At 67.6% G+C, this 228,798-nt stretch carries 215 protein-coding genes, 1 tRNA gene, 1 pseudogene and 2 riboswitches (1 of these 219 cut by a window edge); of the genes and pseudogenes, 108 read left to right on the plus strand and 109 right to left on the minus strand.

Annotated features, from left to right (window positions below; all coding sequences use genetic code 11):
* The coding region (locus ACIA49_RS19635) for a hypothetical protein (protein WP_396378624.1) at positions 1–707 on the plus strand (707 nt) is incomplete at its 5' end.
* A gap of 90 nt (positions 708–797) precedes the next feature.
* On the plus strand, positions 798–1,055 hold the full coding sequence (locus ACIA49_RS19640; protein ID WP_396378625.1) for a hypothetical protein: 258 nt from the start codon (positions 798–800) through the stop codon (positions 1,053–1,055).
* Positions 1,056–1,532: 477 nt separating this feature from the next.
* Here the strand turns inward: ACIA49_RS19640 and ACIA49_RS19645 are convergent, their stop codons facing one another.
* Positions 1,533–1,946 carry a hypothetical protein gene (locus ACIA49_RS19645; protein WP_396378626.1) on the minus strand — a complete coding sequence of 138 codons (414 nt, stop codon included), beginning with the start codon at positions 1,944–1,946 and terminating at the stop codon, positions 1,533–1,535.
* 90 nt (positions 1,947–2,036) lie between these two features.
* Here ACIA49_RS19645 and ACIA49_RS19650 point away from each other — a divergent pair, with 90 nt between their 5' ends.
* The gene (locus ACIA49_RS19650; protein ID WP_396378627.1) at positions 2,037–2,705 is read left to right on the plus strand and encodes a suppressor of fused domain protein; all 669 of its coding nucleotides are present in this window, start codon (positions 2,037–2,039) and stop codon (positions 2,703–2,705) included.
* Here the strand turns inward: ACIA49_RS19650 and ACIA49_RS19655 are convergent.
* From ACIA49_RS19655 to ACIA49_RS19665, 3 genes are all read right to left on the minus strand, one after another.
* Positions 2,702–3,010, minus strand: a complete 309-nt coding sequence (locus ACIA49_RS19655) for a hypothetical protein (protein WP_396378628.1) — start codon at positions 3,008–3,010, stop codon at positions 2,702–2,704. The two genes, ACIA49_RS19650 and ACIA49_RS19655, sit on opposite strands and share 4 nt — an antisense overlap.
* Before the next feature lie 260 nt (positions 3,011–3,270).
* Positions 3,271–4,680 (minus strand): hypothetical protein, encoded by a 1,410-nt coding sequence (locus ACIA49_RS19660; protein ID WP_396378629.1) that lies wholly within the window; start codon positions 4,678–4,680, stop codon positions 3,271–3,273.
* A gap of 138 nt (positions 4,681–4,818) precedes the next feature.
* Positions 4,819–5,610, minus strand: a complete 792-nt coding sequence (locus ACIA49_RS19665) for a hypothetical protein (protein WP_396378630.1) — start codon at positions 5,608–5,610, stop codon at positions 4,819–4,821.
* A gap of 474 nt (positions 5,611–6,084) precedes the next feature.
* On the opposite strand from ACIA49_RS19665, the gene ACIA49_RS19670 reads away from it, so the two are divergent.
* Both ACIA49_RS19670 and ACIA49_RS19675 read left to right on the plus strand, forming a co-directional pair.
* Positions 6,085–7,203, plus strand: coding sequence for a helix-turn-helix domain-containing protein (locus ACIA49_RS19670; protein WP_396378631.1), 1,119 nt, complete (start codon positions 6,085–6,087; stop codon positions 7,201–7,203).
* 12 nt (positions 7,204–7,215) lie between these two features.
* Positions 7,216–8,391: a hypothetical protein gene (locus tag ACIA49_RS19675; protein ID WP_396378632.1), complete on the plus strand. Its 1,176-nt coding sequence runs from the start codon at positions 7,216–7,218 to the stop codon at positions 8,389–8,391.
* Here the strand turns inward: ACIA49_RS19675 and ACIA49_RS19680 are convergent.
* Positions 8,312–8,848, minus strand: coding sequence for a GNAT family N-acetyltransferase (locus ACIA49_RS19680; protein ID WP_396378633.1), 537 nt, complete (start codon positions 8,846–8,848; stop codon positions 8,312–8,314). The two genes, ACIA49_RS19675 and ACIA49_RS19680, sit on opposite strands and share 80 nt — an antisense overlap.
* A 260-nt stretch (positions 8,849–9,108) precedes the next feature.
* On the opposite strand from ACIA49_RS19680, the gene ACIA49_RS19685 reads away from it, so the two are divergent.
* The 3 genes and pseudogenes from ACIA49_RS19685 to ACIA49_RS19695 all read left to right on the plus strand — a co-directional run.
* A complete protein-coding gene (locus ACIA49_RS19685) occupies positions 9,109–10,233 on the plus strand; it encodes a helix-turn-helix domain-containing protein (RefSeq protein WP_396378634.1) in 1,125 nt (374 codons plus the stop codon).
* Complete coding sequence (locus tag ACIA49_RS19690) at positions 10,230–11,399, plus strand: hypothetical protein (protein WP_396378635.1); 1,170 nt, start codon at positions 10,230–10,232, stop codon at positions 11,397–11,399. The genes ACIA49_RS19685 and ACIA49_RS19690 overlap by 4 nt, the downstream gene beginning before the upstream one ends.
* 248 nt (positions 11,400–11,647) lie before the next feature.
* Positions 11,648–11,881 (plus strand): annotated as a pseudogene (locus tag ACIA49_RS19695) (GNAT family N-acetyltransferase); the annotation flags it as partial.
* Positions 11,882–11,911: 30 nt separating this feature from the next.
* Here the strand turns inward: ACIA49_RS19695 and ACIA49_RS19700 are convergent.
* A complete protein-coding gene (locus ACIA49_RS19700; RefSeq protein ID WP_396378636.1) occupies positions 11,912–12,286 on the minus strand; it encodes a hypothetical protein in 375 nt (124 codons plus the stop codon).
* A gap of 144 nt (positions 12,287–12,430) precedes the next feature.
* Between ACIA49_RS19700 and ACIA49_RS19705 the strand changes: the two genes are divergently transcribed.
* Positions 12,431–13,174, plus strand: coding sequence for an oxidoreductase (locus ACIA49_RS19705; protein WP_396378637.1), 744 nt, complete (start codon positions 12,431–12,433; stop codon positions 13,172–13,174).
* 28 nt (positions 13,175–13,202) lie between these two features.
* Positions 13,203–13,922 (plus strand): SDR family NAD(P)-dependent oxidoreductase, encoded by a 720-nt coding sequence (locus ACIA49_RS19710; RefSeq protein ID WP_396378638.1) that lies wholly within the window; start codon positions 13,203–13,205, stop codon positions 13,920–13,922.
* On the opposite strand, the gene ACIA49_RS19715 is transcribed toward ACIA49_RS19710, so the two are convergent.
* The 4 genes from ACIA49_RS19715 to ACIA49_RS19730 form a co-directional block, all read right to left on the minus strand.
* A complete protein-coding gene (locus ACIA49_RS19715; protein WP_396378639.1) occupies positions 13,851–14,789 on the minus strand; it encodes a LysR family transcriptional regulator in 939 nt (312 codons plus the stop codon). The two genes, ACIA49_RS19710 and ACIA49_RS19715, sit on opposite strands and share 72 nt — an antisense overlap.
* Before the next feature lie 171 nt (positions 14,790–14,960).
* Positions 14,961–15,287: a hypothetical protein gene (locus ACIA49_RS19720; protein ID WP_396378640.1), complete on the minus strand. Its 327-nt coding sequence runs from the start codon at positions 15,285–15,287 to the stop codon at positions 14,961–14,963.
* Positions 15,288–15,399: 112 nt separating this feature from the next.
* Positions 15,400–16,434, minus strand: coding sequence for an amidohydrolase family protein (locus tag ACIA49_RS19725; RefSeq protein ID WP_396378641.1), 1,035 nt, complete (start codon positions 16,432–16,434; stop codon positions 15,400–15,402).
* 26 nt (positions 16,435–16,460) lie between these two features.
* Complete coding sequence (locus ACIA49_RS19730; protein ID WP_396378642.1) at positions 16,461–16,928, minus strand: HAD domain-containing protein; 468 nt, start codon at positions 16,926–16,928, stop codon at positions 16,461–16,463.
* 68 nt (positions 16,929–16,996) lie between these two features.
* Between ACIA49_RS19730 and ACIA49_RS19735 the strand changes: the two genes are divergently transcribed.
* From ACIA49_RS19735 to ACIA49_RS19745, 3 genes are read left to right on the plus strand one after another with little or no spacing between them, the layout of a single operon-like run.
* A complete protein-coding gene (locus ACIA49_RS19735) occupies positions 16,997–17,287 on the plus strand; it encodes a DUF6247 family protein (RefSeq protein ID WP_396378643.1) in 291 nt (96 codons plus the stop codon).
* Positions 17,284–17,529 (plus strand): type II toxin-antitoxin system RelE/ParE family toxin, encoded by a 246-nt coding sequence (locus tag ACIA49_RS19740; RefSeq protein WP_396378644.1) that lies wholly within the window; start codon positions 17,284–17,286, stop codon positions 17,527–17,529. Before ACIA49_RS19735 ends, ACIA49_RS19740 begins: the two co-directional genes overlap by 4 nt.
* Before the next feature lie 25 nt (positions 17,530–17,554).
* Positions 17,555–18,025: an NUDIX hydrolase gene (locus tag ACIA49_RS19745; RefSeq protein WP_396378645.1), complete on the plus strand. Its 471-nt coding sequence runs from the start codon at positions 17,555–17,557 to the stop codon at positions 18,023–18,025.
* Here ACIA49_RS19745 and ACIA49_RS19750 read toward each other — a convergent pair.
* From ACIA49_RS19750 to ACIA49_RS19760, 3 genes are read right to left on the minus strand one after another with little or no spacing between them, the layout of a single operon-like run.
* Positions 17,976–18,206 (minus strand): hypothetical protein, encoded by a 231-nt coding sequence (locus ACIA49_RS19750; protein ID WP_396379030.1) that lies wholly within the window; start codon positions 18,204–18,206, stop codon positions 17,976–17,978. The two genes, ACIA49_RS19745 and ACIA49_RS19750, sit on opposite strands and share 50 nt — an antisense overlap.
* Positions 18,106–18,417: a tyrosine-protein phosphatase gene (locus ACIA49_RS19755; protein ID WP_396378646.1), complete on the minus strand. Its 312-nt coding sequence runs from the start codon at positions 18,415–18,417 to the stop codon at positions 18,106–18,108. Before ACIA49_RS19755 ends, ACIA49_RS19750 begins: the two co-directional genes overlap by 101 nt.
* A 50-nt stretch (positions 18,418–18,467) precedes the next feature.
* A complete protein-coding gene (locus ACIA49_RS19760; RefSeq protein WP_396378647.1) occupies positions 18,468–19,892 on the minus strand; it encodes a DHA2 family efflux MFS transporter permease subunit in 1,425 nt (474 codons plus the stop codon).
* A gap of 83 nt (positions 19,893–19,975) precedes the next feature.
* On the opposite strand from ACIA49_RS19760, the gene ACIA49_RS19765 reads away from it, so the two are divergent.
* From ACIA49_RS19765 to ACIA49_RS19775, 3 genes are read left to right on the plus strand one after another with little or no spacing between them, the layout of a single operon-like run.
* Positions 19,976–20,644, plus strand: a complete 669-nt coding sequence (locus ACIA49_RS19765; protein WP_396378648.1) for a TetR/AcrR family transcriptional regulator — start codon at positions 19,976–19,978, stop codon at positions 20,642–20,644.
* Positions 20,645–20,648: 4 nt separating this feature from the next.
* Positions 20,649–21,242 (plus strand): GNAT family N-acetyltransferase, encoded by a 594-nt coding sequence (locus ACIA49_RS19770; RefSeq protein WP_396378649.1) that lies wholly within the window; start codon positions 20,649–20,651, stop codon positions 21,240–21,242.
* Positions 21,243–21,293: 51 nt separating this feature from the next.
* Complete coding sequence (locus tag ACIA49_RS19775) at positions 21,294–21,479, plus strand: YegP family protein (RefSeq protein WP_132171270.1); 186 nt, start codon at positions 21,294–21,296, stop codon at positions 21,477–21,479.
* A 66-nt stretch (positions 21,480–21,545) separates the two neighbouring features.
* Here ACIA49_RS19775 and ACIA49_RS19780 read toward each other — a convergent pair whose 3' ends face one another.
* The gene (locus ACIA49_RS19780) at positions 21,546–21,908 is read right to left on the minus strand and encodes a YciI family protein (protein WP_391542544.1); all 363 of its coding nucleotides are present in this window, start codon (positions 21,906–21,908) and stop codon (positions 21,546–21,548) included.
* Positions 21,909–22,001: 93 nt separating this feature from the next.
* Here ACIA49_RS19780 and ACIA49_RS19785 point away from each other — a divergent pair, with 93 nt between their 5' ends.
* On the plus strand, positions 22,002–22,964 hold the full coding sequence (locus tag ACIA49_RS19785; RefSeq protein WP_396378650.1) for a pyridoxal-phosphate dependent enzyme: 963 nt from the start codon (positions 22,002–22,004) through the stop codon (positions 22,962–22,964).
* A gap of 270 nt (positions 22,965–23,234) precedes the next feature.
* Positions 23,235–23,425: riboswitch (cyclic di-AMP (ydaO/yuaA leader) on the plus strand.
* Positions 23,425–24,258 carry a C40 family peptidase gene (locus ACIA49_RS19790; protein ID WP_396378651.1) on the plus strand — a complete coding sequence of 278 codons (834 nt, stop codon included), beginning with the start codon at positions 23,425–23,427 and terminating at the stop codon, positions 24,256–24,258. It overlaps the preceding riboswitch by 1 nt.
* Positions 24,259–24,383: 125 nt before the next feature.
* Here ACIA49_RS19790 and ACIA49_RS19795 read toward each other — a convergent pair whose 3' ends face one another.
* Positions 24,384–25,043: a response regulator gene (locus ACIA49_RS19795; RefSeq protein WP_391542547.1), complete on the minus strand. Its 660-nt coding sequence runs from the start codon at positions 25,041–25,043 to the stop codon at positions 24,384–24,386.
* Positions 25,040–26,236, minus strand: a complete 1,197-nt coding sequence (locus tag ACIA49_RS19800; RefSeq protein ID WP_396378652.1) for a sensor histidine kinase — start codon at positions 26,234–26,236, stop codon at positions 25,040–25,042. The genes ACIA49_RS19795 and ACIA49_RS19800 overlap by 4 nt, the downstream gene beginning before the upstream one ends.
* Positions 26,237–26,379: 143 nt before the next feature.
* On the opposite strand from ACIA49_RS19800, the gene ACIA49_RS19805 reads away from it, so the two are divergent.
* From ACIA49_RS19805 to ACIA49_RS19815, 3 genes are all read left to right on the plus strand, one after another.
* Positions 26,380–27,264 (plus strand): ABC transporter ATP-binding protein, encoded by an 885-nt coding sequence (locus ACIA49_RS19805; protein ID WP_396378653.1) that lies wholly within the window; start codon positions 26,380–26,382, stop codon positions 27,262–27,264.
* 31 nt (positions 27,265–27,295) lie between these two features.
* Complete coding sequence (locus ACIA49_RS19810) at positions 27,296–28,102, plus strand: ABC transporter permease (RefSeq protein ID WP_396378654.1); 807 nt, start codon at positions 27,296–27,298, stop codon at positions 28,100–28,102.
* 204 nt (positions 28,103–28,306) lie between these two features.
* Positions 28,307–28,495 (plus strand): DUF3073 domain-containing protein, encoded by a 189-nt coding sequence (locus ACIA49_RS19815; RefSeq protein ID WP_396378655.1) that lies wholly within the window; start codon positions 28,307–28,309, stop codon positions 28,493–28,495.
* A gap of 241 nt (positions 28,496–28,736) precedes the next feature.
* On the opposite strand, the gene purM is transcribed toward ACIA49_RS19815, so the two are convergent.
* From purM to ACIA49_RS19830, 3 genes are all read right to left on the minus strand, one after another.
* The gene (gene purM, locus ACIA49_RS19820) at positions 28,737–29,810 is read right to left on the minus strand and encodes a phosphoribosylformylglycinamidine cyclo-ligase (protein ID WP_396378656.1); all 1,074 of its coding nucleotides are present in this window, start codon (positions 29,808–29,810) and stop codon (positions 28,737–28,739) included.
* A gap of 41 nt (positions 29,811–29,851) precedes the next feature.
* Positions 29,852–31,411 carry an amidophosphoribosyltransferase gene (gene purF, locus ACIA49_RS19825; protein ID WP_396378657.1) on the minus strand — a complete coding sequence of 520 codons (1,560 nt, stop codon included), beginning with the start codon at positions 31,409–31,411 and terminating at the stop codon, positions 29,852–29,854.
* Positions 31,412–31,496: 85 nt separating this feature from the next.
* Positions 31,497–31,631 carry a hypothetical protein gene (locus tag ACIA49_RS19830; RefSeq protein WP_396378658.1) on the minus strand — a complete coding sequence of 45 codons (135 nt, stop codon included), beginning with the start codon at positions 31,629–31,631 and terminating at the stop codon, positions 31,497–31,499.
* Between the two features lie 98 nt (positions 31,632–31,729).
* Here ACIA49_RS19830 and ACIA49_RS19835 point away from each other — a divergent pair, with 98 nt between their 5' ends.
* Both ACIA49_RS19835 and ACIA49_RS19840 read left to right on the plus strand, forming a co-directional pair.
* A complete protein-coding gene (locus tag ACIA49_RS19835; protein WP_396378659.1) occupies positions 31,730–32,713 on the plus strand; it encodes a LuxR C-terminal-related transcriptional regulator in 984 nt (327 codons plus the stop codon).
* Entirely contained in the window at positions 32,714–33,697 is a 984-nt protein-coding gene (locus ACIA49_RS19840; RefSeq protein WP_396378660.1) for a LuxR C-terminal-related transcriptional regulator, read from the plus strand.
* A 319-nt stretch (positions 33,698–34,016) separates the two neighbouring features.
* On the opposite strand, the gene ACIA49_RS19845 is transcribed toward ACIA49_RS19840, so the two are convergent.
* The 5 genes from ACIA49_RS19845 to ACIA49_RS19865 form a co-directional block, all read right to left on the minus strand.
* A complete protein-coding gene (locus ACIA49_RS19845) occupies positions 34,017–35,387 on the minus strand; it encodes an NAD(P)(+) transhydrogenase (Re/Si-specific) subunit beta (RefSeq protein WP_396378661.1) in 1,371 nt (456 codons plus the stop codon).
* Positions 35,384–35,689, minus strand: a complete 306-nt coding sequence (locus ACIA49_RS19850) for an NAD(P) transhydrogenase subunit alpha (RefSeq protein ID WP_391542558.1) — start codon at positions 35,687–35,689, stop codon at positions 35,384–35,386. Before ACIA49_RS19850 ends, ACIA49_RS19845 begins: the two co-directional genes overlap by 4 nt.
* Positions 35,686–36,810 carry an NAD(P) transhydrogenase subunit alpha gene (locus ACIA49_RS19855; protein WP_396378662.1) on the minus strand — a complete coding sequence of 375 codons (1,125 nt, stop codon included), beginning with the start codon at positions 36,808–36,810 and terminating at the stop codon, positions 35,686–35,688. Before ACIA49_RS19855 ends, ACIA49_RS19850 begins: the two co-directional genes overlap by 4 nt.
* Before the next feature lie 80 nt (positions 36,811–36,890).
* Positions 36,891–38,225: a dipeptidase gene (locus tag ACIA49_RS19860; RefSeq protein ID WP_396378663.1), complete on the minus strand. Its 1,335-nt coding sequence runs from the start codon at positions 38,223–38,225 to the stop codon at positions 36,891–36,893.
* A 5-nt stretch (positions 38,226–38,230) separates the two neighbouring features.
* Complete coding sequence (locus tag ACIA49_RS19865) at positions 38,231–40,078, minus strand: hypothetical protein (RefSeq protein WP_396378664.1); 1,848 nt, start codon at positions 40,076–40,078, stop codon at positions 38,231–38,233.
* 96 nt (positions 40,079–40,174) lie between these two features.
* Here ACIA49_RS19865 and ACIA49_RS19870 point away from each other — a divergent pair, with 96 nt between their 5' ends.
* Positions 40,175–41,113, plus strand: coding sequence for a hypothetical protein (locus tag ACIA49_RS19870; RefSeq protein WP_396378665.1), 939 nt, complete (start codon positions 40,175–40,177; stop codon positions 41,111–41,113).
* Here the strand turns inward: ACIA49_RS19870 and ACIA49_RS19875 are convergent.
* Complete coding sequence (locus ACIA49_RS19875; RefSeq protein WP_396378666.1) at positions 41,110–42,537, minus strand: serine/threonine-protein kinase; 1,428 nt, start codon at positions 42,535–42,537, stop codon at positions 41,110–41,112. The two genes, ACIA49_RS19870 and ACIA49_RS19875, sit on opposite strands and share 4 nt — an antisense overlap.
* An 87-nt stretch (positions 42,538–42,624) precedes the next feature.
* Here ACIA49_RS19875 and ACIA49_RS19880 point away from each other — a divergent pair, with 87 nt between their 5' ends.
* The 9 genes from ACIA49_RS19880 to ACIA49_RS19920 all read left to right on the plus strand — a co-directional run bounded on the left by ACIA49_RS19880 (position 42,625) and on the right by ACIA49_RS19920 (position 51,656).
* Positions 42,625–43,722, plus strand: coding sequence for a hypothetical protein (locus tag ACIA49_RS19880; RefSeq protein ID WP_396378667.1), 1,098 nt, complete (start codon positions 42,625–42,627; stop codon positions 43,720–43,722).
* 12 nt (positions 43,723–43,734) lie between these two features.
* Positions 43,735–44,904, plus strand: coding sequence for a hypothetical protein (locus ACIA49_RS19885; protein ID WP_396378668.1), 1,170 nt, complete (start codon positions 43,735–43,737; stop codon positions 44,902–44,904).
* Between the two features lie 16 nt (positions 44,905–44,920).
* Positions 44,921–45,658 carry a metallophosphoesterase family protein gene (locus ACIA49_RS19890; RefSeq protein ID WP_396378669.1) on the plus strand — a complete coding sequence of 246 codons (738 nt, stop codon included), beginning with the start codon at positions 44,921–44,923 and terminating at the stop codon, positions 45,656–45,658.
* Between the two features lie 17 nt (positions 45,659–45,675).
* Positions 45,676–46,806, plus strand: coding sequence for a histidine kinase (locus ACIA49_RS19895; protein WP_396378670.1), 1,131 nt, complete (start codon positions 45,676–45,678; stop codon positions 46,804–46,806).
* A 9-nt stretch (positions 46,807–46,815) separates the two neighbouring features.
* Positions 46,816–47,562 carry a LytR/AlgR family response regulator transcription factor gene (locus ACIA49_RS19900; RefSeq protein WP_396378671.1) on the plus strand — a complete coding sequence of 249 codons (747 nt, stop codon included), beginning with the start codon at positions 46,816–46,818 and terminating at the stop codon, positions 47,560–47,562.
* The gene (locus ACIA49_RS19905) at positions 47,559–47,945 is read left to right on the plus strand and encodes a hypothetical protein (protein ID WP_396378672.1); all 387 of its coding nucleotides are present in this window, start codon (positions 47,559–47,561) and stop codon (positions 47,943–47,945) included. Before ACIA49_RS19900 ends, ACIA49_RS19905 begins: the two co-directional genes overlap by 4 nt.
* Before the next feature lie 11 nt (positions 47,946–47,956).
* Positions 47,957–49,495 (plus strand): cation acetate symporter, encoded by a 1,539-nt coding sequence (locus tag ACIA49_RS19910; RefSeq protein WP_396378673.1) that lies wholly within the window; start codon positions 47,957–47,959, stop codon positions 49,493–49,495.
* Positions 49,496–49,674: 179 nt separating this feature from the next.
* Entirely contained in the window at positions 49,675–50,013 is a 339-nt protein-coding gene (locus ACIA49_RS19915) for a DUF485 domain-containing protein (protein WP_396378674.1), read from the plus strand.
* Positions 50,014–50,033: 20 nt separating this feature from the next.
* Positions 50,034–51,656, plus strand: a complete 1,623-nt coding sequence (locus ACIA49_RS19920) for a cation acetate symporter (protein WP_396379031.1) — start codon at positions 50,034–50,036, stop codon at positions 51,654–51,656.
* A 114-nt stretch (positions 51,657–51,770) separates the two neighbouring features.
* Here ACIA49_RS19920 and ACIA49_RS19925 read toward each other — a convergent pair whose 3' ends face one another.
* From ACIA49_RS19925 to ACIA49_RS19935, 3 genes are read right to left on the minus strand one after another with little or no spacing between them, the layout of a single operon-like run.
* The gene (locus ACIA49_RS19925) at positions 51,771–53,255 is read right to left on the minus strand and encodes a CHAD domain-containing protein (protein WP_396378675.1); all 1,485 of its coding nucleotides are present in this window, start codon (positions 53,253–53,255) and stop codon (positions 51,771–51,773) included.
* 20 nt (positions 53,256–53,275) lie between these two features.
* Complete coding sequence (locus tag ACIA49_RS19930; RefSeq protein WP_396378676.1) at positions 53,276–53,419, minus strand: hypothetical protein; 144 nt, start codon at positions 53,417–53,419, stop codon at positions 53,276–53,278.
* On the minus strand, positions 53,416–54,216 hold the full coding sequence (locus tag ACIA49_RS19935) for an L-histidine N(alpha)-methyltransferase (protein WP_396378677.1): 801 nt from the start codon (positions 54,214–54,216) through the stop codon (positions 53,416–53,418). The genes ACIA49_RS19930 and ACIA49_RS19935 overlap by 4 nt, the downstream gene beginning before the upstream one ends.
* A 28-nt stretch (positions 54,217–54,244) precedes the next feature.
* Between ACIA49_RS19935 and ACIA49_RS19940 the strand changes: the two genes are divergently transcribed.
* A complete protein-coding gene (locus tag ACIA49_RS19940; RefSeq protein WP_396378678.1) occupies positions 54,245–55,699 on the plus strand; it encodes a PLP-dependent aminotransferase family protein in 1,455 nt (484 codons plus the stop codon).
* 310 nt (positions 55,700–56,009) lie between these two features.
* Positions 56,010–56,270, plus strand: coding sequence for a hypothetical protein (locus ACIA49_RS19945; protein ID WP_396378679.1), 261 nt, complete (start codon positions 56,010–56,012; stop codon positions 56,268–56,270).
* Between the two features lie 51 nt (positions 56,271–56,321).
* Here ACIA49_RS19945 and ACIA49_RS19950 read toward each other — a convergent pair whose 3' ends face one another.
* The 6 genes from ACIA49_RS19950 to ACIA49_RS19975 all read right to left on the minus strand — a co-directional run bounded on the left by ACIA49_RS19950 (position 56,322) and on the right by ACIA49_RS19975 (position 62,632).
* A complete protein-coding gene (locus tag ACIA49_RS19950) occupies positions 56,322–57,110 on the minus strand; it encodes an ABC transporter ATP-binding protein (protein ID WP_396378680.1) in 789 nt (262 codons plus the stop codon).
* A gap of 1 nt (position 57,111) precedes the next feature.
* Positions 57,112–58,134: a FecCD family ABC transporter permease gene (locus tag ACIA49_RS19955; RefSeq protein WP_396378681.1), complete on the minus strand. Its 1,023-nt coding sequence runs from the start codon at positions 58,132–58,134 to the stop codon at positions 57,112–57,114.
* Positions 58,131–59,123: a FecCD family ABC transporter permease gene (locus ACIA49_RS19960; RefSeq protein ID WP_396378682.1), complete on the minus strand. Its 993-nt coding sequence runs from the start codon at positions 59,121–59,123 to the stop codon at positions 58,131–58,133. Before ACIA49_RS19960 ends, ACIA49_RS19955 begins: the two co-directional genes overlap by 4 nt.
* Positions 59,120–60,142, minus strand: a complete 1,023-nt coding sequence (locus ACIA49_RS19965) for an ABC transporter substrate-binding protein (protein ID WP_396378683.1) — start codon at positions 60,140–60,142, stop codon at positions 59,120–59,122. Before ACIA49_RS19965 ends, ACIA49_RS19960 begins: the two co-directional genes overlap by 4 nt.
* A 24-nt stretch (positions 60,143–60,166) precedes the next feature.
* A riboswitch (cobalamin riboswitch) is annotated at positions 60,167–60,361 on the minus strand.
* On the minus strand, positions 60,352–61,317 hold the full coding sequence (locus ACIA49_RS19970; RefSeq protein WP_396378684.1) for a hypothetical protein: 966 nt from the start codon (positions 61,315–61,317) through the stop codon (positions 60,352–60,354). Its footprint overlaps the riboswitch before it by 10 nt.
* A 13-nt stretch (positions 61,318–61,330) precedes the next feature.
* Entirely contained in the window at positions 61,331–62,632 is a 1,302-nt protein-coding gene (locus ACIA49_RS19975; protein WP_396378685.1) for an MFS transporter, read from the minus strand.
* Between the two features lie 121 nt (positions 62,633–62,753).
* Here ACIA49_RS19975 and ACIA49_RS19980 point away from each other — a divergent pair, with 121 nt between their 5' ends.
* The gene (locus ACIA49_RS19980) at positions 62,754–63,557 is read left to right on the plus strand and encodes a hypothetical protein (protein ID WP_396378686.1); all 804 of its coding nucleotides are present in this window, start codon (positions 62,754–62,756) and stop codon (positions 63,555–63,557) included.
* Positions 63,558–63,687: 130 nt separating this feature from the next.
* Here the strand turns inward: ACIA49_RS19980 and ACIA49_RS19985 are convergent, their stop codons facing one another.
* Positions 63,688–64,029: a sterol carrier family protein gene (locus ACIA49_RS19985; protein ID WP_391542584.1), complete on the minus strand. Its 342-nt coding sequence runs from the start codon at positions 64,027–64,029 to the stop codon at positions 63,688–63,690.
* 95 nt (positions 64,030–64,124) lie between these two features.
* Here ACIA49_RS19985 and ACIA49_RS19990 point away from each other — a divergent pair, with 95 nt between their 5' ends.
* Positions 64,125–64,745: a hypothetical protein gene (locus ACIA49_RS19990; protein ID WP_396378687.1), complete on the plus strand. Its 621-nt coding sequence runs from the start codon at positions 64,125–64,127 to the stop codon at positions 64,743–64,745.
* On the opposite strand, the gene ACIA49_RS19995 is transcribed toward ACIA49_RS19990, so the two are convergent.
* From ACIA49_RS19995 to ACIA49_RS20025, 7 genes are all read right to left on the minus strand, one after another.
* On the minus strand, positions 64,742–66,283 hold the full coding sequence (locus ACIA49_RS19995; protein ID WP_396378688.1) for an alpha/beta hydrolase: 1,542 nt from the start codon (positions 66,281–66,283) through the stop codon (positions 64,742–64,744). The genes ACIA49_RS19990 and ACIA49_RS19995 overlap by 4 nt on opposite strands.
* Positions 66,280–67,263 carry a stage 0 sporulation family protein gene (locus ACIA49_RS20000; protein WP_396379032.1) on the minus strand — a complete coding sequence of 328 codons (984 nt, stop codon included), beginning with the start codon at positions 67,261–67,263 and terminating at the stop codon, positions 66,280–66,282. The genes ACIA49_RS19995 and ACIA49_RS20000 overlap by 4 nt, the downstream gene beginning before the upstream one ends.
* Before the next feature lie 38 nt (positions 67,264–67,301).
* Complete coding sequence (locus tag ACIA49_RS20005) at positions 67,302–68,462, minus strand: DUF4190 domain-containing protein (RefSeq protein ID WP_396378689.1); 1,161 nt, start codon at positions 68,460–68,462, stop codon at positions 67,302–67,304.
* 33 nt (positions 68,463–68,495) lie between these two features.
* Positions 68,496–69,164 (minus strand): DUF4190 domain-containing protein, encoded by a 669-nt coding sequence (locus ACIA49_RS20010; protein ID WP_396378690.1) that lies wholly within the window; start codon positions 69,162–69,164, stop codon positions 68,496–68,498.
* 115 nt (positions 69,165–69,279) lie between these two features.
* Positions 69,280–70,449 (minus strand): DNA polymerase III subunit delta', encoded by a 1,170-nt coding sequence (locus ACIA49_RS20015; protein ID WP_396378691.1) that lies wholly within the window; start codon positions 70,447–70,449, stop codon positions 69,280–69,282.
* The gene (gene tmk / locus ACIA49_RS20020) at positions 70,446–72,434 is read right to left on the minus strand and encodes a dTMP kinase (RefSeq protein ID WP_396378692.1); all 1,989 of its coding nucleotides are present in this window, start codon (positions 72,432–72,434) and stop codon (positions 70,446–70,448) included. The genes ACIA49_RS20015 and tmk overlap by 4 nt, the downstream gene beginning before the upstream one ends.
* Positions 72,435–72,444: 10 nt before the next feature.
* Positions 72,445–73,554, minus strand: a complete 1,110-nt coding sequence (locus ACIA49_RS20025; protein WP_396378693.1) for a pyridoxal phosphate-dependent aminotransferase — start codon at positions 73,552–73,554, stop codon at positions 72,445–72,447.
* A gap of 64 nt (positions 73,555–73,618) precedes the next feature.
* Between ACIA49_RS20025 and ACIA49_RS20030 the strand changes: the two genes are divergently transcribed.
* Complete coding sequence (locus ACIA49_RS20030; protein WP_396378694.1) at positions 73,619–75,037, plus strand: PLP-dependent aminotransferase family protein; 1,419 nt, start codon at positions 73,619–73,621, stop codon at positions 75,035–75,037.
* A 652-nt stretch (positions 75,038–75,689) separates the two neighbouring features.
* On the opposite strand, the gene ACIA49_RS20035 is transcribed toward ACIA49_RS20030, so the two are convergent.
* The 5 genes from ACIA49_RS20035 to ACIA49_RS20055 form a co-directional block, all read right to left on the minus strand.
* Entirely contained in the window at positions 75,690–78,443 is a 2,754-nt protein-coding gene (locus ACIA49_RS20035) for a glycoside hydrolase family 2 TIM barrel-domain containing protein (protein WP_396378695.1), read from the minus strand.
* Between the two features lie 67 nt (positions 78,444–78,510).
* Complete coding sequence (locus ACIA49_RS20040; protein ID WP_396378696.1) at positions 78,511–78,942, minus strand: Fur family transcriptional regulator; 432 nt, start codon at positions 78,940–78,942, stop codon at positions 78,511–78,513.
* Between the two features lie 10 nt (positions 78,943–78,952).
* Positions 78,953–81,718, minus strand: coding sequence for a type I DNA topoisomerase (topA, locus tag ACIA49_RS20045; protein ID WP_396378697.1), 2,766 nt, complete (start codon positions 81,716–81,718; stop codon positions 78,953–78,955).
* A gap of 314 nt (positions 81,719–82,032) precedes the next feature.
* Positions 82,033–82,548 (minus strand): hypothetical protein, encoded by a 516-nt coding sequence (locus ACIA49_RS20050; protein WP_396378698.1) that lies wholly within the window; start codon positions 82,546–82,548, stop codon positions 82,033–82,035.
* 75 nt (positions 82,549–82,623) lie between these two features.
* On the minus strand, positions 82,624–83,997 hold the full coding sequence (locus tag ACIA49_RS20055; RefSeq protein WP_396379033.1) for an alpha/beta hydrolase family protein: 1,374 nt from the start codon (positions 83,995–83,997) through the stop codon (positions 82,624–82,626).
* A 148-nt stretch (positions 83,998–84,145) separates the two neighbouring features.
* On the opposite strand from ACIA49_RS20055, the gene ACIA49_RS20060 reads away from it, so the two are divergent.
* Together ACIA49_RS20060 and ACIA49_RS20065 are read left to right on the plus strand one after the other, a co-directional pair.
* Positions 84,146–87,796: an NPCBM/NEW2 domain-containing protein gene (locus ACIA49_RS20060; protein WP_396378699.1), complete on the plus strand. Its 3,651-nt coding sequence runs from the start codon at positions 84,146–84,148 to the stop codon at positions 87,794–87,796.
* Between the two features lie 61 nt (positions 87,797–87,857).
* Positions 87,858–89,285: a methyltransferase gene (locus ACIA49_RS20065; RefSeq protein WP_396378700.1), complete on the plus strand. Its 1,428-nt coding sequence runs from the start codon at positions 87,858–87,860 to the stop codon at positions 89,283–89,285.
* On the opposite strand, the gene ACIA49_RS20070 is transcribed toward ACIA49_RS20065, so the two are convergent.
* From ACIA49_RS20070 to ACIA49_RS20085, 4 genes are all read right to left on the minus strand, one after another.
* Entirely contained in the window at positions 89,279–90,841 is a 1,563-nt protein-coding gene (locus tag ACIA49_RS20070) for a diguanylate cyclase (RefSeq protein ID WP_396378701.1), read from the minus strand. The two genes, ACIA49_RS20065 and ACIA49_RS20070, sit on opposite strands and share 7 nt — an antisense overlap.
* A gap of 10 nt (positions 90,842–90,851) precedes the next feature.
* Complete coding sequence (locus tag ACIA49_RS20075; RefSeq protein ID WP_396378702.1) at positions 90,852–92,426, minus strand: diguanylate cyclase domain-containing protein; 1,575 nt, start codon at positions 92,424–92,426, stop codon at positions 90,852–90,854.
* 120 nt (positions 92,427–92,546) lie between these two features.
* Positions 92,547–93,494, minus strand: a complete 948-nt coding sequence (locus tag ACIA49_RS20080) for an ABC transporter substrate-binding protein (RefSeq protein WP_396378703.1) — start codon at positions 93,492–93,494, stop codon at positions 92,547–92,549.
* Between the two features lie 492 nt (positions 93,495–93,986).
* Positions 93,987–95,294 (minus strand): cytochrome P450, encoded by a 1,308-nt coding sequence (locus tag ACIA49_RS20085; RefSeq protein WP_396379034.1) that lies wholly within the window; start codon positions 95,292–95,294, stop codon positions 93,987–93,989.
* Positions 95,295–95,635: 341 nt separating this feature from the next.
* Between ACIA49_RS20085 and ACIA49_RS20090 the strand changes: the two genes are divergently transcribed.
* Positions 95,636–96,634, plus strand: a complete 999-nt coding sequence (locus ACIA49_RS20090; protein WP_396378704.1) for an ABC transporter substrate-binding protein — start codon at positions 95,636–95,638, stop codon at positions 96,632–96,634.
* Here the strand turns inward: ACIA49_RS20090 and ACIA49_RS20095 are convergent.
* From ACIA49_RS20095 to ACIA49_RS20120, 6 genes are all read right to left on the minus strand, one after another.
* A complete protein-coding gene (locus ACIA49_RS20095) occupies positions 96,625–97,416 on the minus strand; it encodes a DUF2785 domain-containing protein (protein WP_396378705.1) in 792 nt (263 codons plus the stop codon). The two genes, ACIA49_RS20090 and ACIA49_RS20095, sit on opposite strands and share 10 nt — an antisense overlap.
* 107 nt (positions 97,417–97,523) lie before the next feature.
* Positions 97,524–98,270: a hypothetical protein gene (locus tag ACIA49_RS20100; RefSeq protein WP_396378706.1), complete on the minus strand. Its 747-nt coding sequence runs from the start codon at positions 98,268–98,270 to the stop codon at positions 97,524–97,526.
* Positions 98,270–99,250, minus strand: a complete 981-nt coding sequence (locus ACIA49_RS20105) for an ABC transporter ATP-binding protein (RefSeq protein WP_396378707.1) — start codon at positions 99,248–99,250, stop codon at positions 98,270–98,272. The genes ACIA49_RS20100 and ACIA49_RS20105 overlap by 1 nt, the downstream gene beginning before the upstream one ends.
* Before the next feature lie 196 nt (positions 99,251–99,446).
* The gene (locus ACIA49_RS20110; protein ID WP_396378708.1) at positions 99,447–100,646 is read right to left on the minus strand and encodes a DUF4142 domain-containing protein; all 1,200 of its coding nucleotides are present in this window, start codon (positions 100,644–100,646) and stop codon (positions 99,447–99,449) included.
* A 68-nt stretch (positions 100,647–100,714) separates the two neighbouring features.
* Entirely contained in the window at positions 100,715–103,018 is a 2,304-nt protein-coding gene (locus tag ACIA49_RS20115) for a sodium-translocating pyrophosphatase (protein WP_396378709.1), read from the minus strand.
* 225 nt (positions 103,019–103,243) lie between these two features.
* Positions 103,244–103,573: an STAS domain-containing protein gene (locus tag ACIA49_RS20120; protein ID WP_391542693.1), complete on the minus strand. Its 330-nt coding sequence runs from the start codon at positions 103,571–103,573 to the stop codon at positions 103,244–103,246.
* 215 nt (positions 103,574–103,788) lie between these two features.
* Between ACIA49_RS20120 and ACIA49_RS20125 the strand changes: the two genes are divergently transcribed.
* From ACIA49_RS20125 to ACIA49_RS20165, 9 genes are all read left to right on the plus strand, one after another.
* A complete protein-coding gene (locus ACIA49_RS20125) occupies positions 103,789–106,095 on the plus strand; it encodes a DEAD/DEAH box helicase (RefSeq protein ID WP_396378710.1) in 2,307 nt (768 codons plus the stop codon).
* 15 nt (positions 106,096–106,110) lie between these two features.
* Positions 106,111–106,524 (plus strand): hypothetical protein, encoded by a 414-nt coding sequence (locus tag ACIA49_RS20130; RefSeq protein WP_396378711.1) that lies wholly within the window; start codon positions 106,111–106,113, stop codon positions 106,522–106,524.
* A 419-nt stretch (positions 106,525–106,943) separates the two neighbouring features.
* Positions 106,944–107,711 (plus strand): ricin-type beta-trefoil lectin domain protein, encoded by a 768-nt coding sequence (locus ACIA49_RS20135; RefSeq protein ID WP_396378712.1) that lies wholly within the window; start codon positions 106,944–106,946, stop codon positions 107,709–107,711.
* Between the two features lie 1,376 nt (positions 107,712–109,087).
* Positions 109,088–110,506 carry an extracellular solute-binding protein gene (locus ACIA49_RS20140; RefSeq protein WP_396378713.1) on the plus strand — a complete coding sequence of 473 codons (1,419 nt, stop codon included), beginning with the start codon at positions 109,088–109,090 and terminating at the stop codon, positions 110,504–110,506.
* Positions 110,506–111,414 (plus strand): carbohydrate ABC transporter permease, encoded by a 909-nt coding sequence (locus tag ACIA49_RS20145; RefSeq protein ID WP_396378714.1) that lies wholly within the window; start codon positions 110,506–110,508, stop codon positions 111,412–111,414. Before ACIA49_RS20140 ends, ACIA49_RS20145 begins: the two co-directional genes overlap by 1 nt.
* Positions 111,411–112,232, plus strand: a complete 822-nt coding sequence (locus ACIA49_RS20150) for a carbohydrate ABC transporter permease (RefSeq protein ID WP_396378715.1) — start codon at positions 111,411–111,413, stop codon at positions 112,230–112,232. The genes ACIA49_RS20145 and ACIA49_RS20150 overlap by 4 nt, the downstream gene beginning before the upstream one ends.
* 22 nt (positions 112,233–112,254) lie before the next feature.
* Positions 112,255–113,334, plus strand: a complete 1,080-nt coding sequence (locus tag ACIA49_RS20155; RefSeq protein WP_396378716.1) for an ABC transporter ATP-binding protein — start codon at positions 112,255–112,257, stop codon at positions 113,332–113,334.
* Positions 113,334–114,578, plus strand: a complete 1,245-nt coding sequence (locus tag ACIA49_RS20160) for a CehA/McbA family metallohydrolase (RefSeq protein ID WP_396378717.1) — start codon at positions 113,334–113,336, stop codon at positions 114,576–114,578. The genes ACIA49_RS20155 and ACIA49_RS20160 overlap by 1 nt, the downstream gene beginning before the upstream one ends.
* 83 nt (positions 114,579–114,661) lie before the next feature.
* A complete protein-coding gene (locus ACIA49_RS20165; protein ID WP_396378718.1) occupies positions 114,662–115,072 on the plus strand; it encodes a hypothetical protein in 411 nt (136 codons plus the stop codon).
* A 133-nt stretch (positions 115,073–115,205) separates the two neighbouring features.
* On the opposite strand, the gene ACIA49_RS20170 is transcribed toward ACIA49_RS20165, so the two are convergent.
* On the minus strand, positions 115,206–115,826 hold the full coding sequence (locus ACIA49_RS20170) for a response regulator (protein WP_396379035.1): 621 nt from the start codon (positions 115,824–115,826) through the stop codon (positions 115,206–115,208).
* Positions 115,827–116,153: 327 nt separating this feature from the next.
* On the opposite strand from ACIA49_RS20170, the gene ACIA49_RS20175 reads away from it, so the two are divergent.
* The gene (locus tag ACIA49_RS20175; protein ID WP_396378719.1) at positions 116,154–117,002 is read left to right on the plus strand and encodes an SMP-30/gluconolactonase/LRE family protein; all 849 of its coding nucleotides are present in this window, start codon (positions 116,154–116,156) and stop codon (positions 117,000–117,002) included.
* Here the strand turns inward: ACIA49_RS20175 and ACIA49_RS20180 are convergent.
* The 7 genes from ACIA49_RS20180 to ssd all read right to left on the minus strand — a co-directional run bounded on the left by ACIA49_RS20180 (position 116,999) and on the right by ssd (position 121,868).
* Entirely contained in the window at positions 116,999–117,370 is a 372-nt protein-coding gene (locus ACIA49_RS20180; RefSeq protein WP_396378720.1) for an Rv3654c family TadE-like protein, read from the minus strand. The genes ACIA49_RS20175 and ACIA49_RS20180 overlap by 4 nt on opposite strands.
* A gap of 22 nt (positions 117,371–117,392) precedes the next feature.
* The gene (locus ACIA49_RS20185; RefSeq protein ID WP_396378721.1) at positions 117,393–117,785 is read right to left on the minus strand and encodes a TadE family type IV pilus minor pilin; all 393 of its coding nucleotides are present in this window, start codon (positions 117,783–117,785) and stop codon (positions 117,393–117,395) included.
* A gap of 49 nt (positions 117,786–117,834) precedes the next feature.
* A complete protein-coding gene (locus ACIA49_RS20190; RefSeq protein ID WP_396378722.1) occupies positions 117,835–118,068 on the minus strand; it encodes a DUF4244 domain-containing protein in 234 nt (77 codons plus the stop codon).
* A gap of 104 nt (positions 118,069–118,172) precedes the next feature.
* Positions 118,173–118,964, minus strand: a complete 792-nt coding sequence (locus tag ACIA49_RS20195; RefSeq protein ID WP_396378723.1) for a type II secretion system F family protein — start codon at positions 118,962–118,964, stop codon at positions 118,173–118,175.
* Positions 118,883–119,677, minus strand: a complete 795-nt coding sequence (locus ACIA49_RS20200; protein ID WP_396378724.1) for a type II secretion system F family protein — start codon at positions 119,675–119,677, stop codon at positions 118,883–118,885. Before ACIA49_RS20200 ends, ACIA49_RS20195 begins: the two co-directional genes overlap by 82 nt.
* Entirely contained in the window at positions 119,674–120,837 is a 1,164-nt protein-coding gene (locus ACIA49_RS20205; protein WP_396378725.1) for a TadA family conjugal transfer-associated ATPase, read from the minus strand. The genes ACIA49_RS20200 and ACIA49_RS20205 overlap by 4 nt, the downstream gene beginning before the upstream one ends.
* A complete protein-coding gene (gene ssd / locus ACIA49_RS20210; protein WP_396378726.1) occupies positions 120,834–121,868 on the minus strand; it encodes a septum site-determining protein Ssd in 1,035 nt (344 codons plus the stop codon). Before ssd ends, ACIA49_RS20205 begins: the two co-directional genes overlap by 4 nt.
* Before the next feature lie 243 nt (positions 121,869–122,111).
* On the opposite strand from ssd, the gene ACIA49_RS20215 reads away from it, so the two are divergent.
* The 3 genes from ACIA49_RS20215 to ACIA49_RS20225 all read left to right on the plus strand — a co-directional run bounded on the left by ACIA49_RS20215 (position 122,112) and on the right by ACIA49_RS20225 (position 127,905).
* Complete coding sequence (locus ACIA49_RS20215) at positions 122,112–123,848, plus strand: glycosyl hydrolase family 18 protein (RefSeq protein ID WP_396378727.1); 1,737 nt, start codon at positions 122,112–122,114, stop codon at positions 123,846–123,848.
* Between the two features lie 28 nt (positions 123,849–123,876).
* On the plus strand, positions 123,877–125,418 hold the full coding sequence (locus ACIA49_RS20220; protein ID WP_396378728.1) for a cellulose binding domain-containing protein: 1,542 nt from the start codon (positions 123,877–123,879) through the stop codon (positions 125,416–125,418).
* A 99-nt stretch (positions 125,419–125,517) separates the two neighbouring features.
* The gene (locus tag ACIA49_RS20225) at positions 125,518–127,905 is read left to right on the plus strand and encodes an exo-alpha-sialidase (RefSeq protein WP_396378729.1); all 2,388 of its coding nucleotides are present in this window, start codon (positions 125,518–125,520) and stop codon (positions 127,903–127,905) included.
* On the opposite strand, the gene ACIA49_RS20230 is transcribed toward ACIA49_RS20225, so the two are convergent.
* Complete coding sequence (locus ACIA49_RS20230) at positions 127,900–128,787, minus strand: LysR family transcriptional regulator (protein ID WP_396378730.1); 888 nt, start codon at positions 128,785–128,787, stop codon at positions 127,900–127,902. The genes ACIA49_RS20225 and ACIA49_RS20230 overlap by 6 nt on opposite strands.
* 71 nt (positions 128,788–128,858) lie before the next feature.
* Here ACIA49_RS20230 and ACIA49_RS20235 point away from each other — a divergent pair, with 71 nt between their 5' ends.
* Positions 128,859–130,064, plus strand: a complete 1,206-nt coding sequence (locus ACIA49_RS20235) for an MFS transporter (protein ID WP_396378731.1) — start codon at positions 128,859–128,861, stop codon at positions 130,062–130,064.
* Positions 130,061–130,510 (plus strand): aminoacyl-tRNA deacylase, encoded by a 450-nt coding sequence (locus ACIA49_RS20240; protein ID WP_396378732.1) that lies wholly within the window; start codon positions 130,061–130,063, stop codon positions 130,508–130,510. The genes ACIA49_RS20235 and ACIA49_RS20240 overlap by 4 nt, the downstream gene beginning before the upstream one ends.
* On the opposite strand, the gene ACIA49_RS20245 is transcribed toward ACIA49_RS20240, so the two are convergent.
* On the minus strand, positions 130,507–131,424 hold the full coding sequence (locus tag ACIA49_RS20245; RefSeq protein ID WP_396378733.1) for a helix-turn-helix domain-containing protein: 918 nt from the start codon (positions 131,422–131,424) through the stop codon (positions 130,507–130,509). The two genes, ACIA49_RS20240 and ACIA49_RS20245, sit on opposite strands and share 4 nt — an antisense overlap.
* A complete protein-coding gene (locus tag ACIA49_RS20250) occupies positions 131,424–133,112 on the minus strand; it encodes a chitinase (RefSeq protein WP_396378734.1) in 1,689 nt (562 codons plus the stop codon). The genes ACIA49_RS20245 and ACIA49_RS20250 overlap by 1 nt, the downstream gene beginning before the upstream one ends.
* Positions 133,113–133,624: 512 nt before the next feature.
* Between ACIA49_RS20250 and ACIA49_RS20255 the strand changes: the two genes are divergently transcribed.
* Complete coding sequence (locus ACIA49_RS20255; RefSeq protein ID WP_396378735.1) at positions 133,625–134,449, plus strand: HAD family hydrolase; 825 nt, start codon at positions 133,625–133,627, stop codon at positions 134,447–134,449.
* A 289-nt stretch (positions 134,450–134,738) separates the two neighbouring features.
* On the opposite strand, the gene ACIA49_RS20260 is transcribed toward ACIA49_RS20255, so the two are convergent.
* Positions 134,739–135,512 carry a cell filamentation protein Fic gene (locus ACIA49_RS20260; protein ID WP_396378736.1) on the minus strand — a complete coding sequence of 258 codons (774 nt, stop codon included), beginning with the start codon at positions 135,510–135,512 and terminating at the stop codon, positions 134,739–134,741.
* 24 nt (positions 135,513–135,536) lie between these two features.
* Between ACIA49_RS20260 and ACIA49_RS20265 the strand changes: the two genes are divergently transcribed.
* The 3 genes from ACIA49_RS20265 to ACIA49_RS20275 all read left to right on the plus strand — a co-directional run bounded on the left by ACIA49_RS20265 (position 135,537) and on the right by ACIA49_RS20275 (position 140,387).
* Positions 135,537–137,573: a CDP-glycerol glycerophosphotransferase family protein gene (locus ACIA49_RS20265; protein WP_396378737.1), complete on the plus strand. Its 2,037-nt coding sequence runs from the start codon at positions 135,537–135,539 to the stop codon at positions 137,571–137,573.
* 79 nt (positions 137,574–137,652) lie between these two features.
* The gene (gene argS / locus ACIA49_RS20270; RefSeq protein WP_396378738.1) at positions 137,653–139,338 is read left to right on the plus strand and encodes an arginine--tRNA ligase; all 1,686 of its coding nucleotides are present in this window, start codon (positions 137,653–137,655) and stop codon (positions 139,336–139,338) included.
* A gap of 20 nt (positions 139,339–139,358) precedes the next feature.
* Positions 139,359–140,387, plus strand: coding sequence for an alpha/beta hydrolase-fold protein (locus ACIA49_RS20275; protein WP_396378739.1), 1,029 nt, complete (start codon positions 139,359–139,361; stop codon positions 140,385–140,387).
* A gap of 20 nt (positions 140,388–140,407) precedes the next feature.
* On the opposite strand, the gene ACIA49_RS20280 is transcribed toward ACIA49_RS20275, so the two are convergent.
* On the minus strand, positions 140,408–141,862 hold the full coding sequence (locus tag ACIA49_RS20280) for an MFS transporter (protein WP_396378740.1): 1,455 nt from the start codon (positions 141,860–141,862) through the stop codon (positions 140,408–140,410).
* A 127-nt stretch (positions 141,863–141,989) separates the two neighbouring features.
* Here ACIA49_RS20280 and ACIA49_RS20285 point away from each other — a divergent pair, with 127 nt between their 5' ends.
* Entirely contained in the window at positions 141,990–142,571 is a 582-nt protein-coding gene (locus tag ACIA49_RS20285) for a TetR/AcrR family transcriptional regulator (RefSeq protein WP_396378741.1), read from the plus strand.
* Here ACIA49_RS20285 and ACIA49_RS20290 read toward each other — a convergent pair.
* The 6 genes from ACIA49_RS20290 to ACIA49_RS20315 all read right to left on the minus strand — a co-directional run bounded on the left by ACIA49_RS20290 (position 142,552) and on the right by ACIA49_RS20315 (position 146,855).
* Entirely contained in the window at positions 142,552–143,067 is a 516-nt protein-coding gene (locus tag ACIA49_RS20290; RefSeq protein WP_396378742.1) for a dTDP-4-dehydrorhamnose 3,5-epimerase family protein, read from the minus strand. The two genes, ACIA49_RS20285 and ACIA49_RS20290, sit on opposite strands and share 20 nt — an antisense overlap.
* Positions 143,064–144,284, minus strand: coding sequence for a DUF2786 domain-containing protein (locus tag ACIA49_RS20295; protein ID WP_396378743.1), 1,221 nt, complete (start codon positions 144,282–144,284; stop codon positions 143,064–143,066). Before ACIA49_RS20295 ends, ACIA49_RS20290 begins: the two co-directional genes overlap by 4 nt.
* A gap of 150 nt (positions 144,285–144,434) precedes the next feature.
* Entirely contained in the window at positions 144,435–145,175 is a 741-nt protein-coding gene (locus ACIA49_RS20300; protein ID WP_396378744.1) for an SDR family NAD(P)-dependent oxidoreductase, read from the minus strand.
* Positions 145,168–146,409, minus strand: a complete 1,242-nt coding sequence (locus tag ACIA49_RS20305; RefSeq protein ID WP_396378745.1) for an AMP-binding protein — start codon at positions 146,407–146,409, stop codon at positions 145,168–145,170. Before ACIA49_RS20305 ends, ACIA49_RS20300 begins: the two co-directional genes overlap by 8 nt.
* Complete coding sequence (locus ACIA49_RS20310; protein ID WP_396378746.1) at positions 146,406–146,657, minus strand: acyl carrier protein; 252 nt, start codon at positions 146,655–146,657, stop codon at positions 146,406–146,408. Before ACIA49_RS20310 ends, ACIA49_RS20305 begins: the two co-directional genes overlap by 4 nt.
* 39 nt (positions 146,658–146,696) lie before the next feature.
* Complete coding sequence (locus tag ACIA49_RS20315) at positions 146,697–146,855, minus strand: hypothetical protein (RefSeq protein ID WP_396378747.1); 159 nt, start codon at positions 146,853–146,855, stop codon at positions 146,697–146,699.
* A 104-nt stretch (positions 146,856–146,959) separates the two neighbouring features.
* Between ACIA49_RS20315 and ACIA49_RS20320 the strand changes: the two genes are divergently transcribed.
* Complete coding sequence (locus ACIA49_RS20320) at positions 146,960–149,668, plus strand: hypothetical protein (protein ID WP_396378748.1); 2,709 nt, start codon at positions 146,960–146,962, stop codon at positions 149,666–149,668.
* Here the strand turns inward: ACIA49_RS20320 and ACIA49_RS20325 are convergent.
* Complete coding sequence (locus ACIA49_RS20325; RefSeq protein ID WP_396378749.1) at positions 149,665–151,230, minus strand: glycoside hydrolase family 10 protein; 1,566 nt, start codon at positions 151,228–151,230, stop codon at positions 149,665–149,667. The genes ACIA49_RS20320 and ACIA49_RS20325 overlap by 4 nt on opposite strands.
* Positions 151,231–151,313: 83 nt before the next feature.
* On the opposite strand from ACIA49_RS20325, the gene ACIA49_RS20330 reads away from it, so the two are divergent.
* The 3 genes from ACIA49_RS20330 to ACIA49_RS20340 all read left to right on the plus strand — a co-directional run bounded on the left by ACIA49_RS20330 (position 151,314) and on the right by ACIA49_RS20340 (position 154,390).
* The gene (locus tag ACIA49_RS20330; RefSeq protein WP_396378750.1) at positions 151,314–151,805 is read left to right on the plus strand and encodes a GNAT family N-acetyltransferase; all 492 of its coding nucleotides are present in this window, start codon (positions 151,314–151,316) and stop codon (positions 151,803–151,805) included.
* A gap of 10 nt (positions 151,806–151,815) precedes the next feature.
* Complete coding sequence (gene pseI, locus ACIA49_RS20335) at positions 151,816–152,868, plus strand: pseudaminic acid synthase (RefSeq protein ID WP_396378751.1); 1,053 nt, start codon at positions 151,816–151,818, stop codon at positions 152,866–152,868.
* 130 nt (positions 152,869–152,998) lie between these two features.
* The gene (locus ACIA49_RS20340) at positions 152,999–154,390 is read left to right on the plus strand and encodes a class I SAM-dependent methyltransferase (RefSeq protein ID WP_396378752.1); all 1,392 of its coding nucleotides are present in this window, start codon (positions 152,999–153,001) and stop codon (positions 154,388–154,390) included.
* Between the two features lie 330 nt (positions 154,391–154,720).
* Here the strand turns inward: ACIA49_RS20340 and ACIA49_RS20345 are convergent, their stop codons facing one another.
* The 4 genes from ACIA49_RS20345 to ACIA49_RS20360 are packed head-to-tail and all read right to left on the minus strand — an operon-like array spanning position 154,721 to position 160,380.
* The gene (locus ACIA49_RS20345; protein ID WP_396378753.1) at positions 154,721–156,463 is read right to left on the minus strand and encodes a hypothetical protein; all 1,743 of its coding nucleotides are present in this window, start codon (positions 156,461–156,463) and stop codon (positions 154,721–154,723) included.
* Complete coding sequence (locus ACIA49_RS20350) at positions 156,456–157,286, minus strand: hypothetical protein (RefSeq protein WP_396378754.1); 831 nt, start codon at positions 157,284–157,286, stop codon at positions 156,456–156,458. Before ACIA49_RS20350 ends, ACIA49_RS20345 begins: the two co-directional genes overlap by 8 nt.
* Positions 157,286–159,580, minus strand: a complete 2,295-nt coding sequence (locus ACIA49_RS20355) for a glycosyltransferase family 2 protein (RefSeq protein ID WP_396378755.1) — start codon at positions 159,578–159,580, stop codon at positions 157,286–157,288. The genes ACIA49_RS20350 and ACIA49_RS20355 overlap by 1 nt, the downstream gene beginning before the upstream one ends.
* A gap of 47 nt (positions 159,581–159,627) precedes the next feature.
* Positions 159,628–160,380 (minus strand): GNAT family N-acetyltransferase, encoded by a 753-nt coding sequence (locus tag ACIA49_RS20360; protein WP_396378756.1) that lies wholly within the window; start codon positions 160,378–160,380, stop codon positions 159,628–159,630.
* Positions 160,381–160,490: 110 nt separating this feature from the next.
* Between ACIA49_RS20360 and ACIA49_RS20365 the strand changes: the two genes are divergently transcribed.
* A complete protein-coding gene (locus ACIA49_RS20365; protein ID WP_396378757.1) occupies positions 160,491–162,680 on the plus strand; it encodes a hypothetical protein in 2,190 nt (729 codons plus the stop codon).
* On the opposite strand, the gene ACIA49_RS20370 is transcribed toward ACIA49_RS20365, so the two are convergent.
* Entirely contained in the window at positions 162,665–163,672 is a 1,008-nt protein-coding gene (locus ACIA49_RS20370) for a PseG/SpsG family protein (protein WP_396378758.1), read from the minus strand. The genes ACIA49_RS20365 and ACIA49_RS20370 overlap by 16 nt on opposite strands.
* Positions 163,673–163,772: 100 nt before the next feature.
* Between ACIA49_RS20370 and pseB the strand changes: the two genes are divergently transcribed.
* From pseB to ACIA49_RS20420, 10 genes are all read left to right on the plus strand, one after another.
* On the plus strand, positions 163,773–164,756 hold the full coding sequence (gene pseB / locus ACIA49_RS20375; protein ID WP_396378759.1) for a UDP-N-acetylglucosamine 4,6-dehydratase (inverting): 984 nt from the start codon (positions 163,773–163,775) through the stop codon (positions 164,754–164,756).
* A 29-nt stretch (positions 164,757–164,785) separates the two neighbouring features.
* Positions 164,786–165,880 carry a DegT/DnrJ/EryC1/StrS family aminotransferase gene (locus tag ACIA49_RS20380; RefSeq protein WP_396378760.1) on the plus strand — a complete coding sequence of 365 codons (1,095 nt, stop codon included), beginning with the start codon at positions 164,786–164,788 and terminating at the stop codon, positions 165,878–165,880.
* A gap of 10 nt (positions 165,881–165,890) precedes the next feature.
* Positions 165,891–167,363: a hypothetical protein gene (locus ACIA49_RS20385; protein ID WP_396378761.1), complete on the plus strand. Its 1,473-nt coding sequence runs from the start codon at positions 165,891–165,893 to the stop codon at positions 167,361–167,363.
* A complete protein-coding gene (locus tag ACIA49_RS20390) occupies positions 167,363–168,178 on the plus strand; it encodes a hypothetical protein (RefSeq protein WP_396378762.1) in 816 nt (271 codons plus the stop codon). Before ACIA49_RS20385 ends, ACIA49_RS20390 begins: the two co-directional genes overlap by 1 nt.
* Positions 168,166–168,903 (plus strand): cytidylyltransferase domain-containing protein, encoded by a 738-nt coding sequence (locus tag ACIA49_RS20395; protein WP_396378763.1) that lies wholly within the window; start codon positions 168,166–168,168, stop codon positions 168,901–168,903. The genes ACIA49_RS20390 and ACIA49_RS20395 overlap by 13 nt, the downstream gene beginning before the upstream one ends.
* 38 nt (positions 168,904–168,941) lie before the next feature.
* Positions 168,942–169,757, plus strand: a complete 816-nt coding sequence (locus ACIA49_RS20400; RefSeq protein ID WP_396378764.1) for a class I SAM-dependent methyltransferase — start codon at positions 168,942–168,944, stop codon at positions 169,755–169,757.
* Between the two features lie 76 nt (positions 169,758–169,833).
* The gene (locus ACIA49_RS20405; protein WP_396378765.1) at positions 169,834–170,175 is read left to right on the plus strand and encodes a DUF485 domain-containing protein; all 342 of its coding nucleotides are present in this window, start codon (positions 169,834–169,836) and stop codon (positions 170,173–170,175) included.
* An 11-nt stretch (positions 170,176–170,186) separates the two neighbouring features.
* Complete coding sequence (locus ACIA49_RS20410; RefSeq protein WP_396378766.1) at positions 170,187–171,818, plus strand: cation acetate symporter; 1,632 nt, start codon at positions 170,187–170,189, stop codon at positions 171,816–171,818.
* Between the two features lie 191 nt (positions 171,819–172,009).
* On the plus strand, positions 172,010–175,597 hold the full coding sequence (locus tag ACIA49_RS20415; RefSeq protein ID WP_396378767.1) for a discoidin domain-containing protein: 3,588 nt from the start codon (positions 172,010–172,012) through the stop codon (positions 175,595–175,597).
* Between the two features lie 112 nt (positions 175,598–175,709).
* The gene (locus ACIA49_RS20420) at positions 175,710–176,225 is read left to right on the plus strand and encodes a hypothetical protein (RefSeq protein WP_396378768.1); all 516 of its coding nucleotides are present in this window, start codon (positions 175,710–175,712) and stop codon (positions 176,223–176,225) included.
* 163 nt (positions 176,226–176,388) lie between these two features.
* Here the strand turns inward: ACIA49_RS20420 and ACIA49_RS20425 are convergent, their stop codons facing one another.
* The 6 genes from ACIA49_RS20425 to ACIA49_RS20450 all read right to left on the minus strand — a co-directional run bounded on the left by ACIA49_RS20425 (position 176,389) and on the right by ACIA49_RS20450 (position 181,744).
* Positions 176,389–177,366: an ArsR/SmtB family transcription factor gene (locus ACIA49_RS20425; RefSeq protein ID WP_396378769.1), complete on the minus strand. Its 978-nt coding sequence runs from the start codon at positions 177,364–177,366 to the stop codon at positions 176,389–176,391.
* Between the two features lie 121 nt (positions 177,367–177,487).
* The gene (locus tag ACIA49_RS20430) at positions 177,488–177,901 is read right to left on the minus strand and encodes a MarR family winged helix-turn-helix transcriptional regulator (RefSeq protein WP_396378770.1); all 414 of its coding nucleotides are present in this window, start codon (positions 177,899–177,901) and stop codon (positions 177,488–177,490) included.
* A gap of 71 nt (positions 177,902–177,972) precedes the next feature.
* Entirely contained in the window at positions 177,973–178,413 is a 441-nt protein-coding gene (locus tag ACIA49_RS20435; RefSeq protein WP_396378771.1) for a hypothetical protein, read from the minus strand.
* A complete protein-coding gene (locus tag ACIA49_RS20440; RefSeq protein WP_396378772.1) occupies positions 178,410–179,045 on the minus strand; it encodes a hypothetical protein in 636 nt (211 codons plus the stop codon). Before ACIA49_RS20440 ends, ACIA49_RS20435 begins: the two co-directional genes overlap by 4 nt.
* A gap of 224 nt (positions 179,046–179,269) precedes the next feature.
* The gene (gene acs, locus ACIA49_RS20445; RefSeq protein ID WP_396379036.1) at positions 179,270–181,204 is read right to left on the minus strand and encodes an acetate--CoA ligase; all 1,935 of its coding nucleotides are present in this window, start codon (positions 181,202–181,204) and stop codon (positions 179,270–179,272) included.
* A 195-nt stretch (positions 181,205–181,399) separates the two neighbouring features.
* Positions 181,400–181,744, minus strand: coding sequence for a winged helix-turn-helix transcriptional regulator (locus ACIA49_RS20450; RefSeq protein WP_396378773.1), 345 nt, complete (start codon positions 181,742–181,744; stop codon positions 181,400–181,402).
* A gap of 51 nt (positions 181,745–181,795) precedes the next feature.
* On the opposite strand from ACIA49_RS20450, the gene ACIA49_RS20455 reads away from it, so the two are divergent.
* The 4 genes from ACIA49_RS20455 to ACIA49_RS20470 are packed head-to-tail and all read left to right on the plus strand — an operon-like array spanning position 181,796 to position 184,202.
* Entirely contained in the window at positions 181,796–182,401 is a 606-nt protein-coding gene (locus tag ACIA49_RS20455; protein WP_396378774.1) for an NAD(P)-dependent oxidoreductase, read from the plus strand.
* A gap of 45 nt (positions 182,402–182,446) precedes the next feature.
* Positions 182,447–183,109 carry a sugar isomerase domain-containing protein gene (locus ACIA49_RS20460; RefSeq protein WP_396378775.1) on the plus strand — a complete coding sequence of 221 codons (663 nt, stop codon included), beginning with the start codon at positions 182,447–182,449 and terminating at the stop codon, positions 183,107–183,109.
* A 47-nt stretch (positions 183,110–183,156) separates the two neighbouring features.
* Complete coding sequence (locus ACIA49_RS20465) at positions 183,157–183,795, plus strand: nucleotidyltransferase domain-containing protein (RefSeq protein WP_396378776.1); 639 nt, start codon at positions 183,157–183,159, stop codon at positions 183,793–183,795.
* Between the two features lie 47 nt (positions 183,796–183,842).
* A complete protein-coding gene (locus ACIA49_RS20470; protein ID WP_396378777.1) occupies positions 183,843–184,202 on the plus strand; it encodes a hypothetical protein in 360 nt (119 codons plus the stop codon).
* A gap of 227 nt (positions 184,203–184,429) precedes the next feature.
* Here ACIA49_RS20470 and ACIA49_RS20475 read toward each other — a convergent pair whose 3' ends face one another.
* Positions 184,430–185,188 (minus strand): GntR family transcriptional regulator, encoded by a 759-nt coding sequence (locus ACIA49_RS20475; RefSeq protein ID WP_396378778.1) that lies wholly within the window; start codon positions 185,186–185,188, stop codon positions 184,430–184,432.
* Positions 185,189–185,376: 188 nt separating this feature from the next.
* Between ACIA49_RS20475 and ACIA49_RS20480 the strand changes: the two genes are divergently transcribed.
* From ACIA49_RS20480 to ACIA49_RS20495, 4 genes are all read left to right on the plus strand, one after another.
* A complete protein-coding gene (locus tag ACIA49_RS20480; RefSeq protein ID WP_396378779.1) occupies positions 185,377–186,324 on the plus strand; it encodes a glutathione S-transferase family protein in 948 nt (315 codons plus the stop codon).
* A gap of 72 nt (positions 186,325–186,396) precedes the next feature.
* The gene (gene nhaA / locus ACIA49_RS20485) at positions 186,397–187,584 is read left to right on the plus strand and encodes a Na+/H+ antiporter NhaA (RefSeq protein ID WP_396378780.1); all 1,188 of its coding nucleotides are present in this window, start codon (positions 186,397–186,399) and stop codon (positions 187,582–187,584) included.
* 31 nt (positions 187,585–187,615) lie between these two features.
* Positions 187,616–188,008 (plus strand): phage holin family protein, encoded by a 393-nt coding sequence (locus ACIA49_RS20490; protein WP_391548632.1) that lies wholly within the window; start codon positions 187,616–187,618, stop codon positions 188,006–188,008.
* Between the two features lie 53 nt (positions 188,009–188,061).
* The gene (locus ACIA49_RS20495) at positions 188,062–188,901 is read left to right on the plus strand and encodes an alpha/beta fold hydrolase (protein ID WP_396378781.1); all 840 of its coding nucleotides are present in this window, start codon (positions 188,062–188,064) and stop codon (positions 188,899–188,901) included.
* On the opposite strand, the gene ACIA49_RS20500 is transcribed toward ACIA49_RS20495, so the two are convergent.
* Genes ACIA49_RS20500 through ACIA49_RS20530 form a run of 7 tightly spaced genes read right to left on the minus strand, consistent with a single transcriptional unit; the run spans position 188,894 to position 194,010 of the window.
* The gene (locus ACIA49_RS20500; protein ID WP_396378782.1) at positions 188,894–189,541 is read right to left on the minus strand and encodes a hypothetical protein; all 648 of its coding nucleotides are present in this window, start codon (positions 189,539–189,541) and stop codon (positions 188,894–188,896) included. The two genes, ACIA49_RS20495 and ACIA49_RS20500, sit on opposite strands and share 8 nt — an antisense overlap.
* 1 nt (position 189,542) lies before the next feature.
* Positions 189,543–190,034 (minus strand): SigE family RNA polymerase sigma factor, encoded by a 492-nt coding sequence (locus ACIA49_RS20505; RefSeq protein ID WP_396378783.1) that lies wholly within the window; start codon positions 190,032–190,034, stop codon positions 189,543–189,545.
* A gap of 50 nt (positions 190,035–190,084) precedes the next feature.
* Complete coding sequence (locus tag ACIA49_RS20510; RefSeq protein ID WP_396378784.1) at positions 190,085–191,257, minus strand: MarP family serine protease; 1,173 nt, start codon at positions 191,255–191,257, stop codon at positions 190,085–190,087.
* Positions 191,254–192,003 carry an NUDIX hydrolase gene (locus ACIA49_RS20515; RefSeq protein ID WP_396378785.1) on the minus strand — a complete coding sequence of 250 codons (750 nt, stop codon included), beginning with the start codon at positions 192,001–192,003 and terminating at the stop codon, positions 191,254–191,256. The genes ACIA49_RS20510 and ACIA49_RS20515 overlap by 4 nt, the downstream gene beginning before the upstream one ends.
* Complete coding sequence (locus ACIA49_RS20520) at positions 192,000–192,566, minus strand: redoxin domain-containing protein (protein ID WP_396378786.1); 567 nt, start codon at positions 192,564–192,566, stop codon at positions 192,000–192,002. The genes ACIA49_RS20515 and ACIA49_RS20520 overlap by 4 nt, the downstream gene beginning before the upstream one ends.
* Positions 192,563–193,354 carry an endonuclease III gene (gene nth / locus ACIA49_RS20525; protein ID WP_396378787.1) on the minus strand — a complete coding sequence of 264 codons (792 nt, stop codon included), beginning with the start codon at positions 193,352–193,354 and terminating at the stop codon, positions 192,563–192,565. The genes ACIA49_RS20520 and nth overlap by 4 nt, the downstream gene beginning before the upstream one ends.
* 50 nt (positions 193,355–193,404) lie before the next feature.
* Entirely contained in the window at positions 193,405–194,010 is a 606-nt protein-coding gene (locus ACIA49_RS20530) for a response regulator (RefSeq protein WP_396378788.1), read from the minus strand.
* A gap of 164 nt (positions 194,011–194,174) precedes the next feature.
* On the opposite strand from ACIA49_RS20530, the gene ACIA49_RS20535 reads away from it, so the two are divergent.
* Positions 194,175–194,987: an NAD(P)H-binding protein gene (locus ACIA49_RS20535; RefSeq protein WP_396378789.1), complete on the plus strand. Its 813-nt coding sequence runs from the start codon at positions 194,175–194,177 to the stop codon at positions 194,985–194,987.
* A gap of 13 nt (positions 194,988–195,000) precedes the next feature.
* The gene (locus ACIA49_RS20540) at positions 195,001–195,450 is read left to right on the plus strand and encodes a hypothetical protein (RefSeq protein ID WP_396378790.1); all 450 of its coding nucleotides are present in this window, start codon (positions 195,001–195,003) and stop codon (positions 195,448–195,450) included.
* Positions 195,451–195,462: 12 nt separating this feature from the next.
* On the opposite strand, the gene ACIA49_RS20545 is transcribed toward ACIA49_RS20540, so the two are convergent.
* Entirely contained in the window at positions 195,463–195,978 is a 516-nt protein-coding gene (locus tag ACIA49_RS20545; RefSeq protein WP_396378791.1) for a PadR family transcriptional regulator, read from the minus strand.
* Positions 195,979–196,084: 106 nt separating this feature from the next.
* On the opposite strand from ACIA49_RS20545, the gene ACIA49_RS20550 reads away from it, so the two are divergent.
* The 3 genes from ACIA49_RS20550 to ACIA49_RS20560 all read left to right on the plus strand — a co-directional run bounded on the left by ACIA49_RS20550 (position 196,085) and on the right by ACIA49_RS20560 (position 198,840).
* Positions 196,085–196,639, plus strand: coding sequence for a hypothetical protein (locus ACIA49_RS20550; RefSeq protein WP_396378792.1), 555 nt, complete (start codon positions 196,085–196,087; stop codon positions 196,637–196,639).
* Between the two features lie 10 nt (positions 196,640–196,649).
* Positions 196,650–197,984 (plus strand): carotenoid oxygenase family protein, encoded by a 1,335-nt coding sequence (locus tag ACIA49_RS20555; protein ID WP_396378793.1) that lies wholly within the window; start codon positions 196,650–196,652, stop codon positions 197,982–197,984.
* 178 nt (positions 197,985–198,162) lie between these two features.
* Positions 198,163–198,840, plus strand: coding sequence for a Crp/Fnr family transcriptional regulator (locus ACIA49_RS20560; protein WP_355466031.1), 678 nt, complete (start codon positions 198,163–198,165; stop codon positions 198,838–198,840).
* A gap of 129 nt (positions 198,841–198,969) precedes the next feature.
* Here the strand turns inward: ACIA49_RS20560 and ACIA49_RS20565 are convergent, their stop codons facing one another.
* The 5 genes from ACIA49_RS20565 to ACIA49_RS20585 all read right to left on the minus strand — a co-directional run bounded on the left by ACIA49_RS20565 (position 198,970) and on the right by ACIA49_RS20585 (position 202,453).
* Positions 198,970–199,926 carry a type IV toxin-antitoxin system AbiEi family antitoxin domain-containing protein gene (locus ACIA49_RS20565; RefSeq protein ID WP_396378794.1) on the minus strand — a complete coding sequence of 319 codons (957 nt, stop codon included), beginning with the start codon at positions 199,924–199,926 and terminating at the stop codon, positions 198,970–198,972.
* A gap of 137 nt (positions 199,927–200,063) precedes the next feature.
* Positions 200,064–200,837: an MBL fold metallo-hydrolase gene (locus tag ACIA49_RS20570; protein WP_396378795.1), complete on the minus strand. Its 774-nt coding sequence runs from the start codon at positions 200,835–200,837 to the stop codon at positions 200,064–200,066.
* Between the two features lie 115 nt (positions 200,838–200,952).
* Entirely contained in the window at positions 200,953–201,783 is an 831-nt protein-coding gene (locus ACIA49_RS20575) for an NUDIX hydrolase (RefSeq protein WP_396378796.1), read from the minus strand.
* 53 nt (positions 201,784–201,836) lie between these two features.
* Positions 201,837–202,295 (minus strand): RidA family protein, encoded by a 459-nt coding sequence (locus tag ACIA49_RS20580; protein ID WP_391548652.1) that lies wholly within the window; start codon positions 202,293–202,295, stop codon positions 201,837–201,839.
* The gene (locus ACIA49_RS20585; RefSeq protein WP_132413438.1) at positions 202,292–202,453 is read right to left on the minus strand and encodes a DUF4177 domain-containing protein; all 162 of its coding nucleotides are present in this window, start codon (positions 202,451–202,453) and stop codon (positions 202,292–202,294) included. The genes ACIA49_RS20580 and ACIA49_RS20585 overlap by 4 nt, the downstream gene beginning before the upstream one ends.
* Positions 202,454–202,514: 61 nt before the next feature.
* On the opposite strand from ACIA49_RS20585, the gene ACIA49_RS20590 reads away from it, so the two are divergent.
* The 4 genes from ACIA49_RS20590 to ACIA49_RS20605 all read left to right on the plus strand — a co-directional run bounded on the left by ACIA49_RS20590 (position 202,515) and on the right by ACIA49_RS20605 (position 209,645).
* Complete coding sequence (locus tag ACIA49_RS20590; RefSeq protein WP_396378797.1) at positions 202,515–203,465, plus strand: ArsA-related P-loop ATPase; 951 nt, start codon at positions 202,515–202,517, stop codon at positions 203,463–203,465.
* An 88-nt stretch (positions 203,466–203,553) separates the two neighbouring features.
* On the plus strand, positions 203,554–204,675 hold the full coding sequence (locus ACIA49_RS20595) for an ArsA family ATPase (protein ID WP_396378798.1): 1,122 nt from the start codon (positions 203,554–203,556) through the stop codon (positions 204,673–204,675).
* 88 nt (positions 204,676–204,763) lie between these two features.
* Positions 204,764–207,115, plus strand: a complete 2,352-nt coding sequence (lon, locus tag ACIA49_RS20600; RefSeq protein WP_396378799.1) for an endopeptidase La — start codon at positions 204,764–204,766, stop codon at positions 207,113–207,115.
* 133 nt (positions 207,116–207,248) lie between these two features.
* A complete protein-coding gene (locus ACIA49_RS20605; RefSeq protein ID WP_396378800.1) occupies positions 207,249–209,645 on the plus strand; it encodes a penicillin-binding protein in 2,397 nt (798 codons plus the stop codon).
* Positions 209,646–209,690: 45 nt separating this feature from the next.
* On the opposite strand, the gene ACIA49_RS20610 is transcribed toward ACIA49_RS20605, so the two are convergent.
* Entirely contained in the window at positions 209,691–210,158 is a 468-nt protein-coding gene (locus ACIA49_RS20610) for a GatB/YqeY domain-containing protein (protein WP_396378801.1), read from the minus strand.
* 32 nt (positions 210,159–210,190) lie between these two features.
* Here ACIA49_RS20610 and ACIA49_RS20615 point away from each other — a divergent pair, with 32 nt between their 5' ends.
* From ACIA49_RS20615 to ACIA49_RS20670, 12 genes are all read left to right on the plus strand, one after another.
* On the plus strand, positions 210,191–211,129 hold the full coding sequence (locus tag ACIA49_RS20615; protein WP_396379037.1) for a metallophosphoesterase: 939 nt from the start codon (positions 210,191–210,193) through the stop codon (positions 211,127–211,129).
* A 23-nt stretch (positions 211,130–211,152) separates the two neighbouring features.
* Positions 211,153–211,229: transfer RNA gene (locus ACIA49_RS20620), tRNA-Pro, on the plus strand.
* 55 nt (positions 211,230–211,284) lie between these two features.
* A complete protein-coding gene (locus ACIA49_RS20625; protein WP_396378802.1) occupies positions 211,285–211,617 on the plus strand; it encodes a hypothetical protein in 333 nt (110 codons plus the stop codon).
* On the plus strand, positions 211,614–212,462 hold the full coding sequence (locus ACIA49_RS20630; protein ID WP_396378803.1) for a DnaJ domain-containing protein: 849 nt from the start codon (positions 211,614–211,616) through the stop codon (positions 212,460–212,462). Before ACIA49_RS20625 ends, ACIA49_RS20630 begins: the two co-directional genes overlap by 4 nt.
* Positions 212,463–212,466: 4 nt before the next feature.
* Positions 212,467–213,096, plus strand: a complete 630-nt coding sequence (gene lipB / locus ACIA49_RS20635) for a lipoyl(octanoyl) transferase LipB (RefSeq protein ID WP_396378804.1) — start codon at positions 212,467–212,469, stop codon at positions 213,094–213,096.
* A gap of 19 nt (positions 213,097–213,115) precedes the next feature.
* Positions 213,116–213,508, plus strand: a complete 393-nt coding sequence (locus ACIA49_RS20640) for a hypothetical protein (RefSeq protein ID WP_396378805.1) — start codon at positions 213,116–213,118, stop codon at positions 213,506–213,508.
* A complete protein-coding gene (locus ACIA49_RS20645) occupies positions 213,501–214,202 on the plus strand; it encodes a carbohydrate-binding family 9-like protein (protein ID WP_396378806.1) in 702 nt (233 codons plus the stop codon). The genes ACIA49_RS20640 and ACIA49_RS20645 overlap by 8 nt, the downstream gene beginning before the upstream one ends.
* A 50-nt stretch (positions 214,203–214,252) precedes the next feature.
* Positions 214,253–215,155 carry a hypothetical protein gene (locus ACIA49_RS20650; protein WP_396378807.1) on the plus strand — a complete coding sequence of 301 codons (903 nt, stop codon included), beginning with the start codon at positions 214,253–214,255 and terminating at the stop codon, positions 215,153–215,155.
* Between the two features lie 10 nt (positions 215,156–215,165).
* A complete protein-coding gene (locus ACIA49_RS20655; RefSeq protein ID WP_396378808.1) occupies positions 215,166–215,930 on the plus strand; it encodes a CoA transferase subunit A in 765 nt (254 codons plus the stop codon).
* A 1-nt stretch (position 215,931) separates the two neighbouring features.
* Positions 215,932–216,561 (plus strand): CoA transferase subunit B, encoded by a 630-nt coding sequence (locus ACIA49_RS20660; RefSeq protein ID WP_396378809.1) that lies wholly within the window; start codon positions 215,932–215,934, stop codon positions 216,559–216,561.
* Positions 216,562–216,631: 70 nt separating this feature from the next.
* Entirely contained in the window at positions 216,632–216,811 is a 180-nt protein-coding gene (locus ACIA49_RS20665; RefSeq protein WP_396378810.1) for a hypothetical protein, read from the plus strand.
* 7 nt (positions 216,812–216,818) lie between these two features.
* Complete coding sequence (locus ACIA49_RS20670) at positions 216,819–217,709, plus strand: carbohydrate kinase family protein (protein ID WP_396378811.1); 891 nt, start codon at positions 216,819–216,821, stop codon at positions 217,707–217,709.
* Between the two features lie 110 nt (positions 217,710–217,819).
* Here the strand turns inward: ACIA49_RS20670 and ACIA49_RS20675 are convergent, their stop codons facing one another.
* A complete protein-coding gene (locus ACIA49_RS20675) occupies positions 217,820–218,503 on the minus strand; it encodes an NUDIX hydrolase (protein WP_396378812.1) in 684 nt (227 codons plus the stop codon).
* Between the two features lie 81 nt (positions 218,504–218,584).
* Here ACIA49_RS20675 and ACIA49_RS20680 point away from each other — a divergent pair, with 81 nt between their 5' ends.
* The 3 genes from ACIA49_RS20680 to ACIA49_RS20690 all read left to right on the plus strand — a co-directional run bounded on the left by ACIA49_RS20680 (position 218,585) and on the right by ACIA49_RS20690 (position 222,537).
* Positions 218,585–219,571 carry an SPFH domain-containing protein gene (locus ACIA49_RS20680; protein WP_396378813.1) on the plus strand — a complete coding sequence of 329 codons (987 nt, stop codon included), beginning with the start codon at positions 218,585–218,587 and terminating at the stop codon, positions 219,569–219,571.
* A 1-nt stretch (position 219,572) separates the two neighbouring features.
* Positions 219,573–220,433, plus strand: a complete 861-nt coding sequence (locus ACIA49_RS20685) for a hypothetical protein (RefSeq protein ID WP_396378814.1) — start codon at positions 219,573–219,575, stop codon at positions 220,431–220,433.
* Positions 220,434–220,587: 154 nt separating this feature from the next.
* Positions 220,588–222,537 (plus strand): CocE/NonD family hydrolase, encoded by a 1,950-nt coding sequence (locus ACIA49_RS20690; RefSeq protein WP_396378815.1) that lies wholly within the window; start codon positions 220,588–220,590, stop codon positions 222,535–222,537.
* 100 nt (positions 222,538–222,637) lie between these two features.
* Here the strand turns inward: ACIA49_RS20690 and ACIA49_RS20695 are convergent, their stop codons facing one another.
* The 5 genes in view from ACIA49_RS20695 to wecB are tightly spaced (at most 25 nt apart) and all read right to left on the minus strand, a layout consistent with a single transcriptional unit that may run on beyond the window.
* A complete protein-coding gene (locus ACIA49_RS20695) occupies positions 222,638–223,801 on the minus strand; it encodes a glycosyltransferase (RefSeq protein WP_396378816.1) in 1,164 nt (387 codons plus the stop codon).
* Positions 223,791–225,290, minus strand: coding sequence for a hypothetical protein (locus ACIA49_RS20700; protein ID WP_396378817.1), 1,500 nt, complete (start codon positions 225,288–225,290; stop codon positions 223,791–223,793). The genes ACIA49_RS20695 and ACIA49_RS20700 overlap by 11 nt, the downstream gene beginning before the upstream one ends.
* Positions 225,287–226,588, minus strand: a complete 1,302-nt coding sequence (locus ACIA49_RS20705) for a nucleotide sugar dehydrogenase (RefSeq protein WP_396378818.1) — start codon at positions 226,586–226,588, stop codon at positions 225,287–225,289. The genes ACIA49_RS20700 and ACIA49_RS20705 overlap by 4 nt, the downstream gene beginning before the upstream one ends.
* Positions 226,589–226,613: 25 nt before the next feature.
* Positions 226,614–227,747, minus strand: coding sequence for an acyltransferase family protein (locus ACIA49_RS20710; RefSeq protein ID WP_396378819.1), 1,134 nt, complete (start codon positions 227,745–227,747; stop codon positions 226,614–226,616).
* 9 nt (positions 227,748–227,756) lie between these two features.
* Positions 227,757–228,798: the 3' portion of a non-hydrolyzing UDP-N-acetylglucosamine 2-epimerase gene (gene wecB / locus ACIA49_RS20715; RefSeq protein WP_396378820.1), read on the minus strand. Its footprint extends 14 nt past the window's final position; the window shows 1,042 of its 1,056 coding nt (coding positions 15–1,056); its start codon lies beyond the right edge, outside the window; its stop codon occupies positions 227,757–227,759.

A 228,798-nucleotide genomic window follows, 5' to 3' on the forward strand; every position in this document is an offset into this window, starting at 1 on the left:
GGGTCGGTCTCCGGCTCCGGCACGGGCTCCGGCTCGGGCTCCGGGTCGGACTCAGTCTCCCGCTCCGGCTCCGGCTCAGGCTCAGGCTCCGGCTCAGGCTCCGGCTCGGCTTCGGTCTCCGGCTCAGGCTCCGGCTCCGGGTCGGTCTCCGGCTCCGGCACGGGCTCCGGCTCGGGCTCCGGGTCGGACTCAGTCTCCCGCTCCGGCTCCGGCTCAGGCTCAGGCTCCGGCTCGGCTTCGGTCTCCGGCTCAGGCTCCGGCTCCGGCTCGGCTCCGGTCTCCGGCTCGGTCCCCGGCTCGGGCTCCGGCTCCGGCTCGGCTTCGGTCTCCGGCTCGGCTTCGGTCTCCGGCTCGGTCTGGGGCTCGGTCTCAGGCTCCGACTCCGACTCCGGCTCGACTTCGGTCTCCGGCTCGGTCTGGGGCTCGGTCTCAGGCTCCGACTCCGACTCCGGCTCCGGCTCGACTTCGGTCTCCGGCTCGGTCTGGGGCTCGGTCTCAGGCTCGGGCTCGGTCTCCAGATCCGGCTCGGTCTCGGACTGAGTCCTGGGCTCGGGATCAGCCTCCGGCTCGGGGTCGGGTTCCGGCTCGGGCTCGGGTTCCGGCTCGGGCTCGGGCTCCGGCTCCGGCTCCGGCTCCGGCTCAGGATCGGGCTCGGGCTCAGGATCGGGCTCAGGATCGGGGGGGGGTCAGGTTGTGGGGGGTTGTAGGTGGTTTCGAGGGTGGTTAGTTGGTCGTCGAGGTGGTCTAGGGCTCGGGTGGCGGCTTCGGTGCCGGCGATCTGTTGGTCGGCGGGTGGGATGGAGCGGTTGCTGGTGGTGTCGACCAGTGGGGCGAACTCGTCGCGGACGCCGTCGATCAGTTGTTCGCGAACGGCGGCGCGGTCGGCGGACGGCAACTGCGCGAGTTCGGCGTCGATGAGCATGTCGGCGGCGGCGTTCCACCGCTGGGCGCGGTCGGTGGCGATCAGGGCGCCGGCGACCTCGTCGCTGGTGCGGCCGGTGCGTTCGCCGATGCCGCGGGTCAGTTCGGCCGTTGCGGCCATGTACGCGGGATAGGAGTTTCCCGTGCTCTCGTTGAGGAAAGCACTTTGCGCGAGTCCGACGTCGACCAGGACATCGTCGAGGTGCCGGTGCGTCCAGTACTCGGCGAGCCCCTCCTCTATCGCCCGGCCCGCCTTGTCATGGGACGGATGACTGCCCGGCACCGTGTCGTCACCGAAAAGCGACGACAGATGCACGGCCTCGTGCGTCACCGTCGCCGCGGCATCACGGATCCGAAAGGCCTCGTCGGAGCTGAACGTCTTCCCGGAGGTGTACGCCTCTCGAAGCGGCTCGAGCACATGCTTCGGGCTCACGGTCATCGAGCCGTCCGAGTGCGCCGTACCGAGGTAGCGTGGATCGGGCTCCTCGTAGACCTTGCCGTTCCATCGGCTCCACGATCCGGTACGGCGTTCCACCGAGGTGATGAACGATTTGACCCACTGGTACTCCGGTGACGACTGCGGCAGCTCGGGGCCGAACGGTCCCGACATGTCAGTCCTCCTGCGACTGCTCGCGGAGTTCCTGGATCAAGCGCGCCACCGACGAGTTCATCCGCAGGATGGTCCCGGACTCCCGCGGCGGTGCGGACGCGGCAAGCTCCGCGATCTCACTGGCTATCCGCTCGGCCACCGCGATGCGCTCTTCCGTCGTACCGTCCGCACTCATGGCGGTTCCAACGAGGTGCGTCGCCTTCTCGTACTGCTCGCTCTGCCCCAGCGCAGGTCCCGAGATCAGCTCGGGAAGCTTCGCTACCCGAGCCATCGCCCGCATCCGCGAGAAGTCGTCGGGGATCTCCGCGGCCAACGCCGTCAACCGCTCAACCTCCGCGGCCACAGTCGCCTCGTCAGCGTTCCGCAAACGGTCCGACACGGCCAAGACCTCGGCGTTCAGTGCCTCATAATCCATCCGCCGAGTCTAGGAGGACCACAGATCAATCATCAGTACGACGGTGCGCGAATCCTCCCCGAGCCCCCGGGGCGCTGTCATGATCGGCTGATGATGACCAAGGACGAGTACGTCGCCCGGGCCGCGGCCGAGAGTGATTGGGCACCCGGGTGGCTCGCGATCGACGCGGCGTTCGACGCTCTCTACCCGGGTGTTACGCCGCCCCACAAGGGCGCTCCGTTCGAGGCACGGGCGATCTTCGGGGGCCAGGAGTACATCGACGGGTACAGCCTCTTCCCCAGCCCGAACGGCTACCAGCACCTGCTGACATACGGAATGTCCACCCTGTACGTCGATCCTGAGTCGTACGGCGGCGACTTCAGCGGCTGGGGTTACGAGATGACGATGAAGGTCCGAGCCGATGATCCGGACGACTGCATCTGGGCGATCAATTCGCTGAGCAACCTCGGCCGTTACACCTACACCGCAAAGGCCTGGTTCGAACCGTTCCAATTCATCAACGGCCGGAACCAACCGCTGCGCACTGACAGCAACACCCAATTAACGAGCTATATAACGGTTCCTGACACCGAGGTCGGCGGAATCGATACCGTCCACGGTCGCGTCGACTTCGTCCAACTCGTCGGCATCACCCAACCCGAACTGGATTGGGTCGCCGAGGGTGGGACCGAGCGGGCAACGGAACTGGTCCGACGAATCGCCGAGGACGGGAACCCGCACCTCGTCACAGACCTCGCCCGCTCACACAGCTACATCTAGGGGCGCAAGGGGCCGAAGAGAAGCCGGCTGAGAAGAGCCATCAAAATAAGGGCAAGCAGCCCGGTCAATGCTATGACCGAGATGACGCAGGCAACGTTCCGCGCGATCGCCAACATCGGGGTGCTGTGGGTGAAGTTGTCGGTCAGAACGGCGAGTGCAGCAAGCATCAGGAAGCCCGTCAGGGCAATGATCAGCAGGAGCAGGTGGTGCCCGCCGAGCGTCCCGGTTCGGGTGAACTTCGACGAGTGATCCAGCCACGGTCCGACGGTGTACATCCAGATCGCAGCCGCCAGGTCGCTGACCATCAGGAACCAGTAGAGGATCGAGGGCCGTGACGAGACCTGCGCCCCGACCTCTCGCAGAGCACCTGACCGTTGAAGCTCACTGCCGGTCCTCGGGTGCACGAGTACGGGCCTGCGAGCGGTGCCTAAAGTGTTGAGCCGGCGGATGGCCATCGCTCTTCTCCCATCGTCAGGAGCGACGTCCGTCTCTGATCACGGACGTCCTTAGAGCAAGCCTTAGGCCCAGCGCTCAGCCAGTCGAATTCCGATGTCGTGACGACATCTCAACGGGCTTGGTGAACCGCCGCAAGCTCTGCCACCAACGGCTCGCCGGCCCCACGAGTGCTGGTGAACCACGGGTGCACGACCCCCGGCGCAGCCTCGACGTACCGGGCAATTTCACTGCGCGTCGGACCGCCGAGGAACACGGGCTCGTCAACGTCCGGCACGGCCTCATTCAGTACGCCGGTAAGGCGTGCCAACCGGCCATTTCGCGTTTTCGCCTGCCTGGACAGGCGAATCTCGACCATCGCCCGCCGCCATTCACCCAGGACGAACTGCGCTCGGCGCCGCCGTACCAGCTCGTCATCGGTGTCCGTCATCGCCGGCGCGGTCTCATGAACGGGATCGAAGACGTCAGCCCGCACGTCCTCGACCGACGCGCCCCGCAACGGAATGTCTTGCGTGAAGACCGGCGTCCGCATCCCGAGGCGCTCGGCGTCCCGGCCCAGTCGCAACTTCAGTCGGAGCGCCTCGTGCGCCGTACCGGATCGTCTGTCGACCAGCCGCACCATCAGCTGGTCCGCGAGCGCCGACGGCACTCGCGATCCAAAAGCGGGCACCAGCACGCGAACCGTCGATCCCTCACGGGACTCGACCATCTGGACCTCGCGAGCCTGCACGTCCGTACCGACGACGCGAGCGCGCACCTGCCGAGGATCGACCGAACTGCTCAGCGCCGCACTGTCCGGCAGCAACTGATACGACGGATCAGAACGCTTCAGGATCCCCACAACCGGTACGGCGAGCTTGAGCCGGCTCCACGCTTCAGCAACCGCGTCGAGGCACTCATCGGGTCCGCCGATCACCTGGCTGGCCAGGCCGGCGTACCCGTTCGCAACCCGGGACAGGCCGGAGAACAGGGCGCGCGGCAACGACGTCGCGGAGCTCGCCAACTCGGTCAGATAGGTCGAGAGGTCGTCGGCCGAGCGCCGGGCCAGCACCAACGCCTGCCCGGTTCGGTGCTCCCGCAGCGCCCTCGATCGCAAGGTCCGCGCAGCCCGAGCACGCACGACCGCGCGCTCCGCGTCGAGCAACCCCTGGTCCAGCGGCACCTGCAACCACCAGTCCAGCGCGTCGATCACCGCCAGCCTTCGCCACGGTCCGGATTGCGCGGCCCCGACCTGTACGTCGGTCTGCAGGCTCGGGCCGTCGGTCACGGCCAACCCGTCTCGGAGATCGCCCAGCTGCCGGAGACTTTCCTGTCCTACAACGGCTTCCAAGAGATTCCGGTCGGCATCATCCCAGCCGTCGACCGTGACAGCACGCCATCGGCCCGGATCAGCCAGGTCGACCTCGACACTGACGCCGGACCCGAGCGGCGTCGTACGGACCAAGTCAGCCGGCCGTCCCTGGGCAAGGCGAACCTCGGGCATCCGCGGCCCGGTCGCAGGCACGGTCAGGACTGCGATCATCGAGGTTCCTCCTCCGCGCGCTGTCGCCGGTTGTTGATGATGTCAACGACCTGGGTGGGCTGACGATGCGATGGAATTCGGATCCTCAAGGGTAGATCCGATGAGATAGCCAGTAAAGGCCGCAGAAAAACGACTGCATCAAGCGGTCCGGGCGAATTGCCAGGCATTGACGGAACTCGATCGCGCCGGACAGTCCACGAGCTTCGCGGAGCCGCCCCACGGCGGTTCCGGGCGGCGGGCCAACTCGAGGATCGCCAACCTCTGCAATCCGTTGTAGGTCCCACCACCACTCCAGACCATGAGTGACATCTTCCCGGCGTCCGGATAGCGCAAACGGCGCAGGTCCGTCGCACTCCGCAGAAACGCGGTCCGAAGCCCGTCACTCAGCGCGTCGATCCGCCGCTCGATGTCCGCGGCCTCCTCGTCGACCGGCGTCCCTCTCGTCCACGTCCCGGCATCGTGACGCACCCAGCACAGGTACTCCACGAACGCAAGCACCAGAATGTGCGTCGCCGGAGTCAGCTCGGCCGGCCGCTGATCGATCCGCCGAAACAGATCGCTCAGCTCCTCCTGCTCCCGCCAGATCAACCGAACCGACCGAAACAGCAGATCCCCCGCACCACCCCGACCCAACCGAACCGGCAACGCAAGCCGCTCCACCTCACCAGGCCAAGCCGGTACGTCGTCCACGTCGCCGCTGTCATTGACCGCCAAACACGGCAACCCCGGATGCCGCCGAAGCATCAGCACCGCCGCACGCCCCAACGTCGTCCAAGCCGAACTGTGCTCACCGACCGCCCGATAAGACATCGCCCTGGCCACCGTCATCAACACAATCGCCAGATACGGATCAGCCAGTTCAGTCTCATGAAGGATCCTCGAGGCCTTCCGCCAGTTCCCCAGCTCCAGCGCCTCGATCACGCCGTTCATGGCACTAAAGGTTCAGCACGCCGTACGGCGTGACTCCGAATACCGAAGCGCCCTCGCCCTCCATCAGCGAGGCCAGGCCGAACGCCCCTGGCGGGCGATGGCGTCACGGTGAGCTGCACAACAGTCGGGAAGCTGCTCATGAGAGGCACCTACTTCGGTCATCGAAACGGCTGCGGTCGTAACGAGCTCCTGTCCATCGCTTGTCGTCCTGTCAGGGATTTACCCAGCTCTTCACCGCTTTACACCGTGAAATTGGTGGATAAGTGGATTTTCGATTCACCACACTTGACCCGGGACGCACATCGTCACAGAATGATGATGATCTGAGCACCCTAGGTAGCCGTGGTGGCCGTAACATCGCCAGTCGAAGCGGCATCGAACGTGTCGATGCTTGAACTTCACCGCGATTCGGTGTAATTCGGTGGAGTAAGGTGACCGAGTCCATCACCGGACACTGACCCTCCAGGAGTTACCTTGAGCCCATCGCCAGAGGAGGCATTCGCCCACCGGCTGCGCGCCCTCCGGGGACAGCAGGGGCTGACACAGGGGAAGCTGGGACTCGCGCTGGGTGGCCTCTCGACATCGGCGATCAGTTCCTACGAGAACGCGTCCGATCCGAAGCTGCCGACGGCCGATCGGCTGCGCGCCTACGCACTGTTCTGCGCACAGGATCACTCGACCGAGGTCGTTCCGCAGCTTGCTCGCGAACAGGATCTGACCGGCGCCGAGCGCGGGAAGTTCGAGGAGCTTCACCGCGAACTGGTGGGGCTCCGCGACGCGGCTCGTGGCGCGATCTCCGCACCCGAGCGCAAGTCCTTCTGGACCTTCGACGGCGAGCCGATCACCATCATCTGTCCAGAGGTCCCGGAGGAGCGCCGTTCGCCACTGGCCAAGGAGAGCAATCCCAACTACACCGAGACCTACAGCTATGCCGACGTGGACGCGTTGCTCGAGGTCTGGGGACAGATCCGCGCATCGAACCCAGAACTCAAGGTGGATCACAAGCTCTCCGCCGAGATCAAGCCGGCCGACCTACAAGGTCATCTGGTCATCCTCGGCGGCATCGGTTGGCATGAGGTCGCCGACTGGCTGCGGGACGTGCTGGACGGGCTTCCTGTTCAGCAGATCGCCGTACCCGATCTGGAAAACGGCGAGATCTTCACATCCAGGAAGCTCGGCGATCGCGAGTTTCGACCGGTCTGGCGAAATCACAAGGTCGCCAAGGACGGCATCCTCACCAAGGATCAGCTCAAGGCAGAACAAACCGAGGATGCTTGGCTCGGCACGACTCAACGCGAGCTGGTCGAGGATGTCGCGCTGCTGGCACGGCTGGGCAATCCCTTCGATGAGCAGGGCACGATCACCATTTGCAACGGCGTCTACAGCCGCGGTGTGGTGGGAGCCGCCAAGGCGCTGATCGACCCCCTCGTCCGCGACCACAACGAGGCGTACCTCGCCACCAACTTCCCGAGTGGATCGTTCGCAGTGCTCGCCAAGGTCCCGATCGTGAACGGAAAAGCTAGCCCACCGCGCTTCGGGGACTCCAGGTATCGTCTCTACGAGTGGTCGCTGGATGAGGAGGCGACCGACTGACGAGACCGCTGGATGGGCCGCCAGATGAGGCAGGGGTTGTCGCATGCGTCGCTTCTCCGGGATGTTTCGGCGGCCCCCGCGCAGCGGTCACGGAGGGGTCTGGACGCGATCGTCGTACCGGCCGGGCGCACGGCGTCAGACCTGGAGGAAGCGATCTCCCTGTCTGCGAGGACGTCGGTTCCGCTGGTCGTCCTGTGCAGCCGGCACGTCACCATCGGCCAGGTCGATCAACGGGTGCGCAAGACGCGCGGAGCTCGCGCGCTCGTGATCGCGATCCCGGAGGGCTACCAGATACCGGGCTACAAGCCGTCCACTTCGGACAAGATGTTCTGGGAAGCCTCCGCGCGTCGTTCGAGCGATCTCAGTGTGAAGCGCAATCTCGGCCTTCTCCTCGGCCGGATGCGAGGCTGGACGAAGCTTCTGTTCCTCGATGACGACATCCGGCAAGTCCGCGAGCAGGACCTCGATCGACTCGTCAGCGTGCTCGACCGGCATCCGGTGGCGTCGATGGTCAGCCGTCGCTTCCCTGACAATTCGGTGGTCTGCCATGCGCGGCGCCTGGCAGGCCTCCGGCAAGACGTCTTCGTCAGCGGCGCGGTGCTTGGCGTCAACCTGCAGCAGCAGACGTTGTCCTTCTTCCCTGACATCTACAACGAGGACTGGTTCTTCTTCGCACGCCACGCGGCCCGGCGCTCACTACCGAAGATCGGCGAGGTCAGGCAGGCTGCATACCATCCCTTCGCCATCCCCTGGCGGGCAAAACGCGAGGAGTTCGGCGATCTGCTCGGAGAAGGTCTCTACGCGCTCTTCGAGCGCGAACCCGGCCTGGACCTCGAGGATCATCTGAGGGTGGCGAAGCAACCGGAGTACTGGGAGAGCTTCGCGAAGGTCCGCCGGGACATGATCGAGCACACCGAGACTTCACTCCGCCGCGCAGAGCGCGAAGGCGATGTGGATCCTCTGACGATCAAGCAGGCACTGCAGTCGCTAGAAGCCGCGAAGGAGCAGTCCCTGGTGATCACCCGAGAGCTGTGTGTCGAGTTCATCGAATCCTGGCTCAAGGACGAAGACAGTTGGCAGCACGTCCTGCGCGACGAGACTGACGTACTCAGCGAATCCGAAGCACTCGCCCGGTGCGCGCTAACAGAGTGGATGCCGTGCGGCTACGGCGTCGGCTCCGATACCTGAGGTGGATCTCGTCGCGGCCACTACCGTCGGTCAGCGCCTGGCGATCGTCGATCTCGCTGAATCCCAATCGCTTGTACACCTCGAGCGCCTGATCGTTGTCGTCGAGGACCCAGAGCATCCAGTCGTTGACCGCGGGCGCCTGCTCGACGACGTACCGCAGAAGGTTGCGCAGAACACCCATTTGCCGGTACTCCGGGTCAACCCAGACAGACTCGATATGGCGCTCGTCCGCCGGACGATCGTCAACCGTCAGCACCCGCGCCAGACCGATGATCCGATTGTCTTTCCACGCGGTGAACCACTGCGAGCCGACGAACCGCAGACGCCAATCCTGCTCTTCCAGTGCTTCTTCCCGGTCGTAATCCGCGAGAAAAGCCGTGGGCGAGTCCTTCAGCGCTAGAAGGCGGACCTCACGCAACTGCTGCCATTCATCAGCCGCGAGCAGCCTCAGTTCCATCGATCGGAGCCCTTTCATAGCTCAAACGCACTTGAGGGCACCCTAAACCCAGCAGGTGACGTCCATCACCATCCGCGCCGACTCGGCCGGCGTCAAGCTCTCTCTGCCTAACGAGACTGTCGAACGGAAGTCATCCCAGCCCCGACGTTCCGTCCACCCGCCGAGTGGTGTCCAAGCCTCAATTTCCCAGTAGATCGACGTCATTCGGAGGGGTAGGGTGGCCGAACCCACCAGTGGACGCTGATCCCCCGGGAGTGACCTTGGCCCCTTCGCCAGAGGCAGAGCTCGCCGACCGGTTGCGCGCCCTCCGACGGCAGCAGCGGCTGACCCAAGCGAAACTGGCGCGCGCGCTGGGCGATGCCAAGCGGATCTCTGTGTCAACGATCAGTTCATGGGAGAACTCGTCAGACCCCAAGCTGCCAAGCGCCGATCTGCTGCGTTCGTACGCCCTCTTCTGTGCACAGGACCATTCGGCTGATGCCGAGCCACAGCTCCCCCGCGAACAGGATCTGAACGCCTCCGAGCGAGAGAAGTTCACCGCGCTCCACCGCGAGTTGATCGACCTCCGCGATGCTGCCCGCAACAAACCCGGTACGGCGAGTGCCGGCGCTGGCCTCTGGACCTTCGAGGAGGGGCCGGTGACGGCGATCTGCCCAGAGGCCCCCGCCGCCTATCGCTCGCCTTTGGCGGACGAGGCAAACCCCAACTACACCCGCATGTACCGCTATGCCGATGTAGACGCCCTCATCGAGTTGTGGGGTCACCTCCGGGCGTGCAATCCCGAGCTCGACGCAGCCCACAAGTTGCCCGATGAAGCGAACGCGCCAGATATGACCGGCCATCTGATCCTTCTCGGCGGGATCGTCTGGAACAACGTCGCGCACCAACTGCAGTCACTTGTGCGCGACCTGCCGATCCAGCAGGTCGTCACAGCGGACCTGTTCAACGGCGAAGTCTTCATGCTTCCGGACGGCCAGGAATTCCGGCCGCTCTGGAGCGATTACGAGCGAACCTCGACGAAGGCCCCCACCAAAGAAGAGATCACCGCGGCACAGACCGAGGACGTCTGGCGCAACGGTCAACGGCGGACTCTGATCGAGGACGTGGCGTTCCTGGCGCGAGTGCCCAACCCGCTCAATCACACGCGCACCCTCACAGTTTGCAGCGGGGTCTACAGCCGCGGAGTCCTGGGTGCAGTACGTGTGCTGACCGACATCGCCGTACGGGATCGGAATGAGGCCTATCTCGCCAGCCGGTTCCCGGGAGGATCATTCGCCATCCTCATGCGGGTTCCGCTGGTGAACGGTGAGGCGATGTCGCCCGATCTGGAGATCCCGCACAACGTTCTCTACGAATGGTCGCCCAGTGACGAGGCCGCCGCGTGAGCCGCCAGATCGGTCATCGGCCGTCGCACGCGGACTTGTTGCGCGATGTGTCCACTTCCGCCGTACCCGTGAGCCGCAGCAGGTTGGACGCGATCGTCGTACCGGCCGCACGTCCTTCATCGGCTCTGCAGAACATCATCGATCTCTCGGTGACGCTGTCCGTTCCGTTGGTGATCCTGTGCAGTCGGCAGGCAAACGTGGCGCAGGTAGCGGAGCGCGTGGACAGAACCCTCGGAGCTCGAGCGCTGGTCGTCGAAGTACCCATCGGCTATGAGTTGCCGGGACCCTCACAGCTGACCTCATCTTCGGCCTTCCACGAAGCATCGGCCGGCCGATGCAGTGACCTCAGCCTGAAGCGCAATCTCGGCCTTCTGCTCGGGAAGCTTCGAGGCTGGCACAAGCTCCTCTTCGTCGACGACGACATCAGCCAGCTCCGGCCGGCGGACGTCGGCCGCCTCACGAGTTTGCTCGACCGCCACCCAATCGCATCCATGGCCACTCGGGAATTTCCGGACAACTCGGTGGTCTGCCATGCCCGGCGGCTGGCCGGCTTCAGTCAGGACATCTTCGTCGGCGGAGCCGTGCTCGGCGTAGATCTCAACCATCCGGAGTTGTCGTTCTTCCCCGATATCTACAACGAGGACTGGTTCTTCTTCGCCCGCCGCGCCGCGGACCGGAGCCTGTCGAAGGCCGGGGAGGTCCAGCAAGCCGAGTACCGACCGTACGCCAACTCTGAGCGCGCGGCTCGTGAGGAGTTCGGTGATCTGCTTGCGGAAGGTCTCTACGCCGTGTTCGAGTGCACCGCAGGGTGGGAATTCGAAGACCAGATGGCACTTGCTGCCAGGCCGAGCTACTGGGGCGCTTTCAGAGACGTCCGTCTGACGATGATTCAGGAGACCTTGGACAATCTGGCGCGCGAGCCCTTCGCTCCCGAGGTGGCAAGCGCCGAGGAGGCGCTACGCAGGGCTGAGAAACAGGCATCGGTCATCGGCGCCGACGTGTGCGTTGCGTTTCTGGAGGCCTGGCTGCAGGACACATACAGTTGGCAGCAAGGCCTCCACCGCCTCAGCCCGGTGGCCAACGACCGCACCGCCTTGTCGAACCTGAGCCTGACCAACTGGATCTCCTGTGGCTACGGCGAACGTTTGAACGAGCCGCTCCCCTAGAGGCAGTTCGCGCCGCGCAACTAGACTCCGTGCTCCCGCACGCTCGGACGGAGGGGTCCCTGTTGCTGGAGCTGCAAGGGTTTCATCCGCAGATCTCTGTCTTCCGCCTCGAAGCGGATGACTGGCAGACCGCTCGCGACATGCGTCTACCTGCGCTGGCAGATTCGGCTGCCTCGTTCCTAGGTGACGAGTCGACCGAGCGTGGCTACAACGAGAATTAGTGGCGTCGCGAACTCGAGCGACATGTCTGGGTCGTGGCCAGACTGGATGGCAAGGTCGTCGGCTTGGCGAAGCTCACCCGCAGCCCGGATCAGACCCACGTCATGCACCCGGAGGCGATGTGGGTCGCCCCGGATGTTCGCCGCCGCGGTGTCGGAGAGACCCTGGCCTCGGCTCTCGAGGTGACGGCATCGTCGTTGGGAGCACAGGTGCTACGCCTGTGGGTACTCACCGAGAAGCGCCTCAGCGGAGCACGTGATTAGGACGTTGAGTTCCCGACCCATAGACGGAACTCATGCAGCGCTTCCGCTTTCACTATCTGGGGTGTGTCTCGGCTCTTGTTCGGCGAGGAACTCGTCGAGTAGTTCGAAGAGCACCTTGATGACATGACTCTCTTGATTTGGGGGAAGGTCCCAGCTCTCCCAGCCATCCGGTAGTGCGATGTGGCGGACCAGGCCGTTCCATCCGTGGTTGCACTCGCGTCCCCTGCGGGCTACGAGCCACTCGTACCAGCCTTCGAGCGCCGGGCCGCCATGTCTGATCGCGTGAGCGACGTACCCGTCCACGTATGCTTCCAGGCTCGCGAGCCTGGGGCGACCGACGAACATTCCGGGGCGCTCCGAGACATAAGCCCAGTACTCACGTTCACTCAGGTCGAGTAGGCCCATGCCGACATCATCTCGTATCGATGGGCCTCAGGCGGTGCCGGTATAGGGATCGCCTATACGGGGTGCTGCAATTTCGTCTTTGTCTGCCTTCTTTTCCGGGCCTAGCTTGAAATGGAGAGCACTGGAAAACGAGAGGTCGGGATAATGCGGGAATTTGCGGGGAAGCGGGCTGTTGTCACGGGCGGTACTCGGGGGATTGGGGCTGCTGTTGCGCGGCAGTTGGTGGCGGCGGGGGCTGAGGTTTTGGTGACGGCTCGGTCGGAGGCGGAGGTGCCGGCGGGGGTTGGGTTGGTGGCGGCTGATGTGCGGGGGCGGGCGGGGGCTGAGGTTGTGGCGGCGGCTGTGGCGGAGCGGTTGGGTGGGGTGGATCTGGTGGTTCACAACGTGGGTGGGGCGCGGCCGTTCGAGGACAGTTCGGCTATTCCTGATGAGGAGTGGCAGGACGCGTTGGACTTGAACTATTTGGCTTCGGTGCGGCTGGATTCGTTGCTGGTGCCGGGGATGCGGGTACGGCGTTCTGGCGCGATCGTGCATGTTTCGTCGGCTGCGGTGTTGACGCCGGTGGGGCCGTTTCTGCATTACGTGGCGGCGAAGGCTGCGTTGGAGACGTACAGCCGGGGGCTTGCGTTGGAGGTGGCGACAGATGGGGTTCGGGTCAATGTCGTGACGCCGGGCCGGGTTGCTACGCCGGGTGGTGAGGCGACGCGTGAGTTGTGGGCGGGGCTGGAGTCTGCGGCTGGGCAGGACGTTTCCGCGCTGCCGCCGCTCGGGCGTGATGGGCAGCCCGACGATATTGCGAATGCGGTGCTGTTTCTGCTGTCCGAGCGGTCCGGCTGGTTGACCGGGAGCAATCTCGTGGTCGACGGCGGCGAATATCCGCGGCGCTGAAATCCCGGCGGAAGAAAGGACACGGACAATGGAATTGCAGGGGAAGACGGCATTGATCACCGGCGGGACTTCTGGGATCGGGCTGGCGACAGCGCGGTTGCTGGTGACGGCGGGTGCTGAGGTGATCATCAGCGGGCGCGACGTAAGGCGTGGTGAGGAGGCGGCGCGCTCAGTCCAGGCTCGCTTCGTACCGGCGGACCTGGCCGACCTTGAGTCGGTTGCCGAGCTGAGCCGGCAGAGCGGGCCGGTCGACATTCTCGTCAACAACGCGGGCGCCTTCCCGACTGCGATGACGATCGAGCAGAGCGTTGCGAACTACGAACGGATCTTCGACACGAACGTGCGCGGGGCGTTCTTCCTGGTTGCGGCGCTGGTACCGCACATGCTCGCGCGTGGGGCGGGCAGCATCGTCAACGTCACCTCGCTTGCAGCGCACAAGGCGTTCGCTGGTACGTCGGCGTACGGCGCGTCCAAGGCTGCGTTGGGATCGCTGACGCGAACTTGGGCGGCCGAGTTCGCGGAGGGCGGCGTACGGGTGAATAGTGTGGCGCCCGGTCCGACTCGGACCGAAGGTGTGGTGGCGGAGATGGGGCCGGACGGCAACGAGGGTTTCGCGAAGCAGCTAGGGCTTCAGCGGACGGCGCAGGCGGACGAGATGGCTGAGGCGATCTACTTCCTAGCTTCGCCTCGCGCCAGCTACGTCAACGGGACCACGCTCCATGTCGATGCCGGAGGCAACGTCTTCTAGGGGCCACGTCTCCTGACGGAGGAGTTCGAGGAGTGCGGTCTCGGCAGGGCCGGCATCCTGGCGCAGTACGGCGATGACCGGCTGCGTGACGGTCGGCGAGATGGGGCGAACGAGATGCTCGTGACCGTCCGGCACCGCCGACGCGGGGACGAGCGTGACACCCAGCCCGTGAGCGGCCCAGCGCACGGCGGTCGAAGTCTGAGAGACCCGGGCCGCCGTGGTGGGGGCCAGGTCGTTGTCTCGCAGGGCGTTCGTCAGTACGGCGTCCAGCGCGCTGTCGCGGTCGAATCGCAACCAGGGTTCGGCTTTGAGGTCACGCAGCTCGACCCGGTCCTCGGCGAGTTCCGCGTGGCCGGGGGTCAGTACGACGACGAACTCCTCGACGCCGAGGTGATGGGCGTCGGACGGGCTTCGGTCGCAGGCGGCCATCAGGGCGAGGTCGAGTACGCCGCGGGTGCAGAGCCGCTCGAGCTCGGCTGAACTCTGCTCCTCGAACACCGTGACCTCGAGCCGCGGGAAGCGCCGCCGCAGCGCACTCAGGGCGCCGGGCAATTGCCGGGTGCCGAACCCCAGCTGTACGGCGACCACGAGCTCGCCCGCCAACTCCTCGGCGCCAGCCCGGGCCGTCGCCCTGGCACGGCGCGATGCACTCACCGCGACCTGAGCCTCCCGCAAGAACGCGCGGCCGACGACGGTCGGTACGAGGCCGGACGGCGTACGGGCGAAGAGCTTCACACCGAGCTCCCGCTCCAGCCCGCGAATCTGCTGCGACACCGACGGCTGCGCGACATGCAACCGCTCCGCCGCGGCCGTCACCGACCCCTCCTCAGCGACCGCCAGGGCGTACTCGTACTGACGCAGACTCATCAGCCATCCCTTCCAGCGCGACGTAACGATGTAATCACCAGTGTCGCACCCGCGGACCAACGGCCATCGCGGATCTGCAGCACTGATCAACTCACGGATTTGCCGGTTGGCGAGACTGGGCTGAGCGTGAACCGGACGAGCCGCGAACAGTTAGTGGGTGCTGGCGGTCCGTCAAGGCTCGAGAGGTTGGTCGCTCCAGCGCCACCAGGCCGTCTCGCCGTCGATATGCATGAGGAAGTCGGGAACGCGAACGCCTTCCGGGTTCTGCAGCGACACGGTGGCACGGATCTGTGCGTCAACCGCTTCCCATGCCGGGTAGTCATCGTCGATGCGCTCGACCAGCCGGAGCTCCTCAACGAAGAGGTCTCGCACGCTGTCGAAGGCCGGCATAGCCTCGACGACAGCCTGCAGCCACGGGAAGTCGGCCGCGGTCACGACCAGGTCAGCCAACAGTTCGTCCCCACGCCACAACCGCCAGGTCGGCCCACGCTCATCCACGCTCGGACCCTATCCGCCCGCCCAGGAACAGGACGGTGTGCGACCGGCCTCGTGGCGACGGGTTGCGGCGGGCGGTGGGGTCTACGTAGACGACTACGTCCTAATGGCAGGGTCAGCGGATGCGGTGGCCGCGGAGTACGACGGCGGTGGGACTGGCGAGGATGTCGGGGTGGTCGCGGGGGTCGGCGTCGTAGGTGACGAGGTCGTCGGTGGCGGTGAGGCCGAGGAAGTCGGCGGCGGAGGTGGTGGCGGCTTCGAGGGCCTGGGGGACGGTCAGGCCGTGGCGGACTAGTTGGTCGACTTCGCCGGCGACGGTGCCGATCATGTCGGAGCCCGTGAGGACGTGTACGCCGTACTGGCTGGCGAGTGGGAGCATCTTGGTCATGTGTTCGGTGCGGGCGCGGCGGCGTTCGGCCTGTTGTGGGGTGGCGTTGGGGTCGGGTGGGCCGTAGGCGGACAGGGTCGGCGTCCAGCCGCCACCGCGCGCGCCGAGTGCCTTGAGGTCGTCAGCGGTGATGACCTCACCGTGTTCAACAGAGTCGATGCCGGCGCGGATGAGTTCGCTGACCAGGCCGGTCTGAACGTGTGCCGCGACTCGCGCACCGCGGGCGTGAGCAGTCGCGATCACTTCCTCGACGGCGCTCAGCTCGTAGTTGGGCGTCATCGCGCTACCGGGGATCGGGCCGTCAGGACCGACGGGTGGGAAGTCGGCGACCAGCTTGATCCAGGTGGCGCCTGCGTCGAGCTCGGCCTCGACCTCGGCGACCAGGTGTTCTGCGGGGACGGGTTCGTAGATGCCAGTGAAGTACGACGCTTCCGGCGCGAAGAACCGCCCAGCGGCAAGGACAAGCGGGCGTCCGTCCTCGGGGTTGGTCGCGAGCTTGAGCGTGATCGAACGGTTCCCACCGACATCCCGTACGGCGCGAACTCCCACCTGCCCGAGTTCGTCGAGCATCGCCCGCGCGGCCCCTTCGTCGAGCGGAACCGGTCTACGTTCAGCGAGCCCCACCGTCAAGTGGCAATGCGAGTCCACCAACCCCGGCAACCCGAACCGCCCCGGCAACGCCTCCGCGGCCCCACTCCCCACCTCGACCCGCACCGACTCCCCCGCCGGCAACCCGATCCCGTCGAACACCCACCGCGTCATACCCGGCATCCTCCTCGGCAAGAGGTTCAGACCCACCGACCCAGTACGGCGAAGTCCTCGTCCGTGAGACCGCGCCTCGGATCGACGGTATGAACGAGCGCCGGGGTCGGATGGTTGGCGCGGACCCAACTGCGATCCCCGTCGGTGACCTCATCATCAAGCCAGATAAACGGTCGACCCGCGGCCCACGCCACGAGGGTGGACGTCTTCCAGTGGATGCCGGTCGGGTCGTCGTCAGAGGGATCGGGCCAGTCGACGACAGGGAGGTCGGGCAGGCCGAGCCTCGGCGAGATGTGCTCGTTGGCGTCGGTCATCCAGGTCGTCGCCCAGACCAGGTCACAACCAAGAGCCGCCAGGCGAGGTCCGAGCGCCGGGTTGTTGCGGCTGAGCAGCGGATTCCCCTCAGTCGACTGGGAGAACGTCGGGTAGTCCGTTCCGCCGAACGGGATCAGCGGCCCATCAACGTCGAGGAACAGCAGCGGCCGCGAGGACATGGCGGCACGATAGCGGGCGGGTGTGGATAACTTGAGTCCAGCTGCGGTCCTCGGAGTAACCTGGGTCCATGACCGCTGAGCCGCTGAGTGGAGGACCCGAGGATCCCTCGGAGATCCTCCGGGTGCTGCCTGCGGAGTGGCATGAGCAGTTTCTGGCGGAGTACCACGGAGCTCTCGATGCTGCGCACGAAGTGTGGCGGTTCCAGCAGCTGCGGGATGTGCTGCATCTTTGGCGGTTGCGGGCGATCGCCTACTCCAACCCGGGGTACGAGCGTGCTCGCGCCTCAGCTCGCGAGGGTAGATCCGAGGAGTTCGTCCCGGCCGAGCAAGTGATACCGGGCTGGCCTGACGGACAGTGAACTATCGCGTGGAGTTTCACGCGGCAGCACTGGCACAGCTCCAAGGCATTCCACCGGCAGTTTTCGATGTGCTGGTCGAACATGTTGCCGAGCTGGTTCGTGCGCCGTGGGATGCACAAATGCCGGATCAGACCGAGCCCTCCTTCCGTCAGAGCGTCTTCGGCAGTGTCGGGCTGCTGTCTTTCTACGTTGATGACGACCGCGAGCTGATCAGGATCTTCGACGTCACCTGGGCGGGCTGAGGCGCATGGGGGTTAGGTTGCTGGGATGAGTTTTCGGTTGGCGGCTTATGGGGTTTGTCGGGTGGACGGGCGGGTTTTGCTGGCTCGGTATGTGGCGCCTGGTGGGGAGGGGAGTTGGTGGACTTTGCCGGGTGGGCAGGTGGAGTTCGCGGAGGATCCGGTGGTGGCGGTGGTGCGGGAGTTGGAGGAGGAGACGGGACTTCGGGGGGTGGTGGAGGAGTTGTTGGGGGTGGACTCGCGGGTGATTCCGGCGCATGAGGCCAGGCGTGGGGAGGTACATCAGAACGTGGGGGTGTTTTACGGGGTGCGGGTTGTTGGTGGGGTGGTGCGGCCGGAGGCCAATGGGGAGACGGCGGAGGCGGTGTGGACGCCGGTTGAGGAGATCGCCAAGTTGCCTAGGTCAGTGGTGGTTGATGTGGGCGTCGGGCTGGCGACGCAGCGGCCGGCTAGTGGTCATCTGCCGCCGATGGCGATTGGTGGGTTGGTTCGGCACTGAGCCGATTCTTCAACGCAGCAAGGGCAGTTGGGGTTAGAGCAGGAAGACCGGCAGACAGTACGGCGTGCATGGTCGCCGCCTCAGGCTGGTCGTGTTCCCAGTCCACTGGTGCAGTCGCGTAGTCCTTGGCGATGACGTGAGCCGGTACGCCGATGGTCGCGAGCGTGAGCGCGATGACCAGGCCGGTGCGGTCGCGGCCGGCGTGGCAGTGCACCAGGACTGGGCCGGGCGATGCCGAGGGCGTCGACGGCGGCGAGACCTTCCGGGGTCAGCTGGTCGAGGTTGTCACTGCGAAGGAGGGCTCCCGGGCGAACCGTCCCACCTCCGTTGATGGGGAGACCGCCTAGGTCGCGGACATTGCGGCAGTTGGGCCAGTGCATGGGTTCGATCATGACGAACGAACGCCCCGGTGCACCAGGCACCGGGGCGTCGAAGGAGCGGGTCAGGCTGCGGCTGTTGCTTCGGTCAACTGCTCCGCGGTCGGCTGGAGCTGCGGGCTGGCCAGGGTGAGGAACACGTTGGCCACGGAGAAGAGCGCAGCCACGAGCAGGCCTCGGGAGAAGCCGGCTTCGAGCGCGTGTTGCTGGGTGGCGCCGTGGGCTAGCTCGCTGGTGGTGTGGCTGATCGAGAGCGTGGTGACGATAGCCAGGCCGAGCGCGCCACCTACCTGGTACATGGCGTTGACGACACCAGAAGCCGCACCGGCCTCGGCGGGACGTACCTCGGAGACTGCGGTGATCTGGCCGGGTACTCCGACCGCGATGATGCCAAAGCCGAACAAAATAAGGCCAGGCAGGAGCTGGGTCGCGTAGCTGCCAGTGGCGTCGGCCTGCGAGAGCCAGAGCAGCGCAGCGACGCTCAGTACAGCTCCAGCGAGCTGAACCGTCCGAGTACCGACTCGCTGCACCAGCTGCGAAGCGGCGACGGCACCGAGGATCGCAGCACCGCCCATGGGCAGGAAGTGCACGCCTGCCTCGAGTGCACTGTCACCCCGCACCTGCTGCAGGTAGATAGCAGTCAGGAAGAACATCGAGAGAAACGCAGCACCGTTCAGTGAGAGCGACGCACCGGACACACTCAACGCCCGGGACCGGAAGAGCCGCAGCGGAACCAGCGGAGCCGCAGAGCGGCGTTCCACGATCACGAAGGCGACCATCAGCACCACACCGGCAGTCAGTACGCCGATGACCTCGAACGATCCCCACCCACGCGGCTCAGACCGTACGACGCCGTACACGATCGCCATGAGTCCCGCCGTACCGAGCACTGCGCCCAGGGTGTCGAAGGTGCGCGCACCGACGTGGTGACGCACGTCCGGCACGAAGACGGGGATCAGAGCGATCAGTGCGATCACGATCGGCACGTTGACGAAGAAGACCCACTGCCAGCTGAGTGAGTCGACCAGTACGCCGCCCGCGACCACGCCGAGCGTGCCACCGAGACCCGCCAGGCCGCCCCAGACGCCCATGGCGATGTTCCGCTCGCGGCCGTGCGCGAAGGTCATGGTGAGGATCGCGAGTGCGGCCGGCGAGAGCAGTGCACCGCCAAGACCCTGTACGGCGCGGGCACCGATCAGGAACTCGGGTGAGTTGGAGAGCCCCGCCACCAGCGAGGTGACGCCGAAGAGGAGCAGACCGCCGACGAACACCCGGCGCGGGCCGAGCAGGTCGGCCATCCGGCCACCGAGGAGCAGGAAGCCACCGAAGAGCAGCGTGTAGGCGTTGATCACCCACTGCAGGGAGTCGGTGGAGAAGTTCAGGTCCGCCTGGATGTGGGGCAGTGCGACGTTCACGATCGTCACGTCGAGCACCACGATGAATTGGGCGAGGGCCAGAACCGCCAGGGTGGCCCAGGGACTGCGTCGCATGACGACCTCACTAAGTCTACGCCGTATGTATACGCTGTATGCGTACCTAGTAGACGTTAGGTCTACGGTGTAAACTTGTCAACGTGATCACCAAGGAGACGCCCCGCCGCCTGGATCCGCAGAAGATCGTCGACAGCGCGCTCGTCCTCGCCGACGAGGAGGGCACCGCCGCCGTCACCCTGCGGCGGCTGGCGCAGCTGCACGGCGTCACGCCGATGGCGCTGTACCGGCACTTCAAGGACAAGGACGACCTGCTGGCCGCGCTCGGCGACCGGCTGATCGCTAACGTGGCGCTGCCCGAACCAACCGACGAGCCGTGGGACAAGCAGCTCCACACCGTGCTGACGGCCTTCGTCACAGCACTCCGCCTGCACCCACGACTGGCTGACCTGACGCTGCTTCGGATGCTGGTCTCGGACGAGGGGCTCCAGATCTCCGAGCGGCTGCTCGAGATCCTCACTGAGGGCGGCTTCGACGTGGACGATGCGGCGGAGGTCGGCCGACAGTCGGTCTGCACACTGATCAGCCTGGTGACCACCGACCCGCTGACGCGCGAGGACAATGACCCGGTCAAGCGTGAGGATTCACTGCGGATGAAGCGTGCCGCACTCGGGGCGCTCTCACCGCACAAGTACCCGCTGGTCACCGCAGCGGCCGACACCCTGGTCTGCCCGAGCTCCAACGACCGGTACTACGAGCTGGGGATCGAGCTGGTCGTCGCCGGCATCTGCGGAGTCTTGAACAAGGAGTAGCAGCTTGGCGCTCAGCATCCTGACCTATCTGGAACAGCACAGCCCGGACGAGCTCAGACCGGCCAAAGAGCAGCCAGTAGAGATCAGAGCGGTCGAAGAGGTCTCTCCGGAGTTCGCCCGCTACCTCTACACCGCAGTGGGCGGCCACTGGCACTGGATCGGCAAGCTCGGCTGGAACTGGGACCAGTGGGTGGAGTGGCTGAGCAGGCCCGGTTTCGAGACCTACGTGCCGTGGGTCGGCGGAGTGCCTGCCGGGTACGTCGCCCTGCGCGGAGTGGGCAGTGAAGTAGAGATCGAGAACTTCGGACTACTCAAAGGCTTCATCGGCCGCGGACTCGGCGGACACCTGCTCACCGTGGGCATCCGGCAGGCGTGGACGCTGCACGAGCGCCACGAGGACGTCGCCCCGATCACTCGCGTCTGGGTGAACACGAACACCCTGGACGGCCCTGCCGCGCTGGCCAACTACCAGGCGCGCGGGATGACGCCGTACCAGACAGTGGAAGAGGAGCGACCAGACGCCGACCGTACGGCGCCTGGGCCATGGCCGGGCTGGGACGGACCGCCCGGCGTGGTGCGGGAGGTACCGGCGGGCTGACGGCGCTACGCTCGCCAACGGAGTCATACCAATTCAGGTGGAGGTATACCGATGGCGGGGAAGTTCGAGCTCTACAAGGACAAGTCCGGCGAGTTCCGGTTCCGGCTGAAGGCCGGCAACGGCGAGGTGATCGCGACCAGCAGCGAGAGCTACGGCACCAAGGCCGCTGCCCTGAACGGGATCGAGTCGATCAAGAAGAACGCGGCCGACGCGAACCTCGACGACCAGACCGACTGAAACAGCAAGAAAACAAGGGGGTTTCTCCACCGACCGTGGAGAAACCCCCTGCCTTGTGGAAGGTCTTTAGAGGCCGACCTCGTGGACGACCGGGCGGACCTCGACCCCGAGCCCCTCGATCCCGGCGTCCGGGATCATCGCGGCCAGCTCCTGCGCGCGCTCGAGCGAGGCGACGTCGATCAGGTAGTAGCCGGCCAGGAACTCCTTGGCCTCCAGGAACGGCCCATCCGTCACCGCCGGTACGCCGTCCCGGACCTTCACGACCGACGACTTCGCCGGCTCGGCCAGCGCGACCGTGCTGTGGAACTCACCGGTCTCCTGGATCGTCGCCATGAACTTCCCGTGCCCGTCGAAGATGGCCTGCTGCTCGGTCTCGGACAGCGCGGACAGCACGTCGGGGTTGATGTTCAGGACCACTAGGTACTTCACGGGTGTCTCCTTCAGCTGCAGGCCCGTCCGGGCCCTCTCGATGATGAGTACGGAGCCGATCGCAGCGCTTTGACATCGCGATAGCGTCACCTCATGGCCGAGCTGAGTCTCACAGATGTCCAGGCCGCCGCGGACCGGATCGCAGGCGTCGCCCACCGCACGCCGGTGCTCACCTCCCGGACCCTGGACGAGCGGGTCGGGGCGCAGGTGTTCCTGAAGGCGGAGAACTTCCAGCGCATCGGGGCGTTCAAGTTCCGTGGCGCCTACAACGCGGTCAGCCGCCTCTCCCCCGACGAGCTGCAGCGCGGCGTCACGGCGTACTCGTCCGGGAACCACGCACAGGCGGTGGCTCTGGCCGCGCGGCTCGCGGGCACCAAGGCGACCATTCTGATGCCGGCCGACGCACCGCCGACCAAGGTCGCGGCAGCCAAGGGGTACGGCGCTGAGGTGGTCAGCTACGACCGCTACAAGGAGGACCGGGCCGCACTGGCGACCGAGCTGGCCACGGACCGCGGGCTGACGCTGATCCCGCCGTACGAGCACTATGACGTGATGGCCGGGCAGGGAACGATCGCGCTGGAGCTGATCGAGGAGGTCGGGCACCTCGGGGCACTGCTGGTCCCGGTCGGCGGCGGTGGGCTGATGGCCGGCTGCGCGACGGCCGCGACGATGCTGTCGCCAGGAATCCGGATGATCGGGGTCGAACCCGCCGCGGGCGACGACCACGCGCGGTCGCTGGCTGCCGGTGAGCGGGTGACCATCGACGTACCGAGAACGATTGCGGACGGCCAGGCGATCGACGTACCGGGCGAGTTGACGTTCGCGATCAACCGCCGGCTGGTGGAGGCGTTCGAGCTGGTGACCGACGAGGAGATCCTGGCCGCGATGACGTTCGCGTTCGAGCGACTGAAGATCGTCCTCGAGCCGAGCGGGGCCAGCGCACTGGCAGCGCTGCTCGCCGGGCGGATCCAGGGGCTCCCGGAGCGCGTCGGAGTGGTCCTGAGCGGCGGGAACGTCGGCCTGGAGCGCTTCCGGCAACTGCTCCACCAAGCCTGAACTCGCAAGGAACTGAGGCGGACCTGAGCACGCACTGTGCCCGTTGTCACAGAGAGCCACTATTAAATGTGACCCAGATCACACGGAAGTCCCCATTTGCCGCCTCCCGCACGCTCAGACGCGCTCAGGACACCTGGTGTTCACCAGGACTCCCTGATCCGTCAGAGAGGCTCTGAGGGCCTTTTAGGAGGGTCTCTGTCGATCTGAGGGTTTGCGTCGTGATCGTTCTGTTATACAGTCGTCGGCGGTTCGGTAAATAACACGAACTGCACAGATGTCACGCCGAGCTCTGCCAGGCATCTGCGCTCCCCTCGAACAACCATGGCAGAGGTGGGGGACCCAGGAAGTTGGGTTTCGACTGTGAGTGGTCGAGACCCTGGGGTGAAGTCCGCGGGAGCGGACCGGGCAAGTTTTCCAGCCCGAACCCGACAGCTAACTCCGGAGGCGTCGGGAGACAACCATGCCCGTCACTGCCCGACGGACGCCGCTTTCGCGCGCCGTCAGCCATACCGAGTCCGCCGCCAATCGGACTCTCCCGAAGCACCGCAAGCCTTCCAGGTCCGCAGCTCCGCGGGCCGCGGCCGCCGTACTGTCCGTGGGTCTCGCCGTCAGCGGCGGCGCCCTGGTCAGCATCGCTGCCGCACCGACCACCGCCTCGGCCAAGGCCCTCAGCCCGGCCCAGGTCCGCGGTCACCAGACGATCCAGAGCCGCCCGCTGCTGCGCAAGGGTGACTCGGGTCCGACCGTGAAGTTCGTCCAGCGCGCGCTGCGCCTGGGCCCGGACGGTTACTACGGCAACACCACCGTCGCCGCCCTGAAGAAGTTCCAGCTCTCCTGGGGTATCAAGGTCAGCGGGACCACCGACCACGCGACCTGGGGTCGCCTCACCTGGGCCGCCAAGCACAAGGTGCTCTACGGCAACAAGGGTGGCGTCAAGGCCGACATGTTCCGCGCCAAGGTGCTCAAGGAAGCCGCGAAGCTCAAGGGCAAGCCGTACCGCTACGGCGGCACGACCCCCCGTGGCTTCGACTGCTCCGGTTACACCGGCTACGTGTACAAGGCCGCCGGCAAGAAGATGCCGCGCACGTCGCGTCAGCAGTACGCCGCGACCACGCACATCAGCGCCAAGGCCGCGAAGCCGGGCGACCTGATCTTCTTCAAGAACGGTGGCGGCAGCGTCTACCACGTCGGCATCTACGCCGGTAAGGGTCTGCTGTGGCACTCCTCGAAGCCGGGAACGCCGATCGCCAAGGGCAAGATCTGGACCAAGAGCGTGGCCTACGGCCGCGTCTGACCTGACAGCAGTAGCCAGGTCCTCCCCCGTCAGCGCTTCCACCCCCCAGGGGCGCTGACCCTGAGACCGGCCGCGGGATCGTCGACCCCCACCCCTCCGACGATCCCCGGCCGGCTCTTTCTGTCTCAGTCGTCGGTGAGCAGGCCCGCCTCGTAGGCGATGATCGCGGCCTGGACCCGGTTGGTGGCATCCAGTTTCACCAGCGTCCGGGAGACGTGCGCCTTCACGGTGGCCTCGCTCATGAACAGCTTCTTGCCGATATCGGCGTTCGGGAGCCCGCTGCCGACCTCGACCAGCACCTCGCGCTCCCGCTCGGTGAGCTTGCTGACCCGCTCCTGCCCGACCCGGCGCCGATCCGCGCGCGAGTCCTTGGCGTAGTGCCCGATCAGCCGCCGCGTCACCGCCGGCGACAGCATCGCATCGCCGGCCGCGACCACCTTGATCGCCTGCACCAGCTCGCGCGGCGGGGTGTCCTTCAGCAGGAACCCGCTCGCCCCGGCCTGCAGCGCCCGGAACACGTAGTCGTCCAGATCGAACGTGGTCAGGACGACGACCTTCGGTGGATCCGGCAGCGCCTGGACGGCGCGCGTCGCGGCCAGCCCGTCGAGCCGCGGCATCCGGATGTCCATCAGTACGACGTCCGGCCGGTGCCGGGTCACCATCGCGGCGGCCTCCGCGCCGTCGTCGGCCTCGGCCACCACCTCGAGCTCCTCGTCGGACTCCAGGATCATCTTCAACCCGGCTCGGACCAGCGCCTCGTCATCCACGATCAGCAGCCGTGTCATCGTTCCCCTTCGTCTACTGTCACCGGTTCGACAGTCTCGCTCTCCCGGCCCGTCGGCCACGGCAACCAGCCTTCGACGCGCCAGCCACCCGACGAGGTCGGGCCGGTCTCGAGCCGGCCACCGACCAGTACGACGCGCTCGCGCAGACCGACCAGTCCGGCGCCGGCACCTGGGAGCAGTGAATCAGCCGCGACCGGCCGCAGGTTCGTCACCCTCACCGTCACCCCTTCGCCACGCCCACCGGTCACCCGCACCTCGGTCGACGCACCCCGCGCGTGCTTGTGCACATTGGTCAGCGACTCCTGGACGATCCGGTAGATCGTGCGCCCGATCGATTGCGGTACGTCGTCCGCCAGCGTGATGTCGCTGGTCACGCTCACGCCGGCCGCACGCGACTCCGCGACCAACTGCTCGAGATCAGCGGCATGCGGCACCGGTGCCAGGTCGGCCCCCGCCACGCTGGTATCGGTTCGCAGTACGCCGAGGACCTCGCGCAGGTCCTCCATCGCCTGCCGAGCCGTCAGCCGGATGAGCCGCGCCGAGTCCTCGATCTTCTCCGGGCCGACCGCCGGGTTCACCTCCAGCCCACCGGCATGCAGCGCGATCAGCGACACCTTGTGTGCCAGTACGTCGTGCATCTCCTGAGCGATTCGGGCGCGTTCACCCAGTCGGGCCTGCTCGGCGCGCAGCTCACGCTCGGCCTCGGCCCGCTCGGCGCGGTCCTGCCAGGAGGCGACCAGGTCCCGACGGGCGCCGACGAAGGCGCCGATCGCGACCCAGGTCCCGATCAGGAACGGGCCGGTGAACACCGATACCCAGAAGGCTTCGTCGAACAGACCGCTGTTGAAGACCAGGGCGATATATCCGAGGAAGGTCAGGACCGCGAGGACGATGTCGCGGCGCCGGATCGCCAACGTCAGCAGGGCGAGCCCGAGGGGGACGAAGATGCCGGAGACGGCCATCGCGACCACGCCGATCACCGTGACGGTGACCGGGAAGCGGCGGCGCCAGAGCAACGCGACGGACGAGACCACGCCGGCGACCAGGGTGACCGTGTCCTTGACTCCCCAGCCCGCGCCGCCGGTGCTCGCCTGCGCGACGATCGTCAGCAGGCCGAAGAACATGTAGAGGAAGTCGCGGATCCGCGGGGCATGCGTGCGCCACCAGGCAATCCACCGGCGCAGTCGTCGCATTCACCCAGCGTAGTGGCGCGCCGTACCGGATCCCCTCCCCCATCCGGTCAGGTTCCGGCCCTTCGATCGCAAACTTTCGTAGGGGGTGCTCGCAGCCGGACGTCCGATGTGCGCACGGGGGTCCGGACGGTTGACTCAATGCCATGATCACCGTCGAGAACCTGACCAAGCGCTACGGCAGCACCACGGCTGTCCAGGATGTGTCCTTCACCGTCCAGCCCGGGAGCATCACCGGCTTCCTCGGCCCGAACGGCGCCGGCAAGTCCACCACGCTCCGGATGCTGACCGGCCTCACGCCGCCGTCGTCCGGTACCGCGACCATCACGGGCAAGCGGTACGTCGAGTTGCCGAACCCGGGCCGGGTCGTCGGAGTGATGCTGGACGCCGCCGCCCAGCACGCGGGCCGCACCGGCCGCGAGACGCTGGCGCTGAACGCGAGCCTGCTCGGTGTCCCGAAGGGCCGGGCGGACGAGATGCTCGAGGCTGTCGGCCTCGCACACGCCGCGAAGCGCCGCGTCGGTCAGTACTCGCTCGGTATGCGGCAGCGGCTCGGCATCGCGAACGCGCTGCTCGGCGACCCCGCCGTACTGATCCTCGACGAGCCCGCGAACGGCATGGACCCGGAGGGCATCCGCTGGATGCGCGGACTGCTCCAGGACTTCGCCTCGCGCGGCGGCACGGTGATCCTGTCCAGCCACCTGCTCGGTGAGGTCCAGGCGACCGTCGACCGGCTGGTCGTCATCGGCGGCGGCCGGATCGTCGCCAACGGTTCGCTCGACGAGCTGCTCGCCGGGACCGGCACGCTGGTCCGCGGCCTCGACCCGGTCGGCCTGAACCAGGCGCTGACCGCGGCCGGGCTGAGCCTCGAGCCGGGCCTCGACGGCGCGCTGCGCGTCGACGCCACTGCCGAGCAGGTCGGACGCGCCGCCGCGGCGGCCGGTCAGGTCCTGCTCGAACTCCGCCAGAGCGACGGTGCCGGCCTGGAAGACCTGTTCTTCCAGCTGACCACCACCCCCGCGGCCGCCTGATCACCTCTCAAAGACCTCTGGAGCACACACCATGACCACTCTGACCGAAGCAGCACCCGCGGCCGCGGCCAAGCACAAAGCAGCCGGTACGACGCTGCCTCCCGCGCGCGGACAGTCCTTCCTGAAGCTCGTCACCATCGAGCTGCGCAAGTCCCTGGACACCCGCAGCGGCCGGGTCCTGGTCGCCGCGATCCTGTTGATCGCGCTGGCCGCGATGACCTGGCAGATCACCCACCTGAGCGACGACGGCGGCGCCTCGTTCGCCGGCTTCCTCGGCGCCGGCTCGGCCGGGACCATGCTCATCCTGCCGGTGATCGGCGTGATGGCGATGACGTCGGAGTGGACGCAGCGCACCGCGCTGACCACCTTCACGCTCTCGCCGCGCCGGGTCCGCGTCCAGCTGGCCAAGTTCGTCTCGGCCATCGCGCTGAGTGCGGTCGTGATGACCGCGGTCGTCGCCCTGGCCTTCGGCTTCACCGCGCTTGCCGGAGCCGTCACCAGCCACAGCACGTCGTACGCCGATCTGGGCGGGCAGCTCGCCGGTTCGTACCTGACGATGGCGCTGAACGTGGTCATGGGTGCCGCCTTCGGTGCGGTGATCGCCCAGACCGCGGTCGCGATCCTGGTCTTCTTCATCGCGCCGACCGCCTGGTCGCTGGCCGGCCACGCGCTGTTCAAGGACAACGCGAACTACCTGGACGTCTTCTCCGCCTTCGGCCGGATCGCCGAGCGCGACCTGCACGGGATGGTGCCCGAGACGCTGACCGCGATCGGCGTCTGGGTGGTCCTGCCGACCATCGTCGGACTGTGGCTTAGCTCACGCCGCGAGGTCAAGTAGCACCGAAAGACGCGGCGGGGCGGACCGGTTTGAGGGGACCGGGCCGCCTCGCCGGCTCTGTGATCGGACCTCTTCGGCGTCCGTCAGGGGGCCGGTGCGTGTGTCGATCCCCAGCTCCGGGTATCCTTGAACCACGATTACTGACGACTGATCCGTGGGCGCCACGCAGCGTACCCGGTTGACTTGTGCGAGGGGGTCGACGCTATGGGGCGCGGCCGTGCAAAGGCCAAGCAGACGAAGGTCGCACGCGACCTGAAGTACCGCACCTGGGACACCGACCTGGACCAGCTCAAACGAGAGCTGGCCGGCGGAGACCAGGGCGGGAACGCTTCTGCGAACGGTGACAACGACGGCGACGACAGCGACGCCGACGACTACCATCCCCGTCGGTAAACATCAGCCCGGCTGAGCTGCTCAGCGCCCCCACGGGTCGCTGAGCGGTTCTCCGTGTGTCCGACGTTGTTCCACCACACCAGCACCATGCGGTGATGTTGTGTTGCCGAGGCCGGCGGGCCGAAGCAGCACACTCACCACCTGGGGCTAACGCTCGGTGGATGTGTGCGCGAGAACTGCTGCCCGCGCCCGGTCGTCCCGGGCGCGGCTTCTCCGGTGCGTTCAGCCCGGCACAGCGGCGTTACTGCGCGTAGGTGCCTTCGAGGGTGACGGCACCACCGGGGGCGGCAAGGACCTCGCCGCAGACCCAGGCAGGGATGTCGCGTGCCGCCAGCTCGGCGATCGCGGTGTCGGCCGCCGACCGGTCCAGGACGGCGACCATGCCGGCGCCCATGTTTAGCGTCTTCTCGAGCTCGAGCAGCTCGACGTCGCCGAGCTGTCCGACCAGGCCGAAGATCGGCGCCGGCGCCCAGGTCGACCGGTCGATCCGGACCGACAGCTCCGCCGGGATCACGCGCGCCAGGTTCGCCGCGAAACCACCGCCGGTGATGTGCGACATCGCGTGCAGCGGCTTCGCGCCGTCCTTGTTGACCACCCGGATCAGCTCCAGGCAGTGCTTGGCATACACCCGGGTCGGCGTCAGCAGGGTCTCACCGAGCGTGGTCCCGAGCTCCGGAACCTCCCGGTCGAGCGCCCACTTGGCCCGGTCGAAGAACACGTGCCGGACCAGCGAGTACCCGTTCGAGTGCAGCCCCGACGAGGCCATCGCGACGACCACATCGCCGGCCTGGACCCGCTCCGCGCCGAGCAGCTCGTCCGCCTCGACAACTCCGGTCGAGGCGCCGGCGACGTCGTACTCGTCGGCCTCGAGCAGTCCCGGGTGCTCCGCGGTCTCGCCGCCGACAAGCGCCGTACCGGCTTCGACGCAGGCCTCGGCGATCCCCTTCACGATCTGCGCGATCGTCTCCGGGACCACCTTGCCGGTGCAGATGTAGTCGGTCATGAACAGCGGCTCGGCGCCACAGACCACCAGGTCGTCGACGACCATGCCGACCAGGTCGAACCCGATCGTGTCGTGCTTGTCCATCCGCTGCGCGATCTGGACCTTGGTCCCGATCCCGTCCGTCGAGGTCGCCAGCAACGGCCGCCGGTACTTCGTCAGCGCGCTCGCGTCGAACAGCCCGGCGAAGCCGCCGAGACCGCCGACCACCTCGGGCCGGGTCGCCTTCGCGACCCATTCCTTCATCAGCTCGACGGCCCGGTCACCGGCCTCGATGTCGACTCCGGCGGCGGCGTAGCTGGCGCCTTGGCTCACGTTCTTCTCCTCGGTACGACGTCGATCCTGCCGACGCGCTGTTACGGACGACTGAGGGCGTCGGCTGCGCCGCCACCACCGACGACGGCGGCCAGGCCGTCCGCGTCGGTCACCGGGACCTCGAGCAGGTGCTTGCCCAGGTACTCCGGGTCGGGCAGCGCGACCGGGTACACCCCGTCGAAGCACGCCCGGCAGAGCTGGTCCTTCGGCTGGTTGGTCGCCTCGACCAGCGTGTCCAGGTCGATGTACCCGAGCGAGTCGGCGCCGAGCGAGCGGCAGATCTCCTCGGTGTTCAGCCCGTTCGCGATCAGCTCCGCGCGGCTGGCGAAGTCGATCCCGTAGAAACACGGCCACTTCACCGGCGGGGCGGTGATCCGGACGTGGATCTCCTTCGCCCCGGCCTCGCGCAGCATCCGGATCACGGCCCGCTGGGTGTTGCCGCGGACGATCGTGTCGTCGACGACCACCAGCCGCTTGCCCTCGATCACCTCGCGCAGCGGGTTCAGCTTCAGCCGGATCCCGAGCTGGCGGATCGTCTGGCTCGGCTGGATGAACGTGCGGCCGACATACGCGTTCTTGACCAGGCCCGATCCGTACGGGATCCCGGACTCCTCGGCGTACCCGATAGCACCCGGTACGCCGGACTCCGGGGTCGCGATGACGAGATCGGCCTCGGCCGGGTGCTCACGGGCCAGGCGGCGACCGATCTCCACGCGCGTGGAGTGGATCCGCTGGCCGGAGATCTGGGTGTCCGGGCGGGCCAGGTACACGAACTCGAACAGGCAGCCCTTCGGGTCCGCCTCGGCAAACCGCTGCGAGCGGAGCCCGTCGGCGTCCACGGCGACCATCTCACCCGGCTCGACCTCACGGATGAAGCTCGCCCCGACGATGTCGAGCGCGGCGGTCTCACTCGCGATCACCCAACCGCGCTCCAGCCGGCCCAGCACGAGCGGGCGGATGCCCTGCGGGTCGCGAGCGGCGTACAGGGTGTTCTCGTCCATGAAGATGAGGCTGAACGCGCCCTTCACCTTCGGCAGCACCTTCGCGGCGGCCTGCTCGATCGTGAGATCGGGGTAGCCGGCCAGCATCGACGTGAGGATGTCGGTGTCGGAGCTCGCCGAGTGCTTCGCGTTCGCCTTCGCGTGATCGGCACCCGCATCCAGACCGAGATCAAGGTCACCACCACCAGTCAGGCTGGCGGCAAGCTCACCGGTGTTGGTCAGGTTGCCGTTGTGCCCGAGCGCGATCGACCCGGTCGCAGTAGACCGGAACGTCGGCTGAGCATTCGCCCACACACTGGATCCAGTGGTGGAGTACCGGCAGTGCCCGATCGCGATATGCCCGCGAAGAGACGCCAGCGTCGCTTCGTCGAACGCCTGGCTGACGAGACCCATGTCCTTGTAAACGAGAATCTGACTCCCGTTACTGACTGCGATCCCCGCCGACTCCTGCCCCCGGTGCTGCAAGGCATAGAGCCCGAAATAGGTGAGTTTGGCAACCTCTTCCCCCGGCGCCCAAACCCCGAAGACGCCACAAGCGTCCTGCGGTCCCAGGTCCTGAGGGTCCAGATCATGAGTGAGCCGACCATCGCCACGAGCCACACCAGCAGTCTACGCGACGTACGACGGTGAGTCGGACGAGGTGATTTCAGGGCCGACCGGGCGGGGCCGGCCCGAGATTGTGCATCTACCAGCAGCTACTGGCAATGCCGCAGGTGGGATCGCCGGGGTAGCCGGGGTACGGCTCCGTCGGATCCACGATGATTGCTGCGGAGAGGGCGAACACGCCCGCCGCAACAACCGACAGTAGCTTCTTGATCACAACTCGTCCCTTCGAAATAATCCGGAACCACACTTTGAGTGCTCTTTGTCGACGCTCTCTGTATATGGTCGGTTCCGACAGGTTCACGAGGAGGATTCGTGCTCGATCCGCTAGGTGTGGATGAAGCCACCTTTGCGGTCTATCACGCCCTGCTCAGCCGTCCCGACAGTACGCCGGAGCAGATTGCCGCGCTAGTAGCGCGATCGGTTAACGATGTACATGAGTTGATGGACAGACTCCGAAAACTCGAACTGCTGGTACCGACGTGGGCGAACCCTGACGGCGAACATGCCGTTCATCCTCGGGTTGGCCTCGCCAATCTGGCCGAGCGCCGTCGCGCCGAGCTCAATGCAGAGTTGGGACTCCTCCGCGAGGCTGAGGCCAGCGCCGAGGTGGTCGCCGAGCAGTACAACGAGCTACTGACCGCTCGCAGTAGTGGCGACGTTGAGGTCATCAAAGGACGAGCCAATGCCTCCCGCCGGATCGACGAGCTGGCCCTGAAGGTGCGGCACTCGTTCTGGGCGCTGACCCCTGTCCACGTCGACGACGCGATCCGCCCCATCGATGGCTCACCGGATGAGCCTCTGCTCGAGCGAGGCATCAAGCTGCGAGCCGTCTACCTACAAAACATGATGGAGTCCAGGGCGGCAGCCGAGTACGCGGCAGCCATCCACCGGCTCGGCGGCGAGGTGCGCGCCACGCCAACTCTTCCCATGCGGCTCCTGATCTTCGATCAGGAAATCGCCGTTATGCCGATGGATCCCGCCAATCACGCCGCCGGCGCGGTCATCCATCGCAGCCCAGCTGTCGTGAACATCGCAATGGCCCTATTCGACTCTTACTGGGCACGAGCTGTCGAGCTCTTCTCTCCCGAAGACCGCGACAACGACTCCCCGCTGACACCCCACGAGGCCGAGGTACTGCGGCTACTGGCCGGCGGCGCGAAGGATGAGCAGGTGGCTCGATTGCTGGGGATCTCACTGCGGACTGCTCGGCGGATCACGGCGAACCTGTCGGAACGGCTCGACGCAGCCAGTCGGTTCGAGCTTGGAGTAGCGGCCGCGAAGCGCGGCTGGGTCTGAGTGTTCGAGTCGCTGGGGCTGTCGCAGGAGAGCCTCGACCTCTATCGGTTACTCCTGCAGCAGCCAGACCTGGCCAATACGGCGAACCGTGCGCTGCTCTGCGCCGAACTGGGACTGCCGGAAGGTGAGGTGGAGCAACGACTCCAAGGCCTGCGCGAGCTGGGGTTCCTGGCGCTCCGCTGGGACAACAGTGGCGATGAATACCCTTTGGACCCCAGCGTGACGCTCGAAGCTCTTGCAGCCAAGCGCCAGTCAATGATCGGCGACCTCACCAAGGACCTCGAATCAGACCGGCTCCGCGCGAGTGAGTTCATTTCCGATTACAACAAGTTTTTAACCCAGAGCGCCGTTCCTGACGTCGAAATCCTCGACAGCGGCGATAAAGCCAACCTGCGAATGCAGCGATTCCATCCCGTGAAATCGATGTGGGGTTTGATTAGACCGGGACAGCTCGCAACAGTTCCGGATGAGAATTTCGCCGATAAACGCATCCAAGAGCGCGGAGTCGAATGCCGCTACCTGATTGCAGAGTCTCAGCTCAAGTTTCGGGGCGCCAGGGAATATATTGCCCTGTTGCAAGAGGTGAGCGGGCAGGTGCGAATCATTCCATCGGTACCGTTCAAGCTGGTCATCTTCGACGGGGAGTCCGTCGCCATGAACCTTGATCCGGACAACTATGACGCGGGTGCTGTGGTGCATCACAGCAAGGCCGTCGTACGGATGGCGGTTGAGATGTATGAGCACTACTGGCGATTCGCGGATCGGTCGTTCGAGCGGACCCCGGAAGCTGGGGAGCTGAGCGGGCAGGAGTCGGAGTTCCTGCGGTTTCTGGTGCAGGGGGCTACTGATGAGCAGGTGGCTCGGAAGTTGGGGGTTTCGATGCGCACGGTACGGCGAATGGCGGCGAAGCTGAGTGAGCAGGTGGGGGCTTCGGGGCGGTTTGAACTGGGGGTTCGGGCGGCTCAGCGGGGCTGGGTGGATTAGCCCCAGTCCCAGGCGCGCTTTGCATTGTTGGGTGGGCAGGCCAAGGCAGAGCTCCTGACAGGTGTGGGCGGGCGGCGGGAGATGTCACGCCGGGGGCAGCGGGAGGCTGCTGACAGAAGTTAAACAGTCGCGAGAAATGGGCGGCAATGGTGTCGAGTGGCCGGGGTGGGACGTTGGCCGGGAGCGGCCAACAGGGCCGAACCGGATGCGGTCTGGACCAATTGGTGCACGAATTCGTGCGTACCCAGATGAACGCCGAGCGCAAAACAGCCCTCGTGGTCTAATCACGAGGGCTGCTGCGATTACTGCACCACGAAGGCTAGATGTTCTTGAGGGAGGCTAGGAGCTTGGTGAGGGAGTCCTTGGCGTCGCCGAAGAGCAACGTGGTGCGGGGGTCGTACAGGAGCTCGTTCTCGATGCCGGCGAAGCCGGGGCGCATGGAGCGTTTGAGGAAGATGACGCGCTGGGCCTCGTCGGCGTTCAGGATGGGCATGCCGTAGATGGGGGCCGAGGGGGTGTTGCGGGCGGCCGGGTTGACGACGTCGTTCGCGCCGACGACCAGTACGACGTCGGTGGACTTGAAGTCGCTGTTGATCTCTTCCATCTCGCGGAGCTGGTCGTAGGGGACCTGCGCCTCGGCGAGCAGTACGTTCATGTGTCCGGGCATCCGGCCTGCGACCGGGTGGATGGCGTAGTCGACCTTGACCCCGCGGCCCTGGAGCTCTTCGACGAGCTCGCGGAGCGTGTGCTGGGCCTGGGCGACGGCGAGACCGTAGCCCGGGACGATGATGACCTTGTTGGCGTAGCCGAGCAGGATCGCGACGTCCTCGGCTCCGCCGGAGATCACCGGCCGCTCGGACGCCGTACCGCCACCGAGCGTCGAGCCACCCTTCACGGCACCGAAGAGGATGTTGAAGACCGAGCGGCCCATCGCGTCCGCCATCAGCTTGGTCAGCAACGTACCGGCCGCGCCGACCAGGGTGCCTGCGACCAGCAGCAGCGTGTTGCCGAGGACGTAGCCGCCGGCAGCAACTGTGAGGCCGGTGAAGGCGTTCAGGAGCGAGATGACGATCGGTACGTCGGCGCCACCGACCGGCAGCACCAGCATCACGCCGACTGCGAGGCCGACGAGGCAGAGCAGTACGCCGACCCACACGCGCGGGTCGGAGACCAGGAAGCCGGCCAGCACCAGGCTGCCGAGGATCGAGGCGATGAAGAGGACCGGCAGACCGGGGAAGGTCACCGGGCGGGTCGTCATCAGTTCCTGCAGTTTGGCGAACGTCACGATCGAGCCGGAGAAGCTGATCGCGCCAACCAGGATGGTGAAGGCCGTCGCGATCGCGGCGACCGTCGCACCGTCCTGGACCTCGCCGAGCTCCATCAGCGCGACCAGCGCGGCCGCGCCGCCGCCGACACCGTTGAAGAGGGCAACGAGCTGCGGCATGTGGGTCATCTGGACGCGGCGCGAGCCGGCCACACCGCCGATGGTGCCGATCACCAGCGCGACCAGGATCGCGGCCAGGTGCTGCGGCTTGTAGGCGACGAAGGTGATGATGACGGCCAGTACGGCGCCGGCCGCGCCGAGCAGGTTGCCGGTGCGTGCCGACTTCGGGGACGACAGCGCCTTCAGCGCGACGATGAAGCAGACCGCGGCGATCAGGTACCCGATCTGGGCCCAGGTCGGGATCACTTGCCAAGCTCCTTCTTGCGGGCGGACGGAGGCTTGAACATCTCGAGCATCCGGTCGGTGACGACGAACCCGCCGACCATGTTCACGGTCGCCAGGACGACGGCCAGCAGGCCGACGATCACCACCAGGGTGGACTCGGCCTGGCCGGTGACGATGATGGCGCCGACCAGGATGACGCCGTGGATCGCGTTGGCGCCGGACATCAGCGGGGTGTGCAGGGTCGAGGAGACCTTGCTGATCACCTCGACGCCGACGAAGGCGGCCAGGACGAAGATCGTCAGCAGCGCAATGGATTCGGTCATGCCGAGGGCCCTTCAAGGAGTTCGCGGGTCGGCTCGTGGAGGACGGTGCCGTCGTGGGTCACGCAGCAACCGCGGACGATCTCGTCGTCGAAGTCGGGGTCGAAGGCGGCGTTGCGGGTCATCAGCCGGATCAGGTTGGCGATGTTCTGCCCGTACAGGCGGCTGGCCGGGCCGGCCATCTGGCTGGCCACGTTGGCGCCGCCCCAGACGAGCGCGTTCCCGATGGTCAGCTCGGTCCCGGCGACCGAGCCTTCGACGTTGCCGCCCTGCTCGGAGGCGAGGTCGACAACCACGGAGCCCGGCTTCATCTGCTCGACCATGGCACGCGAGACCAGCATGGGAGCGGTTCGACCCGGTACGGCGGCTGTCGTGATCAGCGCATCGGCAGCGGCGACGTACGGCGTCAGCAGCTCCCGCTGGAGTTGTGCCCGCTCGGCGGTCATCTCGCGGGCGTAGCCGCCAGGTCCGTCGAGGGTGCCGAGCTCGAGGGTGATCGGGGTCGCGCCCATGGAGGCGATCTCCTCGGCGGCCGCGGTCCGGACGTCGTACGCCTTCACGACACCGCCGAGGCGCTTCGAGGTCGCGATCGCCTGCAGGCCGGCGACACCGGCGCCGAGGACGAGCACCTGGGCCGGCGGGACCGTGCCGGCCGCGGTCATGTTCAGCGGGAAGAACCGCGGGAGCCGTTCGGCGGCGACGATCGCGGCCCGGTAGCCGGCCACCAGGGCCTGTGAGGACAGCGCGTCCATCGACTGTGCCCGCGAGATCCGCGGCACCAGCTCCATCGCGAACGCCGTCAGCTTGGCCCGCGTCGCCGACCGGACGACATCCGGCGGGTTCGTCGGCAGGAACGACAGCAACGCCGTACCGGCATGCAGCCGCTGCAGGCGTTCGCGCTCCAGCGGCTGGACCGACGCCACGATGGTGGCCGCGTGGTCGGCGCCCCAGGCCACCTCGGCCCCGGCTTCGCGGTACTGGTCGTCGGAGTAGAGCGCCCGCTCACCGGCGGCCGGCTCGACGGCGACCTCGTACCCGAGCTCGATCAGTTTCGCGACTTGTTCCGGCACCAATGCGACCCGGCGCTCGGCCGGCCTGGTCTCCCGTACCACTGCGATCTTCACTCGCCGAAACCTATGCCAAACCGAGCGTTGTCGGAAACCCCGGTCCCGACCTCGTGGTCAGGTTGTGTCCTGCAACAGCTTCAGGCGTTGTTCGCCAGGTTCTGCAGAAGTAGGGCTTCAGCTAGGCAGACCTTGCGGAACTCGGCCAGATGCAGGCCCTCGTCGATGCCGTGCGCCCGGGTATCCGGGTCCTCGACACCGGTGACCAGGATGGCCGCCGCCGGGAAGACCCGCTGGAACTCGGCGATGAACGGGATCGATCCGCCCATGCCCATGTCGATCGGCTCGACACCCCAGGCGGTCTGGAACGCTGACCGGGCTGCCTCGTACCCGGCACCCCGTGCGTTGATGCTGCACGGCTGGCCGACCTCGCCCTCGGTGACGGTCACCTGAGCACCCCACGGCGCGTTGCGCTCCAGGTGTTCCTTGAGCGCCGCACTCGCCTTCACTGCGTCATCACCCGGCGCAACCCGCAGGCTGACCTTGGCCCGGGCTACCGGCACCAGCGTGTTGCTGGCCTCAGCCACGGCAGGTGCGTCAATACCCAGTACGGCGATCGCCGGGCGCGTCCAGAGCCGGTCGACCAGCGAACCCGATCCGGTGAGCCGGACCGACTCCAGCACACTCGACTCGGTGCGCAGCCGGTCCTCCGGGTACACCACGTCGGCCGCGCGGGATGCGTGCAGCCCGTCGACCGCGACGTCGCCCTTGTCGTCGTGCAGCGTGGCGAGCAGCCGGCACAGTGCCGACAGCGCATCCGGGATCGGCCCACCGAACAGGCCGGAGTGCACAGCATGGTCGAGAGTCCGGACCTCGACGTACGACTCGACCAGTCCGCGCAGCGAAACGGTCAGTGCGGGGTGGCCGACGTCCCAGTTGCCGGAGTCGGCGATGACGATCGCATCCGCGGCCAGGTCGGCGGAGTACTCGTCCAGAAGCTGCAGGAGGGTCGGCGAACCGATCTCCTCCTCACCCTCGACGAACACCGTCACGCCGACCGGCAGGTCGTTGCCAAAGGCCCGTACGGCGGCCAGGTGTGCTGCGATCCCTGCCTTGTCGTCGGCCGCGCCACGACCGTAGAGCCGGTCACCGCGCTCAGTCGGCTCGAACGGGTCCGACGTCCACTGGTCGACCGCACCGGTCGGCTGCACGTCGTGGTGGGCGTACAGGAGCACCGTCGGCTTCCCGGCGGGTGCTGCCTTCTTCGCGATCACCGCGGGCGCACCCTCACCGGCCCGGACGATCTTGACCTCGAACCCCTCCGCCTCGAACAGCGCGGCGGTGGCCTCGGCGGACCGCTGGACGTCGCCCGCACGGGCTGCTTCGTAACTGACCGAAGGGATCCGGATGAGGTCCTCGAGGTCGGCACGGACACTGGGCAGAACGCGGTCGATCGCCGCAGACAGATCAGTCATGCCGCCTACGGTACGGCGTAGCCCATCAGACCCTCACGCTGAGCACCCTCGACTCCGTCACACTGCTCGTCGCCGAGGAAGTGGTCGTAGTCGTCCGGCTGGTAACAGCGGTAGAGCGGAGCCGTCGCCTCGGCCGTACTGGTCGAGTAGATCCATCCTTCGGTCCGGAGCTTCTGCTGGCCCTCGCAGTTCGCGTCGGCGGAGATGAAGTGGTTCGTGCCACCGGGGATCGGATACGAGCAGCCATAGAGCGCAGTGGTGCCCGGCTGCTGACTTCCCTCGATGAACCAGCGCCTCACCGTGCCATAGCTCGCTGTCACCGCCCCACTGGTCACCCAACGCTCGGAGAAGCTGTCGAACCGCGAGAGCGCGATCTTCGTCGTACTCAGCGCGTAGCCGACCTTGAACTCGTTGACTGCCTTCGGGTTCTCGCATCCGGCGTCGGCCGACAGGTAGTGGTCGTCGAGACCCTGCACGTGACAGCAGTACAGGGCGACCGACGGTGCGGCCGGTGGAGAGGTGTAGATCCAGCCCAATGTCTGCAGGAAGCTGAAGCCCGCACAGTCCGCACCCGGGGAGACGAACTGGTCGTTGGCCCCATTGAGGCAGCTGGAAACCGCGACCGTGCCGGGCTTCTGGCCGGCTTCCAGCATCCACGTGCGCGTCGGGTAGTAGCCGAAATCCGCCACTGGCTCAGTGGTCACCCGATGCCGGCTGCCGTTGTCGTTGCGGACGAGCGGCACCGTGCCCAGGTCCTTGCCCTGCGTACAGGTGATCAGCCGGCGCATCATGTGCGCGTTGTTCCAGTCCGGCTGCTTACTCGGCCACTGCAGGTAGTAGACGTAGAACTCGTCACCGACGATCGAGGGGTCCGCACCGGTCCCGACCACGGTCGGGTAGGCGTTGAACTTGTCGGGGTCGTTGAACAGCGGTACGGCGGCCGACCACGACAGCACGCCGTCCGACGAGTCGGCCAGCATGAACTCGGTCGTCGAAACCCCTTGCACCACCAGAGAACCGCCGTGGGTCGTCCGAACCACGTTCGGGTGCCAGCCGCCCCGCTCTCCCGGCCGCACGTCCGTCGACGCGCCACCCATCGCAGGTGAGTCCCAGTTGCCGTTGAAGTACTTGTGCCACTCCACAACCTCACCAGCGGCCGCAGCACTCAGTACGTCGGCCAATGGCGCCCGCGCGACAGAGAGCGCCGTACTGGCGAAGCCACCGCCGGAGTTCACGTAGTAGTCGGGGAAGTAGATGTAGAGGTACCCGTCACGAGCAACGAAGGACGGGTTCCCCATGTCGGCCGTGGCGTGCAGGGAGTCGATCTGATCCTTGGTTGCCCACGGGGTGGCCAGCGGGCCCAGGTACGTCGTCCGCTTGGTCGTCGGGTCATACTTGCCGAGGTGCAGCGTCGAGTAGAACCCGTCTGTCGTGTTCTGCTCCACGTGCAGCATCTGCAGGACCATGCCGGACTGCGGATCGCGGTACACCGGCCCACCGCCGGCATAGTTGGATCCGGCCGGCATCCCAAGCACCGGCTCCAGCTTCAGCACCCCGTCGGACACCGGGTCGTCCAGCGTCCCCCGGGTGATCGCGATGCTCTGCCCACCACGCACCAACGCAGCCACGCCCAGGAAGTCGTACTTGCCGTTTCCAGCAGGCAGTACGCCGTACGCGGTGTCCGCCCAGCCCTCAAGGCCGAGTGCCTTCCGGGTTTCGTTGGACACGACCTCCTGCTCCGGACCGACCTTCACGCCGGCGCACTGCGAGAGCGGCGGCGCAGCAGCCTGCGCCTGGCCCGGTACGGCGAGCAGTCCGGTCAGCAAGGTCATTGCGAGCAAGCGTTTGAGCACAGGCCGACCCTAGACACGCGACGGGTTCACGGTGGGTGGTTGTCGCCATAAGGTGGGGCTGCTGTAACTTTCCGCCCCCATGAGAAGAGGACACCCATGTCCCGGCTCCGCCCCCTGATGACTGCCCTGCTCCTCAGCTCCACCGCTCTCACCGTCGCACTGCCGGCGCAGGCTGCGATCACCTGCGACACGGCTACGACCGGCGGTGCGACGTTCTACGACGGCCCGTCGGCTTCCAAGAAGTACGACGCCCGCTTCAGCAACAGTGCGAGCATTCCGAACCTCAGCACGCACACCCCGCAGGGTGCGGGCACTTGGTACAACTGGGACGGCAGCGGCAAGAACCTGCTGCTCGTCGGCTCGTACCGCGAAGGTGCGGACTCCCAGATCTACGGCATCGACCCCGCCACTGGCGCGACGGTCGGTGTGGTGGCAGTAGCCGAGTCTCACATGGGCGGGATCGCTGTCAGCAAGGGCTGGGCATTCGTATCGGGTGCGGGGACCAGCATCCGCAAGTACAGCCTGACGGCACTGCGAGACGCCATGAAGGCGGCCGGGACGCCGTACCTGACTCAGGTCGGTACTGCGCGGGACGTGGCCGCGGCGTCGTTCATCGGCACCTACGGTGACTCGCTGTTCGCCGGCTCCTTCAACGAGACCGGGCGCGGCGCCATGTACGAGTACAAGATCGCCGACGACGGCACGCTCACCACGCTGTCCGGCGCCTGGGAGATCCCCACCAAGACACAGGGGCTGACGGTCACCGCGAACCACTTCATCTACAGCACGTCGTACGGGCGGACCAACCGCAGCAACCTGTACGTCGTGAAGCGCGGCCAGAAGGATCTGGACGCGGCAGCGCTGAGCTGCTTCCGGGCGCCGAGCATGACCGAGGGCATCACGGAGTACAACGGCACGGCGTACCTGGTCTACGAGTCGGGCTCACACCTGTACGCCGGGGACTCGACCACGCTGAACGTGATCCCGCGAATGCACAAGGCCACGATCTCGTCGCTGACCTCGCTGGTGCCTTAAGGCGCGTGGTAGTTGACCGAGTCCAGGACCGCCTGCCGGCCGGCCGGGTCGTCGTCGCGGACCTCGATGCGCAGCAGCGTGGTGCTGTTCACCTGTCGGTACTGGTCGATGACGGACGGTCGGCTGCCGCAGGCGTACTGGAAGGTCGCCAACTGTTGGTCGCCGATCTGACCGCCGTCCGGCGGACCCGACGTGCAGCCCTGCGGCGGTGAGCCGGTCGTCGGCAGCTTGGTGGCCTGGCGGAGCTCCATGTAGACGCCCTCGACCGTGGGGCTCGTCAGCCAGCTCGCAGTGTTGTCGGCGACCAGCAGCCGGGGGCCGTCCTGGTTCTCTGCCTTCTGGGACCACGCACGCGGCACCTCGACCGACATCCCGCGGTACTCCACCTTCACCGGACGTGAGAGCACGAACTGGTAGCCGCCGTACCCGCCGCCGGCTGCCAGCAGCACTGCGAGCACTCCGGCGATCACACGGCCGCGGGCGGAGCGCTTGGGCGGTGCCTGCGTCAGCTGGTTCGCACTGGACAGTGCGGTCTCCTGGTCGACCCCACCACGCACGGCACTCGCCGGAGCCACCTGTGCGGCGGGAATCAGACCTGCGGGAATCTTGCCGGTCGCATGCGCCTCACGGAGTGCGTTGAGGAAGCTGTCGAGGTCCTGCCAGCGCAGCTCACGGTCCGGCTCGAGAGCACGCCGTACGACGGCATCGATCGCATCCGGGATCTCTTTGCGCAGCGTGGTCATCGATGGCGGTGGCTTGTCGATCTGCATCACCGCACCGAGGCTGTTCACGCCATGCGGCGCCTGGCCGGTGAAAGCGGCGTACGCGACCGCACCGAGCGAGTAGAGGTCAGCACGGTGGTCCAGGCGCTCACCGAGCACCTGCTCGGGAGCGACGTACGCCGGAGTGCCACCGGGCATCGTCAGCTGGGAGACGTCCTGAACCGACTTGCCGAGGCCGAGGTCGCCGAGCATGGCGCGGTCGCCGCCGGCGATGCTGCGGAACAGCACGTTGGCCGGCTTCACGTCGCGGTGCAGGACGCCGCGGCTGTGCAGGTGCTTGAGGCCCTTGCCGACCTCGGTGATGATCCGGACTGCATCGCCGATCTCCAGCGGTCCGGCCTTGATCTTGTCGGCCAGCGTCCCGAGGTCGGCGTAGGTGAGGACCAGGTACGGACGGCCGTCGTCGGTCTCACCCACGTCGTGCGCACCGACGACGTACAGCGAGTCGACCCGGCGCAGGAACCGGCCCTCGGCCAGGAAGCGGCGGCGGACGTCCGCGTCGTCGGTCCACAGGTCGGACAGGATCTTGACCGCCACATCGGCGTCCAGCTGCTCGTCCTTGGCCAGCCAAACGGTCGCGAAACCCCCGGCACCGACCCGGCGGACCAGGGCGTACCGGCCGATCCGCTGGGGCTGGTCCATGCACGCATTATGCTCGATCGCTCCTGCGACTCGCTCGCCGGTGCGAACAAAACCGCGACTTCGTGCGTCTCAGCGAGGATGGAGCAGGTGTCGAACAGGAACCGGCCGCTGGTGATCGCAGTCGCCGCAGTGGCCGTCATCGCGGTAGCGGGCGGCGGACTGCTGGCTGCCGCGCGCGGTCCGCAGAGCCAGTCCGGCGCCGCCGCAGCGCCTCTCACCCAGGCTCCGACGAGCACTGCGCTGCCGGTCACCCAGCGGATCGATCCGGCCAAGCTCACGGCGGGGCAGGCTCCGCAGGTCGCCTACGTGCGCGGCCGGACGGTCATGGGTGGCATCGGCAAGCCGATCACGGTTCCCGGCACCCGGTCCATCGACGGCGTGGTGCGGCTCTGGGACGAGACGCTGACGCTGCAGGTCGACACCACTCCCAAGGGCACGCTGGTGGTGCAGGACTCCCAGGGCAAGGTGCTGCGGGAGGAGGCCGGCATCGACTCGCTGGTCGGCAGCGCCGACGGCGATGCCGTCGCGTACGGCGACGGTGACCTCTTCGCGGCCGTCCGACAGGGCGGAACGGTGTACTACGGGAAGCCGGGCGGGTACGGCGATCGGCTGGCGCAGCCGAAGTCGTACAACCTCCAGGTGCTCTCGGTCTCCGACAAGACCGTCTTCTTCAGCAGCGCCACGACCCCGGGCGGTACGGCGCGCCTCTACCGCTGGAACGTCGGTACGAAGACCGCGACCGTGGTCCCGAAGCTGACCTCGCCGCTGGCCGTCTCCGCCGACGGTGTCCTCGGTGCGAGCCTGCCCGTCTTCACCGACAGCGGGGTCTGCTCGGCCCTGATCAACCTCGGCACCGGTCTGCAGCTCTGGAAGTCCTGCCAGTACCGCCTCGACAAGTTCAGCCCGGGCAACGCGTTCGTGATCGGCCTCCCACCGAACACCGGCGGCCCGGTCGGCGTCGAGCGGCTCGACGCCGTGAACCCCGAGACCGGCAAGCCGATCCGCACCTGGCTCACGTCCGTGATCAGCCGCCAACTCGCCGAGGACGACGACCACGTCCTGTTCCAGTGGTACGCGGAAGAAGACGTCCGCAGCAACTCGGCGATCGTTCGCTGCACGGTCAGCACCGGCGAGTGCGAGCTGGCCACTCCGCTGGCCAAAGAACCCCTGCTCCTCGGCTCGTAAGGGAGTCCACCGATGCCGAACAAGAACGGCCGCATGATCGCCGTGGTGGCCTCCGTCGCGGTAGCTGCCGTCGCCGTCGGCGCGGCCCTCGCCTACCGCCAAGGCCCCGAAGCCGGCGAGGCCCAAGCCGCAGCTCCCCTCACCGGCTCTCCCAGCCCCAGCTCCAGCCCCACGCCTACCCCCACGCCGTCAGCCACCCCCAGCACCCCGGCGGGTACCCCGTCAGCAGTCACCGAGACCACAGTGAACGTCAGCAAGCTCGCCGAGGGCCGTGCACCCCAGGTGCCGTACCTGATCGGCCGAGAGGTCCGCAGTGGCGCGCAGAGCCTGGGGACGATCCCGGGCAAGGGGTCGGTGATCAGAGTCGGCCAGCTCCAGGGCGCCGTACTGGCTGTCACCTTGTACGAGCCCGACGGCGACGGCACCGAGCTTATGAAAGTCGAGTCCGGCAAGCTGATCCGTCGTACGCCGGATGTGTCGTCCCTGGTCACGACGTCCGACACCAGAGCCGCTGCCTACGCCGCCGCCCGGCTCAGCAGCCTGGGTGTGACCACCAAGGGCGCCACGGTCTACGCGGAGAACGCCGACTCGGTGCAGTCGCTCAAACTCCCGAACAGCTGGGAAGTGCAGGTCCTCGCCTACACCGACGGCAAGGTCTACTACCGCGCGAGTGACGCAGAGACCGGCCCCTGGAAGCTCTACTCCTGGGTCCCGGGAGACGCGAAGGGACAGCTGATCAAAGCGGTCACCTCGCCGACCGCCGTCTCCACCAACGGCCGCACGGCAGCAGCCCAACCGGTCCGGAACGACGACGGGACCTGCTCGAACGTCGTACAGGTCCCCAGTGGCACGCAGCTCTTCCGCACCTGCGACTTCCAGATCCGCGGCTTCACCCCGAACGGCGCCACCGCCTACGGCGACGAGCACAACGCCGAGGGATTCTGCTCCGGCGTCGCAGCAGCTGTCGAGGCAAGCTCCGGCGAGGTCCTCCACCAGTGGACGGGCTGCTTCCAGGAGATGGGCGCCGAAGACGACCAGCACGTCCTGGTCGTCGCCTATGCGAGTGCTGTCGGCCAGACCGAGAAGGTCAAGACCGCCATCATCCGTTGCACCATCACCACCGGCAGCTGCGAACGCGCCACCCCCATCGGCACCGACACCCCACTCGTCCTCGGCAGTTGAGGGGCACACTGGCGGTATGACTCGCCTTGCGGTGCTTGCTGATGTTCATGGGGTTCTGCCGGCGTTGGAGGCGGTGCTGGCGGAGAAGGACGTGCGGGCGGCTCACACGGTGGTGGTCGCGGGGGACGTGGTGAGTGGGCCGCAGCCTCGGGAGGTGTTCGAGCGGCTGAAGTCCATGGGTGACCGGGTGGTGTGGGTCCGGGGCAATGCGGACCGGGAGGCCGTGGCCATGGCGCGGGGGACGTTCGAAGGGGTAGCACCGGATGCGGTGAGTCCTTGGGCCGCTGGTGAGCTCACGGGTGCGCAGGTGGAGTGGCTGGACGCGCTGCCGACGACTGTGACGTTCGGAGACGTGCTGGTGTGTCATGCGACCCCTCGGGATGACGAGGAGGTCGTGCTGGTGGACAGCCCCGTCACCAGGTGGCTTGAGGTACTGAGCACCGTCCCTGACGACATCAGGACTGTTGTCTGCGGGCACACGCACATGCCGTTCATGCGGCAGGTGGACCGTCGTACCGTCGTGAACGCGGGGAGCGTGGGGATGCCGTACGGCGCTCCTGGCCCGAGCTGGGCGTTGATCACCCCTGAGGGGGTTCAGCTCCGGCGGTCGGCCCTGGACCGGGCCTCGGCGGCGGACCAGATCATGCACAACTCGACGTACCCCGGCCGGCAGGAGTGGGTGAACGAGTACCTGCTGAGCAACTACTCCGACACGGAGGCGCTGGAGGCGTTCAGACCGCGCGCTGCGGGCTGAGCGGTTACCGTCGGGGCATGTTCGCGCGGCGGCGGAAGCATTTCGGCACTCCGGCTGACAAGGCGACGTATGCGACTCTGCATACCGCCTCGTTGGCCAGTCCGCACCTGCGCGAAGGTCTGACCCCGGCCGCGGCCGGCAAAGCGAGCCGCCACCTCAGAGACCTCCTCGGTACGGCGGCCATCGCGATCTGCGACTCCTCCGGCGTACTGGCGTGGGACGGTGTCGGCGGACCGTACGAGAGCAACCACCGTCGTGACGCTCGCACGATCGCCGCACCCACCCTCCGCACCGGCCGGACCGCAGTGCTCGGCGTCCACGACGTCGCCTGTGGTGACCCGCAATGCCCGATCCGTACGGCGGCTGTCGCGCCGATCGTGATCGACGAGCGCGTGGTCGCCGTACTGGTTGCCTACAGCGAACGCACCTCCGCAGCTCTGGTCAGAGCGACTGAAGAGGTCGCGCGCTGGGTGTCCGGCCAGGTGGAGCTGGCGGAGCTCAACAAGGAACGCACGCGCGCCATGGAGGCTGAGCTGCGCGCACTGCGCGCTCAGATCAGCCCGCACTTCATCTACAACGCCTTGGCCGCCATAGCGTCGTTCGTCCGCACAGACCCTGAGCGAGCACGTGAGCTGCTCCTGGAGTTCGCGGACTTCTCTCGCTACGCACTACGCCGTGGCGGCGAGTTCACCACGCTGGCCGACGAACTGCGCAACGTGGAGCGCTACCTGGTTCTTGAGCAGGCCCGGTTCGGTGAGCGGCTGACGGTCTCGCTCCAGATCGCTCCTGAGGTGCTACCGGTCGTCGTACCGTTCCTGGTCGTCCAGCCGCTGGTGGAGAACGCCGTACGGCACGGTCTGGAAGGCACCACCGGCGTCGGCCGGATCACCATCCGCGCCCGGGACCAGATCAACGAGGCGGAGATCAGCGTCGAGGACGACGGCGCCGGCAGCGACCCCGAGGTCATCCGCGCGGTCCTGGCCGGTGAGTCCGCCAGCGACTCGATCGGCCTCGGCAACGTCGACGCGCGGCTCCGCCAAGTCTACGGAGATGCCTACGGACTCGTCGTGGAGACGCAGGTGGACGCCGGGACGAAGGTGACCTTCCGGATCCCCAAATACTCCTCAGGAGTGCATGCGTCACCCTAAGGTGACCTCATGGCGGAGACACCACTGCGCGCACTGGTCGCGGACGACGAGGAGCCGGCGCTCAACGAACTGGTGTACCTGCTGCGGCGCGACGACCGGATCGGGGAGATCCGGACCGCGAAGAACGGGCCGGAGGCGCTGAAGATCCTGCAGGCGGCCGACCTGGACGTGGTGTTCTGCGACATCAAGATGCCCGGTCTGGACGGCATCGACCTGGCCAAGGTGCTCTCGAAGTTCGCCAGCCGCCCGCAGATCGTCTTCGTCACCGCGTACGACGAACATGCGGTGCAGGCGTTCGAGCTCGAGGCGACCGACTACGTGATGAAGCCGGTTCGCGCCGAGCGGCTGGCCGAGGCGGTCCGCCGCGTGGTCACCGCCGGTACGCCGGGCCCACAGCAGCCAGCCGAGGACACAGGCGACGAGGTGATCCCGGTAGAGCTCGCTGGGGTGACGCGGTTCGTGCAGCGCTCGACAGTCCGGTACGTCGAGGCGCAGGGCGACTACGCCCGCCTACACACCGGTCAGAACTCACACCTGGTCCGCATCCCGCTCAGCACCCTGGAGGAGCGCTGGCGCGACGCGGGCTTCACGCGGATCCACCGCAGCACTCTCGTCGCTCTCGCGCATGTGGACGAGATGCGCGTCGACAGCGGTCGCTGCGCCGTACGGGTTGGTGACGACTGGCTTCCAGTCAGCCGGCGGCACACTCGCGAGCTCCGCGACCTCCTGGTCCGCTCGACCTCCTTACGCCCGTGAGCACCAACTCACCCCCGGGTCCCCGCCGCGTCCGGGTGACGAGCCCACGGACCAGCGCGGCCCGTCGGCCCACCACTCCGACCGGCACTAGGGAGATCGACGAGCAGACACGGCTCGGCGAGGTCTACATGAGCTCGCTGATCCAGTCCCAGCTCCGCCTCACGCTCGCGGTGATCGGCGGCACCGGTCTGATCCTCGGCAGCATCCCCTTGCTGTTCTGGCTGGTCCCACCGACCCGTACCTTCACCATCTTCGGACTCCCACTCCCCTGGGTGATCCTCGGCATCGTCGTCTACCCGGTCGTGTACTTCGCCGCCCGCATCTACGTCCGCAACGCCGAACGCATCGAGGCCGAGTTCACCGAGTTCGTCGGGCGGCAGTGATGTCGTCCGCGATGAGCCTCACGGGCATCGGATTGGTGATCGTGGCAACAATCGGGATCGGCCTGTTCGGCCTGCGGATCTCCCGGACCACCAGCGACTTCTACGTCGCCAGCCGCGCGATCACCCCACGCTGGAACGCGTCTGCGATCAGCGGCGAGTACCTGAGCGCCGCATCGTTCCTTGGCGTCGCCGGTCTGGTGCTGGTCAACGGCGCCGACATGCTGTGGTTCTCCGTCGGTTACACCGTCGGCTACCTGATGCTGCTCGTCCTGGTCGCCGCACCGCTCCGACGCTCCGGCGCCTACACACTGCCCGACTTCGCCGAGACCCGCTTCGAGTCGGCCATGGTGCGCCGCGTCTGCTCCGGACTCGTTGTCGGCATCGGAACGCTCTACCTGCTCCCTCAACTGCGCGGCGCCGGGCTGACGTTCCAGACCGTCACCGGAGCACCGCCGGACGTGGGCGCACTCGTCGTGGCCGTCATCGTGGTGATCAACGTGGCCGCAGGTGGCATGCGCTCGATCACCTTCGTGCAGGCCTTCCAGTACTGGCTCAAGCTCACCGCGCTGGCCGCACCGATCTTCATCATCCTGATCGCCTGGCGGTCCGGTAACCACCCGGTCGGGGTACTGCAGTCACTGCACGGTGCGGCCGCCGAGTGGGCTGAACCGCTCTCCCGCGCCAACGGTCGTGACCACCCGCTCTACGCGACCTATTCACTCTTGCTGGCCTTGTGTTTCGGCACCATGGGCCTCCCACACGTCCTGGTCCGCTTCTACACGAACCCAGACGGCCGCGCCGCCCGCCGTACGACGGTTGTCGTGCTGGCTCTGCTGGGCCTCTTCTACCTGTTCCCACCCGTCTACGCGATCCTCGGCCGCTCCTTCGCCCCCGACCTGGTCGCGGGCGCCGCAGACACCGTCGTACTGGAGCTGCCCAGCCGCGTCTTCCCCGGTACGGCGGGAGACCTGCTCGGAGCGCTTGTCGCAGCCGGCGCCTTCGCCGCGTTCCTGTCCACCTCCTCCGGCCTGACCGTTGCGATCGCCGGTGTGATCGACCAGGACCTCCTGCGCACGCGGCTGAACCGTCTGACCGGCGGCGATTACCTTGCTGTCAACAGCTTCCGCATCGCTGCGCTCCTGGCGATGTCCGTCCCGTACGTCGCTTTCCGCGTCACCGGCGCTCTGAGCCTGGCCGACACGGTAGGACTCGCCTTCGCGGTCGCCGCGTCGACCTTCTGTCCCATGCTCGTGCTCGGCATCTGGTGGCGGCGCATGTCGACCACTGGCGCTGCAGCCGGGCTGGTCGTCGGCGGGGTCGCAGCCAGCGCCGCTGCACTCATCAACGTGATCGGCGCACCGACCGGCGGTTGGCCGCGCGCACTGGTGGTGCAGCCGGCCGCCTGGACGATGCCGCTCGCCTTCCTGACCGTGATCATCGTGTCGAAGCTGACCCCCAACGCCATCCCGGCCGGTACCGCCCGCAGCATGGTCCGTCTGCACACCCCAGAGGCCGTGGACGTCGATCGGGCCCCGACCGCCCACCCGTAACCGCTCGTCGTCCCGGACCGACCGTTCGCCGCAGCAGCGTCCCCCGCCGGTCGCCCGGTGTGCTCCGCTGAGCGCTCGATGCGCGCGTGTGCTGTCCGCCAACCAGTGACGCGGACCACAGTACGGACCAGCACACCACGCCGGTCCGCCCGGCCATTCCCTGTCTGGAGGTCCCGCGCATGAGTGATATTCGCTCGGGTGATCCGGAGCTGACGACGTACCGAGATGTCCAGGTGTCACCGGACTTCTCCGAACTGCGCCGCCGGTTCCGCCGCTTCGTGTTCCCGATGACCGGACTGTTCCTGGTCTGGTACTTCGTCTACGTCCTGCTCGCCGACTACGCGCACGGCTTCATGTCGACCAAGGTCTTCGGCAACATCACCGTCGCGCTGCTGTTCGGGCTCGGCCAGTTCGTCACGACGTTCGCGATCACGATGATCTACGTCCGCTGGGCCGACCGCAGTGTCGACCCGGACGCCGCCCGCCTCCGTGACCAGATCGAAGGAGGCGTCGAGTGAGCGCCCCACTGCTGTTGCCGATGGCAACCGACATCGGCAATCCGACGGTCAACATCCTGATCTTCGCGGCCTTCGTGGTGGCCACGCTGGCGATCGTGCTGCGCGCGTCGCGCAACAACAAGACCGCGGCCGACTTCTACACCGGCGGCCGCTCGTTCACCGGCCCGCAGAACGGCATCGCGATCGCCGGTGACTACCTGTCCGCCGCGTCGTTCCTCGGCATCGCCGGTGCGATCGCACTGAACGGGTACGACGGCTTCCTGTACTCGATCGGCTTCCTGGTCGCCTGGCTGGTCGCGCTGCTGCTCGTCGCCGAGCTGCTCCGCAACACCGGCCGCTTCACGATGGCCGACGTCCTGTCGTTCCGCCTCAAGCAGCGCCCGGTCCGGATGGCCGCGGCCATCTCGACACTGGTCGTCTGCTTCTTCTACCTGCTGGCCCAGATGGCCGGTGCCGGCGGTCTGGTCGCGCTGCTGCTCGGCGTCGACGGCAAGACCGGTCAGAACATCGTGATCGCGGTCGTCGGCATCATCATGATCACCTACGTCCTGGTCGGTGGCATGAAGGGCACCACCTGGGTGCAGATCATCAAGGCCGCCCTGCTGGTCGTCGGCGCCGGTCTGATGACGATCTGGGTGCTCGCGAAGTACACCTTCAATCTGTCCAGCTTGCTCGGTGCGGCCGTGGACAAGAGCCCGGCGGCTGGCGAGAAGCTGCTGGGCCCGGGTCTTCAGTACGGCGTGACGGGGATCAGCAAGCTGGACTTCATCTCTCTGGCACTCGCCCTGGTGCTCGGTACGGCGGGCCTGCCGCACGTGCTGATGCGCTTCTACACGGTGCCGAACTCCAAGGAGGCCCGGCGCAGTGTCACCTGGGCGATCTGGATCATCGGCATCTTCTACCTGTTCACCCTGGTGCTCGGGTACGGCGCCGCCGCGATCGTCGGTCCGGACCGGATCAAGGCCGCACCCGGCAAGGCCAACTCGGCTGCTCCGCTGCTGGCCTTCGAGCTCGGTGGTGAACTGCTGCTCGGCATCATCTCGGCGGTCGCCTTCGCCACCATCCTGGCGGTCGTGGCCGGGCTGACCATCACCGCGAGTACGTCGTTCGCCCACGACATCTACGGCCAGGTGATCAAGAAGGGCCAGATCAGCGGCGACGGCGAGGTCAAGGTCGCCCGGATCACCGCGCTCGTGATCGGTGCGGTCGCGATCATCGGCGGCATCTTCGCCAACGGCCAGAACGTGGCCTTCCTGGTGGCGCTGGCGTTCGCGGTCGCGGCCAGTGCGAACCTGCCGACGATCCTCTACTCCCTGTTCTGGCGCCGGTTCAACACCCGCGGCGCACTGTGGAGCATCTACGGCGGTCTGGGTACCGCGATCATCCTGATCGCGTTCAGCCCGGTCGTCTCCGGCAAGGTGGACAAGAAGACCGGCGCGAGCCTGTCGATGATCACCGACACCGGCATCGACTTCCACTGGTTCCCGCTGGACAACCCCGGCATCGTCTCGATCCCACTGGCGTTCCTGCTCGGCTTCATCGGCACGATCACCAGCAAGGAGCCGGTCGACGTCGACAAGTTCGCCGAGATGGAGGTCCGCTCCCTCACCGGTGCGGGCGCCGAGAAGGCGGTCGAGCACTAACCCCTGAACCTGTCAGGTAGGTCCTGCGAACGTCGGCGGACCTGCCTGGCAGCCCCAAAGTTCCGCCTCCAGAAGGTCCCGGTGCTCCCCCTGAGCCGGGACCTTCTGCTGTCTCTAGAACTTCAGCGACGGCCACATCTCGAAGAAGGCCTTGGCCGACGCCTTGCCCCGCACCTCTTCCAACGCATGCAGGCGACCGAAGGTGAACGCATTTCCACCGTCAAGATGCACCTGTACGGCGAGCTCCCGGAGCAGCTCACGCGAGACGACCGAGTCCTGGAAGTCGCCGAGCACCTCCTGCACCTCTTCGGCGCGCGCAGCCAGCGCCTCGGCCGCTTCACCCAACACCGGTACGGCGGCCTCTCCGGCGTACCGGAGTCGTTTCGCGCCCTTGCGCACCTCGTGGAGCTCGTGGTCCTGCTCCTCGGTCGACTCGGCGGCCTGCGCGCGCCGGACGGCCTTGCGCATCCGGCGCCAGTCGTGGTCGAGCAGCTCGGGCAGCTGCTTGGCGGCCTTCCGGTTCACACCCGTCAGTGGCAGGTCGGCGATCAGCTCATCGAGCGTGTCCAGCAGGCGAAAGTAGCGCTCGCTCTCCAGCGCAGCCAGCGCCCCAGCACGGCCCTCCTTGTAGACCCCGCGCAGGTGGTCGTCGATCCGCCCCGCGACCCGACCCATCACCAGCTCAACAGGCTGTTCGGCCACCTCGGCGGCGAAGTGTTCGCGCTGCACCTCGGCGTCCCGGGCGACCCCGAGCTCACCGGCCAACCACTTCAGCTCGGCCCTGATCTCGTCTCCGACCTCACGGTCGATGACCGGCCGGTACGTCGCCAGCGCTGACCGCAGTCGCCGGGTCGCGACGCGGAACTTGTGAATCGAGTCCGGGACATCACGCCGTACCTCAGGATCGCGCTGACGAATCGCCTGCACCTGCGCGGCGGCGTACGCCCGGAACACGTCAGCCGTCCGCGGCTTGGCGGGAAGCTCCCAGCCGTCTCCAACGGGGACGCGGTCACCGAGCGCACGAGCCAGCTTGCTCGGCCCAGCTGCAGGCTCAGCACCTGCGGCCCGCAGGAGGTCGTCGGCGTCCTGAAGCAGTCGCTCGTCGCCGCCGACCAGCTCGACCTCCCACTCGCGCCAGGTATCCGGCTCACCGTTCCCGGTCGTCGCCGTGACGTGGTCGTCGGCCAGCTCAGCCAGTACGTCGCCCTTCGCGTCGAGCAGGCGGTGCACCACCCGGCGCGTCTGCAGCGTGACGACCGGCACCAGCGTGTTGTCGCGGACATGCACCCGAACCGTGCGGACCACGGCGATCGGCACGTTGCGCACCGACCGGCCGAGCGGGTGCTGCACCTCCAGCCGCGCACCGGACGACTTCGGGAACTTCACGTGCCAGCCGTCGTCCTCGCCGCCGGTACGCCGCCGCAGCGTCACCTTGTTCGCCGCCAGATCGAGCTCGGGGGTGTCGTAGTAGACCGCCTCGAGGTCGAGCTCGACCGGCTGCGCGACGCTCGCCACCCCGGGTAACTCGTGCAGGGCCGGCAGGTGGGTCGACTCGTCGACGTCGTACTTGGTCTCGATCTCCAGCTGCTCGGTCGGCATGCCTCTTGTTTACCAGCAGTTCATGAACTGGATCTCAGATCGGCGACAAGTCTTTCCAGATCGCGATCTGGCTTCCCGTTGCCGGAGACGGTACGCAGTTGCCGACGGTGGTTGCGCTGCAGGCCCCAGACCGTCAGCCCGACGATCGCGAGGAAGCCGATCATGTCCGGCCTACCGCTCGGAAGAACGTGTAGTGGAAGGTTCCGCCGGGTTCGGCCGTCCGCTCCAGGTCGCGGATTCCTTCGGCCCATTGCGTGGGTGTGAGGAGGCCGGCGGCGAGAGCTTTTTCACGCACGGACTCGACCATCGCGATGAACGTCTTCCGGGTGAACCCGTCGACCAGGTGCGGCAGGGTCTCGTCGGCGTACACGGTCCTGGGCTCGGCGCGGACGTCGTCGTACCCGGCTGCTTGGAGGAGCGGTTGGACGCGGCGGCCGATGAGCGAGTCGCCGCCGGCTTCGGCCTGCAGGTCGACCAGACACTCGATCACCGCCTGCGCGGCCGCACTCCGCGGGTGGAAGAACGCGGACTGGTGATCGCCCTCGATGACGGTGATCGTGCCGCCGGGTCGCAGCAGTCGTCGCAGGCTGGTCAGCGCGGCGACCGGATCGTCCAGGTGCTCGAGCACGAAGCAGACGAAGACATGGTCGAACTGCTCACCTTCGAGCTCCCGCAGATCAGCACAACGCCACTCGACCTGCGCGTCGGGCACTACAGCTGCGACGTGAGCCTTCGCCTGGGCGAGCGACTCCTCGGACAGGTCGATTGCGACCAGCTCTATGCCGGGGTGCCGGGTGAGCAGCTGGACTGTCTGGGCGCCGACTCCGCAGCCGGCTTCGAGCACCCGCGCCCCGGGCGGGTACTGGAGGCCGCCGTGCAGGAGCTCGGCCAGGGTCTGCGCCTGATCCGTCAGCCGGCGAGTCTCGGCCGCGGTATAGCCGTGCACGTAATCGGTTCTCATACCTCCAAGGTGCCGTCACAATGGACCGATGGACAGGTCCAATGATGGCGATTTCGGCAGGACCATTGGAGCGGACTTCCTCCAGCTGAACGCCGCGGAAGCACCGGCCGGCGGGCTGGCCGACTGGCTGACCGACCAGCTCCGGAGCGCGATCTCCGACGGTCGACTCGCGATCGGCAGCCGCCTCCCCGCCAGCCGGCTGCTGGCCGCCGAACTACAGATCTCCCGCGGAGTCGTCACCGAGGCCTACCAACGGCTGACCGAAGAGGGCCAGGTCAGCGGCCGCGGTCGCGCCGGCACGATCGTGGTCGCGGCACCCGCCGTCGCCCCAGCGCCCCGCGCCCGAGCTCACGTCGTACCGCCGCAGATGAGGGCGCCCGACCTCGACATCTTCGTCGCACTCCGAGCCGCGCCTGCGCGCATCGACCTGACTCCCGGCGTACCGGATCTGGCGTCTTTCCCCCGTGCTGCCTGGCTGCGCTCCGAACGCGCTGTCCTCAACGACCTCGAGCCCGCCGCGTTCGGCTACGGCGACCCATCCGGTACGCCGACGTTGCGGCGAGCCGTATCGACCTGGCTGGCCCGCTACCGCGGGATCGCCGCGCACCCGGAGGAGGTGATCATCGTCGCCGGGGTCTCCCAGGCCATCGGGATGCTCGCCCAACTCCTCCAGGCACGCGGCATCCATGAGGTGGCCGTCGAGGACCCGAGTTCGCTGGGATCACGGCAGCACCTGGACGAATGGGGCCTCCGGACCCCACCGATCCCGGTCGACAGCGGTGGACTGCAAGTCGACGTACTGCGGAAGTCCGGTGCGCCTGTGGTGATGGTGACTCCGGCACACCAGTTCCCGACAGGCGTCGTACTGGAGGGTGAGCGGCGACGTGAGCTACTGCAGTGGGCAGCTGACGGTGGGCTGATCTTCGAGGACGACTACGACGCCGAGCATCGCTATGACCGCCCGCCGGTTCCTGCACTGCGCTCGATGCAGGCTGAGCAGGTGATCTACACGGGCAGCGTCTCGAAGCTGCTCGCACCAGCGCTGCGGATCGGGTGGATCGTGCCGCCGGCGCAGTACCGTGACGAACTGATCAGCCTCAAGCGACGCGCGGACCTGGGCAACGCCTCACTCCCGCAACTCACCCTCGCGCATCTGATGGAGTCCGGCGAACTAGAACGCCAACTCCGCTACGTCCACCGCCGCCACCGCACCCGCCGCGACGCCATGGCCACCGCCATCGCCAACTACTTGCCCACCGCAACAGTCCACGGCGCCGCCGCCGGCCTCCACCTCACGATCACCTTCCCACCAGACATCGACGACGTAGCCCTGGCGACCGCCGCCCTCGAGCACGGCATCAAAACCCACCCACTCTCCTGGCACTGCCAACTCCCCCACGCCCCCGGCCTGGTCCTCGGCTACGCCGCCCGCACCCCCACCGAACTGACCGAAGCCATCCGCACCCTCGCAACTCTCGTCTAGATCCTCCGACCGAGTATCCCCGTCCTACTCTCGGCTGTGGTCATAACTTGGGGGCTTGGACAGGACGTGGGGGTGGTGGACAAGATATTGCCTGTTCACGGGCCCCGCGGGGCGCGCACAGCCCCGAGCTGTCGACGGCCGGTCCGCGATAGCTTAGGAGTTATGAAGGGGCGACTGTTGCCCAGGGCATCTGGTTCTCAAACGGGTTTCGAGTGGGGTCGAATCGTTTGGGTGGAACAGTTTTTCGGTACTAGCGGCTTTGGACGTTGCATCAAGCAACGAGTTGATCGACGGGAAAGGCGGAGTTGGGATGAGAACGATCGGGCGAATGGTGGGGATAGCAGCAGCTTCGGTGGCGTTGGTCGCCAGCGGCGCGGTGGTGGCTCAGGCACAGGACGGCCCGCACCACACCTACACCTGCGCCACCCAGGACGAGTGTGAGTCAGCACGACTCACCTACCGGCACTACCACTACCCCGTGTCCGAAGTCTGGTACCGCGACCCGGACTCGACCTGCGCTCCGGAGTGGCCGTGTGCTCCGGGTTGGCAGTTCCAGTGGGCGGAGTACTGAGCAAGCGACGTGGATGGCGTCCCCGCTCGGAGGTGGGACGCCATCCACCTGTCAGGCAGTACGGCGAGGGACCGGGATGACCAGTGGGGTCTTGGTGAGAGGGTCGGGGATGACCTCCGCGGTGAGGTTGAAGACCTTGGAAACCACGGCCGGGGTGATGACTTCGGCAGGAGTGCCGGTGGCGGCTACCTGGCCGTCTTTCAGGGCGATCAGGTGGTCGGCGTAGCGGGCGGCGAGGTTGAGGTCGTGGAGGACCAGTACGACGGTTTTGCCGTGCGCGCGGTTGAGGTCTTGGACCAGGTCGAGGATCTCCAACTGGTGTGCCAGGTCCAGGAAGGTGGTGGGTTCGTCGAGGAGCATGGTGTCGGCGTCTTGGGCGAGGGCCAGGGCGATCCAGACGCGTTGGCGTTGACCGCCGGAGAGTTCGTCCAACGACCGGTCCGCGAGGTCTGCGACGCCGGTGGCGGCCAGCGCGGAGTTGACCACGCGCTCGTCCTCGGGTGACCACTGGCGGAACCAGCGCTGGTGTGGGTGCCGGCCGCGACCGACCAGGTCGGCGACGGTGATGCCGTCGGGCGCGACTGGTTGTTGCGGGAGCATGCCGAGTTGGGTTGCCAGGCGACCGGCGCTGACCTTGGCCAGGTCGACGTCATCCAAATACACAGCACCACCACGGGGAGCGAGCAGCCGGGCAAGACCGCGCAGCAGGGTGGACTTCCCGCTGGCGTTCGCGCCGACGATGACCGTGATCCGCTGCCGCGGGATCAGCAGCGACAACGAGTGCACCACGGCGCGGCCGTCGTACGCGAGGGTTAGTTCTTCAGCACGGAGTTCGGTCATGTCAGCCTCCGGTACCGATGCGGTTGGCGCGAGCCATCAGGACGAGCAGGTACGGCGCTCCGAGGAACGCGGTCACGACACCGACCGGCAACTGCGTCGGAGCAAAGATTTCCCGGGCAATGAGGTCCGAAACGACCACCAGCAACGCGCCAAGAGCACCGGCCGCGAGCAGTCCGGCGACGCGTTCAGCCACCAATCGCCGAGCGAGCTGCGGAGCGACCAACGCCACGAAGGCAATCGGGCCTGCGGCCGCAGTCGCCAACGCAGCAAGGGCAACTCCAACGAGAATCAGCAACCCGCGCGAGAGCTCGACGCGACCGGCCAACGTTCGCGCCAGATCATCCCCGAGCTCCAGCAACCGCAACTGCCGCGCCCCAGCCAAAGCAGCCGGCAACAGAACCACCAACGCCGCACCAATCAGTACGACGTGCGTCCAGCTCCGCCCGGCGAGACTCCCGGCCAACCACTGCGATGCACTCTTCGCGGTGTAGATATCGGCCAACGTCAACAGGTACGCGGTCACCGACCCGATGATCGCCGTCACTCCAATACCCACCAGCACCAGCCGATACCCCGAGATCCCGTCCCGATAAGCCAGCAGATACACAACGATTGCCGACAGCAACGACCCCAACAGTGCACCAGCCGGAATCCATCCACTCCCGAGCACAGTGATCATCAGTACGGCGGCCAACGCGGCCCCGGCGTTGACCCCGATCAGGTCCGGACTCACCAGCGGATTACGCGCCAGCCGCTGGAAGATCGCCCCCGACACGGCGAACGCCGTACCGACGCCGATCCCGACCAGCACTCGTGGCAGCCGCCCGTTCACCACGATGTCGTTGAGGATCAACGTGCCATGACCGCTCAACGTCTCGAGCACCAACGGCAACGGAATCCGGTAGTCGCCCAAGGTCAGCGACAACGCCCCCACCGCAAGCGTCAGCACCCAAGCAACAACCGACCACACCACACTCGCACCATCGACACGTGTCGAGAACGGCCCGACCCGAAGCGTTTTCACAACGCCGCCGTACGACGTCGCCGGACCAGCGCGATGAACAACGGTGCACCGATCAGCGCGGTAATGATCCCGACCTGCAGCTCATCCGGTCGAACCACCAACCGCCCGACCACATCGGCGAGTAGCAGTACGGCGGGCGCCAGCACCATCGACCAGGGCAAGATCCACCGGTAGTCCGCCCCGACCAACGTCCGCGCGACATGCGGTACGGCGAGCCCCAGAAACCCGATCGGCCCAGCGATCGCAGTCGCCGTACCGGCCAGCACAACAACCGCCAACCCGGCCAACACGCGCACCACCATGACCCGAGTACCAAGCGACCGCGCCAGCTCATCACCCAACGCCAACTGGTTGAGCGATCGCCCCAACCCCAACGCCACAACGATGCCAACGGCAATGAACGGCACGGCCTGCCCGACCACCGAACCAGTTGCCAGCGTCAACGACCCGACCACCCAGAACCTGAAGGAATTCAACGTCGACAGATCCATCAGGGTGATCGCCGACGTCACCGACCCGAGCAGCGCGCTGATCGCCGCTCCCGCCAGCGCGAGCTTCACCGGCGTCGCTCCACCTCGCCCGATCGCACCGACCAGGTAGACGACCACCGTCGCCACCAACGCACCGCCCATCGCGAACCACACATAGCCCGTCAGGCTGTGTACCCCCAGCAGACCGATCGCCCCGACCACCGCGAGCGCCGCCCCGGCGTTCACCCCGAGAATCCCCGGATCCGCCAACGGATTGCGCGTCACGCCCTGCATCAACGCACCCGCCAACCCCAGCGCGGCCCCGGCCAACAATCCAGCAGCCGTCCGCGGCACCCGCAGGTACCGGATCACGCGATCGTTGTCGCTCCCGCTGAAGTTCGCCAGCGCCAGATAGACGTCATGCGCACCAAAATGCTGGTTCCCGATGCTCAACGACAGCAGCACCGAACCCGCGAGAACGGCGACACACAACAGCAGTCCGGCCGCACGCCACCTCATCGGAACAGATCAGGATGAATCGTCTTGGCGATGTCCTCGGTCGTGTAAGCACCCCGAACCCCGGCCGAGTGGTTCGCGAACAGCCACGGTACGACGTGTTTGGTGCGGACCGCCTTGAGGTTCTGGAACGCCGGGTTCGCGAGCATCTTGTCCACCTCCGGCTGGGACGACGCCGGCGTCAGCGACGCATCGCAACACCCACTGATCAGGATGTAGTCCGGGTTGCGCTTGATCAGTTCCTCGACGCCGATCTTCACGTTCCGCTTCGACGTCAGATCCGCGAACGCGTTCACGCCACCGGCCTGCTTGATCAGCACCGTCCCGAAGTCCGGACCACCGGAGACCGTCAGCCCGCCGCCCTCTAGCCCGGGCCGCAGGATCGCGACGGTCGGCTTCGGCGCGTTCTTCACCTTGGCCTCGACTGCGGCGATCCGGGCGGACTGGTCGGCGATCACGGCCTCGGCCCGGTCCTCGACCCCGAACAGCTTCCCGAGGCCGCGCAGATCGGCGTACACGTTGTCCATCGAGACACTCGACGGATCGATCGCCTCGTCGCCCTTGCCGTCGGCGGTCGGGCAGAGCGGGCTGAAGATCCAGGTCTGGACGCCGAGGTCGGCCAGGCTCTTGCGGCTGCCGAAGCTCTGGTCACTGCCACCACCGGCACTGAACACGTCGTTGAACCCGGACAGCACGAAGTCCGGGTTCGCCGCGAGCAGCTCCTCCCGGCTGGGCAGGTTCTTGTAGTACTTCGCCTTGGCCTGAGCGGTCGCGTACTCCGGGAGCACCTCCGCGTCCAGGTACGCCGTACCGACCAGGCGATCGGAGATCCCCAGCGCATGCGCCATCTCGATGGCCGGCTGGTACGCCGCGAACACGCGCTTCGGTGGACCGCTCACGGTGACGTCGAGACCGCAGTTCTGCACGGTGATCGTCGACCCGGGCGGGTTGACCGCTGTGGCCGTGCCGCACCCGGCGAGCAGGCCTAGCAGCAGGACAGGGAGAACAGACTTACGCAGCACGGAACCGCTCCTCCAGCACCTCGTGGACGGATCACATGCCGTGGCCGGTCTCCTGGCTGACGGGATTCCGCCCACCGACCTGGTCTTCCCAGTGCAGGACCAGTGACCTCCCCTCAGCAGGGAACGGCCGGTGAACTCCCGATCACAGTGGCGAGGGCCGCGCCGGCATCACACCGGCTTCCCGAACACCACGGCGCCGCCACAGTACCTCACCGGTACTGCGACAGCATCGCAAGTGCGAACTGGGTCATGGTGTCCGGGTTGATCGCCCGGGCCGGCAGCGGCACGAAGTCGACCAGCTGCCCCTCGCCGAGCCGGATCGTGGTCCGCCCGGTCGCGGTGTCGACGTACCCCTCGTCACCAAGCGGGAGTGCCTGCGCGGTCGGTGTCTTCCGGATCGCGGTCATCAGCTCGGCGGCCTTCGGCGTACGGCGTACCGACGTCGACAGCACGCTGTCCGCGGCGATCCAACCGCAGACCAGGTCACCGAGCTCGGTCTGTCCGTCGCGACGGAACATCACGGGCGCGCCCATCACCTTGGCCGCAGCGTCCGACCCGCGGTCACACTCCGGCCGGGTGACCAACGGCTCCGGCTCGGGCAGTCCGCCCACCTGACGAGCCACCTCTTCGGCCAGCACTATGTACCTCGCCAGCGTGGCCTTCGGCCCGGAGATCTTGTAGAGCCGGTTCTCCAGCAGGAAGACCACGAAGCTACTGGCCCCGAACCCCGGCGCGCTGGTCGCGGCGCTGCTCGCACCGATGACCGCAGGCTTGGCCGGCTCTCCCTTGTAAGCCTTCTGCACCGCCGCCAGCGTCGCCTTGGTCGCCGTCTGCACCGACCACCCGACCCGCAACACCGACCCACCCAGCCCCAGCAGGCAGCCGTCATACGTCACCGGTACGCCGAACTCGGCCGGCGGCGTCTTGGGCCGAATCTGCACGGACGGGACGTCGAGCGTCGCCTGCACCAGCGTCTGATCCATCCGAACGCAGATCGTGTCCGCGACCTTGGCCGTCGCCGGAGTGCTCGACGGTGTCTCCGAGGGGGTCTGCGACGGCGTCGTCGGGATCGAGACCAGTGGCGGCACACTGGGCGCGGTCTCCTGTCCGGGGCCGCTGCAACCGCTGACGAGCACTGAGAGTACGACGAGCGGCACAACCGGACGGATACGCATGGTGGGCCAAAGCCTACGCTTCGTCGGCCTCGGCCGCCCTGCGGAGATCGCGTTCGCGAATCGCGTGCTCGTCGGTGCGAGCGTCGTACCGCCAGAAGTCGCGCAGGGCCGCACCGGTGGCCGCGACACCTGCCACGCACAGGATCCCGCCGCTGACGATCGAGGTCCGGACGCTGGTCAGGTCAGCGACCAGTCCGGAGCGGGCCTGTCCGCCAAGCGGGCCGAGCATGTAGGAGAGCATCTCGATCCCGGCCAGCCGGCCGCGCATCTCGTCCGGGATCGTCTGGTTCCAGATCACCGACCGGAACAGGCCGGAGACCATGTCCGCCGCTCCGGCGAACGCGAGGAAGACGACCGCGACCCACATGTTCGGCGCCAGCCCGGCGATCCCGATCGCGGCGCCCCAGCAGGCGGCCGCCATCACGACAGCCCGGCCGTGGTGATGCACCCGGCGGGTCCAGCCGCTGGTCAGCGTCGCGATCATCGCCCCGACCGCCTCCGCGCTGTAGAGGACGCCGAGCAGCTTCGGTTCCTTCAGTACGTCGGTCGCGAACGCGGGGAACAGCACGATCGGCATCGCCATGAACATCCCGACCATGTCCACGACGTACGTCCCGAGCAGGTCCTTGCGGCGGGCGGCGTACCCGATCCCTTCGCCGATGACCCGCAGGCTCGGTGGTTGCGAGTGCTCGCCGACCCGGTACGGCTTGAGTCCCAGGTACATCAGGGTCGCGATCGCGAGTCCGGTCAGCTCGATCCCGAAGGCCCAGCTGATCCCGGCCGTCCCGACCAGCACGCCACCCAGCGCGGGACCGACGAGCTGACCGGCCTGCATGGTCAACGCGTTCAGCGCGACCGCGGCCGGCAGCTCCGAGTGCTTCACCACGCGCGGGAACAGCGCGTCCCGGCTCGGCCGCTGCAAGGACGCCGCGATCGCGTTCAGCGCGCCACAGACGTAGATGATCCACACCTGCGGGTTGGACAGCAGGGCGTTGCTCAGCAGTACGGCGCAGACCGCGACCTGCGCGATACCGGTGAAGATGAGCATCTTTCGGCGGTCCACGTGATCGGCCAGCGCACCGCCGTACAGGCCGAAGACGACCAGCGGCAGGATGTTGACCAGGCCCATCGCGCCGACCGCGAAGTTCGAGTGGGTCAGCGAATACAGCTGGTACGGCAGGGCGACGTACCCGAACATGCTGCCCAGGAAGAAGACCGAACCGGAGACCATCAGGATCCGGAAGTCACGCGAACCACGCCACGGAGTCAGGTCGACACGCAGCCGGGCCAGCCGCGCTCGGAAACTTGCTGCCACCGGCACATCCTGTCAGCTCCGGCCGCCGGGTGAAGAACCCTTTTCTCCCTACCGTGGAACCGATTGGTTGCCCTCGGCGTCAATCTTCCCGGATATTCACTGAGCGTATGGAGACAACCGGATGATCCCGACCAAGTCGGTACGCACCAAGGTGTTCGCCACCCTCGTCGCGGGGGCGGTCGCTGGTGCCACCCTGCTTGCGCCCGTGGCCGCGCAGGCCACGACCACCACCGCCGCCGCGGCCGCCGCGACGACCCAGGCCAGCGCGGTCTCCGACCTGCTCAAGCCGGGTCAGAAGCTGAAGGCCGGCAACTACATCCGTTCGAAGAACGGCAAGTACACGTTCGTCATGCAGTCCGACGGCAACGCGGTGCTCTACAGCGGCAAGACCGCGCTGTGGTCGACCGTCACCAACCGCAAGGCGTCGGTGCTGGTGATGCAGAAGAACGGCAACCTCGAGGTCGTCTCCGGCAAGACCGTCGTCTGGCAGAGCAACACCGGCACCAGCCCGGGCGCGATCCTGGCCGTCCAGAACGACAACAACCTGGTGATCTACAACACCCGCGGTAAGCCGAACTGGAGCCGCTACATGGTGGTCGGCACGCTCGGTTTCAACCGGCTGCTGAAGTACCCGGAGTACCTGACCTCGGTGAACCGGACCTACAAGGTCTACATGCAGGCCGACGGCAACCTGGTCCTCTACAAGGGCAAGACCGCGCTGTGGAGCACCAAGACGCAGAGCAAGGGCGCGTTCGCGGCCATGCAGAACGACGGCAACCTGGTCGTCTACAGCGCCGCCAAGAAGGCCCTCTGGTCCAGCAAGACGACCCGCAAGGGCTCCGTCCTGGTCGCGCAGAACAACGGCGACGTCCAGATCGTGAACGGCCGCACGGTCGTCTGGCACACCGGTACCGCCGGACGGTGACCCCGGTCACTATTCGATTTCCTTCGAATAGTGAACTTTCTCGGCGCTCAACGCGTCTATACCAGTAGCCGCGGCACCCGGGGCGGGGTGTCGCGGCCCCTTAATGCCCTGTCTCAGCAGCAGTCAGTCATCAATTGGTTACCAAGGGCAACAGTTCGCTGAGGTCGGTGCGTTCACCGCTCGCGCGGAGCTTCCCGGTACTGCGGGCCTCCGGCCAGGTGGTGCGCCCGAGACCGAGCTCGATCCACAGTTCGGGCGGCATCTCGACCACCGCGCCCGGCGTCCCCCGGGTGTGTCGCGGTCCCTCGATGCACTGCACCGCGCCGTACGGCGGGACCCGGACCTCGACCGCATGACCAGGGGCCTTGGCGACCAGGAGCTTCAGCAACTCCTTGGTCAGCAGCTTCAGGTCGGGTCGCTCGGCCGTGCCCGCGTCGTACCGCTCCAGGGCCTGTTCGAAAGGCGTGCTCACGACGGGCCAGCGTACGCGCGAATTTCGGCGACGCCCCCTTCGTGGTCGATAATCAGCCGGGAGGAACGACTGGAGCAAGTGGAAGCGAGGTCGGGATGCTCACGCCCAGGCACCAGGCGCTGCTGATGACGCTGGCGGGGATGACCGTCGGTGTCGCAGTCTTCGGCACCGTGCTGGCCATCAACGGCAACGGTGACGACGACCAACGGTCCACCGATGTCGTGACCAGTCAGACCTCACCCACCCCGACTCCCCGCGGCGACGGTCTGCAGGCCGACAGCCTGCAGTACGCGGCGCAGACCTTCGGCACCGATCGGTCGCCGGTCAGCGCCGAGGTTCCCGTGACCTGGAAGGCCCACCAGGACGGCGAGCGGCCGCGGTTCCTGGATCCGACCGGCGTCTGGCAGATCCGGTTCGACACCCGGGGCAGCAGCAAGTCCCCGGAGCGCCAGGTGAGCGACCGTGAGCGCAGCATCAAGGAAGAGCAGCTCAACGTGCTGAGCCGCGACAACGGCACGCTCGTCTACACGTACGTCGACAAGGCCCGCGGGCCGCGGATGGGCCTGTCCCGCTGGATCTCCACCGACAACGGCGACAGCTCCGCCATCGAGATCACCGTCGGCGGCCGCCCGCAGGACGAGGCCGCCCTGCGCGACGTCCTGGAGCGCGCCACCCGGTCACTCCACCTACCGGACGCGGGCAGCCGGCCCAACTAACACTTGATGTCGGCGGTGGGTGCCAGGCCCTGCAGCAGGTAGGTCTCCACGGCGCCGTCGACGCAGGGGTTGCCCGCCTTGTAGCCGGTGTGGCCGTCACCGTCCCGCGTGATCAGCACGCCGCTCTCCAGCTCCCCCGCGAGCCCGACGGCCCAGTCGTACGGCGTGGCCGGGTCGCGCGTCGTACCGACCACGACGATCGGCTTCGCGCCGGGGGCCTTGATCGCGTGCGGCTTGTCCTCCGGCTTGACCGGCCAGTTCGCGCAGGCGAGTGAGCCCCAGAGCAGGAACGAACCGAACCGCGGTGAGGCCGCCTTGTACTTCGCCTCTTCGCTCTTGGCCTGCGCGACCGAGGTGATGTCCGGGCGATCCACGCAGTTCACCGCGTAGATGACCTCGTTCTGGTTGTTCGCGTAGCCGGAGCTGTCGCGCTCGGTGTACTGATCGGCGAGCGCCAGCAGGCGGGCGCCCTTGCCGTCGAGACCGTCGACCACCGCATCCTCGAGCCGCGGCCACAACTCCTGCGAGTAGAGCGGGTAGATGACGCCCAGTACGACGATCGCCTGCGTGACCTTGCGGTCGCCGTCACCCGGCAGCGGAGTCGCGTCGCTGTCGTTGATCAGCTTGTCGACCTTGGCCAGGACCTCGTCCTTGCTGCTGCCCAGCCGGCACTGCCGCTGCGCACAATCCTCGGCGAACGCGTCCAGCGCGGTGTCGAAGCCCTTCGCCTGCGCGATGTTGTTCTCCTCCGACGACTTCGCCGGGTCGACCGCACCGTCGAGTACGACGCGGCCGACGTTCTTCGGGAACAACTCGGCGTACGTCGCACCGAGGAAGGTGCCGTACGACATGCCCAGGTAGTTCAGCTGGGCGTCGCCGACGATGCCACGCAGTACGTCGATATCGCGGGCCGCGTCCTTGGTCCCCACATGCGGCAGCAGCTCACCGGAACGCTGCTCGCATCCGTCGGCCAGAGTCTTGGCCTCGTTGTTCAGCTCGGTGATCTCGGCTTCGTCGTCCGGGCTGCCGTCGGCCGCGATGAACTTGTCCAGCTGCTCGGTGTCCAGGCACTTCACCGGCGTCGACTGGCCGACCCCACGCGGGTCCCAGCCGATCACGTCGAACTTGCGCAGCAGCGAGGATCCGAGCACGAACCCGGCCGACGCGGCGAACTCGACACCCGACCCACCGGGTCCACCCGGGTTGATGAACAACGTGCCGATCCGGCCGACGCGGTCGCGGGCGAGCACCTTGCGGGCGCGCAGCTCGATCGTCTTGCCGGCCGGCTTGCTGTAGTCCAGCGGCACCTTGATCGTGGCGCACTGCTGGTTGCTGCCACAGCGCTCCCAGGTCGGCTGCTGGTTGTAGAACTGCTCCAGCCCCACCGGAATCGGCCCAGCCGGACCCTTCGGCGTACTGCCGCCGGTGCTCGACCCGCCAGGGCCGCCATCGGCATCCTGTGCCCGGCTTGCCACGCCACATCCACTGAGCAGTACCGCGAGAGCGGCCACGACTACGGTCGTCTTGCGGAATCTCACTGCTCGGGGTCTCCCTCTTCGTGGTTCAGGCGGCGCCGGCGTCTGGGCTTGCGTGCTCGCCGTTCCTCGGCTGTCTCCGCTACTGGCTCCGGCTCAGCTTCCGGTTCCCGGACAGCGGGTGTCGGAAGCTCAACCGGTACGGCGTCCGGAGTCGTCGTACTGGAGGCTTCGTACTGCTGGCGCGGTGAGCACACATCCGCGCGGCTGCAGGCGCAGCGCCGACCGGAAGCCGCCAGCCGGACCACGACGGTGTCGCTCGGCACGTTGTGCCCGACCACCACTCCATCACCCGCGGGGGTCTCCACCGAGGTCCCGACGGCCGGTGCCTTGGCGTTGTACTCCTGGTAGAGCGGGTGCTCGTACTTGAGGCAGCACATCAGCCGCCCACAGGCGCCGGAGATCTTCAGCGGGTTCAGCGGCAGGTCCTGGTCCTTCGCCATCCGCACGCTGACCGGCTCGAAGTCCTTCAGGAACGTCGCGCAGCACAGGTCCCGTCCGCACGGCCCGATCCCGCCCTGCAGCCGGGCCTCGTCCCGCGCGCCAACCTGGCGCAGCTCGATCCGGGCCCGCAGCCCGCGGGCCAGATCCCGCACGAGCTCGCGGAAATCCACCCGATGCGGTGCGGAGAAGTACACGATCACCAGCTGGTCGACATCGGGGCGGCGATCGACGAAATCGATCCCGACCACCTTCATCGGCAGGTCGTGCTGCCGGATCAGCTTCTTGGCGATCACTCGCGCGTCGGCCCGGCGCTGCCGGTTCTGCTCATCGCGATCCAGGTCCGCCGTACCGGCGATGCCGTCACACAGCGGCAGCCCACCGATCTCCTCGGTGACGAACTGCGGCGCCCAGACACACTCGGCGACCTCGGGACCGTCGTCGGTCGGGACCAGCACCTTGTCCCCGACCCGCGGTCGATGCGGGCCGGGATCCAGGTAATACAGCCGCCCGTAGCGCTCGAACGACACCGCCATCACCATGCCCACGCCGTCAGAGTACTTGCCGCGGCGTCAGACCATCAGCGTTTGGTGCCTTTCACCGAGCCGATCAACCGCTCGTCGTCGGGCGCGTAGGCGGCGCAGACGACCAGGCGGTCGTTGTCGTCCTCCCACAGCTCCTGGTCCGGCGTCCACCAGCCGAAGCCCAGCTCGGAGGTGTCGGCGGACTTACCGACGTACTTGCCGAACTCCGCGGCGCAGCGGTCCTTGCCGGTCCGGTCGATCGCCCGATCACCCGGCCAGGGACCGTCGGGAAGGGTGACGTTGGAGACGATCTCGCCGTCGTGCGCGTCCGCGCAGTCGATCCGATCCACCTCGTCGTCGCTCTCGTCGCCGTTGAAACACTCACCGACCGCCAGGTCGTCGACGTACGTCCCGTAGGACGAGGACGTCGGGCTCGACGACGGGTACGGCGCGCTGGAGCCGTTGTTGTTCTCGGCCCACACCCCGACCACGATGAAGAGGATGATCAACGCCGCGTAGCCGAGGGTGAGCAGACCACCGGAGACGATCCCGGCGATCGCCAGTCCCTTGCCCTCCTCCTGCGGGCGCCGCTTGAGCTGCACCAGCGCCGCGATCCCGAGCCCGACCCCGAACGGCGCCGAGATCCCGGTCGCGAGTCCGCCGAGCCCACAGGCCAGCGACGCGATCGCCAACGAGTTCGTCTTGGTACCGCCCTGGCCCGGATACCCGTACCCGTAGGCCGCCGGATACCCCGGCTGCCCGTAGGGCAACGCCCCCGGCCCGTGCGGCGGCTGTCCGCCACCCTGCCCGTACCCCAGCTGCACCGGCGGCTGCCCGTACGGCGACTGCGTGGGCTGCTGCCCGTACGGCGTCTGCGTGGGCTGCTGCCCGTACGGCGTCTGCGCGGGTTGCTGCCCGTACGGCGTATCGACGGGCCGCTGCTGTGCGGGCTGACCGTAGGCCGGCTGCGCCGGCGTCTGCCCGTACGGCGTCTGGCCGCTCGGCTGGCCGTATGGCGACTGCCCCGACGTGGACCCCGGCGCCACCCACCCCGACTGAGTGGGTAATGGCTGCGTGGGAATGTGCTGGGTCGGCTCCGACGCGGGGAGGGGCTGGGTGGCGTCCTCGGGCGCGTCGTCAGGGCGTGCGTAGGTCGGGAAGGACCTTGGCGTGTCCTGTGGCCGGTCCTGCTCCGGACCGTACGGTGGTTGACTCACGACTTCCCCCAGATGATTCCCCCGCGCATCGAGCTACCGCTGCGCTCCGCGCATGCTACCGCTCAACCGGGTCCCGGGCATCCCGACCAGGCACAACACGTTGCCGTCAGCAACAGCACGATCTTCCAGGACGACGTAGTACATGTCCAGGTCCGACTGCTCGTACGGCTTCCCGATGAACGTCCCGAACGCGGTCGTGCACTCCTTGGTCGCGATCGTCTGGGTCTCCTCGGCGGACCGGCCGGTCAGATCCGCCCGCACCTTCGCGTAGGCCTCACCGCTGTGCCCGGTCCGGCAGTTCGCGATCCGCGCCATCCGCAGCGTGTCCGCCTCCAGGTCCGCGTCGAAACAGCGCCCGACCTCGACCTGCGCGATCGGCACCGTCCGCCCGATCCCGTCCCGCAACTGCCCGTACAACCCGAACGCGACCGCGACCCCGGTGATGATCCCCCAACCCAGGCAGACGACCAGAGCGCCGTACGCGAATCGCTTCCCGCGCCCGCCGGTGCGCTTGATCCGCCGCAATGCGATACCGGCCAGCACCACGGCGACCGGGACCAGCCCGGGCAGGCTCGTCACCAGCGCCGCCACGGCATACCGATCCTGCCGCTGCTGGGCCGGCGTCGGGACACCGGTCAGCCACGACTCGGCCGACGGCAGCGACGGCCGCGCAGGCTGCATCGGGGTGGGCGGCTGGCTCATGGGGGTCGGGGTCCGTTCGGGCGATTCGGCCGAGCATCTGCTTTGCTCGGACACACGGACATCGCGCCGACCGCCGCCGGTGTTACACCGGCTGTCCGGTCACCGGACCGCTGTCTTAACCCTCGAACAACCCGATCGTCATCGCCTCGAGCGCGAGCAGCGGCGCCACGTTCGTCTCGATCGCCTCCCGGCAGGCGGTGATCGCGCCCAGCCGCCGGACCGTCGACTCCGGCGTCGTCCGCGCGCCCAGCGCCTCGATCTGCCGGGTCAGCTCGGCGTTGATCAGCTCGGTGCCGGCCTTGGTCTGCAGCACCAGCACGTCGCGGTAGAGCGCCATCAGATCAACCAGTGACCGGTCGAGTACGTCGCGTTCCCAGCGCTTGGCGCGTGCCTTCTGCTGGTCCTCGAGCTCCTTCAGCGCGGCGTTGGCCTCGCGCGGCTTGGCGCCCTTGGTGCCGACGCCGAGCGCCTGCTCCAGCGCGGCCCGCTCCTTCTCGTCGACCTTCTCCGCGCTCGCCTTGGCCTCTTCCTTGGCCGCCTCGACCAGCTGCTGCGCAGCCTTCAGGCACGCCCCAAGATCGCGCAGCGCGAACGGCACCTCGAGCACCTTCGACCGCCGCGCCCGAACCTCCTCGTCCCGCGCCAACGCCCGGGCCCGCCCGATGTGCCCCTGCGCGGCCCGCGCCGCGAACCCGGCCAGGTCCGCGTCGATCCCAAGCTTGGCCACCAGCATCTGCGCGACCGCGTTCACCGGCGGAGTCCGCAGTACAAGCAACCGGCAGCGCGACCGAATCGTCGGTACGACGTCCTCGACCGTCGGCGCGCACAATACCCACACCGTCCGCGGCGCAGGCTCCTCGATGCTCTTCAGCAGCGCATCGGCCGCCTGCTCGGTCAGCCGGTCGGCGTCCTCGATCACCATCACCTGCCACCGGCCCTGCGTCGGGCTCATCGCAGCCCGGCGAACCAGCTCGCGGATCTCACTGACCCGGATCGACAGCAGCTCGGTACGAATCAGCGACACATCCGGATGCGCTCCGGTGAGCACCGTCTGGCAGTCCTTGCACTCACCACAGCCGTCCTGATGACACTGCAGCGCCGCCGCGAACGCGCGCCCCGCATTCGACCGCCCCGACCCAGGCGGCCCAGTGATCAGCCACGCATGCGTCATCCCGACCACAGCAGCGCCCGACTCACCCCGCACCACCGCCGAGGCCCCGCTCACAGCCTTCTGCAGTACGGCGACCGCCGGCTCCTGACCCACCAGGTCGTCCCAAACCGTCATACCGTGGTCACCTTCGGGAGCAGGGTTTGGAGGCGGCCGCGGATCTGCTTCGCGATCTCCTCGCGGTCCTGGGTGGCGTCAATCACCAGGTAGTGCTGGGGTTCTGCGGCGGCCAGCTCGAGGAACGCGTTCCGTACGCGTTCGTGGAAGTCGGCCGACTGAGCCTCGATCCGGTCCCGCTCGGTGAACCGGCCGAGCCCGTTCTTCGGCGGCAGATCGAGGATGACGGTCAGGTTCGGCCGGAGGTCATCGGTCGCCCAGCGGTTCACCCGCTCGACGTCCGCCACGTCGAGGTCGCGCCCCGAACCCTGGTAGGCGAGCGCGGAATCGACGTACCGGTCGGTGATCACGACCGTGCCCGACTTGAGCGCCGGCTTGATCACCGAGTCGACGTGCTCGGCCTTGTCCGCCGCGTAGATCAACGCTTCGGCACGATGCGAGATGTCGCCGGTCGCGGGGTCGAGGATGATTCGCCGCAGCTCCTGACCAAGGTCGGTCGCGCCGGGTTCGCGGGTCAGCAGCACCTGCTGGCCCTGCTCCTTCAGCCACTCCACGAGCAGCGCGGACTGCGTCGACTTGCCCGCGCCCTCACCGCCCTCCAGCGCGATGAACAGCCCGGTCGTCGGGTAGATGCCCGGTGTCTTGCCGAAGCTGCGCCGCAGGTCGCGCCAGAACGGCACGCCGGGGCGGTCGTCCATCTGCCGCCACGCGAGGACCCCGATCACTCCGGCCACGATCGCAGCGATCAGCATCGTCATCGACGCGCCGTTGTAGGTCACCGAATGACCGGAGACCGAGTACGTGTGCCGCCCGATCGCACCCGCCACGAACGGCGCGATCGCCAACGTGACCGCGAGCACCGTGCGCACCGCGGACTGCACGAACGCGAACGTCCGGCCGCGCACCGCATCCGGTACCTCGAGACCGAGCAACGTGTAGCCGGAGACCCAGGACGCGCCGGCGTTGAAGCCGAGCAGGATCGCGATCATCGTGGCGATCTCGATCTGCTGGATCAGCGCGAGGCCGGCCAGGCAGATCCCCGAACCGACCAGACCGGCCGCGAACAACCGCCGCCGGGACAGCCCGGAGAAGATCCGCGGCGCGAACCCCATCCCGAGCGCGAGACCACCGAAGACGGCGCCGAACAGAACGCCGTACCCAGGGTCGCCGGCTTTGAGGTCCTCGACATACGTGCGGCCGAGGCCGATCACCACCGCGCCGGCCGCGAAGGCGCCGGAGATCCCGACCACGAGCCCGCGGATGACCGGCGTACCGGTGACGTAGGACCAGCCCTCGACCATGGTCCGCCACAGCGTCGGGTGTTCCTCGTGGTCGTGGACCGCGCGACCGATCTCGCGGATGGAGATGATGGCGAAACCGGAGACGGCGAAGGTCGCGGCGTTCACGTAGACCGCGAGGTCGATCGCGAAGTCACCCGCCCAGCGGCTGACCAGCGTGATCGCCGTGAAGATCGCCGCGGCCGGAAGGGCCGTCCCGTACGTCGTGATCAGGCTGAGCTGGTTGGCCGCCTCGAGGCGGTGCCGGGGGACCAGGTTCGGGACGCTGGCGTCCTTGGCCGGACCCCAGATCAGGCTGACGATCTCGATCAGCACCGTGGCCACCAGCACCCAGGTCAGGGTGCCGACGATCGGGATGCTGACGAAGAACGCCGCCCGGATGAAGTCACCGAGGATCATCGTCGCGCGCCGGTCGAGCCGGTCCGCGACCCAGCCGGCTACTGGTCCCATCACGAGTGCGGGCAGCACCCGGAGGAACAGCACGCCACCGATGGCGAAGTTCGCCGCCTGGTAGTCGTCACCGGCGAACGACTTCGCCATCGCGGTCAGCGCCAGCAGCCCGATCCAGTCGCCGAGGCTGGACAGCCCGAACGCGATCCACAGCCGCCGGAACGCCCGGATCCGCAGCACCGCGCGCACATCGTGCGCCGGTGCAGGGTCGGTCAGCGGGTCATATACCTCCGGCACGCCGCCAAGACTAGTCGGCTCGACGGACAGCCTTGTGCAGTGCGGTGGTCAGGGCGTCGAGGCCCGCCTTCAGCTCGACCGGCGGCGGGAACCCGAAACCGAGCCGGAACACCCGGGCCTCGTCGGTGAACCACTCCCCCTCGGAGAGCCGCACCCCCAACTCATCAGTGGCCGCCCGAAAGCTGGTGAGGTCGAGCTGCGGGCGGAGCCGAACACAGCACAGGGCACCGGCGTCGGGGCGGATCCACTCGATCAGGTCGGCGTTCGCCTGCACCCACTCCTCGGTCGTCGCCACCGCCTCGGCCAGCCAGGGACGCCGTACGGCGAGGATCTCGTCCTGCAGCTCGAAGACGCGAACGGCCAGCGCCTCAGTGAGCGGCGAACCGGTGACGACCGTGCTGAACTTCGCGGTCACCAGTCGGTCGACGAGGTCCTTGTCGGTACTGATCGCCCAGCCCACTCTCAGGCCTGCCGCGCCATGGCACTTCGAGAGCGATGCCACGGTCACCACCTTGTCGCCCAGGGCTAGCGCCGACTCGGCGATCGCATCGTCGCCGTACGAGGCAATGCGGTAGGTGTCGTCGACCAGCAGGTACGCCGCCGGGCAGATGGTGGCCATGGCGTCGTAGACCTCACGGAAGACACTTAGCGGTACGGCGACGCCGGAGGGGTTCTGGGGACTAGCCAGACTGACCAGGTTGGTGTCAGGGGTCAGCTGGGCAATGACATCGGCGGCCTGGAGTTGGTAGCCCGTGTCGAAGCTCAGGGGGACCACTCTGACCTCCGCACCGACCGCCTCACACGCGTTGCGAGCAATCGGGAACAGCGGCGCAGTGGTGACGACCTGTCCGTGGTCGGCGATCAGGAACGCCAGCAGGAAGAGGGCGTGCTGCCCACCGATCGTGACGACCACCTGGTCGGGCTCTACCTGGTGAGCTTTGGCGATGGCGGCTCGCAGCCTCGGATCGCCTTGGGAGGTGCCATAGCCGAGCTCCAGCTCGCCGAGCTCCGGCGTCAGCAGGTCGGCGAGGCGCAGTTCCGGGCCGTAGCTCTCACCGAGGTCGTACTGCGGGTGGGTGTCGGACAGGGTCTGGATGGGGTTGCGCACGAAGTTCGCCATGCCTTTCATCGTCTGGGCTGGGGGCTGGCCGTCCCAGAGCCAATCCGGCACAATTGGTTCGCCGATGAGACCAATCGAACTGTGCGACCGACTCGGCCGGTGGTCCTCCGGCCGAGGCCCTCTGTATGTGCTGCTCGCCTCCCGGATGCGTCAGCTCATCGACGACGGCGAACTACCCGCCGGAGCGCTCCTCCCGCCCGACCGCACGCTGGCCGAAGCGCTGGCAGTCGGCCGCACCACAGTGGTCGCCGCCTACGACCTGCTGCGTTCGGAGGGCCGCATCACGCGCCGCCAGGGCAGTGGAACGCGGGTCACCGGTACGCCGGTCGCCTTTGACGACCTGCCGGCTGACCCGATCTTCCTGGGCTCACTCGAGACCCGCGACGACGGCGTACTGCTAGCCATCTGTGCGGCACCTGGTGAACCACCACCGGAGCTGGCTGAGGCGTACGCGCGGATCATCCCTGAGCTCACCGCGATCAGCGGCGACATCGGCTACTACCCCTACGGACACCTGTGCCTCCGTACGGCGATCGCCGCGCGCTACACCCAGTACGGCGTACCGACCGTGGCTGACCAGGTGATCATCACCAACGGCGGTCAGCAGGCACTGTCGTTGCTCGCGCACGCCCTGGTGTCGCCTGGTGATCAGGTGCTGTCAGAGGCACCGACGTTCCCTGGTGCTCTGGAGGTGTTCCGGGAGCAGGGCGCCGTACTGCGTGGACTGCCGGTGGGGCTGGACGGGTTCGAGGCGGCAGTCCGGGAGCGGCGTCCTGCGTTGGCCTACGTGATTCCGACGTACCACAACCCGACTGGCTCAGTGCTGCCCCGACTCGACCGCCAACGCCTCGCACGCGCCGCCGCCGCGGCCGACGTACCTCTGATCGAGGACGAGGTCCCGGCGGACCTAGGCTTCCCCGGCCAGGACCGGCCGACCCCGATGGCGGCGTACGGGCCGTCAGTCATCTCGATCGGCTCACTCAGCAAGAGCATCTGGGGCGGCCTCCGCATCGGCTGGATCCGCGCCGCGGCCCCCTTCATCACCCGCCTGGCCCGCCTCCGCGCCGTCCACGACCTAGGCGGCAACGTCCCCGCCCAACTAGCCGCCACCCACCTGGTCCCACTGCTGGACGGTTTGAACGTAGGCGCCACCCTGGCCACCCGCCACGCCCACCTAACCGCCCTACTCGCTCAACACCTCCCCACCTGGACCTACCCCACCATCACCGGCGGCCAGGTCCTCTGGATCCGCCTCCCCACCGGCGACGGCAACTCCTTCGCCCAAACCGCCCTCCGCCACGGCATCGCCGTCCTCCCCGGCGCCGGCCTCGACATCACCGGCAACAGCAACCACCACATCCGCCTCCACTTCCACACCCCCGCCCCAACCCTCACCGAGTCCATAACCCGCCTAACCACCGCCTGGCACGCCTACCAAGCGCCCACCCACACCACCCCCACCCGCCCCGTAATAGCCATCTGACCCATCCGCACGAACCCCCTCGACCCCAACCCATTTGATGGGTGAACCCACGAGCTTGTGGGTTCCCCACCCGCATGAGGGTCCAGAACCCCCCATCTGATGGGTGAACCCACCAAATGACCGTTGCAGACGAGCGCGCACTGATGGGTGAACCCACCAGATGGCGGTTGCAGGCGGGTGCGCGGCAGGCGGCGTACCGGCGGACGGGTAGTGGTGGACCGGTGCGAGGAACCGCACGCGTGCGCGGGGTGGGCGCGAAACCCTCCACACCCACGACCACCCGTTCGTCGGTACACACTGCGCAGCCCGCCGGGCGAACCCTCCAACTCGGGGGATACCCCCTGACCTGGAGGGTTGCCCATCGAAAATCTCAGGGGGCAACCCTCCAGCTCGATGGTCATCCCCTCAGCTGGAGGGTTGCCACCTCAGGTGGACGGTTGCCACCTCAGGTGGACGGTTGCCACCTCAGGTGGACGGTTGCCACCTCGGGTGGACGGTTGCCACCTCGGGTGGACGGTTGCCACCTCGAGTGGACGGTTGCCACCTCGAGTGGAGGGTTGCCACCTCGGGCGGAGGGTTGCCACCTCGGGTGGAGGGTTGCGGGGGCGAGGTGGGGGTGGGCGGACGCCGTGGGGAGGGCGCCCGTTGAGGGTTATTGGGTGAAGTGGAGGGTTAGGGCGGCTGGGGCGGTGTGGAGTTTGTCGCGGTCGGGGAGGGCTGGGCCGCAGGCGGCGGTGCCTACGCCGGTTTGGGCGAGGTCGAGGGTGACGTAGGTGGTGTCGCGGGGTTTGAGGTCGGCGTTGTGGGTGGCCGACTCGAGGTCGTGGGTGGTCCAGTCGCGGACGGTGAGACCGAAGAGGTTGCCTACGGCATCAATTCGGAGGCCGTCCAGTTGTGCCCAGCGGGTGTCGATGCGGTGACCGTTCTCCTGCGGACGCACGTACGGCGTCTGGAGGTCGGCGACCGTGGACGTGTACCGGCCGACCGCCGCCGCTTCGCGGGTGTCGACGTACGCCTCGTTCGGGCCGGTGCCGAACCACTCGACGCGCTCGACCTTCGGTACCTCGAAGGTGATCGCCAACCGCGGCAGCACCTTCGGGAACTGCCCCTCCGGTACGACGTGAAGCTCAAGCTGCACACCACCGTCGACGGCGACGAATCGCCAGGTGCTCCGCAAACCCCATTGCAGCGCAGGCGGCGCCGTACGGGTGACAACCTCCCAGGCACCATCGCGCTCACCAGCAGACACGACGCGGTGCTGCACCCGGTGCAGCCCCTCCTCGCGCCAGGCATCAACAACACCAGGCTGTACGTCGTTGTCGATCGGCGCGCGCCAGACCTCGAGCTGAGCGTTGGTCACCGCGCCGAAGCGGATGCCGTGCACGCCGGCAACAACCTCAGCAGGTGATCCAGTAGCAGCAACCGCGGCAATCGGAGAGTCGAGGCGGACCTGGCCCCAGGCGACGCGGTGACCGGCGCCCGCCCAGGGAGCGTCCGAGGTGAGCTCGGCCGAGATCGTCAACCAGGTCTCGGGTTGCGAGGCGTCGATCGGGGGCAGGTCGAGGGTGACCGTCTCGCCCGGCGCGATCGGCGGGACGGTGAGGGTGCCGGAGCCGGTGCGCTCGCCTTCCACCTCGACCACCATCCGGAAGGTCAGGTGTGAGGTGTCGAGCACCTCGTAGTGGTTGGTGACTGTGACGCCACCCTTGCCATCAGCAACGATTCGTAGCGGCTCGATCACCTTGGCGAACTCGAGCATGCCGGGCGACGGCGTCCGGTCCGGGAACAACAGTCCGTCGCAGACGAAGTTGCCGTCGTGGATCGTCTCGCCGAAGTCGCCGCCGTACGCGTAGACCTCGCGCCCGTCGATCGTCGTCCGCAGCCCGTGGTCGATGAACTCCCAGATGAACCCGCCCTGGCACCGCGGGTACTTCTCGAACACCTCGCGGTAGTCGAGCAGCCCACCCGGCCCGTTCCCCATCGCGTGCCCGTACTCACACAGGATGAACGGCAGGTTCCGGTACGACGAGGTGTCCGCGCCGATCTCCGCACACCCGGCCGGGTCGGTGTACATCCGCGAGTAGATGTCGACGAACTCCGCCTCGGTGTCACGTTCGTAGTGCACCGGCCGCGACGGGTCGATCGCCTTCGCGGCGTCGTACATGGCCTTGAGGTTCTCGCCCATCCCGCACTCGTTGCCGAGCGACCAGATCACGATCGACGGGTGGTTCTTGTCGCGGGCGATCATCCGCTGCATCCGGGTGACGAGGTCGTCGCGCCAGCGCGGGTCCATCACCGGGTTCGGCAGGTTCGGCGGCTGCGGCTCGTACCCGAACCCGTGCGTCTCGAGGTCGCACTCGTCCACCACGTACAGCCCGTACTCGTCGCACAGCGACAGGAAGTGCGGGTGCGGCGGGTAGTGGCTGGTGCGGACCGAGTTCATCCCCGCCCGCTTCATGATCAGTACGTCGTCCAGCATGTCCTGCTCGGTCAGCGTCCGACCGCGGTCCGGGTGGAACTCGTGCCGGTTGACCCCGTTGAACAGCACCCGGTTCCCGTTCACCGTGAACACACCGTCCACGATCGCGATCGTCCGGAACCCGATCCGCAACCGGACCTCACCACCGTCGGTCCGCAGCACCCCGTCGTACAGGCGCGGGCTCTCCGCACTCCACGGCTCCACCGGAGCAGTCACCTCAGCCCCAGTCGGAACCGAAAGACCCAGCTCCGGTACGACGACAGTTCCGGCGACGTCGGCGTCGACGCGCAGGGTCCCGACCCCATCGGCGTACGAGGAGTGCACGAAGACGTCAGAGGCCGCACCCGGTCGCAGCGCCAGCAGGTTGACCTCCCGGAAGATCCCGGACAGCCACCACATGTCCTGATCCTCGAGGTACGAACCCGCCGACCACTGATGCACCCGTACGGCGATCTGTGCCTCGGAGCCCGGTGTCACCAGCGAGGTCAGGTCGAACTCACTCGGCAACCGCGACCCGGAGGACCAGCCGACGAACGAGCCGTTCGCCCACACCGCGAACCGCGAGTCCACGCCCTCGAACCGCAGCACGATCCGCGAACCGGCGAAGTCCGAGGGGACGGCCACGGTCCGCACGTAGTCACCGGTCGGGTTGTCCGTCGGCACGTACGGCGGTTCGAGCGGGAACGGGTAGACGACGTTCGTGTACGCCGGAGCGCCGTACCCGCTGAGCTGCCAGTGACCGGGTACCGCGAGGGTGTCCCAGCCGGACGTGTCCGGGTCCTTCAGGTCGTCCGGCGCCTGCGCCACACTCGGCGACAGCCGGAAGCTCCAGTCGCCGCTGAGCGGGACGCGCGCGGTGTCGTCATCCAGCCACGCGCGGGCCGGCAACACATTCTGACCGGGGGCAAAGTCCTCGACATAGGTCACAGGTCATGAGCCTAAGCCCACACCTGCGCACAAATCCACACTCGTCAACAAATATGGACAGGGCGTATCAGGCCCGGCACTCCTTGCAGACGCCGACGAGGGCGACCTGCTCGGGCGCCAGGTGGAAGCCGAGCTCGCGGAGCACCTTCTTGCGGGCCGACTCCAGGATGTCGCCCGGAGCGTCGTACACGGTCCCGCACTCGGAGCAGCGCAGGTGCAGGTGCCGCGGGGCGAGGTCACCGGCCAGGTGGTACGTCGTACCGGCCCGGCCGAGGTGGACGTGCGTGACGAGCCCGAACTCACCGAGCGCGTCGAGCGCCCGGTAGACCGTGGCCCGGTGGATCCCGGGCCGCAGCGACTCGGCCCGCTCACCGATCTGTTCGGCGCTCAGGTGCTCCTCGGTCCCGGCGAGCACCTCGACCACCGCGAGCCGGGCCGGGGTCACCCGCTCACCCCGATCCCGCAACCGCTGCGCGGAGACTTCGACCGCACTCGTCATGAGCGCCCCCTCAGGACTTCTTCGCTGCCGTCTTCTTGGCCGTCGTCTTCTTGGCGGCGGTCTTCTTCGCAGCTGTGGTCTTCTTGGCCGCTGTCTTCTTCGTAGCAGTCTTCTTGGCGGCCGTCTTCTTCGCAGGCGCCTTCTTGGCCGTCTTCTTCACCGGTCCACGGGCCCGTTTGTCGGCCAGCAGTTCGGCCGCGCGCAGCAGCGAGATCGTCTCGACGTCGTCGTCCTTGCGGAGCGTCGCGTTGGTCTCCCCGTCGGTGACGTACGGACCGAAGCGGCCCTCCTTCACCACGACCGGCTGACCCGAGGCCGGGTCCGCGCCGAGCTCCTTCAGCGGCGGTGCGGCGGCTCGCCGGCCGCGCTGCTTCGGCTCGGAGTAGATCTTCAGCGCTTCCTCGAGGGTGATGTCGAACATCTGATCCTCGGAGGTGAGCGACCGCGAGTCGGTGCCCTTCTTCAGGTACGGCCCGTAGCGCCCGTTCTGCGCGGTGATCTCGTCGCCGCTCTCCGGGTCCTTGCCGACCACGCGCGGCAGCGACAGCAGCTTCATCGCGTCGTCGAGCCCGATGCTGTCCAGCTGCATCGACTTCAGCAGCGAACCGGTCCGCGGCTTGGCACCCTTCGGCGCATCCTCGGGAAGAACCTCGGTCACGTACGGACCGAACCGGCCCGCCTTCGCGACCACCTTCAGCCCCGTGTCCGGCGCGTCGCCGAGCTCGATCTCGACCCCGGACGGCTGCTCCAGCAGCTCCAGGGCCTTCTCGACGGTCAGCTCGTCCGGCGGCAGATCCTCAGGAACGTTGGCGCGCCGCTCGTCCTTGTCCTCGACGTACGGCCCGTAGCGACCGACGCGAACGACCACACCACTGTCCGGACCGCCGACCTGGAACGTCGACATCTCGCGAGCGTCGATGTCGCCGAGGTCGGTGACCATCGACTGCAGACCCTCGGTGTCGTCGTCGCCGAAGTAGAACCGGCCGAGCACGCCCTCGCGCTGAAGATTGCCTGAGGCAACCTCATCGAGGATGTCCTCCATCGACGCGGTGAAGGCGTAGTCGACCAGCCGGGTGAAGTGCTGCTCGAGCAGCCGCACCACCGCGAAGGCCAGCCAGGCCGGCACCAGCGCCGTGCCCTTCTTGTACACGTAGCCCCGGGCCTGGATCGTGCCCAGGATCGACGCGTACGTCGACGGCCGGCCGATCTCGCGCTCTTCCAGCTGGGCGATCAGCGTCGCCTCGGTGAAGCGGGCCGGCGGCTTCGTCTCGTGGCCGGAGGCCAGCACCTCGGTGGCCGGCAGCCGGTCGCCCTCGGAGACGTCCGGGATCTGCGTCTCGCGGTCGTCGGTCTCGGCGGACGGGTCGTCCGCACCCTCGACGTACGCCTTCAGGAACCCGTGGAAGGTGATCACCCGGCCGGACGAGGTGAACTCGCAGTTCTCCCCGGTCGAGGCCTTGGCGTCGATCTTGATCGAGACGCTGTTACCGGCCGCGTCCTTCATCTGGGACGCGATCGTGCGCATCCAGATCAGCTCGTACAGCCGGTACTCCGGACCACTCAGCCCGGTCTGCGCCGGCGTCTGGAAGTGCTCGCCGGCCGGCCGGATCGCCTCGTGGGCCTCCTGCGCGTTCTTCACCTTGGAGGTGTAGGTCCGCGGCTTGTCCGGCAGGTACGACGCGCCGTACAGCTCCCGGACCTGGGCCCGGGCCGCGGTGATCGCGGTGTCCGACAGCGTGACGCTGTCGGTACGCATATAGGTGATGTTGCCGTTCTCGTAGAGACGCTGGGCGATCTGCATCGTCTGCGAGGCGGACATGTTGAGCTTGCGCCCGGCCTCCTGCTGCAGCGTCGTGGTCCGGAACGGTGCGTACGGCTTGCGGGTGTACGGCTTGGAGTCGATCGAACGGACCGTGAACGTGGAGTCCTGCAGCGCCGCGGCGAGCGCGGTGGCGGTCGACTCGTCCAGGTGGACCGTGTTGCCGCTCTTCAGCTCACCCGTCGAGGCGAAGTCCCGGCCCTGCGCGACCCGCTTGCTGTCCACCGAGACCAGGCGGGACGGGAAGATCCGCGGCGTCTTGCCCTCGCCGGCGTCGAGCTTGGCGTCCAGGTCCCAGTACGACGCGGAGCGGAACGCGATCCGCTCCCGCTCGCGGTCGACCACCATCCGGATCGCGACCGACTGCACCCGGCCGGCCGACAGCTTCGGCATGACCTTCTTCCACAGCACCGGCGAGACCTCGTAGCCGTACAGCCGGTCCAGGATGCGGCGGGCTTCCTGGGCGTCGACCAGCGACTCGTTGATGTCCCGGGCCGCGCCGACCGCGTCCTGGATCGCCTTCGGGGTGATCTCGTGGAAGACCATCCGCTTGACCGGGACCTTCGGCTTCAGCTCGTCGAGCAGGTGCCACGCGATGGCCTCGCCCTCGCGGTCCTCATCGGTGGCGAGGAAGAGTTCGTCGGCGTCCTTGAGCAGATCCTTCAGCTTGCGGATCTGGGCCTTCTTGTCGGCCGGTACGACGTACAGCGGGTCGAAGTGGTCCTCGATGTTGACGCCGAGCCGGGCCCAGGGCAGTCCCTTGTACTTCGCCGGGATCTCGTCCGCACCCTTCGGCAGGTCCCGGATGTGGCCGAAACTCGACTCCACCACGTATCCGGCGCCCAGGAAGCCCGCGATCATCCGCGCCTTCTTCGGCGACTCGACGATCACCAGACGTCGACTACCCGCCGCCGACGACCCCGCCGCCGCGGCTTTCGTCCCTGTTGCCCCTGCCACCGTGCTCCTCTCGCACCCGTCGTGTTCCCCCGTGCCGAACCGGTCCGTCCGAGGACAGAGTACGGCCGACAACAACGTAATTTCTTCCAGCTCTGACACTGGCACTGTCCACGCACCGTAACCGGTCCGCCGCCGGACACCCCTCTCAGGGTTTCAGAAAGTATCCGAAAACCCCGCTTACCGCGCGTCGCACCCGAGCCACCGGCCGCACCGTCCCGAGCCCCGGCCGCAAGAGCTCCGAGGGTACGCCGTTCCGCCCGGCCGGCGCCGGGAGTGTGAACTGATAGTCACCCAGCGACCGTGCCCGCCATCGGTCAGCAGGTCCTCACGCTTCCAGGAACGCTGGGCCGCCCAGAACGCTTCCCAGCTCGGATCGCCGACGCGGCGGCCGCACCACCCATCGAGTACCCGAACATCCCGGCCCAAGTCACCCGCAACCGATCCAGTACGAATCGGACGTCGGCGACCCGCGTGTCTGTCGCCGTCCGTACGGCGACCGGGTCCTCCCAGGGTATACACGGCAGCACCACCCGCCCACCGGGGAACTCGACCGGCGCCTCGCCGGTGTGGTCGATCGTGACGACCAGATAGCCGCGGCCGGCCAGCTCCTCGGCCTGGTTCGTCCCGATGATGCGGGACGCGCCCGACCCCGGTGAATAGAGCAGTGTCGGCCCGGTGCGCGCGGCTGGTGCGTTCCGGCGCGCATGCGTCGGACCGCCGGCGAGATCGATGGTGTCGCCGCTCAACCGCAGGTAGCCGGCCGTCTCGGTCGCCAACGCGGGCGCGACGGCACTACCGGCGTACGGCGCTCGTGATGGCGCCAACAGCACCTATAAACAAGCGTCGACTGATCATGTGCACCAGTCAACCGGCGATGCGGCGTCAGCGGATCAGGGTCGTACGTTTCACCACCGAATGTGCACTTCCGGGAACTCGGGCGAGTCCTGGCTCAGCAACGGGTTCGGACGCCGCCGCAGGGTGGTGTCGAAGTAGGCCGCGATGTACTCGCGCTGCGCCCGCACGCTCTTCGCCGGGTCGACCTTGCCGACCAGCGCCGTCATCACCGAGGTGATGATCGGATCGTCGCCGTAGATGTCGCGGAAGACCTGGTCGAAGACGAACTGGTAGTCGGTGAACGCCTTCTGCTTGGCACCGAGCAGGTTCAGGTTGAGCTTGCCGCCCTTCTGCACCTTCCAGAACGTCGCCCAGGACAGGTCGAAGGAGTCCTTCTTCGGGTCGGTGAACTGGGTCTCGTCCGAGCCGAACAGCAGCAGCGGCCGGTCGACCCCCTTCAGGGCGACCTCGGCCGGCGGACCGTTGCGCCGGTCGTCCTGGAGGGTGCCGTCCAGGTTGAGGCCGGTGGAGATCCGCTTGTCCGCGCGCAGCGCGTCGGCGGTCGCGTACCCACCGAGGCCGACCCCGAACATGCCGACCCGGCGCAGGTCCAGCCCGAAAGACAGACCGGACGGCAGGTCGTTGCCTTCGGCACCTGGGTTGCGCCCGGCCGCGAGCTGCGTGAGCTGGTCCAGGACGAACCGCGTGTCGGCGACGCGCGTCTCGACGTACTGGCGGGTGAAGAGCGGATCGGGCAGCTGCGTGGCCGGTACGCCGGGCAGGAACCGGCCGCCGGGGAATTCGGTCGGGGTCTCGTGGGTGTGATCCATCGCGACCACGACGTAGCCGCGGCTGGCGAGGTCCTCGGCGAGTGCCGTGTTCACGAACCGGCTGTACTGGTAGCCGGGCGAGAACAGCAGGACCGGATGCTTCAGCTTCTGCATCGGTGCGTTCTCGCGGCTGTTGGTCACGGTGTTGGCGAAGTCGAAGGTCCCGGTCGGCAACGCGAGGCCGTACTCGCCGGTCCAGTTGTCGTCGACCTCCTTCGCGGTCCGCTTCGGCATGTACATCGCCAGCGGCGCGTCGTCCATCAGCGTCGACGGGTACCAGAGGCTGATCATCAGCTCGCGCTTGCCGCTCGGCATGGTCGGGTCCGGCCGCTTGTCGTCGATCAGGTGGATCGAGGTCGTGCCGAGCGACTTGCGTCCGGTCGGCTCCGGCAGGCGGAACTTCACCGGGTGGAAGTCGGGATCCCCCTTGGCCCGGACGCCGGCCCCACCCAGGCTTGGGGCGGGCGGGCGCACGTCCGGATCGAGTGGGCGCGCGTGCGCGGTCGCCGGGAGCGCGAGGCCCAGGCCGGCCGCGAGACCGCCGGCGAGCAGACCACGCCGTCCGACGCTGTGACGGATGTGACTGCTGTGACCGGAGTTCACCATGCGACTCATCGTCACCGCCTGTTTTCACCCTGTGATGGAGACCTCGTCTCAACTTCGTGACGGCCGACCTCGTGACAAGACGGACACGGTGAGCTTCAATGAGCGCATCTTGTTCATAGATGCGTGAAGTGAGGCCTACGTGAGCATCTTTGTTCGCATGAAACGTTCAGTAGCCGCGGTTGCCCTCCTGGCGGGTGCGCTAGTGAGCACCAGCGCCCCGGCGCACGCCGCCGGGACCACCCTCGGTGACGTCACCGGGTTCGCCGCCGACAAGGCGACGTACACGCTCAGTGCCGGTCAGGCGAAGGTGCGGGTCGTGTTCCTGAAGGACGACGTGTTCCGGCTGTGGCTGGCGCCGGACGGTACCTTCACCGACCCCGCCGGTACGCCGCCGGAGAAGCCGGGCGACCCGTCGTCGACGATCGTCACCAAGACCGACTACGGCAGCCCGAAGACGTCCTGGCGGGACCGCGGCGGGTACTACTCGCTGACCAGCGGCAAGGTCGAGGTCCGGGCCCAGAAGAAGCCGCTGAAGTTCAGCGTCTACCGCGACAACCGGCTGGTCTTCGCCGAGGCCGCACCGCTGTCGTGGACCGACACGTCCACGACGCAGTCGCTGGCCCGGGGTGCGAACGAGCAGTTCTTCGGCGGCGGCATGCAGAACGGCCGCTTCTCGCACCGCGACGAGACCATCGAGATCTCCAAGGACTTCAACTGGGAGGACGGCGGCAACCCGAACGCGTCGCCGTACTACATGAGCACCGCCGGGTACGGCGTCCTCCGCAACACGTTCGACCCGGGCAGCTACAGCTTCGCCAGCCCGGTCACCACCACGCACGACGAGAAGCGTTTCGACGCCTACTACTTCATCGGCGACCTCAAGACCTCGCTGGACCGCTACACCGAGCTGACCGGCCGGCCGTTCATGCCGCCGGTCTACGGACTCGAGTACGGCGACTCCGACTGCTACAACCGCGGTCACTACGCGAAGGACCCGGACCCGAGCAACGACTGGAAGGTGAACCCGGACAAGGTCACCACTCTGGACGCGGTCAAGGTCGCGCAGAAGTTCCGCGACGAGGACATGCCCGGCGGCTGGATGCTCGTCAACGACGACTACGGCTGCGGCTACTCCGACAACACCGACTTCGAGCAGGTCGACGGCACCTACTGGGGCAAGCGCGAGATCCCGGCGCTCAAGCAGACCGGTGACGAACTGCGCAAGCGGAACATCCAGATGGGTCTGTGGACGCAGTCGTCCCTGGACCGGCAGCCGGCTGAGGTTGGTGACGCGGGGGTGCGCGTGCGCAAGCTGGACGTCGCCTGGGTCGGTCCGGGCTACCGGTACGCGCTGAGCGCCTGTGACACCGCACATGACGGTATCGAGCAGTACAGCAACGCGCGTGGGTTCGCCTGGATGGTTGAGGGCTGGGCCGGGGCGCAGCGGTGTGCAGTGCAGTGGACCGGTGACCACAGTGGTTCACTGGACGCGATCAAGTGGCAGATCCCAGCGATCACCGGCTCTGGTAACTCGGGGATCGCCTACAGCGCTGGTGATGTCGACGGCATCTTCGGTGGCTCGGCGACGTCGTACGTGCGGGATCTGCAGTGGAAGGTGTTCAACCCGGCCTTCATGACGATGTCGGGCTGGTCGACGCCGGCCAACAAGCAGCCGTGGGCGTACGGAGCGCCGTACACGGACATCAACCGCAAGTACCTGAAGCTGCGCGAGCGTCTGCTGCCGTACTTCTACACGTACGCCGCTGAGGCACACCGGACCGGCGCACCACTGAACCGGTCGCTGGTGCTGGAGTACCCGAACGACCCGAAGACGTGGGACGACACCACGAAGTACGAGTTCCTTGCTGGTAACAAGTTCCTGGTCGCACCGATGTGGGGTGCGGACGAGGTCAAGAACGGCATCTACCTGCCTGCTGGACGTTGGGTCGACTACTGGACCGGTCGCGTCTACCAGGGTCCGACCACGGTGAACGGGTACCACGCCGGGCTCGACACGCTGCCGCTGTTCGTGAAGGCGGGCGCCGTCGTACCGATGTGGAAGCCCGGGATCAACTCGGCGGCCGAGCAGGCCTTCGGGGACCGCCTCACTGTGGACATCTACCCGCAGGGCAAGTCGTCCTTCAACCTGTACGAGGACGACCGTCTGTCTCGTGTGCAGAAGTCCGCCCAGCAGACGCTGGCTGTGGATGCTCCGAAGGACGGCCGTGGGGACATCACCGTCCGCATCGGCGCGCTCAACGGCTCGTACGCCGGTAAGCCGAGCTCACGTCCGTACGAGCTGACCGTGCACACCGGGTCTGCTCCGCACGCTGTGTTGATCGACGGCCGGCCGGTCAAGTCGACGTACAAGGATGGTGTGGTCACTGTGCAGACCGCCTCCGTTCCGACGTCGCGCACCGCCACGGTCCGCCTGCTCGGTACGTCGTCGGTCGGTGGACCGGACGTTGCCAACACCTTCGGCACTCCGTCCTTGGAGAGCCCCGCGCTGTGGAACGCTCCTGGTCAGGCCACCGAGGTCACCGCGAGCTTCCGCAACGACACGGGCGCGACTGTGCGCAACGTTGGTCTGGACCTGCAGCTGCCTGCTGGATGGACCTCCGCTGGTCAGAAGACCTTCGCCTCGGTGCGTGCCGGTCAGACAGTGACCACAAAGCTGCAGGTCACGCCGGGGGCCGACGTCAAGCCGGCGAGCTTCACACTGTCGCTGGCCGCCAGTTATGTTGCTCAGGGCAAGCGATACGCCCAGACCGCTGTTGCTACTGCACAGCTGCCGTACGGCTCGCTGTCCCAGGCTGCGAACACAGTCGGGATCACGGACGCAACGACGTACGCTGCCGGCAGCTTCGACGGCTCGGGCAACAGCTTCAACGGTGAGGCGCTGGCTGCGGCCGGTTACAAGCCTGGGGCAACCGTCACGGTCCAGGACGCGCAGTTCACCTGGCCGTCCGGAGCACCTGGTACACCGAACCTGGCAAAGAACCAGTCGGCACCGATCCTGGTCTCCGGCACCGGTTCCCACCTTGCCCTGTTGGGCGCAGGGGCCAGCCTGAACGCTCGTGGCGCGGTGACGATCCTCTACACCGACGGCACACAGTCGCAAGGAACCTTCCAGCTCCCCAACTGGTGCTGCCAGGACGCGACCACCGGTGGCGCCAAACTGGCAGTCTCGGTGAAGGGCCGGTACACCCCCACCGGCTTGGCCAACACCACCACGGACTACCGGGTCTTCTACACCGCCGTACCGCTGGATCCCGGTAAAACCGTCCAAGCCATCAAGCTGCCCGGCGGTGGTCTTGGGTTCTTCGCCGCCACCATCGCGAACAAGCCGTTGCCGCCGGCCCCGAAGGGGGATCAGTGGGTCAGCGACCTCGAGTTCCTCGACTCCACCAACGGTTGGGGACCGGTCGAACGCGACCACAGCAACGGCGAGGACGCTCCGGGTGACGGCGCTGCCCTGACGCTCGACGGAACGACGTACACGAAGGGCCTGGGCACGCACGCACCCTCCGTCGTCAGCGTCCGTCTGGGTGCCAACTGCAAGACCTTCACCGCCAAGGTAGGTGTCGACGACGAGATGGAGGACCGCGGCAAGGTCTCCTTCAAGGTCCTGACCGACGGGACGGCCAAGTACACCTCCGACCTCCTCACCGGTACCTCCCCCACCGCATCGGTCTCGGTCGACGTGACCGGTGCCCAAACCCTCACCCTCCAGGTGACCGACGCCGGCGACGGCAACACCAGCGACCATGCCGACTGGGCCGACGCAAAGGTGAGCTGCAACCCGTAGTCCACGTGGGTGGGGAGGGAGCCGGGGCGGCCCCTCCCCACCCTGGTGGGAGGATGCGGGGGTGGAACTGACGGGGAATGTGGTGGAGGGGCTGCGGGCGGCGTTCGCGGCGGCGGACTACACGGTTGAGGGTGTGGCCGCACGGCTGGGGACGCAGGCGAATGCGGCGCTAGCGCGGAACGAGACGACCTTGGCGGTACGGCGTACCGACAGTGGCGACGCGTTGGACACGATGATCCGCTTGTTCCTGCTGCAACGCGTCGTGCCGAAAGACCTTGTGGACAAGGCGTTCCCAGGCGTCGACCTGGTTGCGCTGGGCATCGTTGCCGACGACCGGGCGGTGGTCGACGTTCGACCGTTCGCCGAGGACGACCAGCAGTGGTGGGTGGTCGCCGACCTGACCCCCGGCCTCGACGGTCGGCGCGAGGCGATGCGATCGGACTACGTGCTCGGGATCGCGCCGGCCAGTCTGAGCCTCGTCCACCTGACGGTTCCGATCAAGGCTGAGCGGGCGCTCGACATCGGCACCGGCTGCGGCATCCAGTCCCTGCACCTGGCCAACCGCGTCAGCCAGACGGTCGCCACCGACGTCAACCCGCGCGCGCTGGACCTCGCCCGAGCAACCGCTGCGCTCAACCGCATCGAGCTCGACGTCCGCACCGGCAGCCTCTTCGAACCAGTCGCCGGTGAACGCTTCGACCTCATCATCAGCAACCCGCCGTACGTGATCTCACCACCTGACTCACAGCTCACCTACCGTGAGACGAGCTTCGCCGGCGACAGTCTGGTTCAGCAGCTCGTCCAGCAGGCCCCACAGCACCTGACCGACGGCGGCTGGTGCCAACTGCTCGCCAACTGGACCTGCGTCCGCGGGCAGGACTGGCGCGACCGCCTCGCCACCTGGACCGGCGACCGCTCCGCCTGGGTCGTGCAACGCGAGCAACTCGACCCCTCCGAGTACGTCGAGCTGTGGCTCCGCGACGCGGGTCTCCACGGCACACCGTCGTACCAGAGCAAGTACGACGAATGGCTGCGCTGGCTGGATGACCAACAGGTCGAGGCGATCGGCATGGGCTGGATCACTCTGCACAACGTGCCCGGGACACTCGAGGCCGAGGAGTGGCCGTACGAGATCGAGCGCCCGATCGGACCGCATGTACTGCGGCGTTTCGAGCGCCAGGAAGGTCTCCCTGCCGACCTGACCGGCCTGCACCTCGTTGTGGCCGACGACGTCATCCAGGAGACCACCGGCCAGCCAGGCGCCGAGGACCCGGCCACTATCGTGCTGCGCCGCCAGCGTGGCATGCGCCGGGCCGAGCAGGTGGACACCGTCCTGGCCGGCTTCGTCGGGGCCTGTGACGGCGACCTGAGCGTCGGTCAGATCCTGGCCGCGCTGTCAGACCTCCTGGACCGACCACTGGTCGACGTACTGCCGGAGTACCTCCCGCAGATCAGGCGTCTGCTGGTCGAAGGCTTCCTGGACTACTGACCCCGGCGGAGTCGCTTGTCGGTATACATCCGCTGGTCAGCAACCGTCAGTAGCTCGCTGACCGGCGTACCGTCCGTGCTGGTCGCATGCCCGATGCTCAGCCGCAGCATGGCGAACCAGGGCTCGACCCCAGCCTCGGCCACTCGCTCCGCAGCCGCTCTGATCCGCTCGACCAGCTCTCGCGCGCCACGCTCATCAGGGTTGTCCAGGATGACGACGAACTCGTCACCACCAGCCCTCGCCACCACGTCTTCAGCTCGGCTCTGCTCACGCAACAGGTGCCCGACACGGCGCAGTACCTCGTCACCACACGCATGTCCGTAGTTGTCGTTGATGACCTTCAGGTTGTCGACGTCGATCGCAATCACCGCAATCGACCGCCCCGCATCGTGGGCAACGGACATGCGCTCGTCCAACGCGCGCCGGTTGCCCACTCCGGTCAGCGGGTCCTCCCGTGCGGCTCGCCACTCGGCGTCGTGCCGGATCGACAGCTCATGATTCGCCAGTGCGCTCCGTACGGCGTACAGACCGCGCAACCGCTCGGCCCACCAGCCTCTGCTGATCGCCTGCGCGTACTGCAGACCTGTTACCGCTCCGGAATCACCTGCCTCCGCAGAGATCTGCACACCCGTGTGGCGAACCAGGGCCTCCACAGGCGGATCAGATGTCGGCGGCAGATCGCTCTCCGCGCGCTGTGCAGCCTCAACAGCCTCATCGAGCCGCCCGGCCACGCCGTACGAGCGAGCCAGGTACGTGCCCGCGATAGCAGCCAGCTCCAGATCACCTAGCTTGGCCAGCTGATCCCGGCAGTCCTTGAGGATCACGGCCGCCGACCCAGCGTCCGTTGAGTCATCACTGGCCGCCAACCACATCCGCCCGGCGATCGGCCAGTACCCGAGCAGATCCGCCTCGACGATCACCCCGACCGCCTCACCCGCCCAGTGGTGCGCTGCGCGCCGTCGTACCCGGATCTCCTCGTCGTACGACGTGTCGCCGAGCCGCTCGAGCTCATGCGCCCAGCGCAGGTTGGACTCCGCCAGGTTGAGCCGGTTGATCGCCGGTGCCTCGGCCAGCCCGAGCGGGACGTGATCACCGTCCGCCGCCAGCTCGAAGTGCGGGATGCACAGCTCGTACAACCGCAGCAGGTCATAGGCATAACCGAGCCCGGTGTGCGCCCAGCCGGCCAACCCGAGATCGCGGGTCCGCGAGAGCGCGTTCTCTGCCGCGACCAGGTCGGCGACCGAGTCACCACCTTCACCGGTCCGGATCAGCGTGACGATCCGGATCGCGATCGCATTCGCCTCCCAGCCCGGCTCGTCGATCGCCCGGGCCACCCGGATACAGCCGTCGACCGCGTCCAGCGCCTCGACCGCATCGGTCGCGTGATGCGCGGCGACCGCCCGCACATACTCCGCCGCGGCGCGCTCGTGACTCGGTTCGGTCCCCAGTTCGACGAGCAAGCGATTGATTTCCAGCCCGGCCTCCGCCGGATTCCCGGACTGGGCCCGGGTCATCGCCGCCGCGATCCGCGCCGTCACCCCCGACGTCTCGCGCACCGAATCTCCTTCACTGCCTCACTTTGTGCCGCCGCTTGTCGTCGTACAGCCGCTGGTCGGCCGTGGCGATCAACTGGTCCACCCCGACGCCTTCCGCCGTTGCGGCATACCCGATGCTGAGTCCCAGCCGCCGCAACCACGGCAGGTCCGTGGTGGCCGCGATCGCCGCGACCGCGATCCGGATCCGCATCGCCAGCTGGGCACCGCCTTTGGCATCCGGCTGGTCGAGAACGACGAAGAACTCGTCCCCGCCCGATCGAATCACGGCATCGGTCGCTCGCGCCTGTTCTACCAGCAGATTGGCCACCACCCGGAGCAATTGGTCACCGCAGGCGTGCCCATGGGTATCGTTCACGACCTTCAGGTCGTCGACATCGATCGCCAGCAACGTCACCGCGCGCCCCGAATCGCGCGCCGCGGTGAGCCGTTCCTCCAGCGCACGCCGGTTCCCCACGCCGGTCAACGGATCCTGCCGCGCCGCATGCCACTCCGCATCGTGCCGCGCGGAGAGGTCGTGGCTGGTCAAAGCATGCCGTACGGCGTTCAGCGCGCGCTGGCGTTCTTTCCACCAGCCGCGCGCCACCGATCGCGCATATTCCAACGCTGCAAGGGATCCCGGCTCATCCCTAGCCGCCGCGATCTCCGACCGGGTCTGCAGCACCAGCAGATGTGTCGACGGATCCGCGAGCGGAATCAACTCCGCCGTCGCCCGGTCGGCCGCCGTACGGGCTGCGTCGAGCTCGCCCTTCGCCGCCAGCGCGCGGGCCAGATACGCGCCCGCGATCGCCAGTCGCTCGGTCTCACCCAGCTTGCTGATCTCGTCGCGGCACTCGGTCAACTCCTTGACCGCCACGGCCGGATCCGCCTCGGTCGCCGCAGCCGCGACCCACAGTCGCGCGCTCAACCGCCAGTACTCCTGGCTCTCGTCGTCGACGATCACCCGCTCGGCCTCGCGAGCCCAGTACGCCGCCGAGGCCTGCCGCTCGCGGATCTCCTGCCCGTACGACGGATCACCCAGCCGCTCGAGTTCATGCGTCCAGCGCAGATACGTCTCGGCCAGATTCAGCCGGTCGATCGCCGTCGATTCCGCCAACTCGAAGACATCGTCTTCCAGCTGCGTCGCCAGCTCGTAATGCGGAATGCACAGTTCAAAAAGTCGCAGTACGTCGTACGCGTATCCCAACCCGGTATGCGCCCACGCGATCAGCCCGGCATCGTTGGTGTTACTCAACGCCTGTTCAGCCGCGACCAGATCATTGACCGTGTCACCACCTCGGCCACTGCGCGCCAGATTGATGATCCGGATCGGCAACGCATTCGCTTCCCATCCCGGCTCGTCGATCGCCTTGGCCACCGCGATCAACGCATCCACCGCCCGCAACGCCTCATCCGCGTCACTCGCATGATGTGCGGCAACTCCACGCACATACTCAACGGCCGCCAACTGATAACTCGGACTGGGCCCCAACTCGGCCTTCAGTGCCTCGACCTCAGCCGCCGCGGCCAGATGGCCACCCGACTGCGCCGACGTCATGGCAGCAGCGATCCGGGCGGTCAGCTCCCCACCCATCGCCACGTCGCCCATAGCGGCCCATTCTCACCACCAGTGCCGCCGCTGTCACGCCCCCATCCAGCCAACGGCCACTTAGTGCCACAATTTCCGCACACCGGGTAATAAGTGGGCAAAGATTTCTTCCCTCATGTCTCAACCGGAGTGCAGAACCCGGAAACCGGCCGGCCCTCGCTCGACCACCTGAATCGGCGCCCAGGCCCACTGCCAGACGCCAATCCCCGGCACCCGTTCGAACGTGATCTCCCCGCGAGTTCCCGGAACGACGACACTTCCCCAATCTGCACTCTGTATACGAGCCAGGACGGCGATCGCGTCGTACCCCTCATACGCGACAAACGAAGGCTCCCCGCCCAACGCCGCCCGCACCCGAACCCCCAGCGGACTCAACTCGTCAGGCAGATAACGCAAAAACGGAATCCCCTCAACATCCGCCCACTCCGCAAACTCCGGCTGCCCCGCCGGCGCCCCGATCATCACGTGCGCCAACCGCGCATCCCGCCGTACCGATTCGACAATCGACAACGCAGGCTCCGGAGTCCCCACCAGCAACAACAACGCCGTCGCGCTGTTGCTCACGAGCTGCTCGCACACGTCGGCCGGATCAACCTCGACAACACTCCCCAGGTGCTTCCGCAGAATCTCCACCCCAGCAGCCCAATACACACTCGGCTGCCTCACCACAGCAATCCTTCGATGCCCGATTTTCCCCAGATACTCAGCGAAAATCCGCCACCCCCGCGACTGCACCGGCGCAATCCGCGCCACCCAATCCGTAGGCTCCGCCACCAACTCGTCCAGCACAGCCGAAGAACACAAATACGGAACCCCCACCTCCACCGCCCGCGCCGCAACCGCCCGCGCCACCACGCTGTGATACTCCCCAGCCAACGCCCCCACCCCCAACCCCACCAACTCATCCACAGCCGCAACAGCCCGCCCCGCATCACCCCCCGTATCCCTCACCACCACCTCAACCCCCAACTCCCGCCCCGCCAACTCAGCCCCAGCCACCAACCACCGCCCCGCCCCAACCCACCCCGGCCACCCCAAAGGCCCCAAAACCCCAACCCTCATCACCATCCCCCCATCCCACCCCACCCCCGCCCCACCCAAAACCCACCCCCCTGCCAACTCCCCACCGATTCCCACACCCCCGGACCAGGCAAAATGCTTCCGTCGCCCATCCGGCGACCAGTCAGCCCGGCCAACGTCCGAAGAACCCGAGTGCACGGTCGGCGTGTTTTCGGACGCTAGCGATGCTGACCGGGAGCGGGACCGGATGCGGCTCAGCCCACCCCGAACCAGTTTGGGGTGGATCCAGGAGGGATTCGGGAGGTGGATCCTCCCCAGATGGCCTTTCCACAGGAGAGGAACCTCCCCGAACCGGTTTGGGGAGGCAAAGCGCAACGGGCCGCCGGCAGCAAGAGGACTCTGCTGACTCTCACCCCGCAGCGGCGTGAGCACCCAGCGCCCCTGGTCCGATCCCGTTTAACGTCCGAAAACACGCCGACCACGTCTGCGATTCGTTCGGACGTTAGCGCACTGCGGCCAGACGTTCCGGGACGGTCACGATCAGCCGGCGGCCTGCTGGGTTTTGGTGGCGTGCAGTTGGACGGGGAGGGACTCGAGGCCGTAGACGATCGACAGCTCGCGGAAGCGCAACTGCTCCTCGGGTACGGCGAGCGTCAGGTCGGGGAAGCGGTGAGCCAGCGCGAGGAAGGCGGCGCGGAGTTCCATGCGGGCCAGTTCGGCGCCGACGCAGCGGTGCATGCCGTGGCCGAAGGCCAGGTGGGCGGCGGAGGAGGCGCGGCGGGGGTAGAAGTCTTCGGCGTCGTCGCCGAAGACGGCCTTGTCACGGTCGGCGCCGGACAGCGAGACGGCGACCAGGTCGCCCTTCTTGACCGGCTTGCCGAACAGCTCCTGGTCGTGGCGGGCGAAGCGCGGGAACGCGACCTGTACGACGGTCAGGTGGCGGAGGAGCTCTTCGACGATCCCGTCGACCGCGCCGGGCTCGGTACGGATCCGCTCGAAGTGTTCGGGGTTGCGCAGGAGCACGAGGGTGCCGAGGGCAAGCATGCTGGCCGAGGTCTCGTAGCCGCCGAGGAAGACGCCGTCGGCCAGACCACCGAGCTCGACGTCGTCCAGGTCGTCGCCCTGGGCCTTGATGATCGAGCCGATCAACCCGTCGCCCGGGTTCGCCCGCTGTTTGCGGACGATCTCGAACAGGAAGTCGCGGGACTCACTGGCCGACCCGAACAGGCCGATCCCGCCGGCGGACACGTCGAACCGCGCCGGGCCGAGGGCGCGGAACCGGTCGCGGTCCTGCTCCTCGACGCCGAGCAGGTCGGCGATCAACAAGAACGGCACGTTGAACGCGAAGTCGGAGACGAGATCGGCGACCGGGCCCTTGGCCTCCATCAGGTCGAGCTGGTCGTTGACGATCTTCTCGATCACCGGTTCCAGCCGGGCCAGCCGACGCTTGGTGAACTCGGGCGTGAGCAGCTTGCGCAGCCGGGTGTGGTCCGGCGGATCGGTGAACCCGAGACCGCCGATCCCCTCGGACGGCTTGTTCGGGTCCGAGCCGATCAGGTGCCGGACGTCGTTGCTGAAGTTCGTGGTGTCGGCGAGGACGGCCTTGGCCTCGGCGTGGCCGGTGACCAGCCAGACGGTGAGCCCGAAGACGTGCACCAACCGGTGCACCGGGTCCGTTTCGCGGACCTCGCCCAGCGCCGGCTGCGGGTCGACGCCCTCCCGCCGCAGCGGCAACGTCACCTCGCTCGGAAACACCCGTAACTTCAGCAGGTCGAGACCACCGCCCTTGCGGCTGGTCCTGCTGAGGATCCGGTTGCCGACCCATCTCTTCAGGTATGTCGCAACCATGACTTCCACGCGCCCTCTCTGCAAACTGCTGCCCCCGACTGTTTCCGTCAACCAAAAGTTAACGGTGCCGAGGACCAGATCTGATGGTGTAGGCACTACTTCCGGTAGTGGCGTTGGCACCACCATGGGAGGGGACCACGGCCGTTGCCTGCACAGACCTTGTCATGGACAACGGTTCTGGCTCCACAGGTATCCACCTGTAGCGGTCCCGGGCCCGCGGCACGCCGTACCTAAGGGGCGGTTCAGGGAAAACGCAGCCGAAAGTAGGATGCGCGAACCACCCGACGGCTGATGCCCTGAGAGAGATCCGGACTCCATTGCGCAAGGGTAGCCTTACCCGCATGCCGTACGACGACCGCCAAGCGACCCTGGGACGCCGGGGATTCACCGGCCTGTTGGGCGCCGCTGTCGTCGCCGGTCTCACCGGCTGCGGTTCAGGCGGTGACATCAACCCGTCGATCGCCGAGACCCGTAACGTGCAGCACCCGCTCGGCAACACCGACATCCCGGTCTCGCCGAAGCGCGTGGTCTCACTGGACGCGTCCGGCGGTCTGCAGGTCAGTCTCGAGGTCGGAGCGCCGTTGGTTGCCTCCGAGACCCTCGACGGCGCGGTATCGGTGCCGGGCTATCTGCCGCGCCCGGCAGCCGGTTTCCAGTCGCTCGGCTTCAACCAGCCGAACCTCGAGAAGGTCGTCAAGCTCGCTCCCGACCTGATCATCGGCAACCTGCAACGGATCAAGGACCTCTACCCACAACTGTCCGCGATCGCCCCGACCGTTGCCTACGAGAACGCCGGCAAGGGCAAGCCCTGGCAGGATTCCGTGCGGCTGATCGCCGACCTGCTCGGTGAGTCCGGCAAGCAGGACGCGGCGCTCGGCAGCTTCCATGAGCGGGCCCTGCAGGTGAAGAGCGAGCACCAGGCCTTTCTGGCAAAGCATTCCGTGGCCCTCGTGCGCTTCACGAACAACGAGCTGCGCATCCTCCGCGGCCCGATCTTCGGCTCCACGATCCTCGACGAGATCGGCGTACGGCGGAGTCCGTCGACCGCCGGCGCGGGCGGAACCGACACGTACTACCCGATCAACCGCGAACACGTCGGACTGCTCGCGGACGCCGACGTGATCCTCTACTTCCTCGGCGGCGGCGCTTTCAACGCCGGACCCGACCAGATCTTCAAGTCGTATACAAGCAACCCGATCTGGGCCCAGTTGCCCGCGGTGAAGGCCGGTCGGGTCGCCCGCCTCGACCCCGCGGCCTGGTGGGACGGATACTCCGTGTCAGCCGCCAACACCTGTCTGCAGCAGTTCACGATGACCCTGCGGAAGCTGCCTCAGAAGTAGCTGCGCGACACCAGCCGGAGCACCTCGACCAGCTGCGCCTTGATCTCCGCACTGTGCGGCACCGGTGTGACGTCGGAAGCCTCGGGCAGCCGTACTCCGCGGTCCACGAGCACGTAGAGCGCCCGCAGCGTCCGAGTGGTGTTCGTATTCACCGGACTGACCGACAACCCGACCGGAGTGATCCCAGTGAACGCTGGGACCAGCCAGTCGGTCGCATCCTCCACCGTGAGCTCAGAGCGCGTCAGAGTGCACGCCAGCGCGTAGCTGAGCCGGTCGTCCTCCATGTCCCTCAGCACGTGCTCTGTGGGCGTCAGAAGCCGTCCTATGCCCAGCCGCAGCATCTCCACCGGCTCCACGGCCGGATAGAGCCCCAGAGTCCCCAGCAGGTCGGCCCCGTGCGCCACCGCATGCAGCCAGCCCAGCTTCGCGTCGTACCCGCGCAGATCGGTCTCAGCGACGTACCAGCGCTCGAACGGCGGCACCCAGCTCGCCTCGTAGACACCCGCCGACACAATGCAGTCCAGGATCAACGGCGCAAACGTCCGCGCCTGAATCTCCGCATCCCCGAACCGCCGCGCCATCTCGTCGCCCAGCTCCCGCAACTGGTCCCCGGACAGCACCCCACGCCCGATCCAGGTCGCCAGCGTCGAGTACGCCGTGCTGTCCCGCTCTGTCGGATCAGCCGACCGCAACAGCTCCGACAGCTCACTCACCAGCTCACCCAGCGGCCGATCAGCCGGTACGGCGAAGTCCTCGGCACGTACCGCTGTCCAGTCAGTCATGCGCGGGACCCTAGACGAGCCACGAGGTCAGCACAAAGGAACGGCCCGCGGAACACGAAGTTCCGCGGGCCGTAGCGACCAGGACCCCTCAGCCCGGCCGAGCTTCGTTACGCGTCGCGCTTCTTCGCGACCGCCAACGCGATCACCAGCAGGCCGATGGCCCACGCGGCGAAGTACACCAGCGACCAGGTCGGCGACATCACGGCGTCCGACGGGCCGCTGCCCGGCTGGTCACCGCCCAGGAACCAGCTGACCCGCGAGAACGGGCCCCAGTCGCTGAGGAACTCGCCGACCTTCGGGATGGCCAGACCGATGCCCTCGAGCAGCAGCGGCCAGCAGATCACGATCGCCAGCGCACCGGCGCTCTGCCGGACCAGGGTGCCGATCGCGACGGCCAGGACCGCGGCCAGTGCGTAGACCAGCGGTACGCCGAGAACGGCTCGCCACTCGGCACCGGTGTTGATCCCGAGGTCCGCGTCCGGTACCAGGATGTAGCCCAGTCCCCAGGCCGCGAAGGCGGAGACGAGACCGACGAAGCCGCTCAGGACCGCGGCGACCAGCGTCTTGGACAGCAGCACCGGAATCCGCTTCGGCACCGACAGGAAGCTGGTCCGGATGGTGCCGAACCGGTACTCGGTGGTGATCGCGAGGCAGGCCATCGCCATCATCACGATCATCCCGAACAGGTAGGTGCCCTGCGTGTCGGCCGGCCGGAACCCCTGCTTGACGTCGTCCGGGGCGAAGAGGAAGCCCAGGGTGATGAAGCCGTCGGCCAGGATCAGCGCGACGATCATGCACCACCACGGCGACCGCGTACTGAAGAGCTTGATCCGCTCCACGGTGACCAGGGACATCAGATCTTCTCCTCTTCTGCCACGACGACCTCGGCCGGCGGCACCGGCGGTGCGCCCTGCTGGTCGTGCGCGTGGTACTGGACCGAGTCGCCGGTCATCTGCATGAACGCTGCCTCGAGCGAGCCCCGCTGCAGGGTCAGCTCGTGCAGGACGATGTTGTTGGCGGCGGCGGCCTCACCGATCTGGTCGGTGGTGATCTGGCCGTCGACGAACAGGACCTTGCCCTCGTCCTCGACGTCCTCGACGCGGGTCGTGATCGGCCCGGAGTTCAGCAGGTTCTGCAGCTGACCGAGCTGCGGGCTGCGCACCTTGATGCTGCTGCCGCTGGCCTGGTCGACGAACTGCTTGGTGCTGGTCTGCGAGATCAGCCGGCCGCGGCCGATGACCACGAGCTCCTCGGCGGTCAGCGCCATCTCCGACAGCAGGTGGCTGGAGACGAACACGGTCCGGCCCTCGTCGGCCAGCCGGTGCATGAACTGCCGGATCCAGACGATGCCTTCGGGGTCGAGGCCGTTGACGGGCTCGTCGAAGAGGAGGATCTCCGGGTCGCCCAGCAGGGCGCCGGCGATGCCGAGCCGCTGCGACATGCCGAGCGAGTAGGCACCGGCGCGCTTGCCGGCGACGTCGGTGAGGCCGACGATGCCGAGCACCTCGTCGACCCGGCTCTTCGGCAGCTTGTTGGAGGCTGCCATCCAGGCCAGGTGGGCGCGGGCGGACCGGTTCGGGTGCACCCACTTGGCGTCCAGCAGTGCGCCGACCTTGGTCAGCGGCTGCTTGAGGTCGGCGTAGTGCTTGCCATCGATCAGGACGTCGCCGGAGGTCGGGGTGTCCAGGCCGAGGATCATCCGCATGGTGGTGGACTTGCCGGCACCGTTGGGGCCGAGGAAGCCGGTCACTTTGCCGGGTTTCACCTCGAACGACAGGTTGTCTACGGCAACCGTGGCGCCGTATCGCTTGGTGAGGCCGTGTGCCTCGATCATTGCCGTACTCCTCGTTCGGTGGCGCGCCAGTGATGGTGGGCGGCGTTGTCCGTCCCAGTATCGAGGGCGGACCGCCCCAGAGCATCGGACCCGGGGCGGACCCGGTGTGTCCACCCGTGGGTTGATTCTGGGGTCCATGGGGAGCAGCGCGCATCGGTTGAACCCCTGAGTGGGCCCCGAACACCCCCGAGAACGGTCAGTCGAGCGGGACGCCGTACAGGACGAGGTTGTCGCTGTACCGGTGGGCGGCGTGGTCGTAGGAGCCGGTGCACGTCACCAGCGCCAGCCGCGGTTTCTGGGAGCCGTTGAAGAGGTCCGGCGGCAGATTGTTCTGCCGGTACGTGCGGCGCGCGACGATCTTGTACCAGTGCTGCTCGCCGGCGCCGTCCGTCACGGCCACCCGCGCGTCCATCGGGACCTCGGACAGCTTGGCGAAGACGCCTCGTCCGGCGGCGGTGTCGACATGCCCGGCGAGGAGCACCGTCCCACCCTGGGCGCCGGGCGCTGCACCAGCGGCCCACCACCCCACGTCGGCGGTGGCCGGGACCTGCAACCGACCGTCCCCACCGGCCGCGACCGGCTGAACCCGCACGCTCAGCAGGCCCGGCACCTTCAGCTCGACAGGCGGTACGGCGGCCTCCCGCTCCTGTGGTCCGGCAGCGGCCTTCGGTACCTGGCCGGCGTCGTGCGCCGCACCGCCGAACATCATCACCAGGCCGACGCCCAGCGCGCCGATGCCGAGCAGCCGTCGGCGGACCGGGACGGACTTGCCCATCAGCAACAGCAACAGACCGAGGACGATCAGGCCCAGCGCGACCCGGGAGCGCGTTTGCCGGGCATCCGCGACCATGCCACCGGTGCCGGTGTCGACGGACGGCGTCCGCGTCGTGGCCTTGCACTGGCCGGTCACCATCCGCAGGTCCATCTCGATCACCGGCTTCGCGCCGTTGGCCACCGACTCGACCGCGGGGGACGCAGACTTCGGGGCGTTGCCGGTGACCAGCTTCAGGTACTCCTGGTGCTCTTGCCGCTGGAACTGCAGCCAGGCAGCCTCGTACCCCTTCTTGCCGGCCTTCGCGGCCAGAGCGAGCAACTGCCGGCGCTGATCGGCCGCCACCGTCGTCGCGAGCTCGAGATCGAGCTGGGCGGCGACCGTGTTCTCCTGGGCGGCGAGTTTCCGATGGTCGCGCTCCAGCTGGGCGGCGACCCTGCGGATGCAGGACGACGCACTTTGGCCGGACGCCGTGTGCGCGGCGGCGATGATCGTCAGGTTGAGCGCGTGGGCCGGGTTCAGGTACTCGGCATCGGGCTGCGTCGCCGCACCGGCGGGCTGGGCCGATCCCAGCACGCCGACCGCGACGAGCAGCAGGAACGCCGGCACTCGCGCAAGTCTCACCAGTCAACCGTAAACGGAACGGCCCGCCGGGACACTAGGTCCGGCGGGCCGTTGCGGTATTGCGTGGATCAGGCGGCGATGCTCGCCTCGGCGGGGGTGTCGGAGATGACCGACTCCCGGCGCTTGGAGACGATGACAGCAGCAGCCAGTACGACGACCGCCGCGACCGCGATGGCGATCCGCAGACCGGTGTTCGGGTTGTCGCCGATCGCCGACATCCCGACGACGGCCGGAGCGATCAGCACCGAGACCAGGTTCATCACCTTGATCAGCGGGTTGATGGCCGGGCCGGCGGTGTCCTTGAACGGGTCGCCGACGGTGTCACCGATGATGGTGGCCTCGTGGGCCGGCGAGCCCTTGCCGCCGTGGTTGCCGTCCTCGACCAGCTTCTTGGCGTTGTCCCAGGCTCCACCGGAGTTGGCCAGGAAGACCGCCATCAGGGTGCCGGCACCGATCGCACCGGCCAGGTAGCCGGCCAGCGCCGGGGCGCCGAGGCCGAAGCCGACGGCGATCGGAGCGGTTAGCGCCAGCAGACCCGGGGTCGCGAGCTCCCGCAGCGAGTCCTTGGTGCAGATGTCGACGACCTTGCCGTACTCCGGCTTGCCGGTGCCGTCCATGATCCCGGGGATGTCCCGGAACTGCCGGCGGACCTCGTAGACGACCGCACCGGCGGCGCGGCCGACGGCGTTGATCGCGAGACCGGAGAACATGAACACGACGGCCGCACCGAGGATGATGCCGACCAGGGTGCCCGGGTTGAAGACCAGCGCGTCGGCCTCGAACTTGGCATAGTTCTCGGCCAGCGAGGTCCGGATCGAGTCCGTGTAGGAACCGAACAGTGCGGTCGCGGCCAGGACGGCGGTCGCGATCGCGATGCCCTTGGTGATGGCCTTGGTGGTGTTGCCGACGGCGTCCAGCTCGGTGAGGATCTGGGCCGCTTCGCCGTCCACGTCACCGGACATCTCGGCGATGCCCTGCGCGTTGTCGGAGACCGGACCGAAGGTGTCCATCGCGACGATGACGCCGACGGTGGTCAGCAGACCACAACCGGCCAGCGCGATCGCGAACAGCGCGACCACACCGGAACCGCCGACCAGGAAGGCGCCGTACACGGCAGCAGCGATCACCACGGCGGTGTAGACGGCGGACTCGAAGCCGACCGAGATACCGGACAGGATGACCGTGGCCGCACCGGTCAGCGACGTCTTGCCGACGTCCTGGACGGGCTTGTCCTCGGTGCCGGTGTAGTAGCCGGTCAGCGCCAGGATGATCGCGGCCAGCACGATGCCGATGATCACCGAGACGGTGGCGATGACGCGCGGGTCGCCGTCGAAGGCTGCGATCGTGTCGGTCGCGCCGGTCAGCTCCTTGAAGCTGCTCGGCAGGTAGACGAACGCCGCGATCGCGCAGAGGATGCCGGAGATCACCGCGGAGATGTAGAACGCGCGGTTGATCGTGCGCAGACCGTTCTCGCCGGTCCGCGGCCGGGTCAGGAAGACACCGATGACGGCGGTGATGGTGCCGATGGCCGGCACGATCAGCGGGAAGACCAGGCCCTGCTCGCCGAAGGCGGCCTTGCCCAGGATCAGCGACGCCACCAGCATGACGGCGTACGACTCGAACAGGTCCGCGGCCATACCGGCGCAGTCACCCACGTTGTCACCGACGTTGTCGGCGATGGTGGCGGCGTTGCGGGGGTCGTCCTCGGGGATGTTCTGCTCGACCTTGCCGACCAGGTCGGCGCCGACGTCGGCGGCCTTGGTGAAGATACCGCCGCCGACCCGCATGAACATGGCGAGCATGGCGGCACCGAAGCCGAAGCCCTCGAGCACGGTCGGGGCGTCACCCTTGAAGATGAACACGACGACCGAGGCACCGAGCAGACCGAGGCCGACGGTGAACATGCCGACGGTTCCACCGGTGCGGAACGCGACCCGCATGGCCGGCTCGCGGCCCTCGTCGCGCGCGGCCGCGGCGACCCGGACGTTGGCCCGGGTGGCGAGCCACATGCCCGTGTAGCCGATCAGCGCGGAGAAGCCCGCACCGACCAGGAAGAAGACAGAGCGGAAGATCTTCAGCGTGGTGGCGTTGTCGCCATCGGTGTGGGCAGGCAGCAGGAACAGCAGCAGGAACGCCACTACGGCGAAGACCGACAACGTCCGGAACTGCCGGTTCAAGAAGGCCGATGCACCTTCCTGGACCGCGGCGGCGATCGTCTTCATGTTCTCGGTGCCATCGTTCGCGGCAAGCACCTGACTCCGGAAAACCATCGCAATCGCGACCGCGAGGATCGCGATCACTCCGACGACGATCACCAGTGTGGTGTTGCTCGACGAAAGATCCACCGCCTGTGGTGCAAGCAGCGCGGACATCCGTCCTCCTTGTAGGCAACCCATCCAGGCTTGACGGCCCCCGTCTGCCGCAACCGAAGGGTTGGGGAAAATAACAAACAGCGCCAAGGACATGACGCGGTGGGTCACTCTAGCGGCATCTCGACCAGACCTGACGACAGGGTGGTCTACGCCATCCGACGATGCTCAGGCGGGACTGTCACGCACCGTACCGACAGGGCTACCTTTTCGCTTGTGGTGCAGGCCTCAGATGGCCGAGGCGACATCGGGGTGGATGTCGAAGACCTTGGTCAGGCCGGTGATCCGGAAGATCTTCAGCAGCCGTTCCTGGGTACAGACCAGGGACAGGGATCCGTCGTGGGTGCGCACCCGTTTCAGTCCGCCGACGAGGACACCGAGGCCGGTGGAATCCAGGAACTCAACGCGTTCCAGGTCCAGCACGAGGTCGTAGTCCCCGTTGTCGACGAGCGCTGCGATCTTCTCGCGGAGCTTCGGTGCGGTGTAGACGTCGATCTCCCCCGCCACCTCGATGACGGTACGCCCGCCCTCGGCGCGCGCGGTCAGCGACAGATCCACTTCGGCCTCCGATCCCGTGAACTGCTGCATTCAACCATGTACGGACCGTGAGAAGGGCCGTTACGGAAAACTCTTTCATCTCCCCGCATCGAAAGTCGATCTCCTTCCGCAAAATGCTGCGTGCATCGGCACTTGCAGCGGGACGTGCACGAATCCGTGCACCCCAGCACTGGACCGGAATCCAACTGTCCACGCTGCCAACTAGGCTCATCGGCATGCGTGAAGGTGAGGCGGCTGCTGTACTGCGACGCCTCGCGACCGGTCGGGCTGATCGGCTCACGCATGTGGAGTCGGTGCCGGCCAGGCCGGGCCGGACCTGCGAGTGGCCACGCTGGGTTCCCCCCGAGGTGCTCGACCAACTGGCCGACGCCGGAATCGCAGCACCGTGGATCCACCAGGTCGCCACGGCCGAGGCGGCGTACTCGGGACGTCATGTCGTGGTCGCGACGGGGACTGCCTCCGGCAAATCCCTCGGCTATCTCTTACCTGCGTTCGCGACCCTGAGCATCGCGCAGGCTGCTTCGCCGAACCGGCGGACGGCCTCGGTGCTTTACCTCTCTCCCACTAAGGCTCTGGCCCACGACCAGCTCCGCGCAGTCTCGGCGTACACAGTGCCTGGGCTGCGTGCGACCACGTTGGACGGCGACTCCGAGCGGACCGAGCGCGACTGGGCTCGCGACCACGCCACCTATGTACTGAGCAATCCGGACATGCTGCACCGGTCCGTGCTGCCGAACCATCAGCGCTGGGCCCGCTTCCTCGGCTGCCTGCAGTATGTGGTGATCGATGAGTGCCATCACTACCGCGGCGTTTTCGGTGCCCATGTCGCCGGCGTGCTGCGCCGTCTGCGTCGGATCTGCGCGCAGTACGGCGCTAACCCGGTCTTCATCTGCGCATCGGCGACCGTTGCCGAGCCGGCCGTGTCAGGGGAGCGACTGACCGGCCTGCCGATGGTTGAGGTCGTCGACGATGGCTCCCCTCGCGGTGGGATCTCGTTCGGCCTCTGGGAGCCGGCCCTCACCTCTTTACATGGAGAGAACGGCGCCCCGGTACGGCGCTCTGCCACGGCTGAGGTGGCCGACCTCCTGACCGACCTGGTCGTGTCGGGTGTCCGGACGGTCGCGTTCGTCCGGTCCAGACGTGGAGCCGAGACCGTGGCGATGACGGCCCGCGAGAACCTGGCGGAGGTCGACCCCACGCTGATGGACCAGGTATCGGCGTACCGGGCTGGTTATTTGCCTGAGGAACGCAGACGGCTCGAGAGCATGCTGCAGAGCGGTGAACTGACCGGAGTCGCCGCGACGAACGCTCTGGAGCTGGGCATCGACATTGCCGGGCTGGACGCCGTACTGCTGTCTGGTTGGCCTGGCACGCGCGCATCGCTCTGGCAGCAGGCCGGACGCGCCGGCCGGGCCGGTGGGGATGCTCTTGCCTTGCTGGTGGCAAGAGACGATCCGCTGGACACCTATCTGGTTCGTCACCCGTCTGCCGTCTTCGGACGCCCGGTTGAAGCGACTGTCTTCAATCCGGAGAACCCCTACGTCCTCGGACCGCAGCTCTGCGCGGCCGCCCAAGAGCTGCCACTGACCCCTGCGGACTACGAGGTCTTCGGCAGTACGACGGCCGACGTCATCGCGCAACTGGTCCGGCAAGGAGCGCTGCGCGAGCGACCGCACGGCTGGTTCTGGACCCGGCGTGACCGTGCTGTCGACGCGATCGACATCCGGTCCGCCGGCGGCAAGACCGTGCAGATTGTGGAAGACCAGACCGGTCGCCTGCTCGGAACCGTCGACGGCGGCTCGGCACACTCGTCGGTGCACGAGGGCGCGGTCTATGTGCACGCGGGTGAGTCCTATCTGGTCCGGACTCTCGACCTGGAGGGGCACGCCGCGATCGTGGAGCCGGCCGCGCCGGACTACACGACCTTCGCCCGCGACGTGACCGAGATCAGCATCCTGGCGACCGAGGAGACCCGGAGCTGGGGGACGGCCGAGTTGTCGCGCGGCTGGGTCCAGGTGACCAGCCAGGTCATCTCGTACCAGCGCAAGCTGATCTCGACCGGCGATGTGCTCGACGAGCAGCCACTCGACCTACCGGAGCGGACGCTGCGGACCAAGGCGGTCTGGTGGACGATGCCCGACTCGGCGATCGAGTCGCTGGGACTGGACGACGTACCGGGTGCGGCGCACGCGGCCGAGCACGCCTCGATCGGCCTGCTCCCGCTGTTCGCCACCTGCGACCGCTGGGACATCGGTGGCGTCTCCACCGCACGGCACGCGGACACCGGCCGGCTCACCGTTTTCGTGTACGACGGCCACCCGGGCGGAGCGGGATTCGCAGAACACGGGTACGCCGCAGCGCGTGAGTGGTTGACCGCGACACGTGAGGCCATTGCACACTGTGAGTGCACGGATGGCTGCCCATCCTGCGTACAGTCACCCAAGTGTGGGAACCAGAACAACCCACTCGACAAAGGCGGCGCGGTCGCGCTGCTCACCGCACTACTCAGTAGTGAGGCCTGAAAGGCAGCGTGCACCATGTTCGTTCTCGGAATCGTTCTGATCGTCATCGCCGTCCTCTTCGGCCTGGGCGTCTCGGTCTCGTCGGCCGACTCCACCACCCTGACGGTGTTCGGGATCGACTTCGGCGTGATCGTGCCGACGGTGTTCTTCCTCGGCGCGGCGGCCGGTGCCGCCCTGGTCGCCGGACTGTGGCTGACGAAGAAGGGACTTGCCCGCGGCTGGCGCCGGCACCGCGAGGTGCGGCAGCTGCGCGCCCAGGTCGCGACCGCTCCGACCGCGACAACCGAGCCCGAGGTTACCGAGCGTGACACCACGCCCGAGCCCATCGAGAGCCGCGACGCGGAGCTAGCTGACGAGACAACTGTCGAGCCGCTGGCGACCGGCAAGCACGTGGCCACCGATACCACGGATCACAAGCAGTCCCACTGACCACTCTGTTGCCCAAGGCATCAATTAACACAGTGGACTACCCCAGTATCCGTGCTCTGCCGTAACATCTCGATCGACACACAGCCGCGCTTCAGCGCCCGCACGGCCACCCCGCAGCCGGATTTCGATGCCCAGCGCAACGACTTTTCGCTGGCAGTTAGTTGCCATTGGCATCAAGTTCCGGGGTCTTGCCATAACCACCTCCGACCGAGCTGTGCATTACTGGTCGTGGCGTCAACGTCGCGTTGAGTCACTGTCGGCCTTCCGGGCCACACCGCCTCCTCACGGGGGATCGACCCGCAACCCGCCCACCGCGCAAGGGGTGGCGAAGCGGTTCCCGGAATACACGGACCGGCTCTCGTAACGGGGTCCCGACGACCTGACGCTCACTGAGATAGGCACGACCTTCGGAGGTTGTCTTGATCACCCGTAAGCTCTTCAGCCGCACCGGCGTGGTAGTCCTCGCAGTCAGCGTTGCACTCGCCACCGCCATCCCGGCCCAGGCCGCTCAGCCGGTCACGGACCACGCCGCAGCACCGGGCGTGGAGATCGGCGTGGCGAAGCAGATCGCCACCCGCGCCGACACCCGCTACTGCCTGACCTTCGTCGCGGCCAACAAGGTCCCGATGGGCGTCATGATGGCCTGCGCTCCGGGCAAGGAAGGCAAGACCCAGGAGTGGATCTACACCGAGTCCGGCCAGCTTCAGGTCGCGATGAGCAAGAGCGTCGGTGGCGCCCTTGCCAAGACCGGAGCCTGCCTGGACAGCGGTGCGGACCTGGCCAAGGTTCCGGCCGCGGCCCCGCTGCTGGTCCTGCCGTGCCGTAGCGGCGACGGCCAGAAGTGGACCTACGACGAGAGCGCCGGCACGTTCGTGAACGCCGCGAGCGGCCTCGCCCTCACCTCTCTGCTGGGCAAGGGGAAGGCCAAGCAGGCACAACCGACCGGAAGCATGGGTGCGACCGGCACACCGGTCCAGGGCTGGAGCGCACTGCCGCTGCCGGGCCTGGACATCCTGGGCGCAGTCCTGGCTCTGGTGAACGCGCTGCTGGCATCGCTGGGCCTGGCCCTGCCGCTGCCGATCGCGAACGCCGCGGGCAGCCTGCTCGAACTGGTTCGGCCGAAGCTGCCGATCCCGGCCCAGATGACGGTGCTGCCCAAGCAGATGATGCAGCTGGCGCAGAAGTAACTCCCTGGCACCAACGGACAGCCGGCCCCGACATTGTCGGGGCCGGCTGTTTTCTGCGGTCGCCCCGTCGGTACCGCGTCGCTCCGATGCGGTCGCCCCGTCCGCCCGCGTCGCTCCGATGCGGCCGGCATCGGTCCGCCGTGGCCGGGCGCCGCTGCGGCCGATTGACAGTGGAGGGTGGCTGGAGCGGTCTTGGGCTGAGGGGGATGGCGAGGCCCGGCGACCGGCGTACCGGTTGCTTGAGCTTCCGGGCTGTGGTTGCCGCCAGCGGCGCCGAGGTCGGGTCAGGTGTCCCGCCGCCGTGGTTGCTGCCGCAGTTCGAGTGGGAGTGGGGAGCCCATCAGCCCGCACCGGCACACCCCCCCCAACCCAACAAGCCCCCCACCCGCCGGACCCCCAGCCACAGCCCAGAACCTCAAACAACCAGTACGCCGCTCGCCGGCCTCGCCACCCACCCCAGCCACCGCGACGCGCACCCCGAAGGCTCAGTACCCGCCGAAGGCGAGCGATCCCCCCACCCCCGCCCCACCTTTGCGCGGATCTACTGCCACCTAGCGGCAGCAACTCCCCGCAAACCCCGCGCACCCCTCCCCACCACACCGTAACGTCCGAAAACCGGAGACGGGCCCTCCGATCCTTCGGACGTTGACGGGGTGCCGGGCCTAACGTCCGAAGACACGCTGACGACGTACTGCACCTCTTCGGACGTTGACGGGGTGCTGGGCCTAACGTCCGAAGAAGCGGAGACGGGCCCTCCGGTCGTTCGGACGTTGTGAGGTGGGGGGACAGAAGACAGCCGGCCCCGGGTGCCGGGGCCGGCTGTTCTCACTCCTTAGAGATCGGCACGCTTTCAGTTGTGAGACCGGTGATCCGTCGTCGTCGGTCAGGTGGATCGATGCTCGGGGATCGGCGCGGGATTCCGCTGCTTGCGCGTCAGCGGGAGCCGTACGCCGTCGTCACCGTCCGGGCCTTCCCAGCGAGGCAATCACCAGTCGGTACCGGTCACCACCAGCACCAGTGGCCGTGGTGGTGGTGATGATGCCCAAACAGCAGGTCGTCTACCAGGTGAAGAACTCCGTACAACATTCGCAGTCACCTCCGATCCGATGAACCGAACGGGCCTGACGCTACAACCCAACTTCACGTTCTGTATCTACTCCACTACAGGTTGCGACAGAACCTTGAGCGCACTTTAACGGACCCGCAATGCTGTCCGCCCGGCCCCGACTTGACCCGGCCGGACGACTCCCGGTAACCGCCGCCGGTGCGGCGATTACCCGCCGTACATCGTGTGGGTAAATGTCTTCACAAACTTGCCTCGCGGTGCCAATGTTTGACCGGCACCCGCAGTACCGACTCTCGCAAGGAGCCCCCTGATGCGATCCCTTCGGCTGTCCAGCGCGCTCGCCCTCAGCGCCGCCGCCGGCCTGCTGCTCACCGGCTGCCTCGGTTCGTCCGGCAGCGGCGACCAGGACGCGAACCGCAACGCCGAGGCCAAGAAGGTCGAGCTGACCATCGGCTCGAACGCGGTCAAGGGCGGCAAGAGCAGCGCCGGCGCGACCTTCACCGAGGACGTGCTGATCCCGAAGTTCGTGGCCGACCAGAAGGCCAAGGGCGTCGACGTCACGGTGAAGTTCCAGGGTGACGGCTCCGACGACGAGGTCTACAAGCAGAAGCTGTCGCTGGACCTGTCGAACAAGTCCGGCCCGGACCTGATCTCGATCGACGGCATCTGGGTCGGCGAGTTCGCGCAGGCCGGCTACATCAAGCCGCTCACCGACACCGTCGGCGACGCCGCCAAGGTGGACAGCTGGGACGGCTGGAAGCAGATCCCCGAGTCGGTGCAGCAGCTCGGTACCTTCGAGAACAAGCGGTACGGCGTTCCCGGCGGTACTGACGGCCGGGTGCTGTTCTACAACAAGAAGCTGTTCCAGCAGGCCGGACTCCCAGCCGACTGGCAGCCGAAGTCGTGGGACGAGATCGCCCAGGCCGGTCAGAAGCTGAAGACGCTGGCCGGCGTGACGCCGATCCAGATCAACGGCGGTACGGCGATGGGCGAGGCGACCACCATGCAGGGCGTACTGCCGCTGCTGGTCGGTACCGGTGCCGGGATCAACACCGACGGCAAGTGGCTCGGCGACACCCCGCAGGTGCGTCAGGTGCTCGACTTCTACCACCAGATCTACAGCACGGGCCTTGGTGACCCGGTGCTGCAGCGCGAGGCCAAGGGCCGGGACAAGTCGTTCGCCGAGTTCGCCGCGAACAAGGTTGGCATCCTGCTCGAGAGCGACTACTTCTGGCGCAGCGTGGTGGAGCCGAAGGCCGGCGTCGCCAAGATGGCAGACCGCGACACCGCGGTCGGCTACGCGCTGATCCCGGCGGCGAAGCCGGGCGGTGGCGTGAAGGGTCAGGACTTCGTGTCGATGTCCGGTGGCGGCGCGACCGTGATCAACCCGAACACGAAGTTCCCCCAGCAGGCGTGGGAACTGCTGCAGTTCATGAACTCCGCGGACATGGTGAAGGCCTCCCTGGACGGTGCGGCCAAGATCACCCAGCGCACCGACGTCAACACCGAGGTCCTCGCCAGCGATCCGATGCTGAACTTCGTTGCCACCAAGGTGCTGCCGATCACGCAGTACCGGCCGGGCCTGGCGGAGTACCCGAAGGTCTCCGCCGCACTGCAGCAGGCGACCGCGGACGTGATCGGCGGCAAGAGCACCGACGCCGCCGCGAAGGCCTACGAGAAGTCCGTCGAGACCGCTGCCGGCGGCAAGGACAAGGTCACCACGAACTGATGGCGACCACTACCGAACCTGTGCGGGCCAAGCCGCCCGCACAGGATGTGGCCGGGCTCGGCATCGGCAGGGCGCTGGGTTTCGTAGCGCCCGCGATGCTGCTGATCGCCGCGTTCCTGGTCTTCCCGGCCGTCTGGACCATCTACATCGGCATCACCAACTACCGGTTGACCGGCGTCGAGGCGGTCTCCCCGTCCATCGTCGGCATCTCGAACTACACGCGGGCGTTGAACGACGCCTTGTTCCACAACGCGTTGTGGCTGACGATGCTGTTCGTCCTCGGCTCGGCGATCATCGGTCAGAACATCCTCGGGTTCACGCTGGCCTGGATTCTCCGCCGCGCGCGCCCGGCTGTTCGCCGTACCGTCGAGGCTTTGACGTTGCTGGCCTGGATCCTGCCGTCGACGGTGGTCGCGTACCTGTGGATCGCGTTCTTCGACCGCGACACGGGCACGCTGAACAGCATCCTGGGTACGACGGGGACCGCGTGGCTGATCGACTACCCGATGGTCTGCCTGGTCGTGTTCAACACCTGGCGCGGTACGGCGTTCTCGATGATGTTGTATTCGTCAGCCCTGCAAGCCGTTCCGCCCTCGCAACTGGAGTCGGCCCGGATGGTCGGGGCCTCCGGATGGCAGACGCTGCGGGATGTGGTGTTCCCGCATATCCGTGGGCACGTCCTGACCAACACCCTGTTGATCTCTCTGTGGACAGCCAACGACTTCTCGCCGTTCCTGCTCACCAAGGGCGGACCGAACCACGAGTCCGAGACGGTGCCGGTCTACATCTACAACGTCGCGCTGCAAGGCGGTGAGCTCGGCTACTCGTCGGCGATCTCGTTCCTGCTGCTGCTCGCGAATCTGCTCGTCTCGCTGGTCTACCTTCGGCTGCTGAGGAGGCGCGTGTGAATCCGGCCTACGTGGTACGGCGGATCGGCTTCTACGTGCTGATCTGCGCGATCACGGTGTTCTTCGCCGTACCGATGTTGTGGATCGCGTCCGCGCCGTTCGACAAGAACCCAGGTCTCGGCGTGCATTGGCCGGACTGGACGTTCGACAACGTCCGTAAGACGCTGGACCACCCGTACGCGCTCCATGCGATCGTGAACTCCCTGATCATCTGTGTGACAACGGCTTTGGCCGTCACCGCATTCGCAGCCCTGGCCAGCTACGCGTTGTCGCGGGTGCGAATCCCGGGCCGAGATGCGTTGCTGTACGGACTGTTGCTGCTGTCATCGGTGGTTACCGGTACGGCGGCGATGGTGCCGATCTTCGTGATGATCTATCAGCTCGGGCTGATCGACTCGCGCTTCGGGGTCGCGCTGGTGATGACCGGCGGGTTGTTGCCAGCAGCAATCTTCATCCTGAAGGACTTCGTGGACGCGGTCCCGAAGTCGTACGAGGAGTCGGCGCGGGTCTTCGGGGCGTCCACGCTGCAGATCCTGCGGGACGTCGTCCTGCCGGTCGCGCGGCCGGGCCTGGCCACCATCATGGTGTGGGCGTTCGTGAACTCCTGGGGCAACTTCCTGGTGCCCTTCCTGCTCATCCGGTCGACGACCCTGCAGCCGGCCGCCGTACTGATGCAGACGCTCACCGACGAAGGCGGCAGCGTGAACCTGCAGGTGCTGCCGGTCTTCTCGCTGCTGTTCTCGATCCCGGTCGTTGTGCTGTATCTGCTGGTGAACTCGCGTTATGGGTTCCGCTTCCACGGAGGGATCAAAAGTTGAGTCACGGAGGTATCAAGAGCTGATGGCCGGTATCGACATCGAGGGTCTCGCGACCGTCTACCCGAACGGCGTCCGCGCCGTCGACGGCCTCGACCTGCACGTGGCGGACGGCGAGTTCTTCGCCCTCCTCGGCCCGTCCGGCTGCGGCAAGACCACCCTGCTCCGGACCATCGCCGGCCTGGAGAACGCCACCGAAGGAACAGTCCGCATCGACGCGGTGGACGTCACCCGCACCGAACCAGGCAAGCGCGGCGTCGCCATGGTCTTCCAGGACTACGCGCTGTTCCCGCACATGAGCGTCGCCGAGAACATCACCTACCCGCTCAAGGTACGACGTGTCGCCCCTGCCACCCGCGCCGAGACCGCCGAGCGCACCGCCGGCGAACTGTCGCTCGGTGGACTGTTGGAGCGCCGCCCCGGCCAGCTCTCCGGCGGTCAGCAACAACGTGTCGCCCTCGCTCGGGCCATCGCCTCCCAAGGCAAGGTGCTGTTGCTGGACGAGCCGCTCTCCAACCTCGACGCCCGCCTCCGTCTCGAAGCCCGCACCTTCCTCAAGAAGCTCCAGCGGGACCTGGGCATCACCACCGTCTTCGTGACTCACGACCAAGCCGAAGCCCTCGCTCTCGCCGACCGCATCGCCGTCATGGAGTCCGGCCGACTCCGCCAACTAGGCACACCTCGCGAAGTCTTCGCCCGCCCGGTCAACACCTTCGTCGCCAACTTCATCGGCTCCACCCCCATGAACCTGGTCCCGGGCACTGTCGGTTCGGAAGGTGTTGCGGTGGCCGGTGGGACGTTGCCTGCAACAGGCTCCACACCAGCTGGTGCTGAAGTGACCGTCGGCGTTCGGCCCGAGTACCTGACCCTGACCACTGGTGACGCCTCCGGCCTCGGCCTGCGGGGGAACGTCGTCGTCGCCGAGAACCTCGGTGTGCAGTCGTTGGTGAGCGTTGACTGTGACGGGACGCTGATCGGGGTGACGGTTCCCGAAGAGGAGGAGCCGGAGCCCGGCAAGCCGGTCTTCCTCACCGCTCCCGCTTCGCGCGTACTGCTGTACGACCGCGAGTCCGGGGAACTCCTCGCCCGACAGCCGGTCGCCTGATGGCAGTCACGTCGTACCGTCGGGTCTGGACACTCGACGACCGCGCGGAGTCCATCTGGCACTCTGTCCCGGTCGACATCCCCGCCGATTGCCCAGGGCTCCTTGTCACGTTGACGATTCCGTCGATCGACGGAGTTGTCATCGACATCGGTTGCGAGGGAGCCGGTGGTTGGCGCGGGTGGTCCGGGGGCGCGCGACGGACCTTCGCGATCACCCCGACCGCGGCGACTCCCGGCTATGTTCCCGGTGAACTCGAGCCTGGTACGTGGTGGGTCGTGCTCGGTCTGTACCGCCTTCCGGTGGAAGGCGCCGAACTCATCGTCGAAGCGGTCACCGGTCCGGTCGCCGAGATCCCCGGTCTGGCGGAATACGCCGACGCGACGGCAGCGATCGCCGTACCGGCACGGCCACCGCGACGCGAGCTTCCCGCCGCACCTGGCCTGCGTTGGATCGCGGGTGACTTTCACGCCCACTCCTTGCACTCCGACGGCTCGACACCGATTGCGAACCTGGCCGCTCAAGGTGTTGCCGCCGGTCTCGACGTACTCGCGATCACCGACCACAACACCGTCGCCCATCACCCGGAACTCCCCGGCCTCAGCGACCGCTTCGGCATCGGCCTGATCCCGGGCCAGGAAGTCACCACGGACACCGGCCACGCGAACGCCTTCGGCGACATCGGCGTCATCGACTTCCGTCAGCCCGCCTCGACCTGGGTCAGCGAGGTAGCCCGCCGCGGCGGTCTCCTCTCGATCAACCACCCACTCAGCGGCGACTGCGCCTGGCGCCACCCGTTGTCCGAACATCCGCCACTCGCCGAGATCTGGCACTCCTCCTGGCTCGACCACCACTGGGGCGGCCCGATCGCGTGGTGGCAGTCCTGGGGACTCGACACGATCCCCATCGGTGGCAGCGACTGGCACAACCCCACCTCCCCCACACCCATCGGTACGCCGACCACCTGGCTAGCCGTCGACGCCACCGCCGAGACTCCCGCCGAACTGGTCACCGCCACTCTCGAAGCCCTCGCAGCCGGCCGCACCGCCATCTCCAACACCTACAACGCGCCTGTCCTCCTCCGAGTAGGCGACGAGCTCGTCGCGCTGGACGCCCCCAACACCCTCGTCCTGGCCCCCGACGGAACCCCACACGCGGTCACCTCCGCCAACCACCGACTCCCCGCCGTACCGGGCCCCCACGTCCTCGTCACCCACACCGGCGAATTCCTCTCCACCTGCTCCTGACCGCTAACGTCCGAATGATCGGAGGGCGTGGTCGGCGTGTTTTCGGACGTACTGCGATGGCCGGGTGGCGGCAGACTGGGGGCATGAGCACCCCGGACGAGCAGGTCATCGTGGTCGACGCCGCCAACGTGATCGGCTCCCGCCCGGACGGTTGGTGGCGCGACCGCCCCGGAGCCGCCCGCCGCCTGCTGGAGAAGCTGGTCCGCCTCCAGCAGCAGCTCCCCGAGTCCACCACCATCGCCGTCATCCTCGAAGGCGCCGCCCGCAAAGCCCTCGACACTGACCTGATGGACCTGGGCGCCCTCCGCGTCATCCTCGCCCCCGCCTCCGGCGATGACACCATCACCCGAACCACCGCCGACTACCTGGCTGTCGCCACCCCGCCCGCCGTCACGGTGGTCACCGCCGACCGAGGCCTCCGCCACCGCGTAGAACCACTGGGCGCCACCACCACCGGCCCCAGTTGGCTCCTAACCCAACTGGACAACCTCTAGCCCATCGCCGCTTCCGCCAGCCAGCCGGCCAGAACTCGGGGCCACACACCCCAGCCGGGCCCGTGAACAGGTAATAGCTTGTGCCCACCCACCACTTCCTGTTCAAACCCCCACCTACCGGCGGCTGGTGCGGTCAGTCGAGGAGCCAGCCGTTGTGTTCGGCGATGTGGATGGCGTCGGAGCGGGTTCGTGCACCGGTTTTGCCGATGGCGGACCAGAGGCGACGGCGGACCACGCGTTCGGAGACGTGCAGGGAGCTGGCCATCATGGCGACCGAGCCGCCTTCGCGGGCGGCGCGGAGGGTGTCGGTCTCTTCGTCGTTCAGCGGCGTCTCGGAGTATCTGAGTGACTCGGCGGCCAGGTTGGCGTCGACGACGCGCAGGCCCAGGTGGACCCGGCGGACGGCGTCGGCGAGTTGAGGGGCCGGTGAGCCTTTGAGGGCGAACCCCTTGGCGCCGGCTTCCAGACCGCGGCGGAGGTGGATCGGGCGGCCGTAGGTGGTGAGCATGACGACGCGGCACTCGGGGATCAGGGTGCGGAGCTCGGTGGTGACGGCAAGGCTGGCGGTCCCCGGGCCGGCGGCGTCGAGCAGGGCGACATTCGCCCGGTGCCGTTTGGCGGCGGCCACGACATCGTCGGATCTGTTGATCTCGGCAACGATCTCGAGGTCGCGTTCGCGCTCCAGACCGTTTCTGAGGACGCCTCGGCTGAGGATCTGGTCGTCGACCAGCAGCAGCCGGATGGGGTCGGGCAAACGTGCCTCCGGGGTCACCGTCCGGGCGCCGGGGAAGTGCGTCCGGGAGATTGGGCAGAACATCGGTTCCTGATCTTTCGGTTCCAGATCATCGGTCACCGGCCACACCCCGTCCACATCAACGCGGCATCTCTACCAGATTGCGACCAGATCGCGACCGCCTCAGTACCGGCACCGCCTCGCCCGTGCAGTTTCCCGAACTCCTGCACGATTCCGTGCAGGAGTACCTGCGCAGTCACGGTTGTCGATCTGCTTCCGCGCCGTTCGTGTAGAGGGTGTCAGCGGCCTTCGACAGGCCGGCGAAGTACGACGAGAAGAGGTGGCGTCATGCCCGAGGTACAGGTACTGCTCGACGGACTCGGGATCCCGGAGTCCCCGCGGTGGCACGACGGGAAGCTGTGGTTCGCGAACTGGATCGGTCAGGAGATCGTCAGCGTCGACCCGGACGGTACGGCGGAGTTCGCGCCGACGCCGGTGCCGAAGGAGCGGTTGATGGGCTGGTCGATCGAGTGGCTGCCCGACGGCCGCCTCCTGACGACCGGCGACAAGATCCGGCGGACGGAGACCGACGGCTCGGTGACGGTGTTGTCGGAGCAGTCGGCGAACGAGATCGTGGTCGACGACCGAGGCAACATCTATCTGAACGGCGCCGACTTCGACTTCGCCGGCGGTGAGGCACCGAAGCCCGGCTACATCAAAGTCCTCACTCCGGATGGCGAACTGCGCGAGGTCGCGAGCGACATCCAGTTCCCGAACGGCATGGTCATCACACCCGATGGCGGCACGCTGGTCATCTCCGAGTCCTTCGCCGGACGACTGACCGCGTTCGACATCCAGGCCAACGGCGACCTGACGAACCGCCGGACGTTCGCCGACGACCTAGGTCCGGACGGCATCTGCCTAGACGCCGAGGGAGCCATCTGGGTATCCACCGGCGGCTCCTCGGTGGTCCGCGTCGCCGACGGCGGCAAGGTCCTCGAACGAATCGACCTGCCGGAACACCGAGCCCCCTTCGCCATTGCCCTCGGCGGCCCCGCCGGTACGACGCTCTACCTCGCCACCGCCGAATGGCACGCGGACCAGCCGATCACCGACAACCTCAACCGCCTGGTCACCGGCCCTCGCGGCGGCCAGATCCTCACCGCCGAGGTCGAGGTCCCCGCCGTTGTGGCCTAGGCGACCGGACCAGCCCGGGCGGACACGGTGAGGGTTCGCACCACGAACGGGAGCGCGATGGGCACGGACACCTGGACCGTGACGTCGGTGGAGGTCGGTCTGCAGGCGGTCAGCGTCACATCGTTGGCCGCCGCCGTACGGGATGCGGCAGCACACGGATCGGTCGCGAGTGCATGGGCCGCACTGAGCGCAGTCAGGTCGGCTCCGGCGGCGACCTCGTGGCGAGCCGTGGAGACAGCGGCCCACAAGATCGCTACCGCCAGGGCGGTCGCAAGCAGCAGGCAGGCGGTGAGCGTGTGAATGGTCCCGCTGCCACGCTCGGATCGCTGCCACCGAGTCTTCGGACGCTCACGATGACGCTTCCGCATCGTGCGCCGACGGTGCTGTGGTTCAGGAGGGTGTTGCTTCGTCATGAGCTGCTCCAGCAGTTGGTTCGACTTGGAGGGTGGCTGTGGCGGATTGGGTAGGAGCCGGGAGGAACGGGAAGAGAGTCCGAGGCGCGACCGTGACGGTGACCTCGATGGCGGGAGTGGTGTGGAAGGTGACTGCTCCATTCGGTGGGGTGGTGCGGGTGATGAGGGCCCGGAGGTCATCGGGGGAATCGCCGCGCGCGAGGGCTCGGGCGATGTCTCGGGAGGCGTCGACGCATTGAAGGTGTGCGGTGACCAGGCCGACACACCAGCTGCCGGCGAGGACGAAGGTAAGAAGGAAAGGGAGGGCGATCGCGGTCTCGGCGGTGATCGCACCACGCTGAGAACAACGGCGAGTCATGAGGTCAGGCATCGGAGTCCAGGTGGACCGGCCGCCGGTCGGTGACGGCCGGCCCACGAGGTCAGAGCTGGATGCCTTCGACGCCGGCGAGTTTGAGGGCGTAGTTGATCAGGGCCTTGAGGGCACTGAGCATGACGTCGGACTTGAGGAGAGCGACGAGGATGCCGCCGAGGCCGCAGGCGGCAACGATGGTGGTGGCGTACTCAGCGGTGGCGGCGCCACGCTCGGACCGGGTGCGGAAGCGGCGGAGCCAGCTCGACCGAAGGCGGCGGGCGGGGAGCAGAGGGTGGGACACGGGGGCCTCCTGGGTTGGTGTTCTTGCCAAGAAGATGCAGCGATCAAAGACCCTTTGACACAACGACTTTCGACCTGTGGACAACATGGTTGCCATTAGCATCTTTAGGGCTGACTGAGATATGGGACCAGGGCGTCAGCCACAGTCGGGATGATCGAGAGCAGGACGAACGCGGGAAGAAAGCACAGGCCCAGCGGAAGGGCAGAGCGGGACTCAACCGTGCGGGCGTGCTGATCGGCGGCGTGGTGGTGGGTTCGACGGGTGTCTTCGGCCAGTCGTTCGAGGGTTCTGGACAGAGGCGCACCCGAGGTCAGGGAACGGTCGATAGCGCGCGCTACGGGAGCGCAAGGTGGTTCGGCATACAGGAGGGCCCACGCGTCTTGGGGATCCGCGCCGAGAGTGAGGCGGTGGGCGATCTCCGACAATAGATCCCCCATGGGCCCGTGGATCGCGGAAGCGACTGTGGACAAGGCTTGTTGGGGTGGGCGGCCGGCTCGCAGGCAAGCGGCCAGAAGTTCGATGGTCAGGGGTAGATCGGCGGCGATAGCTGCGCGGCGGCGTTTGGCGGCTGCGGGTTCCAGACGAGACAGCAGACGCGGAATGACGACGTACGCAACGACTGCCGGAAGTAGGCCCCACGGTGGGTAGAGAAGGATCGCGAGGGCACAGGCGACCGCCGCGGCTACGAGGCGATGAGCTCTTGGTGGGTGCGGGCGGGTGGCTGGCCTGGGAGCGAGGCGGCGGAGGTCCGTGGGGGTGCGGACGAGCAGGCAGATGGAGACGGCGGCTGCGATCGCGGCGAGCGAGATTGTTGTCACGGGCAAGGGGATCCGGTTGCCAGGCGAGTGGTCCAGTGCAGGCCCAGGGCAGTGAGAGCCAGTCCGGCCGTGAGGCACAGCCAGCCAGGTGGAGTGCTGGTGAGAAAGCTCAACGGGTCGGCGCCGAGCGAGTAGCCAAGGGCGGTACCGAAGAGTGGGAGAGCTGCGAGGATCCGGGCTGAGGAGCGAGCTCCGGCCAAGCCGGCTGCTGTTTGGCGATGGATAGCTTCGTCGGCGCGGAGCGAGTCAGCCAGGCGTTCGGTGAGGGTTGCGAAGGCGGCGCCGGACTCCTCGGCAACGCGCCAGGTTGCTGCGAGTGCGCGGATCCCCGCGCTGCCTGGGGATTGAGCGACGAGCTCGAGAGCCGTCGGCACATCGCCGCCCAGCTTTGCTGCGGCGTGCGCAGGTTGCAGCTCGGTAGCGATGCTGGCAGCGCCGCCCAATGCATCGATGGGTGGTCGGCCGGCCGCGAGGTCCGCGGCAAGCACGTCGAGAGCCTCGATCACGCTGGTACGGCGAGCTGTGGCTGCTGCCTGTCGTCGGTGTTGCGCTCGCTGGAGTAAGGCGAGACCGCAGATGACGGTGATCGCTCCAACCGAGAAGAAGGCTCGCGGGCTGAACGCCAGAAGGACCAGAGCGGTCGGTGGCACCAGCAAGAGTCGGCGGCGAGCAAGCGGATGAGGTGAGGTGGCCCGTGGCGCGGCGGTCAAGCGGCCCAAGGGCCGCGATCGCAACGGGAACAGGAGATGGAGGGCAAGCAGGACACAGGCGATGGCGAGAAGACGGCTCATGCGACTCCCAGGACGGTTGGCGGAACGGTGAACCGACCGGCGGCCGGATGGAGAGTGGGTGGGCCAACCAGCGGGAAGTCGACAGCCGGCCGGGTGATGACGTCACCAGTGGGCAAACGATCGAGCACGTGAATGCTGGTGAGCCGACGAAGACCAGTAGAAGTACGCGCAAGATGGATCACCGCTTGAAGGGCTGACGCGAGCTGGCTGTGAACGGCTTCGCGCGGCAGACCGCCCAGCGCACCCAACGCCTCGATCCGGGCCGGTACGTCGGCCGGAGAGTTGGCGTGGATCGTGCCACAACCGCCTTCGTGGCCGGTATTGAGCGCAGTCAGCAGATCAACGACCTCAGCCCCACGAACCTCACCGACGACAAGGCGATCAGGACGCATCCGGAGCGCTTGCCGGACCAGGTTGCGCAAGGAGATCTCACCATTGCCCTCGACATTGGGCGGCCGCGCCTCGAGCCGAACCACGTGCGGATGGTCGGGCCGGAGCTCACTCGCGTCTTCGACGACCAGCAAGCGCTCAGTGGGGTCGGCGGCCGACAGCAGCGCACTCAGCAATGTCGTCTTGCCAGTACCAGTGCCGCCGCTGATGAGAAAGGCCAGACGGGAAGCCAAGAGATCTCGCAGGAGTGCCGCGCCTTCAGGTGGCAGCGAGCCGGCCTCAACGAGTGTGTCGAGGGTGAAGAGCTGATGGGCGGGAACGCGGAGCGACAGACAAGTCCCGGGGGCCGCGACCGGTGCCAGGACGGCATGGAAGCGAGTGCCGTCCCTGAGTCGCACATCGACGAACGGCGTGGCATCGTCCAGACGGCGACCGGCGGCAGCGGCCAGTCGCGTGGCGAGACGGCGGATCGCGTCATCATCGCCGGTGTCGACGATGACGCGCTCGAGCCCGACACCGCGGTCGATGTAGACCTCGTCGGGACCGTTGACGAGGATGTCGGTGATCCCTGGTTCGGCAAGCAGGCTGTCGAGTGGCCCAACGCCCAAAGCCTCACGGTGCAGTGCGGCGACGACCGCGAGCACGGTCGCGTCGCCGTACACGCCGCCGTCGGCACGCAAGGCGGCGGCAACCCGGGCCGGTGTCGGTTCGCCACCACTGACCGCGAGGCGAGCGCGCACCCGGTCGAGGAACTCGCGGGAGATGATCATGCGGCCGGGGCGAACAGGTCGAGCAGGGTCGTCGCCGCTTGAGCCAGCGGGCCGCGCGGATGCGGAGCGAACCGACCTTGGTCCATCGCGGCGGGAAGGTCGCGTTCATCGGCGAAGGTTGTTGCCAACGGCAAGGACAGGTGTGTGGCCGCATCGGCAGCAGCGATGGCCGGCCGACGCGATGCGCGCGCGATGACGCGGAGATCACCGGCGACCTCTGCCAACGGACCCGCCAGTCGCTTGGCGGCCGCCAACGAACGGATGTCGCAGGGAACGACCAGCAAGGTCGCTGTCGCCCGGACGAAGGCTTCCTCGACGGCCGGATCCGGACGGCGCGGGAGATCAAGGACGACCAAGTCGTTGCTGCACTGCGCGGCATTGAGCACCGAGCGCATGGTCTCCGGCGGCAGCGCAGTCACGTCGGAGCGATCCCAGGACAGCACCGGAAGCCCATCGGCCGTCGGTAGCGCAGAGCGAAGAGCCGCAGCGCTCACGCGGCCCGAGGCACTGAGCAGCTCCGGCCAGCGCTGACCAGGATCACGTTCGATGCCGAGGGCAAGCTCAATGCCACCACCCAACGGATCGCCGTCGATCAACATCGTTCGCAACCCACGCCGGTTTCCGAACAGCGCCACGGCAGCGGCGGTCGTGGTGGCGCCCGCTCCCCCGCATCCACCGACGAAGGCGAGCGTGACAGCCGAGCGCGTCCCGCCGTCCAAGGTGTCCACCAGCCGTCCGGCCAGGGCCACCTCGTCGGCCGGTAGCCGAAACACCGCTTCCGCGCCGACCTCAAAGGCGTGGCGATACAACGCATCCGGCCCTGGTCCCGCTCCGGCCAGTACGACGCCGGTACGTCGTACTGGCGTGGTGCGGGCGAGTCCCGCGGCCAGGTCGTCGCCGACGATCACCAGCGGGCAGGTGTGCCAGCCGCGGCGCAGACCGTGCAGATCTCGCTCGACGAGGGATGTGATCGAGGCCGCCGCGGCCAGCCGGAGCAGGTCGTCGAGCAAACGTTCGTTGGTGGTTGCCATGAGCACCGATGGAGGAAGCGCGGAGGGGTTCATACCAAGAAGATGCAGGCGCCGCACCCGCCGCCGGACGGACTACTGAAACCCTGTGGACAACAGCTTTTGTCGGCTTTCCGCCAGCAGCGGGTATCCGCCACAGCGAGCCAGCGACCAACCCGGCGGAAACAGTTACCGTTCCTTTCGAAGTGTCTTTAACTAAATTTCACCGGACGCTTTTCCCCGCCCCAGTTCCGGAGGACCCCGCCCATGAGTCGATTGCGTTTTCTGACCGCCACGGCCGCTGTGGCCGCCACTGCCCTGGTCACCGCCGCCGGTGTCTCGCTCGCGAGCGCCGACCTGCCATCCGCCCCAGCACTGCGGGCCGACGTGATGGCGCCCGCCGCCAGCGGTGGCGTCAAGACCGCCTACTTCACCCAGTGGGGGATCTACCAGAACGGGTTCTACCCGAAGAACCTGGTCACCACCGGTGCGGCCGCGAAGCTGGACTTCCTGAACTACGCGTTCGCGAACATCCACCCGACCAACCACACCTGCTTCATGGCCAACCAGGCCGCGTCCCAGGACGAGAACAACCCGAACGCCGGTGACGGTGCCGGTGACGCGTTCGCCGACTACGGCAAGTCGTACGGTGCGGACATCAGCGTCGACGGTGTGGGTGACGTCTGGAACCAGCCGATCCAGGGCAACTTCAACCAACTGAAGAAGCTCAAGGCCAAGCAGCCGAACCTGAAGATCCTGATCTCGATCGGCGGCTGGACGTACTCGAAGTACTTCTCCGACGCGTCCTCCACCGACGCCAAGCGGAAGGCCTTCGTCAGCTCCTGCGTGAACATGTTCATCAAGGGCGACCTGCCGGTGGTGGACGGCTTCGGCGGTCCGGGCAGCGCGGCGAACATCTTCGACGGTGTGGACATCGACTGGGAGTACCCGGGCTCGCCGAACGGGCACCTGGGCAACCACTACAGCGCTGCCGACAAGCAGAACTACACGCTGCTGCTGGCGGAGTTCCGGTCGCAGCTCAACGCGCTCGGCAGCACCAACGGCAAGCGGTACTACCTGACCGCCGCCACCCCGGCCGGCCAGGACAAGATCGCCACGATCGAGACCAACAAGATCGGGCAGTACCTCGACTACAACAACGTGATGACGTACGACATGCACGGTGGCTGGGACGCCACCGGGCCGACCAACTTCCAGGACCCGCTGTACCAGGCGCCGAACGACCCCAGTACGCCGATTCCGCCCGGTACGGCGAAGTACTCCGTCGACGGCGCGGTGAAGGCGTGGACGACCGGTGACCCGGCGTACGGCATCCCCGGTGGGTTCCCGGCGAACAAGCTGACCATCGGCTACCCGTTCTACTACCGCGGTTGGAAGGGTGTGCCCAGCACTGCCAACGGCAAGTACCAGACCGCCAGCGGACCGGCCGACGGACATGCGCTGAGTGGCAACGTTCCGGGCGTCTCCTTCTACAAGGAGCTCACCGGCTTCGTCGACAACCCCTCCGCGACGTTCTGGGACGACACCACCAAGTCGTCGTGGTTCTACCAGGGCGGCACGTTCTGGACCGGTGACAACGCCCAGTCCATCAAGGCGAAGGCCGACTACGCACACTGCAACGGTCTGGCCGGCGCAATGATGTATTCGATGGAGGCGCTCGACGCCGGCGTCACGCTGTTCAACCAGGTCGTGAACGCCGTCAACGCCGACACGGCGGGCTGCACCGGTCCCACGCCGACCCCGACGCCCACACCGACTCCTACCCCGACGCCGACGCCGACCCCCACGCCGACGCCGACCCCGACACCCACTCCCACCCCGACTCCGACGCCCCCGACGGCCACCCCGTGGGCGCCCAACACGTCGTACGCAACCGGTGCACTGGTGAGCTACAACGGCCTTACCTACAAGTGCATTCAGGGCCACACGTCCCTGACCGGCTGGGAGCCGCCGGACGTCCCCGCACTCTGGGGCCGGGTCTGATCACGTACCGCCCTCTGATCGGAGCAAGATGAAACGCATCTCGATGGCCATCGCAGCCATCACCGCAGTGGTACTCGCGCTACTCGTCGCACCCGCCGCGAACGCGGCCGGGGTCTCTGCGACCTTCACGAAGGTGTCTGACTGGGGCAGCGGCTTCGAGGGCAAGGTCACCGTTCTGAACGACACCACGAGCTCGTTGAGCACCTGGTCGGTCGCACTCGACTTCCCGTCGGGCTACACGATCTCCAGCTCGTGGGACGCGACCCGCAGCACCAGCGGGCAGACTCACACGTTCACTCCGCCGGGCTGGGCCGGTCCGCTGGCACCTGGTGCCAGCGTCACCTTCGGCTTCAACGGCAGCCCGGGCAACTTCCCCGGTCTGGCCGCCTGCCGGCTGAACGGCGGCTCCTGCTCCGGCGGTGGCCCGGTCACCCTCCCGGGTGCACCGAGCGGTCTGTCCGGTACGTCGACCGCCTCGACCGTGAGCCTGTCCTGGTCCGCGGCCAGTGGTGCGGCCAGCTACAACATCTACCGCAACGGCTCGAAGGTCGGGACGTCCACCGGTACGGCGTACACGGACTCCGGTCTCACCGCGAGCACGAGCTACAGCTACCAGGTGAGCGGTCAGAACAGCGCTGGTGAAGGCGCGAAGACCGGGTCCATCTCGGTCACCACCAAGGCCGGTACCGACCCGGTCGGCAGCCGGCGGGCAGCGCCGTACCTCTACATGGGCTGGGGCGACCCGCCCAGCCCGCAGACCGTCATGAGCGCGACCGGCATCAAGTGGTTCACCATGGCGTTCATCCTGTCGTCCGGTGGCTGCAACCCGGCCTGGGACGGCGCACGGCCGTTGCAGGGCAGTGCGGACGCCACGGCGATCTCACAGATCCGTGCGGCCGGCGGCGACATCATCCCGTCCATCGGTGGCTGGAGCGGCAACAAGCTCGGCCCGAACTGCAGCACGCCGGAGGCACTGGCCGGTGCGTACCAGCAGGTCATCAACGCCTATGGCCTGAAGGCGATCGACATCGACATCGAGAACTCCGACGAGTTCGAGAACGAGGCCGTCCAGGACCGCATCCTGAACGCGCTGAAGATCGTCAAGCAGAACAACCCGGGGATCCAGACGATCCTCACCTTCGGTACCTCGACGACCGGCCCGAACTACTACGGCAACCGGTTGATCGAGCGGTCGCAGGCGCTGGGCGCCAACATCGACGTCTTCACGCTGATGCCCTTCGACTTCGGCAGCTCGAACATCTACAACGACACCGTCGGCGCCTCGACGGGTCTGAACAACAAGCTGAAGTCCGTCTTCGGCTGGACCACCGCCCAGGCCTACGCCCACCAGGGCATCTCCGGCATGAACGGTCTGTCCGACCAGCAGGAGATGACCACGACGGCGACCTGGCAGAACATCACCAACTGGGCCAAGTCCAACGGACTCGCCCGGCTGGCGTTCTGGTCGGTGAACCGTGACCGCGGCTGTGCAGGCGGCGGCGTGGTCTCCAACTGCAGCGGTATCGCCCAGAACAACTGGGACTTCACCCGCATCACCGCAGGGTTCTGACAAGCCGTACGGCGGGTGCTCCTCAGGGGCACCCGCCGTACTCCTGTGCACGGTCATCGAATAGCTGGTGACGGCCAGAGCGCCTTCGTAGCTTGAAGCATGCGCGCACTGGTAGCGATCACAGCAGCCCTGTCTCTCCTCGGGCTGACTCCGACAGCCTCACCGACGCCGGTGCTGGACTACAGCACTCCGGTGACACTGAACGGCACCACCGGGTACGTCGACCACACCGCCGATCTGAACGCGGTCCGTGGGCTCGGAACCGGGTCCATCGTGGCCAGGTTCAAGAGCACGTCGTCGGCTACTGCGATGGCTCTGCTCAGCGCGTCTGACACGTCGGACCCCTCCAGCAACCTGACCCTGTCGCTGAACGCGAACGCGCTGCACTTCGAGATCCGCGAGAACACCGGTACGGCGGCCGCCTACCGCACCAACCTGACCTATCCGACCGTCAACGACCCCGCGGGCTCGTACAACGACGGCCGTTGGCACACAGTGGCCGTCACAGTCGCCAGCGACGGCACGCGGGTCTTCGCCGACGGACACCAGGTGTACGCCGGTACGTCGACCGCGTTCTTCGATGACGTCACCGAGCTGGACGGTCTATGGGTCGGCCGGAACGTCGACAACGGTGGTGGCCAGTGGTACTACAACGGCAGCATCGACTCGGTGCGCGTCTACGACACCGCACTGAGCGCCGGCGACGTACTGGCGTTGAGTCCGCCTCCGGACACGCGACTCTCGTACGTCGTCAATCAGGTCTTCGACGGCGCAACGACGTACCAGGATAAGACCAGCGACCTACCTGCTGTGGCCGGGCTGACCAGCGGCACCATCGTGGCGCGGTTCAAGACGAGCAGCGATGCTCCGGCGAAGGCGGTGCTGTCAGCGGCCGACACCAGGAACCCGTCGTCGAATCTGACCCTGAGCATCAACAACGGCGCGCTGTACTTCGAGAGCCGCAACAACGGCACCTACACCAACAGACTGACCGCACCGGGCCGCTACAACGACGGGAACTGGCACACGATCGCCGTCACGGTCAGCGCCAGCGGGACGATCCTGTACGGCGACGGCTACCGCATCGGGTTCGCCGCCAGCACGGGTTTCTTCAGCGCAGTCACGGGTCTGAACGGGATGTGGATCGGGCGCAACGTCGACAACGGTGGTGGCCAGTGGTACTTCGACGGCACCATCGACTGGGTCCGAACCTATCCGGCTGCCCTGACCGACAGCGAGGTCAAGAACGCGACAGCGACCGCGCCGCAGACGCACACAGCCCTGTTCGACAACGGCTATCTGAACTCCACCAACTACCGCATCCCGTCGTTGCTCGTCACCAAGGCGGGCACTCTACTGGCCGGAGCGGACCAGCGGACGACGTCCGCCGCCGACGCACCCAACGACATCAACCTGGTGCTCCGCCGCAGCACTGACGGCGGTACGACGTGGAGCACTGCGCAGACTCTGTTGGACTATCCGGGCAGCGGTGGGGATGGCGCATCGGCGATCGACAGCGCACTACTGCAGGACTCCGGCACCGGACGCATCTACCTGCTGGTCGACCACTTCCCAGGTGGCGTGGGCCTACCGAACAGCGCGGCTGGCACAGGCTTCGACAGCAGCGGCCGACTGCTGCTCACCGACACCGCAGGAGCGACGTACACGCTGCGAGACGGTGGCAAGGTCTACAACGCAGCAGGTGCGCTCACGACCTATCTCGTTGACCACAACGGCAATGTCAGCAAGGACGGCGTATCCGCAGGCAACATCTATCTCAAGAGTGGTCCGCTTCTTGAGGCCAGGACGTCCTTTCTGAAGCTGCTGTCCAGTGACGACGACGGTGTGACCTGGTCGGAGGCGGCAGACCTCAACCAACAGGTCAAAGCGCCCGGGATGAAGTTCCTCGGCACGGGTCCGGGCAACGGCATACAGCTCCGGTCCGGCCGGCTGGTGTTCCCGGTGTACTACAGCGACGGCAGCGCGACGATGTCCTCCGCAGTGATCTACAGCGACGACCACGGCATGAGCTGGCACCGCAGCACGTCCCCCAGCGCTGGACGGGAGCTCACTGAGTCAGCCGTGCAGGAGGAGGCGGACGGCAGCCTGGTGCTCAGGATGCGCAACACCAGCGGCAAGGTCGCCGTCTCCACCAGCACGGACGGTGGTGCCACTTGGGGTGCGGTCTCGTACGACGACGCCCTACCGGAGGTCGTCTGTCAGCTCGCCGCCCTGAACTACCCCGGAACAGACCACGTCCTGTTCGCCAACGCCACCCGTCCGGGCAGGCAGGACGGATTCATCCGACTGAGCGTCGACGGCGGGACGACCTGGAAGTACTCACGGAACCTCAAGGCGGGTGGCTACGCGTACAACAGCATCGCAGTCCTTCCGAACGGCGATCTGGCCGTCCTCTGGGAGCTACAGAACCAAGGGCTCTACTTCAGCCGGCTTCCACTGTCCTGGCTGACGGACTCACCGTCATGACGAGGTGACCGGCCAAGAGCGTACGAAGGTCCGGAAGCGCTCAGCGGCCGGTGTGAGTTGGCCGCGAAGGCGCCAGATCATGCCGATCTCACGGCGCGACTGAACACCGGCCAGCGGTACGGCGACTGCACCGCTCTCGCTGCCGCGCACCGCGCTCGACGGGAGCACTGCCACCCCCAGACCGGCGCCGACGAGGCTGTCGATCGTCGTGAGGTCGCTGGCTTCGAAGGCGAGCCGTGGAGTGAACCCTGCGGCTCGGCAGAGCTCGTCGGTGATGCGCTGGAAGCCGAAGCCGGGCTGGAGACCGATGAAAGGTTCGTTTGCGGCCGCTGCGAGCTCTACCCGGCGTCGGGTGGCCAGCGGATGGTTGGGCGGGACATGCAATGCCAGCCGTTGCTGCTCGAGCAGGTGCCAGCCGAAGCGTTCCGGATCAGGCCTGGGTGCGGTGATGCCGATCTCGGCCTCACCGCTCTCCAGGTCCTGGGCGATGTCCTGCGAGGAGCCCTGACGCAGTGCGAACTCCACACTCGGTCCGACTGCCCGGAAGGCCTTCAGCAGGTCAGGCAGCAGGCTGGGCGCGACCGAGTGCAGAAAGGCGAGCCGCACAGTCCCCGACTCCGGATCGAGCACGGCGTCGATCCGATGCTGGACGTTGTCGACAGCACTGATGCTCGTGCGGGCTGCCTCCAGCACGATCCGGCCGTACGGGTTCAGCCGTAGGCCACGGTGCTCACGCTCGAACAGCGCGACACCGAACGCGTCCTCGACCCGACGCAGCGACCGGGACAGATTGGGCTGGCTGGTGCCCAGGGTGGCCGCCGCCTCGGTCAGGTGCTCGGTCTCGGCGAGCACGACGAACGACCGCAGATCTTCGACATGCATGCGGATATCGTATCGATTTGTACTGAGATCGACATTTTACGTATCTCTCCCAGCGTGGCACCGTCGAAGACATGCACCAATCCGTCGCAGTCGGCACCGGATACCAGCCCGGTGATCCGCAGTACCGCAAGCTGTCCGTGGCGTTGTTCGCGGCCGGTCTGGCGACGTTTGCGCTGCTCTACAGCACCCAGCCGCTGCTCCCCGAGCTGTCCGCGTCGTTCCACGTCTCCCCGAGCCAGAGTGCGTTCAGCGTCTCGTTCGCGACGTTCGGCCTCGGTCTCGCGCTCCTGGTGGTCGGCTCGGCATCCGAGCGAATCGGCCGAACCACCCTCATGCGCTGGTCCGTCGCAGGCACCTCACTCTTCGCGCTGCTGGTCGCCTTCGCGCCCACGTGGCACGCACTGCTGGCACTGCGCGGTCTGCAAGGAATCGCCATGGCGGGGCTGCCTGCGGTAGCGATGGCCTACCTGCGCGAGGAAGTGCACGCCGACAGCCACGCACGCGCCAGCGGCCTCTACATCGCCGGTACGGCGGTCGGCGGCATGTCCGGCCGACTTGTCGCCGGTGGACTGGCCGACCTCGGCGGTTGGCGATTCGGTGCCGCCGGGATCGCCGTACTCGGACTGCTGTGCGCAGCGATCGTGTGGCTGCTGTTGCCGGCGTCGAAGAACTTCCGCCCCGGACCTGCACGCGCGACAGGCCTGCGGATGCTGCGAGACCCAGCCCTGCTCGCGCTGTACGGAATCGCGGCGACGGCAGTTGGTGCCTTCGTCGCGGTCTACAACGGCGCAGTCTTCCGGCTCTCGGGTGAGCCCTACCTCCTGAGCGCTGGCGCGTCCGGACTGGTGTTCTGCGTCTACCTGCTCGGCTCTGCCGGGTCCGCCAGCGCCGGACTGCTGGCTGACCGCTACGGACGACGAGCCGTCGTACCGGTGGGCTGTCTGATCACCCTGGCCGGGGTTGCGATCACTCTGGCCGCGCCCCTGGCACTCATCGTGGTGGGACTGGCGGTGATGACGGCAGGGTTCTTCGCAGTCCACGGCGTAGCCAGCGGCTGGGTACCAGCGCGAGCACATGCCGCCGGTATCGGCACCGGCCAGGCATCCAGCATGTACCTGTTCTCCTTCTACCTCGGCTCGTCCGTCTTCGGAGGACTAGCCGGTACGGCGTGGAGTCGGGCCGGCTGGAATGGCGTCGCGCTGGAGGCTGGAGTGCTGTTCGCGGTGGCCCTGGTGTTGTCCCTCGCCCTGAAGGCTGTTCCTAGACTGGACAGGTGACCAAGGCAACGGATGCGGCTGACCAGCTCGGACTGACCTACGAACTGACCCAGCACGGGCCGGTGAACTCGCTGGAAGAGGCGGCGGCCGCCCGGGGTATCGAACCGGCCAAACTGATCAAGACGATCGTCGTGCGCCTCGCAGACGACGACTACCGGTTCGTCCTGGTCCCCGGTGACCGTGAGATCGCCTGGCCGAAGCTGCGCACGCTACTCGGCGTGAAGCGGATGTCGATGCCGGACAAGGACACTGCGTTCGCTGTCACCGGCTACGTCCGCGGCACGATCACCCCGCTGGGCAGCACCCACGCCTGGCCTGTGATTGCCGACGAGCGCATCACTGGCCCCATCTCGATCGGCGGCGGTGACTTCGGCACAGGTATCACTGTGGACGCCGCGGACCTGGCCAAGGCCCTGAACGCCACAGTCGCCGACGTGACCGATTAGACGAGTAGACCTGCCTGTCCGGCGCGGAGGCCTGCTTGGAAGCGGGTGGTGGCGTCGAGGGCCTTGAGGATCCGCTGCATCCGGCGCTCGACGGTCCGTTGAGCTACGCCTAGTCGGCGAGCGATGGCTTGGTCTGTCAGGCCAGCAGCGGCCAGGGAAAGCAACTGCTGGTCTTCGAAGCTCAGGGGTCCATCAGACGGCGCTGGGGACAGTGGGCTGCCCTGGTGCCAGAGGAGCTCGAAGAGGCGGAGCAGCCCGTCCAGAAGGCTGGACGGACCCACCTCGACGATGACGTCGTGGCTGGTCGGCAGGAGCGCCATACGGCGATCCACGACGAGCATCTTGAGCGGTACGTCGCGCAGCATCCGGCAGCCGGTGGAGCGAGCCGCCAGCAGATCAGTGGGCTCGGACAGCGACGCCATGTCGAAGATCGTCCGGTACGTGACGCCGTGCGCGCGCTTGACCTCAACCGGTACGACGACGTGCGGTGGCCGATCCAGCACGAGCACTTCGGTCTGGGCGCACTGCTGCGCCTGATTGAACCGCTGGGCGACCGCCTCAGTACCGCGGACCACCGTGAACGCGTCATGGCGAGCTCTGAACTCGGCTGTGAGCACGGAGGCACCGAGTCGGGCTTCGACGATCGCTGCCTGTTTCCGCAGCGCCAGCAGTTCGACTGCTGCCTCCGGAACCGCTGGGACGTACCGGGCTGGCCTCCCGGGCATGCGAGAGGCCAGCCCGAGGGACAGCAGGGACCGCAGATGCCGGCCGACCCGCGTGGCGGGCCAACCGGTGTCGTTGGACAGATCGGTCGTTGTGGACTCCGGGCGGGCCAGAAGCGCCCGGTAGAGCTGCTCGTCCTCCGAGCAGACACCAAGCGCTTCCAGCACCGGAGCGGGGCGGTAGTTGTGCATCAGGGCAGGGCGTGGACGTGGGCGCCGACTTGGTTCGCGAACGCGTTGCCGTTCAGTGCGTCCCAGTTGGTCGACCAGGTCATCGCACCGCGCAGCGTCGGCCACGTGGTGCTCGGCTTGAAGGCACCGCAGTTGGTGCCCTTGGCCAGGCAGTCCAGCGCGTTGTTGACGATCGTCGTCGAGACGTAGCCACTCCCGGCGGCCCGGGAGGACGCCGGCAGGCCCAGACCGACCTGGTCGGGGCGGAGACCGTTCTGCAGCATGATGCAGGCCTGCGCGGTGATGAAGTCGACCGAACCCTGCGAGTACACCTGTCCGTTGCAGCCGTTCATCGCACCGGAGTTGTAGTACTGCACGTTGACGATGGTCAGGATGTCCTTGATCGCCAGCGCGAGTTTGAAGTACTCGAACGTCGTGGCCTGCATGTCGATCGTCTGCGGAGCCATGGTGATGATCAGCCCGCTGCCGAACTGGCTCTGCAGGCTGCGCAGCGCCTGACCCATGTACTGCGCGTTGACGCCGTTCTCGAGATCGATGTCGACCCCGTCGAACCCGTACTCACGCAGTACCGACAGCGCGGTCGAGGCGAAGTTGGCCGCGGCCGTCGCGTTGGCGACCGAGATGGTGCCGTTCTGACCGCCGATCGACAGGATGACCTTCTTGCCGGCCGCCTTCTTCGCGGCGATGTCGGCCTTGAACTGCGCCACGGTGTAGCCGTTCAGCCCCGCACTGTCGAGGTTGAAGGTGATCCCACCCGGCCGAGCCGCGTCCGCGTCGGCGAACGCCACCGCGATCAGGTCGTAGGCAGCCGGTACGTCGGAGATCTTCTGGACCGTCGCACCGTTGTTGAAGTTCTGCCAGTACCCGGTCAGCACGTGCTTGGGCAGGCTGCCACCCGGCGGCGGGTCGGTCGGCCCACTGGACGTCGTACCCGAGACAGAGGCGCCGTACGGCGAGCAGTTGCCGCTCGGGTCGCAGGCCCGCACCTTGAAGCTGTACGTCGTGGTCGGGCTCAGCCCGGTCGCCGTCCAGCTGGTGACGTTGCCGACGCTCTGAGCAGCCCCAGTCCCCTGTACGACGTCGTAGTGGTCGATGCCGTTCGCATCCGTCGCGGCGGACCAGTTGAGCTGCAGTGAGCTCGACGTCGGACTACCGACAGTGAGCCCACCCGGAGTGGACGGCGGAGTGGTGTCCGGCGTACCGCCCGGCCCATCCAGTACGACGTCATCCGCGCCGAACGGCGGAAGTCCGTACCAACCGTGAAGGTAGATGGTCACCGACGTCGCCGACGCGCTCGTGGTGAACGGGACGCTCAGCTGGCTCCAGGAGCTGCTGGTCGTCCAGGTGGAGGCTCCACCATCGACACCCAGGTAGACATTGGACCCGGTCACCCATGCCGACAGCGTGTACGCCGTACTGGGGCGGACCGAGATTGTCTGGCTGCACCGACCGATGTCGGAACCGCTGGGAGCCGACTGCAGTCCGTAGGAACCGGAGTGGGCCGAGCTGGTCACACTGCCGGCAGCGCACTGCCAGCCGGAGAGAGTGCCGGACTCGAACCCACCGTTGACGGTGAGGTTGGCGGCGAAGGCGGTCGCTGGGGCCAGGGAGAGGCCGACGACGGCGAGGACGAAAGCGATCAGGCTGGAGAGGACCGCTGCCTGGGGGCGGCGTGCAGGCGGTTTCATGATTAGAAACTGTTCCTGCGTAACTACATTGTCAAGACCCTGCATAAAGTGAACGCGCTCTCACGGCCAGGAAAGTGAAGAATGTACAGATTCTGTCCAGCGGAACGCGATCCGGTCGAGACCGCTCCGGGCGGAACTCCGAAACTTTCAAGCGCTCCATCGCGACGGCGAGAGCGTCCTGATGCAGGCCGTTCGACCTGGAGGAGGAAAGGCGACGGCCCCCGGCGGGGGGGTGACCGGGGGCCGTCTTCGGCCACGGGCTCGGGGGGAGGAGCCGGGGGCCGTTCAGGAGGCGACAGTCTGCCACTGTCAGGGGGTATGTACCCCCCAAGTCCGGATCCCACACATCTCAGTTCTGTTGCAACCGAGTGCCTGTCTTCCGGGCGTCGCGGCCGGTGAACCGACCGTTGCGACCAGTACCACTGTCACACTGATCAACAGTCTAACGGGAGAGTCGCCAACACAAAAGCCCGGGCCCCTCGGCGTTTCTCCGAAGTGCCTATTCTCGACCCATGGAGCACGCCGGACAGCCCTCTGCCACCGCCCGATCGGCCGCCTTCTTCGATCTGGACAAGACCATCATCGCGCGCTCGAGCACGCTCGCCTTCTCCCGGCCGTTCTACGCCGGCGGCCTGATCAACCGGCGGGCCGTGTTACGCAGCGTGTACGCCCAGTTCGTCTACCTGCTCGGCGGCGCCGACCACGACCAGATGGAGAGGATGCGCGAGTACCTGTCGGCGATGTGCACCGGCTGGGACGTCGGCACCGTGAAGGCGATCGTCGCCGACACCCTGCACCACATCGTCACGCCGATGATCTTCGAAGAGGCGGTCGAGCTGATCGACGAGCACCACGCGGCCGGCCGGGACGTGGTCATCGTCTCGTCGTCCGGCGCCGAGGTGGTCGAGCCGATCGGCGCGATGCTCGGCGCGGACAAGGTGATCGCCACCCGGATGATAGTTGCCGACGGCAAGTACACCGGCGAGATCGAGGAGTATGCCTACGGACCGCACAAGGCGACCGCGATCCAGGCCCTGGCCGAGACCGAGGGTTACGACCTGGCGGACTGTTTCGCCTACTCCGACTCGATCACTGACGAGCCCCTGCTGGCCGCCGTCGGCCACCCGTTCGCGGTCAACCCGGACAAGGCGCTGCGCCGACTGGCGCACTCGCGCGAGTGGCCGGTCCTGGATTTCAGCGAGCCGGTGGGCCTCACGGAGCGTTCCCGTCTCAAGGATGTACGGCGTCCCGCACTCGCCGCCGGCGTGGTCGCCGGACTCGCCGCGGGGGCCTTTCTTTTGGCATCCAGGCGGCGCAACAGACTATCGGCGGACTAGCCCAAAGCTGAAGTTTGCTTCATTCTTCTCAACTCCATGAACACCGCGCTTCCCCTTCACAGGAAGGGATTCGAGGAGTACAAAGGAAGCACAAAGGATCTTCGGATCCGGTAGAGATTGCACGGCAGTCAGGTACCCACGCGGCGACCAGCCCATCCCAACCGGGCAGCTCGACCCAGGCCAGTCCTGTGGCGGCAGACAAGGTGCACGCATGGTAACCAGAATGACGTGCCCGCGACGGCGCTCTCCCCGTGAGAGCGCCGTTCGCATGTCAGCACCACAAGGCGATTCAGCCCGCGAGCGGTGAGCGTTCGGCCCCCAGGGCAACGACTTCGCAGGACCTGAGCAACCAGTCCCGGACCCCGACCAGCCCTCGCGCTGTGTAGTCGTTGAGCGCCGACACATAGGTTGCCGACAACTCCCAGTGACCGGCCTCCGGGACCGTCACCGCGACCGGATCGATGCCTCGGGCAACTAAAAGGGCGCGCTCGGCCGCGCGGGCGACCAGACCGTTGGCGGTCGGGAACGGACGCAGTACGGCGAGCTCGGCGTGCACGATGGCCGCGACGACCAGGCCGGGTGCCTTCGACGGACTGGTCAGCGCCCGTCCGAGTGCACTCAGCCGCTCCCACATCTCGTCCGCGGGCGGCGCCGGCGGCAGTCCGGGGATGTCGTCGGGCACTGGCTCCCGGCTGGTCCGGAGGTGGCCCAGCGACGGCTCCGGGCCCAGATCGGCGCCGGCCAACTGGTGCAGTCTGGTCCAGACCTGCACAGGTGCCGTGTCGACCTGCGGTGCGAGCCGCATCAGCTCACCGGTGATCCGGACCGCTCCAGTGACCAGTGGCCCGCCGCTCCCCGCCCTGGCCTCCTCCAGCGTCGCAGTACTCCCCGCAAGCGCAGCGGAGGCATGCGCACCGCGCAGCAGTGCCTCAGCGGTCATGTCCGCGCCCACCTTGCGCAGGCCCCGATCCCGGAGCAGTACGTCGACCGCATCCCGCGCCGCACGCGCCGCCGACCCCACCCCCTCCAGACCGGCGAGTGGCTCGAACACATCGGTTGTCATACGTGCAGCCTAGGATGCGTTCGTATGGCGCTCGGTACCGTCCCCAAGTTCAGCATCGTGGTCCCCTGCCATGCCTCGCGGGCGTGGCTGCGGCCCTGCTTGGACTCTGTGCTGAGCCAGTCCTTCACCGATTTCGAGGTGCTCGGGGTCGACGACGCGGATGCGGACGGTTCCGGCCGGATCCTGGACGAGTACGCCGCCGCGGACCCGCGGGTGCGGGTGCTGCACCTGGAGGAGAACGTCGGGCTCGGTCCGGCCCGCAACGCCGGTCTGAAGGAGTGCCGCGGCGAGTACGTGCTGTTCCTGGACGCCGACGACCTCTATCTGCCGGGCTCGCTGGAGGCGATCGCCCGCCGGATCGACGACGCCGGACAGCCCGACATCGTGCTGTTCGACTACGAGCGGATCTTCTGGGACGGCCGGGTCGTCGGCAACCAGCGGCACGACGCCTTCGCCCGGGAGGGCGCTGGGGTGTTCACGGCGGCGGAGCGGCCGATCTTCCTCACCTTCCTCGAGGTGGTCTGGAACAAGGCCTGCCGGCGCGACTTCCTCACCCGGCACGGTTTCGCCTTCACCGCCGGCTTCTACGAGGACGCCCCCTGGACGTACTCCACGATGCTGACCGCGGAGCGGATCGCGACGCTGGACCGCGTGGTGGTGCACTACCGGCAGCATCGGACCGGCAGCAACATCCACGCCACCCGTGGCCGCCGGCAGTGGGACATCTTCGACCAGTACGACCGGGTGCACGCCTTCATCCAGTCCGATCCGGAGCTGGCCGGCTGGCGGCGGTTCGCGTTCGACCGGTCGCTGGACCACATCCTCGCCGTACTGGCGAAGCCGGAGCGGATCGGTCCGGAGGACCGCGCTGACTTCTTCCACGCGGCGCACGCGTTCGCGCAGCGCTGGAAGCCCGCGGGGTACAACGCCGAGCGCAGCAGGCGCGGGTTCCGGCGCTGGCAGCTCATCTACGACGACTACGCGACCTACTCGACGCTCAAGGTGACCGGGAAGGTCCTGCAGTTCCCGAGCCCGGGCAAGAGCGTCGGCAAGCTGCTGCACCGCGCCAAGCTCGACCCGAACCTCGCCGTGTACGCCGCATCCCGGTGCACGCGGTACGCCTGCAACCCGCGGGCGATCTACGAGAAGGCCGCCGAGCTCGCACCGCAGGTCCGCGGGGTCTGGGTGATCGACCCGGAGCACCTGTCCGACATCCCGGAGGGTGTCGAGTACGTCGTCACGGGCTCACCGGCGTACCAGAAGACACTCGCCCGGGCGACGTACTTCGTGAACAACGCGAACTGGCCGCGGGACGTGGTGAAGCGGCCCGGCCAGGTGCAGCTGCAGACCCAGCACGGCACACCGCTCAAGCTGCAGACCACCGGCCCGGACCTGGACCTGGTAGACCGGTGGGACTTCAACTTGTCCTCGAACCGGTACTCCTCGGAGATCTGGGAGCGCACCTACCCGTCGTACTTCGAGGAGCTCGAGTTCGGCTACCCCCGCAACGACAGGCTGCTGACGGCGAGCCTGGAGGACGTCCGGGCGGTCAGAGCGTCACTGGGCTTCAACGACTCGCAGCTGGTGCTGCTGGACGCCCGTGAGGAGTCACACTTCGACCTGGGCCGGCTGACCGAAGCCACCGTGCTCGACGTGAACTCCGGTCCGCGGGTCGACGACCTGATGCTTGCGGCGGACGTCCTCATCACGGACTACTCGGCGCTCACCTTCGACTACGCGAACCTCGACCGGCCGATCGTGCTGCTCATCGAGAGCAGTCCCGGAGAGACCTACTTCGACATCACCGAGTTCCCACCAGGAGTGGTGGCGCGCTCTGCGGACGAGCTGGTCGCCGCGTTCGGCAGTGGTGCGTTCGCCGCGCCAGAGGCCGCGAAACATCGGCAGCTGTTCAGGGAACGCTTCTGCGAGTACGACGACGGCCGGGCCGGCGAGCGCGTCGTACGGCGGGTGTTTCTCGGCGAGGACGACATACCGGCGATCACTCCGCTGGCCGAGCGGTCCCCCGCACCGTCGGCGTACTGGAGCCAGCTTCGTGCATAATGGCTGACATGCTGCGACGACGACAGACTGCCTGAACACCTCAGCCTGCCCTGTTCACGTCTGTCGTTAAGGACTTCTCATGTCCGCTGTCTCGTCTGTGCTTGCCGCCAGACTCCTCCAGGCCTCCGCCACCGCTTTCGACCTCGAGCTCGACCCTGAACTGCGGTCGGCGACCAAGCCCGAGTTCGGCCACTACCAGAGCAATCTGGCGCTCCGGCTCGCCAACCAGCTCGGTCTGCCGCCACGGGACGTCGCCGCGCGACTGGTCGCCGCGCTGAAGATCGACGACCTGTGCGAAGCACCTGCGATCGCAGGACCCGGTTTCGTCAACCTGACCTTGCGGTCCGACGTGCTGGCAGCAGCAGTCAACGACCGTACGGCGTTCGCGCAGCGGGGCGAGCGGGTCGTCGTCGACTACTCGCAGCCGAACGTGGCGAAGCAGATGCACGTGGGTCATCTGCGGTCGACGGTGATCGGTGACTCGGTCTGCAACGTGCTGCAGTACGTCGGCTACGAGGTGATCCGGCAGAACCACGTCGGCGACTGGGGTACGCAGTACGGGATGATGATCGAGCAGCTGCTCGAGGAGGGTCTGGACGCGGAAACCCTTGATTTGCAGGGGTTGCAGGAGCTGTACGAGCGGAGTCGGCGGCACTTCGACAGCGACGGCGAGTTCGCTGATCTGGCCCGGCTGCGGGTGGTTGCGCTCCAGACCGGCGATCCAGAGACGCGGGCGAACTGGCAGCACATGGTGGACGTCAGCCTGGCCGACTTCGAGCAGGTGTACGCGCGGCTCGGCTCGGCGCTGACCCGGGCCGACGTGGTCGGCGAGAGCGCCTACAACGACGACCTGCCGGTCATCGTCGATGAGCTCGAGCAGGACGGTCTGCTGACCGAGTCCGACGGTGCCTCGTGCGCCTTCCTGCCTGGGTACGTCGGACGCGACGGATTGCCGCTGCCTGTCATCGTGCGGAAGTCCGACGGTGGTTTCGGTTACAGCGCTACCGATCTGGCAGCGATCCGGCATCGGGTGAAGGACCTGCAGGCACAGCGGATCGTGTACGTCGTCGACCACCGGCAGGCGCTGCACTTCGAGATGATCTTCGCGCTGTCCCGGGCGGCCGGATGGTTGCCGCCGACAACGACAGCCGAACATGTCAGCTTCGGGACGGTCCTCGGCCCGGGTGGTAAGCCGTTCAAGACCAGAGCCGGTGGGACGGTCAAGCTCACCACTCTGCTCGACGAGGCGGTGGAGCGGGCGGACAAGATCCTGGAAGAGCGGGGCGTGGCCGACCGGACAGAGATCGCGCAGGCAGTCGGGATCGGTGCGATCAAGTACGCCGACCTGTCCAGCGACCGGGACAACGACTACGTGTTCGACCTGGACCGGATGGTTGCCATGAGCGGTAACACCGGTCCGTACCTGCAGTACGCGCACGCACGGCTGACTCGGCTGCTCTCCAACGCTGGTGAGCCCAGTGGTGCGGTGACAGCGCTAAACCATCCAGTGGAGCAGCGGCTGGCGCTACTGCTGACCGGCTTCGACGACACCGTCGTACAGGTTGCTGAGACGCTGCAGCCGCACAAGCTGTGCACCTACCTCTACGAGCTGGCTGCTGCGCTGTCGGTGTTCTACGAGCAGTGTCCGGTGCTGAAGAGCGAGGGCGAGACCAGAGCGAGCCGGATCGCCCTGTGCGCGGCGACCCGGCAGGTGTTGCAGGATGGGCTAGGTCTACTGGGCATCGCGGCACCTGACGCGATGTGACTCTCTGAAGGAGGCTGTCGATGCTGCCGTGGTCGATCGACTGGGCGGGAAGACTGGAGCAGAAGACGTACGACAGTGCGCTGCTGCGCGGGAACCCGCTGGGTGACCCGCACGAGCGACCTGTCCTGGTCTACCTGCCACCCGGGTACGACGAGTCCGACCAGCGCTACCCGGTCGTCTACGTGACCATGGGCTACACCGGCCACATCGGCATGTTCTTCAACCGGGTGGCCTTCCGGCAGCCCTATCCGGAGCTGCTGGACGCGATGTTCGCGACCGGCGACGTACCGCCCGCCATCGTGGTCTTCGTCGACACCTGGACCCGGTACGGCGGTGGGCAGAGCCTCGACTCCCCTGGCACCGGTCAGTATCTGTCGTACGTGTGCGACGAGATCGTGCCGTGGGTGGACGCGTCGTACCGGACTATCGCCGACCGCGACCACCGGGCGATGACAGGTAAGTCCAGCGGCGGCTACACCGCCATGGTGATGCCCCTGCTGCGACCGGACATCTTTGGCGCACTGGCGACGCACGCGGGCGATGCGAGCTTCGAACTCTGCTACCGCGGTGAGTTCGCCGCGCATGCGCGCACACTGCGGGACAAGTACGACGGTGACATCCAGAACTTCTTCAAGGACGCCGAGGAGCGGGCAGGCCGGCTACAGAACGAGGACCTGCACCTGTACGAGATCTACGGCTACTCGTCCGCGTACTCCGCCGAGCCGGACGGGACGGTGCTGCTGCCGTTCGACGACATCGGTGAGGTGATCCCCGAGGTCTGGGAGCGCTGGCTGAAGCTGGACCCGGTCGAGATGCTCAAGCAACCCCAGTACGCCGACGCTGCGCGCTCGATGCGAGCCATCTGGATCGACGCCGGCCGCAACGACGAGTACTACCTCGATCTCGGGGCCACTGCGTTCCACCGCGGCCTGCAGGCGATCGGCGTACCGGACGAGAAGGTGCACTTCGAGCTGTTCGACGGCAAGCACGGCGGTATCGAGTACCGCTACCCGCTAGCCGTCCGCTGGCTCTGCGAACAGTTCCAGTGAACGGCTAGCGCGGGCAGCTGTCAGAAGTGCGAGTCGACCGCGACCTTCTCGACCGGAGGCTCGATCGGCTCGGCAGTACGACGTAGCCAGGACCAGGGCTTCACGCTGATCACGATCATCGTGAGGCTCAGGACTGCGTAGACCACAGCTCCGACGAAGGCTGCGTGGACTCCGTCAGTCAGTACGGCGCGGGGCGTCGTACCGGCGGAGGTGCGGCTGGCGGTTCCGAACAGGGTGACCAGGATGCCCAGCCCGAGTGCGCCGCCGACCTGCTGGACGACGTTGAGCAGGCCGGAGGCGGCTCCGGAGTCCTCCGGTGCGACGTTGGCGATGGCGCGGCCGACCAGCGGGATGAAGAGCATGCCGGCGCCGAACCCGAAGACGATCAACGGTCCGACCACGTTGGCGAGGTAGGTGCTGTTGGCGTTCAGCTGGGTCAGCCAGATCGTGCCGGTGGTGATCAGGAGCGCGCCGGCGAGCATCAGGCGCGATCCGTCGATCCGGTTCAGCAGCTTCGGGACGATCCGTGATGCGGTGAAGAGCAGACCGGTCATCGGCAGGAAGGCCAGACCGGCCGCCAGCGGGCTGAGCTGGAGCACACCCTGCAGGAACTGGGTGAGGAAGAAGAACATCCCGAACATCGTCCCGACCACCAACAGCATGGTCACGTACGCCGCCGACCGGGACGCGGACCGGAACAGTCGCAGTGGCACGATCGGATGGCTGACCCGACGCTCGATCAGCACGAACGCGGTCAGCAGGACCACCCCGGCACCGAACGCGACCAGCACCTCGGCGGCGGTCCAGCCGGCGTCGGCGACCCGGATGAAGCCGTAGACGACCGACGTGATGCCGAGGGTCGAGGTGAGGGCGCCTGCGATGTCGAACCGGCCGGTCTCCCGCGGCGTCTCGGTCAGCACGCGGCTTGCGGTGACGACCAGCGCGATCCCGATCGGGACGTTGATGAACAGGCCCCAGCGCCACGACACCCAGTCGGTCAGCATGCCGCCGAGGACGAGGCCGACGCTGCCGCCGCCGGACGAGACCAGGCTGTAGTAGCCCAGTGCCTTCATCCGCTCGGGGCCTTCGCGGTAGGTGAGCATCATCAGGGTCAGGGCCGCGGGCGCTGCGATGGCACCACCGATGCCTTGCAGAACGCGGGCCGACAGCAGGAGCTCGGCGTTCGGAGCGAGTCCGCCGAGCAGGGAGGCGAGGGTGAAGATGCTGACGCCGGTGATGAAGACGCGGCGGCGGCCGAGCAGGTCGCCGGCGCGGGCGCCGAGCAGGAGCAGGCCGCCGAAGGCCAGGGCGTAGGCGTTCTGCACCCAGGAGAGGCTGGACGGGCTGAAGTCGAGGGCGTGCTGGATCTTGGGCATTGCGATGTTCACCACGGTCCCATCCAGGATCACCATCAGCTGGGTGACCAGGATGACCGCGAGAACGAGCCCGGGTCGCCGGGTGGTCGTGCCTGACATATTGCTCCTTACCCCGGAGGGGCTACAGTTGGGGGAGGAAGTGGAGACTTCCTCCGCTTTACGATACGGAGGCATCCTCCGCTTTGCAAGCGATATCGTCGGCCGTCTTATTCCAGGGAGGTTCTGCATGGCGTCGACACCGTTGCCCACCACGCGGCCGACCCGCGCGGACGCGGCCCGGAACTACGACCTACTGGTGACGGCTGCCCGCGAGACGTTCGCCGAGCACGGCACCGACACCTCGCTGGAGGAGATCGCCCGGCGCGCCGGGGTCGGCATCGGCACCCTCTACCGGCGCTTCCCGAACCGGACCGCGCTGCTCGAGGCCGTGTACGTCGACGAGATCCAGTCGGTGATCGATCGCGCCTACGACTTCGATCGCGAGCTACCGCCGTTCGAGGCGCTGGCGGCCTGGCTGCGCAGCTTCGTCGGCTACGGCCTGTCCAAGAAGACCCTGGCCATCGAGCTGATGAACGCTCTGGGCCGGGACTCGGAGTTCTTCAAGGTCTGCAAGACGAATGTTCAGGAGGCCGGTGAACTGTTGCTGATCAAGGCCAAGGAGAGCGGCGACATCCGGCCCGAGATCGAGCTGGCCGACGTGATGCGGCTCGCCGGCGGGATCAGCCACCTCAGCCCTGCTGTTGAGCCGGCTCAGGCGATGCGGATGCTCGACATCGTGTTGTGCGGCCTCAGGCCTCCTGCGACCTGAGCTCGGCCAGCGACGGGCTCGAGGCGTCCCGCTCGGTGAAGCTCAACTCCTCGCCCGGCCAGTCGATCGCCAACTCGGAATCGAACGGGTTCACGGCGATCCGCTCCGGTGACCAGGGCTCGTTCACCAGGAAGTTGTAGACGGTGTGCGGGGTCATGGTGCAGAACGAATTGCCCAGCCCCCGTGGGACGTAGAGCGCATCTCCCGGTCCCAGCTCGAACGTCTCCACCTGCCCGGCCTGCAGCTCCACGATCGCCACGAACACGCGGCCGGCCGACGGCGACAGGTACTTGTCCCACGGCTCGGCATGGATCCCGCGCAGGATCCCGGCGTTCTCGAAGTACGTGACGTTGTGCTGGACCACCTCGTACGGCGGGACTCCGGCGGCCGCGAGTTTGTCCCGGTGGAAGCTCTCCTCGAACCAGCCGTCGGCGTTCGGCTGCAGGTCGAGCTCGATCCGCAGCAGGCCCGCGATCGACGTCTCGTGCACCTTCATCGACGGACCTGCCGACGCGCCTCGAGCTGTGCCTTGTCCGCCGCGCTCAACCCGGCCTCCCAGCCGGCTCCGTTGGTGATCCGGGTCCGCCGCGTGGTCGTGTTCGGGAAGAGCTTGGTGAACAACGCCTCCACCTGCTCCTCGCGCCGCGTCAGCACCGGCAGCAACCGGTCCACGTCCACCGCCGGTACGGCGGCCTGGGTCGCCTCGGTGGCCGCTTGCAACCGCTCACCGATCCGCTGCGCGTAGGCCATCAGGAACGATTGCCGGAACGACCTCGTCCGGGATTCGCCGTACCGGCCAATGTGTTTGCCGGAGGCAATCATCGCGCGGTTCGCCTGTACCAGCAGGGAAGTGGCGAGGATTTCGGTGAGCTGCAGGTCGAGGTCGGCGCCGATCACGGTGACCACGGCGAGCTGCTCGATCATGACGGTGCGGCAGCGGTTCGCGGTGGCGACCGAACCAACCAGTTGCGCCTTGGCCGAAACGTACGGCGTGTCCAGCCAGATCCGCCGGGCGGCTGAGTCGTCGGGGATCTCGACCGCCGGATCCGCCTCGACCAGCGCGCGGTCGAGCGCGAACTTGGCCATCAGCTCCTGCGCCTTGCCGGACAAGGCTTCTGCCTCATCCGGGAACTCGGTGGCCTCCGCCTTCGCGAGCAGACTGCGGATCCGCGAGAGCATCTTCGCGTTCGCCGGAACGGCGGGTCGGTCGCCGGCGCTCCGTCGTACCGACGTTCCTGGCGGTGGGAACAGGTGGGCCAGCGGTGGTAGGGATTGCAGGAAACCGGCCAGCGCGAGCGCGTGCCGCAGCGTGAGGTAGCGGCTGACGCGCGCTCGGGTCGCCCACGCGGTCAGGTCCAGCTCGGCGAACGGCAGCTCGATGCCGAGGTCGAGGAGCTGATCGAGCCAACGCGGATCGATCATGTCCTCGCGGTAGCCGCGGTGTTCGGCGGCGATCGCGACCAGCAGCAGTGGTTCGGCGCCCTGGTCGAACTCTCGACGGCCGTGCTGGACGAGGTCGGCCGGCGTCCAGCCACGCTCCCACGACGTCCGCAGCAGACCGGTCAGGAAGCCGTGCAGGACACGGTCCACCTGCCCTTGGTCGCGTTCGTCGTACCCACCGAGCCGAGCCAGCTCACCATCGGCGCGATCGTCGTGCAGGGCAACGATCGCCGCCGCCATCGGCAGCAGGCGCAGGATTTCCTCGTCACTCACGCGGTCGAGTCTGACACCGTCCGCACCCGCACCCAAACCGACGACCGCCGCCTGTGGATAACCCCTCGCAACGTCCGAAAACACGCCGACCACGTACTGCATCCCTTCGGACGCCAAGGGTTTCCACCGCAACCAGAACATCAAGCCTGCCTAGATGGAGGCAGCCCCGTCGATGACCAGCACCTGGCCGTTGATGTTGGTGTTGTCCAGCAACAGCATCCGGACCACGGGGACGACGTCGTCGGGTTCGGTCAGGTGACCGGTCGGCGTACGGCGGACGATCTGGTCCAGCTGGGTCTGTCCGAGCACCGCTGACATCTCGGAGGCGAAGAACCCCGGCGCTACGGCGTTGGCGAGGACACGGCCACCCAGCTCGCGTGCGAGTGAGCGGGTGGCCGCGTCCATGCCGCCCTTGGTTGCTGAGTAGGCCACCAGGCCTGGGTACCCACGCTGGGCGCAGATCGAGGTGACGTTGACGATGCGGCCCTTCAGACCCTTGGCCAGCATCCTGCGCAGCACGAACCGCGTGAGCAGCAGCGGCGCGGTCAGATTGGTCTGGATGATGTCCTCGAGCCGCTCCGGACTGGTGTGGACGTGCAGTGAGTCCTGACCGATCGCAGCGTTGTTCACCAGCCCGTCGACCGGGCCGAGTGTCGACTCCACGGTCTTCACAAACGCTTGTACCGCTGGGGAATCGTTGATGTCGACAGAACCGGCGTACAGATGGTCCGGGTACTTCGACGCGAGTTCGGTGAGCTCTGCGGTCACTGTGCGGGCGAAGGCGGCCACCTTAATCCCCGCGGTGAGCAGGTCGGTGACGATCGCCAGACCGAGGCCGCGGGAACCACCCGAGACCAGCACGACCGATGCGGGCGGTACGGACTCAGACATCGCTCTTCAGCGTCTCCTTCTGCGGAATCGCGTCCAGGAACTTGATCCGCCGCGGTACGCCGTAGTCCGGCAGCCGGCTCGAGCACCACTGCACCAGGTCGGCGTCGGTGATCGGACCGAGCGACTCGTTGACCACGACCTCGGCCGCGACCATCCGGCCGACCAGTGGGGCCTTGCGAGCGAACACTCTGGCCCACGCCACACTCGGGTGTGCCATCAGTACGCCGCGGACCACGCCGGCCGACACCTTCGAACCACCGACGTTGATCTCGTCGGTGTCGAGGCGTCCGGTGATGAGCACGCGGTCGCCGTCGTACTCGACGCGGTCGCCGGTGTGCACCGCGCCGACCAGTCCGGCGCCGTGGTGCGGTGAACGGATCACCAGCTCGTCGCCCTCCACGGACAGCATCGGGCGGTCCGGGTCGGGCTCACGCTGCAGCCACTCGCGGGGGAAGCCTGCCTTGCCGTCGTGCACCACGATCGACGCACCGACCTCTGAGGACGCGTAGATCCACGAAATGCGCGTCTTTGGGAAGAGGTCGCGCAGCTGGTCGAGAATCGCCTGGTCGACCGGCTCTCCGCCGAGAGTGATCTGCTCCAGCGGTACGGCGGCCAGCGCCTCGGAGTCGCGGTAGATGGCCTGCCGCCAGAAGGTCGGCGTACCAGAGGCTGCTGTGACGCCGTGCTGGGCGGCGATCTGTGGCCAGTCCTCCAGCTCGTGTGGCTCGATCACGACCAGGCCCTGGTCTCGCTGGGTGAGGGAGATCGTGACGACCTGCCACCACGCGTACGTGCCGGGCGAGTAGGGCAGCAACCAGGTGCGTGGGGGCTGGTCCGCGGTCACTGTGGTGAGTGATTCGAGGGTGTGGCCGATTCGCTTCGGGCGGCCGGTCGAACCGGAGGTGAGCAACCAGGCGCGGCCTGACTCCTCGACTCGCTTCAGCCGGGCCGGTGTGACCTCACCGTCGGGCAGGACGATCGAGAAGCCGGACTCACCGAGCTCCTCGCGCATGTACTCGTCCACCCGCGAGCTGGTCGCGACCAGCAGCTCGGTGCCGTGCACTGCGTGGTGCCGGAGGGCGGCCAACGCGTCGGCGCCGTTGTCGACCAGGACGGCCGCAGGGGACGGCAGCTGGGGCAGCTTGTGCAGCGTCCGCCAGGTCAGGCTCTTGCCGGCGACGACAACGGTGTTGTCGTCGCCGATCAGTGCGGTGGTCCGGCGCCGCGTAGTCACGCCGACTGGAGTTGCTCGATGAAGTCCAGTACGTCGCCGATGGTGGCGATCCGGCGCAGCCCGGGGGCATCGAAGTTCAGCTCGTCGTCCAGCTCGTCCTCGACCCGGAGTGCGAGCTCCGAGAAGTCCAGCGACCGGAATCCGATCTCCCGCAGCTCGGCACTGTCGTCGGCCGGTAACGACCGGCCCTGGGCGGTCATCACCTCACCCATCAACTCCCGGACCCTGTCCCGCGCCACCGAACTCATGACGACAGAGCTTAGTGCCTCGTCCCTCGGCCGGACCGGTCATGCCGGGTCCGTGGGGTCGCGGCGGAGGGCTGCCCGGAGCCGCTTCATCCGGCTGGAGATCTCCCAGCCGATCAGCGCGATCAGCGGGCTGGCGGCCGCGATCGCGGCCAGCAGAACCTCCTCGACCGGCAGTCCGGCGATGTGGAGGACGACCATGGGACCTCCCCGATGCTGCGAGAGCTGGGAGGTTACTGAGTGTAAAGGCGATCCTGCCGGCGGTAAACGGCTCGGTGCTGCCATCGTCTGCCTAGACTCTCCGGGTGACCGGAGGCGAGGGGGACCCGAAGACCGCAGCAGAGGCGGTCACGCAGGAGCTGTCGGCTGTTCCGGCCGAGTCCAAGGCCGAGGCTGCTGCCCCGAAGGGCAAACCTGCTGAGGGCGACGGGGAGAAGAAGCCGGTCGCCGAGGACAAACCTGCCGAGACCACAGCCGAGCAGCCGGCTCCGGACAAGGCCACAGCTGAGAAACCGGGTGAGAAGCCGGCTGAGGGTGCGGTGCCGAAAAAGCGGTTCTGGCGGCGTCGGAAAGAGCGGAAGGTGCGGCCGCGAGGCGAGCGGCGCCGGAGCGGACGTGGAGCGCGGGCGGCCGGACTGGTGAGCCTGCCGGTGCTGCCGCTGGCCTGGTTCCTCGGGCTGCAGGAGCATCCGGTGTGGATGCCGATCGTGTACCTGGCCTATTTCCTCCTGGTGATCGCCGTACCCGGCACGATGTTCTGGCGGCGGCTGACCGGCGGCACCGGCTGGTTCACGGTGGACGCCGTCCTCGGCACTGCGTTCGGGCTGGCGATCGAGGCCCTGATCTACCCGGTCGGGATGTTCTTCAGCATGCCGTTCGCGGCCCTGCTGATGCCGGCACTGGCCCTCGGCATGGTCCGCGGCCTCCCCCGTCCCCCACGCGCCACGCGACCCACTCCATGGTGGGCAACGGCCGGGGTGATGGTCGCGGTCGGCGCAGCGGCCGCGTGGTTCGTCCGCACCGGCTCGCAGCTCATCCCGCTCAACGGATCAGCCGCCCTCCGGCCGAACTCCGACGCACCGCACAACCTCGCCATCGCCGGCGAACTGACCCACCACTTTCCCCCGAAGCTCCCGTACGCCGACGGCCGTTGGCTGACCGGCCACTGGGCGGCGTACGACCACATCGCGTCCTCGCACTGGATCACGACCGTCCCGCTCGACGTACTGACGCATCGGATGGTCCCGTTCGCGTGGATCCTGATGACTGTCCTGGGCGCGGCCGCGGTCGGCGTACTGCTGACAGGTCGTGCAGTGGCCGCTCCGATCGCCGCCGGACTGACTGTGGCCGCTGGGGACCTGACCGCCTGGCCGTGGGCCGTTTCGGACCGGGTCTTCGCCGACGGGCCGTTCTCTCTCGGCCAGCTGACCAATCCGCCGCAGGCGTTCTCCACAGTGCTGTTGCTGCCGCTGATCGCGATTACCGCGCTGCTGCTTCGTCGCCAACCCGGTCGTGGCCCCCGTGCTCACGTCTTCCGGTTGCTCGTAGTGGCCGCCGTACTGATCACTGCTCTTGCACTGACCAAAGCGACCACACTGCCTGTGTACGGCGCCGGTCTGGCAGCCGCGTGGGTCTATCTGACCGTCAGACGGGGCCGGCTCAACCTGCGTGGGCTGGTGCTCGGCCTTGGCGTCGCAGCCGCGTTCCTGCTCACCTACTTCCTTGTACTGCGGGGCACGCCGTCCAGCGTCGTCGTCGACCCGGGCCGCACCTTCAAGCTGCTCGGCGGAACGCTCCCCGTTGTTGCCGCAGTGGTCGTGATCGGCTGGCTGATGCCGGCCGTCGGCGCGCTGCTGATCAGGAGCCGTGTCCGCCGTGACCCGCTACCCGTCTTCCTTCTGGTCAGCCTGCTCGCCGCCGTCGGCGCAGCCTCCCTCCTGTACGACGAGGGCGGCGCACAGCTCTTCTTCGTCCGCACCGGCTTCGTGTACGGCGTACTGCTCGCCACCTGGGCCTTGAGTTCGCTGGAGCGCAAGCAGTACTGGATTGCCGCGGTAGCGCTGCTCATCGGGGTCGCTGCGATCTACTGGGGTCGCTACCGCTCGCCCAACTCGTGCACGACCACCAACTGCTTCGGCCAGGGACTCGCAGTCGCACTGGTGATCGCCGCGATAGGCATCGGCCTGTTCGGACTGATCCTGCGCGGCTCCCGCCGTACCTGGGCTGTCATCGCAGTGGCCGTCCTCCTGGGCACGACTGTGTCGCCCACTGTCGAGTCGGTGCGGAAGTTCGCCACTCCGTCGCTGACGGACTACGAGTCGATCGCTCCGGGCGGAATCGAGGCTGCCCGCTTCATCCGGCGCAACTCCGGTTCCAACGACCGGATCGCCACCAACGTGCACTGCCACCAGCCCAGCACCACCCGCTGCCTGGCCGGCTCCTACTGGATCGCCGGCTACGCCGAACGCCGTGTCCTGGTTCAGGGTTGGGCCTACACCACCCGCGTCGACGACACCTACCCCGGCAAGCCGCAGAGCCCCTACTGGGACGAGGAGAAGCTCCGCCTCAACGACGAGGTCTTCACCAACCCCACGCGCGAACTCCTCGAGAAGCTCCGCACCCAGTACGACGTCCAGTGGCTGCTCCTGGACGACCGCGTCACGCAGCCCCCGAAGAACCTGGACCGTCTCACCGACCTGCGTTTCGAGCTGGGCAACGTCCGCGTCTACCAGCTCTACCCGCCGCCCCCGGCCAACAGCCCGTTCCCCACGCCGACTCCGACGCCGAGCTTCCCGACCGGCACTCCCACCGGCACACCGGGCTTCCCGACTCCGACCCCGACTCCGGCGTTCCCAACGTTCCCGAGTCAGCAGCCGAGCGGGACGCTTCCCACGCAACAGCCCAGCGGCCCGTTCAACCCAAGCCAGCCCTTCCCGAGCGGGACGCTCCCAACTGGGAGCATCCCCACTCAGAGCTTCACACCGACCTTCCCAACCAGCGTCCCGCGCAGCTAGCGCACGGTGATGGTGGGGATGGCGATGCTCTGGTTGGACAGGCGGTCCAGGGCGGTCACCGAGTAGAGGTAGAGCTTGCCGGGGGTCGCTGTGGTGTCTACGTAGGACTGGTTGCGGGTGGTGGCTACCAGGTTGCGGGCGTCGTTGTCAGGGCAGTGGTCGCCGCCCAGGAGCTCGCGACGATAGACGGCGTACGACGTGGTGTCGGCTGAGGTACGGCGCCACTTGAGTTGCACGCCGGCGGTGGTGCGGGTCGCCTGCACGCCGAGGGGCGGCAGCGGCGGGCGGGAGTCCAGAGCCGGCATCGCGGGGATCAGCGCCGGCCGGGTGTACCAGGTGCTGTTGAGCAGAGTGGTCGCACCGAGGCGGTCGGCGCGGACATCCTTGGCGGAGAAGAAGATGTTGCCCTTCACCTCGGGGATCGCGCTGTCGAAGGCCATGTGGTCACTGAGCTCCTGCGGGTCAGCCCAGTCCGGCGACTGCGTCGACGTACCGACCTTGTACGTCGCTTCGCCGATGTAGAGGTGGACGTGCGTACCGCGCACCTGCTCGGCCCACCAGGGGACGATCTTGTTGTAGTCCGCCGCTGCGAAGCCACCGGCCCAGTAGACCTGCGGAACGATGTAGTCGATCCACTCCTCGCGGACCCAGCGACGGGTGTCGGCGGCCAGGTCGTCGTACGTCTGGACGCCCGCGGTGGTGTCCGTGCCTTCCGGGTCGGTCGCCTTGTTGCGCCAGACGGCGAAGGGCGAGATGCCGAACTTCACCCACGGCTTGGCGGCCTTGATCCGGTGCTGCAGCTCCTGGATCAGCAGGTCGATGTTGTTGCGTCTCCAGGACTGCAGGTCAGGGAAACCGGCGCCGTACTGCGCGTAGGTCGCGGCGTCGTCGAAGACCTGACCGGCCACCGGGTACGGGTAGAAGTAGTCGTCGAAGTGCACTCCGTCGATGTCGTAGTTCGACACCGCGTCCATGATCGCGTCCTCGACCAGCTTGCGCGCCGCGGGGATGCCGGGGTTGTAGTAGAGCTTCCCGCCGTACGTGACGACCCAGTCCGGGTGCAGCCGCGCCGGGTGCGTCGGGATCAGGGCGTTGATGTTGGTGCCCATGGAGAGCCGGTACGGGTTGAACCACGCGTGCAGCTCGAGGTTGCGCTTGTGCGCCTCCGCGACGGCGAACTTCAGCGGGTCGTAGCCCGGGTCACCGCCCTGGGTCCCGGTCAAGTACTGCGACCAGGGCTCCACCTTGGACGGCCAGAACGCGTCAGCGGTCGGCCGGACCTGCAGTACGACGGCGTTGTGGTTCTGGCGGACCGCATCATCCAGCCAGCCGATCAGCTCGATCTGCTGCTGTGCAGCGGTCAGACCGGTCTTGGAGGGCCAGTCGATGTTCACCACGGACGAGATCCACTGGGCGCGGAACTGCCGCAGCGGGGTGGTCGTGCTGGGTGCACACCGGGCGTCGTCGGACGGCGCCGGCGCGGCGGACGCCGTACCGGCCAATCCGCCCAGCAACAGACCTGCGGTGGCACCGAGAACGCCCATGGCACGCCAGACTCTCATGTCACTCTCCGACAATCGTTACCGATGAAGTGGAAAGATGTTTACACATCAGGGCGTCGGAGAGAAGACGCTAGGTTAGAGGCATGTTGCGGGCCGCCTCTGACGACGACGTCGACACCATCCGGCGGTTGCGGAACCAGCAGGCGAACCGGGACGTGAGCATCACCTCGCACGAGATCACTGCGACCGAGCATGCCGCGTGGTGGGCGAAGGCGTCGGTGGACCCGGCGCGGCGGGTGCTGATCTACGTCCGGGACGGGGTCACCGCCGGCGTGGTCAACTTCTTCGACCTCGACGGGCCGACCGGATCGTGGGGGTTCTTCCTCGATGCGGACGGGCTGGCCGAGCGCGGCGAGACGCTGCCCGCCTGGATCGAGGTGATGCGCGAGGCGACCGCGTACGCGTTCGACGTCCTCGGGCTCGACCTGCTGACCGGCGAGGTGCTCGAACACAACACCGTGGTCCGGCAGATGAACCGGCGGTTCCGGTTCGTCGAAGGGACGGCCGAGCCGCGCGGCGCCGTGACCGTCATCCCGATCAGTCTGCGCCGCGCGGACCGCAGGCCCGGCCGATGAGAGGACAGGGATGAAGGACACCATCGAGATCGGCGGCGTACCGATCGGCGCCGAGCACCAGCCGTTCGTCATCGCGGAGATGTCGGGCAACCACAACGGCGATCTCGAGCGGGCCCTGGACATCGTCCGGGCGGTCGCCGAGTCGGGCGCGCAGGCGCTGAAACTGCAGACCTACACCGCCGACACGATGACGCTCAACCTCGACCTGCCCGCCTTCCGGCTCCCGTCCGAGCACGAACTGTGGAGCAACGCGCGCCTGTACGACCTCTACGAGGAGGCGCACACCCCCTGGGCGTGGCACGAGCCCATCTTCGAGCTGGCCAGGTCACTCGGGCTGGTCGCGTTCTCGTCGGCGTTCGACGAGACGGCGATCGAGTTCCTCGAGAAGCTCGAGGTCCCGGCGTACAAGGTCGCGTCGAACGAGATCGGCGACCTGACGCTGGTCCAGGAGATGGCGCAGACGGGCAAGCCGATCATCATCTCCACCGGCTCCGCCACACTCACCGACATCGACGCCGCCGTCCGTACCGCTCGCGCCACCGGTAACGAACAGATCATCGTCCTCTCCTGTACGGCGAGCTATCCCGCACCCCCGGAGCAGTCCAACCTGCGCGGCATCCCGGTCCTCCGCGACGCCCTCGACGTACAGGTCGGCCTCTCCGACCACACGATGGGCATCGGCGCCGCGATCGCCGCCGTAGCCCTCGGCGCCACCGTCATCGAGAAGCACGTCACCCTCAAACGCGTCGACGGCGGCGTCGACTCGGCCTTCTCCCTCGAACCCGACGAACTCGAGTCCCTGGTCGAGAACACCCGAGTCGCCCAACTGGCCCTAGGCCGCCCAGTCATCGGCCCGAAAGAAGCGGAGCAGAACGTCCTCCGCTTCCGCCGTTCCCTCTACGTAGCCCAAGACGTCCGCGCCGGCGACACCATCACCCGCGAGAACGTCCGCTCCGTCCGCCCCGCCGGCGGCCTCGCCCCCCACCTCTTCCCCGAGATCCAAGGCCGCATCTTCCCCACCGACGTCAAAGCCGGCACCCCCTTCACCTGGGACCTGCTCTAACCAGTCCGCAAGCGCATAAGGACCAAGGATGACTGAGTATTTGTTGTTTCCGGGGCGTCATCATGTGCTGACTCGGTTTCAGGGGGAGTTTTTGCGGGAGCACGCTGCGGGTCGGACTGTGGTGTGGGCGGTGACTTCGGCCAATCACCGGACGACCAAGCGGAACCCCATTGGGTTCGATCGGCGGGAGGCGGCGATCGAGCGGTTGAGTGTGGCGGAGGGGATTCGGTCGTTGGTGGTGGGGGTGGTGGATACGCCGCCGACCGACGAGTTCGCCGAGGTGACGGTCAAGGCTGTTGAGGCCGGGACCGATGATCTTGTGCGGTTGACGCCGGAGAACACGGTGGTGGCTTGTTCCACGGCTGAGGTGAGCAAGCTTTATGAGCGGCTCGGGTTCGAGGTGGAGGGGGTTGAGCCCGAGGGGGTGTTGCGGCCGTGGGACGTGTTGTTGATGGTTGCTGCGGGCAATGATGAATGGCGTACGGCGGCGCACCCGGCGACTGTGGATGTGTTCGAGCGGTATGCGTTGGACGCGCATGTGCAGCGGTGTGTGAATGATCCGGTGGTCGGGGACGACGGTGGGTTGACGACGACGCGGGATTACAAGACGTATGCCGATGCGTTCGAGACGGCGGCGGACCGGAAATGGCAGCAGATCAAGGAGTTCGTCCGGCCCGGGCGGATTCTGGACATCGGGTGCGCAACCGGCGCGACGCTGCAGTTGGTGGATACGGATCCGCGGTTTCACGAGTCGGATCTGATCGGCGTCGAGGTCGCGCGGCATTTGTATGCCGAGTGCGAACACAAGAAGGAGCAGGGATTCTTCCGGAATCCCAACGTCTACTTCTATCAGCGGAACATGCTCGGGTCGGCGGTGTTCCCGGCGCGGTCGATCGATACGACGTTGACGCTGGCGTTGACGCACGAGATCTGGTCGTACGCCGACGGGTCGCGCGCCGAGACCGTGCAGCGGTTCGCGGATGCGTTGTTCGCGCACACCGCGCCGGACGGGGTGTGGATCAACTCCGATGTCTGCGGACCGGCCGAGCCCGATCGATCCGTTGTACTGGAGTTGGACGACAGCGATGGCGCCAACCCTGCGGCGCCGGTCGAACTGGAACCGTTGGGTGATCCGGCGGCGTACGTTCGGCAGTTGTCGACGCGGGCGCGGTTCTTCCAGTTCGCGCAGGACTTCCGGCGGAACGCGCGCGTGCCGTTCGAGTACGTCGTACAGGGTGATCGGCTGGTACTGCGGTTGGCCGACGCGATGGATTTCCTGACCCGCAAGGACTATGTGGACAACTGGTTGAGCGAAACCCACGAGCAGTTCTGCGGGTTGAACTTCGCCGGCTGGTCAGCGGTGGCCGAGCGCGCCGGTTTCCGCATCGACCCGGCGTCGAAGGCGTGGCGCAACGACTGGGTGATCGACAACCGGATCGCGCCCGTCGCCTCCATCACCACTCCCACCGGCGACCCCGTCGACTGGCCCGACACTCACCAACTCCTCGTCGCCCGCTGCTGACCCACCCCACCCTCCGCGCCCACCCACCCGTCCCCCGTCGTCCGGCCCGACCCGGCCCTGCCTGCCTGCCCGCGCAATTTCAGGGGATCTCCCCTGAAATTGACCCTTCTCCGGTCAAAAAACGAGAGGAGAACCGGCAACTTGAGGGGATATCCGGTCAAATTGTCCTGGGCAGCGGGAAGGGGCGGAGGGCTGCCCGGCAGCGAGGCGATGTGAGGCGGGAGGCGGAGCCGGGTGAGGTGGGGGCGGGGCCGGGTGAGGCGGGAGGCGGGGCCGGGTGAGACGGGGGCGGGTGAGGCGGGAGGCGGGAGGCGGGGCCGGGTTAGGTGGTCAGCGGGGGGTGCGGAGGGTGGGTAGGTGTTTGCGGAGGATGCGCTTGGCTTTGGCGGCGACCTTGCGGGGGTTGCGGAGTTGGGCGGCGCGGGCGACGGTGCGGGCCAGGGCGTAGGAGCGGGAGCCGTGGAGCTTGTTGCGGTCCACGGTGGCCTGCTGAACCTGGGCGCGGAGTTCGCGGATCCGGTTCTCGCGGGTCTTGAGGGCCTTGTTGCGGAAGCCGAGTGTGCGCTCGAGGCCGAAGACATGGCCTTGCATCTCGATGAGTTCCAGGCGGGCCTGGTCGGCGTCGGCGAGGGTGGTGCGGAGGTCGGGCTCGGCCTGCTCACGCGGATCCAGTACGGCGGCCAGCGCGGCTGCGAGTTGTTTGCCCCAGGCAACCTGTTCGGCGGCGATCGAGGCAGCGTACGGCGCGGCGGCCGGGGTCGGGGCGGCGGGGGCGATGCCGGACATCGAGAGCCAGACGGAGACCAGGTCGTCGCCGATCATCCACGGCGGCCAGGGGTGCCGGCGGTGGCCGTCGACCAGGCGCTTGTGGAAGCGGAGCCACGCGGCCGCGAGCAGGTCGGTCTTGTCGACGCGTTCGGGCGCGACCCAGCCCGAGATGCCGTGCGAGAACGTGTCGCCGTCGACGACCACGTCATCCCAGCGCAGCAACACGCGTGAGCTCTTCGCCCACTCCCCCAAAGCCGCCACCAGCTTGCGGAATCCCGGTACGTCCTCAGCCGCTGCCAGTCGGAACAGTGCGGTCTCCACGGTCTCCCCGCCAGGCACTTCACTCGGTACGACGGTTGAGTCGTACCCGACTGTCCCGAGCATGTCAGGTGCAACCGCACCGACCGTCGTACGCCAGCCGGTGTCCGTGGGAGTGGCCTTCAAGGTAGTGGGGCCGGACTGCGTGTAGAGCGCGTGGGGGCTCGGTGTGTTGCAGACGGCCAGCCAGGACGTGGGGATGGCGGCCAGCAGGCCGGCTCGGGCTGCCGTCTCGACGGGCTCCGATACAGAGGTCAGCAGCGGCGTGTCCACCGACTCCAGGGCCTGTTGAGCTAGGCGGGTCGGGAGGTGTCCGGGGCGAGCCAGCGCAGCGGCTTCTACGCCGATGAGGGTGTGGGAGGAGAAGTCGGCGTACAGCTGAGCCGGCCAGGGCAGGGCGGCTTGGAACTGGTCGACTGAGACCGGACGGGTGGGGTCGTCGTGCAGTGGGACCCACTCGTCGTCGCCGTACCGCAGGTGCGACGGGCGGCGGTCCAACAGGTTCACCATGGCGAACTCGTTGCGCAGACCCAGTACGACGACGGCGTCGGGCGCGGCGAGTGCCTCAACAGCGGCGAGGCGCTCGGTCCAGGTCAGGTGCTCGCTGTCGTAGCCGAGGACTCGGTCCAGGCCGTCGGCCGCGACGATGACCTCGAAGGGTGCCACCCCGTCGGTCGCTACCTCGAAGAGCGTGGGCTGTGCGGCAGCGACGGTCTGCAGGCCGTCCAGTGCACCGGCAACGACGTGCAGGCAGGGGCCAAAGGTCTCGGTCAGAGCCGAGGCGTCGGAGACGGAGCGGACCAGGATGGTGACGTCGGCCGAGTGCGCCAGCACGGACTCGATCAGCAATGGGGAGTGCGGGCCGAGAATCAGCGTCCGGCGGTTGGCCGGGATCACGTCGGTCAGCAGCGCGGCCAGCACGGGCTGACGCGCCGTGTGATCGGTCCACGGCTGCATCTCGCCACGAACCACCAGAACCTCAGACACGCTCTCTCCAATCGAACAGCATCCGCAGTTCCGCGGCCGGCATCATCCAGTCCTTGCCGAGCTCCAGGTCCGTGGTCGCTCGTGCCGCCTCCAGGTCGATCGACGAGCCGAGCATCTCCGGCCACAGTCGCTCGATCCGGCTCTGCCCACCGAACAGGGGGTTCTCACCGTCCATCTCCATCGGGTCGCCGTACACGGCCGGTTCGCAGCCGGCGGCGACGCCGTAGAAGATCGCGGTGGAGAGCCGGTTGGCCGCTACCCGCTTGTGTTTGCGCAGCTCGGCCAGTTGTTTGTAGAGGAACTGCTTGTCGGTCCCCTCGTAGGAGAAGCCGCGCCGCCCGAACGACACCACGCGGAAGCCGGCGTCCTCGTAGTACTGGCGTACTTCGGGCCGCTCGTACTCCGTGTAGTACAGGCTGAACGTCACCGGACCGGGCTCGGTCTCACGAATCTCGTCGATCAGCCGCTGGTGGTCGCCATGGATCTTGCCGCCCTCCCAGCCGTGGAAGAGGAACCAGAGCGTGCCCTCACGCTCCTCCTCCGGCACCGAAGGGGCTGGAGGTACGAGGTCGAGCAGGTACAGGAACGGCGCGCCGATGCTGTGGTAGTTCCGCCGCCCGAGCGCATGGCCGCGCCGACGCGGCGCATCGCTCCAGGTGAACCGCCAGGCGCCGTCGTAGAACTCGTGCACCGGGTTCCACCCACAGCCGATGTTCCAGCCGTGCTGCAGGTACCCGCGCAGTCGCGGCGGGTGGTCGTACTCCAGGCCGGCATAGCGCGCGAGGATGTGCGCCTGTCCGTAGTAGTGGTTGTGGTGATGCATCAGCGCACCTCCACATGCAGAGTGCCCGCATACGGCCGTACGGCGAGCGAGTGCTCCCCACTGCGGACCACCAGCGGCAACTTGCTGCACAGGAAGGGCTCGCACTGTACGGCGTGGGCCGAGCCGTCCATCGCGACCGCGAACAGGATCCAGTCGGCCAGCGACGCCGTCGGATCGACCGACACCCGGTGCTCAGTCGTCGGGTCCACTGTCGGGATCAGTGCGTCCAGCTCGACCACTGCGGACCAGCCGTCGTCGGAGAAGCTCCGCCGCGCCGGCACCTCGACGTAGTCATCGGTCCCCGGCAGGAAGCGCCGCCACGCGAACGACACCTCGCCCCAGTCCGGTCCGCGCGCGACAATCATGTTGCCCGCAGCAACTACTGAGGTGGCGGCGAAGCGGATCGGCGACTCGTGCAGGTTGACGTAGCCGCCGGTGGAACGGGTCATCGTGATCACCCGGCCGCGCTCGGCGTGCGACACCGCGCGGTCGCCGGCCGTCCAGAGCAGCAGCTTCTCCTCGCCGCCCGGACCACGCAGCCGGAAGGCCCGGGTGGTCCGCTGACTGAACGGATCGTCCGGGTTGATCTCTTCCATCATCGGCCGGATCGGCAGCCAGGCGGTGAAGTCGCGCCCGTCCACCTTGATCGGCACCTGCTCCTCGCCACCCGACACCGGCCGCGTGACGAACAACGACGGCTCGTCGAACGACGACCGCCCGTGCAGCACCAGCGCATCCGGCGTGTGCTCGATCGACGTCAACCGGCTGGGGTCGGACAACCGCCGTACGGCGAAGCATCCGTCCTGGCCGGCACCCGGCTGAACCCAGCTGGTCTCGTCGATCCACGCACCGGGCGGCCAGCCCGGACTACCCGCGGACTGTCCACGCAGCTGATCCCGCCGCCGCAACCGCCCCAACTTCAGCTGTACGTCGAAGTGCGCCGGGCCGGAGGTGCACCGGGCCAGCAGGTCCTTGTCGAGCACCACCTGGAACCCGACCCGGCTGGTGTCCCCGTGCAGGTCGATCGCGTCGTACCGGCGGACAGACAGCGGGTGCGGCCGTCCGGCGATGACCAGGTCGATGCGCAGGCTGGACGACTCACAGATGGCCAGATGCTTGATCTCAGCGGTGCCCTTGACCGACAGCTTCCCGTCGACCCACTTCACCTCACGGACGCTGGTGGCCAGCGTGAGGTCCTCTTCGGCGACTCGATAGAGCTCCGGCGCGACAGCACCGTCGTACAGGCCTGGGTAGTTGTAGACGTACTGCTTGCGCTTGCGCGGCCGCGGAAGGACTCGGGCGCCGCCGCGTAGACCGCCGTCCTCACGGAAGATGGCGAGCCGCCGGAGCAGTTCGACGTCCCCGGCCCGCACTGCCGCGTGCTGGATGCGGTCGTAGCGATGAGCCTGCGCCAGCGCGGCAGGGTCGAGCCGACCGAGCAGACTGCCCGCCAGGTCGACCAGTTCCTGCTCCTCACCCTTCGGGACCGCACCGAACGCCATCATCAGCGTCAGCAGGTCGATCTGGGTGAAGTGCGAGTGCAGCCGGTGCCGGATCGCGGGCAGCGCCTTGTCGGCCAGGTCCATCACCAGTCCGGCCGAGGTGACCCGGTCCTGCAGGTTGCCGAGCTGGAACTTCTGCTGGGTGATCGACTCACCGGACTCCCGCTCGCGCCAGTAGTAGACCGGTGCGGCGATGGTGTCGACGGTGACGGCGTCCAGATGCGCCTGCAGGGTGACGGGGTAGTCCTCGTACCGGATCGCGGGGAACTGGTAGCCGTGCTCGTCCCAGAAGGACCGCCGGTAGACCTTGTTCCAGACCATCCGGTCCAGGACGAGGTCGGTGACCTCGCTGACGTGGGTGGCGAACCGGTCCCGCACGAACGGCTGCCGGTGCAGCCAGGACTGCCGGACGCCGGAGCTGTTGTTGAACCGGCGCGCGTTGCCGCCGGCGAAGTCGGAGCCGGTCCGGTCGAGCGCGCCGACGAGCTTCTGGAAGCCGTGCCGGGTGACCAGGTCGTCGCTGTCGACGAACGTCAGGTACTCGCCCTGGGCGTGCTCGACGCCGGTGTTCCGGGCCGGTCCAAGACCGGCGTTGTCCTGCTGGACGATCCGGAACCGCGGGTCGCGGCTGCAGAACTCCTTCGCGATCACCGCACTGTCGTCGGGGGACCCGTCGTCGACCAGGATCGCCTCGAAGTCGGTCCAGGTCTGCCGGGCGATCGAGTCCAGACAGTCGCCGATGTACTCACCGACGTTGTAGAACGGCACCACCACGCTCAGCCGCGGGACCACTTAGGCGGAACTCCCCTCGTCCGAGAGGTGCGCCCTGGCCGCGCACCTTACGTAGCGGCAACGAGGTGAACGGTGAGGAGGTTATGCACGGGTTCGAACCCGTACCGTGCCCAGATCCGCTGGATTCCGGTCTGGTGCGCTTGGGTGGAGACCACCAGCCGACGGGTGTTCGCCGCATCTTCGATCGCCGACAGCAGGTGCCCGTACCGGCCGCGGCCCTGCTCGGCCGGTACGACGCCGGCCAACTGGATCTCGGTCCAGGAGCGCCGCTCGTCGACCGAGGCCATCGCGAGCACCCGACGGTCCGGACCGCGCAGGATGACCGCTCCGGCCTCCCGGATCCGCCGCCGCGCCCACTCCTGCCGCCCGGCGAGTGCCACGGCCCGGTCGAACAGCGGGTTGGCGCAGTAGTGGTTCCCGGAGTCGCCGAAGATGTCCGCGACCACGTCATCCACCAGGATGTCGTCTGCCGCCGGCTCGAGCTTTGCCGTGAACCCGGCCAGTGGGGCCGGCCGCCGACCCTTGCCGACCGGGAGCGACCAGTACACGACGGTGTCGGCCAGCAGCGGCTTCCGCGGTCCTTCGGACAGCGCCGCGAACCACGCGGTCTCCCGCGCCGGATAGCGCAGTACGACGACATCGGCCGTCGACCGCTCCACCGCGGCGAGCACCTCGGCCAGTGGCGTCCCGGCCGAGGCAGACACCGACATACGGTCGATCGAAACGCCGAACCGCTTGGCCGCGTCCACCGAGGGACGGATGCTCAGCTCGCCGGACTCGAGCGCTTCGTACCAACTCATAGGAGTTGGCAGCTTAGCGAATACTGTCGACTTCCGGGCGCTCCGCACGAGTCGTTCCGTGAACTCGGATGACCCTGTGTAAACCAAGCGTTTCACTCTAGGGTGAGCGCATGCGCGCACGGGCACGGCGGCGGGGGCCGCGTACGGCGGGGCCGTCTCTGACCGGGTTACTGGCCGGCGTCGCCGTCGGCGTCCTGGCGATCGTGTTGTTGCTGCAGCACGCCACCTTCTTCGAGGTCGGCCGGTTCGTGCTGTTCACCGCGCTCGGGGTGGCACTGCCCGGCTTCGCCCTGTGGCGGCTGATCGGCAGCTACAGCCGCAACCTGGTCGAGGACCTGGCCGGTGGCTTCGCAGTCGGTACCGCGGGCCAGATCCTCGTCTACCTGGCGGCCGCCTCGATCGGGCTGCAGGCGTGGTCCTGGGTGTGGGGTCCGGTCGTGCTGGTGCTCTCCTTCATCGACAGTGACGTCCGGGCGCGCGTCTGGCGCCGTGTCGCGCAACCACTCCGGCCACTGCAGGCGTGGCTGCTCGCGCTGTCGACCACAGTGGTCGTGCTGATCGTCTATCGCCGTGGGCCGGGTCAGTTCCTGCCCGCTTACACCGACCCGCTCCGCTCGTACCCGGACCTCGCGTTTCAGCAGGCTGTCGCCGCCAGCGCGAAGTACGACGTACCGATCGCGACGCTGTGGCTCGGTGGTGAGCCGATGAAGTACCACTCCTTCTACCACCAGGCGACGGCTGCGACGGCGTGGGCGACGCGGATCGACCTCACAGACCTCATCCACTCGCTGACCTGGTTGCCGCTGTTCTTGGCCGGATGCGGGCTCATCTTTGCGTTGGCCAGCCGGTTCGCACCGACTGCCGAGACGGGTGCCACGTGGGCCGGGCCCCTCGCCGTACTGGTTGCTGGACTTGGCGGAGCGATACAGCCGCTCGCACATGCTGGTTTTGGTGGCGTCTCGACCGCAGTCGCGGCGTACCTGAGTCCTACGCAGAATCTGGGCGTCATGATCGCTATGGCGCTCTGCGTGGTCGCGGTCGACCTCCTGCGCGCTGAGCCGCCACGGAGTCGGTGGGTGCTGCTGATCCTGCTCACGCTGGTTGCTTCAGGCTCCAAGTCGACCATCCTGCCCTTGCTGGGCTTCGGGTTCGCATTCGCCTTCGTGCACGCCGGCATGGTGCGGAAGAGCAACCGTACGGCGTTGCTGGGCGGCCTGCTGGCGTTTGTCGTGTTCATCGCGGCCCTGCTGACGATCTTCGGCGGGAGCACGTGGGGGACGGAGATCAAGCCGTTCAAGACCTTCAACCAGTTGTCGTCGTACTCACCGCTCGCGACGCTGTTGAGCTGGGGGCTCGCGGCTTGTGGCCTGTGGTTCCTCGGGCGCAAGTGGCGAGACGTCGGTACGGCGTTCCTGATGGGCTTCGCCGTCGCCGGACTGGCCGGGACCCTACTGACCTCGCAGTCCGGGATCAGCCAGATGTACTTCCTGCGGACGGCGTTCCCAGCGATCGCGGTGCTGGCGTGTGTCGGCCTGGCCAACCTGGTCGGCAAACTGGGCGATCGGCGCGGTGTCGTGCTGGTGGCCGTTGCAGGTGCGCTCGGACTAGTGGGACTCGCGGTTGCGCGTTCTCAAGCGGCCAGCTTCCAAGGCGTGTTGCGGCCGTGGCTGTACGCGTTAGCGGTGTTGCTGATCGTCGGAGTGGTCGTCGGGGTTGGCTGGAAGGCGTTCCGGCGACCAGGGAACGTCGGGATCGCGATGGTGGCCGCTGCAGTCGCCGCCTGCATGATCGGCGCGGTGCTGGTACCGCTGCAGGCCTTCGTGTCGGACAGTGCGTCCAACCTGGTCTACGCGAAGGTGTCGCGTGGTGGAGCGACCGCGGCCGAGGCCGGCGCGGCGATGTGGTTGCGGAAGAACACCCAGCCGGGCGACCTGATCGCGACGAACGCGCACTGCATCATCCAGAGCGGCAACGTCTGCGACAGCCGGCACTTCTGGCTCGCTGCCCTCTCCGAACGCCCGATCCTGGTCGAGGGCTGGTCCTACTCGAACCAGGCGAACCGGATCGCCCTCGAGACCAACTCCAACCCCAGCCTGATCCCGTACTGGGACAGCGGGAAGCTCGCCACCAACGACACCGCGTTCAAGTCACCGTCGGCCGACATCATCCAGCGCCTGCGCAACGCCGGGGTCCGCTACCTGTACGCCGACCACCGGGCCGGCGCGGTGTCGTCGAAGCTCGGCAGTTTCGTCAGCATCCGGCACGCGACGCTGGACGTGACGATCTACGAGATCAAGTAAAGCAGCGCGTCAGCCACTCGGACGCGCCCTTGGCCGTCGACCAGCTGCCACCCCGCGGCCGCTAGGCGCGCTCGCTCGGTCGCGTCGGTCAGCAGCCGCTTGAGCACCGCGGCCGCCGCAGTCGGGTCAGCCCGCAGCTCCGACAACACTCCGACACCAGCCGCGGTACCGGTGGCGATTGCGCGCTCGTAGCCCATCACCTGGTTGTCCACGACACACACCAACCCCGCGGTCGCTCCGAGACACAGCAGCTCCCAGGTCGACGTACCGGAGGCGCTGATCACCAGGTCCGCCTCGCGGACCGCAGCAGCGAGCTGGTCGGTCGGTCCGACCACACGCACCTGCGAAGAGACCGCGGCAACGGCAGCGGCCAGCTCCGGCGTCGGTGCGACCACGGTGGCGTCGAACGGCAGCCCAGTTGCAACGAGCGCTCGGGTGACGGCCGGACCGGCGGCAAAAGCATCTGTCCCGCCGAAGAACGCAAACACCCTCGGTACGGCGACCTGCCGCGCCGTCGGTGGGTCGACCGGGCGCAGGGCGCGGATCTCGTTCCGGATCAGCACGTACTCGAGTCCCGCGAGCCGGACAGTGTCAGGCGGCAGCACGGGATGGTCCAGCTCGGCTGCGAGGTTCTGGTCGACCAGCACGTCCGCCTCGGCACCCCGGAGGTCGCCGTCCACGATCGCCAGCGTGGGGACGCCGGTCCGCCGTACAGCGGGGTAGACGGCCGGGTCCAGGTCATACGAGTCGAACACCACGGCGTCGTACCGGCTGAGCACCTCGACGTGCTCCTCGGGAGTCCACACCGCCGCCCGGACCGTGATGCCTCGGGCAGCGATCTGTGCGGCTGCCCAGGGGACGGTGTGGGCGTCGCAGATGAACTCGACGGCGAGGCCGCGGAGCTGCAGCTCTTCGGCGAGAGCCAGGCAGCGCATCACGTGGCCGATCCCCCGCTGTGGACCAACATCGCACCGCACTCCGACCAGCCTCACGCCACAGACCGTATCCAAGTGGATTGAAAGGGTGGTTAACCGGGCAGCTATTGTTTCGGGGCGGCAACCGCACCCGTCCGTCCGAAGGAGCCCGCTCGACGTGTCCATCCTCACCGGCTCCGACATTCTGGTCACGGGCGGCACCGGGTCGTTCGGCCGGGCGTTCGTGCAGCACGCGCTGGATCGGCTGAACCCGCGCCGGATCATCGTCTTCAGCCGCGACGAGCTGAAGCAGTGGGAGGTCCGGCAGCTTTTCGGCGACGATTCGCGGCTGCGGTTCTTCCTCGGTGACGTGCGCGACCGGTCGCGGCTGCTGCGCGCCATGCACCGGGTCGACTACGTCGTGCACGCGGCCGCGCTCAAGCAGGTCGACAGCGGTGAGTACAACCCGTGGGAGTTCGTCCAGACGAACGTGATCGGCTCCCAGAACGTGATCGAGGCCTCGATCGACTCCGGGGTCAAGCGGGTGGTGGCGCTGTCGACCGACAAGGCGTCCAGCCCGATCAACCTGTACGGCGCGACCAAGCTGACCGCGGACAAGCTGTTCGTCAACGGCAACCACTACGCGGCCGCGTACGACACCCGGTTCGCCGTGGTGCGGTACGGCAACGTGATGGGCAGCCGCGGCTCGATCATCCCGAAGTTCCGCGCGCTGCACGCGGCCGGGCAGTCGCTGCCGATCACCGATCTACGCTGCACCCGGTTCCTGATCACGCTGCCGCAGGCGGTCGAGTTCGTGGTCGACTCGTTCGAGCTGATGACCGGCGGAGAGCTGTACGTGCCACGGATCCCGTCGATGAAGGTGACGGACCTGGCCGAGGCGATCGCCCCCGGAGCGGCGATGCACGACATCGGCCTGCGCCCTGGCGAGAAGCTGCACGAGGAGATGATCAGCCCGGAAGAAGGCCGGCGCGTGCTCGCGATCGGCAACCGGTTCGTGCTGCAGCCGGACCTCGCGACCTGGGGCTACATCGCGCCGGAGGGCGGCGTACAGCTGGACGAGGGTTTCCACTACTCGTCCAACACGAACGACCAGTGGTACACGATCGAAGAGATCCGCAAGATTCTCGAGGTCGATCACTAGTGCTTCCGTACGGAAGGCAGTCGATCTCTGTGGAGGACATCGCCGCGGTGACGGCTGTCTTGCAGGGGGATTGGCTGACGACCGGGCCGGCGGTGACGGCGTTCGAGGACGCGATCTCGCAGCTGGCCGGCGGGCATCGGGCCGTTAGCTGTACGTCGGGGACCGCGGCACTGCACATCGCGTACGCCGCTCTCGGGGTCGGACCAGGCGATGAGGTCGTGACGACGCCGATGACGTTCGTGGCGACCGCTTCGTGTGCGGCGATCCTGGGCGCTCGCGTGGTGTTCGCCGACGTGGATCCGGACACGGCGCTTCTCGACCCGGCTGCCGTGGCGGCTGTGACGAGTGAGCGGACGAAGGTGATCGCGGCGGTCGACTATGCCGGTCAGGCGGCGGACTACGCCGCGCTGCAACCGCTGGCTGACGCGGTCGGGGCGCGCACGCTCGCGGATGCGGCGCACTCCATCGGCGGGAGCGCGGAGGGGCGGCCGGTCGGCGATCTTGCTGACGTGACGACGATGTCGTTCTTCCCGACCAAGAACCTGACCACCGGCGAGGGTGGCGCGGTGGTCTGCAAGGACCCGGCGGTCGGGCAGCGGGCGCACGAATTCCACTTCATCGGTCTCGTGCGTGACGCCGAGCGGTTCGAGATCGTGGATGAGGGGCCGTGGCACCAGGAGGTGCACGAATACGGCGTGAACTACCGGCTGACCGACCTCGGGGCCGCACTCGGGCTGTCGCAGCTCGCCCGGCTGGCGGCGTTCAAACAGCGCCGCGCCGAGATCACCGCACGGTACAACGAGGCGTTCGCCGGGGTCGACGGTCTCCGTACGCCGGTGCAACGGCCCGGCGTGGACCCCGCCTGGCATCTGTATCCGGTGCGAGTGTTGGACGGGCGCCGTCGGGAGATCTTCGAGGGCATGCGAGCCGCCGGGATCGGTGTCCAGGTGAACTACATCCCCGTCTACTGGCATCCTGTCTTCGCACGGCAGGGTTACGCCCGCGGCCTGTGCCCGAACGCGGAGGCCTTCTATGCCGAGGAGCTCTCCCTCCCGCTCTACCCGGACCTCACCGACAACGACGTCGACCGGGTGATCGAGACCCTCACAAGACTGGTTGGCTAACGTGACTGATGTGACCCGATCGAATCTGGTCGGTGGAGAGATGCTCAACTGGTCGGATCTCCATCCGGCCGACAGCCGTCCCGCGGCCGGTGGATCTGCCGCCGTCAGCCTGCTCGCGGCGGCACTGAAGCCCGGCGACACCGTCCTCGTCGCGGGCCCGCACGCCACCAGCCTGTACGTCGATGTCGCGGCCCAGGCGGAGTCGATCGACATCCTGGTCCGGTCCGCGCCGGATGCCGAAGAGCTCGCCGAGTCCCTCACCCACGCCAAGACCCAGGTCTACTGCGGCTCCCTCGACCGCTTCGAGACCGACGAGACCTACGAGACCTACGACCTGATCGTCGCCCTCGACGGGCTGGAACGAATGGTCGGCCCCGACACCGCTTCGCTGCCCTGGTCGGCCGCACTGGCCAAACTCCTTGCCCGACTCACCCCGGGCGGCAGGTTGTTGCTCGGCGCAACCAATAGCTTCAGCGTCAACAAACTGATCCAGCCCGACATCACCGCCGCCCTCCCCCGAGACGAAGACTGGGGACGCTCGGTCGCAGACGCCCCTCCCGCCGGCCTCGGCCCCCTCAAGGCCGCGCTACGCGCGGCAGGCCTGGGGATAGCGGGAGAGCCGGAGAAGCCCGGACCGAGGCCCCTGGACCCCACTGCAGTGCACGCCAACGATGCGGACAACCCGCGCGGGGATGGGACTGCGGCGGCCCCTCTTGCTCGGATCTGCGGGGTTTATCCGTCTTTGGTGGAGGCGGAGGTTGCTGTTGGCAACGGTGGTCAGGTGGTGGCGGCGGAGGCGGCTCGGGTTGTTGCTGCTCGCAACGGTGGACCTACGCTGATGGATCCGTATCGGGTGGTGATGGATGCGGCCGCGGCTGGACTGCTGGTGGAGTTGGCGCCGGCTTGGTACGTCGCGGTGGGGGTTGAGGCGCCGGTTGACTCCACCAGCGGGGAGCTGGTGGAGGAGCGGCTGTTGGCGGCCTTGCGTGCTGACGACCAGACTGCTTTGCGACGGGAGATCGTGGCGTACGTCGAGTGGTTGCGGACGGCCCCCGAAACCGGTTCGCCGGACCACGTGATCGTGGAGGGAACGTCGTACCGGCTGTTCGGCGAAGGCGAGCAGGGGACGATTGAGGGGCACCTCAACCGGTTCGCGCGGCGGGCGTTGGAAAGTGGCTCTCGGCAACCTTGGCCGGCGGGTGGGGATGCGCAACAGCTGACGGCGCGGCTGGCTTCGATGGTGGGGATCACGGTGACGCCAGCCGCTACACCAGAGGTGATCAGGCCGTTGGGGAGTGCTGAGCAGCTCGCCACGGTCGCGCGGTTGGCTGATGAGTTGGCGCATGCGAGTGCGCGGGCGCTGCTGTTCCAGGGGACGATCAACGGGATCCGGAAGTCGGTGCCGTATCGGCTCGGGCACGCGATGCTGAACCCGGCGCGGGTGGTCAGGCGCCGGTTGAAGCGCGTGCTGCGGAGGCGCTGATGCATCACGCCAACCACTTCTACGGACACGCCGACGTGCTGGCGTCGTACGCCGGACTCCGCACACCGCGGCACATCTGGGGCTACCTCCAGCACGGCTGGAACATCCTGGACGGCTTCGCGCACGGCACGAACTTCGCGCCGGGGATGCCGAAGTACGTCTGGACCGACAGCGTCCGCCGGCGCGGGCAGTCGATGGGGCTGCGCAACTACTCCGTCATCGGGTCGGTCTGGCTCTACGTGCTCAAGAACCACCCGAAGCTGGCGACCCGGGACAAGAAGGCCAAGGGCACGCTCTTCTACCCGTTCCACGGCTGGGAGGGCCAGAACGTGCTCGGCGACCACGGCCGGATCGTTGCCTCGATCAACGAGCACGAGACCGGCCCGGTGACCGTCTGCCTGTACTGGAACGAATACCTGCAGCCGCCCGTCCGCAAGGTCTACGAGGACGCGGGCTTCCGCGTCATCACCCACGGGTACCGCGGTCTGCACTGGCGCAAGACCGACCCCGACTTCCTGGTCAAACAACTGCGCGAACTCCGCTCGCACACCCGCGTCGCCTCCAACCGGCTCAGCTCCGCCGTCCTGTACGGCGCCTCGGTCGGGTTGCAGCCCGGCGTGTACGGCGACCCGATGGTGCTGGAGAACGAGCACCCGTCGTTCGGCGGGCAGGCGCGGATCAAGCGGCTGTGGCCCGAGATGGACCAGCCGTTCGTCCCGCTCGCGATCGCCAAGGAGTTCACCGACACCGAACTGGGCGTCGACCACGTCGTCTGCCCGGCCGAGATCCGGGAGCTGTTCCGATGGAACGACTGAACGTCGGCATCGTCACCCAGGTCCGGGTGACGAGCTCACGACTTCCGGCCAAGGTGCTGCTCACCGCGGGCGGGCAGTCCTTCCTGGAGCACCACCTCGACCGGCTCAAGCAGACCGGCCTGCCGGTGGTGCTGGCCACGACCACGAACTACCACGACGACGTCGTACTGGAAGTGGCCAAGCATGCGGGTGTCCCGGTGTTCCGGGGCTCGGAGGACGACGTACTGAGCCGGTTCGCCGGCGCGGCCCGTGAGCACGAGCTGGACGGCCTGGTCCGGGTCACGTCGGACTGCCCGCTGATCGACCCGGCGATCATCTCCGCCGCCGTCGACCGCTGGCGCTCCGAGAAGGACCTCGACCTCTACATCTCGAACTGCCTGGAGCGCACCTACCCCCGCGGCATGGACTACGAGGTCTTCTCCGCCGCCCGCCTGTACGACGCGGAGTCCCGGGCGACGCTCCGGGCCGACCGCGAGCACGTCACGCCGTACCTGCACCGGAACCGCTCGGGTGAGATCCGCCTGCTGAACCTCCCCTGGACCGGCGGCGGCGCGCAGTACCGGCTCACGCTGGACACCCCGGACGACTGGCAGTTGCTCGAGATCCTCTTCGACGAATACGGCGCGGCACGCCTGAACTGCGCCGAACTGGTCGCGATTCTGGACACCCGCCCCGAGCTGGTCGCGCTCAACGCGCACATCGAGCAGAAGAAGCTCGGCGAGTAGCGACACGCATTCGTGCCGCTACGGCATGATTTACCGTGATGAGCACCGATGATCCAGCACCCGACCTCAGCGACCAGGCCCGCGCCGCGTCGTTCGGGGCCGTCGCGGCCGCGTACGACGCGGGCCGGCCGACCTTCCCGGTCGACGCGCTGACCTGGATCCTCGGCCCGGGACGCGGGCTGCAGGTGCTCGACCTGGGCGCCGGGACCGGGAAGCTGGCCGCCGTCGCGGCCTCGCTCGGCCACGACGTGGTCGCCGTCGACCCGTCCGAGGAGATGCTGTCCATCTGCCGGACGCGGCCCGGGATCGACACCATGGTCGGCGCGGCCGAGTCGATCCCGCTCGCCCACGGCTCGGTCGACGCGGTCATCGTCGGGCAGGCGTTCCACTGGTTCGACCACGCCCGGGCGCTGCCCGAGATCGCACGGATCCTGCGGCCGAACGGCGTACTGGGTCTGCTCTGGAACAACTACGACACGGTGGTGCCCTGGGTTCGCCGGGTGCACCGCGCGATCATGGGCGAGGACTACGGCGGCGGCGACAAGTTCGACCCGATGCCGATCCTGCTCCAGTCGGACATGTTCGCGGCGATCGAGACCGCCAAGTTCAAGCACTGGCAGGACCTCGACCGCGGCGGCCTGCGCAAGCTGGCGCTGTCGCACAGCCGAGTTGCGGTGCTGACCGAATCCCGGCGCGAGGCCGTGCTGGAGCAGGTCGACGCCGTCTACGAGACCTCGGCCCGGCCACCTGAGCCGTTGCGGATGCCGTACATCACCGGTTGTTACCGCACTCGGCCGAGCGACCTGGCGAACTACCGCCGTACTCTCGACGCCCCGGTCGCACCGCACCTGTAGCGGGCCGCTCGAAACATTTTGGTTGCGGACACGCCCTATAAGTCACAAACACCCTACTTAGGGCTAACGTGCACGCATGGAAGAGGACGTCGTGCGCGAGCGGGATGCCCGCGCCTATCAGGCCGTGCACGACGCGGCCGACTTCACCGAGCTCAAGCGACGGTACAAGAACTTCGTCGTGCCGTGGACGATCGCCTTCATGGCGTGGTATCTGGCGTACGTGGCCTGCAACAACTGGGCCCGTGACTTCATGGGCCACAAGGTGATCGGCCACATCAACGTCGCGCTGATCTTCGGCCTGCTGCAGTTCGTGTCGACCTTCGTGATCGCCGCGGTCTACGGCCGGTTCGCGAACCGCAAGCTCGACCCGCTGGCCGCCGGCCTGAACGCCAAGTACAAGAGGGAGCGCCGCCGGTGAGCCTCATACCTATGCTCATTCCGTTGGCGGATGGGGAACCCGGCAACCGGGTGCTGACCATCTCGCTGTTCTCGGCCGTGGTCGCCGTGACGCTGTACATCACCTGGTGGGCGTCCCGGCAGAACAAGACCGCCGCCGATTACTACGCCGGCGGCCGCAACTTCAGCGGCGCGCAGAACGGCCTGGCGGTGGCCGGCGACTACATGTCGGCGGCATCCTTCCTCGGCATCTCCGGCCAGATCGCCCTCTACGGGTACGACGGCTTCCTGTACTCGATCGGGTTCCTGGTGGCTTGGCTGGTGGCGCTGCTGCTGGTCGCCGAGCTGCTGCGGAACTCCGGCCGGTTCACGATGGCCGACCAGCTCGCGTTCCGGATGAAGCAGCGCCCGGTCCGGACCGCGGCGGCGTCCTCGACGATCGTCGTGTCGATCTTCTACCTGCTCGCCCAGATGGTCGGTGCCGGTTCATTGGTCGGACTGCTGCTCGGGGTGAAGAGCGAGGGTGTGAAGGCCGCGGTCATCATCCTCGTCGGCGCCCTGATGATCATCTACGTGACCATCGGCGGCATGAAGGGCACCACCTGGGTGCAGATCGTGAAGGCCGTGCTGCTGATGGCCGGCACCGTGCTGATCACCTTCCTGGTGCTGCTGAAGTTCCACTTCAACATCTCCGACCTGCTCGGCGCGGCCGCGGCGAAGTCCGGCAAGGGCGAGTCGTTCCTGCAGCCGGGCCTGCTCTACGGCAAGGACTTCGTCGGTCAGATCGACTTCCTGTCGCTCGGGCTCGCACTGGTCCTCGGTACGGCGGGGCTCCCGCACATCCTGATCCGCTTCTACACCGTGCCGGATTCGCGGTCCGCGCGTCGCTCGGTGCAGTGGGCGATCGGCCTGATCGGCGTCTTCTACCTGATGACGCTGGCCCTCGGGTTCGGCGCCGCGGCGCTGCTGAACACCGCCAAGGGTTCCGCGGTCGCGGAGTCGAAGGGGAACGTCGCCTCGCCGCTGCTGGCCGAGTCCGTCGGCGGTGGCGCCGGGTCGGTCGGTGGTTCGATCCTGCTGGCGCTGATCGCGGCGGTCGCGTTCGCCACGATCCTCGCGGTGGTGGCCGGCCTGACGCTGACCTCGGCCTCGTCGTTCGCGCATGACCTGTATGCCAACGTCATCGCGAAGACCAAGCCGTCGGAGAAGAACGAGCTGCGCGTCGCCCGGTTCGCGGCGATCGGGATCGGCGCGGTCGCAATCGCGCTGGCGATCCCGGCCCAGAAGCTGAACATCGCGTTCCTGGTCGCCCTGGCCTTCGCGGTGGCGGCCTCGGCGAACCTGCCGTCGCTGCTGTTCAACCTGTTCTGGAAGCGTTTCAACACCTCCGGCGTCGTCTGGAGCATCTACGGCGGCCTGATCTCCGCGGTCGTGCTCGTGGTCTTCTCGCCGGTCGTGTCGGGCAAGCCGACGTCGATGGTCACCGGCGCCGACTTCGCCTGGTTCCCGCTCTCGAACCCGGGCATCGTCTCGATCCCGCTCGGGTTCCTGTTCGGTGTCCTGGGCACGTTCCTCGGCAAGGACAAGTCGTCCGAGGCGCGGTACACCGAGCTCACCGTCCGCGCGCTCACGGGCGCCGGTGCGGAGACCGCTTCCAAGCACTGATCTCTCACCTCTAGGGCCCGACTCGCATCGCGAGTCGGGTCCTTTGGGTTTTTCTCGAACCGTTGACGCCTCCGTAGCACTGCCGTAACAATGAGCCAGCGCTACGCAAGAAATTGGCAAGTCTACGAAAGTTCCGAACTCTCGCGTGGCCGCTACCCCTTTGCGTTCTCCACCGCCCATCAGGAGAGGCCATGCGAATTCCCCATTGGCGGCTGCCCGTCGCCTTGCTCGCCGCGAGCCTGGCGCTGTCGGCCGGCCCACTGCTGCACTCCACCGCGGCCAGTTCGGCGAGCGCCGCCGTACTGGCCGGTCCGAACCTTGCCGCCGGCAAGGCCGCGTCGGCCGGCTCGGTCACCCAGAACTACGTCGCGTCGAACGTGACCGACGGCAACCAGGGCACGTACTGGGAGAGCGCCAACAACGCCTTCCCACAGTGGGTGCAGGTCGACCTCGGCTCCTCGGTCGCCACCAACCAGGTCGTGCTCAAACTGCCGAGCGGCTGGGGTTCGCGGACCGAGACCCTCGCGGTCCAGGGCAGCACCGACGGCCAGAACTTCAACGACCTGTCGGCGTCGGCGGGCCGGGCGTTCAACGCTCCGACCAACACCGTCACCATCGACTACGGCAACTCGACCGTGCGGTACGTCCGGATCCAGGTCACCGCGAACACCGGCTGGCCGGCCGGGCAGCTGTCCGAGCTCGAGGTCTACGGACCGGCGACCGGTGACACCCAGGCTCCCACCGCCCCGGGCAGCCTGTCCTTCACCGAGCCTGGCGCCGGCCAGATCCGGCTCGCCTGGAACGCGTCCACCGACAACGTCGGCGTGACCGGGTACGACGTCTACGCGAACGGCCAGCTCCGCACCAGCGTGGCCGGGAACGTCCTGACCTACACGGACACCCAGCCGACCAGCTCGACGATCGCGTACTTCGTCCGGGCGAAAGATGCCGCGGGCAACCAGTCGCCGAACAGCAACACGGTGACCCGCAACGGCAGCCAGGGCCCGGGCAGCAACCTCGCCGCGGGCAAGCCGATCACGGCGTCCGGCTCGGTCTTCACCTTCGTGGCGACGAACGCGAACGACGACAACGTGACGACGTACTGGGAGGGCAACGCCAACCCGGCCACGCTGACCACCGAACTCGGTGCGAACGCCGACCTCAGCTCGATCGTGATCCGGCTCAACCCGGACTCGGCCTGGGGCGCGCGGACGCAGACCTTCTCGGTCCTCGGCCGGGAGCAGAGCTCGTCGACGTTCACCACGATCGTGGCGAGCGCGGCGTACAACTTCAATCCGTCGTCGGGCAACCTGGTGACGATCCCGGTCAGTGCCCGGGTCGCCGACGTCCGGCTGAACTTCGCCGCGAACACCGGCGCTCCCGCCGGGCAGGTCGCGGAGTTCCAGGTGATGGGCGTTCCGGCACCGAACCCGGACCTGTCGCTTTCGAACGTGACGTGGACGCCGACCGCACCGGTCGAGACCGACACGATCACGGCCCGCGCGACCGTCAACAACACCGGCTCGGCCGCCTCGCCGGCGACCGACGTGAACTTCTACCTGGGCACCACCAAGGTCGGTACGGCGGCGGTCGGCGCGATCGCGGCCGGCGGCTCGACCACGGTCAGCGCCTCGATCGGAGCACGGGACGCGGGCAGCTACACGCTGAGCGCGAAGGTCGACGAGGCCAACACCGTGATCGAGCAGAACGACGCGAACAACTCGGCCACCGCGGCGAGCGCGCTCGTGGTGACTCCGGTCGCCAGCTCGGACCTGATCGCCGCGGCGGTCAACTGGACGCCGAACAACCCGTCCGCGGGGAACAGCGTGGCCTTCTCGGTCATCCTGAAGAACCAGGGCAGCATCGCCACCGCATCGGGGGCGCACGGGATCACGCTGACGCTGCTGAACGGCAGCTCGACGGTTGCCACGTTGACCGGTTCTTACAACGGTTCGCTGGCGTCGGGTGCCTCCACGTCGGCGATTGCCCTGGGCAACTGGACGGCGGTCAACGGCCGGTACACGGCGCGCGTCGTACTGGCTGACGACGCGAACGAACTGCCGGTGAAGCGCACGAACAACACCAGCGAGCGGCCGTTCTTCGTGGGTCGCGGCGCGAACATGCCGTACGACCACATCGAGGCCGAGGACGCCTCGGTCGGCGGCGGCGCGACCGTGATCGGCCCGAACCGGACCATCGGCGACCTCGCCGGTGAGGCCTCCGGCCGGCGCGCGGTCACGCTGAACTCGAACGGCTCGTACGTCGAGTTCACCACCCGGGCGTCGACGAACACGCTCGTCACCCGGTTCTCCATCCCGGACTCCGCTGGTGGCGGCGGGATCAACTCCAGCATCAACATCTACGTGAACGGCACCTTCCACAAGGCGTTGCCGCTCACCTCGAAGTACTCGTGGCTGTATGGATCGGAGTCCGGCCCGAGCAACTCGCCAGGTGCGGGTCCGGCCCGGCACATCTACGACGAGGCGAGCATCATGCTCGACTCGACCGTCCCGGCCGGTGCCAAGATCCGGCTCCAGAAGGACCCGGCGAACACCACGACGTACTCGATCGACTTCGTCGACACCGAGCAGGTCGCGCCGATCCCGAACCCGGGTGCGGGGTACGTCGTACCGACCGGGTTCAGCCAGCAGAACGTGCAGGACGCTCTGAACCAGGTAGCGCAGAACTCAACCCTGCAAGGGGTTTACCTGCCCGCGGGTGACTATGCGACGTCGAGCAAGTTCAACGTCGGCAGCCGGGCCATCAAGGTGGTCGGCGCCGGGCCGTGGTACACCCGGTTCGTCGCACCGACGACCCAGACCAACACCGATGTCGGGTTCAGCGCCTCGTCCGCGGCGAACGGGTCGACGTTCAGCGGGTTCTCGTACTTCGGCAACTACGACAGCCGCAACGACGGTCCGGGCAAGGTGTTCGACTTCAACGGCACCGCGAACATGACCATCGACAACATCTGGGCCGAGCACCAGATGTGCCTCTACTGGGGTGCGAACACCGACAACTCCACGATCAAGAACTCGCGGATCCGGGACTCGTTCGCCGACGGCATCAACATGACCAACGGCTCGGCCGGCAACACCGTCAGCAACAACGACGCCCGGTCCACCGGTGACGACAGTTTCGCCCTCTTCAACGCCATCGACGGTGGCGGCGGCGAGGTCCGGGACAACGTCTTCGAGAACCTGTCCGCGACGCTCACCTGGCGGGCGGCCGGCTTCGCGGTCTACGGCGGCACGAACAACATCTTCCGCAACCTGTACGCCGCGGACATGCTGACCTACCCCGGTGTCACGATCAGCTCGCTCGACTTCGGCATCCCGATGAACGGCTTCGGCGCCACCCCGCCGACGCAGTTCCAGAACGTCTCCATCGTCCGGTCCGGCGGCCACTTCTGGGGCAACCAGGCGTTCCCGGCGATGTGGATCTTCTCGGCCTCCAAGATCTACCAAGGGATCCGGGTGAGTGATCTGGACATCGTCGATCCGACGTACAGCGGGATCATGTTCCAGACCAACTACGTCGGCGGTCAGCCGCAGTTCCCGGTCGCCGACACCATCTTCACCAACACGACGATCTCCGGAGCCCGCAAGTCCGGCGACGCCTTCGACGCCAAGTCCGGCTTCGGCCTCTGGGCCAACGAACTCCCCGAACCCGGCCAAGGCCCCGCCGTCGGCACCGTCACCTTCAACAACCTCACCCTGTCCAACAACGCCGTAGACATCCGCAACACCACCTCCACCTTCACCATCAACCGCAACTAGCCGAACGGTCGGAGGGGCCGCCCCGGCGGCCCCTCCATCTGCCCCGCCCTGCCCCACGATGCCCCGGTGTCGTGGGGCGTTTCGCCTTGCACCAGATGAAAAAGTCTTTCGGGTGCCGACCCACGTATTCGTCGATGAGAACAAAGTCAAAGGCCTGCTGATGGCTGCCTCACACTGTCCAGCAGGTGACGTCAGCGTTGTCCGCAAGACCTTGCGAGGGCTCCTGCTCTCGAGACAGGAGCGACTGCATTTCCGCAACGAGAGCGACCGACGCCGGAAGCAGATCCTCGGCGCGATCGCCGAATTCCATCTACTGACCGACCTCTACCAGGTGGATCGCAACACGCACGAGGCCCGCCGCCAATGCCTCGACTCGATCGTTCGCGATGTCGCGGCGACAGCCGAGCGCCTGGTGGTCGAGCGGGACGACTCGACGTACGAGCACGACCGTCGGTGCCTCCGAGAGGCGACGCACCGCTTCGGCTGCCACGAGAGTCTGCGGTGGGACGTCCTGGTCGCCAAGGCGGACCCGCTGCTCTGGGTACCGGATGCGATCGCATGGTGCTGGTCTCGCGGAGGCGATTGGCGGAAAGCCGTGGCTCCCCTCTGCGAACTGCACAGGCTCTAGACAGCGCGAAACCCGGCTCGTCCACCGTCCGGAGGGCTGCCGGGTCCACTTCCTCGGGACTCGTGTCCCGAGGCACTACTTACTGTAGCGGATTCGCGGCGGGGCACCAGCCGATTTCACCAACTGCCCCGAGATGCCCCTGAAACCCTTGGAAACCCCGAATTCAGCTGTTCTGCATGAGGAGGGTGTGGGCGGTGGGGGTGAGGGAATGGAGGGAGGTGCCTTGGGAGCGGTGGGTGGTGACGAGGGAGGCGGCGCGGAGGATTCGGGTGTGTTCGGAGGTGGAGGCGAGGGAGATGCGGATGCGGCGGGCCAGTTGGGTGGTGCTGGCGGGGGTGATGAGGGAGCGGAGGACGGCGGCGCGGGTGCGGCCCAGGAGGGCGGCGAGGGTGTCGGCGTCGGGGTCGTGGGGTTCGGCGGCGGGGCCGTCGGCGCAGGGGTAGATGAGGACGGGACGACGGCGGGGGTTGTCGTCGACCAGGCACTCGGCCAGCAAGGGCGAGGGGTAGAGCTGAAGGCCGCGGCCGCGGAGGTGGACCTCGATGCTCTCGTTCAGGCGCAGGGTGTGCACGGTGAGGATGGGGGGCGTCCACTCGGCGTCGGGGTGCAGGGTTGTCAGCAGGGCCTCGATGCCGCCGTGCATGAGCGTGTGCGCCCGCTGCGCGAGATCACCGGCGTACTGGCGGGAGAGCTCGTCGGAAGACTGCGCGAGCACGTTCTGATGGAAGTCCAGTACGGCGGTGCCGAGCGCCTGCCGGGCGGAGGCGTTGCCGGCGCGCAGGCCGTGCAGGTACGGGTCGATGTCGCGCGGGAAGCGCTCGTCGAGCTCCTCACGGAAGACCTCTGTGGGGGTTCCGGCGAGCAGTTCGGCGGCGGATTGCACGCCTGGGGTGGCGACCGTCGGAGTCAGGAAGTCGGGGAACCACCCGCTCGGGGCGATCAGCTTGAACAGCGGCCGCATCGAGGGCGACACCAGCGGCGCCGCGGCCTGCCGCCAGCGGCGTGCGGCCGGTGGGAGCGACTCGCGGGCGGCGGCCGCGCTCAGCGCCCGAGCCGCCAGCGCCGCCTCCCACAACGGCTCCGGCTCGGCCGGGAACACCACCCGTCCCAGGTCTGCCGCGCTGAAGTGAATCCGGATCATGCCAGAAGTCTGCGCCCTCCCCGGTCCACCCCCGAACCCTTCGCCCACCCCCGAAACATCCCTTCGGCCCTCGCCGAAGTCGTCTACTCCGTACCGACCCCGGCCTAGCTCCCCAGACCTGTCAGAGGTCGCGGGCTATCCGGTCGAGGAGCTCGCCGGACTGGAGGACCTGGGCGCGCTCGTCGGGGTCGAGGCGGTGCAGGAGCTTGGTCAACTCGTCGGCGGCCTGGCGGCCGGACTCGGCGACGGTGGTGGCCCCGAGCTCGGTCAGTACGACGGCAGTCGCGCGACCGTCCACGGGATCCGGCTCACGCCGTACCAGGCCGGCCTCTTCCAGGGCCGCGACCGTGGTGGTCGCGGTCGGCTGGGAGCAGGGGACGCGGGTGGCGATCTCGCCGATCCGGATCGGTTGCTCGTCGGCGATCAGCATCAGGGCCAGGAACTGGGTCGGGTGCAGGACGGCGCTTCGGGTCCGGCGCAGGTACCGGACGATCCGGTGCATGCTCACCAGCAGTTGCAGGGTTTCCTGCTCCACGCGATCACCTCCGACGAGAAGCTCGATCCTGGCACATACACCCAAATCCGCCTACTGCCCAGTGACAAACGTCATAGATGCGTGGCCACTACACCGAGCGCGAACGCGAGCCCGGCGAGAGCGAGCATGGTGGTGGCGAGGACGATCAACCGCCGCTGCAGAACGGGCAGTTCGGCGGTGGTCGCGAAGACGCGGGCCGGCCAGTGCTTCCAGGAGACGTACCAGAAGATAACCGTTGCCATGAGCAACAACATCCCCTTGATCGCATGGATCCACCAGTGCTCGTCGTTGAGCAGCAGCAATCCCACCCCACTGAGTGTGATCGCGACGATCAGCCCGATCACCTTCCATCGGTTGCCTGAGGCAATCACCGTGGTAAGCGCCTCGCGGCCGGCCGCGTCAGGACCGAAGTACCGCTTCAGCTTGGGCTGGATCACGAACAACGAGTACGCCATCCCGCCCACCCAGGCCGCAGCCAGCCCGGCATGGATGATCGCGAGGACGGCGGTCATCGCGGTGCCGGGAACGGCAGCAGGCCGACCAGTTGCATGATCTTGCCCAGCGTCTCGACGACGTCGTCGGGCTTGGTCCGCCCGAAGATCGGATGCTCCATCACCAGGAGATCGTCCCCCACCACCGCCCAGGTATGCACCTTCGCCTGGCGCATGAACCGCATCAGTCCCGGATGCAGGAAGTACGCCGCCACCTGCGGATCGGTACCGACCAGTTTGTACCACCGGTTGAACTTCGGGTCCGGCGTCTGCGGCTCCGGACAGGGATCCACGTCGAACGCCGGATCGATACTCGACGCGATCTGGAAGAACGGCAGCGCCATCGGCAGCTTCACCACCCACACCGTGTCGATCGTGACGTCGTCGACGGTGTTGATCTCCCGATTCGTCCACGCATCATGCACATGCGTGACCTTCGGCCGCCGATGAAAGTCGAACGCCACGAACGGCACCTGGTTGAACAGCCCGTCCACCACCCCGAACGCGATCCGCTGATCCCCCCGCTCGGTGAACGGCAACACCCGCCACCCGTCCACCAACTCCGGCGCCTCAGCCCGAAACCGCCACCCCCACTGCTGCGCCAGCCCCCACCGCTCCTGATTCGTCTGCTCGATCCGCTTCGCCTCCAGCACCCGAAAACCCTAGCCGCCCCCAGGCCTACGCAGAGCGATCGCCGATACGGCGTTCGTCGGTACGGCGTACAGGGGTCGTCGTACCGCCTATCCGCAACCAGTGAAGCTCTTATGATCGAATAATTAGTTATCCGATCATAAGAGGTCCGGCCGGCGGCCGGGGCTGAACAGACGGACCCCGTACGCCGAGGTGCGGCGTACGGGGTCCGGTGGTGATACGGGACTCAGTCCTCGTCGGATTTGCCGGCGTCGAGGTTGGTTTTGATGAGGTCCATGACGGTGGAGTCGGCGAGGGTGGTGACGTCGCCTACCTCACGGTTCTCGGCGACGTCGCGCAGCAGGCGGCGCATGATCTTGCCGGAGCGGGTCTTGGGGAGTTCGGCGACGACCATGATCTGGCGGGGCTTGGCGATCGGGCCGATCTCCTTGGCGACGTGGTTGCGGAGTTCCTGGACGACGTCGGGGCCGCCGTCGCCGGCTTCGGAGCGGAGGATGACGAAGGCGGCGATGGCCTGGCCGGTGGTCGGGTCGGAGGCGCCGACGACGGCGGCTTCGGCGACCTTCGGGTGCGAGACCAGGGCGGACTCGATCTCGGTGGTGGACAGGCGGTGGCCGGAGACGTTCATGACGTCGTCGACGCGGCCGAGGAGCCAGATGTCGCCGTCCTCGTCCTTCTTGGCACCGTCACCGGCGAAGTAGACGCCCGGCCAGCGCGACCAGTAGGTGTCCTTGAAGCGCTCGTCGTCGCCCCAGAGGGTGCGGAGCATGGACGGCCACGGCTTGTCGATGATCAGGTAGCCGCCCGAGCCGTTCGGTACCGACTTGCCGGCGTCGTCGACGACGTCCACGCTGACACCGGGGATGGCCTTCATCGCTGCGCCCGGCTTGCCGGCGGTGACGCCGGGGAGCGGGGAGATCATGTGCATGCCGGTCTCGGTCTGCCACCAGGTGTCGACGACCGGCGCGTTGTTGCCGCCGATGTTCTCCCGGTACCAGATGTAGGCCTCGGGGTTGATCGGCTCGCCGACCGACCCGATCACGCGCAGGGTGGAGAGGTCGAACTTCTCCGGGATCTCCTTGCCCCACTTCATGAACGTGCGGATCGCGGTCGGAGCGCAGTACAGGATCGAGACCTTGTACTTCTGCACGATCTCCCACCAACGGCCCTGGTGCGGGGTGTCCGGGGTGCCTTCGTACAGGACGGACGTGGTCGCGTTCGCGAGAGCGCCGTACACGATGTAGCTGTGGCCGGTGACCCAGCCGATGTCGGCGGCGGTCCAGTAGACGTCGGTCTCCGGCTTGAGGTCGAAGACGCCCCACTGCGTGTACGACGTACCGACCAGGTAGCCGCCGGTGGTGTGCAGGATGCCCTTCGGCTTGCCGGTGCTGCCGGAGGTGTACATGACGTAGAGCGGGTGCTCGGCGTCGAAGGCCTCGGGGGTGTGCTCGGTCGACTGCTTGCCGACGAAGTCCTCCCACCACAGGTCGCGGCCCTCGACCATGGCGGTCTCCTGGCCGGTCCGCTGCACGACGACCACGTTGCGGACGTCGGGGCAGTCCACCAGCGCCGCGTCGACGGCGGGCTTCAGCGCGGCCGGCGCGCCACGGCGGTAGCCGCCGTCGGAGGTGATCACGACGCGCGCGTCGCAGTCGATGATCCGGTCCTTCAGCGCCTCGGACGAGAACCCGCCGAAGATGACCGTGTGCGGGGCGCCGATCCGGGCGCAGGCGAGCATCGCGACCACGGTCTCGGGGATCATCGGCATGTAGATCGCGACGATGTCACCGGCCTGGACGTTCAGCTCGAGCAGCGCGTTCGCCGCCTGGCTGACCTGATCCTTCAGCTGGGCGTAGGTGATCTCGCGGGTGTCGCCGGGCTCACCCTCGAAGTAGTAGGCGACCTTGTCGCCGAGCCCGTTCTCCACGTGCCGGTCGACGCAGTTGTATGCCGCGTTCAGCTTGCCGTCGGCGTACCACTTCGCGAACGGCGGGTTGCTCCAGTCCAGCGTCTCGGTCGGCTCGACGGCCCAGGTGATCCGCTTGGCCTGCTCGGCCCAGAACCCCTCGAAGTCGGCCTCGGCCCGCTCGTACGCGTCCGCCTTCAGGTTCGCGTTCGCCGCCAGCTCGGCCGGCGGCTCGAACCGACGCTCCTCGTGCATCAGGTTCGACAGGGCTTCGGACTGCGATGAATCTTCGTTCGGCACGTCGACGACTCCTCCTCGTAGCTTCGGCGCGTCGCAGCGCCCGCCCCCTTTCTACCAATGCAAACCCGCGCACGGAACCTTGGTATCGCCCAGCAGTCGTCCTCCTGCGCCGAACAGAACGACCAGTACGACGGGTGGTCTGACCCTGGCTCAGGATTCGCGGGCGTCGAGGAGATCGTCCCAGTGGTCGGCGGTCCAGTCGCAGAGGACGTAGAGCTGCTTGAGCAGGCCGTGACCGAGATCCGTGAGCTCGTAGGTGACTCGCCTGGATTCCGCGGTACGGCGGACGAAACCGTCCCGCTCGAGTGCGCGGAGGGACTGGGTGAGCACCTTCGGGGTGACGCGGGCCAGCGGAACGCGGAGTTCGGAGAAGCGGCGAGGGCCGTCCTCCAGGCAGCGGATGACCAGGGCAGCCCACTTGTCCGGGCCGATCCGGAACGGGAGCAGGGTCGACGGGCAGATCTCCTCGAACATGTCCGCGCGCAAGGCCTCCATGGTTTTCAGAGTATCCAAGCGGTAACCAACGTCCTGGCTACTTTCGGCCGCATGAGCAGAATCATGGTGATCGGCGCCCGCGGGCGCGCAGGGAAGGCAGCGGTCTCCGAGGCGGTGGCACGCGGTCACGAGGTGACGGCGGTCGCGCGTTCGGGCGGTGATGGGCTGGTCGACGGTGATGTGACGGATGCGCGGCGGATTGCCGAGCTGGCGGCCGGGCACGACGCGGTGATCGCGAGCGTCTACGACAGCGGCCCTACGTTCTTCAGTGACGCGAGTGAGGCGTTGGTCGACGGGTTGACCAAGGCAGGCGTCGAGCGGCTCGTGTGGGTCGGGCTGGCCTCGATCCTGCCGACCGCGGACGGTTCTCTCCTGATGGACACTCCTGGATATCCGAACGAGTACCGGTCGTTTTATCTGATGCACCAGGCGGCGTTGGACACTCTCCAGGCCTCAGCCCTCGACTGGGTATCCGTAGCACCGGCCGGCGACTTCAACCACGCTGCGCCCGCCCGAGTGGGCGGTTATCGGGTCGCGCCGGCTGATGCGAGCGAGCTGATCTCGTACGCCGATCTCGCGATCGCGCTCGTGGACGAGGTAGACCGCCCGCGGCACCACCGCTCGGCGTACGGGGTAGTCGCGGGGCAAGTGGTCTAGTTCGGATGCTCGCTGACGCCCCGGTTCGGCGGTAGGTTCGCGCGCATGACCGGGGCATCGGAGTACCTGCAAGAGGCGTTGGCGATCGCACACCGCGCGGCCGAGACCCAACTCGGCGCGATCGAGGTCGCTGCGTCACTGGTGGTCGACGCGTTCGCTGGTGGTCATCGGTTCTGGGTCTTCGGGACTGGGCACAGCCATCTGATTGCAGAGGAGCTGTACGGGCGGGCCGGCGGGCTGGCCGACGTACGGGCTGTTCTGGAACCGGGGCTGATGCTGCACGAGGGATTGACGAAGAGTTCGCTGCTCGAACGGCTGCCCGGGCTGGCCGACGTACTGCTGGAGGTCAACGACATCGCGGCGGGCGACGTCGTACTGATCGCCTCCAACTCCGGACGGAACGCCGTACCGGTCGAGTTCGCCCTGGGCGTGCGAGCCCGAGGAGCCCGTGTCATCGCGTTGACGTCGATGGCGCATACCGCCGCGGTCACGTCCCGAGCCCCTGGTGGGCAGCGGCTTTTCGAGACCGCCGATGTGGTGCTGGACAACTGCGGAGTGCCGGGTGACGCGCTGATCGCGGTGGACACCACTCCTGAGCGAACAGGTGCGACTTCGACTGTGGTTGGTGCTCTGCTGGTCCAGGCATTGACGGTGGAGATTGTCAGCCGGCTGGAGAAGCCGAACATTCTCCGCAGCTTGAACGCGTAGAGGTTTAATCGGCACTTTTGTGCTGATATCGGCACTATAGTGGGGATATGGATCTACGCCATCCGATCTCTACCGTCATCGCCACGCTGGATGGGCCGGTGCTGGCCGTGTTGGCTCGAACCTCCATGCCGTTGACGGGGAGGAAGATTCACCAGCTCGCCGAGTCAGGGAGCGAGACCGGTGTGCGCAAGGTCTTGCACAGGCTGGCCAGCACCGGTCTCGTGACCGCCACCGAGGTTGGTGCCAGTACGCAGTACCTGCTGAATCGGCAGCACGTGGCAGCGGACGCGGTCATCGAGCTCCTCGATCTTCGTGGCCGGCTCATCGAGCGCATGCGCCAGGCGATCGAGGCAGAGTGGGCGGAGAAGCCGTGGGCAGCATGCCTGTTCGGCTCGGCGGCGCGTGGAGATGGTGGCCCGGACAGCGACATCGACCTCCTGGTCGTACGCCCGACCGACCACATCGACCCGCCCTGGGAACAACAGGTCAGCTCGCTGTCCGACGGGGTCCACGCATGGACGGGGAACCACCTACAGGTCTATGACGTCAGCCCTGGCGAGCTCCGCACTCATATCGAGTCCGGTGAACCCATCGTGAAGGACTGGCTCCGCGACTGCGTAACGGTCTACGGAGAAGACTTCCGGCAGCTGCGAAACCGCCTGGCACACAAGGGAATTGAGCAGTGACACGAGCAGCCGCACGAACCGAGGACTGCGGCGTCGGGCAGGCGAGAGTGAGACTCCATCAGGCACGGGCCTTCCTCGACGCTGCCGATCTGGTCGGCCTTGAGGAGGACGACCTGGCGACTGACAATGTCGTTGCCGCCCTGTCCGTACTCGCCGGCATCGCCGCCGCCGACGCGGCCTGCTGTGCCGCGCTCGGCCAACGGTCGCGAGGACAGGATCATCGCCAAGCGATCAAACTGGTGGAGCAGGCCGGGGCCGACGGCAAGGTGATGGCAACGGCGTTGCGCCGCCTGCTGGACGTCAAGGACGGCGCCCACTACGGCATGGTCTACGTGACCGGCGAACAGGCGAAGGCCGCCTTTCGCAACGCGACCAAACTCGTCGACGGCGCCGGCAAGCTGTGCTGACTTCATCCGCGGGAAGGGCGGTCCGCGATCGCGGGTGACATCCGTGCGTCACAACCCATGCGCGCCGCGCCTTGCTCATCTCCACACCGAGCACACGTCCACCCCGTAGCGGTCGATCGCGGGCGTAGCCCGCAAACCCCGGGCGGCAGCCCGGGAGGAGCTGAGGGTGGGCGGGCAGCGCGCGGGCGAGCGCGACGAAGGAGCGACCGCGAACACGCGGGGAAGGGCTAGGTGGCTCGGTAGGCGACGGTGATGTCGTAGCGGTCGGAGCGGTAGGTGCTGCGGCCGAATTCGATGACTTCGCCGGAGGCGGTGCGGGGGGCTGAGGTGATGATGAGGCAGGGGGTGGTGGGGGCGATCTCGAGGAGTTCGGCGTCGTCGCCTTCGGGTGGGGCGGCGACGATGGAGGCGGAGACCATGCCCAGGGCTACGCCCCAGCGTTCGGCGAGGACGCCGTAGAGGGAGTTTGCGGCGAGGTCTACTTCGTCGAGGCCGGGGTAACGGCGCAGCGAGAGGGCGGTGCGCTCGATGGCCATGGGTTCGCCGTCGGCGGTGCGGAGGCGGACGAGGTGCAGGACGGGGGTGCCGACGGGCTCTTCGAGCTCGCGGGCCAGTACGTCGTCGGCTGCGCCGACCCGGTGCTCGAGGACGCGCGCGCCGGGGGTGATGCCGCGGTTGACCATGTCCTGGCTGAAGGAGGAGGCCAGCATCCGCGAGGGGCGGGGTTCGGCGACGAAGGTGCCACCGCCGGGGCGGCGGGCGGCCAGGCCTTCGGCGACCACGCGGTCGACCTCTTGGCGGACCGTCATCCGGGCCACGCCGAAGCGCTCGGCGAGGACACGCTCCGAGGGGAGCACGGTACCGACGGCCAGCGAGCGGGTGAGGTTCTCCAGGATCTCGCGGATCTGGTCACCCTTGGGCCGGTCGGGCCGCAGCTCGGTAGGCAGGTCGGCGAGGTCGCCGGGGTTGTTCCGTGGGCGGGCCATGAGCTCAGTATCCCTGGGAATGTGGCCGGCAAACCAGTTGCCGGGGGCGCTGACCGCGAACGTCGTACCGACCGGACGTGGTGCTTGCGGACTACCGCGACGGCGTTGGCGCGGTGGACCATGACAGCCCGACTGTAACCGCTGCCACCGACTCACGGCCAGTGACGAGTCAGGGTAGTTTTAACGTTATGCGTCGCGCACAGTTCGTGAACGAAAGTGGATCGAACGGCGAGTGGAAGCGGCAGGGCAACCGGTTCACCGACCGGATCAGCCGCGCTTCGGACTCGTCCCCCGGTGAGGGGCCGGACAGCGAGGGCCGCTGGCCGGTCGAGGCCGGGCGGTACCGCCTGGTGGTCAGCCTCGCCTGTCCGTGGGCTCACCGATCAGTCATCGTACGGCGGCTGCTCGGGCTCGAGGATGCGATCAGCCTGGCCGTGGTCGACCCGATCCGGGACGAGAAGGGCTGGCGGTTCACCCTCGACCCTGACGACCGGGACCCGGTGCTCGGGATCCAGTACCTCTCCGAGGCCTACCTCCGGACAGATCCCTCGTACGACGGCCGCGTCACGGTGCCCGCGATCGTCGACACCCTGACCGGTCTGGTCGTCACCAACGACTACCCGCAGATCACGCTGGACCTGTCGACCGAGTGGACCGACCACCACAAACCCGACGCCCCGCAACTGATCCCCGAAGATCGCACCGAGATGGACCAGCTGATCGAGGAGATCTACCGCGACGTGAACAACGGCGTCTACCGCTGCGGGTTCGCGACCGGGCAGGAGGCCTACGAGGCGGCGTACGACGCTCTGTTCGCCCAGCTCGATGTTCTCGAGGAGCGGCTGCAGGGCCGTGACTACCTGCTCGGCGACACGCTCAGCGAGGTCGACGTCCGGTTGTTCACGACGCTCGTGCGTTTCGATGCGGTGTATCACGGCCACTTCAAGGCCAACCGCACCAAGCTGACCGAGTTCCCGAACCTGTGGGCCTACGCCCGCCGGCTCTACCAGCGGCCGGGCTTCGGCGAGACGGTCGACTTCGACCAGATCAAACGCCACTACTACGTGACACACAACACCATCAACCCGACCGGAATCGTGCCCAAGGGCCCGGAGGCGAGCGTCTGGACTCGGTAGACTGACTACTGGGTGTGCCGGGAAGTCTGGTCGGCGATGAGTCGACCGACCCCGAATGCCGAAGGGCCCCTCATGAGCACCCGACGCGTCTTTCCCAACCTGCTCGACCGCGAGCGGACGTTCATCGCGGATACGTTGCGCGCCGAGACGACCGGCGGATTGCTGTTGCTCGGCGCCGCCGTCATCGCGCTGATCTGGGCCAACTCGCCGTGGCAGGACGCGTATCACCACCTGCGGGATCTGCAGCTCGGCCCGCTCACGGTCGAATCGTGGGCGTCCGACGGCGCGCTCACGTTGTTCTTCTACCTGGCCGGCGTCGAGCTCAAACGCGAGCTCGTGGTCGGCTCGTTGTCGAAGCTCAGCGAGGCCGTCGTACCGGTCGCCGCGGCGCTCTCCGGAATGGTGCTCCCGGCAATCATCTATCTGGCCGTCAACCTCAAGGACGGCAAGCCTCAAGGCTGGGCGGTGCCGACGGCAACGGATATCGCGTTCGCCCTGGCAGTGCTGGCGATCGTTGGCTCCTCGTTGCCCAGCGCGCTCCGAGCCTTCCTGCTCACGCTTGCCGTTGTCGACGACTTCGGCGCGATCCTGGTGATCGCGATCTTCTTCAGTCACGGCTTCCGGCTGGTTCCGTTGCTGGCGGCAACCGCCCTGATCGCCGTCTGGTACGTCCTCCAGCACTACCGCATCCGTACGGCGTTCCTCTACGTACCGATCGCGATCGCGGCCTGGTGGTTCATGCACGAGTCCGGGATCCACGCCACGATCGCCGGTGTCGCCCTCGGCTTCGTCACCCGCGTGGTCGCGGACCCCGGTGAGGACCACGCTCCCGCCGAACGCATCGAGCACCGGTTGCGGCCGTGGTCGGCGGGCCTCGCCGTACCGGTGTTCGCGTTGTTGGCGGCCGGGGTCACGTTGAGCGGCGACACCCTCAAGCAGTTGGTGACCGATCCGGTCGCGATCGGCATCGCCGCGGGGCTGCTGGTCGGCAAGACGATCGGCGTCTTCGGCGGGTCCTGGCTGACCGCGCGCTTCACGCGTGCCGAGCTGAACTCCGACCTCGCCTGGCGAGATGTCGCGGCCGTCTCGGTGCTCGCCGGAATCGGGTTCACCGTGGCGTTGCTGATCGCACAGCTCGCGTTCGCGGGTGACATCGCGCAGGTCGAGCGGGCGAAGGCCGCCGTACTGATCGCCTCGGTGCTCGCGGCACTTGCCGCTTCGGTGTTACTCGTCCGTCGCAACCGCCGGTACGCACGGTAGTGTCGGAGCACGGACGCACGGAAGGAGCACCATGAGCGGGGACGAGCCCACGGTCGGCCAACTGGTGGCCAAGGCGAGCAAGGACCTGTCCGACCTGGTCCGCAGCGAGGTCGAGCTGGCCAAGACCGAGCTCAAGAAGACCGCGGTCTCGGCCGGGACCGGTGTCGGAATGTTCGGCGCCGCGGGCTTCCTGGGGTTGCTCGCGATCATCTTGCTGTCCATCGCGCTGGGCTACGCCTTCGTGGCGATCGGCCTGCACCCGGCGCTGGCGTTCGTCGCCGCCGCGGTGGTCTACCTGCTGATCGCGGCCGTGCTGGTGCTGCTCGGCAAGCGGGCGCTGGGCAAGGCGAAGGGCCCGGAGCGGGCGATCGAGACCTCCAAGGAGTCGGTCGAGGTCCTCAAGGCGATCGGCAAGGGCGACTGAGCCCGGCGGGTGTTGTCGACCTCCTGGTCGACGGGCCCTGGTCGCACTCGCTGGTGGCGGCCAACGGGGCACGGTTCCACGTCGCCGAGTGTGGAGCGGCCGATGATCCGCTCGTCCTGTTCCTGCACGGGTTCCCCGAGTTCTGGTGGGCCTGGCGCCATCAGCTCCCGGCCGTCGCGGCCGCCGGCTATCGCGCGGTCGCGATGGATCTTCGCGGGTACGGCGCCAGTGACAAGACTCCTCGTGGTTACGACCCCTACACCGCCGCCGCCGATGTCTCGGGCGTGATCCGCTCGCTCGGCGCGACCGACGCCGTGATCGTCGGACACGGCTGGGGCGGTTTCATCGGCTGGTCGGCCGCCGTACTGGCTCCCCGTCAGGTGCGCGCACTGGCGGCCGTGTCGGCCCCACATCCGTTGCTGCTGGCCCGTTCCGGGCACACGAAGGCATTAGCCCGTACGGCGTGGTTCCAGCTGCCCGTGTTGCCCGAACGACGGTTGCTCGCGCATGACGGCGTACACATCGAGGAGTTGCTGCGCGACTGGGCTGCGCCGGGCGGATCGTTCCCTGACGCCGAGGCGTCGCGGCGTTATCGGGCGGCGTTGCAGGTGTGGCCGGCTCCGCATTGTGCGCTCGAATATCACCGCTGGTTCGCCCGATCCCGGTTGCGGCCGGACGGTCGGAAGTACTCTGCGCGGATGCGTACGCCGGTCGCCGTACCGGTGCTGCAGATCAACGGAGCGCAGGACCCGGCCGTCTCCCCCACCGCAACGACGCCGTCCGAATTGGTCACGGCGCCGCTGCGGCACGAGGTGATCACCCCCGCCGGTCATTTCCCCCACGAGGAAACCCCGGAGCTGTTCACCACCCAACTCCTCGACTGGCTCAGCTGACGACGACCTTCTCGGTATAGGTGGTGACGTTCCAGCGAGTGCCGTCGTAGACGGCGTGGAGCAGCGAAACCTCCACCATTCGATGCGCGAGCGCGCGAGTCACCGGATGGATCACGATCTGCGCGCTGTTGGAGTCGAAGACTCCGGACAGGTTCTGCAGGCCTTCTTTCCAGGTCACCGTGGCCACGTCCTGCAGTGACCGACTGATCGCTTCCTGCTCGGCCGGCCCCAACTGGGGAATGTGTCCCGGCGTCGGCACCGGTGGCCGCTTGCCCAGCGGGACACGCACCCCGGTGGAGACCGTCTCACCCCACGACTTGTGGATCTCCAGGAGTTTCCAGCCGCCGGCCGGGGCGTGGTCCTGCGCGATGGCCCGGATCGCCTTGGCCCACGCGGCCGCATCCGAGGAGACCGGGAGACCTGCTGACGCTGTTGGAGGCTGGTCGACGGGAGCGACCGGGTCGTTGCCGTGGACGGTGTAGAGCGTGCCGCCGAGCACGGCCAGTACGGCGGCCGCCGCGACCAGGACCGGGACGAGCGGGCGACGTTTAGTTGCCTTAGGCAAAAGAACGTCGGCCTCGTGGTCGGTGAAGGTTTCACGGAGGAGGTCGCCGAGTTGGTCGTCGGTGAGCTTGGGCATGTCAGTCCTCCTCGGTGGACAGGTGATCGCGCAGGTTGGCGAGAGCTCGGGAGATGTTCGATCGGACGGTGCCGACGGCGATTCCGAGGACGGCGGCGATCTCGTCGTCGGGAAGATCCTCGTAGTACCTCAGGACCAGTACGGCGCGTTGCTGGCGGGGCAGCTTGGTGAGCAACCGCCAGGTGGCGTCCTTCAGCGCCTGGCGGGAGCCGATGTCCTCGTCGGAGGGTCTGTCGATCGGCTCGGCGAGTGGGACCTCACGGTTCTTCAGGATGCGGCGCCAGCTGAGGAACTCGTTCACCAGCATCTTGCGCAGGTAGGCCTCGGGGTGCTCGAGGCCGCTGATCCGGCCCCAGTGGCGATGTGCGCGGGCCAGGACGGTCTGGGTCAGGTCCTCCGCGCTGTGCAGGTTGCCGGTCAGCATCAGGCCGAGGCGGACGAGCCGATGCTCGGTCGCGCGCACCAACTCGTCGTACATCACAGTCCCGTCCATGGTTGCCGTCACGTCTCTTGAACGCGGCGGCCAGGCGGATCTGCTGCGTTCTAGGTACAGGTTTTTGTGGAGACTTCCTGTGTCGCCGTCGCGCCGTCGCGGGCGTCGTCGGAGACCTGCTCGGCGGTCAGCACGTAGCCGGTGCGGTTGTCCTCGACCGAGGCCGCGAACACCACGCCGTACACGGTGCCCTTGGCCGACAGCAGCGGGCCGCCGGAGTTGCCGGGGCGGACCGAGGCCCAGATCGAGAACGCCTGCCGGGTGACCGTGCGGTCGCCGTAGATGTCCGGTCCCCGCAGGCGCTCCTCGGAGCGGATCCGGGCCGGCTCGGAGTCGAAGGGACCGTTCTCCGGATACCCCAGTACGACGGCCGGGTCGTCGGCCTTGGCGGCGAAGTCGAACTGCAGTGGCTTGATGTCGAGCTTCGGCACGTACAGGACGGCGATGTCGACCTCGGGGTCGAACAGGACGACGTTCGCCTCGTAGGACTTGCCGTTCACCTCCACCTGCGGGGAGCCGACACCGGCGACGACGTGCGCGTTCGTCATCACGCGTTGCGGCGCGTAGACGAAGCCGCTGCCCTCCAGACCGCGGGAGCAGTTGGCCACGCCGGTGACCTTCGCGATCCGGGTGTAGGCCTGCCGGACCAGCGGCTGCCGGGCGATCGCGCTGTCCGGCGGCTGGGTGTCGCGGATCCGCTCCGGGACGAACGGGTCGAGGAACCGCGGGAACAGATCGGTGTTCACCACGTCGTTGAAGGCCTGCAGCGCGTTGTCAGCGCCGCTGGGCAGCACCTGGTCGACCTTGGCGAGCACGGCCGAACCGCGAACCGCCGAGGTGACGCTGGGGATCCGGGCACCGCTCACCGCGACGCCGAGCACCCAGGAGACGATCAGCACCGAAGCAGCAGCCAGTACGGCGCCGCCGAGCGCGTCGACCGCCTTCACCGGGCTCCACGAGATCTTGTTGCGCAGCCTCGACCCGATCACGGCACCGACCGTGCGGCCGATCGAGGCCAGGATCACCACCAGGACCAGGGCCGCGAACGAGACCGAGACGCTCGGCGAGAAGTTGTCGAGCACCCGCGGGACACCCCAGACGCCGATGGCGGCGCCACCGAGCAGCCCGAGCGTGGCGCACGCGCCCAGCACGAAGCCTTCGATGTACCCCGAGATCGCCACCAGCACGGTGACGACCACCAGCGCCCAGTCGAGGTTGCTCACTCCACATCCTCCGGATCGTTCCCGCCAAGGTCGTGTTCGATGGCGGTCATCCGCCGGACGTCCGCCGACCGGCTGCCCTCACTCCGCCAGGCCGCTTCCACCAGTCGGTCGGGTAAAGGTACGACGTTCGAGGGGTCCCAGTCGCGCGCCCAGCCGCCGAGCAGCAGCAATTTGTCCAGCAACCCCGCGGTGAAACCCCAGACGAACAGGTCACCGACCAAGAACGCCGGACCGGTGAACCCGGACGGGTGCAGGCACATGACCCGATTGGCGGGCTCGCTCAGCACCGATACCGGGACGGTGTGGACGGAGGCCACCTCGGCCGGGTCCACCACGGCCACCGGCGACGGCGTCCGCCACCAGGCCAGCACCGGCGACACGCCGAAGTTGCTGACCGGAACCCAGAGCGCCGGCCAGACCGCGAACGGTACGACGCCGGCCGGCTCCAGCCCGGTCTCCTCCAGGGCCTCCCGGAGCGCCGTCTCCACCACGCCGTCGTCCTCGGGGTCGACGCCGCCGCCGGGGAAGGCGATCTGGCCGGCGTGTTTACGCAACGTCCAGGACCGCTCGGTGAGCAGCACCTCGGGGCCGTCGTTGCCTTCGGCAAGCAGGATCAGCACGGCGGAGTTCCGCACCGATGGGTCGTCAGGCGGCAGGAAGCGGGAGAGCACGTTCGGATCGACGTCCGCGGAGGCCTTGGCCAACGGGTGCAGCCAGTCCGGGATCTCGACACTCTCGAACGTCACAGTGAAACTCCCAGTTTGTCCTTCACCAGCTGGTCGAGCTGCTGCTGCGAGGTCAGCACACCGTTGTGCAGGAAGACCTTGCCGTCCTTGTCGACGAACACGGTCACCGGCGGACCGCCGACCTTGAACGGCTTGCGCACCAGCTTGTCCGAGTCGACCAAATGCGGGTAGCTGAGCTCGCGCTCCAGCGCGAACTGCACCGCCAGCTCGGGCCGCGGATCGGCATAGTCGATCCCGAGAATCTGCAGCTTGCCGGCAGCCTTCTTCTGCAAAGCAGCCAGGTACGGCGCCTCATCCCGGCAGGGCGGGCACCACTGCGCCCACACGTTGATCACCAGCGGCCCGCGCAGGTCGGCCAGCCGCATGTCCGGGCCGCCGCCGAGACACGGCAGGGTGACGTCGGGCAGCCCGTTACTTACCGGCGGCCGGGACTGGGTCGGCGGGCACGCGACCAGCTTGTCGGCTCCTGGGACCGCGGTCGGCCCGGCTTCCGGCGTACTGGGCGTTGGTCCACAGCCCGCCAGAACCGTCAGGAGGACGGCGGCCGCCAGTGCACGCCTCACGCCGCCGGGACCTTCACCAGCTTCGCGGCGGACTCGTAGTCGGTCGGACCAGCGCCGTACGAAGGACACCACTGGGCGATCGGACAGGCGCCGCAGGCGGGCTTCTTGGCGTGACAACGGCGGCGGCCGTGGAAGATCAGCCGGTGCGACAGCATCGTCCAGTCCTTCTTCGGGAAGAGGGCGCCGATGATGTGCTCGACCTTGACCGGGTCCTCCTCCTCGGTCCAGCCGAACCGGCGGACCAGCCGGCCGAAGTGCGTGTCGACGGTGATGCCGGGGATGTTGAAGGCGTTGCCGAGGACCACGTTCGCCGTCTTGCGGCCGGTGCCGGGGAGCTTCACCAACTCCTCCAGCTTCCCCGGAACAACTCCGTCATACTCGTCGACGAGGACCTGGCCGAGCTTCATCACGCTGTTGGTCTTGGCCCGGAAGAACCCGGTCGGCTTCAGGATCGCCTCCATCTCCTCGCGGTCGGCCTCGGCCATCGCCTGGGCCGTCGGGTACTTCGCGAAGAGCGTCGGCGTCACCTTGTTGACCATCACATCGGTGGTCTGGGCCGACAGGATGGTGGCCACGAGCAGCTCGAGCGGATTCGTGAAATCGAGCTCACAGTGAGCGTCCGGATAGGTATCGGTGAGCACCTTGTGCATCTTCCGGGCCCTGCGGACGAGCTGGCTGGACGTCTCGTCGGCGAACACCGGAGCCTTGCGGGGGAGCTTCAGCGTCACCGTCTCCAAAGCCCCGGGAACAGGCAGTACGGCGGTGTCCGCGACACGCTGGGATGGCATGCAGGCCAGCCTACTTGCGCCCACCTACAGAATTCCGTCGGCCGAGCTCGTCACACCCAGCCCGCGTCGGTGGCGATCCGGACGGCATCCACCTGGGTGCGCGCATTGAGCTTGGCCGCGATCGAACTCAGGTAGTTGCGGACCGTCGCGGTGGTGAGGAACAGGTCGACCGCGATCTGCTGTGCCGCCGCGCCGCGGGCAGCCAACCGGAGGACCTCGACCTCGCGCGGGGTCAGCGGGTTCGGGGGCAGCGTGAGCGCCGCGGCGGCCACCTTCGGATCCACCACCCGGATGCCGGCCACGACCTGCCGGATCGCTTCCGCGAGAGCCTCCGGAGAGACGTCCTTGCTGAGAAACCCGCCCGCCTGCGACGCCATCGCCCGCCGCAGGTTCGCGGGACTGCCGAACGCGGTCAGGATCAGCGTCCGGCAACTGGGCAACTGCTCGCGGAGCGCGGCGGCAGCGGCCAGTCCGTCCTGGCCGGGCATCTCGATGTCGACCACGGCGACGTCCGGCCGCACCTCGAGCGCGGTGGGCACGATCAGGTCTCCGCAGTAGACCTCGGCCACCACCTCGAAGTCCTCGTTCCGCTCGAGCAGGTTCTTCAGCGCGGCCCGGAACAGCTTCATGTCATCGGCCAGCAGAACGCGGATCACGAGGCTCCTTCATGCCGTCCGGCACCCAATGACTGCATGACGGATTCACAGTGCAGAAGGTGATCACGTATCTGTCCCCGGATCCACTCCGACCGCAGACTCTCAGCAGGGGCAGTGCTCCCCGAAAGTCCCTTGCCCAGAACCATTGATCCGCAAGGAATCCCATGATTCTCATCACCGGTGGCCGCGGCGCGGTCGCCAGCCACCTGACCACCTTGCTGACCGGACACGACGTACGCCTGGCCTCGTCGGACCCCGGCAAGCTCGGTGTCCCGTCGATCAAGCTCGACCTGACCGACCCGACCACCTTCAAGGCCGCTCTGTCCGGCGTCGACTCGGTCTTCCTGTACGCCGAATCCGCGCACATCACCGAGTTCGTCACCGAGGCCGAAGCCGCCGGCGTACAGCAGGTCGTCGTGCTGTCCACCGCGGCCGTCCTCGGTCTCGATGCCGCCGACGACCACCTCGCGAAGTCGCACCTGGAGGTCGAGAACACGGTCCGGGATTCCACGCTCGGTACGACGATCCTGCGGCCCGGCGCCTTCGCGGGCAACGCGAGCGCCTGGGCCTGGCCGATCAAGACCGGCCGGCCGGTGAGTCTCCCGTTCCCCAACGCCCACAGCGATCCCATCCACGAGTACGACGTCGCCGAGGCCGCCTTCACGTTGCTGACCGAGCCACGGTTCCAGGAACGGGAGTACGTGCTCAGCGGACCCGAGTCGTTGACCTTCGCCGACCAGATCGACCAGCTCTCCACCGCCATCGGCCGGCCCATCGCCGTCAACCACGTCACTCCCGAGGAGTGGAAGCAGGAGATGGCCGACTACGTCGCCGCGCCGTACGCCGACGCACTCCTGAACTGGTGGAGGTCCAACGACGGCAAGCCTGTCCGGCTGACCGGAACCGTCGACCACCTCACCGGCCACGCCGCTCGTTCCTTCGCCACCTGGGCGCAGGACCACCTCAACGACTTCTGACGACAGGACTCGCATGCGCATCTCCAGAACACTTCTGGCCGTCATCCTGCTGGCGGCAACAACTGCCGGCTTCACAGCATCACCTGCCGCCGCGGCCGACAGCGCCTTCCTCTCCCAGAACAGGTACCTCGACAACTACGCACCGGTGGGCGCACCTCCGATCTGTATCGACCGCAAGATTTACATTGCTCAAGGCAACTACCTCTGGAGTGAGTTCGTCGACAGGCTGGACGAGTGGAGCTCCCGCACCATCTACCTGAAGGCTGATACCTACACCTGGAGCGTCTGCATCCAGGTCGTCGGAAAGTACGCGTACAACGTCTCGAAGTACCAAGAGACCAGCCGGCTTCGAGGATCGGCGGGCGGCGAGGCCTCCCCGCTGTCCGCCCTGAACTACCTGGGCAGCAGCAGCGGCGCATCCCGGACCTACAACTGGGGATCGGAACTCCTGCCGCTCGACTGACCCGCCGGGCCCTCAACCAGGTTTGACCTGGGTGCGGGCCCATTCGGCCCACTCCTGCTGCATCGCCGCGAGGCGCTGGCCGTACTCCAGGGCGATCCGGCCGTAGACGGAGAGGTTCGCATCGTCCCAGTCGATCGACTCGTCGAGCTTCGTCAACTCGGCGTGCAGTCCCGCCGCCTGGGCGGCCTGCCCGTCGAGGTAGTCGCGCGCCTGCTGGGGTGTGAGGACGCCGAGGAAGAAGACCCTGAGCAGGACGTCGCTGCGGGTGCGCTGCGGCTCGGTCTCGGTCAGCCAGCGACGGAGCTCGGCCAGGCCGGGATCGGTCAGCGTGTACTCCTTGCGGCCGCGCGGACCTTGCTCGGACACCACGATCAGGCCACTGTCGGCGAGTTTGGCCAGTTCGCCGTACAGCTGGCTCTGGGTGGCCGGCCAGACGTTGGCCAGCGAGGTCTCGAAGGTCTTCAGCAGGTCGTAGCCACTGGCGGGGTGTTCGACCAGCAGCCCGAGCAGGGCATGTCGCAGGCTCATGTCGCCCATCCTACATTCCACTCTTGACATGTCTAGAGTGGAGGTTCTACTTTCGACATGTCGAGATTGGAACCTCCGATCCGATCCTCAGCTAGGAGCACTGCTCATGTCGTACTTGCGGACCTTCGCCCCGTGGATCGTCTACGCGATCATCCCGTCGGCCCACTGGAACTGGGCCGCACTGATCGCCCTGGTCCTCTCGATCGGACTGATCGCCCAGCAGACCCGGTCCGGCCGCACCCTCGACGCCCAGATCATCGAGATCGGCTCGGCCGTCTTCTTCGCGGCCATCACCGTCATCGCGTTCGTCACGCCGGACAGCGGGCTGCACCCCTACACCCCGGCGCTGTCGTCGGCCGCGCTCGCCCTGATCGCCGGTGCGTCGCTGGCCGTGCGGAAGCCGTTCACGCTGGGAATCGCCAAGCAGACCACGCCCCGCGAGTTCTGGGGGCAGCCGCTGTTCATCCGCACCAACGTGATCATCACGAGCGTCTGGACCGCGAGCTTCGCTGTCGCCGCGATCGCGCTCGCCACCCTCGCGCACTCCGGCGCGACCACTCGGACCATCGTCCAGATCGCGGCGTTCGTCGTACCGATGATCTTCACCGTGCGCTACGTCGCCCACATCCAGGCCAAGGCCGCCCAGCTCCGGACCAGGTGAAGGGCATCTCATGCAGACCGCACCGCATCTGACCGGCAACTACGCCCCGGTCGACCAGGAACTCACCGCCCACGACCTGCCGGTGACTGGTCAGATCCCACCTGAGCTGACCGGTTGGTACCTGCGCAACGGGCCCAACCCGCACGACGCCGCCTCCGGGCACTGGTTCTTCGGCGACGGCATGATCCACGGCGTCCGGATCGAGACCGGGCGCGCGGTGTCGTACCGCAACCGCTGGGTCCGGACCTCGACCTTTACCGACGGCGCGAAGGTCAACGACGCCGAGGGAAATCTGGATCTGACGGCCGGCGTCGCGAACACCCACGTCGTCCGGCACGCCGGTCGCACGCTGGCCCTGGTCGAGTCCTCCTACCCCTACGAGCTCACCCGCGAGCTGGACACGGTCGGTTCGTACGACTTCGACGGCAAGTTGCGGACGGCAATGACCGCCCACCCGAAGACCTGCCCGACGACCGGGGAACTGCACTTCTTCGGCTACAGCCTCCGAGCGCCGTACCTGACCTATCACCGCGCGGACGCGACCGGGGAGTTGGTGATCAGCCGGCCGATCGACGTACCGGGCGCCACGATGAACCATGACTTCAGCCTGTCCGCCGGGCACGTCGTCTTCATGGACCTGCCGGTGGTCTTCGACCTGGCAGCGGCCAGGTCCGGCGGCGGGATGCCCTTCAGCTGGAACGACGGGTACGGCGCCCGGCTCGGCGTACTGCGCCGTGACGACCCGTACGGCGAGGTGCGGTGGTTCGCGATCGACCCCTGCTACGTGTTCCACACGCTGAACGCCTATGACCAGGTCGGACCGGACGGGCACGAACAGATCGTCCTGCACGTGATGCGGTACCCAGAGCTGTTCCGGAAGGACAGCGCGATCCCGCAACAAGCGGTGCTGTGGCGCTGGACGATCGACCTGACGACCGGCGCCGTACGCGAAGAGCAATGCCACGATCGCGCCGCGGAGTTCCCCCGCATCGATGACCGGCTGGCTGGGTTCGCGACCCGGCACGGCCATGCCACAGTGGCCCGGACGCCCACCGGAGGTCCTGGTTCTGGTGCACTGATTCGCTACGACCTGCACGATGGTGGGGTCACGGCCCACGAGTTCGGTCCGGGCCGGACGCCGGGCGAGGCCGCCTTCGTCCCGGCCGACAGCCGACCCGGGGGTGACGGGTGGCTGATGACCTATGTGTACGACGCCAGCTCCGACACCAGCGACCTGGTGATTCTCGACGCCACCGACCTGACCGCACCGCCGGTGGCGGCGATCCACCTCCCGGTCCGGGTCCCGTACGGGTTCCACGGCAACTGGCTCGCCGATCAGGCCTGACTTCAGGGGGTCCGGACAAGCCTTCCCGGGCCGCCGAGACGCGCCGGAGGTGGCCTACGTGGCGTGGCCGACACCGGAGGGGCTACGGTTTTGGGGCGAGCGAGTGGATACGCTCATCTCGCCGGGTGGGGTGATCCCTCCTCCGTAGTCGTGGTCGAAGGTCCTAGGAGGCCCCAAAGTGGATGCCACAGTGATCAAGCAGGCGCCGCTGTTCAGTCAACTCGACGACGAGGCAGCCGACGCGCTGGCCGCGTCGATGACCGAGAGCCGGCTGCGTCGTGGCCAGGTGCTGTTCCACGAGGGCGACTCCGGGGACCGGCTGTTCATCGTCGTCGAGGGCAAGGTCAAGCTCGGCCGCACCTCGGCCGACGGCCGGGAGAACCTGCTGGCGGTGCTCGGCCCGGGCCAGATGTTCGGCGAACTGTCGCTGTTCGACCCCGGACCGCGCTCCTCCACGGTCACCGCCGTCACCGACGCCTCGATGATGTCGCTCACCCACGACGAGCTCCTGCGCTGGCTGGCCGGCCGCCCCGAGGTGGCCCGCGGCCTGTTGCTGCAGCTGGCCTCCCGCCTGCGCAAGGTCTCCGACGTCGTCGCCGACCTCGTCTTCTCCGACGTCCCCGGCCGCGTCGCCAAGGCCCTCCTGGACCTGGCCAGCCGCTTCGGCCGCACCGCCGACGACGGCGTCCACGTCCACCACGACCTCACCCAGGAGGAGCTGGCCCAACTCGTCGGCGCCTCCCGCGAAACGGTCAACAAGGCCCTCGCCGACTTCGCCTCCCGAGGCTGGGTCCGCCTCGAACCCCGCTCCGTCGTACTGCTCGACGTAGACCGCCTCCAGCGCCGCGCCCGCTGACCCACCCCCGCCCCACCCCGCCGTACCGGCTCCCGCACCCCGCCGTACCGGCCCCCATTTGGCTGGCTAGGCACCGATATCAGGGGTTTTGCACTCATAACCACGGTGCAGAACCCCTGATCTGCGTGCTCAGCCAGCCAGATCGGTACGGCGAGAGCGGGCTAGGGCGGCGCGGAGAGTTCGGCCGGTACGGGCTGGTTGCTCGAGGTCGGCCCACGTGGTCCGGACGACGTGCAGCCCGCGGGCGCGGAGGCGGTCTTCACGGGTTTTCTCCTGGATCAGGACCTCGCGAGAACCCTCGGCGTACTTCATCAGGCCGTCGAACTCGACCACGAGGTCGTACTCGGGGAAGTAGAAGTCGACCCGGCCGATGAACCCATCGGCGTCCTCGAGAACCACCTGCAGGAGCGGGGCCGGCAGACCCTGTTGATGCAGGAGCACCCTGAATCGCGACTCGCCGACCGACTCCGCGAGGGGGTTCGCGAAGGCGAGCGCTGCCCGGATCGTCGGGCTCCCCGGCCAGAACTCGGACGCCTCGAGCACGCGCAGGAGCTCGGCCTGCGGTACCCGACCAGTCCGCAGTACGGCGTCCGCACTCACGACCGCCGCTTCGAACGAACCCACGGCGGCGGTCTCGGCCAGAGCGCGTGCGAGGGCTGTGACGGGCAATCCGTCCACCTCGGCGAGGTCCGCCGTACCCAGGAGGCCTCGATGATGCCTGACGCCGGCGGCGTGACCGCTACGCCAACCACTCGTCCGGGTCAGCTGGACCTCGGACAGGTTCGCCTTCCACACCGGGATGCCATGAATGACCAGAGCGGAGTGATGGCTGACCGCGAACGTCCCAGGTCGCATCGAGTTCGCCGCGGCGCGGACGAGTCGTCGATGGAGCACGAGTTCACGTTCCCATGGCGGCAACTGGCTGAGGTCGGTCCGTTCGGCGTACTGGCCATGTCGCACGCGCTGCCACCGACCGTCGCCCAGCCGTTCCTGGACCTGCTCAGGCGTATAGCCCGCATCGAGTGCCTGGCGACGGCCGAAGACACCACCTTGCCGGCCCGCAACGGCCGCGAGTACCGGGTTCATCCCCCCAGCATCACCCGCCCAGCCCCTCCACGGGCCCCCTCCCCCGAACCTGTGGATAACCCCCATTTGGCTGGTTAGGCACTCAAATCGGGGGTTCTCCACCGTTGATATGAGTGCATAACCCCCAACACGGGTGCCTAGCCAGCCAAATAGTCGAGTTGGGCTTGGACGGAGAGGCGGGCGGCGGGGTGGAGGGTGGGGTCTATGTCGGCGTAGACGTGGGCTACTACGGCTTCGGGGGTGGTGTGCCCGGCGGCTACGGCTTCGCGGACCTGGGTGAGGCGTTCTTGGCGGTGGGTTAGGTACTGGGTGAGGACTTTGCCTGGGTCGGTGATGACGGGGCCGTGGCCGGGGAGGAGGCGTTCCAGGCCGGCGGGTGAGTTGGCGAAGGCTTGGAGCTTCTCGAGGGAGTCGAGGTAGGGGGCGAGGGCGCCGTCGGGGTGGGCTACGACGGAGGTGCCGCGGCCGAGGACGGTGTCGCCGGTGAGGAGTGAGCCGTCTTGCGGGAGCCAGAAGCAGACGGAGTCGAGGGTGTGGCCGGGGGTGGGGACCACCTCGACGCGGAGGTCGCCGGCGGTGATGACGTCACCTTCGGCGAGGCCGTGGGCGTGGTCGGTGGGAAGGCGGAAGGCCGGGTCGACGGCGCGGACGCCGCAGCCGGCCTGGTTGGCGAACCAGGCGGCGCCTTCGGAGTGGTCGGGGTGTTTGTGGGTCAGCAGTACGACGGCGACGTCACCGGCTGCATCCAGTACGGCGCGGAGGTGGTCCTCCAACTGGGGTCCCGGGTCGACCACGATCGACTGGGCCGCGTCCGGGGCCCGGAGGATCCACGTGTTGGTGCCCTCGAGCGTCATCGGGCCGGGGTTCGCGGCCAGTACCCGGGTCGCGTAGTCGGTCACATGCTCAGTCATGGGGCCTCCTGGACTGGACTGAGGAATGGAGGGAGCGAAGCGACTGGAGTGACGAGGGAAGGACTGGAGTTAAAGCCCCATGACCCGCCGCGCGGAGCGTGGCGATGTGCACGGCTCATGTGTTCTCCAGGTAGGCGCGGTCGTTTTCGATGCGCAGGGTCGGCATGATGATCGGGATCTCCCGGTTCCCCGCGGCGGCCAGGGCAGTCGCGACGTCGCCGTACGGCGTGAGGTCGGCGCAGCTCAGGTAGGTCGGGGGCAGCATCAGGACCGAGCCGGCGTCGGCGGCGGCGACCGCGTCGGCGGGGCGCATCCAGGCGACCTGGTCGGACTCGCTGGTGACGTCGCGGGTGATCTGACCGGCCGGGAGGGCGGCGACGAAGAAGGCGGTGTCGTAGCGCTTCGGCTCGAATTCGGGGGTGATCCAGTGCGCCCAAGCGCCGAGCAGGTCGGCGCGCAGGACCAGGCCGCGACCGTGCAGGAAGTCGGCGAAGCCCAGTGAACGGGATTCGAGGGCGACGCGGTCGGCTTCCCAGTCGTCACCGCGCGTGTCCGCGACCACGGATGAGGCGGAGGGGCCGGCGAGCAGCACACCGGACTCCTCAAACGTCTCCCGTACGGCGGCAGCGACGTACGCGGACGCTGTTTCCTCGGAGCAGCCCAGTCGGGCGGCGAACCACGAGGGCGGCGGACCGGACCACGAGTCGGCGACAGTTGCGTCGGTCGGGTCGACGCGCCCGCCCGGGAAGACCGTCATACCGGCGGCGAAGGCCATCGACTGCTGCCGGCGGAGCAGGTAGACCTCGGGCCCGGCAGCGGTGTCGCGGAGCAGGATCACGGTCGAGGCAGGCCGCGGCTTGGCGGGGGTCGGGGAGTCGCGGACGTGCGCGAACGCCGCCTCGGCCATCCGGCCGGTCAGCGGTTCCGACCTCAGATCGCGGACCATTCCGAGCCTCCAAAGGGTGAGCCCGGACCCCCAGCGGGGTCCGGGCCCGGACGTCAGACCTCGACGATGAGTTCTACCTCGACGGGAGCGTCGAGGGGCAGGACCGGTACGCCGACCGCGGAGCGGGCGTGCTGGCCGATCTCACCGAAGACCTGACCGAACAGCTCCGAGGCGCCGTTCGCGACCTGGGGCTGACCGGTGAACTCCGGGGTGGACGCGATGAACGCGACGGCCTTGACGATCCGCTTGATGTTCGCCAGGTCGCCGATCTCGGCCTTGACCGCGGCCAGGGCGTTCAGCGCGCACTGCTGCGCGCACTCGGCCGCGACCTCGGGGGTGACCGCGTCGCCGACCTTGCCGGTGGCGATCAGGGTGCCCTCGCGCAGCGGCAGCTGACCCGACGTGTAGACGAGGTTGCCGGTCCGGACGGCCGGGACGTAGGCGGCGACCGGCTTGGCCACCTCCGGCAGCTTCAGGCCGAGCTCGGCCAGCTTCTCCTCGGGGTGGCTCACTTGGACTCGATCTCCCGCTTGAAGTAGGCGACCAGGTTCTCCGGGTTCATCCCCGGGACGACCTGGACCAGCTCCCAGCCGTCCTGGCCGAAGTTGTCCAGGATCTCCTTGGTCGAGTGGACCAGCAGCGGCGCGGTGAAGTACTCGAACTTCTTCATGGGGGCGACTCTAACGGGCTCACACGGCGTGTGCCGTGGGCCACGTCCTACTCTGGACCTTATGGCGCGACTTCACGTGGTGACCGGCAAGGGAGGCACCGGGAAGACGACTGTTGCCGCTGCCATGGCGCTCGCGCTGGCCGGGCAGGGGCAGCGGGTGCTGCTGGTCGAGGTCGAGGGGCGGCAGGGCATCGCCCAGATCTTCGACGTACCACCCCTCCCGTACGTCGAACGCAAGATCGCGACCGGGGTCGGGGGCGGCGAGGTGTTCGCGCTGGCCGTGGACGCCGAGGCCGCGCTGCTGGAGTACCTCGACATGTACTACCACCTCGGTCGCGCCGGGAAGGCGCTCGACAAGGTGGGGGCGATCGACTTCGTCACCACGATCGCGCCGGGACTGCGGGACGTCCTGCTGACCGGCAAGGTCTACGAGGCGACGCGGCGCAAGGCCCACGGCAAACTCGCGTACGACGCGGTCGTGGTGGACGCGCCACCGACCGGGCGCATCGGGTCGTTCCTGAACGTGAACCACGAGGTCGCGAACCTGGCCAAGGTCGGGCCGATCCGGAACCAGGCGGACGCGATCATGGGGATGCTGCGGTCCGACGTGACCCGGATCCATCTGGTCACGCTGCTCGAGGAGATGCCGGTCCAGGAGACGCTGGACGCGGTCGAACAGCTGGAGGCACTGGACCTGCGGATCGGGTCGATCGTGGTGAACATGATGCGGCACAGCCCGCTGGACGACGAGTCGATCGCCCTTGCGGTGAAGGAGAAACTGCCGGCCGCCGAGATCACCAAGGGACTGCGCGCGGCCGGCGTCGGGTACGGCAAGGCCATGGTGGAGGCTCTGACTGCCGAGGCGCGCGACCACGCGGTCCGGATCGGACTCGAACGCGAGAACCGCGACCGGATAGATGCCCTGGGCAAGCAGGTGACCGAGTTGGCGTTGCAGCCCGAGGGAATCGACCACGGCGCCCTGATCGACCTGGCCGAGGAGTTCCGGTCGTGAGCGGGGCGGAGCCGACAGGGGGACGAGCTCGGGCGGGGCGCCACCTCCCCTGCTCCCAGCTCCTCCTCCACCCCGAGAGGATCGTGCGATGAGCGAGCTGGATCTGGACGCGTTGATCGACGACCCCACGACCCGGATCGTCGTCACTTGTGGGTCCGGCGGGGTCGGGAAGACGACCACGGCGGCGGCGCTGGGGTTGCGGGCGGCCGAGCGGGGGCGGAAGGTCGTCGTACTGACTATCGATCCGGCTCGGCGGTTGGCGCAGTCGCTGGGATTGACGGAGCTGGACAACACGCCGCGGGCGGTGGTCGGCGTCGATGAGGACAACGGCGGCCGGCTGGACGCGATGATGCTGGACATGAAGCGGACCTTCGACGAGGTCGTGCTCGCGCATGCGACGCCGGAGAAGGCCGAGCAGATTCTGGCGAACCCGTTCTACCTGGCGTTGTCGTCGTCGTTCGCGGGGACGCAGGAGTACATGGCGATGGAGAAGCTCGGTCAGCTCCACAAGCAGGCCGAGGCGTCCGGTGACTGGGATCTGATCATCGTCGACACGCCGCCGTCGCGGTCGGCGCTGGACTTCCTGGATGCGCCCGAGCGGCTCGCATCGCTCCTCGAGGGGCGATTCCTGCGGCTGCTGCTGGCGCCGGCGAAGGGGCCGTTCCGGTTGATGTCGACGGCGGTGAACATGGCGATGTCGGTGATGAACAAGGTGCTCGGCGCGCAGGTGCTGACCGACGTACAGACGTTTGTCGCCGCGTTCGACACGTTGTTCGGTGGGTTCCGGAAGCGGGCGGACAAGACCGTCGCGTTGCTGCGTGAACCGCAGACCGCGTTCCTCGTGGTGGCAGCTCCGCAGAATGACGCGCTGCGAGAGGCGTCGTACTTCACCGAGCGGTTGCGGGCGGAGAACATGCCGCTGGCGGGCGTCGTACTGAATCGGGTGACGAACTCGGACGCGACGGATCTGTCGGCCGAGCGGTCGCTGGCGGCGGCGGAGAAGCTGGAGGAGGCGGACAAGTCGCCACTGACGGCCGCGCTGCTCCGGCTGCACGCGGACAAGATGCAGCAGGTGGTCGCCGACCATAAGCGCTCCGACCGGTTCAAGCGAGGCCATCGATCGATCCCGACCGTCGAGGTCCCGGCCCTGGCGGACGATGTCCACGATCTCGCCGGTCTACGCCAGATCGGGGAACTCCTGACGGCCTGAGTTTCACCGTCAGCGAACGCCGGGAATGCCCAGGTGGGGCCACTGGTTGAGCCTGTCAGACTCAATCTTTGGATAAGGGTGTGACAGCGTGACCGATCCGTTGAATCTTCCGGTTCTGCCGCTGGACGACGTCGTCGTTCTGCCGGGAATGGTCGTGCCGGTCCGCCTCGCCGACAGCGAGGCGCGAGCGGCCATCGACGCCGCGCAGGCCTCGGGTGCCGACCAGGTGCTGCTGGTACCGCGGCTGGACGGGAAATATGCCAAGGCTGGGACGCTCGGCGAGATCGAGCAGATCGGCCGGCTGCCGGGCGGAGCCCAGGCAGCAGTGATCCGCGGTGTTGCGCGGGTCCTGATCGGCGCCGGGACCACTGGTCCGGGTGCTGCCCTCTGGGTCAGTGCGACCCAGCTCCACGAGATCACCGACGCGCGGTCGGCGGAGCTGGCCCGCGACTACAAGTCCCTCACCACGTCCGTGCTGGAGCGTCGTGGCGCCTGGCAGGTCATCGACTCCGTGAAGCAGGTGAACGACCCTGCGGAGCTGTCCGACCTGGCCGGTTACGCGTCGTACCTGAGCAACGAGCAGAAGTCCGAGCTGCTGGAGAACGCCAACGTCTCCGAGCGGCTGGAGAAGCTGATCGGTTGGGTGAAGGACCACCTGGCCGAGCTCGAGGTCTCCGAGACGATCCAGAAGGACGTCCAGGAGGGTATGGAGAAGCAGCAGCGGGAGTTCCTGCTGCGCCAGCAGATGGCAGCCATCCGCAAGGAGCTGGCCGAGCTGGACGGCAAGGCCGAGTCCGAGGAAGAGGACTATCGGGCTCGCGTCGAGGCTGCTGACCTGCCGGAGCACGTGGCGAAGGCCGCGCTGGCTGAGGTCGACAAGCTCGAGCGGACGTCGGAGCAGTCCCCTGAGGTCGGCTGGATCCGCACCTGGCTCGACACGGTGCTTGAGGTGCCGTGGAACGAGCGCAGTGAGGACAGCTACGACCTGCGCGAGGCACGCGCCGTACTGGACGCGGACCACGCTGGTCTGGACGACGTGAAGGAACGCATCACCGAGTACCTGGCTGTACGGCGTCGCCGCGCGGACCGCGGACTGGGTGTCGTCGGCGGTCGCCGGAGTGGCGCCGTACTGGCTCTGGTCGGACCTCCTGGTGTGGGTAAGACCTCGCTGGGTGAGTCCGTGGCGCGAGCCATGGGGCGCAAGTTCGTCCGGGTCGCGCTGGGTGGCGTTCGGGACGAGGCCGAGATCCGCGGGCACCGGCGTACCTACGTCGGCGCACTGCCGGGCCGGATCGTCCGGGCCATCACCGAGGCGGGTTCGATGAACCCCGTCGTACTGCTGGACGAGATCGACAAGGTGGGTGCGGACTACCGGGGTGACCCGACGGCCGCGCTGCTGGAGGTCCTCGACCCGGCCCAGAACCACACCTTCCGGGATCACTACCTGGAGGTCGAGCTGGACCTGTCCGACGTGGTGTTCCTGGCCACGGCGAACGTGCTGGACTCGATCCCCGGTCCGCTGCTGGACCGGATGGAGCTGGTGCAGCTGGACGGGTACACCGAGGAGGAGAAGGTCACCATCGCCCGTGACCACCTGCTTCCGCGACAGCTGGAGCGGGCGGGCCTGACGGCGGACGAGGTTTCCGTGGAGGACTCGGCGTTGCGGCTGCTGGCCGGCGAGTACACGCGAGAGGCCGGCGTCCGGCAGCTGGAGCGGTCGATCGCCCGGGTACTGCGCAAGGTGACGTCGAAGATCGCCCTGGGCGAGTCGGAGGGTGCACTGACGATCGGCTCTGACGATCTGAAGGGCTACCTGGGATCGCCGAAGTTCACACCGGAGTCTGCGGAGCGTACGGCGCTCCCGGGCGTCGCGACTGGACTAGCGGTGACCGGTGCGGGTGGTGACGTGCTCTTCATCGAGGCGTCGCTGGCCGACAAGGAGACCGGCCCGACCGGAGTCACGTTGACCGGGCAGTTGGGTGACGTGATGAAGGAGTCGGCGCAGATCGCCCTGTCGTACCTGCGCTCACACGGCGCGGAGCTGGGGCTCCCGGTCAGTGATCTGGCCGAACGGAACACCCACATCCACGTACCGGCCGGTGCGGTCCCGAAGGATGGACCTTCGGCCGGTGTGACGATGACAACGGCCCTCGCGTCGCTGCTGTCCGGACGGCCGGTCCGTTCGGAGGTCGCGATGACCGGTGAGGTGTCGCTGACCGGGCGGGTCCTCCCGATCGGTGGGGTGAAGCAGAAGCTGCTCGCCGCCCACCGGGCCGGGTTGACCACGATCCTGATCCCGAAGCGCAACGAGCCCGACCTGGACGACGTACCGGAGTCGGTGCTGGCGGAGCTGACCGTTCACCCGGTGAGCGACGTACGGGAAGTGCTGGAGCTGGCGCTGGAACCGGCGCAGGTCGAGGCACGGCAGTACGCCGCCTGAGACCGCCGTACTGACGAGGGCCCGAGCAACTGCTCGGGCCCTCGTTCTTTAGGATGAATTTTGTCCAGAGACAGTGATGCAATTCACAGCGCGAGCGGTAACCCAAAATGCCGGTCACGTAGTCTCTATAACCATGCGCGTCAGGGAGAAGGGCGACCGCGGAGTCGTCCAGTCGGTGGTTCTGTTCCTCGGAGTGAGTGTGCTGTCGGGCGCGCTGGCAGCAGGTCTGGCAATGCCGTTGGCGGGGTTGGCCGGGTTCACGACGGAGAAGACGTCGGAGACCCTGGAGGACCTTCCCCAACAGTTCGACGAGGTGCCACTCAAGCAGAAGAGCACCATCCTGGCCGCCGACGGGTCCGTGATCGCGACCCTGGCCGACAAGAACCGGTACCCGGTCAAGCTCAGCGCGATCGCCCCGATCATGCAGAAGGCGATCGTCGCGATCGAGGACGACCGCTTCTACGAGCACGGTGCGCTCGACCTCAAGGGCACGCTGCGCGCGCTCGCGGTGAACCAGACCGAGGGCGCGGTCCAGCAGGGTGGTTCGAGCATCACCCAGCAGTTCATCAAGATGAGCCTGATCGAGAAGGCGAACACCCCGGCCGAGGTCGAGGCCGCGACCGCCGCGACGACCCAGCGCAAGGTCGCCGAGCTGCGGTACGCGATCGCCGCCGAGAAGGAGTACTCGAAGAACGAGATCCTCGAGAAGTACCTGAACCTGGCGAACTTCGGTGACGGCGCCTGGGGGATCCAGTCCGCCGCGCAGCACTACTTCCGCGTCGACGCCAAGAACCTCACCCTCGCCCAGGCCGCGATGCTGGCCGGCATGGTGAAGAGCCCGACCGCCTACGACCCGACGAACAACATGAAGCGCTCGAAGGACCGGCGCGACGTGGTCATCCGCCGGATGCTCGAGCTCAAGGTGATCTCGGTCAACCAGGCCAACCTGGCGCTGAAGACCCCGGTGATCAACCCGAACCTGGTCCGCAAGAACCAGATCGGCTGCGGCAACTCGGCGTACCCGTTCTACTGCGACTACATCGTCGCGCAGCTCAAGCAGAACCCGGCCTTCGGCAAGACCCCCAAGGACCGGGCCAACTACCTGAAGACCGCCGGTCTGACGATCCGGACCTCGCTCGATCCGAAGATCCAGGCCGCCGCGCAGAAGTCGATCGACGAGCACACCAGGCCCGGCGACCAGGCGATCGCCGCGATCACGATCGTCGAGCCCGGGAGCGGGCTGGTGAAGGCGATGGTGCAGAGCAAGAAGTACGGCGGCAAGAAGGACCAGACGTCGTACAACTACAACGTCGAGAAGTCCTACGCCGGTGGGTTCGGCGGCTTCCAGAACGGTTCGACGATGAAGGCCTTCACGATCGCCGCGGCGATCCAGAAGGGCTACTCGATCAACTACAAGATCCCGTCGCCGAGCCCGCTGCACTTCGAGGGGTCGAAGTTCAGCACCTGCAACGGGAACGTCACGGTGCCGGACGACTACCAGCCGACGAACTCGACGGACAACGTGCCCGACCCGACCATGATCCAGGCGGCGCAGAAGTCGACCAACACCTACTTCCTGCAGCTGTCCCAGAAGGTCGGCCTGTGCCCGATCGCGGGTCTGCTCAAGTCACTGGGCATGTACAACGCCCAGGACGGTGAGCCGCTGGAGCAGGTCCCGTCGATGACGCTCGGCGTCGGCTACATCACCCCGCTGCAGCTCTCGAGCGCGTACGCCGCTTTTGCGGCCCGCGGCAAGTACTGCACGCCGTTGCTCGTCACCTCGGTGCGCGACGCCGCCAAAAAGCAGGTCAAGATCCCCGGCACCGACTGCAAGCAGGTGCTGCCGGAGGCGGTGGCCGATGGCGTCAACGAGGTGCTGCACCAGGTCATGGAGCCGGGCGGTACCGGTAACCGGCTGAAGTTCGGCAACAGCGACCTGGCCGGCAAGACCGGAACCATCCAGGAGGCCAAGGCCGTCTGGTACTCCGGTTACTCCAGCAAGCTCGCCGCCGCGACCGTGGTCGCCGACGCGAGCCCGCCGTACAAGCGCCTGTCCGGTCAGACCCTGGACGGCCAGGGCATCCACGACGCCTCCGGTTCGATGACCGCCGGCCCGCTGTGGAAGACCGCGATGCAGGGCGCACTGCAGGGGATGCCGACCACGCACTTCACCGCGCCGGACGACAAGACCAAGAACGGCGACAACGAGGACCTGCCCTACGTCAACGGCATGAACCCCGACGACGCGGCCAACAAGCTCCGCCAGGCCGGCTTCGAGGCGCAGATCGCCCCGGACCAGGTCAACTCCGAGGAGTCCGCCGGCACCGTCGCCTACACCGACCCCCGCCGCCGCGACGGCGCCCCGGCCGGTTCCACGGTGACCATCTACGTCTCCAACGGCAACCGCAGCGGCAACAACAACGAGGGCGACCAGAACGGCGACGGCAACCAAGGCCAGCCCGGCGGTCAACCCAACGGCGGCGGCACCCCAGGCTGCCAACCCTGGGAACGCAACTACCCCAACTGCTGACAACGCGAAGGGCCTCGTCCACCACGGACGAGGCCCTTCGTCGGGTCAGGCGCCTAGTTGGCGTTTGACTTCGGCGGAGACGGCGCCGCCGTCGGCTTTGCCTTTGACCTTGGGCTGGAGGGCGCCCATGACCTTGCCGATGCCGCGGGGACCCAGGTCGGCGGCGCCGGTGGCGGCGATGGTCTCGGTGACCAGGGCGGCGATCTCCTCGGCCGTCAACTGCTCGGGGAGGTACTCGGCCAGGATGTCGGCCTCGGCCTGCTCCTTGTCGGCCAGCTCGGCGCGGCCGGCGTCGCGGTAGGCGATGACGGACTCGCGGCGCTTCTTGGCCTCGGACCCGAGGACGTCGAGGATCTCGGCATCGGAGAGCTCGCGGGCCTCCTTACCGGCGACCTCGGCCTTGGTGACCGCGGTGAGCGCCATCCGCAGGGTGGACTTGCGGATCTCGTCGCGCGCCTTCAGGGCGGCGGTCATGTCGTCGTGGAGGCGCTGTTTCATTCCGGAGTTGGACATAGGGGAGATTGTGGCAGGCTGGGTAAATGAGTTTGCGCAGGATTGCCGGTACGACGCTGAAGGCCACGGCCGCTGTCGGGGCCGTGGGGGCGGCGTGTGTGGCGTATGCGGCGGTGGTGGAGGTGCGGTGGTTCACGCTGCGCAAGGTGACGGTGCCGGTGCTCGCCGAGGGGGCCGCGCCGATCAAGGTGCTGCATCTGTCCGACCTGCACCTGATGCCGACCCAGGAGAAGAAGATCGGCTGGGTCAACGACCTGGCGGCGCTCGAGCCCGATCTGATCGTCAACACCGGCGACAACCTGTCGCATGAGGATTCGGTGCCGCCGCTGCTGCGCGCGCTCGGTGATCTGCTCGATCTGCCCGGGGTGTTCGTGTTCGGTTCCAACGACTACTGGAAGCCGCATTTCAAGAACCCGGGCAAGTACCTGCTGCCCGCCAACAAGCAGCGCCACAAGCCGCACGGCCCGGACCTCCCGTTCGAGGAGATGCGCCGCGCCTTCACCGACGCCGGCTGGGCCGATCTCAACAACGCCAAGACCAGCCTGAAGATCAACGGCCTGCGCCTCGACTTCGCCGGCACCGACGACCCGCACATCAAGCGCGACCGGTACGGCGTGATCGCGGGCGAGGTGGACTCGTCGGCCGACCTCTCGATCGGGGTGACGCACGCGCCGTACCAGCGGGTCCTGAACGCTTTCGTCGACGACGGCTATCCGTTGGTGCTCGCCGGTCACACCCACGGCGGCCAGCTCGCGGTGCCCTTCTACGGCGCTCTGGTGACCAACTGCGACCTCGATGCGTCCCGCGTCAAAGGCCTCTCCACCTGGGGCAGCAACGGCCGCCAGGCAGCTCTCCACGTCTCGGCCGGGCTCGGCACCTCGCCGTACGCGCCCGTCCGTTTCGCCTGCCGTCCGGAAGCGACATTGCTCACGTTGGTCCCCCGGGTAAACCCGATTTCGTCCCACAGCTAGTCGCATGTAAGCTAACGGCGATTCGGGCTGTGGCGCAGCTTGGTAGCGCGCTTCGTTCGGGACGAAGAGGTCGCAGGTTCAAATCCTGTCAGCCCGACCACGAGATGCAGGGTCAGTCACTCCGGTGACTGACCCTCCTTCTTTTTGGGGGACACATGAAGTGGCGGATCGGCGGGCCGATCGTGCTCGGCCTGTGGGTGGCGTGGATCGTCGTCCCCATCCTGCTCAGCTTCCTGGACGACTGGAGCGGCTTCCGGATCGTGATGGTGTTGTTCGCACCGTGGGCCGCGGTGCCGACGCCTTGGCGCAAGCGAGTGCCGCTCGGTCGGGTGCTGCAGGGGTTCGGCATCGCGCTGCTGCTCCTGCTCCCGATCGGCGGGATCGCGGGCCACGTCCCGACCTTGGAGTACTTCAAGCTCATCGCGCCCGTCCTCGCCCTGCCGCTGGTCTGGCTGTCGAACCGACGGTGGTCCCGGGAGCAGTCGTGAACCCCTACGAGGTGCTGGGCGTTCCGCCCACCGCGAGTACGGCGGAGATCCGGGCGGCGTACCGCAAGCTCGTCCGCCAGGCGCATCCGGACCGGGGCGGCAGCGCAGCACGGTTCCACGCCGTCCAGGCGGCCTGGAAGACCCTCTCGGATCCGGAGCAGCGCGCTGCCTACGACCGCACGCTCGCTCCCCCACCGCGGCAGCAGGTCAGCCGCGAGAAGATCTGGGTGGTACCGCAGCTCCGGCGGTTCACGGTGATCGCACCGGTGGCGCTGGTCGCGTGGCTGCTCTTCGCAGTCATCCCGTTCTGGTACGCACTGTCCTTCGGCTGGTTCGCCTTCGTCGTCGCCGGTCTGCTGGTAGTGGTGGCCCTCGGCAAGGGCTGGGCCAGCGCGCGCGAACTCGACCGGGTGATCGGCGCCCGGGCGGCGTACGAGACCACCGTCTGGGGCGACCCCGGCGAGCATCGCCGGACCGCCGATCTGCTCACGCCCGTCGTCCTGCAACTGCCTGCGGTCAAGCTGATCCACGGCGCCCGGATCCGCGGGATCCCGACCGAACACCTCCTGCTCGTCGACCGTCGGCTGGCGGTGATCTCATCAACCCCCGGCACCGAGCTCGCGCTGCTGCGGGCGGTCGTCGCCTGGCGGGCCCGCGGGATCAACTCTCGCGGCTACTTCGTCAGCCTCACCGACGACCCACTGCCCGCCGTACCAGGCCTCACCTATCTGACGGCAGCGACGGCCGCGCCACAGCTGATCGCCTGGCTGCGGGAAGCCGGCAACGTCGTCGATCGCCGTGCGCTGTACGACGTCTTGTACCGCGCACCCCGCGACCTACGCTGAAGGGGTGCAGCGAGTTGACCTTGGTGAGATCGAGTACGACGTCGCCGGCAAGCAGATGCGGGAGTGGGTCGAGGAACGCGTCGCCGGTACGGCGGACGACCGGCTGTTCCTGCTGAGCCATCCCCCGGTGATCACCTACGGATCCCGTACGGCGGCCAGTGATCTGCCGGCCGAGACGGCGGGGATCCCGGCGGTGGCGGTGGACCGCGGCGGGTTCGCGACGTACCACGGTCCCGGGCAGCTGGTCGGCTATCTGGTGATCGACGTGAAGCGCCGTGGGGTCGTCGATGTCGTGCGCTGGGTGGAGGACGGCCTGGTCGAGGCGCTGGGGTCGCTCGGGTTCCCGCTGGTACGGCGGGAGACGCCGAAGGGCGCGAGCAGTCTCGTCGGCGTGTGGACGCCGGACCACCGCAAGCTGTGCTCGATCGGGATGCGGATCCGGCACGGCGTCACCAGCCACGGGTTCTCGGTGAACGTCGCTCCGGACATGTCGGTGTTTCACACGTTCACGACCTGCGGGCTGCACGACGTCACGATGGTCTCGCTGGCCGAGCTCGCGGCCGAGACCGGACGGCCGGTTCCGGACGACGCCGCCGTACGGGATGCGATCGCAGTCTCCCTTGGTGCGGCCTGATCCGGATACTGTGCGGGCTATGGACGCCAAGCCGCCGCTGCCACCGTTGTTGATCCTGGCGCTGGTCGGGCTGCTCTGCGGCTTCGCCACGATCGGACTGGTGTGGGGTAGCGAGCAGGGGTGCGAGCGGTTCCGCGAGACCACGAACTGCGGGGCGCTCGGTCTCCCGCTGCTGGTGGTCGTCGTGGTGGTCACGATGGTGCTCGGCGGGATCGCGCTCAACCGGCTCGCGATGCCGCATCCGCGGCTGGTCGCGTTCCTCGGGGTCGCGTTCATGCTCGCCGTCGTCCTCGCCTTCCTGACCGGCAACCTCTCGTCGCCGTGGACCCTGGCTGTGGTCCCGGTCCTGACCGCGATCACCTTTCTGCTCGCCGACCTCGTCGCCCGACTCCTGGAGCGCGCTGATGCCTGACCTGCCCGTCTACGACTGCCCGCGTACGACGTCCGCCCCGAACCTCGACGGCACCCTGACCGACCCCGCGTGGGAGGTCGCGCCGTGGACGACCGACTTCGTCCAGATCCTCGGCGAGGGCCCGGGACCGCGGTTCCGCACCCAGGCCAAGCTCATGTACGACGACCAGTACCTGTACGTCGGCGGCAAGCTCGAGGAGCCGCACGTGTGGACGACGATGACCGAGCACAACAGCCGGCTCTACTTCGAGAACAACTTCGAGGTGTTCCTCGACCCGGACGGCGACGGCGCGAACTACTACGAGTTCGAGATCAACCCGCTCGGCACGATCTGGGAACTCACCCTCACCAAGCCGTACGACGAGGGCGGCGAGGCGATCGACCCGACGAACCTGCCGGGGCTGCGGACCGCGATCCACGTCGACGGCACGGTCAACGACCCGTCCGACACCGACACCGGGTGGACGGTGGAGCTCGCCATCCCGTGGGCGGACCTCGCCGTACCGACCAAGGGTCAGCCGACCGTGCCCGCTAAGGGTGACGAGTGGCGGATGAACCTGATGCGCTGCCAGTGGCCGCACGATGTCGTGGACGGTGAATACGTGAAGGGGGCCGAGAGCGAGTTCTGGGTCTGGTCACCGCAGTACGTCGCCAACATGCACTACCCACCGCGGTGGGGCGTCCTGCGTTTCTGACACACCACCCGCCTGCGCGCGGCTTGGGCCCAGCGGTAACAATGAGCTACGTGGAATTCGGGGGCGGAGTCGTCAGCGCGGTCGAACGCGCCTGCGAGACCGATCTGAGAACCGCACTCCGCTTGGTTGCTCGCTACTCGGCGTACTGGTGGTCCCGCGGTCTGGAGGACGAGGCGGCCGCAGCGGCCGAGCGAGTGCTCAGCATGCTGGGCCGCTCGGTCCCGGTCGGTCTGGACGAGGAGTACCTGCTGGCCGTGCTGCACGGCGCCGCCTCGGCGGAGCAGGAGCAGATCGAGCTAGCGCAGCAGATCGTCGACGCCACGGACGGACCGTTCCGGTACTCCGCGACGGTGCTGCTGTGGTGTCTGGTCTTCGGACCGTTCGAGCCAGTTGACGTGGTCGAGGACGTGCTGAAGCGCAACGAGCACGGTGACGCGTGGACGCGCGCGGCGGTCGAGCTATGCCGCGGATACCCCGGGCTGACCCGGGCGACCGAGGAGGAGGCCGCACAAGCCCTCCGTACGGCGCTGGGCCGGTTCCGGATGCTGGAGGACGCCTGGGGCACGTTCCTGGCGCTCAGTGCGCTCCAGCAGTCTGTGGGCGCGCCGCTGGAGCTGACCACGGAGGCGCTCGGGCTGGCGGAACAGCTCGGGCTGGACGAGCAGGTCGGCCTACTGCTGTGCCGGCGCGGAGACCTCTACCGAGTACAGGGCAAGCTGGACGCCGCCCGCCACGACTACAGCATGGCGCTGGTGCTCGGTGAGCGGGCTGAGCTGCCAGAGACGGTTGCAGCAGCTCACATAGGGCTTGCCCGGGCCGCCCGGTGCTGTGGGCATGTTCAAACGGCCCAGTCCCACCTGGCCGCCGTACTGGAGCTGACCGACCTCGAGGACGCCCACTATGAGGCGCGTCACGAGTTGGAGGCACTGCAGCAGGTGTCGGCGACGGCTTAGAGTCGTCGGCATGGACAAGACCTACGAGTCGCCGCAGGCCGCGGTCGCCGACATCGAGGACGGCGCGAGCCTCGCGGTCGGCGGTTTCGGGCTGTGTGGCAATCCCATGCACCTGATCAGCGCCCTGCACGAGAAGGGGGTGAGCGGGCTCAGCGTGGTGTCGAACAACTGCGGCGTCGACGACTGGGGCCTGGGCATCCTGCTCGCGGACAAGCGGATCGCGAAGATGACCTCGTCGTACGTCGGCGAGAACAAGGAGTTCGCCCGGCAGTTCCTGTCCGGTGAGCTGGAGGTCGAGCTGACCCCGCAGGGCACGCTGGCCGAGAAGCTGCGCGCCGGCGGCTGCGGGATCGCGGCCTTCTTCACGCTGGCCGGCGTCGGTACGCAGGTCGCGGACGGTGGGCTGCCGCAGAAGTACAACACCGACGGCTCGGTCGCGAAGGCCTCGGAGCCGAAGGAGACCCGCGAGATCAACGGTACGACGTACGTCCTCGAGGACTCGATCACGACCGACTTCGGCCTGGTGCACGCGCGGCGCGGCGACACCCACGGCAACCTGGTCTTCGACCGGAGTGCCCGGAACTTCAACCCGCTGGCCGCGATGGCCGGCCGGGTCACGATCGCGACGGTCGAGGAGCTGGTCCAGCCTGGTGAGCTGGATCCGGACTCGATCCACCTGCCGGGTGTCTACGTCCAGCGAGTTGTTGCTGTCGGCAAGGATATTGAGAAGCGGATCGAGAAGCGCACCGTGCAACCTGCTCTGAAGGAGGCCTGAGATGCCGTTGACACGTGAGCAGATGGCGGCGCGGGCCGCGAGCGAGCTCGAGGACGGTTCGTACGTGAACCTCGGGATCGGGCTGCCGACGCTGGTCCCCAACTACATCCCGGACGGCGTCACCGTCGTCCTGCAGTCGGAGAACGGGATCCTCGGCGTCGGGCCCTACCCGGTCGACGGCAAGGAGGACCCGGACCTGATCAACGCCGGCAAGGAGACCGTGACGACGTTGCCGGGCGCGAGCTTCTTCGACTCGTCGCTGTCGTTCGGGATGATCCGCGGCGGCGCGATCGACGCCGCGATCCTCGGGGCGATGCAGGTGTCGGCGACCGGTGACCTGTCGAACTGGATGATCCCCGGCAAGATGGTCAAGGGCATGGGCGGGGCGATGGACCTCGTGCACGGCGCCAAGAAGGTGATCGTGCTGATGGAGCACGTCGCCAAGGACGGTTCGCACAAGATCCTCACCGAGTGCGACCTGCCGTACACCGGGCGCGGGGTGGTCGACCGCATCATCACGGACCTCGCCGTACTGGACATCACCGACGACGGCCTGAAGCTGGTCGAGCTGGCCGACGGGGTGACGTTCGAGGAGCTGCAGGACAAGACCGGGGCCCCGATAAGTCATTAGATCTGGGGACGCGACCGGGTAGTCGACACGGCGAGCCTTGGACTCACAACGAGTTCGAGGAGGCCGGACCATGAAGTACCTGGATCGAGCACTGTGCAGCATGCGGCACCTGGACGTGCAGTGTTCCGTGCTGCCGACCGACGGACCGTACGCCGAGGCGAAGGAGTACTGCCTCAGCGTGCGGCCAGAGGTCGATCGCGACGCCGAGTGGCGGAAGGCATCTGTTGGGGGCGACGAAAGTCGGGTATGACGGGTGGGTGGAGCTGGATGTGTTGGTGGTGGGCGGAGCTGGGGTCGACACGATCGTGCGGGTGCCGGGGCTGGAGCTAGGCGCTCGGGAGACGGTGTGGGTCGAGCCCATCGAGATGTACGTCGGTCATACCGGGCACGGGGTGGCATTGGGGTGTCACCTGCTCGGGATGCAGGCCGGGCTCGCGGATGTGATCGGGGAGGACGACGAGGGGTTCCGGATCCGGCAGCTGTACTGGGACCTGCAGATGCCGTTGCACTTCGTGGAGCATCCGAACGGGACGCGGCGGTCGGTCAACCTGGTGACGCCGAACGGGGAGCGGCTCGCGTTCTACGACGGGCGGCATCCGGCCGGGATGCGCGTCGATCCGGAGCTGTGGCGGCCGGCGATCGCGGACGCTCGGCACGTGCATGTGTCGATCATGGATTTCGCCCGGCATGCCCTGCCGGACGCGTTGGCCGCGGGGCGCACGATCTCCACCGACCTGCACGATTGGGACGGGAAGGACGACTACCACCGGGACTTCGCCACCTCGGCGGACATCGTGTTCGTCTCGGCGAGCGCCTTGCCGGATGACGCGGTGGGTTGGATTTTTGAGCACGGGCGCGCGCAGGCGGTCGTCGTACTGGCTGGTGCCGATGGGAGTTATCTGCATCTCCCCGGAAAGCCGCCGCGACACATCCCGGCGCTGAAACTCGCCGACCGGCCGGTGGTCGACACGAACGGCGCCGGGGACGCCTATGTCGCGGCGTTCCTCGCGCGCTGGCTTGACGGCGTCGGCTGGTACGACGCCGCGCAGGCCGGGACCATCGCCGGCGCCTGGGCCTGCGGCTCGCCAGGCACCCACACCGACCTCATCACCGCCGAAGAACTCGCCGCCCGGAGCGGGGACAAATAGATCCGCGGACCGCCCCCACTCACTAAGTACCTCGGATAGTGGTTTCCGAGAGACGGCTGAGCGTGGCGGAGCGGGCGCCGCGGAGGTTGGTGAGTGTTGGCGGTCCGGGTTCACACCCGAGTCATCGGCGGGTGCAGGGTCGAGGCTGTGCCGCGGCGGAAGAGCTGGGCGGGGCGGCCGCCGTCGCGGGTGGTGGTGCTGCCTGCGGGTTCGACGAAGCCGGGGGTCTTGGTGACTTTGCGGTGGAAGTTGCGGGGGTCGAGCGGGGTGCCCCAGACCGCTTCGTAGATGGTCCTGAGCTCGGAGATGGTGAACTCCGGCGGGCAGAAGGCGGCCGCGAGTGGGGAGTACTCGAGTTTGGCGCGGGCGCGTTCGACGGCGTCGCTCAGGATTTGATGGTGATCGAAGGCCAGGCGGGTGGGGTCCGCTAGGAGCGCATCGGCGGGGACCCAGCGCGCGGACTCGGCATCGGTGCCGGCGACCGGGGCGGGCAGGTCAGGGACCAGGGCCAGGTAGGCGACGCTGACGACGCGACCACGGGGATCGCGGGTAGGAGCGCCGTACGTGGCGACTTGCTCGAGGTGGATGCGGTCGGTGGCCAGGCCGGTCTCTTCGGTCAACTCACGGCGCGCGGTGGTCTCCAGATCCTCGTCCTCGCGGACGAAACCGCCCGGAAGCGCCCAACGACCCCGGTACGGCGCGATGCCGCGGCGGATGAGCAGCACCTGGAGGGCACTCTCGCGGACGGTCAGGATGACCAGGTCGGTCGCCAGGCCCAACGGCACGAAGTCCATGCCGACCACTCTAATCGTCACCTTGACGAGAAGTCACTCCTGCCCTTATCGTCAAAGTGACGACAAGGGAGAACGAACGACATGGCAGACATCACGAGGTTCCGGTTCATCAGTCACCTGCGGGCCAACCCGACCACCCACGTACGGCACCTGCGCAACGGAAAGGTCGCCCACGACGGCGCCGGGCAGGCGTTCTGGTTCCGGGCGCTGAACTCCTCGCTGAGCGAGATTCCGATCGACGACCGCGAGCAGCCGCTGCTGTTCCACGGACGGACGCAGGACTTCCAGGACGTGGCCGTGCAGGCGACTGTCACCTACCGGGTGGTCGACCCGAGTCTGGCCGCGACCCGGTTGGACTTCGGGATCGACCCGGACACGGGGATGTGGCGAGCCACTCCGCTCGAGCAGTTGGGCGGGTTGCTGACCGAGCTCGCGCAGCAGACCGCGCTCGACCTGCTCGCCCGGATGACCCTGACCGAGGCACTGTCCGAGGGCATGACCGAGCTGCGGCGAGCCTGCGGGACCGGCCTGCGGGAGGACACGCGGCTGACCGGGCTCGGGATCGGCGTCGAGGACGTGCGCGTCGTCGCCGTACGGGCTGAGCGGGACGTGGAGAAGGCGCTGCAGACTCCCACCCGCGAGATGGTTCAGCAGGCGGCGGACAAGGCGACGTACGAACGGCGTGCGATGGCAGTCGAGCGCGAGCGTTCGATCGCGGAGAACGAGCTGCAGAACCAGATCGAGCTCGCGCGTCGCGAGGAGCAGCTGGTCAACCAGCGCGGGCAGAACGAGCGCATGCGCGCGACCGAAGCAGCGGCCGCCGGTCAGATCGAGACGCAGGCGGCGGCGAGCCGGCAGCGGGCAATGGCAGAGGCCGAGGCGGATGCGAAGCGAGTCATCGGCGCGGCCGAGGCTGCAGCGGAGCAGGCGATGTTGGAGGCGTACGCCGAGCTCGACCAGGGCACGATTCTCGCGCTGGCGATCAAGCAGGGTGCACTGCCGGAGATCGGCACCCTCAACCTCACCCCCGACCTCCTCACTCCGCTGCTGTCGAAGCTGACGGCCTGACATGCCACTTCCACCGAGGGCGGTGATCGTGCATCGGGCAACCGAGCTCACCGAGCTGATCGCCCACCACGGCACTCGCCAGCAGGCCGGGTTCTTCCTGGCCGGCCGCGGGCGCGATCTGGCTGAGCTCGATGCGCGGCATCGGGCTCAGCGGGACGCGTTGGCCACCGTGTCGGCGGCGGTTCCGCTGGACTGGCGGAGAGCTGTTGCCGAGCGCAACGATCTGGACCGGTTCGGGTTCGGGCCGGAGGACGTGGTGATCGCGGTCGGGCAGGACGGGCTGGTCGCCAACGTGGCCAAGTACCTGGACGGCCAGCCGGTGATAGGGATCAATCCCGAGCCGACGCGCAATCCCGGCGTACTGGTTCCGCACGAACCGGCGGCGATCACCGATCTGCTCGCCGTCCGCGAGGTCACCGCGCGGACCATGGTCGCGGCGTCGACCGACGACGGTCAGCAGTTGATCGCGCTCAACGAGGTGTACGTCGGCCACCGGACCCACCAGTCCGCGCGGTACTGGCTGGGCTCCGAGCGGCAGTCGTCGTCCGGCATCCTGGTCGGCACCGGAACCGGCTCGACCGGGTGGTGCCGCTCGGCCTGGCAAGAACGCCACAGCCCGCTCACCCTCCCGACCCCCATCGAGCCGGCCCTGTGCTGGTTCGTCCGCGAAGCCTGGCCCTCACCCGCGACCGGCACGGACAACACCGAAGGCCTCCTCAAGGCGCCCGACACCTTGACCATCACCGCCGAGTCCGACCTGGTCGTCTTCGGCGACGGCATGGAGTCCGACACCCTCACCCTCACCTGGGGCCAACGCCTCGAGATCGCCGTCGCCCCCGTCAAGCTCCACCTGGTGGCGTGAAGTATTACCCGTGCGTGCGCATGCGGTGACCAGTTGAGACGAGATGTGTGCTGACAACGATGGTCATCCGTGCTTAAGGTGCAGACCAATACCACGGCCCTGTTCGAGGGAGGGCCGTCGTGCCTTGCCCACCGCCCACAGGGGAGAGACACGCATGCGCAGAACTCCGTTCCGTACCGGGACGATCCTGCTTGCTGCGGCCGCATTGATTCCGGCCGCGACTCTGACCGCCGCCGCCCGGCCTTCCGCGGACGCCAAGCCACCGGCCAAGCCGTTCGTCCAAGGGACGCAGACGGTCGCGGCGTACGACTACGACAACGCGATCCACGAGCGGATCGCGGTCGACGTCCCGCACACGGACAACGACGAGGACGGCAAGACCGACCAGATCACGGTCGACATCATCCGTCCGGGTGAGGCCGCGCAGGCCGGGATCGACGTACCGGTCATCATCCAGGCGTCGCCGTACTACGCCGGGGACCCGGCGAGCTACTTCGACTCCAACGGCATCCGGCAGGTCTACGGCAGCTGGCTGGACAACTACTTCGTGCCGCGCGGGTACGCCGTCGCGTTCGTCGACATGCCGGGGACGAGCCGGTCCACCGGCTGTACCGACGTCGGCGGCGACTTCGAGGTGCAGGGCACCAAGGCGGTCATCGACTGGCTGAACCAGCGGGTGCCGGGCTACAACCCGGACGGCAGCAAGGCGAAGGCCGACTGGTCCACCGGCAAGGCCGGCATGATCGGTACGTCGTGGAACGGGACGATCGCGAACTCCGTGGCCAGCACCGGCGTCCGGGGCCTGGAGACGATCGTCCCGATCGCGGCGATCTCCAGCTGGTACGACTACACCCGCAGCTTCGGGGTGCCGTTCTACGACGCGTACATGGAGTTCCTGTACGACTACGTCAGCAACGACAAGACCCCGCGCTGTGTCGCGCTGACCGACGAGGTCGAGCAGGACTCCGACACCCGGACCGGCAGCTACAGCAAGTTCTGGGACCCGCGGAACTACCGCCTCGACGCGAGCAAGGTGCGGGCGAGTGTCTTCGCGATCCACGGTCTGGACGACGAGAACGTGAAGACCCGCCAGTTCGGCGAGTGGTGGGAGGAGATCGCCAAGCGCAACGTGCCGCGGAAGATCTTCCTGCACCAGGGCGTGCATCTGGACGGGTTCAGCTTCCGGGACGCGTATGTCGACCAGCTGCACCCGTGGTTCGACTACTGGCTGCAGGGGCTGAAGAACGACGTGATGAAGCAGCCGCAGGCCACCATCATGCGTGAGGACGGCAGCTACACGACCGAGGCCAGGTGGCCGGCGGCCGGGGCCAAGCAGACCAAGCTCAACCTCGGAAAGGCCGACGGCGCGAAGGCCGGCGGTCTGTCGATCGCGGCCGCCTCGGGTGACCCGGTCAGCTTCACCGGTACGGACAAGGAGTCGACGGACACCGTCGTACTGGATCCGACCACGCCGAAGCCCGACCGTGCGGTGTTCCTCAGCGACACCCTGGACAAGGCGGTCCGGATCAGCGGCACCGGCAAGGTAACCGTCCGGGTGAAGTCGAACCGCGCCGCGGCCGGTATCAAGGCTCGCGTCGTCGACTACGGTACGGCGACCCGCTACACCAACGTCACGACTGTGCCGAACACCCGCGTCTGCTGGGGTGACGGCAACGCGCTCGACACCGGTTGCTACGGCGAGACCAAGATCAACACCGCGGTCTCGGACGCTGCCGTCGTCATCCGCACACTCGCGGACGTCGGGCACTACAAGTCGCTGAACCGCAAGGAGTCGCTGCAGTCGGGCAAGTGGTACGACCTGACGTTCGAGCTGAATGCCGACGACATCGTCTTCGCCGCCGGTCACCGGCTCGGCCTCGTCCTCACGGTCGAGCCCGACAACCCGTCGATCCCGTTCACGGGTGCCACCCTCACCCTGGACCCGACCCGCTCGTCCCTGACCCTCCCGCTCACCGGCTACACCCAGTCGCTGGCGACCGCGGGAGCCCCGCAGGCACGCGTCATCGCGAGTGACCTCGCCCAGCCGGAGCCCGAGAAGGACCCGGTCAAGCTCATGCAGCAGATGGTCGAAGCCTCCCGCTGATCCCCAGAAACGGGGTCCCACACGCTGGGGCCCCGTTTCCCTGTCGCAACGTCCGAAAACTCGCCGACGCCAGCCCGCGAGTCTTCGGACGTTAGGGTTTTTAGAGTTCGGAGTAGGCCTTGACGAGGGTTTGGGAGTCGTGTTCCCAGTTGAGTTCGTCGGCGGCTTCGCGGACGCCGGCGGTGTAGACCGGGTAGCTCTCGATCAGAGCCCGTACGGCGGCGGTCAGCGAAGCGGGATCACCAGGTGTGTAGAGCGTTCCGAGCTGATGCGACGACACGACCGACCGCAGCTCGGGCAGGTCCGCGGCAACCACCGGTACGCCGGCCCTGACCGCGTGGAAGAGTTTGTTCGGCAACGCGAGGCGGTGGTTCTCGCAGGTGTTGGTCAACGTGACCAGCGAGATGCCGTAGGAGCGCAGCGTCTCGTCGACCTCGTCGATCGAGCGCTCGGGTACCACCTCGACCGGGCCCAGATCCAAGCGGTAGTTGGGATCCACCGAGCCCATCAGCACCGTGCGGAACGGCTCCAGCTGACGTGCTGCCCCGACGACCGTCGGCAGGTCGCGACCCGCGCCGACGCGACCGGCGTACAGGAGTCCCTCGGGGCGCTCGAGCGGCTGTGGGACGAAGGTGGCCTTCGGGAAGGTGTTCCGGATGACGCGGACGTCGGTGAGGCCGCGATCCCGCAGCCGGACCGCGATGCCGTCGGAGACGGTGAAAACGACCCGTGCCTTCGCAGCGAGCTCAGCCTCGAACTTGCGGCCACGTGCGCGCCAGAACGGCGTCGGCCGGCCCGGCAGCGCACGGTCGAACCACAGCTCGTGGCTGTCGTAGACGAGGATCGCCTGCCACTTCTCGGCGTACTCCGCGGCCAGCTCGAGCGTGTTGAAGTCATGAGCGTGTACGACGTCGAACGGGCCGGCCGCGGCCACCTTCGGCGACGCAGCGAGCCGCCACTGCTTCTCGGTCCGCAAGCGGTGTTCCGGCAGCAGCAGCCAGCGCCCGAAGCGCTTGGCCAGCACCTTCGGCCCTCGCCGGCCGTGCCCGACCGCCAGCCCGCCGCCACCGGCGCGCAGCCCGGAGGACCGCGACACCGATTCGACCGTGATCTTCGGGCCGATCTCGAACCCCTCGGGCACGTCCCGCCCGATGATGTGAATCGTGTGCCCAGCATCCGCCAGCGCGGTTGCCTCGCGAAGGATTCGCGAGTCCCCGGCGATCGGAGACTGCGCAATCATCAATACCCGCATGTCACCTGCCACCGAGGAAAGGTAGCAGCGCTTCGACTGCTCTGCGTCCATCGTGTAGTTCCCGAACGTAAGCAGCCCCGCCGTCGGCCAGCTTCCGCGCCGTCTCCCGGTCGCTCACCAGGCGCTCGATCACCGCACCAAGATCACTCGGAGTGGCCTCCGCGATCGGCAGCTCAGCGGGCACCAGCGCGCGCACTCGGTCCGCTACGTGACCCACAGTGACCCGCCCGGCCGCCATCGCCTCACACGCCAGTACGCCGTACGAGCCGAGCATCAACTGGTCGACCACGATGTCGGCGTCCCTCACCAACGCAGCCAGCTCGGAGTGCCGCACACCCTCGACCCGCTGGTACTTGATCACCCCACGCGCGTCCAGGTCGGTCAGCACCGGGTCGACGTACGCAGAACCCTTGAGAGCGCTGCTGGACGGCGCATGCAGCACCACTGGCACCTCACGCTCCAGCACCGGCCGGTCCGACGCCAGCGCATTCACATCGACGGTCAGCGGCAACCAGGTGCCGTTGTCGACGAACTCCAGCAGGTCTGGCGTAGTCACGAACACAGGGCCGTCGTACGACGCCAGATGCCGCCGCAGTACGTCGTTTGCTGCCTGCAGCCGGCGAGTGAAGTCGTCATCCGGGTTCTGGAACGGCGAGTGCTCGAACAGCTGCCGGTGCTTGGCCGGATCGCGGATCTCCGAGCCATGGAAGACCAAACCGTGCCGGATGCCTGCCTTGTCCAGCATCGGTACGTCGCTCGTCCACAGCTGCCCGGGGAGCTGGCCGAACATCGGCCGGCCCGCTTCGAACAGCACATGGGTGACTTCGGCCAACGCCCAAGCTGTGAGGTCGAGCTGCCAGCGCAGATCGCCCTTGTATTGCTCAGCTGTGGCAGTGCGATGAGCAGGGAACTCGAACTTCGCACTGGTGGTGCTCAGGGTCTCCGTCGGCACAACCTGCTCCAGTGCCTGCGCCCACAGCCACGCCTGACCCGCACTGTTCACCGGGCCGATCAGCAACCGCCGCTGGTGCTCTCGGGGTGCGCTCTGCTGCCGGGGCGCATCAGCTTCCTGGTGGACCACCTTCAGCGCTCGCTTCTGCAACTTCGCGCGGTCGGCAGCCCGGATGGCGACGGCGAGCATCGCGGTGTCCTGTGCGTACAGGATGTCAGGCTGCAGACGGTCGAGCAGTCCACCGAAGGTGAGCTCCAGCTGCTGGGCCTTGGAGAGACGCGGCCTGTGGTCGAGCTTGAGCATCTTCAGCCAGGCGCGTCGAAGCAACTGCTCGGCGCGGCCGACCCGCCCGTGGGCCATATCGGCCTTGAGCTCGCTCAGCACCATCTTGTACCGGTCTCCGGACTGCGGTTCACGCAGCGGAACGTGCACGACCAGGGCGCCGTCGACCAGCTCCTTCGACGACTCCCTGGTGGCCGAAGGCCGGAACACAGTTACCTGTGCACCGGCCCCCGAATGTACTACTGCCCGCAGGTCGGGCTGGGTCACTGCCGGATGGACCTTCCGATCACGATGCGACGGACGCCGGCCCACTTGGCCGCGTCGGTCTTGTCGCGACCGTCCACCAGCACCGTGACGCCCGGCAGGTCGGCCGGCGACAGCTCGGCGTACTCGGCGTGGTCGGCCTGCAGCACCGCCGCGTCGACCGGCGTGCCCAGCGTGTACGGCGTGAAGCCGAGCCCGGTGAGCTCCTCGTCGGTGTACATCGGGTCGTGCACGAAGACCTCGGCGCCGCGGCCCTTCAGCGCGTCGACGGCCGGGAAGACGCCGGAGAACGCGGTCTCCTTGACGCCGCCGCGGTATGACGCACCGAGGACGACGACCTTCGCACCCTTGAGGTCGCCGAAGGCGCCCTCGAGCAGGCCGATGGTGTAGTCCGGCATGCCGGCGTTCGCCTCGCGGGCGGCGCGGACGACGGTCGCGTCCGGGTCGGTGTACAGGTACAGCCGCGGGTAGACCGGGATGCAGTGGCCACCGACGGCGATGCCGGGACGGTGGATGTGGCTGTAGGGCTGCGAGTTCGACGCGTCGATCACCTGGGTGACGTCGATGCCGTTCTGGCCGGCGAACCGGGCGAACTGGTTCGCCAGGCCGATGTTGACGTCGCGGTAGGTGGTCTCGGCCAGCTTCGCCAGCTCGGCGGCCTCGGCGGAGCCGAGGTCCCAGACGCCGTTGCCACGCTCGAGATCCGGACGCTCGTCGAAGTCCAGGACGGCCTCGTAGAACTCGGTGGCGCGCTTGGCGCCCTCGTCGGACAGACCGCCGACCAGCTTCGGGTACTTGCGCAGGTCCGCGAAGACGCGGCCGGTGAGCACACGCTCCGGCGAGAACACCAGGTGGAAGTCGGTGCCCTCGGTCAGGCCGGAGATCTCCTCCAGCATCGGCTTCCACCGGTTCCGGGTGGTGCCGACCGGCAGCGTGGTCTCGTAGGAGACCAGGGTGCCCGGGGTGAGGTGCTCGGCCAGCGAACGGGTCGCGTTCTCCATCCAGCCGAACTCCGGCTCGCCGGTCTTCTCGTCGACGAACAGCGGCACCACGATGACGACCGCGTCGCTGTTCGGGATGGCGTCGGCGTAGTCGGTGGTCGCCCGCAGGCGGCCGTCGGCCACGGTCTCGGCGAGCAGCTCCTGCAGGTGGTCCTCACCCGGGAACGGCTCCTGGCCGGCGTTCACCAGCTCGACGAACTTCTCGTTGATGTCGACACCGACGACCTGGTGCCCCTTCGAGGCGAACTGGACCGCCAACGGCAGACCGATCTTGCCCAAGGCAATTACACTGACGCGCACTCTGACTCCACTAGATAGTGATTCTTCAACGGGAGCCTCGTAGCTTGAGTTCCAGCGGGTGCTCGACGAACTTGTAGAGCAGCCACGAGGCGAGGATCGATACGGCGCCGACACCGGCGTACCAGGTCAGGTTGAGCCAGGAGACAGCTTCGCTGTGTCCGTGCAGTTCCCTGATCGCGTACAGCACGGTGGCATGCACCAGATAGAAGGAGTACGACCACTGGCCGAGTGCGACCAGCGGCTTGCTCCGGAGGAGGGACCGGCCACCACGCAGGTCCCGGGCAGCGACGACCAGGATCAAGAAGCCGTAGAGGAGAGTGAGAATCTCCTTCTGCAGCAGGCTGATCTCGGTTCCGAACGGCACCTTGCCCGGGTGCCGGAACGTGTAGGTGAGGACGACCAGCCCGACGCCGATCGCGAGGTAGCCGAGCCAGGCCGGCAGCCGGGTGGTCCAGCCCGATCGCAACGCGACGGCGATCGCGATCCCGACCACGAACGCGGTCGCGTGCAGCAACGGTGGCGGCAGCGTCGGCAGGTCGGCCCAGTGGTACTGCGTCAACCGGTACCCGCCCGAGATGACGATCGCGGCGGCCGCGACGATCAACGCACCGGCCAGCTTGAGCCGGGCCGTGATCCGCTGCAGGAACGGGAAGAACGCGTAGAAGAACATCTCGATCGACAACGTCCAGGACGCCGGATTCCCGCCGTACAGGATGTCGGGGTTGTTCGACCAGCCGTTCAGCAGGACCAGTGACAGCACGATCGCGGTGATCGAGACCGGCTTGATCCAGAACATGTTCTCCGGCGGATCGAACCGGTAGAACACGAAGATCGCCGGGATCAGCGCGACCACGTGGGCCGGGACGATCCGGGCGAACCGGCGACGATAGAAGGTGCCGGCCGCCGTGCCCGGCCGGGTCGACCAGGTGAGGACGAAACCCGAGAGCACGAAGAAGAACGTCACCCCGGAGGTACCGAGCTTCAGGAACTCGCGGATCGGCAACGGGGCCAGATTCCCCATGTGGTGGGTGAAGACGAAGAACGCCGCCCACCACCGCAACCCCGTCAACGACTCAATACGGCGAACTGCCGAGGGCGAGGCCGCCGCCGGCCCGGATTTCTCCTGGGCGGGCGGCTGCACCACGTCCTCGGCAGCCATCGACATGTTCTACTCGGCGGCGAGTGCGGCGACCACGCGACCAGCCGCGTGACCATCGCCGTACGGCATCGGGCGCTCGCCGGTCGGCGCCGTCCGGGCCGCGAGCTCAGGCAGCTTGCTGACGTCCATGGTCAGCACGTTCCATCCGGACTCGACGGTCTCGACCCACTCGGTCTCGGGGCGCAGCGTGGTGCAGACGCGGCCGAGCAGGAAGGCCTCCTTCTGCAGACCACCGGAGTCGGTGACGACACCGGCCGAACCGATGACGGCCTGCACCATCTCCGGGTAGGCCAGCGGCTCGCGGACGTGCAGCGAACCGTCCGGACGCTCCAGCTTGATGCCGTGCTCCGCACACTTGGCGACCAGCCGCGGGTGCGCCAGCAGAACCACCGGGCGCCCGGCGTTGGCCAGGCCCTCGATGATGCCGGCCAGGTGCGCCGGGTCGTCGGTGTTGTCCGGCCGGTGGATCGTCGCGACCAGGTACTCGCCCTGCTTGAACGGCAGGTCGAGCGGCTGGTCCTTGACGGCGTCCCGGACCCGGAAGCAGACGTCGGTCATGACGTCGCCGACCAGCCGGGACTTGTCCTTCAGGCCCTCGTTGGCCAGGTGATCCATCGCCACCTGGGTCGGGGCGAGCAGGATGTCCGAGGCGTGGTCGGTCAGCACGCGGTTGTGCTCCTCCGGCATCCGCCGGTTGAACGACCGCAGACCGGCCTCCAGATGCGCGACCGGGAGGTGCATCTTCACTGCCGACAGCGCGCCGGCCAGCGTCGAGTTGGTGTCGCCGTAGACGAGCACCCAATCGGGCTGGTGCTCGTCCAGTACGGCGTCCATCGCGGACAGCATCGCGCCGGTCTGCACGCCGTGGCTGCCGGAGCCGATGCCCAGGTGGACATCCGGCGCCGGGATCTTCAGGTCGGCGAAGAACACGTCGGACATGTTCTTGTCGTAGTGCTGACCGGTGTGCACGATCACGTGTTCGTGGTCGGTCGCCGCGAACGCCTCGGCGATCGGGGCGAGCTTCACGAACTGGGGCCGGGCCCCGACAACG

Source organism: Kribbella sp. NPDC051587 (assembly GCF_044453945.1).
GTDB lineage: Bacteria > Actinomycetota > Actinomycetes > Propionibacteriales > Kribbellaceae > Kribbella.

Excerpts from the sequence above, each read along its gene's own strand:
- ACIA49_RS19665 (WP_396378630.1), bottom strand. The coding sequence starts at position 5,610 with ATGAACGGCGTGATCGAGGCGCTGGAGCTGGGGAACTGGCGGAAGGCC.
- ACIA49_RS20660 (WP_396378809.1), top strand. The coding sequence starts at position 215,932 with ATGCCGTTGACACGTGAGCAGATGGCGGCGCGGGCCGCGAGCGAGCTC.
- nth (WP_396378787.1), bottom strand. The coding sequence starts at position 193,354 with ATGCCATCCCAGCGTGTCGCGGACACCGCCGTACTGCCTGTTCCCGGG.
- ACIA49_RS20165 (WP_396378718.1), top strand. The coding sequence starts at position 114,662 with ATGAGCACCCCGGACGAGCAGGTCATCGTGGTCGACGCCGCCAACGTG.
- ACIA49_RS19810 (WP_396378654.1), top strand. The coding sequence starts at position 27,296 with ATGACCACTCTGACCGAAGCAGCACCCGCGGCCGCGGCCAAGCACAAA.
- ACIA49_RS20710 (WP_396378819.1), bottom strand. The coding sequence starts at position 227,747 with ATGGCTGCCGAGGACGTGGTGCAGCCGCCCGCCCAGGAGAAATCCGGG.
- ACIA49_RS19650 (WP_396378627.1), top strand. The coding sequence starts at position 2,037 with ATGATGACCAAGGACGAGTACGTCGCCCGGGCCGCGGCCGAGAGTGAT.
- ACIA49_RS20040 (WP_396378696.1), bottom strand. The coding sequence starts at position 78,942 with ATGACGAGTGCGGTCGAAGTCTCCGCGCAGCGGTTGCGGGATCGGGGT.
- ACIA49_RS20400 (WP_396378764.1), top strand. The coding sequence starts at position 168,942 with ATGAGCACCGATGATCCAGCACCCGACCTCAGCGACCAGGCCCGCGCC.
- ACIA49_RS20100 (WP_396378706.1), bottom strand. The coding sequence starts at position 98,270 with ATGTCCCTGGTCACCGTGGAGCGGATCAAGCTCTTCAGTACGCGGTCG.
- ACIA49_RS20410 (WP_396378766.1), top strand. The coding sequence starts at position 170,187 with ATGCTCATTCCGTTGGCGGATGGGGAACCCGGCAACCGGGTGCTGACC.
- ACIA49_RS20330 (WP_396378750.1), top strand. The coding sequence starts at position 151,314 with ATGTTGCGGGCCGCCTCTGACGACGACGTCGACACCATCCGGCGGTTG.
- nhaA (WP_396378780.1), top strand. The coding sequence starts at position 186,397 with ATGAGCACCCGACGCGTCTTTCCCAACCTGCTCGACCGCGAGCGGACG.
- ACIA49_RS20030 (WP_396378694.1), top strand. The coding sequence starts at position 73,619 with ATGAGACCAATCGAACTGTGCGACCGACTCGGCCGGTGGTCCTCCGGC.
- ACIA49_RS20275 (WP_396378739.1), top strand. The coding sequence starts at position 139,359 with ATGCTGCCGTGGTCGATCGACTGGGCGGGAAGACTGGAGCAGAAGACG.
- ACIA49_RS20060 (WP_396378699.1), top strand. The coding sequence starts at position 84,146 with ATGAAACGTTCAGTAGCCGCGGTTGCCCTCCTGGCGGGTGCGCTAGTG.
- ACIA49_RS20315 (WP_396378747.1), bottom strand. The coding sequence starts at position 146,855 with ATGGTCGTCCTCCACATCGCCGGACTGCCGGTCGAGGAGGTTCTGCTG.
- ACIA49_RS20235 (WP_396378731.1), top strand. The coding sequence starts at position 128,859 with ATGCACCAATCCGTCGCAGTCGGCACCGGATACCAGCCCGGTGATCCG.
- ssd (WP_396378726.1), bottom strand. The coding sequence starts at position 121,868 with ATGGCAACCACCAACGAACGTTTGCTCGACGACCTGCTCCGGCTGGCC.
- ACIA49_RS19785 (WP_396378650.1), top strand. The coding sequence starts at position 22,002 with ATGGCCGAGCTGAGTCTCACAGATGTCCAGGCCGCCGCGGACCGGATC.
- ACIA49_RS20225 (WP_396378729.1), top strand. The coding sequence starts at position 125,518 with ATGCGCGCACTGGTAGCGATCACAGCAGCCCTGTCTCTCCTCGGGCTG.
- ACIA49_RS20680 (WP_396378813.1), top strand. The coding sequence starts at position 218,585 with ATGGCAGACATCACGAGGTTCCGGTTCATCAGTCACCTGCGGGCCAAC.
- ACIA49_RS20280 (WP_396378740.1), bottom strand. The coding sequence starts at position 141,862 with ATGTCAGGCACGACCACCCGGCGACCCGGGCTCGTTCTCGCGGTCATC.
- ACIA49_RS19815 (WP_396378655.1), top strand. The coding sequence starts at position 28,307 with ATGGGGCGCGGCCGTGCAAAGGCCAAGCAGACGAAGGTCGCACGCGAC.
- ACIA49_RS20505 (WP_396378783.1), bottom strand. The coding sequence starts at position 190,034 with ATGGACGGGACTGTGATGTACGACGAGTTGGTGCGCGCGACCGAGCAT.
- ACIA49_RS20545 (WP_396378791.1), bottom strand. The coding sequence starts at position 195,978 with ATGAGCCTGCGACATGCCCTGCTCGGGCTGCTGGTCGAACACCCCGCC.
- ACIA49_RS20160 (WP_396378717.1), top strand. The coding sequence starts at position 113,334 with ATGGCAGTCACGTCGTACCGTCGGGTCTGGACACTCGACGACCGCGCG.
- ACIA49_RS19795 (WP_391542547.1), bottom strand. The coding sequence starts at position 25,043 with ATGACACGGCTGCTGATCGTGGATGACGAGGCGCTGGTCCGAGCCGGG.
- ACIA49_RS19800 (WP_396378652.1), bottom strand. The coding sequence starts at position 26,236 with ATGCGACGACTGCGCCGGTGGATTGCCTGGTGGCGCACGCATGCCCCG.
- ACIA49_RS19980 (WP_396378686.1), top strand. The coding sequence starts at position 62,754 with ATGATCCCGACCAAGTCGGTACGCACCAAGGTGTTCGCCACCCTCGTC.
- ACIA49_RS19700 (WP_396378636.1), bottom strand. The coding sequence starts at position 12,286 with ATGGGCCTACTCGACCTGAGTGAACGTGAGTACTGGGCTTATGTCTCG.
- ACIA49_RS19735 (WP_396378643.1), top strand. The coding sequence starts at position 16,997 with ATGACCGCTGAGCCGCTGAGTGGAGGACCCGAGGATCCCTCGGAGATC.
- ACIA49_RS19710 (WP_396378638.1), top strand. The coding sequence starts at position 13,203 with ATGGAATTGCAGGGGAAGACGGCATTGATCACCGGCGGGACTTCTGGG.
- ACIA49_RS20265 (WP_396378737.1), top strand. The coding sequence starts at position 135,537 with ATGGCGCTCGGTACCGTCCCCAAGTTCAGCATCGTGGTCCCCTGCCAT.
- ACIA49_RS20565 (WP_396378794.1), bottom strand. The coding sequence starts at position 199,926 with ATGAACCCGGTACTCGCGGCCGTTGCGGGCCGGCAAGGTGGTGTCTTC.
- ACIA49_RS19885 (WP_396378668.1), top strand. The coding sequence starts at position 43,735 with ATGCCGAACAAGAACGGCCGCATGATCGCCGTGGTGGCCTCCGTCGCG.
- ACIA49_RS19930 (WP_396378676.1), bottom strand. The coding sequence starts at position 53,419 with ATGATCGGCTTCCTCGCGATCGTCGGGCTGACGGTCTGGGGCCTGCAG.
- ACIA49_RS19990 (WP_396378687.1), top strand. The coding sequence starts at position 64,125 with ATGCTCACGCCCAGGCACCAGGCGCTGCTGATGACGCTGGCGGGGATG.
- ACIA49_RS20350 (WP_396378754.1), bottom strand. The coding sequence starts at position 157,286 with ATGCATCACCACAACCACTACTACGGACAGGCGCACATCCTCGCGCGC.
- ACIA49_RS20075 (WP_396378702.1), bottom strand. The coding sequence starts at position 92,426 with ATGGGCGACGTGGCGATGGGTGGGGAGCTGACCGCCCGGATCGCTGCT.
- argS (WP_396378738.1), top strand. The coding sequence starts at position 137,653 with ATGTCCGCTGTCTCGTCTGTGCTTGCCGCCAGACTCCTCCAGGCCTCC.
- ACIA49_RS20610 (WP_396378801.1), bottom strand. The coding sequence starts at position 210,158 with ATGTCCAACTCCGGAATGAAACAGCGCCTCCACGACGACATGACCGCC.
- ACIA49_RS20415 (WP_396378767.1), top strand. The coding sequence starts at position 172,010 with ATGCGAATTCCCCATTGGCGGCTGCCCGTCGCCTTGCTCGCCGCGAGC.
- ACIA49_RS19730 (WP_396378642.1), bottom strand. The coding sequence starts at position 16,928 with ATGTCCTCGCGGCCGCTGCTGTTCCTCGACGTTGATGGGCCGCTGATC.
- ACIA49_RS20685 (WP_396378814.1), top strand. The coding sequence starts at position 219,573 with ATGCCACTTCCACCGAGGGCGGTGATCGTGCATCGGGCAACCGAGCTC.
- ACIA49_RS20690 (WP_396378815.1), top strand. The coding sequence starts at position 220,588 with ATGCGCAGAACTCCGTTCCGTACCGGGACGATCCTGCTTGCTGCGGCC.
- ACIA49_RS20250 (WP_396378734.1), bottom strand. The coding sequence starts at position 133,112 with ATGAAACCGCCTGCACGCCGCCCCCAGGCAGCGGTCCTCTCCAGCCTG.
- ACIA49_RS20465 (WP_396378776.1), top strand. The coding sequence starts at position 183,157 with ATGGATCTACGCCATCCGATCTCTACCGTCATCGCCACGCTGGATGGG.
- ACIA49_RS19895 (WP_396378670.1), top strand. The coding sequence starts at position 45,676 with ATGTTCGCGCGGCGGCGGAAGCATTTCGGCACTCCGGCTGACAAGGCG.
- ACIA49_RS20090 (WP_396378704.1), top strand. The coding sequence starts at position 95,636 with ATGCCGTACGACGACCGCCAAGCGACCCTGGGACGCCGGGGATTCACC.
- ACIA49_RS20145 (WP_396378714.1), top strand. The coding sequence starts at position 110,506 with ATGGCGACCACTACCGAACCTGTGCGGGCCAAGCCGCCCGCACAGGAT.
- ACIA49_RS20625 (WP_396378802.1), top strand. The coding sequence starts at position 211,285 with ATGAAGTGGCGGATCGGCGGGCCGATCGTGCTCGGCCTGTGGGTGGCG.
- ACIA49_RS20365 (WP_396378757.1), top strand. The coding sequence starts at position 160,491 with ATGCGCGCACGGGCACGGCGGCGGGGGCCGCGTACGGCGGGGCCGTCT.
- ACIA49_RS19945 (WP_396378679.1), top strand. The coding sequence starts at position 56,010 with ATGAGAACGATCGGGCGAATGGTGGGGATAGCAGCAGCTTCGGTGGCG.
- ACIA49_RS20205 (WP_396378725.1), bottom strand. The coding sequence starts at position 120,837 with ATGATCATCTCCCGCGAGTTCCTCGACCGGGTGCGCGCTCGCCTCGCG.
- ACIA49_RS20000 (WP_396379032.1), bottom strand. The coding sequence starts at position 67,263 with ATGGTGATGGCGGTGTCGTTCGAGCGCTACGGGCGGCTGTATTACCTG.
- ACIA49_RS20500 (WP_396378782.1), bottom strand. The coding sequence starts at position 189,541 with ATGCCCAAGCTCACCGACGACCAACTCGGCGACCTCCTCCGTGAAACC.
- ACIA49_RS20490 (WP_391548632.1), top strand. The coding sequence starts at position 187,616 with ATGAGCGGGGACGAGCCCACGGTCGGCCAACTGGTGGCCAAGGCGAGC.
- ACIA49_RS20245 (WP_396378733.1), bottom strand. The coding sequence starts at position 131,424 with ATGCACAACTACCGCCCCGCTCCGGTGCTGGAAGCGCTTGGTGTCTGC.
- ACIA49_RS20570 (WP_396378795.1), bottom strand. The coding sequence starts at position 200,837 with ATGACTGAGCATGTGACCGACTACGCGACCCGGGTACTGGCCGCGAAC.
- ACIA49_RS19900 (WP_396378671.1), top strand. The coding sequence starts at position 46,816 with ATGGCGGAGACACCACTGCGCGCACTGGTCGCGGACGACGAGGAGCCG.
- ACIA49_RS19775 (WP_132171270.1), top strand. The coding sequence starts at position 21,294 with ATGGCGGGGAAGTTCGAGCTCTACAAGGACAAGTCCGGCGAGTTCCGG.
- ACIA49_RS19745 (WP_396378645.1), top strand. The coding sequence starts at position 17,555 with ATGAGTTTTCGGTTGGCGGCTTATGGGGTTTGTCGGGTGGACGGGCGG.
- ACIA49_RS20395 (WP_396378763.1), top strand. The coding sequence starts at position 168,166 with ATGGAACGACTGAACGTCGGCATCGTCACCCAGGTCCGGGTGACGAGC.
- ACIA49_RS19870 (WP_396378665.1), top strand. The coding sequence starts at position 40,175 with ATGTCCCGGCTCCGCCCCCTGATGACTGCCCTGCTCCTCAGCTCCACC.
- ACIA49_RS19725 (WP_396378641.1), bottom strand. The coding sequence starts at position 16,434 with ATGACGCGGTGGGTGTTCGACGGGATCGGGTTGCCGGCGGGGGAGTCG.
- ACIA49_RS20455 (WP_396378774.1), top strand. The coding sequence starts at position 181,796 with ATGAGCAGAATCATGGTGATCGGCGCCCGCGGGCGCGCAGGGAAGGCA.
- ACIA49_RS20255 (WP_396378735.1), top strand. The coding sequence starts at position 133,625 with ATGGAGCACGCCGGACAGCCCTCTGCCACCGCCCGATCGGCCGCCTTC.
- ACIA49_RS20025 (WP_396378693.1), bottom strand. The coding sequence starts at position 73,554 with ATGGCGAACTTCGTGCGCAACCCCATCCAGACCCTGTCCGACACCCAC.
- acs (WP_396379036.1), bottom strand. The coding sequence starts at position 181,204 with ATGCACGAGGAGCGTCGGTTCGAGCCGCCGGCCGAGCTGGCGGCGAAC.
- ACIA49_RS20055 (WP_396379033.1), bottom strand. The coding sequence starts at position 83,997 with ATGAGTCGCATGGTGAACTCCGGTCACAGCAGTCACATCCGTCACAGC.
- ACIA49_RS19850 (WP_391542558.1), bottom strand. The coding sequence starts at position 35,689 with ATGACCGAATCCATTGCGCTGCTGACGATCTTCGTCCTGGCCGCCTTC.
- ACIA49_RS19660 (WP_396378629.1), bottom strand. The coding sequence starts at position 4,680 with ATGATCGCAGTCCTGACCGTGCCTGCGACCGGGCCGCGGATGCCCGAG.
- ACIA49_RS20435 (WP_396378771.1), bottom strand. The coding sequence starts at position 178,413 with ATGACCGCCGTCCTCGCGATCATCCATGCCGGGCTGGCTGCGGCCTGG.
- ACIA49_RS19925 (WP_396378675.1), bottom strand. The coding sequence starts at position 53,255 with ATGCCGACCGAGCAGCTGGAGATCGAGACCAAGTACGACGTCGACGAG.
- ACIA49_RS20450 (WP_396378773.1), bottom strand. The coding sequence starts at position 181,744 with ATGGAGGCCTTGCGCGCGGACATGTTCGAGGAGATCTGCCCGTCGACC.
- ACIA49_RS20230 (WP_396378730.1), bottom strand. The coding sequence starts at position 128,787 with ATGCATGTCGAAGATCTGCGGTCGTTCGTCGTGCTCGCCGAGACCGAG.
- ACIA49_RS19715 (WP_396378639.1), bottom strand. The coding sequence starts at position 14,789 with ATGAGTCTGCGTCAGTACGAGTACGCCCTGGCGGTCGCTGAGGAGGGG.
- ACIA49_RS20095 (WP_396378705.1), bottom strand. The coding sequence starts at position 97,416 with ATGACTGACTGGACAGCGGTACGTGCCGAGGACTTCGCCGTACCGGCT.
- ACIA49_RS20460 (WP_396378775.1), top strand. The coding sequence starts at position 182,447 with ATGACCGGGGCATCGGAGTACCTGCAAGAGGCGTTGGCGATCGCACAC.
- ACIA49_RS20220 (WP_396378728.1), top strand. The coding sequence starts at position 123,877 with ATGAAACGCATCTCGATGGCCATCGCAGCCATCACCGCAGTGGTACTC.
- ACIA49_RS19755 (WP_396378646.1), bottom strand. The coding sequence starts at position 18,417 with ATGATCGAACCCATGCACTGGCCCAACTGCCGCAATGTCCGCGACCTA.
- ACIA49_RS20105 (WP_396378707.1), bottom strand. The coding sequence starts at position 99,250 with ATGATCGAGGCACACGGCCTCACCAAGCGATACGGCGCCACGGTTGCC.
- ACIA49_RS20130 (WP_396378711.1), top strand. The coding sequence starts at position 106,111 with ATGTTCGTTCTCGGAATCGTTCTGATCGTCATCGCCGTCCTCTTCGGC.
- ACIA49_RS20675 (WP_396378812.1), bottom strand. The coding sequence starts at position 218,503 with ATGGACTTCGTGCCGTTGGGCCTGGCGACCGACCTGGTCATCCTGACC.
- ACIA49_RS20180 (WP_396378720.1), bottom strand. The coding sequence starts at position 117,370 with ATGCGGAAGCGTCATCGTGAGCGTCCGAAGACTCGGTGGCAGCGATCC.
- ACIA49_RS19640 (WP_396378625.1), top strand. The coding sequence starts at position 798 with ATGGAGCGGTTGCTGGTGGTGTCGACCAGTGGGGCGAACTCGTCGCGG.
- ACIA49_RS20015 (WP_396378691.1), bottom strand. The coding sequence starts at position 70,449 with ATGACGGTTTGGGACGACCTGGTGGGTCAGGAGCCGGCGGTCGCCGTA.
- ACIA49_RS20215 (WP_396378727.1), top strand. The coding sequence starts at position 122,112 with ATGAGTCGATTGCGTTTTCTGACCGCCACGGCCGCTGTGGCCGCCACT.
- ACIA49_RS19705 (WP_396378637.1), top strand. The coding sequence starts at position 12,431 with ATGCGGGAATTTGCGGGGAAGCGGGCTGTTGTCACGGGCGGTACTCGG.
- ACIA49_RS20325 (WP_396378749.1), bottom strand. The coding sequence starts at position 151,230 with ATGAGAGTCTGGCGTGCCATGGGCGTTCTCGGTGCCACCGCAGGTCTG.
- ACIA49_RS20665 (WP_396378810.1), top strand. The coding sequence starts at position 216,632 with ATGAAGTACCTGGATCGAGCACTGTGCAGCATGCGGCACCTGGACGTG.
- ACIA49_RS20080 (WP_396378703.1), bottom strand. The coding sequence starts at position 93,494 with ATGGTGATGAGGGTTGGGGTTTTGGGGCCTTTGGGGTGGCCGGGGTGG.
- ACIA49_RS20550 (WP_396378792.1), top strand. The coding sequence starts at position 196,085 with ATGTCGTACTTGCGGACCTTCGCCCCGTGGATCGTCTACGCGATCATC.
- ACIA49_RS19950 (WP_396378680.1), bottom strand. The coding sequence starts at position 57,110 with ATGACCGAACTCCGTGCTGAAGAACTAACCCTCGCGTACGACGGCCGC.
- ACIA49_RS19970 (WP_396378684.1), bottom strand. The coding sequence starts at position 61,317 with ATGCGTATCCGTCCGGTTGTGCCGCTCGTCGTACTCTCAGTGCTCGTC.
- ACIA49_RS20405 (WP_396378765.1), top strand. The coding sequence starts at position 169,834 with ATGGAAGAGGACGTCGTGCGCGAGCGGGATGCCCGCGCCTATCAGGCC.
- ACIA49_RS19920 (WP_396379031.1), top strand. The coding sequence starts at position 50,034 with ATGGCAACCGACATCGGCAATCCGACGGTCAACATCCTGATCTTCGCG.
- ACIA49_RS20140 (WP_396378713.1), top strand. The coding sequence starts at position 109,088 with ATGCGATCCCTTCGGCTGTCCAGCGCGCTCGCCCTCAGCGCCGCCGCC.
- ACIA49_RS19915 (WP_396378674.1), top strand. The coding sequence starts at position 49,675 with ATGAGTGATATTCGCTCGGGTGATCCGGAGCTGACGACGTACCGAGAT.
- ACIA49_RS20640 (WP_396378805.1), top strand. The coding sequence starts at position 213,116 with ATGGACGCCAAGCCGCCGCTGCCACCGTTGTTGATCCTGGCGCTGGTC.
- ACIA49_RS20185 (WP_396378721.1), bottom strand. The coding sequence starts at position 117,785 with ATGCCTGACCTCATGACTCGCCGTTGTTCTCAGCGTGGTGCGATCACC.
- ACIA49_RS19890 (WP_396378669.1), top strand. The coding sequence starts at position 44,921 with ATGACTCGCCTTGCGGTGCTTGCTGATGTTCATGGGGTTCTGCCGGCG.
- ACIA49_RS20115 (WP_396378709.1), bottom strand. The coding sequence starts at position 103,018 with ATGTCCGCGCTGCTTGCACCACAGGCGGTGGATCTTTCGTCGAGCAAC.
- ACIA49_RS20390 (WP_396378762.1), top strand. The coding sequence starts at position 167,363 with ATGCATCACGCCAACCACTTCTACGGACACGCCGACGTGCTGGCGTCG.
- ACIA49_RS19680 (WP_396378633.1), bottom strand. The coding sequence starts at position 8,848 with ATGGAACTGAGGCTGCTCGCGGCTGATGAATGGCAGCAGTTGCGTGAG.
- ACIA49_RS20585 (WP_132413438.1), bottom strand. The coding sequence starts at position 202,453 with ATGAAGAAGTTCGAGTACTTCACCGCGCCGCTGCTGGTCCACTCGACC.
- ACIA49_RS20595 (WP_396378798.1), top strand. The coding sequence starts at position 203,554 with ATGAGCGAGCTGGATCTGGACGCGTTGATCGACGACCCCACGACCCGG.
- ACIA49_RS19675 (WP_396378632.1), top strand. The coding sequence starts at position 7,216 with ATGGGCCGCCAGATGAGGCAGGGGTTGTCGCATGCGTCGCTTCTCCGG.
- pseI (WP_396378751.1), top strand. The coding sequence starts at position 151,816 with ATGAAGGACACCATCGAGATCGGCGGCGTACCGATCGGCGCCGAGCAC.
- ACIA49_RS20575 (WP_396378796.1), bottom strand. The coding sequence starts at position 201,783 with ATGGTCCGCGATCTGAGGTCGGAACCGCTGACCGGCCGGATGGCCGAG.
- ACIA49_RS20300 (WP_396378744.1), bottom strand. The coding sequence starts at position 145,175 with ATGTCTGAGTCCGTACCGCCCGCATCGGTCGTGCTGGTCTCGGGTGGT.
- ACIA49_RS19935 (WP_396378677.1), bottom strand. The coding sequence starts at position 54,216 with ATGAGAACCGATTACGTGCACGGCTATACCGCGGCCGAGACTCGCCGG.
- ACIA49_RS20360 (WP_396378756.1), bottom strand. The coding sequence starts at position 160,380 with ATGAGTTGGTACGAAGCGCTCGAGTCCGGCGAGCTGAGCATCCGTCCC.
- ACIA49_RS19940 (WP_396378678.1), top strand. The coding sequence starts at position 54,245 with ATGGACAGGTCCAATGATGGCGATTTCGGCAGGACCATTGGAGCGGAC.
- ACIA49_RS20425 (WP_396378769.1), bottom strand. The coding sequence starts at position 177,366 with ATGATCCGGATTCACTTCAGCGCGGCAGACCTGGGACGGGTGGTGTTC.
- ACIA49_RS20535 (WP_396378789.1), top strand. The coding sequence starts at position 194,175 with ATGATTCTCATCACCGGTGGCCGCGGCGCGGTCGCCAGCCACCTGACC.
- ACIA49_RS19960 (WP_396378682.1), bottom strand. The coding sequence starts at position 59,123 with ATGAGGTGGCGTGCGGCCGGACTGCTGTTGTGTGTCGCCGTTCTCGCG.
- ACIA49_RS19645 (WP_396378626.1), bottom strand. The coding sequence starts at position 1,946 with ATGGATTATGAGGCACTGAACGCCGAGGTCTTGGCCGTGTCGGACCGT.
- ACIA49_RS20200 (WP_396378724.1), bottom strand. The coding sequence starts at position 119,677 with ATGAGCCGTCTTCTCGCCATCGCCTGTGTCCTGCTTGCCCTCCATCTC.
- ACIA49_RS20155 (WP_396378716.1), top strand. The coding sequence starts at position 112,255 with ATGGCCGGTATCGACATCGAGGGTCTCGCGACCGTCTACCCGAACGGC.
- ACIA49_RS19860 (WP_396378663.1), bottom strand. The coding sequence starts at position 38,225 with ATGACTGATCTGTCTGCGGCGATCGACCGCGTTCTGCCCAGTGTCCGT.
- ACIA49_RS20645 (WP_396378806.1), top strand. The coding sequence starts at position 213,501 with ATGCCTGACCTGCCCGTCTACGACTGCCCGCGTACGACGTCCGCCCCG.
- ACIA49_RS20310 (WP_396378746.1), bottom strand. The coding sequence starts at position 146,657 with ATGAGTTCGGTGGCGCGGGACAGGGTCCGGGAGTTGATGGGTGAGGTG.
- ACIA49_RS20290 (WP_396378742.1), bottom strand. The coding sequence starts at position 143,067 with ATGAAGGTGCACGAGACGTCGATCGCGGGCCTGCTGCGGATCGAGCTC.
- ACIA49_RS20260 (WP_396378736.1), bottom strand. The coding sequence starts at position 135,512 with ATGACAACCGATGTGTTCGAGCCACTCGCCGGTCTGGAGGGGGTGGGG.
- ACIA49_RS20655 (WP_396378808.1), top strand. The coding sequence starts at position 215,166 with ATGGACAAGACCTACGAGTCGCCGCAGGCCGCGGTCGCCGACATCGAG.
- ACIA49_RS19790 (WP_396378651.1), top strand. The coding sequence starts at position 23,425 with ATGCCCGTCACTGCCCGACGGACGCCGCTTTCGCGCGCCGTCAGCCAT.
- ACIA49_RS20475 (WP_396378778.1), bottom strand. The coding sequence starts at position 185,188 with ATGGCCCGCCCACGGAACAACCCCGGCGACCTCGCCGACCTGCCTACC.
- ACIA49_RS20605 (WP_396378800.1), top strand. The coding sequence starts at position 207,249 with ATGCGCGTCAGGGAGAAGGGCGACCGCGGAGTCGTCCAGTCGGTGGTT.
- ACIA49_RS20540 (WP_396378790.1), top strand. The coding sequence starts at position 195,001 with ATGCGCATCTCCAGAACACTTCTGGCCGTCATCCTGCTGGCGGCAACA.
- ACIA49_RS19805 (WP_396378653.1), top strand. The coding sequence starts at position 26,380 with ATGATCACCGTCGAGAACCTGACCAAGCGCTACGGCAGCACCACGGCT.
- ACIA49_RS20125 (WP_396378710.1), top strand. The coding sequence starts at position 103,789 with ATGCGTGAAGGTGAGGCGGCTGCTGTACTGCGACGCCTCGCGACCGGT.
- ACIA49_RS19760 (WP_396378647.1), bottom strand. The coding sequence starts at position 19,892 with ATGCGACGCAGTCCCTGGGCCACCCTGGCGGTTCTGGCCCTCGCCCAA.
- ACIA49_RS20010 (WP_396378690.1), bottom strand. The coding sequence starts at position 69,164 with ATGAGCCAGCCGCCCACCCCGATGCAGCCTGCGCGGCCGTCGCTGCCG.
- ACIA49_RS20590 (WP_396378797.1), top strand. The coding sequence starts at position 202,515 with ATGGCGCGACTTCACGTGGTGACCGGCAAGGGAGGCACCGGGAAGACG.
- ACIA49_RS20285 (WP_396378741.1), top strand. The coding sequence starts at position 141,990 with ATGGCGTCGACACCGTTGCCCACCACGCGGCCGACCCGCGCGGACGCG.
- ACIA49_RS20480 (WP_396378779.1), top strand. The coding sequence starts at position 185,377 with ATGCGTCGCGCACAGTTCGTGAACGAAAGTGGATCGAACGGCGAGTGG.
- ACIA49_RS20555 (WP_396378793.1), top strand. The coding sequence starts at position 196,650 with ATGCAGACCGCACCGCATCTGACCGGCAACTACGCCCCGGTCGACCAG.
- ACIA49_RS19875 (WP_396378666.1), bottom strand. The coding sequence starts at position 42,537 with ATGGACCAGCCCCAGCGGATCGGCCGGTACGCCCTGGTCCGCCGGGTC.
- ACIA49_RS19655 (WP_396378628.1), bottom strand. The coding sequence starts at position 3,010 with ATGGTCAGCGACCTGGCGGCTGCGATCTGGATGTACACCGTCGGACCG.
- ACIA49_RS19910 (WP_396378673.1), top strand. The coding sequence starts at position 47,957 with ATGAGCCTCACGGGCATCGGATTGGTGATCGTGGCAACAATCGGGATC.
- ACIA49_RS20175 (WP_396378719.1), top strand. The coding sequence starts at position 116,154 with ATGCCCGAGGTACAGGTACTGCTCGACGGACTCGGGATCCCGGAGTCC.
- ACIA49_RS20085 (WP_396379034.1), bottom strand. The coding sequence starts at position 95,294 with ATGGTTGCGACATACCTGAAGAGATGGGTCGGCAACCGGATCCTCAGC.